The 226849-nt window shown below is 65.2% G+C and carries 215 protein-coding genes, 1 tRNA gene and 1 pseudogene; 96 read left to right on the forward strand and 121 right to left on the reverse strand.

Annotated elements, in window-relative coordinates; all coding sequences use genetic code 11:
- Window positions 1-37: 37 nt before the first annotated feature.
- Window positions 38-358, reverse strand: coding sequence for a YMGG-like glycine zipper-containing protein (locus tag WN73_RS31660; RefSeq protein ID WP_011082914.1), 321 nt, complete (start codon window positions 356-358; stop codon window positions 38-40).
- 165 nt (window positions 359-523) lie between these two features.
- Complete coding sequence (locus tag WN73_RS31665) at window positions 524-898, reverse strand: hypothetical protein (protein ID WP_028175101.1); 375 nt, start codon at window positions 896-898, stop codon at window positions 524-526.
- A gap of 289 nt (window positions 899-1187) precedes the next feature.
- On the opposite strand from WN73_RS31665, the gene WN73_RS31670 reads away from it, so the two are divergent.
- Window positions 1188-2576: a peptidoglycan-binding protein gene (locus tag WN73_RS31670; protein WP_028175102.1), complete on the forward strand. Its 1389-nt coding sequence runs from the start codon at window positions 1188-1190 to the stop codon at window positions 2574-2576.
- Between the two features lie 57 nt (window positions 2577-2633).
- On the opposite strand, the gene WN73_RS31675 is transcribed toward WN73_RS31670, so the two are convergent.
- The 7 genes from WN73_RS31675 to WN73_RS31705 all read right to left on the reverse strand — a co-directional run bounded on the left by WN73_RS31675 (window position 2634) and on the right by WN73_RS31705 (window position 8924).
- Window positions 2634-3920, reverse strand: coding sequence for an RNA polymerase sigma factor (locus tag WN73_RS31675; protein ID WP_028175103.1), 1287 nt, complete (start codon window positions 3918-3920; stop codon window positions 2634-2636).
- A 133-nt stretch (window positions 3921-4053) separates the two neighbouring features.
- Window positions 4054-4461 carry a YciI family protein gene (locus WN73_RS31680; RefSeq protein ID WP_011082918.1) on the reverse strand — a complete coding sequence of 136 codons (408 nt, stop codon included), beginning with the start codon at window positions 4459-4461 and terminating at the stop codon, window positions 4054-4056.
- 118 nt (window positions 4462-4579) lie between these two features.
- A complete protein-coding gene (locus WN73_RS31685; RefSeq protein WP_028175104.1) occupies window positions 4580-5272 on the reverse strand; it encodes an AprI/Inh family metalloprotease inhibitor in 693 nt (230 codons plus the stop codon).
- Window positions 5272-6261 (reverse strand): 2-hydroxyacid dehydrogenase, encoded by a 990-nt coding sequence (locus tag WN73_RS31690; RefSeq protein WP_011082920.1) that lies wholly within the window; start codon window positions 6259-6261, stop codon window positions 5272-5274. Before WN73_RS31690 ends, WN73_RS31685 begins: the two co-directional genes overlap by 1 nt.
- On the reverse strand, window positions 6261-7079 hold the full coding sequence (locus WN73_RS31695; RefSeq protein ID WP_011082921.1) for an ABC transporter permease: 819 nt from the start codon (window positions 7077-7079) through the stop codon (window positions 6261-6263). The genes WN73_RS31690 and WN73_RS31695 overlap by 1 nt, the downstream gene beginning before the upstream one ends.
- Window positions 7076-7891, reverse strand: a complete 816-nt coding sequence (locus WN73_RS31700) for an ABC transporter ATP-binding protein (protein ID WP_028175105.1) — start codon at window positions 7889-7891, stop codon at window positions 7076-7078. The genes WN73_RS31695 and WN73_RS31700 overlap by 4 nt, the downstream gene beginning before the upstream one ends.
- Before the next feature lie 10 nt (window positions 7892-7901).
- Window positions 7902-8924, reverse strand: coding sequence for an ABC transporter substrate-binding protein (locus WN73_RS31705; protein WP_011082923.1), 1023 nt, complete (start codon window positions 8922-8924; stop codon window positions 7902-7904).
- A gap of 153 nt (window positions 8925-9077) precedes the next feature.
- Here WN73_RS31705 and WN73_RS31710 point away from each other — a divergent pair, with 153 nt between their 5' ends.
- The 3 genes from WN73_RS31710 (at window position 9078) to WN73_RS31720 (ending at window position 12654) form a co-directional block, all read left to right on the forward strand.
- Window positions 9078-9884, forward strand: coding sequence for a creatininase family protein (locus tag WN73_RS31710; RefSeq protein WP_028175106.1), 807 nt, complete (start codon window positions 9078-9080; stop codon window positions 9882-9884).
- 139 nt (window positions 9885-10023) lie between these two features.
- Complete coding sequence (locus WN73_RS31715; protein ID WP_028175107.1) at window positions 10024-10287, forward strand: hypothetical protein; 264 nt, start codon at window positions 10024-10026, stop codon at window positions 10285-10287.
- A 435-nt stretch (window positions 10288-10722) separates the two neighbouring features.
- Entirely contained in the window at window positions 10723-12654 is a 1932-nt protein-coding gene (locus tag WN73_RS31720; protein WP_231166758.1) for a carbohydrate porin, read from the forward strand.
- A 202-nt stretch (window positions 12655-12856) separates the two neighbouring features.
- Here WN73_RS31720 and WN73_RS31725 read toward each other — a convergent pair whose 3' ends face one another.
- Window positions 12857-14932 (reverse strand): methyl-accepting chemotaxis protein, encoded by a 2076-nt coding sequence (locus WN73_RS31725; protein WP_011082928.1) that lies wholly within the window; start codon window positions 14930-14932, stop codon window positions 12857-12859.
- Between the two features lie 243 nt (window positions 14933-15175).
- On the opposite strand from WN73_RS31725, the gene WN73_RS31730 reads away from it, so the two are divergent.
- Window positions 15176-16474, forward strand: a complete 1299-nt coding sequence (locus WN73_RS31730; RefSeq protein WP_028175109.1) for a hemolysin family protein — start codon at window positions 15176-15178, stop codon at window positions 16472-16474.
- A gap of 248 nt (window positions 16475-16722) precedes the next feature.
- Here the strand turns inward: WN73_RS31730 and WN73_RS31735 are convergent, their stop codons facing one another.
- The 3 genes from WN73_RS31735 to WN73_RS31745 all read right to left on the reverse strand — a co-directional run bounded on the left by WN73_RS31735 (window position 16723) and on the right by WN73_RS31745 (window position 19865).
- Window positions 16723-16962 (reverse strand): PilZ domain-containing protein, encoded by a 240-nt coding sequence (locus tag WN73_RS31735; protein ID WP_011082930.1) that lies wholly within the window; start codon window positions 16960-16962, stop codon window positions 16723-16725.
- A gap of 102 nt (window positions 16963-17064) precedes the next feature.
- Complete coding sequence (locus tag WN73_RS31740; RefSeq protein ID WP_011082931.1) at window positions 17065-18690, reverse strand: FMN-binding glutamate synthase family protein; 1626 nt, start codon at window positions 18688-18690, stop codon at window positions 17065-17067.
- Window positions 18691-19091: 401 nt separating this feature from the next.
- Window positions 19092-19865 (reverse strand): ferredoxin--NADP reductase, encoded by a 774-nt coding sequence (locus WN73_RS31745; RefSeq protein ID WP_028175111.1) that lies wholly within the window; start codon window positions 19863-19865, stop codon window positions 19092-19094.
- On the opposite strand from WN73_RS31745, the gene WN73_RS31750 reads away from it, so the two are divergent.
- Both WN73_RS31750 and WN73_RS31755 read left to right on the forward strand, forming a co-directional pair.
- A complete protein-coding gene (locus tag WN73_RS31750; RefSeq protein ID WP_156149860.1) occupies window positions 19864-20016 on the forward strand; it encodes a hypothetical protein in 153 nt (50 codons plus the stop codon). The two genes, WN73_RS31745 and WN73_RS31750, sit on opposite strands and share 2 nt — an antisense overlap.
- A gap of 223 nt (window positions 20017-20239) precedes the next feature.
- Window positions 20240-21166 carry an ATP-grasp domain-containing protein gene (locus WN73_RS31755; protein WP_028175112.1) on the forward strand — a complete coding sequence of 309 codons (927 nt, stop codon included), beginning with the start codon at window positions 20240-20242 and terminating at the stop codon, window positions 21164-21166.
- 201 nt (window positions 21167-21367) lie between these two features.
- Here WN73_RS31755 and WN73_RS31760 read toward each other — a convergent pair whose 3' ends face one another.
- Complete coding sequence (locus WN73_RS31760; RefSeq protein ID WP_028175113.1) at window positions 21368-22294, reverse strand: amino acid ABC transporter substrate-binding protein; 927 nt, start codon at window positions 22292-22294, stop codon at window positions 21368-21370.
- A 9-nt stretch (window positions 22295-22303) separates the two neighbouring features.
- A complete protein-coding gene (locus tag WN73_RS31765; protein WP_011082935.1) occupies window positions 22304-23602 on the reverse strand; it encodes a dicarboxylate/amino acid:cation symporter in 1299 nt (432 codons plus the stop codon).
- A gap of 210 nt (window positions 23603-23812) precedes the next feature.
- Here WN73_RS31765 and WN73_RS31770 point away from each other — a divergent pair, with 210 nt between their 5' ends.
- The 5 genes from WN73_RS31770 (at window position 23813) to WN73_RS31790 (ending at window position 29226) form a co-directional block, all read left to right on the forward strand.
- Window positions 23813-24814: an NADP-dependent oxidoreductase gene (locus tag WN73_RS31770; RefSeq protein ID WP_271556204.1), complete on the forward strand. Its 1002-nt coding sequence runs from the start codon at window positions 23813-23815 to the stop codon at window positions 24812-24814.
- Window positions 24815-25074: 260 nt separating this feature from the next.
- On the forward strand, window positions 25075-25926 hold the full coding sequence (locus WN73_RS31775; RefSeq protein WP_271556206.1) for a cysteine rich repeat-containing protein: 852 nt from the start codon (window positions 25075-25077) through the stop codon (window positions 25924-25926).
- 129 nt (window positions 25927-26055) lie between these two features.
- Window positions 26056-26271: a hypothetical protein gene (locus WN73_RS31780; RefSeq protein WP_038966627.1), complete on the forward strand. Its 216-nt coding sequence runs from the start codon at window positions 26056-26058 to the stop codon at window positions 26269-26271.
- A gap of 190 nt (window positions 26272-26461) precedes the next feature.
- Window positions 26462-27616 carry an FAD-dependent monooxygenase gene (locus WN73_RS31785; protein WP_028175116.1) on the forward strand — a complete coding sequence of 385 codons (1155 nt, stop codon included), beginning with the start codon at window positions 26462-26464 and terminating at the stop codon, window positions 27614-27616.
- Window positions 27613-29226: a benzoate-CoA ligase family protein gene (locus WN73_RS31790; RefSeq protein ID WP_271556209.1), complete on the forward strand. Its 1614-nt coding sequence runs from the start codon at window positions 27613-27615 to the stop codon at window positions 29224-29226. The genes WN73_RS31785 and WN73_RS31790 overlap by 4 nt, the downstream gene beginning before the upstream one ends.
- 185 nt (window positions 29227-29411) lie before the next feature.
- Here WN73_RS31790 and WN73_RS31795 read toward each other — a convergent pair whose 3' ends face one another.
- The gene (locus WN73_RS31795) at window positions 29412-29921 is read right to left on the reverse strand and encodes a MarR family winged helix-turn-helix transcriptional regulator (RefSeq protein ID WP_271556211.1); all 510 of its coding nucleotides are present in this window, start codon (window positions 29919-29921) and stop codon (window positions 29412-29414) included.
- Window positions 29911-30543 carry a maleylacetoacetate isomerase gene (gene maiA, locus WN73_RS31800; protein WP_271556213.1) on the reverse strand — a complete coding sequence of 211 codons (633 nt, stop codon included), beginning with the start codon at window positions 30541-30543 and terminating at the stop codon, window positions 29911-29913. The genes WN73_RS31795 and maiA overlap by 11 nt, the downstream gene beginning before the upstream one ends.
- 204 nt (window positions 30544-30747) lie before the next feature.
- Between maiA and gtdA the strand changes: the two genes are divergently transcribed.
- Window positions 30748-31788, forward strand: coding sequence for a gentisate 1,2-dioxygenase (gtdA, locus tag WN73_RS31805; protein WP_060909982.1), 1041 nt, complete (start codon window positions 30748-30750; stop codon window positions 31786-31788).
- A gap of 228 nt (window positions 31789-32016) precedes the next feature.
- Here the strand turns inward: gtdA and WN73_RS31810 are convergent, their stop codons facing one another.
- The 4 genes from WN73_RS31810 to WN73_RS31825 form a co-directional block, all read right to left on the reverse strand.
- Complete coding sequence (locus tag WN73_RS31810; RefSeq protein ID WP_028175120.1) at window positions 32017-32844, reverse strand: ABC transporter permease; 828 nt, start codon at window positions 32842-32844, stop codon at window positions 32017-32019.
- A complete protein-coding gene (locus tag WN73_RS31815) occupies window positions 32837-33610 on the reverse strand; it encodes an ABC transporter ATP-binding protein (protein ID WP_271556214.1) in 774 nt (257 codons plus the stop codon). Before WN73_RS31815 ends, WN73_RS31810 begins: the two co-directional genes overlap by 8 nt.
- Before the next feature lie 108 nt (window positions 33611-33718).
- On the reverse strand, window positions 33719-34723 hold the full coding sequence (locus tag WN73_RS31820) for an ABC transporter substrate-binding protein (protein ID WP_161532562.1): 1005 nt from the start codon (window positions 34721-34723) through the stop codon (window positions 33719-33721).
- Between the two features lie 43 nt (window positions 34724-34766).
- Window positions 34767-36131 carry an FAD-dependent oxidoreductase gene (locus tag WN73_RS31825; protein WP_271556215.1) on the reverse strand — a complete coding sequence of 455 codons (1365 nt, stop codon included), beginning with the start codon at window positions 36129-36131 and terminating at the stop codon, window positions 34767-34769.
- A gap of 113 nt (window positions 36132-36244) precedes the next feature.
- On the opposite strand from WN73_RS31825, the gene WN73_RS31830 reads away from it, so the two are divergent.
- On the forward strand, window positions 36245-37129 hold the full coding sequence (locus WN73_RS31830; protein ID WP_028175123.1) for a LysR family transcriptional regulator: 885 nt from the start codon (window positions 36245-36247) through the stop codon (window positions 37127-37129).
- 67 nt (window positions 37130-37196) lie between these two features.
- Window positions 37197-37469 (forward strand): hypothetical protein, encoded by a 273-nt coding sequence (locus WN73_RS31835; protein ID WP_271556216.1) that lies wholly within the window; start codon window positions 37197-37199, stop codon window positions 37467-37469.
- Window positions 37470-37480: 11 nt separating this feature from the next.
- Here the strand turns inward: WN73_RS31835 and WN73_RS31840 are convergent, their stop codons facing one another.
- Window positions 37481-38284, reverse strand: coding sequence for an enoyl-CoA hydratase-related protein (locus tag WN73_RS31840; protein ID WP_028175125.1), 804 nt, complete (start codon window positions 38282-38284; stop codon window positions 37481-37483).
- Window positions 38285-38442: 158 nt separating this feature from the next.
- Here WN73_RS31840 and WN73_RS31845 point away from each other — a divergent pair, with 158 nt between their 5' ends.
- Window positions 38443-39417: a ketopantoate reductase family protein gene (locus WN73_RS31845; RefSeq protein WP_271556217.1), complete on the forward strand. Its 975-nt coding sequence runs from the start codon at window positions 38443-38445 to the stop codon at window positions 39415-39417.
- A 2-nt stretch (window positions 39418-39419) separates the two neighbouring features.
- Here WN73_RS31845 and WN73_RS31850 read toward each other — a convergent pair whose 3' ends face one another.
- Window positions 39420-40097 (reverse strand): alpha/beta hydrolase family protein, encoded by a 678-nt coding sequence (locus WN73_RS31850; RefSeq protein WP_271556218.1) that lies wholly within the window; start codon window positions 40095-40097, stop codon window positions 39420-39422.
- Window positions 40098-40223: 126 nt separating this feature from the next.
- On the opposite strand from WN73_RS31850, the gene WN73_RS31855 reads away from it, so the two are divergent.
- Window positions 40224-41369, forward strand: a complete 1146-nt coding sequence (locus WN73_RS31855) for an acyl-CoA dehydrogenase family protein (RefSeq protein WP_271556219.1) — start codon at window positions 40224-40226, stop codon at window positions 41367-41369.
- Between the two features lie 9 nt (window positions 41370-41378).
- Here WN73_RS31855 and WN73_RS31860 read toward each other — a convergent pair whose 3' ends face one another.
- Window positions 41379-42263 (reverse strand): LysR family transcriptional regulator, encoded by an 885-nt coding sequence (locus WN73_RS31860; protein WP_271556220.1) that lies wholly within the window; start codon window positions 42261-42263, stop codon window positions 41379-41381.
- Between the two features lie 103 nt (window positions 42264-42366).
- Here WN73_RS31860 and WN73_RS31865 point away from each other — a divergent pair, with 103 nt between their 5' ends.
- From WN73_RS31865 to WN73_RS31875, 3 genes are read left to right on the forward strand one after another with little or no spacing between them, the layout of a single operon-like run.
- Entirely contained in the window at window positions 42367-42795 is a 429-nt protein-coding gene (locus WN73_RS31865) for a DoxX family protein (protein ID WP_028175129.1), read from the forward strand.
- A 20-nt stretch (window positions 42796-42815) separates the two neighbouring features.
- A complete protein-coding gene (locus tag WN73_RS31870) occupies window positions 42816-43274 on the forward strand; it encodes a DsrE family protein (RefSeq protein ID WP_271556221.1) in 459 nt (152 codons plus the stop codon).
- Between the two features lie 46 nt (window positions 43275-43320).
- A complete protein-coding gene (locus tag WN73_RS31875; RefSeq protein WP_271556222.1) occupies window positions 43321-43869 on the forward strand; it encodes a TlpA family protein disulfide reductase in 549 nt (182 codons plus the stop codon).
- 5 nt (window positions 43870-43874) lie between these two features.
- On the opposite strand, the gene WN73_RS31880 is transcribed toward WN73_RS31875, so the two are convergent.
- Window positions 43875-45014, reverse strand: coding sequence for an amidohydrolase/deacetylase family metallohydrolase (locus WN73_RS31880; RefSeq protein WP_271556223.1), 1140 nt, complete (start codon window positions 45012-45014; stop codon window positions 43875-43877).
- Window positions 45015-45147: 133 nt separating this feature from the next.
- Window positions 45148-45224, reverse strand: a tRNA-Arg gene (locus WN73_RS31885).
- Between the two features lie 160 nt (window positions 45225-45384).
- Here WN73_RS31885 and WN73_RS31890 point away from each other — a divergent pair.
- Together WN73_RS31890 and WN73_RS31895 are read left to right on the forward strand one after the other, a co-directional pair.
- The gene (locus tag WN73_RS31890; protein WP_038966633.1) at window positions 45385-45738 is read left to right on the forward strand and encodes a VOC family protein; all 354 of its coding nucleotides are present in this window, start codon (window positions 45385-45387) and stop codon (window positions 45736-45738) included.
- Window positions 45739-45862: 124 nt separating this feature from the next.
- Window positions 45863-46156, forward strand: coding sequence for a GYD domain-containing protein (locus WN73_RS31895; RefSeq protein WP_239620275.1), 294 nt, complete (start codon window positions 45863-45865; stop codon window positions 46154-46156).
- Window positions 46157-46213: 57 nt separating this feature from the next.
- On the opposite strand, the gene WN73_RS31900 is transcribed toward WN73_RS31895, so the two are convergent.
- The 5 genes from WN73_RS31900 to WN73_RS31920 form a co-directional block, all read right to left on the reverse strand.
- On the reverse strand, window positions 46214-47170 hold the full coding sequence (locus WN73_RS31900; protein WP_271556224.1) for a tripartite tricarboxylate transporter substrate-binding protein: 957 nt from the start codon (window positions 47168-47170) through the stop codon (window positions 46214-46216).
- 46 nt (window positions 47171-47216) lie between these two features.
- Window positions 47217-47588, reverse strand: coding sequence for a cupin domain-containing protein (locus tag WN73_RS31905; RefSeq protein WP_028175133.1), 372 nt, complete (start codon window positions 47586-47588; stop codon window positions 47217-47219).
- 26 nt (window positions 47589-47614) lie between these two features.
- Complete coding sequence (locus WN73_RS31910; protein WP_271556225.1) at window positions 47615-48253, reverse strand: RraA family protein; 639 nt, start codon at window positions 48251-48253, stop codon at window positions 47615-47617.
- A 25-nt stretch (window positions 48254-48278) separates the two neighbouring features.
- On the reverse strand, window positions 48279-49781 hold the full coding sequence (locus tag WN73_RS31915) for an AMP-binding protein (RefSeq protein WP_271556226.1): 1503 nt from the start codon (window positions 49779-49781) through the stop codon (window positions 48279-48281).
- A 96-nt stretch (window positions 49782-49877) separates the two neighbouring features.
- Window positions 49878-50906 (reverse strand): alpha/beta hydrolase, encoded by a 1029-nt coding sequence (locus tag WN73_RS31920; RefSeq protein ID WP_271556353.1) that lies wholly within the window; start codon window positions 50904-50906, stop codon window positions 49878-49880.
- A gap of 208 nt (window positions 50907-51114) precedes the next feature.
- Between WN73_RS31920 and WN73_RS31925 the strand changes: the two genes are divergently transcribed.
- Window positions 51115-51735 carry a hypothetical protein gene (locus WN73_RS31925; protein ID WP_161532571.1) on the forward strand — a complete coding sequence of 207 codons (621 nt, stop codon included), beginning with the start codon at window positions 51115-51117 and terminating at the stop codon, window positions 51733-51735.
- Between the two features lie 112 nt (window positions 51736-51847).
- On the opposite strand, the gene WN73_RS31930 is transcribed toward WN73_RS31925, so the two are convergent.
- Both WN73_RS31930 and WN73_RS31935 read right to left on the reverse strand, forming a co-directional pair.
- Entirely contained in the window at window positions 51848-52060 is a 213-nt protein-coding gene (locus WN73_RS31930) for a hypothetical protein (protein ID WP_028175138.1), read from the reverse strand.
- A gap of 36 nt (window positions 52061-52096) precedes the next feature.
- The gene (locus WN73_RS31935) at window positions 52097-53098 is read right to left on the reverse strand and encodes a 2-dehydropantoate 2-reductase (protein WP_271556227.1); all 1002 of its coding nucleotides are present in this window, start codon (window positions 53096-53098) and stop codon (window positions 52097-52099) included.
- A gap of 186 nt (window positions 53099-53284) precedes the next feature.
- Here WN73_RS31935 and WN73_RS31940 point away from each other — a divergent pair, with 186 nt between their 5' ends.
- Together WN73_RS31940 and WN73_RS31945 are read left to right on the forward strand one after the other, a co-directional pair.
- Entirely contained in the window at window positions 53285-53878 is a 594-nt protein-coding gene (locus tag WN73_RS31940) for a YidB family protein (RefSeq protein WP_271556228.1), read from the forward strand.
- 41 nt (window positions 53879-53919) lie between these two features.
- Window positions 53920-54192: a GlsB/YeaQ/YmgE family stress response membrane protein gene (locus WN73_RS31945; protein ID WP_161532573.1), complete on the forward strand. Its 273-nt coding sequence runs from the start codon at window positions 53920-53922 to the stop codon at window positions 54190-54192.
- A 95-nt stretch (window positions 54193-54287) separates the two neighbouring features.
- On the opposite strand, the gene WN73_RS31950 is transcribed toward WN73_RS31945, so the two are convergent.
- The gene (locus tag WN73_RS31950) at window positions 54288-55073 is read right to left on the reverse strand and encodes an SDR family NAD(P)-dependent oxidoreductase (protein ID WP_011082969.1); all 786 of its coding nucleotides are present in this window, start codon (window positions 55071-55073) and stop codon (window positions 54288-54290) included.
- Between the two features lie 260 nt (window positions 55074-55333).
- Here WN73_RS31950 and WN73_RS31955 point away from each other — a divergent pair, with 260 nt between their 5' ends.
- The 3 genes from WN73_RS31955 to WN73_RS31965 are packed head-to-tail and all read left to right on the forward strand — an operon-like array spanning window position 55334 to window position 58429.
- On the forward strand, window positions 55334-56398 hold the full coding sequence (locus WN73_RS31955; protein ID WP_271556229.1) for an acyl-CoA dehydrogenase family protein: 1065 nt from the start codon (window positions 55334-55336) through the stop codon (window positions 56396-56398).
- Between the two features lie 16 nt (window positions 56399-56414).
- Window positions 56415-57575, forward strand: a complete 1161-nt coding sequence (locus WN73_RS31960; RefSeq protein WP_011082971.1) for an acyl-CoA dehydrogenase family protein — start codon at window positions 56415-56417, stop codon at window positions 57573-57575.
- A gap of 41 nt (window positions 57576-57616) precedes the next feature.
- Window positions 57617-58429: an enoyl-CoA hydratase/isomerase family protein gene (locus tag WN73_RS31965; RefSeq protein WP_271556230.1), complete on the forward strand. Its 813-nt coding sequence runs from the start codon at window positions 57617-57619 to the stop codon at window positions 58427-58429.
- A 182-nt stretch (window positions 58430-58611) separates the two neighbouring features.
- Here WN73_RS31965 and WN73_RS31970 read toward each other — a convergent pair whose 3' ends face one another.
- From WN73_RS31970 to WN73_RS31985, 4 genes are all read right to left on the reverse strand, one after another.
- Entirely contained in the window at window positions 58612-60726 is a 2115-nt protein-coding gene (locus WN73_RS31970) for an acetate--CoA ligase family protein (protein ID WP_271556231.1), read from the reverse strand.
- A 150-nt stretch (window positions 60727-60876) separates the two neighbouring features.
- Window positions 60877-61626 (reverse strand): hypothetical protein, encoded by a 750-nt coding sequence (locus tag WN73_RS31975; RefSeq protein ID WP_271556355.1) that lies wholly within the window; start codon window positions 61624-61626, stop codon window positions 60877-60879.
- A gap of 2 nt (window positions 61627-61628) precedes the next feature.
- Window positions 61629-62420 carry an enoyl-CoA hydratase gene (locus WN73_RS31980; RefSeq protein ID WP_011082975.1) on the reverse strand — a complete coding sequence of 264 codons (792 nt, stop codon included), beginning with the start codon at window positions 62418-62420 and terminating at the stop codon, window positions 61629-61631.
- A gap of 154 nt (window positions 62421-62574) precedes the next feature.
- On the reverse strand, window positions 62575-63780 hold the full coding sequence (locus tag WN73_RS31985; RefSeq protein WP_271556232.1) for an ABC transporter substrate-binding protein: 1206 nt from the start codon (window positions 63778-63780) through the stop codon (window positions 62575-62577).
- Window positions 63781-64126: 346 nt separating this feature from the next.
- On the opposite strand from WN73_RS31985, the gene WN73_RS31990 reads away from it, so the two are divergent.
- Together WN73_RS31990 and WN73_RS31995 are read left to right on the forward strand one after the other, a co-directional pair.
- Window positions 64127-64927 carry a thermonuclease family protein gene (locus WN73_RS31990; RefSeq protein ID WP_442868820.1) on the forward strand — a complete coding sequence of 267 codons (801 nt, stop codon included), beginning with the start codon at window positions 64127-64129 and terminating at the stop codon, window positions 64925-64927.
- A 133-nt stretch (window positions 64928-65060) separates the two neighbouring features.
- Window positions 65061-66452: a M48 family metalloprotease gene (locus tag WN73_RS31995; protein ID WP_271556234.1), complete on the forward strand. Its 1392-nt coding sequence runs from the start codon at window positions 65061-65063 to the stop codon at window positions 66450-66452.
- 178 nt (window positions 66453-66630) lie between these two features.
- Here WN73_RS31995 and WN73_RS32000 read toward each other — a convergent pair whose 3' ends face one another.
- The gene (locus tag WN73_RS32000) at window positions 66631-67959 is read right to left on the reverse strand and encodes an MFS transporter (protein WP_028175148.1); all 1329 of its coding nucleotides are present in this window, start codon (window positions 67957-67959) and stop codon (window positions 66631-66633) included.
- Between the two features lie 181 nt (window positions 67960-68140).
- On the opposite strand from WN73_RS32000, the gene cyoA reads away from it, so the two are divergent.
- The 7 genes from cyoA to WN73_RS32035 are packed head-to-tail and all read left to right on the forward strand — an operon-like array spanning window position 68141 to window position 75066.
- Entirely contained in the window at window positions 68141-69301 is a 1161-nt protein-coding gene (gene cyoA / locus WN73_RS32005; protein ID WP_028175149.1) for a ubiquinol oxidase subunit II, read from the forward strand.
- Window positions 69302-69312: 11 nt separating this feature from the next.
- Window positions 69313-71310 carry a cytochrome o ubiquinol oxidase subunit I gene (cyoB, locus tag WN73_RS32010; RefSeq protein WP_028175150.1) on the forward strand — a complete coding sequence of 666 codons (1998 nt, stop codon included), beginning with the start codon at window positions 69313-69315 and terminating at the stop codon, window positions 71308-71310.
- A complete protein-coding gene (gene cyoC, locus WN73_RS32015) occupies window positions 71311-71940 on the forward strand; it encodes a cytochrome o ubiquinol oxidase subunit III (RefSeq protein ID WP_011082983.1) in 630 nt (209 codons plus the stop codon).
- Complete coding sequence (gene cyoD / locus WN73_RS32020; RefSeq protein WP_011082984.1) at window positions 71937-72317, forward strand: cytochrome o ubiquinol oxidase subunit IV; 381 nt, start codon at window positions 71937-71939, stop codon at window positions 72315-72317. The genes cyoC and cyoD overlap by 4 nt, the downstream gene beginning before the upstream one ends.
- Window positions 72314-73174 carry an SURF1 family protein gene (locus WN73_RS32025; RefSeq protein WP_028175151.1) on the forward strand — a complete coding sequence of 287 codons (861 nt, stop codon included), beginning with the start codon at window positions 72314-72316 and terminating at the stop codon, window positions 73172-73174. The genes cyoD and WN73_RS32025 overlap by 4 nt, the downstream gene beginning before the upstream one ends.
- Window positions 73146-74543 carry an ATP-binding protein gene (locus tag WN73_RS32030; RefSeq protein WP_028175152.1) on the forward strand — a complete coding sequence of 466 codons (1398 nt, stop codon included), beginning with the start codon at window positions 73146-73148 and terminating at the stop codon, window positions 74541-74543. The genes WN73_RS32025 and WN73_RS32030 overlap by 29 nt, the downstream gene beginning before the upstream one ends.
- Entirely contained in the window at window positions 74533-75066 is a 534-nt protein-coding gene (locus tag WN73_RS32035) for a response regulator transcription factor (RefSeq protein ID WP_011082987.1), read from the forward strand. Before WN73_RS32030 ends, WN73_RS32035 begins: the two co-directional genes overlap by 11 nt.
- A 242-nt stretch (window positions 75067-75308) precedes the next feature.
- Here WN73_RS32035 and WN73_RS32040 read toward each other — a convergent pair whose 3' ends face one another.
- The 5 genes from WN73_RS32040 to WN73_RS32060 form a co-directional block, all read right to left on the reverse strand.
- The gene (locus WN73_RS32040; protein ID WP_161532582.1) at window positions 75309-76097 is read right to left on the reverse strand and encodes a CarD family transcriptional regulator; all 789 of its coding nucleotides are present in this window, start codon (window positions 76095-76097) and stop codon (window positions 75309-75311) included.
- Between the two features lie 344 nt (window positions 76098-76441).
- A complete protein-coding gene (gene fdxA / locus WN73_RS32045) occupies window positions 76442-76780 on the reverse strand; it encodes a ferredoxin FdxA (protein ID WP_011082989.1) in 339 nt (112 codons plus the stop codon).
- A 132-nt stretch (window positions 76781-76912) separates the two neighbouring features.
- Window positions 76913-77170 (reverse strand): RNA-binding S4 domain-containing protein, encoded by a 258-nt coding sequence (locus tag WN73_RS32050; RefSeq protein WP_074076385.1) that lies wholly within the window; start codon window positions 77168-77170, stop codon window positions 76913-76915.
- A 21-nt stretch (window positions 77171-77191) separates the two neighbouring features.
- On the reverse strand, window positions 77192-80563 hold the full coding sequence (locus tag WN73_RS32055; RefSeq protein ID WP_271556235.1) for a helicase-related protein: 3372 nt from the start codon (window positions 80561-80563) through the stop codon (window positions 77192-77194).
- Between the two features lie 770 nt (window positions 80564-81333).
- Window positions 81334-82143, reverse strand: a complete 810-nt coding sequence (locus WN73_RS32060) for a DUF3108 domain-containing protein (RefSeq protein WP_271556358.1) — start codon at window positions 82141-82143, stop codon at window positions 81334-81336.
- 546 nt (window positions 82144-82689) lie between these two features.
- On the opposite strand from WN73_RS32060, the gene rpmB reads away from it, so the two are divergent.
- Window positions 82690-82998: a 50S ribosomal protein L28 gene (rpmB, locus tag WN73_RS32065; RefSeq protein WP_011082994.1), complete on the forward strand. Its 309-nt coding sequence runs from the start codon at window positions 82690-82692 to the stop codon at window positions 82996-82998.
- A gap of 241 nt (window positions 82999-83239) precedes the next feature.
- Here the strand turns inward: rpmB and WN73_RS32070 are convergent, their stop codons facing one another.
- Together WN73_RS32070 and WN73_RS32075 are read right to left on the reverse strand one after the other, a co-directional pair.
- On the reverse strand, window positions 83240-83962 hold the full coding sequence (locus WN73_RS32070) for a DUF3644 domain-containing protein (RefSeq protein ID WP_271556236.1): 723 nt from the start codon (window positions 83960-83962) through the stop codon (window positions 83240-83242).
- A gap of 102 nt (window positions 83963-84064) precedes the next feature.
- On the reverse strand, window positions 84065-84355 hold the full coding sequence (locus WN73_RS32075; protein ID WP_074076388.1) for a hypothetical protein: 291 nt from the start codon (window positions 84353-84355) through the stop codon (window positions 84065-84067).
- Window positions 84356-84486: 131 nt separating this feature from the next.
- On the opposite strand from WN73_RS32075, the gene WN73_RS32080 reads away from it, so the two are divergent.
- Together WN73_RS32080 and ftsZ are read left to right on the forward strand one after the other, a co-directional pair.
- Window positions 84487-85104 (forward strand): hypothetical protein, encoded by a 618-nt coding sequence (locus WN73_RS32080; RefSeq protein ID WP_271556237.1) that lies wholly within the window; start codon window positions 84487-84489, stop codon window positions 85102-85104.
- An 88-nt stretch (window positions 85105-85192) separates the two neighbouring features.
- On the forward strand, window positions 85193-86452 hold the full coding sequence (gene ftsZ, locus WN73_RS32085; protein ID WP_011082998.1) for a cell division protein FtsZ: 1260 nt from the start codon (window positions 85193-85195) through the stop codon (window positions 86450-86452).
- Between the two features lie 213 nt (window positions 86453-86665).
- Here ftsZ and WN73_RS32090 read toward each other — a convergent pair whose 3' ends face one another.
- A complete protein-coding gene (locus WN73_RS32090; protein WP_271556238.1) occupies window positions 86666-87214 on the reverse strand; it encodes a hypothetical protein in 549 nt (182 codons plus the stop codon).
- Between the two features lie 183 nt (window positions 87215-87397).
- On the opposite strand from WN73_RS32090, the gene WN73_RS32095 reads away from it, so the two are divergent.
- Window positions 87398-87520: a hypothetical protein gene (locus tag WN73_RS32095; protein ID WP_271556239.1), complete on the forward strand. Its 123-nt coding sequence runs from the start codon at window positions 87398-87400 to the stop codon at window positions 87518-87520.
- 10 nt (window positions 87521-87530) lie between these two features.
- Here WN73_RS32095 and WN73_RS32100 read toward each other — a convergent pair whose 3' ends face one another.
- The 3 genes from WN73_RS32100 to WN73_RS32110 all read right to left on the reverse strand — a co-directional run bounded on the left by WN73_RS32100 (window position 87531) and on the right by WN73_RS32110 (window position 88680).
- Window positions 87531-87809 (reverse strand): DUF1488 domain-containing protein, encoded by a 279-nt coding sequence (locus tag WN73_RS32100; protein WP_011083000.1) that lies wholly within the window; start codon window positions 87807-87809, stop codon window positions 87531-87533.
- A gap of 285 nt (window positions 87810-88094) precedes the next feature.
- A complete protein-coding gene (locus WN73_RS32105; RefSeq protein WP_027545228.1) occupies window positions 88095-88391 on the reverse strand; it encodes a hypothetical protein in 297 nt (98 codons plus the stop codon).
- Window positions 88384-88680: a hypothetical protein gene (locus tag WN73_RS32110; RefSeq protein ID WP_028175826.1), complete on the reverse strand. Its 297-nt coding sequence runs from the start codon at window positions 88678-88680 to the stop codon at window positions 88384-88386. Before WN73_RS32110 ends, WN73_RS32105 begins: the two co-directional genes overlap by 8 nt.
- Window positions 88681-89050: 370 nt before the next feature.
- Between WN73_RS32110 and WN73_RS32115 the strand changes: the two genes are divergently transcribed.
- The 3 genes from WN73_RS32115 to WN73_RS32125 all read left to right on the forward strand — a co-directional run bounded on the left by WN73_RS32115 (window position 89051) and on the right by WN73_RS32125 (window position 91463).
- Entirely contained in the window at window positions 89051-89398 is a 348-nt protein-coding gene (locus WN73_RS32115) for a hypothetical protein (protein WP_178372631.1), read from the forward strand.
- 296 nt (window positions 89399-89694) lie between these two features.
- The gene (locus WN73_RS32120) at window positions 89695-91032 is read left to right on the forward strand and encodes a T6SS phospholipase effector Tle1-like catalytic domain-containing protein (RefSeq protein ID WP_271556240.1); all 1338 of its coding nucleotides are present in this window, start codon (window positions 89695-89697) and stop codon (window positions 91030-91032) included.
- Between the two features lie 185 nt (window positions 91033-91217).
- Window positions 91218-91463, forward strand: coding sequence for a PilZ domain-containing protein (locus WN73_RS32125; RefSeq protein WP_028175824.1), 246 nt, complete (start codon window positions 91218-91220; stop codon window positions 91461-91463).
- A 201-nt stretch (window positions 91464-91664) separates the two neighbouring features.
- On the opposite strand, the gene WN73_RS32130 is transcribed toward WN73_RS32125, so the two are convergent.
- The 7 genes from WN73_RS32130 to cobS all read right to left on the reverse strand — a co-directional run bounded on the left by WN73_RS32130 (window position 91665) and on the right by cobS (window position 98618).
- Window positions 91665-92072 carry a hypothetical protein gene (locus WN73_RS32130; RefSeq protein WP_271556241.1) on the reverse strand — a complete coding sequence of 136 codons (408 nt, stop codon included), beginning with the start codon at window positions 92070-92072 and terminating at the stop codon, window positions 91665-91667.
- Between the two features lie 169 nt (window positions 92073-92241).
- Window positions 92242-93354: an NADH:flavin oxidoreductase/NADH oxidase gene (locus WN73_RS32135; RefSeq protein ID WP_271556242.1), complete on the reverse strand. Its 1113-nt coding sequence runs from the start codon at window positions 93352-93354 to the stop codon at window positions 92242-92244.
- A 150-nt stretch (window positions 93355-93504) separates the two neighbouring features.
- Complete coding sequence (locus tag WN73_RS32140) at window positions 93505-94206, reverse strand: hypothetical protein (RefSeq protein WP_271556243.1); 702 nt, start codon at window positions 94204-94206, stop codon at window positions 93505-93507.
- Between the two features lie 43 nt (window positions 94207-94249).
- A complete protein-coding gene (locus WN73_RS32145; RefSeq protein WP_271556244.1) occupies window positions 94250-95320 on the reverse strand; it encodes an esterase-like activity of phytase family protein in 1071 nt (356 codons plus the stop codon).
- Window positions 95317-97224: a cobaltochelatase subunit CobT gene (gene cobT / locus WN73_RS32150; protein ID WP_011083010.1), complete on the reverse strand. Its 1908-nt coding sequence runs from the start codon at window positions 97222-97224 to the stop codon at window positions 95317-95319. The genes WN73_RS32145 and cobT overlap by 4 nt, the downstream gene beginning before the upstream one ends.
- Window positions 97221-97631 carry a GNAT family N-acetyltransferase gene (locus tag WN73_RS32155; RefSeq protein ID WP_011083011.1) on the reverse strand — a complete coding sequence of 137 codons (411 nt, stop codon included), beginning with the start codon at window positions 97629-97631 and terminating at the stop codon, window positions 97221-97223. The genes cobT and WN73_RS32155 overlap by 4 nt, the downstream gene beginning before the upstream one ends.
- 3 nt (window positions 97632-97634) lie before the next feature.
- Window positions 97635-98618, reverse strand: coding sequence for a cobaltochelatase subunit CobS (gene cobS / locus WN73_RS32160; protein WP_370139181.1), 984 nt, complete (start codon window positions 98616-98618; stop codon window positions 97635-97637).
- A gap of 311 nt (window positions 98619-98929) precedes the next feature.
- Between cobS and WN73_RS32165 the strand changes: the two genes are divergently transcribed.
- Window positions 98930-99589: a DedA family protein gene (locus WN73_RS32165; RefSeq protein WP_161532594.1), complete on the forward strand. Its 660-nt coding sequence runs from the start codon at window positions 98930-98932 to the stop codon at window positions 99587-99589.
- A gap of 152 nt (window positions 99590-99741) precedes the next feature.
- Here WN73_RS32165 and WN73_RS32170 read toward each other — a convergent pair whose 3' ends face one another.
- Entirely contained in the window at window positions 99742-100959 is a 1218-nt protein-coding gene (locus WN73_RS32170; RefSeq protein WP_011083014.1) for a citrate synthase family protein, read from the reverse strand.
- A 78-nt stretch (window positions 100960-101037) separates the two neighbouring features.
- On the opposite strand from WN73_RS32170, the gene WN73_RS32175 reads away from it, so the two are divergent.
- Window positions 101038-102132 carry a citrate synthase/methylcitrate synthase gene (locus WN73_RS32175; RefSeq protein WP_028175818.1) on the forward strand — a complete coding sequence of 365 codons (1095 nt, stop codon included), beginning with the start codon at window positions 101038-101040 and terminating at the stop codon, window positions 102130-102132.
- Window positions 102133-102378: 246 nt separating this feature from the next.
- Here WN73_RS32175 and WN73_RS32180 read toward each other — a convergent pair whose 3' ends face one another.
- Complete coding sequence (locus WN73_RS32180; protein WP_011083016.1) at window positions 102379-103011, reverse strand: J domain-containing protein; 633 nt, start codon at window positions 103009-103011, stop codon at window positions 102379-102381.
- A 107-nt stretch (window positions 103012-103118) separates the two neighbouring features.
- On the opposite strand from WN73_RS32180, the gene WN73_RS32185 reads away from it, so the two are divergent.
- Window positions 103119-103388, forward strand: a complete 270-nt coding sequence (locus WN73_RS32185; RefSeq protein WP_028175817.1) for a BolA family protein — start codon at window positions 103119-103121, stop codon at window positions 103386-103388.
- Between the two features lie 91 nt (window positions 103389-103479).
- Here WN73_RS32185 and WN73_RS32190 read toward each other — a convergent pair whose 3' ends face one another.
- From WN73_RS32190 to WN73_RS32200, 3 genes are all read right to left on the reverse strand, one after another.
- The gene (locus WN73_RS32190; RefSeq protein WP_011083018.1) at window positions 103480-104784 is read right to left on the reverse strand and encodes an HlyC/CorC family transporter; all 1305 of its coding nucleotides are present in this window, start codon (window positions 104782-104784) and stop codon (window positions 103480-103482) included.
- A 91-nt stretch (window positions 104785-104875) separates the two neighbouring features.
- Complete coding sequence (aroB, locus tag WN73_RS32195; RefSeq protein WP_028175816.1) at window positions 104876-106024, reverse strand: 3-dehydroquinate synthase; 1149 nt, start codon at window positions 106022-106024, stop codon at window positions 104876-104878.
- On the reverse strand, window positions 106021-106644 hold the full coding sequence (locus tag WN73_RS32200; RefSeq protein ID WP_028175815.1) for a shikimate kinase: 624 nt from the start codon (window positions 106642-106644) through the stop codon (window positions 106021-106023). Before WN73_RS32200 ends, aroB begins: the two co-directional genes overlap by 4 nt.
- Before the next feature lie 171 nt (window positions 106645-106815).
- Between WN73_RS32200 and WN73_RS32205 the strand changes: the two genes are divergently transcribed.
- From WN73_RS32205 to WN73_RS32220, 4 genes are all read left to right on the forward strand, one after another.
- Entirely contained in the window at window positions 106816-106962 is a 147-nt protein-coding gene (locus WN73_RS32205; protein WP_011083021.1) for a hypothetical protein, read from the forward strand.
- A 17-nt stretch (window positions 106963-106979) separates the two neighbouring features.
- A complete protein-coding gene (gene xerD, locus WN73_RS32210) occupies window positions 106980-107936 on the forward strand; it encodes a site-specific tyrosine recombinase XerD (RefSeq protein ID WP_028175814.1) in 957 nt (318 codons plus the stop codon).
- Window positions 107937-108117: 181 nt separating this feature from the next.
- Entirely contained in the window at window positions 108118-109080 is a 963-nt protein-coding gene (locus tag WN73_RS32215; protein WP_028175813.1) for an acetyl-CoA carboxylase carboxyltransferase subunit alpha, read from the forward strand.
- Between the two features lie 421 nt (window positions 109081-109501).
- Window positions 109502-111073 (forward strand): L,D-transpeptidase family protein, encoded by a 1572-nt coding sequence (locus WN73_RS32220; RefSeq protein ID WP_162185884.1) that lies wholly within the window; start codon window positions 109502-109504, stop codon window positions 111071-111073.
- Window positions 111074-111275: 202 nt separating this feature from the next.
- Here WN73_RS32220 and WN73_RS32225 read toward each other — a convergent pair whose 3' ends face one another.
- The 7 genes from WN73_RS32225 to WN73_RS32255 all read right to left on the reverse strand — a co-directional run bounded on the left by WN73_RS32225 (window position 111276) and on the right by WN73_RS32255 (window position 118756).
- Window positions 111276-111971 carry a branched-chain amino acid ABC transporter ATP-binding protein gene (locus WN73_RS32225; RefSeq protein WP_028175811.1) on the reverse strand — a complete coding sequence of 232 codons (696 nt, stop codon included), beginning with the start codon at window positions 111969-111971 and terminating at the stop codon, window positions 111276-111278.
- The gene (locus WN73_RS32230) at window positions 111964-112698 is read right to left on the reverse strand and encodes an ABC transporter ATP-binding protein (RefSeq protein WP_028175810.1); all 735 of its coding nucleotides are present in this window, start codon (window positions 112696-112698) and stop codon (window positions 111964-111966) included. The genes WN73_RS32225 and WN73_RS32230 overlap by 8 nt, the downstream gene beginning before the upstream one ends.
- Window positions 112685-113770: a branched-chain amino acid ABC transporter permease gene (locus tag WN73_RS32235; protein ID WP_028175809.1), complete on the reverse strand. Its 1086-nt coding sequence runs from the start codon at window positions 113768-113770 to the stop codon at window positions 112685-112687. The genes WN73_RS32230 and WN73_RS32235 overlap by 14 nt, the downstream gene beginning before the upstream one ends.
- Before the next feature lie 6 nt (window positions 113771-113776).
- On the reverse strand, window positions 113777-114994 hold the full coding sequence (locus WN73_RS32240; RefSeq protein WP_011083028.1) for a substrate-binding protein: 1218 nt from the start codon (window positions 114992-114994) through the stop codon (window positions 113777-113779).
- 4 nt (window positions 114995-114998) lie between these two features.
- Entirely contained in the window at window positions 114999-115856 is an 858-nt protein-coding gene (locus WN73_RS32245) for a branched-chain amino acid ABC transporter permease (protein WP_011083029.1), read from the reverse strand.
- Between the two features lie 36 nt (window positions 115857-115892).
- Window positions 115893-117407 carry an amidase gene (locus WN73_RS32250; protein ID WP_028175808.1) on the reverse strand — a complete coding sequence of 505 codons (1515 nt, stop codon included), beginning with the start codon at window positions 117405-117407 and terminating at the stop codon, window positions 115893-115895.
- Window positions 117408-117571: 164 nt separating this feature from the next.
- Complete coding sequence (locus WN73_RS32255; protein ID WP_028175807.1) at window positions 117572-118756, reverse strand: substrate-binding domain-containing protein; 1185 nt, start codon at window positions 118754-118756, stop codon at window positions 117572-117574.
- A 179-nt stretch (window positions 118757-118935) separates the two neighbouring features.
- Here WN73_RS32255 and WN73_RS32260 point away from each other — a divergent pair, with 179 nt between their 5' ends.
- Window positions 118936-119379, forward strand: coding sequence for a MarR family winged helix-turn-helix transcriptional regulator (locus WN73_RS32260; protein ID WP_018643508.1), 444 nt, complete (start codon window positions 118936-118938; stop codon window positions 119377-119379).
- 311 nt (window positions 119380-119690) lie between these two features.
- Here WN73_RS32260 and secA read toward each other — a convergent pair whose 3' ends face one another.
- Window positions 119691-122531 (reverse strand): preprotein translocase subunit SecA, encoded by a 2841-nt coding sequence (gene secA, locus WN73_RS32265; RefSeq protein ID WP_028175806.1) that lies wholly within the window; start codon window positions 122529-122531, stop codon window positions 119691-119693.
- A 353-nt stretch (window positions 122532-122884) separates the two neighbouring features.
- Here secA and WN73_RS32270 point away from each other — a divergent pair, with 353 nt between their 5' ends.
- The 3 genes from WN73_RS32270 to WN73_RS32280 all read left to right on the forward strand — a co-directional run bounded on the left by WN73_RS32270 (window position 122885) and on the right by WN73_RS32280 (window position 125568).
- Window positions 122885-123808: a peptidylprolyl isomerase gene (locus WN73_RS32270; RefSeq protein WP_028175805.1), complete on the forward strand. Its 924-nt coding sequence runs from the start codon at window positions 122885-122887 to the stop codon at window positions 123806-123808.
- A gap of 102 nt (window positions 123809-123910) precedes the next feature.
- Window positions 123911-125152, forward strand: a complete 1242-nt coding sequence (gene argJ, locus WN73_RS32275) for a bifunctional glutamate N-acetyltransferase/amino-acid acetyltransferase ArgJ (protein WP_271556245.1) — start codon at window positions 123911-123913, stop codon at window positions 125150-125152.
- Between the two features lie 5 nt (window positions 125153-125157).
- Window positions 125158-125568, forward strand: a complete 411-nt coding sequence (locus tag WN73_RS32280; RefSeq protein ID WP_028175803.1) for a (deoxy)nucleoside triphosphate pyrophosphohydrolase — start codon at window positions 125158-125160, stop codon at window positions 125566-125568.
- A 115-nt stretch (window positions 125569-125683) separates the two neighbouring features.
- Here the strand turns inward: WN73_RS32280 and WN73_RS32285 are convergent, their stop codons facing one another.
- Window positions 125684-126532, reverse strand: coding sequence for a methyltransferase domain-containing protein (locus tag WN73_RS32285; protein WP_028175802.1), 849 nt, complete (start codon window positions 126530-126532; stop codon window positions 125684-125686).
- Between the two features lie 139 nt (window positions 126533-126671).
- Between WN73_RS32285 and WN73_RS32290 the strand changes: the two genes are divergently transcribed.
- Genes WN73_RS32290 through WN73_RS32305 form a run of 4 tightly spaced genes read left to right on the forward strand, consistent with a single transcriptional unit; the run spans window position 126672 to window position 129146 of the window.
- A complete protein-coding gene (locus tag WN73_RS32290) occupies window positions 126672-127469 on the forward strand; it encodes a ComF family protein (RefSeq protein ID WP_271556246.1) in 798 nt (265 codons plus the stop codon).
- A 47-nt stretch (window positions 127470-127516) separates the two neighbouring features.
- Entirely contained in the window at window positions 127517-127792 is a 276-nt protein-coding gene (gene grxC, locus WN73_RS32295) for a glutaredoxin 3 (protein WP_271556360.1), read from the forward strand.
- On the forward strand, window positions 127789-128667 hold the full coding sequence (locus WN73_RS32300; protein ID WP_028175799.1) for a carbon-nitrogen hydrolase family protein: 879 nt from the start codon (window positions 127789-127791) through the stop codon (window positions 128665-128667). The genes grxC and WN73_RS32300 overlap by 4 nt, the downstream gene beginning before the upstream one ends.
- Window positions 128664-129146 (forward strand): DUF1178 family protein, encoded by a 483-nt coding sequence (locus WN73_RS32305; RefSeq protein WP_271556247.1) that lies wholly within the window; start codon window positions 128664-128666, stop codon window positions 129144-129146. The genes WN73_RS32300 and WN73_RS32305 overlap by 4 nt, the downstream gene beginning before the upstream one ends.
- Before the next feature lie 132 nt (window positions 129147-129278).
- Here the strand turns inward: WN73_RS32305 and WN73_RS32310 are convergent, their stop codons facing one another.
- From WN73_RS32310 to WN73_RS32320, 3 genes are all read right to left on the reverse strand, one after another.
- Window positions 129279-130178 (reverse strand): EamA family transporter, encoded by a 900-nt coding sequence (locus WN73_RS32310; protein WP_011083045.1) that lies wholly within the window; start codon window positions 130176-130178, stop codon window positions 129279-129281.
- A 277-nt stretch (window positions 130179-130455) separates the two neighbouring features.
- Window positions 130456-131223, reverse strand: a complete 768-nt coding sequence (ubiG, locus tag WN73_RS32315) for a bifunctional 2-polyprenyl-6-hydroxyphenol methylase/3-demethylubiquinol 3-O-methyltransferase UbiG (RefSeq protein WP_038966657.1) — start codon at window positions 131221-131223, stop codon at window positions 130456-130458.
- 14 nt (window positions 131224-131237) lie between these two features.
- A complete protein-coding gene (locus WN73_RS32320) occupies window positions 131238-131705 on the reverse strand; it encodes a PH domain-containing protein (RefSeq protein WP_011083047.1) in 468 nt (155 codons plus the stop codon).
- Window positions 131706-131880: 175 nt separating this feature from the next.
- Between WN73_RS32320 and WN73_RS32325 the strand changes: the two genes are divergently transcribed.
- From WN73_RS32325 to WN73_RS32345, 5 genes are all read left to right on the forward strand, one after another.
- Entirely contained in the window at window positions 131881-133137 is a 1257-nt protein-coding gene (locus WN73_RS32325) for an aspartate kinase (protein WP_028175795.1), read from the forward strand.
- 288 nt (window positions 133138-133425) lie between these two features.
- The gene (gene ptsP, locus WN73_RS32330) at window positions 133426-135693 is read left to right on the forward strand and encodes a phosphoenolpyruvate--protein phosphotransferase (protein WP_161532604.1); all 2268 of its coding nucleotides are present in this window, start codon (window positions 133426-133428) and stop codon (window positions 135691-135693) included.
- A gap of 58 nt (window positions 135694-135751) precedes the next feature.
- Window positions 135752-136837, forward strand: a complete 1086-nt coding sequence (prfA, locus tag WN73_RS32335) for a peptide chain release factor 1 (RefSeq protein WP_011083050.1) — start codon at window positions 135752-135754, stop codon at window positions 136835-136837.
- On the forward strand, window positions 136834-137727 hold the full coding sequence (gene prmC / locus WN73_RS32340) for a peptide chain release factor N(5)-glutamine methyltransferase (protein WP_271556248.1): 894 nt from the start codon (window positions 136834-136836) through the stop codon (window positions 137725-137727). The genes prfA and prmC overlap by 4 nt, the downstream gene beginning before the upstream one ends.
- 463 nt (window positions 137728-138190) lie before the next feature.
- On the forward strand, window positions 138191-138979 hold the full coding sequence (locus WN73_RS32345) for a DUF4167 domain-containing protein (protein ID WP_011083052.1): 789 nt from the start codon (window positions 138191-138193) through the stop codon (window positions 138977-138979).
- A gap of 57 nt (window positions 138980-139036) precedes the next feature.
- On the opposite strand, the gene WN73_RS32350 is transcribed toward WN73_RS32345, so the two are convergent.
- Window positions 139037-139777: a methyltransferase domain-containing protein gene (locus WN73_RS32350; RefSeq protein ID WP_011083053.1), complete on the reverse strand. Its 741-nt coding sequence runs from the start codon at window positions 139775-139777 to the stop codon at window positions 139037-139039.
- 108 nt (window positions 139778-139885) lie between these two features.
- Here WN73_RS32350 and gloB point away from each other — a divergent pair, with 108 nt between their 5' ends.
- Together gloB and WN73_RS32360 are read left to right on the forward strand one after the other, a co-directional pair.
- A complete protein-coding gene (gloB, locus tag WN73_RS32355; RefSeq protein WP_271556249.1) occupies window positions 139886-140653 on the forward strand; it encodes a hydroxyacylglutathione hydrolase in 768 nt (255 codons plus the stop codon).
- 23 nt (window positions 140654-140676) lie between these two features.
- Complete coding sequence (locus WN73_RS32360) at window positions 140677-141099, forward strand: cupin domain-containing protein (RefSeq protein ID WP_011083055.1); 423 nt, start codon at window positions 140677-140679, stop codon at window positions 141097-141099.
- 115 nt (window positions 141100-141214) lie between these two features.
- Here WN73_RS32360 and yddG read toward each other — a convergent pair whose 3' ends face one another.
- The 3 genes from yddG to WN73_RS32375 all read right to left on the reverse strand — a co-directional run bounded on the left by yddG (window position 141215) and on the right by WN73_RS32375 (window position 144407).
- Window positions 141215-142084: an aromatic amino acid exporter YddG gene (gene yddG, locus WN73_RS32365; protein WP_011083056.1), complete on the reverse strand. Its 870-nt coding sequence runs from the start codon at window positions 142082-142084 to the stop codon at window positions 141215-141217.
- A gap of 168 nt (window positions 142085-142252) precedes the next feature.
- On the reverse strand, window positions 142253-142978 hold the full coding sequence (gene phbB / locus WN73_RS32370) for an acetoacetyl-CoA reductase (protein WP_011083057.1): 726 nt from the start codon (window positions 142976-142978) through the stop codon (window positions 142253-142255).
- A 250-nt stretch (window positions 142979-143228) separates the two neighbouring features.
- A complete protein-coding gene (locus WN73_RS32375; RefSeq protein WP_028175239.1) occupies window positions 143229-144407 on the reverse strand; it encodes an acetyl-CoA C-acetyltransferase in 1179 nt (392 codons plus the stop codon).
- 305 nt (window positions 144408-144712) lie between these two features.
- Between WN73_RS32375 and phaR the strand changes: the two genes are divergently transcribed.
- Both phaR and WN73_RS32385 read left to right on the forward strand, forming a co-directional pair.
- Entirely contained in the window at window positions 144713-145306 is a 594-nt protein-coding gene (gene phaR, locus WN73_RS32380) for a polyhydroxyalkanoate synthesis repressor PhaR (protein WP_011083059.1), read from the forward strand.
- Window positions 145307-145523: 217 nt separating this feature from the next.
- Window positions 145524-146144: a class I SAM-dependent methyltransferase gene (locus tag WN73_RS32385; protein ID WP_028175240.1), complete on the forward strand. Its 621-nt coding sequence runs from the start codon at window positions 145524-145526 to the stop codon at window positions 146142-146144.
- Between the two features lie 62 nt (window positions 146145-146206).
- On the opposite strand, the gene WN73_RS32390 is transcribed toward WN73_RS32385, so the two are convergent.
- On the reverse strand, window positions 146207-147094 hold the full coding sequence (locus WN73_RS32390; protein WP_028175241.1) for a branched-chain amino acid aminotransferase: 888 nt from the start codon (window positions 147092-147094) through the stop codon (window positions 146207-146209).
- Window positions 147095-147266: 172 nt separating this feature from the next.
- Here WN73_RS32390 and WN73_RS32395 point away from each other — a divergent pair, with 172 nt between their 5' ends.
- The gene (locus WN73_RS32395; RefSeq protein WP_028175242.1) at window positions 147267-148202 is read left to right on the forward strand and encodes an alpha/beta hydrolase; all 936 of its coding nucleotides are present in this window, start codon (window positions 147267-147269) and stop codon (window positions 148200-148202) included.
- 9 nt (window positions 148203-148211) lie between these two features.
- Here WN73_RS32395 and WN73_RS32400 read toward each other — a convergent pair whose 3' ends face one another.
- From WN73_RS32400 to WN73_RS32420, 5 genes are all read right to left on the reverse strand, one after another.
- Window positions 148212-148460 (reverse strand): hypothetical protein, encoded by a 249-nt coding sequence (locus tag WN73_RS32400; RefSeq protein ID WP_011083063.1) that lies wholly within the window; start codon window positions 148458-148460, stop codon window positions 148212-148214.
- A gap of 537 nt (window positions 148461-148997) precedes the next feature.
- Complete coding sequence (locus WN73_RS32405) at window positions 148998-149558, reverse strand: carboxymuconolactone decarboxylase family protein (RefSeq protein ID WP_028175243.1); 561 nt, start codon at window positions 149556-149558, stop codon at window positions 148998-149000.
- A 109-nt stretch (window positions 149559-149667) separates the two neighbouring features.
- Window positions 149668-150255: a peroxidase-related enzyme gene (locus tag WN73_RS32410; protein ID WP_028175244.1), complete on the reverse strand. Its 588-nt coding sequence runs from the start codon at window positions 150253-150255 to the stop codon at window positions 149668-149670.
- The gene (locus WN73_RS32415) at window positions 150252-150743 is read right to left on the reverse strand and encodes a CMD domain-containing protein (RefSeq protein WP_028175245.1); all 492 of its coding nucleotides are present in this window, start codon (window positions 150741-150743) and stop codon (window positions 150252-150254) included. The genes WN73_RS32410 and WN73_RS32415 overlap by 4 nt, the downstream gene beginning before the upstream one ends.
- Window positions 150740-151897, reverse strand: a complete 1158-nt coding sequence (locus WN73_RS32420; protein WP_039186708.1) for a PLP-dependent cysteine synthase family protein — start codon at window positions 151895-151897, stop codon at window positions 150740-150742. The genes WN73_RS32415 and WN73_RS32420 overlap by 4 nt, the downstream gene beginning before the upstream one ends.
- A gap of 86 nt (window positions 151898-151983) precedes the next feature.
- On the opposite strand from WN73_RS32420, the gene WN73_RS32425 reads away from it, so the two are divergent.
- Genes WN73_RS32425 through WN73_RS32435 form a run of 3 tightly spaced genes read left to right on the forward strand, consistent with a single transcriptional unit; the run spans window position 151984 to window position 155751 of the window.
- Window positions 151984-152964: a LysR family transcriptional regulator gene (locus WN73_RS32425; protein WP_028175247.1), complete on the forward strand. Its 981-nt coding sequence runs from the start codon at window positions 151984-151986 to the stop codon at window positions 152962-152964.
- Entirely contained in the window at window positions 152961-154421 is a 1461-nt protein-coding gene (locus tag WN73_RS32430) for an NAD(P)-binding domain-containing protein (protein WP_028175248.1), read from the forward strand. The genes WN73_RS32425 and WN73_RS32430 overlap by 4 nt, the downstream gene beginning before the upstream one ends.
- A gap of 25 nt (window positions 154422-154446) precedes the next feature.
- The gene (locus WN73_RS32435) at window positions 154447-155751 is read left to right on the forward strand and encodes a citrate-proton symporter (protein ID WP_028175249.1); all 1305 of its coding nucleotides are present in this window, start codon (window positions 154447-154449) and stop codon (window positions 155749-155751) included.
- A gap of 6 nt (window positions 155752-155757) precedes the next feature.
- Here the strand turns inward: WN73_RS32435 and WN73_RS32440 are convergent, their stop codons facing one another.
- A complete protein-coding gene (locus WN73_RS32440) occupies window positions 155758-156222 on the reverse strand; it encodes an Lrp/AsnC family transcriptional regulator (RefSeq protein WP_028175250.1) in 465 nt (154 codons plus the stop codon).
- Window positions 156223-156385: 163 nt separating this feature from the next.
- Between WN73_RS32440 and WN73_RS32445 the strand changes: the two genes are divergently transcribed.
- The gene (locus WN73_RS32445) at window positions 156386-157399 is read left to right on the forward strand and encodes a 1-aminocyclopropane-1-carboxylate deaminase (RefSeq protein ID WP_011083073.1); all 1014 of its coding nucleotides are present in this window, start codon (window positions 156386-156388) and stop codon (window positions 157397-157399) included.
- A gap of 203 nt (window positions 157400-157602) precedes the next feature.
- On the opposite strand, the gene recQ is transcribed toward WN73_RS32445, so the two are convergent.
- The 5 genes from recQ to WN73_RS32470 all read right to left on the reverse strand — a co-directional run bounded on the left by recQ (window position 157603) and on the right by WN73_RS32470 (window position 164764).
- On the reverse strand, window positions 157603-159468 hold the full coding sequence (gene recQ, locus WN73_RS32450; RefSeq protein WP_028175251.1) for a DNA helicase RecQ: 1866 nt from the start codon (window positions 159466-159468) through the stop codon (window positions 157603-157605).
- Between the two features lie 235 nt (window positions 159469-159703).
- A complete protein-coding gene (locus tag WN73_RS32455) occupies window positions 159704-160447 on the reverse strand; it encodes a polysaccharide deacetylase family protein (protein WP_028175252.1) in 744 nt (247 codons plus the stop codon).
- 100 nt (window positions 160448-160547) lie between these two features.
- Window positions 160548-161549, reverse strand: coding sequence for a homoserine O-succinyltransferase MetA (metA, locus tag WN73_RS32460; RefSeq protein WP_028175253.1), 1002 nt, complete (start codon window positions 161547-161549; stop codon window positions 160548-160550).
- 12 nt (window positions 161550-161561) lie between these two features.
- Window positions 161562-162863, reverse strand: coding sequence for an O-acetylhomoserine aminocarboxypropyltransferase/cysteine synthase family protein (locus WN73_RS32465; RefSeq protein WP_011083077.1), 1302 nt, complete (start codon window positions 162861-162863; stop codon window positions 161562-161564).
- A 326-nt stretch (window positions 162864-163189) separates the two neighbouring features.
- The gene (locus tag WN73_RS32470; protein ID WP_028175254.1) at window positions 163190-164764 is read right to left on the reverse strand and encodes an amidase family protein; all 1575 of its coding nucleotides are present in this window, start codon (window positions 164762-164764) and stop codon (window positions 163190-163192) included.
- 252 nt (window positions 164765-165016) lie between these two features.
- Here WN73_RS32470 and WN73_RS32475 point away from each other — a divergent pair, with 252 nt between their 5' ends.
- On the forward strand, window positions 165017-165835 hold the full coding sequence (locus tag WN73_RS32475) for a uracil-DNA glycosylase (protein WP_028175255.1): 819 nt from the start codon (window positions 165017-165019) through the stop codon (window positions 165833-165835).
- Window positions 165832-167442 (forward strand): amidohydrolase family protein, encoded by a 1611-nt coding sequence (locus WN73_RS32480; protein WP_028175256.1) that lies wholly within the window; start codon window positions 165832-165834, stop codon window positions 167440-167442. The genes WN73_RS32475 and WN73_RS32480 overlap by 4 nt, the downstream gene beginning before the upstream one ends.
- A 7-nt stretch (window positions 167443-167449) precedes the next feature.
- Here WN73_RS32480 and WN73_RS32485 read toward each other — a convergent pair whose 3' ends face one another.
- Complete coding sequence (locus WN73_RS32485; RefSeq protein WP_028175257.1) at window positions 167450-168484, reverse strand: aldo/keto reductase; 1035 nt, start codon at window positions 168482-168484, stop codon at window positions 167450-167452.
- A 10-nt stretch (window positions 168485-168494) separates the two neighbouring features.
- Complete coding sequence (locus tag WN73_RS32490; protein WP_028175258.1) at window positions 168495-169676, reverse strand: MFS transporter; 1182 nt, start codon at window positions 169674-169676, stop codon at window positions 168495-168497.
- 98 nt (window positions 169677-169774) lie between these two features.
- Here WN73_RS32490 and WN73_RS32495 point away from each other — a divergent pair, with 98 nt between their 5' ends.
- Complete coding sequence (locus tag WN73_RS32495) at window positions 169775-170752, forward strand: LysR family transcriptional regulator (protein ID WP_028175259.1); 978 nt, start codon at window positions 169775-169777, stop codon at window positions 170750-170752.
- Between the two features lie 258 nt (window positions 170753-171010).
- The gene (gene allE / locus WN73_RS32500; RefSeq protein WP_028175260.1) at window positions 171011-171808 is read left to right on the forward strand and encodes a (S)-ureidoglycine aminohydrolase; all 798 of its coding nucleotides are present in this window, start codon (window positions 171011-171013) and stop codon (window positions 171806-171808) included.
- A gap of 55 nt (window positions 171809-171863) precedes the next feature.
- Here allE and WN73_RS32505 read toward each other — a convergent pair whose 3' ends face one another.
- The 4 genes from WN73_RS32505 to WN73_RS32520 all read right to left on the reverse strand — a co-directional run bounded on the left by WN73_RS32505 (window position 171864) and on the right by WN73_RS32520 (window position 174244).
- Window positions 171864-172271 carry a RidA family protein gene (locus WN73_RS32505; RefSeq protein WP_039186318.1) on the reverse strand — a complete coding sequence of 136 codons (408 nt, stop codon included), beginning with the start codon at window positions 172269-172271 and terminating at the stop codon, window positions 171864-171866.
- A gap of 180 nt (window positions 172272-172451) precedes the next feature.
- Window positions 172452-172706 carry a hypothetical protein gene (locus WN73_RS32510; RefSeq protein ID WP_011083087.1) on the reverse strand — a complete coding sequence of 85 codons (255 nt, stop codon included), beginning with the start codon at window positions 172704-172706 and terminating at the stop codon, window positions 172452-172454.
- Window positions 172703-173557 carry a helix-turn-helix domain-containing protein gene (locus WN73_RS32515; protein ID WP_028175262.1) on the reverse strand — a complete coding sequence of 285 codons (855 nt, stop codon included), beginning with the start codon at window positions 173555-173557 and terminating at the stop codon, window positions 172703-172705. The genes WN73_RS32510 and WN73_RS32515 overlap by 4 nt, the downstream gene beginning before the upstream one ends.
- 465 nt (window positions 173558-174022) lie before the next feature.
- Window positions 174023-174244 carry a hypothetical protein gene (locus WN73_RS32520; RefSeq protein ID WP_232675214.1) on the reverse strand — a complete coding sequence of 74 codons (222 nt, stop codon included), beginning with the start codon at window positions 174242-174244 and terminating at the stop codon, window positions 174023-174025.
- 30 nt (window positions 174245-174274) lie between these two features.
- Here WN73_RS32520 and WN73_RS32525 point away from each other — a divergent pair, with 30 nt between their 5' ends.
- The 7 genes from WN73_RS32525 to WN73_RS32555 all read left to right on the forward strand — a co-directional run bounded on the left by WN73_RS32525 (window position 174275) and on the right by WN73_RS32555 (window position 181900).
- Window positions 174275-175906 (forward strand): PAS domain-containing sensor histidine kinase, encoded by a 1632-nt coding sequence (locus WN73_RS32525; RefSeq protein ID WP_271556250.1) that lies wholly within the window; start codon window positions 174275-174277, stop codon window positions 175904-175906.
- The gene (locus WN73_RS32530) at window positions 175903-176574 is read left to right on the forward strand and encodes a response regulator transcription factor (protein ID WP_028175264.1); all 672 of its coding nucleotides are present in this window, start codon (window positions 175903-175905) and stop codon (window positions 176572-176574) included. The genes WN73_RS32525 and WN73_RS32530 overlap by 4 nt, the downstream gene beginning before the upstream one ends.
- 100 nt (window positions 176575-176674) lie before the next feature.
- Window positions 176675-177052, forward strand: coding sequence for a response regulator transcription factor (locus WN73_RS32535; protein WP_028175265.1), 378 nt, complete (start codon window positions 176675-176677; stop codon window positions 177050-177052).
- 153 nt (window positions 177053-177205) lie between these two features.
- Window positions 177206-179089 (forward strand): FUSC family protein, encoded by a 1884-nt coding sequence (locus tag WN73_RS32540; protein ID WP_028175266.1) that lies wholly within the window; start codon window positions 177206-177208, stop codon window positions 179087-179089.
- Window positions 179086-179289 carry a DUF1656 domain-containing protein gene (locus WN73_RS32545; protein WP_028175267.1) on the forward strand — a complete coding sequence of 68 codons (204 nt, stop codon included), beginning with the start codon at window positions 179086-179088 and terminating at the stop codon, window positions 179287-179289. Before WN73_RS32540 ends, WN73_RS32545 begins: the two co-directional genes overlap by 4 nt.
- 11 nt (window positions 179290-179300) lie before the next feature.
- On the forward strand, window positions 179301-180596 hold the full coding sequence (locus WN73_RS32550; protein WP_028175268.1) for a biotin/lipoyl-binding protein: 1296 nt from the start codon (window positions 179301-179303) through the stop codon (window positions 180594-180596).
- Window positions 180597-180895: 299 nt separating this feature from the next.
- Window positions 180896-181900: an AraC family transcriptional regulator gene (locus WN73_RS32555; RefSeq protein ID WP_039186323.1), complete on the forward strand. Its 1005-nt coding sequence runs from the start codon at window positions 180896-180898 to the stop codon at window positions 181898-181900.
- 218 nt (window positions 181901-182118) lie between these two features.
- Here the strand turns inward: WN73_RS32555 and WN73_RS32560 are convergent, their stop codons facing one another.
- The 10 genes from WN73_RS32560 to WN73_RS32605 all read right to left on the reverse strand — a co-directional run bounded on the left by WN73_RS32560 (window position 182119) and on the right by WN73_RS32605 (window position 190908).
- Window positions 182119-183057 (reverse strand): acyltransferase domain-containing protein, encoded by a 939-nt coding sequence (locus WN73_RS32560; protein ID WP_271556251.1) that lies wholly within the window; start codon window positions 183055-183057, stop codon window positions 182119-182121.
- A gap of 9 nt (window positions 183058-183066) precedes the next feature.
- Window positions 183067-184017, reverse strand: a complete 951-nt coding sequence (locus WN73_RS32565) for an AEC family transporter (protein ID WP_011083096.1) — start codon at window positions 184015-184017, stop codon at window positions 183067-183069.
- Window positions 184014-184892 carry a triphosphoribosyl-dephospho-CoA synthase MdcB gene (mdcB, locus tag WN73_RS32570; RefSeq protein ID WP_271556252.1) on the reverse strand — a complete coding sequence of 293 codons (879 nt, stop codon included), beginning with the start codon at window positions 184890-184892 and terminating at the stop codon, window positions 184014-184016. Before mdcB ends, WN73_RS32565 begins: the two co-directional genes overlap by 4 nt.
- Window positions 184889-185569 (reverse strand): malonate decarboxylase holo-[acyl-carrier-protein] synthase, encoded by a 681-nt coding sequence (mdcG, locus tag WN73_RS32575; protein ID WP_271556253.1) that lies wholly within the window; start codon window positions 185567-185569, stop codon window positions 184889-184891. The genes mdcB and mdcG overlap by 4 nt, the downstream gene beginning before the upstream one ends.
- Complete coding sequence (gene mdcE, locus WN73_RS32580) at window positions 185544-186266, reverse strand: biotin-independent malonate decarboxylase subunit gamma (RefSeq protein WP_271556254.1); 723 nt, start codon at window positions 186264-186266, stop codon at window positions 185544-185546. The genes mdcG and mdcE overlap by 26 nt, the downstream gene beginning before the upstream one ends.
- Window positions 186253-187191 (reverse strand): biotin-independent malonate decarboxylase subunit beta, encoded by a 939-nt coding sequence (locus WN73_RS32585; protein ID WP_271556255.1) that lies wholly within the window; start codon window positions 187189-187191, stop codon window positions 186253-186255. The genes mdcE and WN73_RS32585 overlap by 14 nt, the downstream gene beginning before the upstream one ends.
- A complete protein-coding gene (mdcC, locus tag WN73_RS32590) occupies window positions 187188-187505 on the reverse strand; it encodes a malonate decarboxylase acyl carrier protein (protein WP_271556256.1) in 318 nt (105 codons plus the stop codon). The genes WN73_RS32585 and mdcC overlap by 4 nt, the downstream gene beginning before the upstream one ends.
- Before the next feature lie 10 nt (window positions 187506-187515).
- The gene (gene mdcA, locus WN73_RS32595; RefSeq protein ID WP_271556257.1) at window positions 187516-189162 is read right to left on the reverse strand and encodes a malonate decarboxylase subunit alpha; all 1647 of its coding nucleotides are present in this window, start codon (window positions 189160-189162) and stop codon (window positions 187516-187518) included.
- Entirely contained in the window at window positions 189159-190025 is an 867-nt protein-coding gene (locus WN73_RS32600; RefSeq protein ID WP_011083103.1) for an MBL fold metallo-hydrolase, read from the reverse strand. Before WN73_RS32600 ends, mdcA begins: the two co-directional genes overlap by 4 nt.
- A 97-nt stretch (window positions 190026-190122) precedes the next feature.
- Window positions 190123-190908, reverse strand: a complete 786-nt coding sequence (locus WN73_RS32605; RefSeq protein WP_011083104.1) for an alpha/beta hydrolase — start codon at window positions 190906-190908, stop codon at window positions 190123-190125.
- A 320-nt stretch (window positions 190909-191228) separates the two neighbouring features.
- Here WN73_RS32605 and WN73_RS32610 point away from each other — a divergent pair, with 320 nt between their 5' ends.
- Entirely contained in the window at window positions 191229-191570 is a 342-nt protein-coding gene (locus WN73_RS32610) for a hypothetical protein (protein ID WP_011083106.1), read from the forward strand.
- A gap of 143 nt (window positions 191571-191713) precedes the next feature.
- On the opposite strand, the gene WN73_RS32615 is transcribed toward WN73_RS32610, so the two are convergent.
- Window positions 191714-192214: a hypothetical protein gene (locus WN73_RS32615; RefSeq protein WP_271556258.1), complete on the reverse strand. Its 501-nt coding sequence runs from the start codon at window positions 192212-192214 to the stop codon at window positions 191714-191716.
- 50 nt (window positions 192215-192264) lie between these two features.
- Here WN73_RS32615 and WN73_RS32620 point away from each other — a divergent pair, with 50 nt between their 5' ends.
- The 4 genes from WN73_RS32620 (at window position 192265) to WN73_RS32635 (ending at window position 198933) form a co-directional block, all read left to right on the forward strand.
- Window positions 192265-193437, forward strand: coding sequence for an efflux RND transporter periplasmic adaptor subunit (locus WN73_RS32620; protein ID WP_271556259.1), 1173 nt, complete (start codon window positions 192265-192267; stop codon window positions 193435-193437).
- Window positions 193434-196577: an efflux RND transporter permease subunit gene (locus tag WN73_RS32625; RefSeq protein WP_028175281.1), complete on the forward strand. Its 3144-nt coding sequence runs from the start codon at window positions 193434-193436 to the stop codon at window positions 196575-196577. Before WN73_RS32620 ends, WN73_RS32625 begins: the two co-directional genes overlap by 4 nt.
- Window positions 196564-196980, forward strand: coding sequence for a thioesterase family protein (locus tag WN73_RS32630; protein WP_271556260.1), 417 nt, complete (start codon window positions 196564-196566; stop codon window positions 196978-196980). The genes WN73_RS32625 and WN73_RS32630 overlap by 14 nt, the downstream gene beginning before the upstream one ends.
- A 102-nt stretch (window positions 196981-197082) precedes the next feature.
- Entirely contained in the window at window positions 197083-198933 is a 1851-nt protein-coding gene (locus WN73_RS32635) for an ATP-binding protein (protein ID WP_271556261.1), read from the forward strand.
- Window positions 198934-198956: 23 nt separating this feature from the next.
- On the opposite strand, the gene WN73_RS32640 is transcribed toward WN73_RS32635, so the two are convergent.
- Window positions 198957-201248: an FdhF/YdeP family oxidoreductase gene (locus WN73_RS32640; RefSeq protein WP_011083112.1), complete on the reverse strand. Its 2292-nt coding sequence runs from the start codon at window positions 201246-201248 to the stop codon at window positions 198957-198959.
- Window positions 201249-201497: 249 nt separating this feature from the next.
- Here WN73_RS32640 and WN73_RS32645 point away from each other — a divergent pair, with 249 nt between their 5' ends.
- Window positions 201498-202745 (forward strand): oxalate decarboxylase family bicupin, encoded by a 1248-nt coding sequence (locus WN73_RS32645; protein ID WP_011083113.1) that lies wholly within the window; start codon window positions 201498-201500, stop codon window positions 202743-202745.
- 80 nt (window positions 202746-202825) lie between these two features.
- On the opposite strand, the gene cydB is transcribed toward WN73_RS32645, so the two are convergent.
- The 11 genes from cydB to WN73_RS32700 all read right to left on the reverse strand — a co-directional run bounded on the left by cydB (window position 202826) and on the right by WN73_RS32700 (window position 213567).
- The gene (cydB, locus tag WN73_RS32650) at window positions 202826-203812 is read right to left on the reverse strand and encodes a cytochrome d ubiquinol oxidase subunit II (protein ID WP_271556262.1); all 987 of its coding nucleotides are present in this window, start codon (window positions 203810-203812) and stop codon (window positions 202826-202828) included.
- A gap of 1 nt (window position 203813) precedes the next feature.
- On the reverse strand, window positions 203814-205223 hold the full coding sequence (locus tag WN73_RS32655; protein WP_028175286.1) for a cytochrome ubiquinol oxidase subunit I: 1410 nt from the start codon (window positions 205221-205223) through the stop codon (window positions 203814-203816).
- 19 nt (window positions 205224-205242) lie between these two features.
- Entirely contained in the window at window positions 205243-206781 is a 1539-nt protein-coding gene (gene mqo, locus WN73_RS32660) for a malate dehydrogenase (quinone) (protein WP_271556263.1), read from the reverse strand.
- Between the two features lie 42 nt (window positions 206782-206823).
- Window positions 206824-207228, reverse strand: a complete 405-nt coding sequence (locus tag WN73_RS32665) for a hypothetical protein (protein WP_271556265.1) — start codon at window positions 207226-207228, stop codon at window positions 206824-206826.
- Window positions 207229-207301: 73 nt separating this feature from the next.
- Window positions 207302-208738, reverse strand: a complete 1437-nt coding sequence (gene fumC, locus WN73_RS32670; protein ID WP_271556267.1) for a class II fumarate hydratase — start codon at window positions 208736-208738, stop codon at window positions 207302-207304.
- A gap of 182 nt (window positions 208739-208920) precedes the next feature.
- Window positions 208921-209589, reverse strand: a complete 669-nt coding sequence (locus WN73_RS32675; protein WP_271556269.1) for a YoaK family protein — start codon at window positions 209587-209589, stop codon at window positions 208921-208923.
- 15 nt (window positions 209590-209604) lie between these two features.
- Window positions 209605-210441 (reverse strand): formate dehydrogenase accessory sulfurtransferase FdhD, encoded by an 837-nt coding sequence (fdhD, locus tag WN73_RS32680; RefSeq protein WP_271556271.1) that lies wholly within the window; start codon window positions 210439-210441, stop codon window positions 209605-209607.
- Window positions 210442-210444: 3 nt separating this feature from the next.
- Entirely contained in the window at window positions 210445-211044 is a 600-nt protein-coding gene (locus WN73_RS32685) for an HdeD family acid-resistance protein (RefSeq protein WP_271556273.1), read from the reverse strand.
- A gap of 343 nt (window positions 211045-211387) precedes the next feature.
- Window positions 211388-211888 (reverse strand): Dps family protein, encoded by a 501-nt coding sequence (locus WN73_RS32690; RefSeq protein ID WP_028175294.1) that lies wholly within the window; start codon window positions 211886-211888, stop codon window positions 211388-211390.
- A gap of 63 nt (window positions 211889-211951) precedes the next feature.
- Window positions 211952-212515, reverse strand: a complete 564-nt coding sequence (locus WN73_RS32695; RefSeq protein ID WP_271556276.1) for a cytochrome b — start codon at window positions 212513-212515, stop codon at window positions 211952-211954.
- Window positions 212512-213567, reverse strand: a complete 1056-nt coding sequence (locus WN73_RS32700) for a catalase family peroxidase (RefSeq protein WP_271556362.1) — start codon at window positions 213565-213567, stop codon at window positions 212512-212514. The genes WN73_RS32695 and WN73_RS32700 overlap by 4 nt, the downstream gene beginning before the upstream one ends.
- A gap of 360 nt (window positions 213568-213927) precedes the next feature.
- Between WN73_RS32700 and WN73_RS32705 the strand changes: the two genes are divergently transcribed.
- Window positions 213928-214809, forward strand: coding sequence for an SDR family NAD(P)-dependent oxidoreductase (locus tag WN73_RS32705; RefSeq protein WP_028175297.1), 882 nt, complete (start codon window positions 213928-213930; stop codon window positions 214807-214809).
- Between the two features lie 271 nt (window positions 214810-215080).
- The gene (locus WN73_RS32710; RefSeq protein ID WP_232689018.1) at window positions 215081-218008 is read left to right on the forward strand and encodes an ATP-binding protein; all 2928 of its coding nucleotides are present in this window, start codon (window positions 215081-215083) and stop codon (window positions 218006-218008) included.
- Between the two features lie 263 nt (window positions 218009-218271).
- Here WN73_RS32710 and WN73_RS32715 read toward each other — a convergent pair whose 3' ends face one another.
- Complete coding sequence (locus WN73_RS32715; RefSeq protein WP_271556280.1) at window positions 218272-221169, reverse strand: ATP-binding protein; 2898 nt, start codon at window positions 221167-221169, stop codon at window positions 218272-218274.
- A 69-nt stretch (window positions 221170-221238) separates the two neighbouring features.
- Window positions 221239-221436, reverse strand: a complete 198-nt coding sequence (locus WN73_RS32720; RefSeq protein ID WP_231166614.1) for a hypothetical protein — start codon at window positions 221434-221436, stop codon at window positions 221239-221241.
- A 336-nt stretch (window positions 221437-221772) separates the two neighbouring features.
- Here WN73_RS32720 and WN73_RS32725 point away from each other — a divergent pair, with 336 nt between their 5' ends.
- The 4 genes and pseudogenes from WN73_RS32725 to WN73_RS44760 all read left to right on the forward strand — a co-directional run.
- Window positions 221773-222015 (forward strand): hypothetical protein, encoded by a 243-nt coding sequence (locus tag WN73_RS32725; protein WP_028175300.1) that lies wholly within the window; start codon window positions 221773-221775, stop codon window positions 222013-222015.
- 320 nt (window positions 222016-222335) lie between these two features.
- A complete protein-coding gene (locus WN73_RS32730; RefSeq protein ID WP_039186335.1) occupies window positions 222336-223601 on the forward strand; it encodes an ABC transporter substrate-binding protein in 1266 nt (421 codons plus the stop codon).
- A gap of 173 nt (window positions 223602-223774) precedes the next feature.
- On the forward strand, window positions 223775-224002 hold the full coding sequence (locus WN73_RS32735) for a hypothetical protein (RefSeq protein ID WP_074076402.1): 228 nt from the start codon (window positions 223775-223777) through the stop codon (window positions 224000-224002).
- A gap of 484 nt (window positions 224003-224486) precedes the next feature.
- Window positions 224487-224771: pseudogene (locus WN73_RS44760) on the forward strand (winged helix-turn-helix domain-containing protein); the annotation flags it as partial.
- Between the last annotated feature and the right edge of the window lie 2078 nt (window positions 224772-226849).

A 226849-nucleotide genomic window follows, 5' to 3' on the forward strand; every position in this document is an offset into this window, starting at 1 on the left:
GGCCGCCGTCAACCCCGCGACGCCGGCGGCTGAACGATCAATAGCAATATCGGGGATCGACCGGGACGTAGCGGCCGTCGGGGCGCTGCATGTAGCAGCCGCGCTGATAGGCGTAGTAACCGGAGCGGCGGCGCTCGCCCTCGGAAGCGATCGCGGCGCCCGTTCCGGCACCGACGACGGCCCCGATTGCGGCACCGCGGCCTCCACCGATCGCGCCGCCGAGGATCGCCCCGCCGACACCGCCGATGATCGCGCCGCCGACGGCGTCCTGGGCCGCCGCCTCATGCACCGGCATTGCCATCGCAACCGTCAGACACGCAGCGATCCCAAAACTTCCAATGCGAAGACCTCGAAGCATGCTCGACCTCCCCTGTGGTGAGCTGTGTCATAGCGCCGGAAGCGGATTCGGGCCAGAAAAATAGCCAGCGCCGCCACCTGGACGCGCCGTGATGGCGCCGGGGGGCTCTGCGAGGCGGCAGCTCAGACCGTGCCGGGTGCGGTGCACATGCCGGCCATCTCCGTGTCAGGGCTCGATCCAGCGCTGCACGGCCTCGGCGGTGTCGGCGGGCGTGGTGTTGAAGCAGATCGCCGCATTGGGCGCCAGGCGGTGGACGAGGTTGAGCACCTTCTCGAACAGCAGCAGGCGCTGCTTCGGCTCGCGCAGGCCCGCGCCGATCACGATGCAGTCGAAGCTCTCGTCGCGCAACGCCGCCGTCACCGCCGCTTCCGCAGCCGCGTCGAGATCGATCAGGCAGCTCGTGACCTCGTAACCGAGACCGCGCAGGCGCAGCAGCTGGGTCTCGATATAGTTGCGCACGAGCTCCGGCGTGAGCTGCGGGAATGTGCTGTAGTCCGCAACCCCGGGTTCGATGCCGATCGCGAGGACGCGCTTGGCCATGCAAGCCTCCTGAGCAAGCCTCCTGACCGTGTGCGCTGCTAACGGGCGGACGCCCCAGCAGGTTCCAGGATCGCGGTGACCCGCGTTCGCAAGCCACATTCGGCTTGCGACCTCCGACCGCAGTGCTGCCGCCGATTTCCCGCTCAGGCTGTAACCCATTTCACACACGCCGGGCCGGCGACCTGTCACATTCTCGCAGATTACGCCGGCGTCGCGCCCTGATTACGGCGCCTGGCTCACTTTGACATGCACGGAGAGTAGATCGTTCATCCATTTGCGGGAGCGGGAAATGTTGTCATTCGAGAGTTTGAAAGACGAATACGAGCGCAATTGGGCCAGTCTCGAGGTCAGGCCCTCACGCCTCGCCGAAGCCAATGCGGTCGCACGCAAGGCCCTCAACGGCAAGGCGACCTATCAGCAGATCGAGCGGTTGACCGGCGTGCCCTGGCATTTTGCCGCGCTCTGCCACTATCGCGAATCCAACTTCGATTTCGACACTTATCTCGGCAACGGCGAAACGATCCATCGCGCGACGACCATCGTTCCGAAAGGGCGCGGCCCGTTTGCCACCTTCGTGGACGGCGCCGTGGACGCGTTCAGAATCGAGAATTTCGTTGGCGCTCACGACTGGGGTATCGCGCGGATTCTGTACCGGCTCGAGGCGTTCAACGGCTTCGGCTATCACGCCAAGGGCTGCAATTCGCCCTATCTCTATGGCGGCTCGACACTGTACGGCCCGCCCGAGGCAAGGGCCGGCAAATTCGTCCGCGATCACGTGTTCGACTCGAACCACGTCGATTCCCAGCTCGGCACCGCGGTGATCCTGCATGCGATGATGTCGCTCGATTCCTCGATCGCCATCGACGGCAGCACGCAATTCGTGGGCCGCACCGAGCCCGAGGACGACATCGCCTCGACGGTTGTTCTGATGCAGCAGGCGCTCAACAAGCTCGGCGCCAACCCGCCGCTTGCAGAGGACGGCATCAGCGGACCGAAGACCAAGGCTGCGGTCTCGCAGTTTCAGCAGCAGAACGGCCTGAGGGATACCGGCCTTCTCGACGGGGCCACGGTCGCTGCCATCACGCGCGCGACGCAGTCGGGCACCGCCGGGCAGACCGGCGATCTGTCCCAGGCCCTGAAGCGGCTGGAGGACCTCGCGCAGTTGCTGCGACCGTCAGCCGGCGGCGTAACGCCGGGGACGACGACACCGGGCAACACGCTGCCCGCCACCAACGACCCGATCAGCCTGTTCGAACGGCTCTTTTCCCTCATCAACAAGACGACGCCCATGCCAGGACCGGTCACCCCGACCAATCCCGCCCCCGTCGATCAGCTGAAGCAGGTCGTCGACCTGCTCAGCACCTTGCTCAACAAGGACGGCAAGCCCGTGCTCGGCCAGGTCAACGGCGCGCTCGGCGAGACCATCGGCAAGCTGCTCGACGGCAAGAAGACCGCGCTCGGCATCGGCGGCTCGGTGCTCACCGCGCTGCTGTCGTCGGTGACGGCAAGCCCCAATGCGGGCGGCATTGCCGGATTGCTCGGAACGATCGTGTCGGCCGTGCCGGGCCTCGGCCAGTTCGCGATGCCGATCTCGCTGGCGCTCACGGCCTGGGGCGTGCTCGGCAAGCTGGAGAAGTGGGCGCAGGGCACCGCGCCGCCGCCCAAGGCTACGACGTAAAGCCGACGACGTAGAGCCGACGACCTAACCACAACCGCGCAGCCGTTTCAGCGCGCCTCAAGCCATGCCGCCGGCATCGGCAATGTCTGCCGCACGTCGTTCCATCAACCCGCGCTCGCGCGCATTGGTTGCAAGACGGGCGGCGGTCTCGAACGATAGCCGTGCCTCGGCGAAGCGGCCGAGCCTGTGCAGAAGGTCGCCGCGCACGGCCTGAAGATGGTGATAAGTCCTGAGCGCCGGCTCGTCGGCGATCAGCTCGACGAGATCGAGCCCGGCCTGCGGCCCTTCGGCCATGCCGAGCGCGACCGCGCGGTTGAGTTCGATCACGGGCGAGCGCACCAGCGTCGCAAGCTGGCCATAGAGCTCCGCGATGCGTCGCCAGTCGGTGCTTGCGGCCGTCTCCGCGGTGGCGTGACACGCGACGATTGCGGCCTGCAGCGTGTAGAACCGGCCGGCTCCGCCGAGCTCGCGCGCGCGGTCCAGCGCCCGAAGGCCGCGCGTGATTTGGAGCCGATCCCACAGCCCGCGATCCTGGTCCATGAGCAGGATGGGCTCGCCATCGCGGTCGGTGCGGGCATGCATCCGCGCGGCATTCAGGTCCATCAGCGCCATGAGACCGTGCACCTCGGGCTCGAGCGGCGCGAGCCCGACCAGCACCCGTCCCATGCGCAGGGCCTCGTCACAGAGCTGCGGCCGCAGCCACTCCTCGCCGCGAGAGGCCGAATAGCCCTCGTTGAAGATGAGATAGACGACCTCGAGCACCGAGGCCAGACGCTCGGAAAGTTCCTCGCCGCCAGGCGTTTCGTAGGTGAGGCCCGACCGCGAAAGCGTGCGCTTGGCGCGGACGATGCGTTGGGCGACGGTTGCCTCCGTGACCAGGAAGGCGCGCGCGATCTCGTCGGTGGTCAGGCCGCAGATCATGCGCAACGCCAGCGCCGCGCGGGCCTGCCGCGGCAGCAGCGGGTGGCAGGCCGTGAAGATCAGCCGCAGCCATTCGTCACCGATGTCGTCGTCGAGGGCGGTGTCGAAATCGGGCATCGCGTCCTGTTCCTGCATCAGCTCGTGCGTCAGCAGGTCCTGCTTGCGGGTGAGCATTTTCGCCCGGCGCAGATGATCGAGCGCACGGCGCTTCGCCGTCGCAACCAGCCACGCACCGGGATTGTCCGGCACCCCGCTCAGCGGCCAGGCCTCCAGCGCGGCGACGAGAGCGTCCTGGGTCAATTCTTCCGCGAGCGTCACGTCCCGCAGCATGCGCGACAGCGTCGCGATCAGCCGCGGCTGCACGACGCGCCAAGCTGCGTGAATCGCGGCGCGGATCGCGTGATCGATGTCGGCGGCCGTCATCGCCACCGACCAGAGCCCTTTCCGTTCCGATAGAATCGGAACGGGGCTCTGGATTCTTGCTTTGACGCGTTTTCTTTACGCGAACCGGTATCCACTTCGCTTGAAAACGCACTAAGACGAGCGGTGGTGTTCATCAGGCGTGGGCGGCGACCCTGGAATGCGCGTCGATCTCGCACGCCACGTCGACGCCCGGCGTCGCGAATGCCCGCAATTCGCAGGTACCGTCCCATCCCGGCATGTGATCGAGATGCAACTGCATGAATTCCTTCGCCATGGCCAGGGCTTCCGCCTTGTCGCGCAGCTCGAAAATGGCGTAGCCGCCGATCACTTCCTTGGCCTCGACGAAGGGGCCGTCGATGACGCTGAGCTCGCCGTCGACGATCTTCACCCGTGCGCCGGTCGCAAGCGGCATCAGGCCGCCGGTGTCGAGCATTCGACCGGCCTTGATCTCCCGCTCTGATATTTTCTGCATCGCCTCCATCAGTGCCGGGGTCGGGCCCGCCATCGGCTGGCTGGAGGTGACGATGTACATGAAGCGCATGAAAAACTCCCTTGGCGCGAGCAGCGACCGTTCCGGCCGCAAACCGGCTCGCTATGGATGTGACGATTGAGCCTCGGCTAAATCGACATCCCCGAGAGAAATTATTGGCCGGGAGAAATTATTGCCGCAGCATGATCAGGGGATCAGCGGTATCGGGAACGCGCCGCCACTGCGCGTTGTCGTCGGCCTCGAACTGCCAGACATCGCCTGATTTCGACATCAGGATGATCTGGCCGCGTTCGAGCCGCCATTGCGTCGGATTGAACTGCGCGATGCCCGCATCGCATTTCGGCTTCAGGAAGACCTGGAAATTGTCCGGCCCCGCCTCGGTATTGGTCAGCGTCAGCCCGCAGACCGGCTGGCCGTTGGAGCGCACCATCGACCAGTCGCCGATCATCTGGTCCATCGACTTGGCCATCGAACGGGCGGCGGCGAGGTCCTGCAGGATGTAGACACCTTCGCCCTGCCGCAGCCCCTCGAAGATGCCGGCCTCGACCTCGGTGAAGTCGATCACCGCTTCACCGGTCGCATCCTGCAGGCGAACGATGTCGAGACCCCTGACGCTCCAGGCGACGATGTCCTTGGTGAAGGGCAGCGCGGTCTTGCAGGCCGGCTCCAGCTCCAGCTTGAAGCCCTGGCCCGCGGCGTCGCTCTTCATGGTGACCACGCAGGTCTTGCTGCGCTCGGTGGTCGAGAGCTCCCATTGCCCGGGCATCGTCTTCTTCAGGCTCGTCGCATCCTGCGCCAAGGCAGGGCCGACCGCGGCGACACATGCCGCGATGGCCAATGCAGCGACCCGAAGAATGGTCATCAGCGCCCCTTGAACGGCGTTTCCGCAACCGGGGTCAACGGCGCCTTGCCGGCGAACCAGGCCTTGAGGTTGTCGACGACGAGCTGGTCCATCGCGTTGCGCGTCACCACCGAAGCCGAGCCGATATGCGGCAGCAGCACGACGTTCTGCATGCTCTTGAGCTCGTCCGGCACGCTCGGCTCCGCTGCGAACACGTCGAGGCCAGCGGCGAGGATGGTGCCCGACTTCAGCGCCTGCACCAGCGCCGGCTCGTCGACCACCGAGCCGCGCGCGACATTGATCAGCACGCCGCGCGGGCCGAGCGCCTTGAGCACCTCGGCATTGATCATCTTGTTGGTGCTGGCGCCGCCGGGCACGATCACCATCAAGGTATCCACCGCCTTCGCCATCTCGATCAAGTCAGGGTAGTGCTTGTAGGAGACGTCCTTGGACGGGTTGCGGGAGTGGTAGACCACCGGCACCAGCGAGGCATCGAGCCGGCGCGCGATGGCCTGGCCGATCCGGCCCATGCCGACGATGCCGACCTTGCGGTCGCGCAGGGAGCCGACGCTGAGCGGATAGTTCTGCGTCTGCCAGAGGCCGGAACGGACGTAGCGGTCGGCCTTGATGAATTCGCGCACGGTGGAGATCAGCAGGCCCATCGCGACGTCGGCGACCTCCTCGGTCAGCACGTCGGGCGTGTTGGTGACGATGATGTTGTGCTCGGCCGCGTATTTGGCGTCGACGTGGTCGTAGCCGACGCCGAAGCTCGCCACCATCTCGATCTTGGGCAATTGCGACAGCGAGTCCCTGTCGGCACGCACCGTGTGATAGGTCACGGCCACGCCGCGGATCTTTTCGCGGATCGCGGGTGTCAGCCGCTCGAGGTCGCCTCGTGTCTCGGCCTTGTGCACGACGAAATGATCGGAAAACCCGTTCTCGAGGATCGGCCGCACCGGCCCATAGATCAGAAGGTCGATCTTTTCGGACGAAATCGAACCGGCGGTCATCAGTTTTCCTTTCCAAGGGCGCTTTCGTGCCAGCGCCGTAAAACGAGGTGGGAAACTAGCGCCAGCACCCCATAGATGACAATCCCGGCCAGCGACAACAGCAGCAGCGCGGCGAACATGCGGGGTATGTTCAATCGGTAGCCTGACTCGGCGATCCTGTAGGCGAGCCCGGAGCCGGCGCCGGCCGTTCCGGCCGCGATCTCGGCCACGACAGCGCCGATCAGCGACAGCCCTCCGGCGATGCGCAGGCCGCCGAGGATATAGGGCAGCGCCGCCGGCAGCTTCAGGAAGCGCAGGGTTTGTGGTGGCGAGGCGCCATAGAGCTGGAACAGGCCGGCCAGATTGCGGTCGACCGAATTGAGCCCGAGCGTGGTGTTGGAGAGCACCGGGAAGAAGGCGACGATGAAGGCGCAGACGACGACCGCGGTCTGCTGCTCCAGATAGATCAGGAGCAGCGGTGCAATCGCGATAACAGGCGTCACCTGGAGGACGACGGCGTAGGGGAATAGCGAATATTCCACCCATTTCGACTGGTTGAACAGCAGCGCCAGCGCGATACCGCCGACGCTCGCTGCCACAAATCCTTCAAGCGTGGTCAGAAGCGTGGTGGCGAGCGATTGTGACAGCACGGCCCAGTCCTTGATCAGCGTCAGGAAGATCACGGAGGGCGCGGGCAGCACGTAAGGCGGGATCTCCCTGATGCGGACCACGAGTTCCCAGGCGAGAAGCCCGGCCGCAAGCACGATGACGGGAAGCACGAAGCGCACCGCGCGGTGCGCGCCGGACGGACTGGCGGTGACGGAGGGCTGCGCGCTCATAGCACCGGTTGCCCCGAATAGGACGGCGCCAGCGCGGCCGACACCTTCCGGCAATAATCCGAATAGGCGGCCGAGGTGCGAAACTCCTCTCCGCGCGGCTCGACCGTCTCGATGCGGATGTCGGCCTGGATCCGGCCGGGCCGCGCCGTCATGACCACCACGCGCTGCGACAGATAGACGGATTCGAACACCGAATGGGTGACGAAGATGACGGTCTTGCGAAGGCTGCGCCACAGCGCGAGCAGGTCGTTGTTGAGGCGGAAGCGCGTGATCTCGTCGAGCGCCGCGAACGGCTCATCCATCAGGAGAATGTCCGGATCGGTGACGAGCGCGCGCGCCAGCGAGACCCGCATCTTCATGCCGCCGGACAGCTCGCGCGGATAGGCGTCGGCGAAATCGGCAAGCCCGACGCTCGCCAGCGCTTCGTCGGCGCGCCCGCGCGCCTCCGCCTTCGCCACGCCCGCGAGCTTCAACGGCAGCCGCACGTTCTCGCGCACGCTGGTCCAGGGCATCAGGGTCGGCTCCTGGAATACAAAGCCGATGCCATGGCCCGGCTGTGCAGGTCCCTCGTGACGCGCCATCCGCACGATGCCGGACGACGGCGCGCTGAGCTGCGCGATCAGCCGCAGCGCGGTCGACTTGCCGCAACCCGACGGTCCCAGCAGCGAGATGAACTCGCCCTTGCGCACGGCGAGATCGAGCGGCCCGAGCGCCATGACGCCGTTGTCATAGACCTTCGTCACGCCGCGCAGGCTGACGGCGAGCGCCGTCAGGCTGGCCTCGACCCCGGACGAGGTTTTGACTGGTGACATGGACCTTGCGTTACGGCTTGCTCGGACGCAGCTCGACGCCGACGCCCTTGTTGACGAAGCGCAGCGTGTAGGACTTGCGGAAGTCGAGATCCGGCTTCACCACGCCCGCCTTCACCATCTTGTTGAAGAAGGAGGTGTAGCGCTCGTCGCTCATGGCGCCGATGCCGTTCTTCAACGACTCGCCGGAATCGACGATGCCGTATTCCTTCATCCTGGCGACGGAATAGGCAAGCAGATCGTCGGTCATCTCAGGGTTGAGCTTCTTGATCATGGCATTGCCGGCGGAATTGTCGCCGTAGATATAGTTGTACCAGCCGATCATGGAGGCATCGACGAAGCGCTGCACCAGATCGGGCTTCTTCTCGGCGATGTCGCGGCGGGTCTCGATCAGGGTCGAATAGGTATTGAAGCCGTAATCGGCGAGCAGCAGCACGTTCGGCTTGAAGCCGGCGGCCTTCTCGACCGCGAAGGGCTCGGAGGTGACGTAGCCCTGCATCGCGCTCTTGGGATTGGCGATGAAGGGCTGCGGATTGAAATTGTAGGGCCGGACGTTCTTCTCGTTGAAGCCGTATTCGGACTTCAGCCACTGGAAGTAGCTGCTCATGCCCTCCTTGGAGACGAACAGGGTCAGCGGCTTGAGGTCCTCGATCTTGGCGACCTTGGCGTCCGGCTGCGTCAGCATCACCTGCGGATCCTTCTGGAACACCGCGGCGATGGTCACGACGGGAACGTTGTTGGCGACCGCATCGAACGACATCAGCGTGTTCGCGGCCATGAAGAAATCGATCTTGCCGGCGATCAGCAGCATCCGGTTGTTCTCGTTGGGACCGCCGGGGACGATGGTGACGTCGAGCCCGTACTTCTTATAGGTACCGTCGGCGACCGCCTGGAAGAAGCCGCCATGCTCGGCCTCGGCGACCCAGTTGGTGCCGAAGGTGACTTTGTCCAGGGTCTCCGCGCGCGCCGGGACGACCGAGACAAGAGCGGCCATCAAGCCCGCCGTTAACGCTCGCCGCAGATGAGAGAGGGTCATAATGGCACTCCGTCGATCGCTTCTGGCCCAATCGCTTCTGGCCCATGTGAAAGCAACGCGATAAAACCGCATGAAGTTCGGGGACGCGAGCCGGCCAGGCCCGCGTCCCCTCATACGCCAAATTACGTGACAAATTCGGGCAAAGAAACCTTGATGATGCCGTCCCGCGACTGGACCGAGATCCGCTGGGCCGACGCCGTCCCTGCGGAGACATCGCGCTGGATCGCGGTGCTGCCGCTGGCGGCGACCGAGCAGCACGGCCCGCACCTGCCGCTTGCAACCGACGTGCTGATCGCGGACGCCTATCTGGCGCGCGTGCGCGAGCTTTTGCCCGCAACCATTCCGGCCAGTTTCCTTCCCGTTGAACCGGTCGGAATTTCCACCGAGCATATCGACTATCCGGGCACGCAGACGCTGCCGACCGACGTGGCGCTGAAAAGGTGGACCGCGATCGGCGAGGAGGTCGCGCGGCGCGGGGTGAAGAAGCTCGTCATCATCACCAGCCATGGTGGCAACAGCGCGGCCATGATGCTGGTCGCGCAGGATCTGCGCGCGCATCACAAGCTGTTCGTGGTGACGACGTCGTGGTCGCGCCTGTCGGGCGCCGACAAGCTGTTCCCGGCCGAGGAGGTTCGCCACGGCATTCATGGCGGCGCGGTCGAGACCTCGATCATGCTGGCGCGCTATCCCGACCAGGTGCGCGCGGATGCGATCGCGGATTTTCCCGCGAGCAGCGTCGCGATGGAGACGCAGTATCGCTGGCTGTCGACGCAGCGGCCCGCGCCATTCGCCTGGCAGGCGCAGGATCTGAACGCCAGCGGCGCCATCGGCAATGCGACGCTGGCCGTTCCCGAGAAGGGCGCGCAATTGTTGGATCAGGGTGCGCGCGCCTTCTGCGAGCTGCTCACCGAGGTCGATAACTTCGACGTGAACAGGCTCGCCAAGGGCCCTCTCGGCTAGCCAACATCCTCCTGGAATCATTGAGGAAAGGACCTCACCCGGGGGTCGCATCCGCCGTCTTCGAACCGGACGCGCAGAGCCTCCGTCCAACTGGGCACGCGGGCCACAACGGACCGCCTCAACCCGGATGGAGTTTCACATGTCGATCAAGACCAAGATTGCCGCCGCAGCTCTCGCTGCCCTCGCCGTCACCGGCAGCATCGTGTCCACCACCTCCTCGGCCGAAGCCAAGCAGCCCGGCTGGGTCTGGGGTGTGGGTGCCGGCATCGCCACCGCCGCTGTGGTCGGCTCCGCGATCGCCGCCAGCAACGACCCCTATTACTACGGCTATCACCGCTGCGGCTGGGTCGCCCAGTACAACGCCTTCGGCCAGTACGTTGGCCGCGTTCGCAGCTGCTACTGATTTGAGTACCTGAGGCCGATCTCACGTGGATCCTGCGTCCGACACGGGCGCCTCATCCACCCCGTGTCGTGCCCCGACCCCGCCCGGCTGTCCCCCCGGGCGGGGTCAACTGTTTTGGGCCTGAGAATTTGTTGCAGTCACGTCACACAGCGGTGCGAACCATCACCTGCGGCAATCCGCTTCAGTTGCTATTGCGAATTAATCGCAATAAGGTTTGCAGCAGACACGGGGACTTGGGAAGAAATCGCGTCGGATCGAGATCATCTCGGCCGATCGTGCGAACAACCAGAACCTGGTGACAGGATCGCCGCGAATCGGCAGGGATGTCGGCTGCGGCGGATGGGACACATTCGCGTTTTGGGGGCGTGCGTTTTGACGTTGAGAGGTCACCGTTACAGGTATTTGCGGACGGCCGCGGCAATCGCCTCGGGCGTGATGGTTTTGCCCGCCGCGAGCCGCGCGGCCGATCTGCCGCTGAAGGCACCGGCGCTGAAGACCGTCTATGACTGGACCGGCCTCTACATCGGCGCGCATGTCGGCGTCACCCGCGGCACGTCGTCGGCGACACTGATCGATCCGACGCTCGCGACCGACGACCATGTGTTTACCGGCGCGACCGGCGGCGTGCAGGCGGGCTATAACTGGCGCCTCAATTCGGGGCTCCTGCTCGGCGTCGAAGGCGACATCTCGTTTCCGAACTATCTGCCGTCCAACCACGTCGTGTCGTCGGCAGCGACCGTGCTGTCGAGCGCGGAGGAGCGCTGGGACTATGTCGCGAGCCTGCGCGCACGGCTCGGCTACACCAGCGGCAACTGGCTGTTCTACGCGACCGGCGGCGCTGCCTTCACCGGCGAGCGTTTCCTGTCGACGCCGACCGGCGGCACTGAGGAGAAGGTGTTGCACACGCGGTTCGGCTGGACCGCCGGCGGCGGCGTCGAATATGCCTTCGCGCCGCACTGGAGCGCGCGGCTCGAATATCTCTACAGCAAGTTCGACAACGCCAACGTCACCTTCCCGTCCGGCGCGCAATATTCGTCGTCGATGGATTTCCAGAGCCTGCGCATCGGCCTCAATCGCAAGATCGACTGGCCGGGCGTGCCGACCTACAACCCGAAGTCCGACGTCACCGACACCGAGTCCAGCCGCTGGGAGATTCACGGCCAGTCGACCGTGCTGGGGCAGGGCTACCCCGCGTTCCACGCGCCCTATACCGGAACGAACAGCCTGCTCCCGTCGCCGGATTTCCAGCAGACCTGGAGCAATTCGCTCTATCTGAATGCGCGGCTGTGGGACGGCGGCGAGGTCTATTTCAATCCCGAGCTGCTGCAGGGCTTCGGCTTCAACAACACGACGGGCGCTGCGGGCTTTCCCAACGGCGAAGCGCAGAAGTCCGGCTTCCCCTATCCGCACTTCAACGCCTCTCGCCTGTTCGTGCGCCAGACCTTCGGCTTCGGCGGCGAGCAGGAGGAGCTTGCCAGCGGGCAGCTTCAGCTCGCGAGCAAGGTTGACGTCTCGCGCCTCACCTTGCAGGTCGGCAAGTTTTCCGTGGTCGACGTTTTCGACGGCAATTCCTATGCGCATGACCCGCGCAAGGACTTCATGAACTGGTCGATCTGGGCGTCCGGCGCTTTCGACTACGCCGCCGACAAGCTCGGCCTCGGCTACGGCGCGACCGCCGAATTGAACCAGAAGCAATGGGCGCTGCGCGCCGGCTACTTCCTGATCGATGCCGTCTCCAACTCGAACAATTTCGACATGAACGTCGGCCGTCGCGGCGAATATGTCATGGAGCTCGAGACGCGCTACTCGCTGTTCGGCCTGCCCGGCAAGCTGCGCACGCTCGGATTCGTCAACAGCGCCTTCTCCGGCAGCTATCGCGAGACGCTGGACAATCCCGCGTTCGGCGTCGACATCAGCCAGACCCGCCGCGGCCGCCTCAAATACGGCTACGCGTTCAACGTCGAACAGGCCATCACCGACGACATCGGCGTGTTCGGCCGCTGGAGCTGGAACGACGGCCGCAACGAGATCATGGCCTTCACCGACATCGACCGCAGCCTGTCCGGCGGCGTCTCGGTGAAGGGAACGAAATGGGGCCGGCCCGACGACGTCGTCGCCATCGCCGGCGCCGTCAACGGCCTCTCGCAGGATCATCGCGACTTCATCGCCGCCGGCGGTCTCGGTCCGCTGATCGGCGACGGCCAACTCAACTACCGCCACGAACGCGTGCTGGAGACCTATTACGCCTACGCGCTGAACAAGGCGCTGACCTTCACCGCCGACTATCAGCTCATCGTCAATCCCGCCTACAACGCGGATCGTGGCCCGGTGTCGGTGTTCTCCGGCCGGCTCCACGGCGAGTTCTGAGCGCGCGCGCTTCATCCTTCGAGACGCCCGCTTCGCGGGCTCCTCAGGATGAGGCTAAGCATTGGTGCCCGTCGAAACTGCGGCCGCGCACTCCGTCCTCATCCTGAGGAGCCCGCCAGAGCGGGCGTCTCGAAGGATGGGCCGAAGGGACGTCGCTCTGCAAATACGATTGCGACCCCAGCGGGGAGAGGAGTTCGATTTTCTACGCGGCCCGGATCGCGTCCAGGAACTTTCCGACCTCGACCTTGAGGCGGCTGCTCTCGCCCGACAGCGATCTGGCTGCCGCGAGCACATTCGAGGAGGCCGATCCGGTCTGGCTCGCGCCGCGCTGCACGTCGACGATGCTGGCGGAGACCTGCTGGGTGCCGCGGGCCGCCTGTTGCACGTTGCGGGAAATCTCCCGCGTCGCCGCGCCCTGCTCCTCGACCGCCGAGGCGATCGCGGACGCGATCTCGGACATGCGGGTGATGGTGTCGCCGATCGACTTGATGGCGCCGACAGAATCCTCCGTCGCCGTCTGGATTCCCGCAATCTGCTGGCTGATCTCGCCGGTGGCCTTGGCGGTCTGCTCGGCCAGCGCCTTGACCTCGGAGGCGACGACGGCAAAGCCGCGGCCGGCCTCGCCGGCGCGGGCCGCCTCGATGGTGGCGTTCAGCGCCAGGAGATTGGTCTGGCCCGCGATCTGGCTGATGAGCTCGACGACGTCCCCGATCCGGCCGGCGGCCTTGGCCAGCTCGCCGACGTGATCGTTGGTCCGCCCGGCCTGCTGCACCGCTTCGCCGGCGACGCGCGCGGAGTCCTGGACCTGCCGGCTGATCTCGTCGACCGACGAGGCCATTTCCTCCGCCGCCGCGGCAACGGTCTGCACGTTGGTGGAAGCCTGCTCGGACGCGGCCGCGACGGTCGCAGTGACCTTTTCCGATTGATCGGCCGTGCTCGTCAGCGTTCCCGCCGAGGCCTCCAGCTCCGAGGATGCCGACGCCACGGTGTTGATGACGTCGCCGATCATCGCTTCGAAGTCGCGCGCGATCTGGTCCATCCGCTGGCTGCGACGGAGCTTCGCCTCGGCTTCGACCGCGGCCGCCTCGTCGGCGGCCTTCTTGGCCGCGAGCGAATCCTTGAAGTGCCGCAGCGAGCCCGCCACCTGGCCGATCTCGTCGTTGCGGCCCGTCGCGGGGATCTCGACCTCATGCTGTCCGGCGGCGAGCGTGCCGATCACGTCCGCGAGCCGGCTAAGCGGCGTTACCACGCGGCTGCGCAGCATCATGGTCACGCCACCGAGCGTCCCGAGCAGCGCCAGCACCGCCACGCCCGCAAGCGCGAGCATCGCCAGCGCACCATCGCGCGCGGCCGCGGCGCGCTCGGCCGCTTCGGCCAGCGCGGCGTCGCGCACGCCGTAGAACATCTGGATGGCCGGCACGATGACACCGGCCAACTCTTCGGCGTTGACGCCGTATTTGCCGTCGCTACGCGCCGCCGGCATTTCCTTATCCACGACGAGCGCGGCTTTGCCGAAATAGGAGTCCGTCGCCGCCTTCAGCGCGGTGGCGATGCGGGGCGGGCTTCCGAGCTGGTCAATGCCGGCCTCGATGCGCTCTCGGTCGGCCTCGACACGCCCCTGCATGCGATCCATCAGCGAGAACTCGGCCGCGGTGAGCGGCCGGCGTACGCTCAGCGCCGGCGACAGCGTGGCGGCGCGGCTGCCGGCCGAGACGCGCAGATCCTGCGCCGTCCGTGCCAGGCTCAGCAGCGCCGCAAGCGAGGAATCGGCATTGACGACCTTCGCCTCGAGCCGGTTCATGACCGGCTCGATATTGCCGAGCACCTCGGCAACACCGGGCAGGAAACCCTTGATCGCGGCGCTGTCGCGCGCCGCCAGCGGAACACTCATCGCGCGATCTGCCGCAGCGTTGATCTCCTTCAGCCGCCGCGCGGCACGGTCGAGATGCTCGGCAATCGCTCCGCCGTCATCCAGCACCATGATGGCCCGCCTTGCGCTCTCGAAGGCGGTCTCGGCGGCTTTCGCGGCCTTCGCGGCAGCGTCGATCTGGGCCTGCGTCGCAGCGGCCTCCTGGAAGATCGGTCCAATGTAGGGGGCACGGAGACCGGCGACCTGCTGGCTGACCATCAGGGTCGCACCAAAAGCGTCAACCGTCTTGATCGCATCGGAGCGGTTCGTGAAGATGCGCGCCTGGGGTATCAGCACCTCGGCGCCGAGGATGACTGCAAAAACCGTCACCGTCAGCATCGACAGCGCGAAGAGCTTCCCGATCCGCATCCTTGGGTCCCCGAATACATTGCTACAAATGTCGAAAACCTAGCTGGCGGCCACTAAGGGCCCGTTAAGCAACGGCCCGTAGTTCAGCGGAGTGCCTTGGGCCGCGCGGGTCGCCGGAACGCTGTCATCGCCGGGTTCCCCGTGGTGCCAGATGCGACAGAATTGCCGGCATTCTCCTCGCAAAACACCTATATCAATGCTTGCGCCGCCATCCGGCCGCACTCGCATACCTCCGGAACATCAATGCTCTCGGTCGAACTCGTCATCGTCGTCGTCCTGATCGTCATCAACGGCCTGCTCTCCATGTCCGAGCTGGCCGTGGTCTCGTCCCGTCCGGCCCGCCTCTCGCTGCTCGCCGCCAAGGGCGTGCGCGGCGCCGACCGCGCGCTGACGCTGGCGGCCGATCCCGGCAAATTCCTCTCGACGGTGCAGATCGGCATCACGCTGGTCGGCGTGCTCTCGGGTGCGTTCTCCGGCGCGACGCTCGGGCAACGGCTGGCGCAATGGCTGGTCGAGCTCGGCCTGTCCGCCGGCATCGCCGACATCGTCGGCGTCGGCATCGTCGTCACGCTCATCACCTACGCCACACTGATCGTCGGCGAGCTGGTGCCGAAGCAGGTGGCGCTGCGCGACCCCGAGAGCATCGCGGTCAAGGTCGCGCCCGCGATGCATGTTCTGGCGCGGATCTCGCTGCCGCTCGTCTTCCTGCTCGATCTCTCCGGCAAGCTGATCCTCACGCTGCTCGGCCGCGGCGGCAAGGCCGAGGAGAAGGTCTCGGAAGACGAGATCCATCATCTCGTCAGCGAAGCCGAAAATGCCGGCGTGCTCGAGCCCGGCGAGAAGGAGATGATCGCCGGCGTGATGCGGCTCGGCGACCGGCCGGTCGGCGCCGTCATGACGCCGCGCACGGAGGTCGACGAGATCGACCTGAACGACGCACCGGAAGCCATTCAGCAGATCATCGCCAAGAGCCCGCATTCGCGCTTTCCGGCCTCGGACGGCGAACGCGACAAGCCGATCGGCGTGCTCCAGGCCAAGGACCTGCTGGTCGCGTTCATGAGCGAACGCACGCCCGATCTGCGGGCGCTTGTTCGCGAAGCGCCAAGCATTCCCGCCTCGGCGGATGCCCGCGACGTGCTCGCGATCCTGAGGGCCGCTCCGGTCCATGTCGGTTTCGTCTATGACGAGTACGGCGCCTTCGAAGGCGTGGTCACCGCGGCCGACATTCTGGAATCGATCGTCGGCGCGTTCCATTCCGAGGAAGGCCCGCCGGAGCCGGCCTATGTCAAGCGCGCAGACGATTCGCTGCTGGTCGCCGGCTGGATGCCGGTCGACGAATTCTGCGAGCTGCTCGGCATCGAGCTGCCGCCGCACCACCGCTTCTACACCGTGGCGGGCCTCGTGCTGCAACACTTCAACGTGCTGCCCAATGTCGGCGACGCCTTCGACCTCGGCGGCTGGCACATCGAGGTGGTCGATCTCGACGGAAGAAGGATCGACAAGATTCTGGCGAGCCGTCGGGGTGAGCAGGCGGCGGCGTGAGTGCGCGCTTGCGTGAAGTGACGCATGCTGTCGCGCCAATCTCCACTCGTCGTCCCGGACAAGCGCGCCTCAAGCGCGCGCCGATCCGGGACCCATACTCCCAGGAAGCCGTTTGGCGAAGACTGGGTGTTCGGTACTACCACCAACCGCAATCGATCGATCACGCGGTATGGGTCCCGGATCTGCGCTAACGCTTGTCCGGGACGACAGCTGAGATTGTGGTTCGCGCTCATGCCAGATGCAGGCGCCTACCCGAACCTCACACCGATCCGCTTTTCCTTGCGCCAGACCACGGTGCACGCCAGATGCTTTCCGTCGGCCTGGATGAGCAGGGTGAAGTGTTCGGGAATGCCGACCGGGCTGGTAACGTCGAGGGCTGCGCCGGTGTCCGAGAAATTGCGGACGGTGCAGTCGATCGCGCCGCCACCGAACTCGATCGTTCCGGCCTTCAGCACGCGATGCCTGGCTTTGTTGCGTCGCTCGTCCATGGGATGAACTATACCCAAAGTTGAATCAGACGTTAAGCCCCCGCTCTACTCGCGACAATTTCATGGCCTCGCGCGGGCCGCATCATGCCGTGGCTCGGCGCCTCACAGCGCCGGCTGGAACGTCTCCGCCCGCGCCATCCGCCAGGCGTCGCGGAAGCGCGGGTCCTCCGTGCCTTCGAGCAATTCTCCCGGACGCAGCGCCGGATAGAGCTGCGCGAAAGATTGCACCTGGGTCGTCGACCTCCGTTGGCTGAAGTGGATCGGGCGCAGCTGCTGGGGATGTTCGAGGCCGGCCGCGGCGATCAGCTCGGTCAGCGAATGCAGCGTGGCATGGTGGTAATTGTGCACGCGGTCGATCTTGAGCGGCACGTAGAGCGCGCGCGCCCGCGTCGGGTCCTGCGTCGCGACACCGGTCGGGCAGCGGTCGGTGTGGCAGCTCAGCGACTGGATGCAGCCGAGCGAGAACATGAAGCCGCGCGCCGAATTGCACCAGTCGGCGCCGATCGCCATCGCCCGCGCCATGTCGAACGCGGTGGCGATCTTACCGGAGGCGCCGAGCTTGATGCGGTCGCGCGCATTGATGCCGATCAGCGCGTTGTGCACGAAATTGACGCCCTCGCGCATCGGCATGCCGAGATGGTCCATGAACTCGAGCGGCGCCGCACCGGTGCCGCCTTCGTTGCCGTCGACGACGATGAAATCGGGATAGATGCCGGTCTCCAGCATCGCCTTGCAGATCGCCAGGAATTCCCAGGGATGACCGATGCACAGCTTGAAGCCGGCCGGCTTGCCACCGGAGAGGCGGCGCATCTCAGCGATGAACTGCATCATGCCAACGGGCGTCGAGAAGGCGCGGTGCGAGGCCGGCGAGATGCAGTCCTCGCCCATGGACACGCCGCGGATCTTGGAAATCTCCTCCGAGACCTTCGCCGCCGGCAGCACGCCGCCATGGCCGGGCTTGGCACCCTGGCTGATCTTGAGCTCGACCATCTTGATCTGGTCCTGGCCGGCGACGCGCGCGAACGCTTCGGGATCGAACGAGCCGTCGAGATGGCGGCAGCCGAAATAGCCGGAGCCAATCTCCCAGATGATGTCGCCGCCCATCTCTGCGTGATAGGGGCTGAAGCCGCCCTCGCCGGTGTCATGGGCAAAGCCGCCCTTCTTCGCGCCGGCATTGAGCGCACGCACCGCGTTCGGGCTGAGCGCGCCAAAGCTCATCGCCGAGATGTTGAACACCGAGGCCGAGTAGGGCTTCTTGCAGTCCGGTCCGCCGACGACGACGCGAAACTTCTCCTCGGCATGCGCCTTCGGCGACACCGAGTGATGCATCCACTCATAGCCCTCGCGGTAGACGTCCTCCTGGGTGCCGAACGGACGCTTGTCGAGCTGCATCTTGGCGCGCTGATAGACCACCGCGCGGGTGTCGCGCGAGAACGGCATGCCGTCCTTCTCGCTCTCGAAGAAATACTGCCGCATCTCGGGGCGTATCTCTTCGAGCAGGAAGCGGATATGCGCCGAGATCGGGTAGTTGCGCAGCACCGCATGGCTCTTCTGGAGCAGGTCGCGGACGCCGAGCAGCGTCAGGGCGCCGAAGATCAGGATCGGGATCAGCAGGATGTCGAAGATCTTGCGGTCGGCGATGCCGAAGCCGATCAGGAGCGCGGTGACGACCGCGCAGATCGTCAGCACTATGAAGCGCGGCGAGAATGGCATCAGCAGGGTTTCCATGGCCCCCTCTTCCAACGGCCCACGCTTCGATTTTGGCGCTTTGCTATTTTCGTCGGCCACGATTCCCATCCTCTCGCCAGCTTGAGGCGGTACGATACGCCCGCGCCTGTCATACGGATATGACGCGGCCCTTGTTTCAGGCTAGCGAATTCCGCCGCCGCAGATCAATCCGCCGAGAGGTTATGCTTTTGCAGTGCAGCAGAGGGAGTGGGGATGGGAATAGTGGGGCGGCCGGGCAAGGTGCTTTACCCACCGCCGTCGTCCTGGCGAAAGCCAGGACCCATTACCCCTAAACGGGGTTGCGCGAAGACTGACAACGACCAGCCTTCGCCAAACTTGACTCGGTGGGTATGGGTCCTGGCTTTCGCCAGGACGACACCGAGAGGATAAACGAGCGGTGCTTACCGCTCGACGAACGCCTTCTCGATCACGAAATGGCCGGGCTTGTTGCCGCTTCCCTCGATGAAGTCGCGGCCTTCGAACATCACCTTCAGCTCTTCCAGCATCGCCGGGCTGCCGCACATCATGATGCGGTCGGTTGCGATGTCGAGCGGGCCCTGTCCGATGTCGTTGAAGATCTGCTCGGAGCTGATGAGGTCGGTGATGCGGCCCCGATTGCGGAACGGCTCGCGGGTCACGGTCGGATAATAGACCAGCTTGTCCGCGAGCAGCTCCCCGAACAGCTCGTCCTCGCGCAGATTGGCGACGAGCTTCTCGCCGTAAGCGAGCTCGGAGACCTGGCGGCAGCCATGCACCAGCACGATGGTCTCGAACTGCTCGTAGACGTCGGGGTCCTTGATCAGGCTCGCGAACGGCGCGAGGCCCGTGCCGGTCGAGAGCAGCATCAGCCGCTTGCCCGGGATGAGGTTGTCGGTGATCAGCGTGCCGGTCGCCTTGCGGCCGACCAGGATGGTATCGCCCTCCTTGATCTTCTGGAGGCGCGAGGTGAGCGGGCCGTCCTGAACCTTGATCGAGAAGAACTCGAGCTCTTCCTCGTGGTTGGCGCTGGCCATGCTGTAGGCGCGCAGCAGCGGACGGCCGTCGACCTCGAGGCCGATCATCGCGAACTGGCCGTTCTGGAAGCGGAAGCCGGTATCGCGCGTGGCGCGGAAGCTGAACAGCGTGTCGGTCCAGTGCTGGACGGAAAGAACTTTCTCTCGGTAAAACGCGCTCATGATTTTCGATATTCCGAATAATTGCGGTTTTAGGGCAAAAGCACTGCCCGGCCCTGAAAGCGGGGCGGACACCATTGCCATGGCGGAGGATTTCGCGTGTGTGATCTACGCCATTGAGACCAATAATCAACCTCGTTTCGGATGCAATTGATGCCGATCAAACCGGCACTTGCGGTGGAATTGGCCGCATCATTAATGAATCTGCTGCGTGGCGCGCACAGAGGGCAATTTCTTTTCCCTTTCGGGCTCGATGGCAGCACTTAATTTCCGTCGCGCTCGCGAGAATTTCATTAAGAATAGCTCTGATCTTCACCCCGGCTTGGCGCCGATGCCCGCATTTTTGCGGCTTTTGGCGACAGGAATGACTGAGACCCATGGCCAGCAGCGAACGCATCTTCGTCCAGGCGATCCGGCGCTATTGCGCCCGACATGGCATTGCCGTCGACATCCGCGCTGGTGGCTGGCTGATCGCGATGCGCCGGGGCGAGGCGCGCCACTTCGCCTTCGGCTACGACATCGGCCTCAACAGCGCCATCGCGCATCGCCTCGCCAACGACAAATCGGCGACCGCCGAGGCGCTGTCGCTTGAAGCCGTGCCCTGCATTCCTCATCATCTCTTCCTCAACCCGAGCATGGGCGCGCATGTCGCCGGCCCTGGTTGGCGTGAAGCGATGCTGGCGCTGCTTGCGCAGCACCCGCAAGGCGTGGTGGTGAAGCCGAACGAGGGCACGTCCGGACGCGCGGTGTTCAAGGTGACGAGCGCTGCCGAGCTCGATCGCGCCGTCTGCGAGGTTTTTTCGTCGGGCCTCGGCCTCGTGATCGCGCCTTATGTCGAGATCGAGGAGGAGGTCCGCGTGATCCTGCTCGATCGCAAGCCGATGATCGTCTACCGCAAGGACCGGCCGTCGGTCGTCGGCGACGGGGAGCATACGTTGCGCGAGCTCGCGATCGCGGCGGGACACGACGGGCAGCTCCGCGAGCTCGAAGCGCGCGAGGTGAATGCGGTCGTCCCGAACGGCAAGCGGCGCATCCTGAACTGGCGGCACAATCTCGACGCCGGCGCGCGGCCGGTGCTGATGGAGATTGGCGAGGTGCGCGCGGCATGCGTGAAGCTCGCCGTCGACGCCGCCAACGCCATCGGCATCGCCTTCGCCTCGATCGACGTGGTGCGCGTGGATGGCGCCTGGCGCGTGCTCGAGATCAATTCCGGCGTGATGATGGAGGCGCTGGCGAAGCTCCATCCGGAGCTGGTGCAGGCGACGTATGACGCGGCGCTGGACCGGGTGTTTGGGAAGAGATAGCAGCCGCGAGCTCGCTGCGCCCTCTCCCCTTGTGGGAGAGGGTGGCTCACCGCGTAGCGGTGAGACGGGTGAGGGCTCTCTCTCCGCGCGTGAAACTCTTGCGTCTGAATTTGCGGAGACAACCCCTCATCCGGCGCTTCGCGCCACCTTCTCCCACAAGGGGAGAAGGGAAGGCAGCGAGCCTGCGGCACGGCGCGATCACTAATTATTCGCGCTCGCCGAATCGTCCATCGCCTTGAAGGCTTCCTCGAGTTGCAGCGAGATCGGCACGTTGAGCCGTTCGCCGGTCGGAAGCCTGGCAGTGAACCATTTGTTGTAGAGCGGGACGAGGTCGCGGTTGGAGCCGAGCTTGCGGAAGGTGCGCTCGACCACGGCCGACAATTGCGGCTCGCCTTTCCTGAACATGATGCCGTAGGGGTCGTAGGACAGATAGTCGCCGGTGACGCGGTACTTGTCCTGCGCCTTGTGGCGCGCGATCAGGCCGGAGAGCAGGATGTCGTCGGTCGCGAACGCATCCGCCTTGCCGTCCGCGAGCATCTGGAACGATTGCTCGTGATCGGCGCCGACGGCGATGGTCAGCCCCAGCGAGGATTTCTTGTCGGCCGCCTGGATCGCCTGCTCATTGGTGGTGCCCTTCGTCACCACGATGGTCTTGCCCTTCAGGTCGGCCAGCGACTGGACGCTGGACGTCTTCGGCACCATCAGCTTGGTACCGGCGACGAACATCAAGGGCGAGAACGCGACGCGCTTGGCGCGCTCGGCATTGGCCGTGGTCGAGCCGCACTCCAGGTCGATCTTGTTCTGGAGCACCGCGTCGATGCGGTCGTCCGAGGTGACCTTCACGTAGTCGATCTTGAGATTGGGATCGTCGACCTCGACGCCGATCTCCTCGACGATGGCCTCGCAGAGTTCGAGGCTGTAGCCGATCGGGCGGCCCGACTGGTCGAGGAAGGAGAACGGCGGCGAGCTCTCGCGATACCCGAGCCGCACGACATGCGCCTTCTTGATAGCCGACAGCGTCGGGCTGAGCCCTTCGCTCCCGGTCTGGGCGAGTGCTGTGGTCGCGAGCAACGATGCCGCGAGCCAGAGGCAGCCGCCGATCACTGACCTTGTCAGTGTCTGGCCCATGGTGTGCTCCTAACCATGGCCGGCCATGGCGGGCACTTCGCCCGGCACCATGTCATCAGGAACGGCGTCGCCCGGTCCCATCGCATGCTCGGGCCCAAGCTCGCCTTCCCACTTCGCGACGACCGAGGTCGCGAGCGTGTTGCCGATCACGTTGGTCGCGCTGCGGCCCATGTCGAGGAAGGTGTCGATGCCCATGATCATGAGCAGGCCGGCCTCGGGGATGTTGAACTGCGCCAGCGTCGAGGCGATCACGACGAGGGAGGCGCGCGGCACGCCGGCGACGCCCTTCGAGGTGATCATCAGCGTCGCCAGCATCGCGAGCTGCGTGCCGAGCGGCATGTCGATGTGGTAGCTCTGCGCGATGAAGATGCTCGCGAAGGTGCAGTACATCATCGTGCCGTCGAGGTTGAAGGAATAACCGAGCGGCAGCACGAAGCTCGAGATCCGCGACGAGGCGCCGAAGCGGTTGAGGCCCTCCAGCGTCTTCGGATAGGCCGCTTCCGAGCTCGCGGTCGAGAACGCGATCATCAGCGGCTCGCGGATCAGCTTCAGCAGGTGGCTGTAGCGCGGCCCGATCACGATGAAGCCCACGATCACCAGGATCGTCCACAGGAGCGCCAGCGAGAGATAGAAGCCGCCCATGAACACGACGAGCTTCCAGAGCACCAGCAGGCCGTTCTTGGCCACCGTCGCCGTGATGGCGGCCCACACCGCGAGCGGCGCGAACAGCATCACATAGCTCGTCACCTTGAGCATGATGTGGCCGATATCGTCGATCAGCGCCAGGATCGGCTTGGAGCGCTCCGGCATCGCGCCCATCGCCACCGAGAAGAACACGGCGAAGATCACGATCTGGAGGATCTCGTTCTGCGCCATCGCGTCCGCGATCGAGGTCGGGATCAGATGGGTCAGGAATTTCTCGATCGAGAAGGCCGAGACCGGCAGGCCGGTCGATTGGCCTGCCGCAGGCAGCGTGCCGGGGAAGTTGGCGCCGGGCTGAAGCAGATTGACCATGATCAGGCCGAGCATCAGCGAGACGAACGAGGCGCTGATGAACCACCCCATGGTCTTGGCGAAGATGCGGCCGAGCTTGGCGCCCGAGCCCATATGGGCGATGCCGCCGACCAGGGTCGCAAACACCAGCGGCGCGATGATCATCTTGATCAGGCGCAGGAACATCATGGCGATCAGGTTGATGGACGAGGCCCAGTCGGCGCGCGTATCGGGCAGGAAGTTGTAGATCGCCGAGCCCATGATGATGCCCAGCACCATCGCGCCCAAGATGTATTGCGTAAACCTGTTCGACATTGCTTACCCCCACGTACACCGGCGCTTCATGATGTCGCAGATATGGCGGCTGCGCAACTCGCTTGCCGGGTGGCCGCGTTGGCCGGATGTTCCCGTTGTGAAACGGCCCCCCGCGATCTAGCCTTCATGCAGCGCACAACGAATGCGCCTGCACGTTTTCTTTGCGGCAGCTGCATCAATAATCGTCAAACAAACGGAGAGGGAAACGCCATGAGCGGCAGCATCAATCGCCAGATTCTTCTGGTCGAAAAGCCCAGCGGCAAGCTCGGCCCTGAACATTTCAAGATGGTCGACGGCGCGATGCCGGAGCCGAAGGACGGCGAGGCTTTGCTGCGCGTGCGTTACATCTCGCTCGACGCCGCCAACCGCGCCTGGATGCATGGCGCGACCTATCGTTCAGCCGTCGAAGCGAACAGCGTGATGGCCGGCGGCGGCATCGCCGAGGTCGTCAGCTCGAAGGCGCCGGCGTTGGCTGCCGGCGACATCGTGTTCGGCGACACCGGCTGGCAGGAGTTTGCCGCGGTGCCGGCAAAGCATCTCACCAAGATGCCGAAGCTGGAACCGATGACGCATCTGCTCAGCGTGTTCGGCATCGCCGGCCTCACCGCCTATTTCGGCCTGCTGGAGGTCGGCAAGCCCAAAGAGGGCGAGACCGTCGTGGTCTCCGCGGCGGCCGGCTCGGTCGGCTCGATCGTCGGGCAGATCGCCAAGATCAAGGGATGTCGCGTCATCGGCATCGCCGGCGGCGCCGACAAGTGCAACTGGCTGACCTCCGAGCTCGGCTTCGATGCCGCCGTCGACTACAAGGACGGCGCGGTGTTCAAGGCCCTGCGCGCGTCCGCGCCAAAGGGCATCGACGTCTATTTCGACAATGTCGGCGGCGACATTCTGGAAGCCTGCCTGCCGCAGATGAACAATTACGGCCGCATCGCCTGCTGCGGCGCGATCTCGCAATATGACGGTGCGCCTGCCGCGCACGGTCCGCGCGGCGTACCCGGCCTGATCGTGGTGAAGCGGCTCGTCATGCAGGGCTTCATCGTGATGGACTACATGAAGGACAGCCAGCGCGCGCTCGCCGAGCTCCAGGGCTGGGTCAAATCCGGCAAGCTGAAGGTGCAGGAGGACATCATCGACGGATTGGAGAACACGCCGAAAGCGCTGATCGGATTGCTCGCGGGCGAGAACCGCGGCAAGCGCATGGTCAAGCTCTGACGACGTATTGCTTGAGCATGATCTCCGCGCAAACGCGTTCCGCGTCTGTCGCGAGGGAAAACCACTGCACACTTTGCGCTGACGCGGCCCTTCGGGTCCGGATCATGCTCTAGTTGCGTCGCAATTGCGCCGGCATTATCCACTTGCGGTAGCGGCCAAAGCATCCAAAGATACCGCGCGCGAGGCATCACTCGCGACGATTGCGCTTGAATCACATTTGAAAATCGTCGGCGCTACCGACAGGGCGGGAATTCACTCAGATGTTCAACACGTTGAAACATGCATCAACGCGCACGGCGTTGCTCGCGGCCGCGCTCTTCGCAACTGCAACAGGCGCGGTCGCGCAAGCGCCGACCGACGCGCAGAAGAGCGCGATCCGGTCCGCATGCCGCTCGGACTTCATGGCGCACTGCTCGAGCGTCACGCCCGGCGGCGTGGAAGCGTATCAATGTCTGGCGAAGAACATGTCGAGCCTGTCACCTGGATGCCAGACCGCGGTTCGCGCGGTCGAGCCGTCTGCGGCTCCGAAGACCGAAGCCGCGCCGGCCGCACCAAAGACCGAAGCTGCGCCCAAGACCGAGTCCAAGACGGAAACGGCGCCTGCGGCGCCGAAGGCTGAATCGGCGCCCGCCGAAAAGCCCGCCGCCGCACCAGCGCCGAAGGCAGCTGCCGCCAAGCAACCGAGCAGCGCGCAGGTTGCTGCGGTCAAGAGCGCGTGCCGCGCCGACTATCCCAAGGTCTGCGCCAGCGTGCCGCCGGGCGGTGCGCCCGCGCTCGAATGCCTTGAGAAGAACAAGGCAAAGGTTTCGCCCGCCTGCGAGAAGGCCCTGAGCGCCGCGGCCGGCGGCGGCGCAGCAGCAACGGCAGCGCCTGCGGGCGCAGCCCCTGCGGCGGCGGCAGCACCGGCGGCCGCGCCAGCCGTGATCGTTCTGCGCCCGCTGCGGCCGCGCGAAGAGCTGTTCATCGTCCGATCGGCCTGCGGCGCCGACATCCGCACGCTGTGCGCCGGCGTCGCGCCCGGCGGCGGCCGCATCGTGCAATGCATCGCCAGCAATGCCGCGTCGCTGTCGCCCGCGTGCAAGGACGTGCTGGCGCCGTTCGCGGCGCGATAAGGCAGCGCACGCCGACGCGCCGGGGTGCACGACACCGATCGGCGGCATGCGCGAATGAATTCACGCACGCCTGCCGCGATCAACCTTTGCGGATATCGATTTCGATCACGACAAGACCGGGAGGACAACATGCGTTCATTGCTGCTGGTTGCTTCTGCACTCCTCGCCTTCGGGGCGACCATGACGTTCGAGGCCACCGACGCCAATGCGGTGGTGTGCGCCCGCGGCGTCTATCGCGCCGGCTGCGCCGGGCCGAACGCGGCCGTCGTGGTCCGCAAGCCGGTTCCGGTGGTCCGCTGTACCAGGGTGCTGGTGGACGGGGTCTACGTGAAGCGTTGCGTCTGATCGCCGGGTGGCCAAGAGGGCGCGCTTTGGCTATGGTTCGCGCCTGACGGTTTCGGACACGCGCAAGACGCAGGTCCGGAAGCGAGCTTTGGCGCGCCGCGCTTGGCCGATAATTCTGCTGGCGCGGGAGGCCGGAGCACATTAGTCTACCCCTAGATAGTAAGTATACTGTCAATTAGGGAGGCAGACGTTGCGGATCGCCGTGATTGGCGGGGGGCCCGGCGGGCTCTACTTCGCCTATCTCTGGAAGAAGCGTCACCCCGAGGATCAAGTCGACCTGTTCGAACAGAACCCGGCCGACGCGACCTGGGGCTTTGGCGTGGTGTTCTCCGACCAGGCCCTGGAGTTCCTGCGCGCCGACGACCCCGAGACGGTCGATGCGATCGCGCCGCATATGGAGAGCTGGGAGAACATCACGCTCAACCTGCAGGGCGGCAGCGTCGCCATCGACGGGGTCGGCTTCTCCTCGATCGGGCGGCTCGAGCTCTTGCAGTTCCTTCAGCAGCGCGCGCTCGATGTCGGGGTCACGCCGCGCTTCGACACGCAAATTCACGGGATCGACCAGCTCAACGGCCACGATCTGATCGTCGCCGCCGACGGCTTGAACTCGCTGGTGCGCCGCGCTTACGAGGGCGATTTCGGCACCTCGCTGTCCTACTCCTCCAACAAGTTCGTCTGGTACGGCACCTCGAAGCGCTTCGACACGCTGTCACAGACTTTTGTGAAGACCGACCGCGGCGCCTTCAACGCCCATCACTACCGCTATTCGCCGACCATGAGCACCTTCCTGGTCGAGTGCGACCACGCCACCTGGCAGGCCTATGGCTTCGCCTACAAGGACGTCGAACAGTCCAAGGGCGTCTGCGAGGAGGTGTTCGCCGACACGCTCGGCGGCCACTGCCTCGTCTCCAACAAATCGGTGTGGCGCAATTTTCCCTGGGTCTGGAATGAGCACTGGTCGTTCAAGAATATGGTGCTGATCGGCGACGCGCTGCACTCGGCGCATTTCTCGATCGGCTCCGGCACGCGGCTCGCGATCGAGGACGCGATCGCGCTGGTCAAGGCGCTGGAATCCGATGCGCATCTGAACACCGCATTGCTTCGCTACCAGGCCGCGCGCAAACCGGTCGTGCAGAAGCTCGTCGACGCCGCACGAACCAGCGCCTCCTGGTACGAGAACTTTGCCCAGCACATGCAGCTCGACCTGATGGATTTTGCCTACAGCTACATCACCCGCTCCGGCCGCATCGACGATTCCCGGCTGCGGGCGATGTCGCCGGCCTTCATGGCGCGTTACGAGGCCGCCAAGAACGGTGGGGATGCGGCCAGTGAGGCTACCGCATGAGCAGCGAGATTTGCGACCAGGTGCCCGCGGACAGCGCGGGCGCACGCGAGATCGGCTTTGCCGTTCCGGAAACCTACAACGCCAGCCGCGTGCTGTTCGACAATCTCGGCAAGGGATATGGCGACAAGCTCGCGCTGATTGGTCCGGCGGGCACGCGCACATATGCCGAGCTCTGCGCGGAGGCCTGCCGCTGGGGCAACGGCTTCATCTCGCTCGGCCTCAAGCGTGGCGATCGCGTGCTGCTGTTCCTCGACGATACGCCGGCTTATCCCGCCGCCTTCTTCGGCGCCGTGCGTGCCGGCTTCGTGCCGCTCCTGATCAACACGCTGACGCCACCGGATCTGTTGCAATTCTATCTCGCCGATTCCGGCGCGACCGTCGCGGTGGCCGAGTCCGAATTCTGCGCGCGCTTCAATGCGGAGGCGTGCAAGGACACGAGCCTGCATACGCTGATCGTCGTCAATGGCGAAATGGGCGAGCGTGCTGCGCCTGCGGCGGTCGCGGCGGCAAGCTGGCTTGCGCAATTCCCGGCCGAGCTTGCGGAAGCGAATACCCATCGCAACGAGATGGCGTTCTGGATGTACTCGTCCGGCTCGACCGGCCGGCCCAAGGGCATCGTGCACCTCCAGCACGACATGACCTATAGCGAGCTGGCCTTCGCGCAGAATGTGTTGAAGCTGACGCCTGACGACATCTGCTTCTCGGTGCCGAAGATCTTCTTTGCCTACGGGTTCGGCAACTCCGTCACCTTCCCGTTCTCGGTCGGCGCGGCGACGCTGCTGCTGCCGGGACAGCCGAAGCCGGCGACGATCTTCGCGGCGATCGAGCAATACAGGCCGACCGTCTTCTTCGGCCTGCCGACGCTTTACACCTCGCTGACCAAGGCCGAGGGCGCGCAACAGACGAACTTCTCGTCGCTGCGCATGGCGCTCTCCGCAGCCGAAGTGCTCTCGGCCGAAGTCTTCAACGGCTGGAAGGCGCTCACGGGGCTCGAAATCGTCGAAGGCCTCGGCTCGACCGAGGTGCTGCACATCTATCTCTCCAACCGTCCCGAACGGAAGAAGCTCGGCGCCGCGGGTCTGCGCGTGCCCGGCTACGAGGTCGCGCTGCGCGACAAGGACGGAAGCGAGGTCGGCGACGGCGAGGAAGGCATCTTGTGGGTGCGCGGCGATTCCAACACGCCGCTGTACTGGAATCGGCCGGACAAGTCCGCCGAGACCATCCGCGAGGGCGGGTGGATCTACACCGGCGACCGCTTCGTCCGCGATGCCGACGGCTTCCACTTCTTCCGCGGCCGCGCCGACGATCTCATCAAGATCTCCGGCCAGTGGGTCTATCCGCTCGAGGTCGAGCTCTGCCTCGCCGATCACCCCGACATCCGCGAATGCGCGGTGTTCGCCGCCGAGCTGCCGGACCGTCGCATGACGCTGAAGGCGGTGGTGGTGATGAACAGCCGCACCACCGACCAAGGCGAAGCGACGCGGCGGCTACAGGATTACGTGAAGGGCAAGCTCTTGCCCTACAAATATCCGCGCGAGGTGATCTTCATCGACGAACTGCCGAAGACGGGGACAGGGAAGATCGACCGGCAGGCGTTGCTGCGGATGTGAGGGGACTGCGTTGCAACAACCTCAATGTCGTCCCGGCGAAGGCCGGGACCCATACGCCGCAGCAGTAGTTGTTGCGTGAAGTGGTCGTTATCAATCTTCGCAAAACAAAGATTTGTGGCTATGGGTCCCGGCCTGCGCCGGGACGACGGCGGAGTTTTTAGCCGCCACCGCGGCAAATCACCCCCTCACCCGCCCTTCCCCAGATGCTCCAGCGCGTCCTCGGCCCGCAGCGGCACCCGCGAGACTTCGTTGTTGAGATCGACGAGCTGCACCAGAAGTCCCATCAGCGCCTTGCGGTCGGCGGGCTTCAGCGGCTCCAGCATGCGCGCCTGGGCGCGTTCGACGGCGGGAATGATCTCGCGCAGGATCGCGGCGCCTGATTTCGTCAGGTAGAGCAGCTTGATCCGCTTGTCCTCGGGCGCGGGCTTGCGCTCGATATAGTCCTTGGCCTGAAGCCGTTCGATCACGCTGCCGAGGGTGGAGCGGTCGAACGCGATCACCGCCGACAGCCGCGTCGCATCGATGCCGGGATGAGTGTGGATCGCGATCAGCGCCCCATACTGCACCGGCGTGAGATCGAACGCCTTGCACTCCTCCATGAAGATCGAGACCGCGATCTGCTGCATGCGCCGGAACAGATAGCCCGGCGCGGCATAGACCGCGTCCATCGTGATCGGGAGAGGCTTACTCGGCATCGGGCTGCTTCTCCGGAGCGGCATTGGCGAACGCCGGGAGCGCCTTGGCGGCGGCCTCCGCCTTCAGCAGGCGCGGATAGGCCGAGACGTCGACGCCGAAGCGGCGCGCGTTGGCAAGCTGCGGCACGAGGCAGAGATCGGCGAGCGTCGGCGCATCGCCGAAGCAGAACGGGCCCGGCTCGTTCCTGATCAGCGTTTCGCAGGCCGACAGTCCCTCGCGGTTGACCCAGGCGGCCCATTCCTGGACCTTCTCCTCCGCAAGCCCGAGCTCGCGCAGCCGCGCCAGCACCTTCAGGTTCTGCACCGGATGGGTGTCGCAGGCGATCGCCAGCGCAAACGCCCTCACCTTGGCGCGTCGCAGCGGATCCTTCGGCAGCAGCGGTGGATTGGGGTGCGTCTCGTCGAGCCATTCGATGATCGCGACCGATTGGGTCAGCACCGCACCGCCATCGCTCTCCAGCGCCGGCACCAGCCCTTGCGGATTGATGGCGAGATAGGCGGGCGCGCATTGCTCGCCCTTGCGAAGATGATGCGGCAGATGCTCGGCGCCGAGGCCCTTCAGATTCAGCGCGATCCGCACCCGGTAGGCGGCGCTGGAGCGGAAATAGCCGTGCAGCTTCATCGGAATCCTCCCTTATATTCTTTTGTCATTCCGGGGCTCGCGAAGCGAGAGCCCGGAATCCATACTCCCGATCGTGGTTATGGATTCCGGGCTCGACGCTGGCGCGTCGCCCCGGAATGACGACAACCTTGTATGCCGTCCGTCAGATTGACGCTACCTAGATCGTCAGTATACTGTCAATCAACAAACGACGGGAGCCGCACCATGGAAGCCGTGACCAAGACGCCGGAACGCGAGGCGTTCTACAAGAAGATCGACGGCGAAAATCTCACCGCGCTGTGGACGGTGATGGGCGATCTGATCACGCCGGAGCCGAAGAGCGCCTGCCGGCCGCACCTCTGGAAATTCGACGTCATCCGCGACTACATGCGTGAAGCCGGCAAGCTGATCACGGCCAAGGAGGCCGAGCGCCGCGTGCTGGTGCTGGAGAACCCGGGCTTGCGCGGGCAATCAAAAATCACGACCTCGCTCTATGCCGGCGTACAGATGGTGGTGCCCGGCGACGTCGCTCCCGCGCATCGGCACAGCCAGTCGGCGCTGCGCTTCGTGCTCGAAGGCAAGGGCGCCCACACCGCCGTCGACGGTGAGCGCACCGCGATGGAGCCCGGCGATTTCATCATCACGCCGTCGATGACCTGGCACGATCATTCCAACGAGACCGACGAGCCGATGTTCTGGCTCGACGGCCTCGATATCCCGCTGGTGCAGTTCTTCGACTGCTCCTTTGCGGAAGGCGCGAAGGAGGACCAGCAGAGGATCACGAAGCCCGCGGGCGACAGTTTTGCGCGCTACGGCCACAATCTGCTGCCGGTCGACGTGAAGCGAAGCTCGAAGACCTCGCCGATCTTCAGCTATCCCTATGCCTACACCCGCGAAGCGCTGGAGAAAGCTCGCGCAAGCCAGGAATGGGACGCCTGCCATGGGCTGAAGCTGAAGTTCAGCAATCCCGAGACCGGCGACTTTGCGATGCCGACCATCGGCACCTTCATCCAGTTGCTGCCAAAGGGCTTCAAGACCGCGCGATATCGCTCCACCGATGCGACGGTGTTCTGCCCGATCGAAGGCCGCGGCCGCAGCCGCATCGGCGATGCCGTTTTCGAATGGGGCCCGCGCGACCTGTTCGTGGTGCCGAGCTGGCACTGGGTGACGCACGAGGCCGACGACGACGCCGTGCTGTTCAGCTTCTCGGATCGGCCCGTGCAGCAGAAGCTCGACCTGTTTCGCGAGGATCGGGGGAATGCGTAAGGCGGGGTGCTATAGCCTTACATTCGGTGTCGTCCCGGCGAAGGCCGGGACCCATACCGCGTGATCTATCGACGGCAGGTGGTGTGAGTACCAGCGAAGAGTAACTACCAGTCTTCGCCAAACTTCTCCCTGGGGTTATGGGTCCCGGCCTTCGCCGGGACGACAATGGAGGTTTTGGCGCGCGTCTCCATCCACATCGTCGCTGCGCTCGCAATGACGGAGTATGTCTCACCGCCAGTGCAGCAACCGCGTCTCCAGCAGATTGATCACCTTGCCCACCGCGAGGCCAAACACCGACAGGATCACGACGCCCGCGAGCAGCTGGTCCGTCTGCATCAGATTGCCGGCCTGGAGCACGAAGGCGCCGATGCCGTATTGCGCGCCGATCATCTCGGCGCTGACGACGAGCAGCAGCGCCACCGAGGCGGTGATGCGGAAGCCGGCGAGGATCGCCGGCAGCGCGCCCGGCCAGATCACCTTGCGCACGATGGTGGCGAAGGGCACGTTGAAGCTCTGCGCCATGCGGATCAGGTTGCGCGGCACCGCATCGACGCCGCTATAGACCGAGATCGCGGTCGAGAAGAACACACCCAAGGCGATGGTCGCGATCTTCGGCTCTTCGCCGATGCCGAGCCAGAGGATCAACAGCGGCAGCAGTGCGATCTTCGGGATCGGGAACAGCGCCGAGATGAAGGTGATGCCGACGCTGCGCGCGAGCCGCGACAGGCCAATGGCAAAGCCGACGGCGACGCCGGCCGCCGTTCCCAGCAGCCAGCCGACACCGATGCGCAGCAGCGAGGCCGAGAGGTGCTGCCAGAGCGCGCCTGACATCGCCAGCTCGTAGATCGCGCGCACGATCGCTAACGGCGCCGGCAGGAACAGCGGATTGACGAGACCGGCGCTCCCGGCTGCCTGCCAGATCGCGATGACGAGGGCGAGCGCGATCCAGCCGCCGAAGCGGCTCGACGCGGGCACGAAGCCGGCGCCGCGGAAGCGGACGCGACGGGTCGCCTCGCTCTTGACAGGTGTCTCCGCCACCGGCGCGCGATCAAGCATGCTGGACCTCGCGCTCGGCATCGATCGCCTCGTGGCGGATCAGCGACCAGATCTGGTTCTGAAGCAACAGCAGCTTTTCGCGCGCCGCGGTTTCGCCGCGCTCGGCGCGCGTCATCGGCACGGTGACGACCTCGCGGATCCGCCCGGGCCGGCGCGACAGCACCACGATGCGGTTGGCGAGCCGCGCCGCCTCTTCGAGATTGTGCGTGACATAGACCGCGCCCATGCCGCCGTCGGCGAGCAGGCGGACGAAGTCCTCCATCAACAACTCGCGGGTCTGCGAATCCAGCGCCGAGAGCGGCTCGTCCATCAGCAGGATGGCAGGCCTGACCGCCAGCGCCCGCGAAATCCCGACGCGCTGGCGCATGCCGCCGGAGAGCTGCTTTGGATAGGTCTTGCGAAAATCGGTCAGGCCGGTGCGGCGCAGCGCATCCTCGACCAGCGCGCGGCGCTGCGCCGCCGAGAGCTGGGCGTGCAGCAGCGGGAATTCAACGTTCTCCTCGACCGTCGCCCAGGGCAGCAACGCAAAATCCTGGAACACGAAGGTGAGCGGATTGAGACTGTCCGCCGGCGGCGCCCCGCGCAGCTCTGGCGCGCCGGAGGTCGGCTGCAACAGCCCGCCGAGGATCGACAGCAGCGTGCTCTTGCCGCAGCCGGAAGGACCGACGATCGCGACCACCTCGCCGGCGCTGACGGTGAAGGAGACGTCGTCAAGCACGGCGAGGTCGCCGAAGCGGTGGGTGATGTGGTTGGCGATCAGGTCCATGCTGTCTCGTCTATCCGGTTCTCCGTCGTTCCGGGATGATCCGAAGGATCAGACCCGGAACCTCGAGATTCCGGGTTCTCGCTTCGCGAGCCCCGGAATGACGAAAGGTTAGTCCGCCTTCACATAGTCCTTTGCGATGATCGCATTGGCATCAAAGCCCTTGTCGGCAAAGCCCTGCTCCTGGAGCCATTTGATCTGGTTGTCGACGTTCTTGACGTCGAGCTTGCCGTCGGGATCGATGTAGGCGCAGTTGCCGACCACCTGCTCGACCGGCAGATTGGTGTACTTCGCGATGATCTCCAGCAGCGGCTTGGTCTGCTCGTTGACGGGCGCCACGCCGTCCTTCATCGCGGCGAGGATCACGTCGTGGTATTCGCGGTCAGCCTTTGCCAAAGCGCCGAGCAGCTTGGTCACCAGCGCCTTGTTGGTCAGCGTCTTCGGCGAGGCGAACACTGCGCCCAGCTGCCAGGGCGTCTCGTCCCCGACCCAGCCCAGGAACTTCGCGCCGCCCTCATCCATCAGTTTTCGCGCGGTAGAAATCGGTAGTAGCGCGGCATCGACAGTCTCGCCTTTCAGCGCGGCCGCCGCATTGGACAGCGACTGCAGCGGGATGATCTTCACGTCGGCGAGCTTGAAGCCGTATTTGTCGGCGAGCAGCCCGAGCGAATAGTGGAAGGATGATCCGACCTGCGTGACCGCGACGCGCTTGCCCGCGAGGTCCTTCGGCGTTTTCAGCCCGGCCGCGTAAGCGTTGTTGCTGGCGAAATAGCCGATGAGGGGATAGCCGGCTTTTTCGCGGCTCATGCCGCCGATCACCTTGAGCACGCCCTTGCCGGCGAGATTGTAGAGACCGGCAGTGAACGCGGTGACGCCGAAATCGACGTCGCCCGAGGTGGTGGCGACCGCGATCGGCTGCGCCGCGTCGAAGAACTTCAGCTCGACGTCGAGCCCGGCCTCGCGAAAATAGCCCTTGTCCTGCGCGATGAAGACCGGAGCGGAGGAGGACAGGCGGAGCACGCCGATCCTGGCCTTCAGCGCGTCCTCAGCCTGCGCCGCGCCCATCGCCATGATCGCCACCAGGCCCGCAAGCGCGAGCCGCGCAATCCCGATCATCCGGTTTCCTCCGTCGTTGTCTTGGTCGTTCTCTTGCAGCCCGTCAAAGCCCTTCGGGCACGGGCTGGTCCCGTCCGATGAAGGCGCCCTGTTGTTTCAACGTTTCCTGCAATTTTTCAATGGGGATGTCACGCGGGATCCGATTTCCGGAGAGCGCCAGCGCGGCGGCGGAACCTGCGGCCTCCCCCATCACGAAACAGGCACCCGAGACGCGGGCGGCCGACTGGCCCTCATGGGTCATCGAGGCGCAGCGGCCGGCGACCAGCAGATTGTCGACGCCCTCGGGCACCAGCATCCGGTACGGCAGTTCGTTATAGCCGCGCGATTCCGGGATTGGCGGAAAAGTGAAAATCACATCGCCGGGAACATGAGCCTCGATCGGCCAGCCGTTGACGCCGATGGAATCCTCGAACGAGGCACAGCCGAGCACGTCCTCGCCGCTGAGCTGGTAGCCGCCTTTGATGCGGCGGGTCTCGCGGATGCCGAGCTGCGGCGGCAGGTCCACGATGTAGGACTTCTCAAACCCCGGCACCGTGCGCAAGAATTCGAACGCGGCGAGCGCCTGCCTGCGGCCCTCGATCTCACCGCGGGTGAGATCGTCGGGCTCGATGCCGTTGATGGCGTGGCCATCCTCGCGCGCGACCTGCGTGAAATTCACCCGCCATTCGATGCCGGATTTCTGCGGCCGCACGATGGCACTTTTCCGCGGGAAGCTGTGGGTGCCGGCGGCGAGCGCCCTTTCCATCAGCTGCGGGATGGTGCGCCAGGCCTCGCCCGCCTTCTCCGGATCGATATTGTTGAGGCGGAGCATCATCGACGGGTAGAGCGGATGGCCGTGTTCGTCGCCGACTTCGAACGGCGCCCCGGCCCAGACCGCGAGATCGCCGTCACCGGAGCAGTCGATGAAGATCTCCGAGCGCACCGCCTGCCGGCCGCCCTTGGTCTCGACCATCAGCGCGTCGATGCGGCTGTTATCGCCCATCACCACGCCGGCGCCGAGCGCGTGGAAGAGGATATTGACCTTGTGGCTTGCCAGGAGTTCGTCGGCCGCAATCTTATAGGCCGCGGTGTCGTAGGCCTGGGCAAAGACCTTGCCGAGGATCAGATGCGGGGTGTTCAGGCCGTTGAGCAGGTCGATCCGTGCCAGGAGCTCGGACGCCATGCCCTGCACCAGCCGGTGGGCCTGGCCGTAGACGTTGCCGTGCAGGCCGCAGAAATTGGTGACGCCGGCCGCGGTGCCCATGCCGCCAAGGAAGCCGTAGCGCTCGATCAGCAGCGTCTTCCGCCCCGCCCGCGCTGCCGACGCCGCCGCGATAATGCCGGCCGGACCGCCGCCGAGCACGACCACCTCATATTCGCCGTAGAGCGGCACCCGGCGCGCTGGTTCTTCGATCGTCGTGGCCCGCATGGCGCGTCCTATCCCTGAAAATCCTTGCTTGGGACCGACTATGAATTAACGCGAGGCGGGCTACAATCCACCAAATTACGCGATCAGCTTTCTCGAATCGCGAAAGGTCAGAGATGGACATCCTGGTGAACCTTCAGGCGTTCCTCGCCACCGCGGATGCGGCCGGCTTCTCTGCCGCCGCGCGAAAGCTCAATGTCTCGACCTCCGTGGTGGCCAAGCGCGTCACGCAGCTGGAGGCGCGGATCGGCACGCCGCTGTTTCACCGCTCGACCCGGCAATTGCGGCTGACCGACGCCGGCCAGCGCTATGTGCATCGCGCGCGTGGCGTCGTCACAGACGCCACCGACCTGCTGTCGCGCATGGGCGAGAAGGGCCACGATCTCGTCGATCACCTTCGCATCAAGGCGCCGACCTCGCTGACGGTGGCGCGCCTCGCCGACGCCTTCAGCGCCTTCCAGACCCAGAATCCGCGACTGAAGCTCGAGATCGTGCTGATCGACCGCCCGGTCGATCCCGTCACCGAAGGCTTTGATATCGCCATCGGCGCCTTCCCGCACTCCTTCGGCGGCGTGGTCGACGAGCCGCTCTGCGCGCTGAAGCGGCTGCTCTGCGCTTCCCCCGCCTACTTGAAGAAGCACGGCACGCCAAAGCATCCGCGCGACCTCGTCGAGCATCGCTGCCTCAGCTTTCTGCCGACGGGACCGGAATGGATTTTTGACGGGCCGCGCGGCCGCATCAGCATCCAGGTCAGCCCGCTGCTCTCCTCCAACGAGGGACACGTGCTGGCGCGCAGCGCCATCGCCGGCAACGGCATCGCGCTGATCTCGCATTATCTCGTCGCCGATGCCTTGCGCGACGGCACGCTCAAGCCGGTGCTGCGCGACTTTCCGATTCCGGAATTGTGGGTGAAGGCCGCGATCCCCGAACGCCGGCGCAACGCGGCGGCGGTGCAGGCGCTGCTCACTCTGCTGAAAACGTCACTCGCGTCGTCGCTGTAAGCCGCGTCGCGCGGCTGTCACAAGATCGCAGTTGCTCTTGATTGTCGGACCTGAGAGAAGGGCCGCCATGGATTCGATAGTCGTGAAATTCGCCCTGCCAGCCCTGATCGCTCTTGCGATCTCCACCACTCCCGCCGCAGCCGTGGAGCAGAACTGCCGCTTCATCCAGGCCAAGGCCGATCGCGAGGCCTGCTACATGCGGCAGGAGGAAGAACTGGCCGCAAAGCGCAAGCCTGCTGCGCCCGTGAATGAGGGCAAGACGCTCGAAACGCTGCGCCAGATGCGGCAGGACGACGACACCGTCTATCGCAGCATCAACAACATTTGCCGCGGCTGCTGAGCCGAGAACGCTCAGCCTTTCCCGCCACCCCAATTCCCCGCCCGCTTCTCGGCGAACGAGGCCAGCCCCTCCGCCGCCTCCGAGCTCTGGCGCTTGACCGAATGCAGGTGCACGAGCCGCGTGTACGCCGCATCGTCCACCGCCATCCCGCCGAACGAGCTCTCCAGCGCGAGCCGCTTGGTCTCGGCCATCGCCTCGGGTCCGTTGGCGAGCAGTTGCTCGACCACCTTGGCACCGGCGGCCTCCAACTCGGCGAGCGGCACGACCTCGTGGACGAGACCGATGCGGCGGGCGTCTTCGGCGCCGAAACGTTCGCCTGTCAGCGCGTAGCGGCGGACTTGCCGTACACTGATGGCATCGCAAAGCTGCGGGATGATGATCGCCGCCGTCAGGCCCCAGCGCACCTCCGTGATCGAGAACAGGGCATTGTCCGCCGCGATCACGACGTCGCAGGCCGCGATCACGCCGGTACCGCCGCCGAAGCAGCCGCCCTGCACCAATGCGACGGTCGGAATCGGCAGCGTGTTGAGCCGCTGCACGGCCTCGAAGGTCGCCCGCGATGCCGCTTCGTTGGCCTCGGCCGATTGCGGCCGCACGCCGTTGATCCATTTGAGGTCGGCGCCGGCCTGGAAATGCTTGCCGTTGCCCCGGAGGACCACGACGCGCAAATTGGGCCTCTTGCCGAGATCGTCCATGGCCGCGAGCACGCCCGCGATCAACGCGCCGTCATAGGCGTTGTTGACTTCCGGCCGGTTCAACGTGACGGTCGCAACCCCACGCTCATCCAAAGTCCACAAAACGGGGTTGGCAGTCATCGGCGATCCTCCGGTCGTTTGTTTGCCCTGCACTATGGCCGAGGCCACGCGCCCTGATCCATATCTTTCCGGCGTGGGGCGGCCGCGTCCATCGCATGGCGGCTTGTGTCATGCTGGCGTGGGGTGGCAGCAAAGGGATCAGGACGGGACATCACATCATGCGCATTTGCATTTTCGGCGCGGGCGCCGTCGGCAGCCACATTGCGGTCCGGCTGGCGCGCGCCGGCCATGAGGTCTCGTGCGTGATGCGGGGGGCGCATCTGGAGGCGGCGCGTGCGGGCGGCCTGAAGCTGCGTGTCGGCGATTCCGAGGTCACCGCCAAGGTGAACGCCTCCGGGGATCCCGCCCAGCTCGGCCCGCAGGACGTCGTGATCAGCACCTTGAAGGCCACCGCGCTGACCGGACTGGTCTCCAGCATCAAACCGCTGCTGCAAGACGACACGGCGATCGTATTTGCGCAGAACGGCATTCCCTGGTGGTACGGGATCGGCCTGCCGCCGCGGCACCCGACGCCGCCGGACATTTCCTTCCTCGACCCGGGCGGGCGCCTGCGCGCCTGCATCCCGAAGGAGCGGATCATCGGCGGCGTGATCTTCTCCTCCAACGAGGTGGTCGCGCCCGGCGTGGTGCAGAACCTCACCCCGGACCGCAACCGCCTGCTGATCGGCGAATGCGACGACCGCAATTGCGAGCGCATCACGAAACTCCGCGGCGTCCTCAACGATGCGCGGCTGGAATCGCCGCCGGTGGCCGAGATCCGCGAAGCGATCTGGTCAAAGCTGCTGACCAACATGTCGCTGTCGGTGCTGTGCCTGCTGACCGGCCAGACCGCACGCGGCGTGCGCGACGACCCCGCCTTTGCCGAGGTCATTCCGCGCATGTTGAACGAGGCCAACGACATCGCGCAGCACTTCATTCCCGAGGTCAAGCGCATCACGCGCAGCGGCCCCGCCCCCAACCACAAGCCGTCGCTGCTGCAGGATTACGAGATCGGCCGCGCCATGGAGATCGACGTGCTGGTGAAGGCGCCCGCCGCCTTCGCGCGCACCTCGGGCCTGCCGACGCCGACCCTCGACCTGATCGCCGCGCTGGCGATCCAGAAGGCGCGCGACAAGGGGCTTTATTCGGCCTGAGTTCAGGCGAGCCCGCCGATCCAGGTCGTGAGCGCGTCGAGCACCTCGGTGAGCGCCTCTTCGTTGCTGCGGCCGGACTTCTTCAACACCGCGAAAGAGTGATCGCCGCCCTCGACCTCATGCAGCGTCGCCTTCGGGCCAAGCCCTTCGACGACGGGCTTGAGGATGCCGAGGTCGGCAAGCTTGTCGCGCGTGCCTTGCAGGAACAGCATCGGGATAGCGATGCCCGCAAGATGCTCGGCACGCTCGGTCGACGGCTTCTTGTCGGCATGTAGGGGAAAGCCGAGGAAGGCGAGCCCTTTGACACCAGGCAATGGAGCCTTGGACTGCGCCTGCGAGGTCATCCGCCCGCCGAACGACTTGCCGCCGGCGACGAGCGTCACGCCAGGGCACAGCCGCACCGCCTCCGCGACCGCCGCGCGGATGGCGGCGTGCGCGACCGCCGGCTGGTCGGGACGTCCTTGTTTCTTTTCCATATAGGGGAAATTGAAGCGGAGCGTCGCGATGCCGCGCTCCGCGAGGCCTTCCGCAACCTTGTCCATGAACGCATGCCGCATGTCGGCACCTGCGCCGTGCGCCAGCACGTAACAGGCGCGCGCATTTTCGGGCTGCGTCAGGATCGCGGAGACCGTACCGATGCGCTCGATGTCGAGCTTGAGCTCTTGAGTTTTGGTCGCCACAATCAGCCATCCCGACAGACGCTGCTCCGGCCGCCTTGGTAGCGTCACCGGCGCAGCCTGAAAACACAATAATTGTCGCCGCCGACCAGCCTACCAAGCCGGAACGACGCATCAACCGAGGTGACCATGTCCTACCGCTCCTCCTGGATGACCGAAGAGCTCGACGTCTTTCGCGACCAGTTCCGGAAATATCTTGCCAAGGACCTGGCACCGCATGCCGAGAAATGGCGCGAGCAGAAGATGGTGGACCGCTTCGCCTGGCGCGGGCTCGGCGAGATGGGCGCGCTCTTGGCGAGCGTACCGGAGGAATATGGCGGCCTGGGCGCAACCTTCGCCTATGACGCCGCCGTGCTGGATGATCTCGAGAGCACGGTGCCGGAGCTGACGACCGGCGTCTCCGTGCACAGCGCCATCGTCGCGCACTACATCCTCAATTACGGCTCGGAGGAGCAGAAGAAGCGCTGGCTGCCGAAGATGGCGAGCGGCGAGATGGTCGGCGCCATCGCCATGACCGAGCCCGGCACCGGCTCCGACCTCCAGGCCGTGAAGACCACGGCGAAGAAGCAGGGCAATTCCTACGTCATCAACGGCCAGAAGACTTTCATCACCAACGGCCAGGCCGCCGATCTCGTCGTCGTGGTCGCGCGCACGGGCGAAGCCGGTGCGAAAGGCATTTCGCTGATCGTGGTCGAGACCGCAGGCGCGGACGGCTACAAGCGCGGGCGCAACCTCGACAAGATCGGCCTGCACGCTTCCGACACGTCGGAGCTGTTCTTCGACAACGTCACGGTGCCGCCGGAAAACCTGCTCGGCAAGGAGGAAGGCCAGGGTTTTGTCCAGCTGATGCAGCAATTGCCGCAGGAGCGCCTCGCGCTCGCGGTCGGCGCCGTCGCCTCGATGGAGCGCGCGGTCAAGCTCACCACCGAGTACACTAAGGAGCGCAAGGCCTTCGGCAAGCCGCTGATGGATTTCCAGAACACCGCCTTCACGCTCGCCGAGCGCAAGACCGAAGCGATGATCGCACGCGTCTTCGTCGACTGGTGCATCGAGCGCCTGGTCGCCGGGGATCTCGACACCGTCACGGCGTCGATGGCGAAATACTGGTGCTCGGACAAGCAGGTCCAGACCGCCGACGAATGCCTGCAGCTGTTCGGCGGCTACGGCTACATGCAGGAATACCCGATCTCGCGCATCTTCATCGATTCCCGCATCCAGAATATCTATGGCGGCACCAACGAGATCATGAAGCTGTTGATCGCAAGGTCGCTGTGATCCGGCTGGTTACCTCATCCGCTTGTCGGCCGCGATGAAGTCGATGAAGGTCCTCACCTTCGCGGAGAGGTATTTGCGGCTCGGATAGACCGCGAACAGGCGCCCTTCGAAGATGATGTCGTCGGGCAGGATGTGCACGAGCCGGCCGGCGGCGATGTCGTCCGCGACCAGCCATTTCGGCAGGAAGGCGAAGCCCATGCCTTCCAGCGCGGCCATGTGGAGCAGCGTCTCGTTGCCGCTGCGCAGGACCGGGTTAAGCTTGATGGTCTCGACCGTGCCGTTCCTGTTCACGGAGAAGCTCTCTCCCGGATAGAGCGCGTAGTGCAACAGCGCCTGGCCGGCGAGATCGGCGAACTTCGTCGGGCGTCCGGCGCGTTTGAGGAACGCAGGGGCTGCAACCAACAAGAAGGGGACCTTGGTGATGGGACGCGCGATCAGCGCCTCGTCCGGCGTGCCGGTCGCGCGCAAGGCGAGATCGAATCCCTCCTCGACCAGATTGACCAGCCGCCCGCTGAGATCGACGTCGAGGCACACCTCCGGATAGCGAGCCTGGTAATCCGCCAGCACGCCCGCAAAGATCGCATTCGCCAGCCACACCGGCGCGGTCAGCCGCAACGTACCGCGCGGAACGACGGTCGCCTTGCTGACGGCGGCCTCGACCTCGTCGAGCGAATCCAGCATCTGCCGCGCCTGCTCGAAATAGAGCGCGCCGCTCTCGCTCAGGCTGACGCGCCGGCTGGTGCGGTTGAGCAGCCGCGTGCCTAGCCGCTTCTCGAGCTGCATCACGTGCTTGCTCGCCATGGCGGGCGAAATGCGCAGGCGCTGCGCCGCGGTCGCAAAGCTCTTCAGCTCCGCGACCAGGCAAAACACCCTCATGCTGACCAGCGAGTCCATGAAATCATCAACATCCAGGAAAGGAATCAATCATGGAACGCATAATGACCAAATGAGGCGAAACCATCAAATGGTGGCGACCCGCAGACCCTGGAGACCCACCATGACCGCCACCACCTTCGAAACCGCCACCCCGGGCCGCGCCCTTCGCATCGGCCTCTGGGCCGCACAGGGCCTGATCTTCTTCGTCTTCGCCTCGGCCGGGCTGGTCAAGCTGCTCACGCCTATCCCTCAGCTGGCCGCGATGATGCCCTGGGCCGGGCAGTATTCCGAAACTTTCGTCCGAATCATCGGACTGATCGACCTTGCCGGCGGGATCGGCATCCTGCTTCCGGCCCTGACGCGGATCCTGCCGCGGCTGACGGTGCTGGCCGCGCTCGGCTGCACCGTGTTGCAGGTGTTCGCGCTCGTCTTCCACCTCTCGCGTGGCGAGACTGATGTCACGCCGCTCAATGTCGTCCTGCTCGCGCTCAGCCTGTTCGTGCTGTGGGGACGCGGCCGCAAGGCGCCGATTACGCCGCGTCAGCTCTGACCGTCAGGAACGCCGCCGCCATGATCTCAGCCAATGGATGGTCCCGGAGGGGTCTGCTCGCAGGCACCGCGATCCTCACCGCGGGCGGCGCCGCCGCCAGGGAGGACCGTCTCACCGACGGCGTGGTGATCCTGATCGACAGCAACGAGCCCTATGTCATGGGACATGCGATCAGCTACTCGGCCAACCTCGCAAAGCACTTTGCCGACAAGGGCGCGCGATTTCTGATCGAGGTCGTCGCCAACGGCAAGGGCATCGACGTCTTCCGGGCGGACAAGACTCCGCTGGTCGAGCCGCTCGCGACGCTGCGGCAGTCGCTGCCCAATCTCGCCTACAGCATGTGCGCGTCGTCGAAGGCGATCGCCGAAGCCAAGGAGCAGGTCTCGATTCCGTTGATATCGGGCGCGAGCCTCGTCCCGTTCGGGATCGGCCGCGTCGTCGATCTGCAATTGAAGGGCTGGGCCTATATCCATGCGTGAGAAGCCTCGTGCGCCCGGCACGACGCTATCCAGGCGAGCGCTGCTGATGGCCGCGCCGGCGGCCCTTGTCCCTCCGCGCGCAAGCCGCGCGCAGGGCGGCGATCCCGCCTGGCCGCCGGTGTTAGAGGCCGGCCGCAGCCAGTTTACCGTCGTGCGGCCTCGCGCAACGATGCCGCAGCTCAGGCTTCAGGACCTGCACGGAAAAGACGTTGTGCTGACGGCGCGGCCGGGCCGGATCACGCTCGTCAACTTCTGGGCGACGTGGTGCGCGGCCTGCCGGCTCGACCTGCCTGTGCTCGCAAGCCTCGCGGGATCGCGGCCGGATCGGCTCGACGTTGTCGCGATCTGCACCGATACGAAGGACCTGCGCAAGATCCGCGCGTTCCTCGGCGGTCTCGCCGTGCAAAACCTCGCCTGCTACGTCGATGCGTATGACACGATGGAAGCCTCAGCCTCGGCCTTCACGCTCGTCGGCATGCCTGTGACCTATCTGGTCGGCGCGAGCAACCACGTCGAGGGTTACATCACCGGCGCACCCGACTGGCTCTCGCCGGCGGGCGCGCGGTTGCTGCAATTCTATCGCGAGCAAGCCTGATCCGCTCAATTCGGATGCCACCAGCGGCCACCGATGACCACGCCCTCGGAGGCGATCTTGCGATCGCCGATCAGGTGCTCGCCGACGACGTCCTCATAGTCGAACTGGCCCTGCCTGACCGAAATCAGCGTGGCGTCGCCGACGCAGCCCGGCTTGAGGCTGCCGAGCTCGGGGCGGCGCAGCGCCATCGCCGCGTTCACCGTCGAAGCGGCGACCACATCGGACAGCTCCATGCCCATGCACAGGAACTTCGACATGGTCGTGACCTGGTCGAAGGCCGGGCCATCGATGCAGAGCTGATGGATGTCGGAGGAGATCGTGTCCGGATAGAAGCCGTTGGCGAGCATCGCGCGCGCGGTCTTGAAGGCAAACGAGCCCTTGCCGTGGCCGATGTCGAACAGCACGCCGCGCTCGCGCGCATCCAGCACCGCCTTCTTCACCGTGCCCTGCGCCGTCGCCGGCGTGTTGGGGAAAGGGCGGAACGCATGGGTCAGCACGTCGCCGGGCCGCAGGCGCGCCAGCACGTCCTCATAGCTCGGCGGCGGATGATCGATATGCGCCATCAGGGGCATGCCGACCTCGTTCGCGACCTCGAGCGCGATGTCGAGCGGCACGGCCCCCGACGTGCCCGAGGAGTGCAAGCCCACGCGCACCTTGATGCCGACGATGAGATCGCGGTTGGCATCCGCCACCTTGGCCGCCTCGATCGGATTCATCAGCCGCAACTCCTCGCTCTCACCCACCATGATCCGGTGCGAGAAGCCGAAGATGCCGGCATGCGAGACGTGCAAATAAGCGAGGATGCGGACCTGGCTCGGCTCGATCACGTGCTTGCGGAAGCCGGCAAAGTTGCCGGGCCCCGCGCTGCCGGTGTCGACCGCCGTGGTGACGCCGGAGAGGCGGCAGAATTCCTCGGCATCGATGCCGAGCGAGGTGCCGCCCCAATAGACATGGGTGTGGAGATCGATCAGCCCCGGCGTCACGATGTAGCGTGACACGTCGCGCACCTCCGTGCCCGGATCCGCCTTGAGCCCGCCGCCGATCGCAGCGACCTTGCCGCCGGCAAAGCCGACATCGGTCACGGCGTCGAGCTTCTGGGACGGGTCGACCACACGGCCGCCGCGCAGGATCAAGTCGAAAGGCATTGTCGTCTCCGGATGGGCAGTGAGGCGTGGCTAGCAGGTCAGCCGGGCCAGCAAGGAAGGAAGGAAGCCGTTCGCTTCTAGCAATTTTTGCGCCGATGGACCCGCCAAATAGCGGCCAATGCCCATGACAAAATGGCGATCCCGGGATGACTCGAACATCCGACCTACGGTTTAGGAAACCGCCGCTCTATCCGGCTGAGCTACGGGACCGCGGAACCCGCGGGAGGCGGGTTTCGACCCCTCTTAGCAGAGCAGGATTGGGATCGCCAGTCGCCAGACGGGGTCAGCGATGCGCCGCGCCGATGGTCGTCAAACTGCGTTAGGGGTGTACCATGGTCCCAGCCCAAAACCGGGTCCAGGAGCCGGCACCATGATCGAGGGCATCAGTGCCATCACACTCGGCACCCATGACATGGCGCGCGCCGTGCACTTCTACCGTTCGCTCGGGTTCGAACTCCTGTATGGCGGCGAGGCCGCTGCATTCACCAGCTTTCGCGCCGGGACCGGCTATCTCAACCTGACCGCACAACCGGACGACAAGCACTGGTCCTGGTGGGGGCGCGTCATCTTCTACGTCGCCGATGTCGACGGGACCTACGAGCGCGCCCGCGCAGCCGGTTGGCAGCCATCGAGCACGCCTCGCGATGCGGAATGGGGTGAGCGCTACTTCCATCTCACCGACCCCGACGGCCACGAGCTCAGTTTCGCGCGTCCGTTGTCCTGACCGAATAAGTCACACCCGCTGACGTTCCCAACGCGCAAGTAGCGCTCTCTCAGCCGCCGTGGCAAGCTCGGCGCGGTTGCCTCAAGCGAGAATTGTATCTGGGTTCTAACGAGGGAGGACGACCATGGTAACCTATGTCGTGCTGGGAAACTTCACTGATCAGGGAGCCCGCAACGTCAAGGACTCGCCGAAGCGGGCCGACGCCTTCAAGGAGATGGCCAAGACGTTCGGAGTGACCGTGAAAGAGATCGTCTGGACGCAGGGACGATATGACGTTGTAACCGTTCTCGAGGCTCCAGATGAGGCTGCCGCGATGTCGCTCAGCCTTAGTCTCAGCGCACTCGGCAATGTCCGCACCGAAACGCTGCGCGCGTTTTCGGCGGCAGATATGACAAAGATCGTCGGCAAGATGCTCTGACGCTCAAGCCCGCGCGAGCGCACTGGACCCGGGATGGCAATCCCGGGAATAGGCCTCTCATGCCCTGATATTGTTCTCGCGCACCACCTTGCCCCAATAGGCGACCTGCTTGTCGAAGAAGGTCTTGAAGGCGGCGCCGTCCTCGAGCAGCAGCGTCATGTGCTGGGTCTCCTTGAGCTGGGCTGCGGTCGCGGGTTCGCTCAGGATCTCCCTGGACGCCGTCGCCATGGCGGCGACGATCTCAGGCGGCGTGCCCGCGGGCGCGAAGATGCCCCACCAGGCCAGCGTCTCGAAGTCCGGAAAGCCCGCCTCGATCGCGGTCTGCGTATCGGGCAGCGCCGGCAGCCGCTCGCGGCCGAGCTGCAGGATCGGACGCAGCATGTTGGAGCCGAGCTGGGCTGCGACCAGCGCCGCCGATCCCGCGATCAGATCGACATGGCCGCCGAGCACGTCGTTCATCGCGGGGCCGCCGCCGCGATAGGGCACGTGCATGATCTCGACCCCGGCCTTGTTGCCGAGCACGGTCATGGCGAGATGGCCGAGCGTGCCGATGCCGACGGAGGCGTATTTCACCGCGCCGGGCGTCGCCTTGCAGGCCGCGACCACGTCGGCAAAACTCTTGTAGGGACGGCCGGCGCCGGCGGCGATCACGTAAGGCGCGGTGCCGACGAGCAGCACCGGCATCAGCTCGCGCTCGACATCGACCGGCGGCTTGTCGAGGATGGACGGGATCACCGCGTGGGAATCGAAGGTGACCAGGAACGTCGCGCCGTCCGGCGGGCTCTTGGCGACCTGCGCGGCGCCGAGCGCGCCGGCGGCGCCCGACTTGTTCTCGACCACGACGATGCGGCCAAGCTTGGTTTGCAGATTGCTCTGGAGCAGCCGCGCCATCGCGTCGGTCGAGCCGCCCGGCGGAAACGGCACGACCAGGGTGATCTTGCCGGCCTGCGCCGCCGCGGGCGCCATCGTTAGGATTGCGGGCGCTGCCAGCAGCGCCCGTCGTGTGATCGTCATGGTCCCCTCCCTTGTGTTTCCGCGCCCGGCTTTTGCTCTTTGGCGCTTAGGTCGTCCCGAAACCCGACCCGGGTTTTCTGTATTCTGGCCGCGGTGGACTGAAGATGTCCAGCACGCGAGCGCCCTCGGGGCCGGCGCGCATGGTGTGCGGCACATTGCCCGGCGTGCGCCAGAAGTCGCCCTTCTTCACGGGGATCTCCTCATCGCCCTGGACGCGGATGGCGGAGCCGTCGAGCAGCACGCCCCATTGCTCCTCGGGATGGTGGTGCAGCGTACCCTGCGCGTGCGGCGCCAGCGTCACCACCGACAGCATCGCCTGCTCGCCGGAGAAGATGCGCGTGGTCACCCCCGCCGCAAGCTCGCGGAACAGCCCGTCGCTGGCGTCGTCGAGATTGTGGAACTCTTCCTTCTGGCTCACGCCATCCTCCCCTTCGTTCGTGCCGATCAGGACTTGCCATAGGAGCCCTGATAGCGGCCCTCGCGGATCGCCTTCAGCGTCTCCTCCTCGCGCGCGACCTGGGCGCGCACGGCTTCCAGCAGCGCCGCCGCACCAGCCGCGGGAAACGACACCACGCCGTCCTCGTCGCCGACCACGATGTCGCCGGGCGAGATCACGCTGCCGCCGACCGTAACAGGCACATTGATCTCGCCGGGGCCGTTCTTGTAGGGGCCGCGATGGATCACCGCGCGGGCATAGCAGGGGAAGTCATCAGCCGCGAACGCCGCGACATCGCGGATCGCGCCGTCGATGACGTAGCCTTCGGCTTTGCGCCATTGCGCGATGTTCTTCATGATCTCGCCGACCAGCGCGCGGGTCTCGTCGCCGCCGCCATCGACCACGATGACGTCGCCGGGACCGACCAGATCGAGCGCGCGGTGGATGGCGAGATTGTCGCCGGGCCGGGTGCGCACCGTGAAGGCCGTGCCCACCAGCTTGCCGCCGCGATGATAGGGTTTCAGCCCCACCGCACCCGGCAAGCGGGCGAGGTTGTCTGAAATGACGGAGGTCGGCGCACCTCGAAAGCCCTCGATGATGTCGGCCGGCGGCTTCGGCACGCTGTTGGCTGCGATCGTGATGGTCATGTCCCAAAATCCTTCCGTAGTTTTCTCACTCGGCGTGCGCCCGCGCCTTCGCCGGCCAGATCCGGAAGGCGCGCCCCTCCTTCATCCACGCCGCGCGCTCGTCGCGCAACAGCGTGCGGCGCACTTTTCCGGAATCATCGCGCGGCGGGGCGCTGACGATCTCGAAACTCTCGGGCTGCTTGTAGCGGCTGAGCCTGTCCTTCAAGAACTCCGCCATGCCGTCGGCGATAACCTGGCCGTCCGCATCCAGCTCCGGCTCGATGATGGCATGCACGCGCTGGCCCAATTCCGGATCAGGCAATCCCACCACCACGCAGGAGCGCACGCCGGGGCAGGCGGAGACGGCGGCCTCGACTTCGGCCGGATAGATGTTGGCGCCGCCGCGCAGCACCATGTCGGCGAGGCGGTCGCCGAGATAGAGATAGCCTTCCGCATCCAGCCTGCCGATATCGCCGAGCGATTCCCAGCCGTCGGCGCGCCGCTTCGGCTCGGCGCCGAGATAGTGATAGGTGGCGTCCTTGCCGTCATTGTTGAGGAAATAGATCTCGCCGGTCTCGCCCGGCGCGACGTCGTTGCCGTCCTCGCCGATGATGCGCAGGCGCGCCATCTCGCCGATCTTGCCGACCGAGCCCTTGTGGGTCAGCCATTCCGTGCCTGATATGATGCAGGAGCCTTGCCGCTCGGTGCCGCCCCGCTCGGGCCCGAGCCAGGCGATCCAGTTCTCCTTCAGCCAGGGCGGCATCGGAGCCGCCATGTGAAACACGGTCTGAAGGCTCGACACATCGTAGGCGTTGCGCACGTTCTCAGGCAGCGCCCAGATCCGGTGCATCATGGTCGGCACGAAATTGACCCACTGCACGCGCTCGCGTTCGATCAGCCGCAGCGTCTCCTCGGCGTCGAACTTGACGAGGCCGGTGAGCTGGCCGCCGGCGAACAGCGCGGTGTGCGACACGATGAACGGCGCATTGTGGTAGAGCGGGCCGGGATTGAGCAGCGAGACCCCGAAGGGGATGTTGAGCGCCGGCGCGGCGACGGTGTCGGTCACCGCCGGGTGATGATCGAGGATCACTTTCGGGCGGCCGGTCGAGCCGCCTGAGGTCATGGCCTTCCAGTAGCGCGCCACCGGGGGCGTCAGCGGCTCGTCCGAAAATCCTTCCGGCACGAAATCCGCAGGCAGACGGTTCGGCGCGTTCCAGTCGGCCTCGCCGCCGACCACCAGCGCAGGCTTGAGGATGTCGAGCACCGCGGCGGCTTCGCCGCGCGGCAACCGCCATGACAGCGAGGTCGGTGTCGCCCCGCACTTCCAAATCGCAAACGAGGTCTCGAAGAATGCATTACCGTTGGGAAGACCGATCGCGACGAAATCGCCGGGCTTGACGCCCTTGGCCGCAAATGCCCGCGCGCGCCGGTTGGCGCCGCGCTCGAGCTCGTCCCATGTCAGCGTATCCTGCCCGTGGCGGACGGCGATCGTGCCTTGGGGTTTGCGCTCAGCGTACCAGCGCGGCACGTCGGACAGGGGCAGCAGCATCAGGCGTTTCCACTTCGTCTTCTTGGCGGCGCCTCGGGGTGAGACGCTCGCGGTGCGAAGTGTAACAGCCGGAGCCGGAGCTTCAAGGCAGCGGCGTCAGCGCTCGGCGCCGCAGCCCGGAATATCGAACAGGGCCGCGAGCCCGCATTTCGAGGTCAGCATCTTGTCGCCGTCATGACCGACGCCGGGAACGTCCCAGACCCGGTGGTTTGGCGTACCGTGATCGCGCTTGGCCATCGCGTCCACGTAAGCGTGGCCGCGGGCGTAACGATAAGGCCCCTGCGCCTCCGCCATGCAGCTCTTGTCCAGCGCGGAATGCTTCGGGTTGGTGTCGAGCGTGCCAAGCAGATAGATCACCTCGCGCTCGACATAGCGCTGCTCGAGCGCCGCCGGCGTCGCGTCGGCGAGATAGGGCGGCCGGTCGCCCATGCCGTATTTCCAGTTGTTGTAGCCCGGACAGGACGCGGCAATTGCGGGCACCGGCCGGTCGGCGCTGAAATAGGCATAGGACGAGGGGTTGGCGACGACATAGCGGACGTCGATGTGCTGGCGCGACAGCGCCGTCTCGCCCTTGCCGGCGATGGCATAGCGTTGCACGACCTGTCCGCCGCCGGAATGGCCGGCAACCACGACCTGCTTCAGGTTCGGAAAGATGCGCCGGTCGGCGAGTCTTGCGAGGATCGCATCGAGCGCCTCGAACGAGGAGACCGGATTGGGCGCAAGCGCAGCATCGCCGCCCTCCCATCCCTCCAGCGACCAGCGCAGCGTGTCCTCCGTCAGCTTGTGCGCTTCGATATCGATCTCGGCGAGAAACTGCGGCACGATCATCAGTGCGGCCTTGCCGTCGTCGCCCGCCGCGGCCTGCGCGTTGTTGGCCGATATGTAATATTCGTCGGCGTTGCGCAGGCGTCCGTGCAGCACGATGACGGCGCGCGAGATCGCGGGCTGGGGCATCGACCAGTCGCGGGAGAGGTAGAGCCGCAGCGTTCCCCGGCCGCCGACCGAGAGCCGTGCATCCCCGATCGCCTTCACCGGCTTGCGGTTGGGCGCATCTTCGTCCGCTGCAAAGGCATGGCCGCAGATCAGCACCAGGACGAGTGCGGCAAGACAGGCCAGCGCTCTCATGACGAACATTCCCCATCGCCTCCGAATGGATAGAACTCTAAGCGCATGACGTGCCGTACGGCTGTGACTCCCGCGCCACGTCAAGCAAAAAATGTCAGCATTGCAGTCATGAAATTCCCGAGTTCCATGGGTGACAAGCCGGCGATAAAGAGGCAAAAATTGGCCCGACTCAGTTCGGGTTGAGTTTTGCAAGGAATGCTCTCGTAGAATGTGGTCCGTGTTTGCATCGCGTCGTGCGGCGCTTCTCGTTGCTGCAGCAGGATTTTTTCTGCTGACGCACGCGCATGCCCAGGCGCAATGGTGGAAGCGCGCGCCTGTCGACTTCGAGGAATGCGCTGATGCCGCCGAGAAGGCCACGACCAAGGCCGAGAAAACGGCGGCGCTTGCGGATTGCAACGCCAAGTTCGCCGGACGCCGCAAGCCGGGCGGCGGCTACTCCTATTACGACTTCCTCCAGGACCGCACCTTCGATATCGCAGGTCCCAACCCGACGCCGGAAGAGCAGAAGAAGATCGACGAAGCCTACACCGCCTATCTCGCCAGTCAGCGCCGCAGCAATGAAGCGGCCCAGGCCACCGCGCGTCAGCAGCGCGAGCAGCAGGAACAACAGGTGCAGCAGCTCCAGCAGGTCGCGCTGCGGACCGACGTCGAGCGCGTGCCTGTCCCGGTCGAGCGGCCGAAGGTGCAGCAGGCCGTGGGCCCGAGACCAAAGGGCGCGCCCTGCACCAAGGGCTCGTTCTCCTGCGAATGGCCGCGGCTGTCGGAAAGCCTGAACGATCTGAAGAAGCTGTTCAGCCCGACGCCGAGCAAGCCGGCGAAGAAGGGGTGAGCTTCTCGCACTGACCGTAGGGTGGGCCAAGGCGCGCGCTTCGCGCCCCGTGCCCACCATTCCGGCAAGAAGGAAGATGGTGGGCACGCTTCGCTTTGCCCACCCTACATCCTCAGTTCGGCTGCTTCTTCTTGCTGCGCTTCGGTTTGACCACCGGCGCATCCGCCGGCGCTGTCGCCGGTGAACTGCCCAACTGCGACCTGCTCTCCTGCAATCGCCTGTCATAACCGGGAGAGTTCATGACCGTCGGCGGCCGGGCTTCCGCAAACGTGGACGCGCCGCAGAGCACGGCCAGTGCGAATCCGATCATCAAGAAACGCCTCATCGTTGCTCCTCCGGTCGCGCGGCATGCACTCAGGCGCTACCCGCGAATCTGCTGCGGCGTCAGCCCGGGAGGGCCGTTGCCGGCGACTTCAGCTTCCTTGATCAGCGCAACAATGCGGCGCATCAGCGGCACATTGACATTGCTCTGCTCGGCAAGCGCGATGACCGCGCCCTGGAGATAGTCGATCTCGGTCTTGCGGCCCTGCTTCAGGTCCTGCCACATCGAAGAGCGCGCCTCGGGATCGATCTTCATGGTCCGCCCCAGGATCGCGTTGAAGATCATGTCGGGCAATCTCAGCAATGTCGGCGTCCAGTTCAGCGGGATCGGCGTCGCGGAGACCGGATTGATGCCGGCGGCCTTCATCGCAGCCAACCCCTCTGCCATCTGTTCGGCGAACAGTTTTCGCCAGTTGCGGCTTGCCAGTTGCGCGGCGAGCGGCATGTCCGACAATGCGCTGAGCGCGTTGTTCAGGTTGATGATCAGCTTGCCCCATTGCACGCCGGTGATGTCGCGGCTCGCGCGCATCGACAGACCGGGCACCGAGAGCGCCGCGGCCGTGTTCTCGGCGTCCTCTCCGACATGGATGTCGCCGGAAGTCGAGCGGTGGAAGCGCCCCTCGCCCATCGCGATCACGTTGAACGGCACCATGCCGGCGAGCACGCGCCGGCCGCCGAGGCGCTCGCGCAGCACCGCGACATTGCCGACGCCGTTCTGAAGCGAGACGATGACAGTGTCCTGCGGCGCGTGCTGCGCGATCTGGTCCGCGACATCGGCGGTGTCGGCGCTCTTCACGGTCACCAGCACGATGCCGGCACTATGGAAGATCGCGGGATCCTCCGACAGCGCGAGCTGGCCGGCCCCGAGCTTCTTCTCGGAGCCGTCGAAATCGGTCAGCCGCAGGCCGAACCGCTCGATCTCGGTCTTCACCCGCGGCCGCACCAGCAGCGCGACGCGACCGCCGGCAGCCGCCAGCATGCCGCCGACGAAACAGCCGATGGCGCCCGCGCCGGCCACCACGATCGGTCGATCCGCAACCACCTGACCTCAACTCCCTGAATGACCGGCCTTCGATAGCAGAGCCGGGGGCCTCGCGGCTACGGCGCATCCGCCTTGTAACGGTCATGAGAGCCCCATATGTTTTCGCCCCGGGGGGCTTGTCAGCGGCGAGCGCTCGCCGAACGGGAACGGCAAACTCGCCGAACGAGAACGCCAAAGGAGAGCACCATGGGTCTACTCGACGTCCTCAACGGCATGCAGAACGGCCCGCACGGATCGCGCACGGGCGAGCAACCATCCTCCGGCGGCATGTCGCCGATGACCATGGCGCTGCTCGGCCTGCTCGCCTGGAAGGCATTCAAGCATCTGACGGCGGGCCAGCCGGGCGACGCGCCTGCCCCGCAGCAGCGCTCACCGCTGCCGGCTCCGACGCCTGTCAATACGGGCAACGCCACGCTTCCCGGAGGGAGCGGCGGCGGTCTCGGCGATCTGCTCAAAGGCGGCCTCGGCGGTCTGCTCGCGGGCGGCGCGGCCGGCACCGTGCTGAGCGGCGGGCTCGGCGATCTCCTCAATCAGCTCCAGCAGGGCGGCCACGGTGAGACCGCGAATTCGTGGGTCGGCAAGGGCCAGAACAAGCCGATCGCGCCCGGCGATCTCGCCAGCGCACTCGGCGCGGACCAGATCGAGAGCCTGTCCGCCCAGAGCGGCCTGTCGCGCGAGGAGCTGCTCTCCGGCCTCAGCCAATATCTGCCGCAGGTGATTGACCACCTGACGCCGGATGGACGGCTGCCGACCGAGAACGAACTCTCGGGCAGAATTTAGTCAAGATTGATCTGCGCATTCTCGGGAAGGGGAGCATTGTCATGAGCATGGGCGGCCTGTTGTGGATCATCGTCGTCGGCTTCATCGCCGGTCTCATCGCGCGCTGGCTCGCGCCGGGGCCGAACAATCCGAGCGGCTTCATCCTCACCACCATCCTCGGCATCGCCGGTGCGTTTCTGGCGACGTTCGTCGGCCAGGCGATCGGGCATTACGGCGCGGACCAGGGCGCCGGCTTCATCATGGCCACGATCGGCGCGGTGGTGGTGCTGTTCATCTGGCACCGGCTGGTGGCGAGCGGCGTGATCAAGGGGTAGCCACCGTCATTCCGGGGCGCGCAACGCGCGAACCCGGAATCTCGAGATTCCGGGTTCGATGCTAACGCATCGCCCCGGAATGACGTCGTGTAGAGTCACGCAATCAAATGCATGCCAGCGTCCATGCGCACGACCTCGCCGGTCATGTTGCTGGAGGCCGGCATCGCCAGGAAGCAGACGAGCTGCGCGATGTCGTCGGCGGTTGACGCGACCTTCAGCGGCACCTTCGCCACCACGCTGTCGCGCACCTGCTTTGCGCCGGCCTCGCCGCGGCCCTTGGTGAACCAGGGCGTGTCGATATAGCCGGGGCATACCGTGTTGACGCGGATCAGGGGCGCCAGCGCGCGCGACAGCGACAGCGTCATCGTGTTCAGCGCGCCCTTGCTCGCGGCATAGGCGATCGACGAGCCGACGCCGCTGATGCCGGCGACCGACGACACGTTGACCACCGCCGACGGCCGCCCCGACGCCTTCGCGCCGGCTTCCAGCAGGCTGCGCGCCGCGCGCACCATCTGGAACGGGCCGATGGTGTTGACGCCGTAAAGGCGCTGGAAATCTTCCGCCGACAATCCGTCGAGATCGGCATGGGCGACATGCTTGGTGGTGCCGGCATTGTTGACGAGCACGTCGAGCCGGCCCCAGCCGCTGGCTGCCGCAACGATCTTGCGGCAATCCTCATCCTTGGAAACGTCGCCCTGGGCGACCAGGACTTCCGCAGCGCCCGCGTTGCGGCAGAGCTCTGCCGTGGCCTCGGCTTCCTTCTGGCTCGACGAATAGTTGATGACGAGCCGCGCCCCGCTCCGTGCGAGAATTTCCGCGGTCGCTGCGCCAAGTCCGGATGCGGACCCCGTCACGATTGCGCATAAGCTGTCTTTGGCCATCCGGATTTCCTTCCCCTGTATCTGATGCAAGCCTTGGGTCGCTGGCCCTGTTTAGCGAGTTTGCCGCACCCTGCAAATCGAGCAAACTCCGCTAAGCGGAATTAGTCCAGATCGGTTCTCGCGCCCATGCCGGTGCCGCAGATGGGCTTGCGATCAACGCTTGTCAGGGCCATGGCTTTTTCAGATCATCGGGCGCAAGAAGAGACCGCGCGCCGGCTTGACTTGGCGGGACGCGCCAATGGCAAAGCACGGGGAACGCTGTGGCGGAGAGTGACAATATCGTCGTCGAGACCGCGGAGAAAATCTTCGCCGATCTCGCCGACCCGCAGACCATCAACAACGACAAGAAGGATTCCTGGCGGGCGCCGCTGTGGCAGGCGCTGAGCGAGGCCGGACTGCCGCTGTCCTGGGTGCCGGACGATCTCGGCGGCTCCGGCGCAAGCCTTGCCGACGGCTTTGCGCTGCTCAACGCGGCCGGCCGCTTCGCGGTCGCGGTGCCCCTCGCCGAGACCATGCTGGCGGGCTGGCTGCTCGCGCAGGCCAGGATCGCCTCGCCCGAAGGCGAGATTACGGTCGTCCCGGCGAGCCCGAAGGATCGCGTCACGCTCGATGCCGACGGCGCGCTCTCCGGCCGGGCCCGCGGCGTGCCCTTTGCCAAGGCCGCGAAACATTTTGCCGTGCTGGCGCATGGCAAGGACGGCGCCGTGATCGCACTGGTCGATGCCAGCAAGGGCCGGATCGAATCCGGCCTCAATGTCGGCTACGACCACAGCGACACCGTCACGCTCGACAAGGCCCAGCCAATCACCATCAAGCCGGCGCCGAAGGGCTTTGACCAGACCGCCCTGATGCTGATGGGCGGCGTCGCGCGCAGCCTCCAGATCGCGGGCGCGCTGGAAGCGATGCTCGACATCTCCGTGCGCTACTCCAACGAGCGCGTCGCCTTCGAGAAGAAGATCTCGAAATTCCAGGCGGTGCAGCACAATCTCGCACGCCTTGCCGGCGAATCCGCCGCAGCGCTCGCGGCCGCAACCTCCGCGGCCGACGCCATCGCAAACGCAAAGTCGTTCAACGACGAGGTCTACCTGGAGGCCGCCTCGGCAAAGATCCGTTGCGCGGAAGCCGCCGAAAAAGGCGGTGCCATCGCGCACCAGGTCCATGGCGCGATCGGCTTCACCATGGAGCACATCCTGCACCGCTATTCGCTGCGGGCGCTGGCCTGGCGCGACGATTTCGGTTCGGAAAGCCACTGGGCCGTCGAGCTCGGCAAGCTGGTCGCAAGGCGCGGCGCCGACGAACTGTGGCCGCTCGTAGCTTCGCGTTGATCGGGAGACGAAACACATGACCGCTGCCCTCCGTTTCGATCCGATCCGCCTGCCCGAGAAGTGCGAGCAATTGCGCAAGGAAGTGCGCGCGTTCCTCGCCGAGGAAATCGCCGCCGGCACTTTCGATCCGCACAAGCCCAACCGCGAAGACACCGACGCGCCGGAATTTTCCCGCCGGGTCGGCGCCAAGGGCTGGCTGGGCATGACCTGGCCGAAGAAATATGGCGGCCAGGAGCGCTCGTTCCTCGAACGCTACGTGGTGACCGAGGAGATGCGCGTGGCGAATGCGCCGACGCGACGCTTCTTCGTCGCCGACCGCCAGAGCGGGCCGGTGCTGCTGAAATACGCCCCTGAACACATCAAGATGGAGATCTTGCCGCGCATCTGCCGCGGCGAGATCTGCTTTGCGATCGGCATGAGCGAGCCGAATTCCGGCTCGGACCTGTTCGCGGCGAAGACCCGCGCGACCAAGACCGACGGCGGCTATCTCATCAACGGCACCAAGATCTGGACCTCGTCGGCGCATATCGCCGACTACATGATCGCGATCTTCCGGACCTCGCCGCCGACCAAGGAGAACCGCCGTCACGGCCTGACGCAGTTTTTGGTCAAGATGAAGCAGCCGGGCATCGAGGTGAACCCGATCGGCCAGATCACCGGCCAGTACGAGTTCAACGAGGTCGTCTTCACCGACTTCTTCGTCCCTGACGATCACGTGCTCGGCGAGGTCGACGGCGCCTGGAAGCAGGCGACGAGCGAGCTTGCCTACGAACGTTCGGGCCCCGAGCGCTTCCTGGAAACGTACTATGTGCTCACCGAGCTGGTCCGCGCGGTCGGTCCCAATCCGGACACGCGCAGCGCCGAAGGCATCGGCCGGCTGGTGGCACAGCTTCACACCATGCGGCGCATGTCGGTCTCCGTCGCCGGCATGCTGCAAGCCGGCAAGGAGCCGGTGGTGGAAGCCTCCATCGTCAAGGACATCGGCACGGTCTGGGAGCAGCAGCTTCCGCATCGCGTGCGCGATCTCGCCGCTTTCGTCGAGGAGACCGCGACCAACCGCGAGACGCTGGAGCGGCAGCTCGACTTCGCCATCAAGACCGCACCGAAACTCACCATCCAGGGCGGCACCACCGAGGTGCTCCGCGGCATCATCGCGCGCGGACTTGGCTTGCGCTAGTCGCGCGGACTTGGCTTGCGCTAATTCAATCGAGGACCATCATGAGCACGTATACAGATATCGGCGTCGAGAAGGTCGGGCACGTCGGCACCATCGAGATCCGCCGTCCGCCGCTCAACTTCTTCGACATCTCGCTGATCAACCAGATCGCGGACGCGCTCGACGAGTTCGACCGCGACATCGAGATCCGCGCCTCGGTGCTCTCGGCGCAGGGCAAGGCGTTCTGCGCCGGCGCCAATTTTGGCGACCCTGCGCGACAAGCCCAGGAAGCGCGCGCGGCCGAGAAGAAGAGCGACCCGGCCGACAACCTTGGCCCGATCAGCCATCTCTACATCCAGGCCGTGCGCATCTTCCGCGCCAAGAAGCCGATCGTCGCCGCCGTGCAGGGCGCGGCGATCGGCGGCGGCCTGGGCCTTGCGGTGTCCGCGGACTTCCGCGTCACCTGCCCCGAAGCACGCTTCTCCGCGAACTTTACAAAACTCGGCTTCCACCCCGGCTTCGGCCTGACCGTGACGCTGCCGGAGCTGATCGGCAAGAACAACGCCGAGCTGATGTTCTACACCAGCCGCCGCGTCACCGGCGAAGAAGCGGTCAAATGGGGCCTCGCAAACGAGCTGGTGCCGCAAGACCAGGTGAAGTCGGCCGCGATGAAGCTCGCCGGCGAGATCGCCGAGTGCTCGCCGCTCGGCCTGCTGTCGACGCGCGCGACGATGCGCGCCAGCCTCGCCGACCGCGTCATGGCCGCCACCAACCACGAGCTCGCCGAGCAGACCCGCCTGCGCGCGACGGAAGATTTCAAGGAGGGTGTGAAGGCGACGGAAGAACGGCGCGCGGCGAATTTCAGGGGGCGGTGATTGCCTCTCGCCGCATCATTCGGGCGCTTCCACAAACTCTCCTGTCGTCCCGGCGCAGGCCGGGACCCATAACCCCAGGGAGAGGTTATGGCGCGAGACTGGTAACCACGAATCTTCGCCAAACTGCTTCCTGTGGTTATGGGTCCCGGCCTGCGCCGGGACGACACTGGTAATTTGGCTGCCTACTTCCGCCCCACCACCAGCGCATCCACGATCGTCACGCCCTGCCCTTCGGCGTGCACCAGCACCGGGTTGAGCTCGATCTCCGCGATGTCCCTCGCATGCCGCGCGGCGAGCACGGAGACGTCCGCGATCAATTGCGACAGCGCCGCAACGTCGGCCTTCGCCGCTCCGCGAAAACCGTTCAGCAATGGCGCCGCCTTCAATCCCTTGAGCATCGCGCCCGTCTCCTCCGCACTCACGGGCGCCGGGCGATAGGCGACGTCACGGAACAGCTCGGTGGTGATCCCACCGAGACCCACCATCACCATCGGGCCAAAGGTCTCGTCCGTCATCGTGCCGACGATGATCTCGACGCCCTGCTTCGCCATCGGGCCGACCAGCACGCCCTGGATCACCGCCTCCGGCCGGTGCTTGCGCGCATTGCCCAGCAGCGCCTCGAACGCCAGAAACACCTCGCCCTTGGCGGCGATGTTGACGCGCACGCCGCCGATCTCGCTCTTGTGCGCGATGTCGGGCGACTGGATCTTCATCACCAGCGGGAAGCCGACGCGGGCGACCGCTTCATCGAGCCCGGCCTTGTCCTTCACCAGCACTTCGTCCGGCAGCGCGATGCCGGCGGCGCGCAGCAACGCCTTGCTGTCGGCCTCTGACAGAACCGGCGAGGTCAGATGCGCGGAGAGATCGCGCGACGGCAACCGCGCCTCGTCCGCGGGCTTCGGTAGCTCGAAACGGGCGTAATCCACGAGTTGCCGCATCGCGACGCCGGCATGGGACAGGCCGGAGAGCACGACGACGCCGGATTTGGCAAGCTCGCGCCGTGCGAAGTCGGACGGCACCGTGTAGGAATAGAACAGCACCGGCTTGTGCTGCGCCGCCAGCACCGGCGTCAGCTCCTCCTCCCTGAAGGGCTTGCGCATCTCGCTCGACAGCGACAGCACGACCAGGATCGCGTCGACCTCGTCCGAGGCCGTGAGCAGATCGACGCTCTTCTGGAGACCGCCCGACGTGACGCCCTGCGCGGTGACGTCGATCGGATTGCGCGCGGTGCCGTAGGACGGCATCAGCGTCTTGATCTCCGCCTGGACCGGTTCGGACAATTCCGGCACCTGCAAGCCCCGCAGCGCCACCGCATCCGCGCCCCAGATGCCGGCGCCGCCGGAGACCGTGACCACCGCAACGCGATCGCCCTTCGGCAACGGGTTGCTAGCCAGCACGGCGGCAATCGTCAGCGCCTCGTCGAGATCGTTGGAGACGATGAAGCCGTATTTCGCGAACACCGCGTCATACGCCGCCGACCAGCCGGCCATGCTCGCGGTATGCGAGGCCGCGGCGCGCTGGCCTGCGCCGGAGCGGCCGACTTTCGTGACGATGACGGGCTTCTTCACCTCCGCGGCGCGGCGCGCCGCCGTAAGAAACTTGTCAACGTCGCGGATGCCTTCGATGAACAGCAGGATCACGTCGGTCGAGGAATCCTGCACTAGGTAATCGAGGAATTCGCCGGCGCCGAGATCGGATTCGTTGCCGGCGCTGACGACGTAGCTCACGGCGACACCGAGCGCCCGGGCGCGGTGATAATAGGCAAAGCCGATGCCGCCGCTCTGCGCGACGATGCCGATTCGTCTTTGCGTGGCGACGAGCGGCACCACACCCGGCTTGACGTCCACGGCCGGGCTGAACGTCGCCGCCACGCGCTGCATCTGGCTGAAAAAGCCCTCCGCGTTGGGGCCGGAGATCCGCATGCCCGTGCGCTTGGCCAGCGCCGCGATCGCATCCTGCATCGCCGCACTGTCGCCGCCCTCCTCCGCAAAGCCGGAGGAGATGATGACGGCGTTCCTGACGCCGGCGACGGCGCATTGCTCGAGCGCAGGCAGCACGGCACGGGCGGGAATGATGACGACGGCGAGATCGATCGGCGCACCGATCTCCGCGATCGACTTGTAGCAGGCGAGCCCGTCGATCTCGGCGTAGTTCGGGTTCACCGGATAGATCTTTCCGGGATACTCGTTCTTGCGCAGCATCGCGAGCAGCCGCCCGGGAATCTTCTCATGATCGCGCGAGGCGCCGATCAGCGCGATGCTGGCGGGCGAAAAGAAGCTGTCGAGCGGATGGGACATTGGGAGGCGAGTCCTTTTTCTTGTTCTAGCTCATTCTCTCCGTCATGGCCGGGCTTGTCCCGGCCATCCACGCCTCGCCTCTGGCACCGACGATCAAGAACGTGGATGCCCGGGAAAAGCCCGGGCATGACGACTGAACAAGCTGCTCGCTCACGCATTGAGCCGGAACGTCACTCCGCCCAGCAAGAACTCGTTGCCAGCCACCGCGTGGCCTTTCGCCCTCGCCGCGTGCAGCACACTCGCAACATCAGCGACCCGAAACTCCAGCGCGCTCATGATCTCGCTAGGCCCCTTCACGAAACGAAAAGTTGCGTTGGGCAGCCTCAGCTCGGCATCGCTCGGCGCAACCCCGATGATCCCGCCCCAGTGCTCCGCCAGCCCCGCTGGATCCGGGCTCTGCATCTCCACCGCTGTCAACGCCTGCGTCACATCCTTGCGGATGAATTTCTGCCAGTCCGGTCCCGCCGGCGGATACGGCCCCAGAATGTCGTCGCTGCCTTTGGTGTGGTTGAACTCGATGAAGGCCGCGCGGCAGTCGCGCGGATGGAGCTGCACGCCGTGATACGGCGCGTGGTCGATCACGTTCGCTGTGCGCACGCCGAGCGCGTTGGCGTTGCGGCCGCGCTCGTCCGGATCGTTGCAGCAGAAGATCGCCATGTAGCCGCCGCGGCCGCCGGTCTTCTCGATGAAGCGGCCGGCGGTGGTGCCGTCCTTGACGGGTGCGACCACCTCCAGCAGGATCGTGTCGACCGGGAGCAACGCGTTCTCCAGGCCGTATTTTGCGACATTGCCGTCGCGGTAGCAGACGGCGAGGCCCATGATCTCCGCGATGTCGGAGATCACGGGCGCGAGCTGCGGCGCGACCAGGCAGATCTGTCGCAAGCGCACATAGGGCGCCATGATCATGCGCCCTTGAAGGTCGGCTTGCGCTTCTCGACGAAGGCCTTTGCGGCCTCCTTGTGGTCCTCGGTGTCGCCGCAGCGGGTGTGATGGATCGCCTCGCCGTCGAAGCAGTCTTCCAGCGCCAGATGCTCGGCATTGTTGATGTTGCGCTTGATGAAGCCGAGCGCGATCGAGGGGCCCTGCGCCAACGACAGCGCGAGCTCGTGGGCGGCAGTGTCGATCTCGGCGTCGGGCACGACCTTCGTCACCATGCCGATGGCCTGCGCCTCCTTCGCGGTGAGCACCGGCGACATCAGATAGAGCTCGCGCGCCCGCGCGCTGCCGAGCAGCTGGGTCAGGAAATAGGTGCCGCCGTAATCGCCGGAGAAGCCGACCTTGGCGAAGGCGGTGGTGATCTTGCAGGATTCAGAGGCGATGCGCAGATCGCAGGACAGCGCCATCGAGAGGCCGGCACCGGCCGCGGCGCCGTCGAGCTGCGCCACCACGGGTTTCGGCATCTGGTGCAGGATGCGCGAGACCTCCATGCCGCGGCGCAGATTCGCAAGCTTCTGCTCGAACGGCAGCGGCGCGCGGCCCTCCGCCATCGACTTGACGTCACCGCCGACACAGAACGAGCCGCCGGCGCCCTTGAACAGCACCGCGCGCACCTCCGGATCGTCAGCCGCGCGCCGCGCCGCCTCGACCAGCCCGCGCACCATGTCCGGGTTGAGCGCGTTCTTCCGTTCGGGGCGATTCATCGTGATGGTGAGCAGCCCGCCTTCGAGCTTTTGCAGGACCATGTCGTTGCTCATGGGACGTCTCCCTCTTGTTGTTTGTTGTTTCGTCATTCCGGGGCGCGCCGACCGTTAGATTGTCGTTCCGGGGCTCGCGAAGCGAGAACCCGGAACCTCGAGATCCCGGGTTCGCTTCGCGCCCCGGGATGACGTCATGACTTACGTCACGCCGTCACTTCTTCACCAGCGGGCAGCGCGACTGCTCCAGCGACTGGAACGCTTCGCTGCCGGGCACGGTGGCGAGCAGCTTGTAGTCGTCCCAGCGGCCCTTGGATTCCGACGGCTTCTTCACCTCGAACAGGTACATGTCGTGGATCATGCGGCCGTCCTCGCGGATCTTGCCACCCTTGGCGAAGAAATCGTTGATCGGCGTCTCCTTCATCACCTTGATGACCGCAGCCGCATCCGTCGTGCCCGCCGCCTTCACGGCTTTCAGGTAATGCGTCACGGACGAATAGACGCCGGCCTGCGCCGAGGTCGGCGGCCGCTTCATGCGCTCGGTGAAGCGCTTCGAGAATGCGCGCGTGTCGTCGTTAAGGTCCCAGTAGAAGGCTTCCGCCAGCAGCAGGCCTTGCGCGGTCTCCAGTCCGATCGAATCGATATCGGTCACGAAGGCCAATAGCGGCGAGACCTTCTGGCCGCCCTTGGTGATGCCGAACTCGGCCGCCTGCTTGATGGCATTGACGGTGTCGCCGCCGGCGTTGGCAAGGCCGATCACCTTGGCCTTGGAAGCCTGCGCCTGGAGCAGGAAGGATGAGAAGTCCGACGTGTTGAGCGGATGGCGCACGCCGCCGAGCACCTTGCCGCCGGTCTTGGTGACGACGGCGCTGGTGTCCTTCTCCAGATCCTGGCCGAAGGCGTAGTCGGCGGTGAGGAAGAACCAGGTGTCGAGGCCCGACTTCACGGCCGCAAGGCCGGTCACGTTGGCCTGGCCGTAGGTGTCGAACACGTAGTGCACGGTGTAGGGACCGCAGGCCTCGTTGGTGAGACGGATCGAGCCCGGGCCGTTGAACATGATGATCTTGTTGCGCGCCTTCGCGATCTCGCCCGCCGCAAGCGCGGTCGCGGAGGCCGCGACGTCGTAGATCATCTCGACGCCCTGGTTGTCGAGCATGTCGCGGGCGATGTTGGCGGAGAGATCCGCCTTGTTGAGATGGTCGGCCGCCAGCACCTGGATCTTGCGTCCCAGCACCTCGCCGCCAAAATCCTCAGCGGCCATCTTGGCCGCGGTCTCGCTGCCGGGACCGGTGATGTCGGCATAGAGGCTCGACATATCAAGGATGCCGCCGATCTTCAGGGGCGGCTTGTCCTCGGCCTGCACGGCACTCGCACTCAGGGCCAACGCGGCGGCAAAAATGCCCGGCAAAATTCTCATCATCGAAAAAGACCTCCCTTATCGCGCCGTACTCTGATGGCGGCTTGGTTATTGCTCTTGGTTATCTCTATTGCCGCAATCATGCCGCATGCGCGGGAGGGCAGCAAGCGCGAGGGGCGTGCAGCTCGCGCGATCGTCACGCGTTTTCCGCAAAGCGGAATGGTGGAATGACGCAAGACGTTTCCGCACCGTCATTGCGAGCGCAGCGAAGCAATCAGACTGTCACCGCGGGGACAGTCCTGGATTGCTTCGCTGCGCTCGCAATGACGCATGTGAGGCAATGGCTGAGCGTCACACGGCCACTGGATCGGATCGAAGCACTTCGTCGTTGGCCTCGTTTGAGTTAAGAGTGGAGCGTAACGCAACCTTCCCGGGCAACGTGACGCGACTGCTTCACCTCATCGTCGCACTTCTTCTCGTCGCGGGTCGCACTGCGTTCGCGGCGCCGTGCCAGTTCGAGTCGCAGGGCGATGGCCGCGTCGCCGCGATCGTCGATGCGCGCAGCGTGCGTCTGGACGACGGCCGCGAGATCCGCCTTACCGGAATCGAGCCGACCGCAACGACGAAGCAGGCGCTGGCTTCGCTGCTCGTCGGCCGCGACGTGACGCTGCGGAGCGCCGACGACACGCCCGACCGCTATGGGCGCCAGCGCGGGTTGATCTTCATCGGCGAAAGCGACATCCCGGTGCAGGCGCTGCTGCTGGCCCAGGGCGACGCCATCGTCTCCGCCGAGATCGCCGACGGGGACTGCGCGGCCGCCCTGATGTCGTCCGAGGCCGAGGCGCGACGCCAAAAAAAGGGCAACTGGGCTGACCCGTCGGCCATAAAAAACGCGGAAAGTCCGGACGATATTTTGGCCGGGATCGGGCGTTTTGTGGTGGTCGAGGGCAAAGTCCTGTCGGTCCGGCAAGCTGGGGCAATGACCTACCTCAACTTCGGACGGAACTGGACACGCGGCTTTGCCGTGACTATTTCAAGGCGCGCATCACCGGCGTTCGAAACCGCCGGGATAGCCCTTAAGTCCCTGGGAAATCGACGTATTCGAGTCCGGGGCTGGGTTGAGGGGAATACGGGGCCGCGTATCGATGTGCGCCTCGTTGGACAGGTCGAGTTGCTGGGTGCAAACGAGCCGGCAGGGGTAAGGCCTTAAACGGGCCGGGCACGGGTTAAGCGACGTGAATGGGGTGCTAGAACAGCACTGGACGGGTGAAGGCCGCCGCCTTCGGGCTGCGCCGGCCGTGCTATGCCTTTTGCTGGGCACGGCGCTCGCCGGTTGCGGCGACATGAACCGGTTCCAGGCCGCGGCGGCCCCGCCGACGGTCGCGATGCCCAAGCCGAAGCCAGCCGTCGCGCAGACCCCCGCCACCGAAAAGGAGCACGAGCGCATCCTGGCGAGCTATGGCGGCACCTATGACGACCCGAGGCTCGAATCGCTGGTCACCAAGACCGTCGACCGGCTCGTCGCCGCCTCCGACCGCCCCGACCAGGGCTACCGGGTCACCATTCTCAATTCCGGCGCGGTCAACGCCTTCGCGCTGCCGAACGGCCAGCTCTATGTCACGCGCGGTCTTCTTGCGCTCGCGAGCGATACGTCGGAGTTGTCCTCCGTGCTCAGCCACGAGATGGCGCATGTGCTGTCCAAGCACGCCGCGATGCGCGAGGACCAGGCGCGCCAGGCCGCGATCGTCACCCGTGTCGTCACCGACATGAGCAACGATCCCGATCTCACCGCGCTCGCGCTGGCCAAGACCAAGCTCACCATGGCGAGCTTTTCGCGCAACCAGGAGTTCGAGGCGGACGGCATCGGCGTCGGCATCTCCGCCAAGGCGCATTTCGATCCCTACGGTGCCGCGCGCTTCCTTTCCGCGATGGAGCGCAATGCCGAGCTCAAGGCCGGCAAGACCTCGCTGGATCCGCGCGCGCAGGACTTCACCTCGTCGCATCCGGCAACCCCGGAGCGTGTGCAGAACGCGCAGACCATCGCGCGGCAATACGTCGCTCCGGAAGGAGGCGAGCGCGACCGCGAGAGCTATCTCGCCGCGATCGACAACCTCGTCTATGGCGAAGACCCGAGCGAGGGCTTTGTCCGCGGCCGGCGTTTCCTGCATCCGAAGCTCGGCTTCACCTTCCAGGCGCCGGACAATTTCACGCTCGACAACACCGCGCAGGCGGTGATCGGCGTGCGCGACGGCGGCTCGCAGGCGATGCGCTTCGACGTGGTGCGGGTGCCGGCCGAGCAGTCGCTCGGCGATTACCTCAATTCGGGCTGGATGGAAGGCGTCGAGAAGGCGTCCACGGAAGACATCACCATCAACGGCTTCCCGGCCGCGTCCGCCACCGCCAAGGGCGACCAGTGGCAGTTCAAGGTCTATGCGCTGCGTTTCGGCAGCGACGTCTACCGCTTCATCTTCGCGGCACGGCAGAAGTCGACCGAGAGCGAGCGCAATGCGCGCGAGACCGTCAACTCGTTCCGTCGCCTGACCCTCGACGAGATCCAGGCCGCCCGCCCGCTGCGCATCAAGGTCATCACCGTGCAGCCCGGCGACACCGTGGAATCGCTCTCCCACCGCATGGCCGGCGTCGATCACCCCGCCGAGCGCTTCCGCGTGCTCAACGGCCTCGATCGCAACGCGCAGGTGAAGGTGAGGGATCGCGTGAAGGTCGTGGCGGATTGACGCTGCGCTAAGCGCGCGTCATCCCGGGGCGCTTGGCGCGAACCCGGGATCTGGAGCCACGAAGACACTGCCGTAGGGTGGGCAAAGCGTAGCGTGCCCACCATTTCCGATCGAAATCGTTGAGAGAGGTGGGCACGGCGCCATGCGCCTTTGCCCACCCTACAAGCTCCGCGCTTGACTAAGCGCCCGCGTCCATGTCGCCCGCCTCGCGCTGGCCGCTGAGCCAGAGCGCGAGCAGCGTCCAGAACGCGCCCGAGAGCAGATACGCACCCGAGGCGATGACGCCGAGATTTGTGGCGAGCAACAGCGCGACCAGCGGCGCGAAGCCGGCGCCGAACAGCCAAGCCATGTCGGAGGTCAGCGCCGAGGCCGTGTAGCGATACGCCTGCTTGAAGTTCGAAGCGATCGCGCCCGAGGACTGGCCGAACGACAGGCCGAGCAGGATGAAGCCGATCACCATGTAGATGGTCTCGCCGAACGCGCCGGCGTCGAGCAGCTGCGGAGCGAAGCCGCTGTAGACCGCGATCGCGATCGCCGATCCCATCAGCAGCGACTTGCGGCCGACGCGGTCGGCGATGATGCCGGAGGCCACGATCGCGGCGACGCCGAACACGGCGGCGACGATCTCGATGATCAGGAAGCGCACCGGGCTTTCGCGGGTGAACAGGAACACCCAGGACAGCGGAAACACCGTGACCATGTGGAACAGCGCAAAGCTCGCCAGCGGCGCGAATGCGCCGAGCATGATGTTCTGGCCTTCGCGCGCGACCGTCTCGGAGATGCGCGCGGGCTGCAATTCACGGGTCTCGAACAGCGTCGCGTATTCTTCCGTCGTCACCATGCGCAGGCGCGCGAACAGCGCCACGACGTTGATGGCGAAGGCGACGAAGAACGGATAGCGCCAGCCCCAGTCGAAGAAATCGTCGGCCGAGAGGTTGCCGGCGAAATAGGCGAACAGCGCGCTCGCCACGATCAGCCCGAGCGGGGCCCCGAGCTGCGGCACCATCGCGTACCAGCCGCGCTTGGAGGGCGGGGCGTTCAGCGCCAGCAGCGAGGCCATGCCGTCCCAGGCGCCGCCCCAGGCCAGACCCTGCGCGATACGCGCCAGCGCCAGCAGCCAGATCGCCGCAACGCCAATCTCGGAATAGCCGGGCAGGAACGCGAGCGCCACGGTGGCGGTGCCGAGCAGGAACAGCGCCGAGACCAGCTTGGCCGTCTTGCCGTACTCACGGTCGACCGTCATGAAAATGACGGTTCCGATCGGCCGGGCCATGAAGGCCAGCGCGAAAATCATGAAGGAATAGAGCGTGCCGGTCAGTTCGCTGGTGAACGGAAACACCAGGCGCGGGAACACGATCACCGAGGCGATCGCGTAGACGAAGAAGTCGAAGAATTCCGAGGTGCGGCCGATGATGACGCCGATGGCGATCTCGCCGGGACTGGCCTGGTCGTGGCCGTGCTCGCCCGAGTGGAGGTCTGCCATTGCAGGGGTCTGTGCCGTCGCCATTCGTGCGCCCTTAACGTCCTGAAAACCAAAGCCGACCGCCCGGCGGGGCGCCAGGCAATCCGGGCCTGTCTGGCCCAACATTCCGCACTGCAACATTGGACAAATTGTCCAATGTCCGGATTGTTGCGCCGCAGCTACCCGTTGGCCCCGCAAAGGAAACTCATTCTCAAAGGCTCGGCCCGTGTCCCGTCTCAAGATCCTGGCGCTGCTACCCCTGGCAGCCGCGCTCAGTGGCTGCAACTACGTCGTGCTGGCGCCAGCCGGCGACATCGCTGCCCAGCAGCGCGACCTCGTCATCATCTCCACCGTCCTGATGCTCCTGATCGTCGTCCCCGTGATGGCACTGACGGTGCTGTTCGCCTGGCGCTACCGCCAGTCCAACACCTCGGCCCGCTACGAGCCGGATTGGGATCACTCGACCAAGCTCGAGCTGGTGATCTGGTCGGCGCCACTGCTGATCATCATTTGCCTGGGCGCGCTGACCTGGATGGGCACGCATCTGCTCGACCCCTATCGCACGCTCGGCCGCATCCATGCCGACCGCGCCGTGGACCAGTCCAAGGCCCCGCTCGAGGTCGACGTCGTCGCGCTCGACTGGAAGTGGCTCTTCATCTATCCGGACTACGGCATCGCCACCGTCAATGACCTGGCCGCGCCGGTCGATCGCCCGATCAACTTCCGCATCACCGCCTCCTCGGTGATGAACTCGTTCTACATCCCCGCGCTCGCCGGCCAGATCTACGCGATGCCGGGCATGGAGACCAAGCTCCACGCCGTCGTGAACCACACCGGCACCTACAAGGGCTTCTCGGCGAACTACAGCGGCGCCGGCTTCTCCGGCATGCACTTCGACTTCCAGGGCCTCGACGACAAGGGCTTTGACGCCTGGATCGCCAGCGCCAAGTCCGCCGGCGGCTCGCTCGGCCGCGCCGAATATCTCCAGCTCGAAAAGCCGAGCCAGAACGAGCCGGTGCGGCGCTACGGCACCATCGATTCCGATCTCTACCGCCTGATCCTCAACATGTGCGTCGAGACCGGCAAGATGTGCCAGAGCGAGATGATGGCGATCGACGCCAAGGGTGGCCGCGGCCATGAGGGCCTGAACAACACCCTGCCGCTCGCCTACGACAAGTACGCCCGTCGCGGCACCGCGCTCGGGCCCGAGCCGACCTTCGTCGCCGGCACCTGCACGCCGGATGCGCCGCAGGGCCAGACCACCGCGTCGATCAAGGCGCCGGCCGACACCGCGCCGCTGCTCGGCGCGGGCCTGAAGCGGCCGACCTTCACGCCGCTCAAGTCCTCGTCCTTCTTCCTCGGACAGCGTCCGAAGTCAGACTCCTAAAGAGAGCTCGCATGTCTCCTGATCTTCTCAAGCTCATCTTCGGCCGGCTCGGCCTCGAGTCACTGCCACTGCACGAGCCGATCGTCGTCGGCACCTTCGTGGTGGTCGCGCTCGGCGGCGCCACGCTGCTCGGCGGCCTCACCTATTTCCGTCTCTGGGGCTACCTCTGGCGCGAATGGTTCACCACGGTGGACCACAAGCGCATCGGCATCATGTACATGATCCTCGGCATCGTGATGCTGCTGCGCGGCTTCGCCGACGCGCTGATGATGCGCGGCCAGCAGATGCTCGCGTTCGGTGGCTCCGAAGGCTATCTCAACGCCCATCACTACGACCAGGTCTTCACCGCCCACGGCGTGATCATGATCTTCTTCGTGGCGATGCCGCTGGTCACGGGCCTGATGAACTACGTCGTTCCGCTCCAGATCGGCGCGCGCGACGTGTCGTTCCCGTTCCTGAACAATTTCAGCTTCTGGATGACGGTTGGCGGCGCGGTGCTGGTGATGGCCTCGCTGTTCATCGGTGAGTTCGCCCGCACCGGCTGGCTCGCCTATCCGCCGCTGTCGAACATCGGCTACAGCCCTGATGTCGGCGTCGACTATTACATCTGGGCGCTGCAGGTCGCCGGCGTCGGAACGACGTTATCCGGCATCAACCTGATCTGCACCATCGTCAAGCTGCGGTGCCCCGGCATGACCATGATGAAGATGCCGGTATTCACCTGGACCTCGCTCTGCACCAACATCCTGATCGTCGCCTCCTTCCCGGTTCTGACGGTCGTGCTCGCGCTGCTCTCGCTCGATCGCTACGTCGGCACCAACTTCTTCACGAACGATTTCGGCGGCAGCCCGATGATGTACGTGAACCTGATCTGGATCTGGGGCCATCCCGAGGTCTACATCCTGGTTCTCCCCGCCTTCGGCATCTTCTCGGAAGTGACCTCGACCTTCTCCGGCAAGCGCCTGTTCGGCTACACGTCGATGGTCTACGCCACGGTCGTCATCACCATCCTGTCGTACCTGGTCTGGCTGCACCACTTCTTCACGATGGGCTCGGGCGCCAGCGTGAACTCGTTCTTCGGCATCACCACGATGATCATCTCGATCCCGACGGGCGCGAAGATGTTCAACTGGCTGTTCACGATGTATCGCGGCCGCATCCGCTACGAGCTGCCGATGATGTGGACGATCGCCTTCATGCTGACCTTCGTGCTCGGCGGCATGACCGGCGTTCTGCTGGCGGTGCCGCCGGCCGACTTCGTGCTGCACAACAGCCTGTTCCTGATCGCGCACTTCCACAACGTGATCATCGGCGGCGTGGTGTTCGGCGCCTTTGCCGGCATCAACTACTGGTTCCCGAAGGCGTTCGGCTTCAAGCTCGATGTGTTCTGGGGCAAGCTGTCGTTCTGGTTCTGGGTCGTCGGCTTCTACCTCGCCTTCATGCCGCTCTATGTGCTCGGCCTGATGGGCGTGACCCGCCGCCTGCGCGTGTTCGACGATCCGTCCTTGCAGATCTGGTTCGTCATCGCCGCGATCGGCGCCGGCCTCGTCTTCCTCGGCATTCTCAGCATGCTGATGCAGTTCGCGGTCAGCTTCCTCAAGCGCGAGCAGCTCAAGGACGTCACCGGCGATCCCTGGGACGCGCGCACGCTGGAATGGGCGACCTCCTCGCCCCCGCCGGACTACAACTTCGCCTTCACCCCCGTCGTTCACGACAATGACGCGTGGTGGGACATGAAGAAGCGCGGCTACCAGCGTCCGCTCATCGGGTTCAAGCCGATCCACATGCCGAGCAGCACCGGCACCGGAATCATCCTCGCCGGCTTGGCAACCGCGATGGGATTCGGCCTGATCTGGTACATCTGGTGGCTGGCCGCCGCGAGCTTCATCGCGATGCTCGCCGTCGGGATCGGTCACACCTTCAACTATCACCGCGACTTCGACATTCCGGCTGACGACGTCATCCGGACCGAGGACGCGCGCACCAAACTGCTCGCCGGAGCCAAGTAAATGACTGTCGCTGTCAATCCCTCGCAAACCGGCGAGCCGGTCTTCTATCTCGCCGACGAACACCCGCATCCGGAAGGCTACAGCACCTCGCTCGGCTTCTGGATCTACCTGATGAGCGACTGCCTCATCTTCGCGATGCTGTTCGCCGCCTTCGGCGTGCTCGGCGCCAACTACGCCGCCGGCCCCGCGCCGAAGGACCTGTTCGACCTCGACCTGGTCGCGGTGAACACCTCGATGCTGCTGCTGTCGTCGATCACCTACGGCTTCGCGATGTTGACGATGCAGCAGAACAAGATCGCGCAGACGCAGATGTGGCTGGCGATCACCGGCCTGTTCGGCGCCGCCTTCATCGGCATCGAGCTGACCGAGTTCGCCCACATGATCCATGAAGGCGCAACGCCCCAGCGCAGCGCCTTCCTGTCCGCCTTCTTCACCCTGGTCGGCACCCACGGCCTGCACGTCAGCTGCGGCCTGATCTGGCTGGTCACGTTGATGGTGCAGGTCTGGAAGTTCGGCCTGATCGAAGCCAACCGCCGCCGCCTGATGTGCCTGTCGATGTTCTGGCACTTCCTCGACGTGGTCTGGATCGGCGTCTTCACCTTCGTCTATCTCCTGGGAGTTCTGCGATGAACACCGATACCCACGCCGCTCACGCGGGCGACCATCACCACGACGACGGCCACGCCCACAGCACGTTCTCGGGCTACATGCTCGGCTTCGTGCTCTCGGTCGTGCTCACCGCGATCCCGTTCTGGCTGGTGATGAGCGGCACACTGCCGAGCAAGCAGATCACCGCGCTGGTCATCATGGCCTTCGCGGTCGTGCAGATTGTCGTGCACATGATCTACTTCCTGCACATGAACACGAAATCCGAGAACGGCTGGAGCATGATGGCGCTGATCTTCACCATCGTCATGGTGGTGATCGCGCTGTCCGGCTCGCTGTGGGTGATGAACCACCTCAACAGCAACATGATGCCGATCCACCAGATGAGCGGAATGAAGTGAGCGAATTGGGGACCGTGACGAGCAAGGCAGGACGGGCGCGCCGTAAGGCTGCGCGCCCGTCCTTCTGGCTCACGGTCCTCTCGCTCACGGCCTTTGCCGCTCTGATCGCGCTCGGCGTCTGGCAGATCGAGCGCCGCGCCTGGAAGCTGGCGTTGATCGACCGCGTCGAGCAGCGCGTCCATGCCCCGGCCCAGCCGATCCCCTCGCCCGCTTCGTGGCCTGCGGTCTCCGCCGCAAGCGACGAATACAGGCATGTCACCGTCGCCGGCCGCTTCCTGCATGACCGCGAGACGCTGGTTCAGGCCGTCACCGAGGAAGGCCCCGGCTATTGGGTGCTGACGCCTCTCAAGCGCGACGATGGCACCCAGGTCCTGATCAATCGCGGCTTCGTGCCGCCCGAGCGGCGCGAGGCATCGACGCGCCGGAACGGCAATCCGGACAGCGAGGTCGAGATCACCGGCCTGCTGCGCATGACGGAGCCAAAAGGCGGCTTCCTCCGCAACAACGTGCCCCAGCACAACCGCTGGTACTCGCGGGATGTCGCCGCGATTGCGGCGGCGCGCGGCCTCCACGATGTCGCACCCTTTTTCGTCGATGCCGATGCCGGATCACAAACCGCCCAAGGCCCCATCGAGGGCCCCATCGGCGGATTGACCGTGATCCGCTTTCCCAATAACCACCTGATCTACGCGCTGACGTGGTTTGCCCTGGCGTTCATGCTGGCCGGTAAACTTTTCGTCACATTCGGCGGCGGGCTGTTCCGCCGCGGGCGCTTCGTCCACGAACCGGCCGGCGGCTCCGATGCTGCCGCCCGCAGGACGGGATCAGATGCTGGAACGATCGTCGAACAGACCTGACGACGGAAGAACGCCTCCCCAGGCGTTTGGCGAGCTCGCCGTCACGCTGCAATCGCAGGCGGACGCGCGCAGCGAGCTGATCGGCGCCGCGCCGACCGACGACGAGACCAACCGCAAGAACATGGCGTTGCTGATCCAGCTGCGCTGGACCGCGGTGGTCGGCCAGATCGTGACCATCGGCGGCGTGCATTTCTGGCTCGGCATCCCCCTGCCGCTGGAGCGGATGGGCGCCGTGATCGGCGCGCTGGTGCTGCTCAACGTCTCGAGCCTGGTCTGGGTGCGCCATCGCGCCGCGATCTCCAGCAACGAGCTGCTGGTCGCCTTGATGCTCGACGTCGCCGCGCTGACCGCGCAGCTCTATCTCAGTGGCGGCGCCACCAATCCGTTCACCTCGTTATTCCTGCTCCAGGTGACGCTGGGCGCGGTGCTGCTCGATGCGCGCTCGACCTGGTCGCTGGTGGCGCTGACCTGCGCCAGCTTTGTCTGGCTGACATTGGCGTACCGGCCGCTCGACCTGCCGCCGAACCCGATCAGCGAGGCCTACAGCCTCACCGTGGCCGGCATGCTGTTGGGCTTCGTGCTCAACGCCGTGCTGCTGGTCGTGTTCGTCACCCGCATCAACAGAAACCTGCGCGAGCGCGACGCGCATCTGGCGGCGCTGCGCCAGCATGCGGCCGAGCAGGACCACATCGTCCGCATGGGCCTGCTAGCATCGGGTGCAGCGCACGAGCTCGGCACCCCGCTGGCCTCGCTCTCGGTGATCCTCAGCGATTGGCGCCGCATGCCGGATCTCGCCGCCGATCAGGAACTCGCCGAGGATCTCGCGGAGATGGAGACCTCGCTGCAACGCTGCAAGTCGATCGTGACGGGCATCCTGGTGTCGGCGGGCGAAGCGCGCGGTGAAGGTTCCTCGCCGACGACGGTGACGGCCTTCGTCACCGCACTGGTCGATGAGTGGCGCAACGCCCGTTCGGCGCGCACGCTTTATTTCGTCAACACGTTCGGCGAGGACGTCGCGATCGCCTCGGACGTCGCGCTGAAGCAGGTGATCTTCAACGTGCTCGACAACGCCTATGAGGTCTCGCGCGACTGGGTCGAGCTTCTGGCCGAGCGCGAGGGCGACAATCTCGTGCTGTCGATCAGCGACCGCGGCCCGGGCTTTGCGCCGGAGATGCTGGCGCAGCTCGGCAAGCCCTATCACTCCAGCAAGGGCCGCGCCGGCGGCGGGCTCGGCCTGTTCCTGGTGGTCAACGTTGTGCGCAAGCTCGGGGGCAGCGTAACCGCCGAGAACCACAGGAAGCGCGGCGCCACCGTCCGCCTGACCCTGCCCCTCGCAACGCTCGCGATCGGAGGCAGCTTTGACGCCTGACCGTTCGCTCATCGTCGTCGAGGACGATGAAGGCTTTGCGCGCACGCTGAAACGCTCGTTCGAGCGCCGCGGCTACGATGTCGTGCTCGCCGGTTCGATCGAGGAGGTGCGGAAAGTGCTGGAGGAGCGATCCTTCGGCCACGCCGTGGTCGATCTCAAGCTCGGCGGCGCTTCGGGCTTGGCTTGCGTCGAGCTGCTGCACACGCACGACGAGGAGATGCTGATCGTGGTGCTAACCGGCTTTGCCAGCATCTCGACTGCCGTCGAGGCGATCAAGCTCGGCGCCTGCCACTATCTGGCCAAGCCGTCGAACACCGACGACATCGAGGCCGCCTTCAACAAGGCCGAAGGCAATGCCGAAGTCGCGCTCGATGCGCGGCCGACATCGATCAAGACGCTGGAATGGGAACGCATCCACCAGACCCTGATCGAGACGGATTTCAATATTTCGGAGGCGGCGAGGCGGCTCGGCATGCACCGGCGGACGCTGGCGAGGAAGCTGGAAAAGCGGCCGGTGAAATGAGGCAAGGCCTACTTCTCCTCGTCGTCCTGGACCAGCGAGCAAAGCGAGCGCCGATCCAGGACCCATCACCACAGGCTGCGGTTTGACGAAGGCTGTAACTCCGAGCCGTCGCAGCAACTCAAACCTGGGGTAATGGGTCCTAGCCTTCGCCAGGACGACGCTTGGTATGACCCTGCCCCCAAACAAAAAGCCCGGCCGCAAGGCCGGGCTTTTGATCTGTTGCGATCGACGCGACGTGGCGCTTACGCCGCCTCGTCGGCGACGGTGGTGTCGTCGCCATCGGTATCGTCGGCATCGCCCTCGGCATCCGCCTCGCCCTCGGTGGCTTCCGCCTTGGCGTTGCGGCGCGGGCTCTTGGCGAGCTGGGCCTCGATCTCCTTGACCGCTTCGGTCTCGGTCGAGTGCTGCACCACCGCGATCTCGCGGGACAGACGATCGAGCGCCGCTTCATAGAGCTGGCGTTCGCTGTAGGACTGCTCGGGCTGCGACTCGGAGCGATAGAGGTCGCGCACGACTTCCGCGATCGCGACGATATCGCCCGAATTGATCTTCGCTTCGTATTCCTGGGCGCGGCGCGACCACATAGTGCGCTTGACGCGGGCGCGGCCCTTGAGCGTTTCCAGCGCCTTCTTCACCAGCGCGGGCTCGGACAGCTTGCGCATGCCGACGTTCGCGACCTTGGCGGTCGGAACGCGCAGCGTCATCTTGTCCTTGATGAAGTTGATGACGAACAGCTCGAGCTTCGCACCGGCGATCTCCTGCTCCTCGATGGCCAGGATCTGGCCGACGCCGTGAGCGGGATAGACGACGAATTCGTTGGCCTTGAAGCCCTGGCGCTGGGTCACGACCTTCTTTTCCTCGACCTTCGGCGCAGCAGCCGCCGGCTTCACGGCCGGCTTGGCAGCGACAGGAGCCTTGGCAGGAGCAGCAACAGAGGCCTTCGGCGCAGCGGGCTTGGCAGCGGGAACCTTAGCAGCAGCAGGCTTGGCAACGGTCGCTTTCGCGGCCGGTTTGGCAGTCTTGTTAGGCATTGCGCTTCTTTTGTTCTTCGAGGACTTTGCAGCCGGCGCCTTAGTCGCGGTCCGACCCTTGGATGCGCTACGGCTGGCCGCGGCGACTTTTTTGGCCTCCTTATGGGAAGCCCTCGCTGAAGTACTCTTTTTACGCGTTTTCTGTGACACAGCCTGCGCGCGGAAACTGCCACGCCCCTGTTCGACATTTGGTTTCACGGGAACCCAGAGGGGCCAACGGGGCTGACGGGGTTCGGCTTAATGTGCCCAATATAGCACATTTCCCGCAAAAATCAATGATTTAGGGGTCTTTAGGCCTGGTTTTCGGCGCGAACGAAGGTATTAGGGTTAAGTTTGGGTCCGAATTAGTCTCCGGAGCCGGGGTTCGGAGAAAAATATTTCTCGAACTTGCCCTCCATACCGTCGAATTCCTTGGCGTCGGCGGGTGATTCTTTCTTCTGGGTGATGTTCGGCCAGCTCTTGGCGTAATCGGCGTTGACCGAAAGCCACTTTTCCAAGCCCGGTTCCGTGTCCGGCTTGATGGCGTCGGCGGGGCATTCCGGCTCGCACACACCGCAGTCGATGCATTCGTCAGGATGGATGACGAGCATGTTGTCACCCTCGTAGAAGCAGTCGACCGGGCAGACCTCGACGCAGTCGGTGTACTTGCACTTGATGCAGTTTTCAGTGACGACGTAAGTCATCCAACGCTCCGAAAAGCTCTTTTAAAAGTCGCGGCTTGCGTAGCGCGGATGGCCCGGCGCCGCAAGGTCGGGGACGGCCGATCATGACGGCTTTGCGCGATTGATCGACCAAGAAATGAATTCAAAGCGCAATTAATTGCGCTTTCCTTCGCCGAGCTCCTCGTAGAGCACGCGCGCCGAGGCGGCATCGCCGCGGCGCTCGTTGAAGGCTATCACTTTCAACACGCGCACGGTGCGGTCGAGCGCGATGGTGAGCACGTCGCCGACCTTGATCGCATGACCGGGCGAGGTCTCGCGCGTGCCGTTGACGCGGACATGGCCGGACTCGACGAGTTCAGCCGCGGAGGTGCGCGCCTTCACCACCCGCGCGTGCCACAGCCATTTGTCGATGCGCTGCCGCTCGGTCGTAGGCTACTCCTTGCGCCCCGCGAGCTGCTCCTTCAGCGCAGCGAGCTTTGCGAAGGGCGAATTGGGATCGACCGGCCGATCGCGCTCGCGCGGGTTCGCGCTCGAGGCGTAGGGACGCAGCGACGGCCCGCCTTGGCGATCACGGCCCTTGTCGCGGTCGCGGCCACGATTGTCGCGACCCTTGTCGCGATCGCCGCCGAACTTGCCCTTGTTGCGATCGCGATCCTTGTCGCGATCCTTGCCCTGGAAGCTGCGGTTCTTGTCGTCGCGCCCCTCGGGACGCGGCGCGCCGTCGGCACCGCCTTCGCGGCCTTTGCGGAAATCTTTCCGATGCCCGCCATGGCGATGACGCTCGCCGCGCTTCTCGCCGTCGGCGGCTTGCGCGGCCTCGCCTTCGGCGGGCGCAGCACCCGCCTCGGCGCCCGCCTGCGGACGCGGCTGATGATGACGCTGATGGCGATGGCGCTCGTGGCGCGGCTTGCGATCCTCGTGACGGCCGCCGGGACGCCAGACCTCGACGAGCTCCGGCTCGGCGGGCGCGGCAGCGGCCTCGACAGGTGCTGCGGCATCGGGCGATGCAGCAGCTTCGACAGCGGCAGCTTCAGCGGGCGCGGCTTCAAGGCCGGCAGCCTCGGTGGGCACAGCCGCCTCTTCGGCCGGCGGCGCGATGCCGGGAGCATCTTCGGGCGTGACGGGCGCCTCTAGCGATGCTGCGAGCGCCGGTTCTTCGTGCGCGGGCTCGTCGTGCTGCTCCATGCCGGGCGCGTCTTCGACGGTGACGGCCTCGGCAGCGACTTCGATCGGTGTGTCTGTGGCGCCAGCGCCCTCGATCGGTGTTTCGGTCGCGGGCGTCTCGGCGGGAGCCTCTGCGCTGGACGCTTCAGCAACGACCGCCGCAGGCTTCGGCGGCAGCGGCGGGCGCTTCTCCATGCGATAACCGAGCGCGCGCAGCACCGAGGCGAAATCTTCGCCCGCCGAGCCCGTGAGCGAGGTCATCGCCTGGGTCACGATAAAGCTGCGGCCGTCGAACGCGCCGGCGGGCTTTTCGCCGGGCGAGTTCTCGCGCCAGGCCAGCGCCGGGCGGATCAGGTCGGCAAGGCGCTCCAGGATGTCGACGCGCACGGCGCGCTCGCCGGCCTGCTTGTAGCCGAGCACGCGATAGGCATCGCGCGGCAGAGCCTTGTCGACCGGGAACGAAGTGCGGCCCGAAGATGCCAGATGCTGCGCGCCCGAGAGCGAGGACAGATCGACATTGTCCTGCTTCAGCGCCCACAGCAGCGCGGCCAGCGCACGCGCGGCGGGCTTCAAGAGGCCGGGGAAATAGAGGTGATAGGCGCCGAAGCGGACGCCGTATTTGCGTAAAGTGGCGCGCGAGGGCTGATCGAGATCCTTCAGCTCGTTGGCGATCCTGGGACGTTCGAGCACGCCGAGCGCCTCGACGAGCTGATAGGCGATGCCGCGGGCAATGCCGGTGACGTCCTCGGCCTTGGAGAGCTCGAACATCGGCCCGAGCAGCTTTTCGATATGCGTCTTGAGCCAGAGGTCGAGCCGCGCCTGCACCTTCTCGCGCGGGCTGCCGGTCAGGCGCTCGTCCGAGATGATGCGGATGCGCGGATGCAGCGCGTCCTCTGCGGCGGACAGTCGCGCCACGGCGTCGCCGGTCCAGCGGATGGTGCCTTCCGAGGTCAGCACGAACTGCTCGTCCGGCGCGTTGCCCAGCTTTTCGGCGCGCGCGTTGATCTCGCCGGCGAGCACCGCTTGGGCCGCAGCCTGCAAGGCTTTCGCATCGGAGCCGGCTTCCGCCGCATCCGGTGCAAAGGTGAAGCCATCGAGACGGCCGATGACATGGCCTTCGACGATGACTTCGCCGGTCTTGCCGATTTCAGTATTCAAGCTCGTGTTCTCCCGCAGGCGGCGCATCAATACACTGGTCCGGCGATCAACGAAACGCTCAGTCAAGCGTTCATGGAGCGCATCCGACAATTTATTTTCGACCTCCCGCGTAATCCCCTGCCAGTGTTCGGGGTCGGCGAGCCAGTCCGGCCGGTTGGCGACGAATGTCCAGGTGCGAATCTGCGCGATCCGGCCCGACAGCGTGTCGATATCGCCGTCGATGCGGTCGGCCTGGTCGACCTGGGCCGCGAACCAGGCATCTGGAATGCGGCCCTTCTGCATCAGGAAGCCGTACAGCGTGGTCACGAGCTCGCCATGGGCCGCCGGCGACAGTTTTCGGTAATCGGGGACCTGGCAGGCCTCCCACAGCCGCTCCACGGCCAGCTTGCCATGTGCGGAATCGCGCACATCGGCGTCGCGGGCGACGTGGTCGAGCACGCGCATGTCCTCGGCGATCGGCGCGCGCGTCAGCGCCTCATGGCCGGGGGAGAGGTTCAGCGACACCTGGAGCGCGCCGAGCGAGGAGAAATCCAGCTTCGAATTGCGCCATTGCAGCATCTTCACGCTGTCGAAGGTGTGGTTCTGGAGCGCATTGACGAGCTCAGGCTCGAACGGCGCACAGCGGCCGGTGGTGCCGAACGTTCCATTCCGCGTGGCGCGGCCGGCACGGCCGGCGATCTGCGCGAATTCGGACGGGGTGAGCCGGCGGAACTGGTAGCCGTCGAACTTGCGGTCGGAGGCGAAGGCGACGTGGTCGACGTCGAGATTGAGGCCCATGCCGACGGCATCGGTGGCGACGAGATAATCGACGTCGCCGTTCTGGAACATCGCGACCTGCGCATTGCGTGTGCGTGGCGACAGCGAGCCGAGAACAACGGCGGCGCCGCCATGCTGGCGGCGGATCAGCTCGGCGATGGCGTAGACTTCATCCGCCGAGAACGCGACGATGGCGGTGCGCCGCGGCTGGCGGGTGATCTTGCGATCGCCGGCGAATTCCAGCTGCGACAGCCGCGGCCGCGTGATCATGGACACGCCGGGCAGGAGCCGCTCGATGATCGGGCGCATGGTCGCAGCACCCAGCAGCAGCGTCTCGTCGCGGCCGCGACGGTTGAGGATGCGGTCGGTGAAGACGTGGCCGCGTTCGAGATCGGAGGCGATCTGGACCTCGTCCACGGCGAGGAAGGAGACGTCGAGATCCCTAGGCATCGCCTCGACGGTGGAAACCCAGTAGCGCGGGTTCTTCGGCTTGATCTTCTCCTCGCCGGTGATCAGCGCGACGCTCTCCACGCCCTTGCGATCGGCGATCTTGTTATAGACCTCGCGCGCGAGCAGGCGCAGCGGCAAGCCGATCATGCCGGAGGGATGCGCGAGCATCCGCTCAATGGCGAGATGGGTCTTGCCGGTGTTGGTCGGCCCGAGCACCGCAGTGACGCCCGCGCCGGGTGCGCGCTCGGAGGCGAAGGGGGAAGGGGGAAAAGCCATTCTGTACGATTAGGTAGTGCCGATTTCGGCGAATGTCAGTGCTGTTTGGGGCGGGTCAGGGGCTGCCGCCTGTTCCGTCATCCTGAGGTGCGAGCCGCGCGGCGCTGCGCGGCCGCCGCCCCCACTGCTGTCATCGCCCGGCTTGACCGGGCGATCCAGTACGCCGAGGCGATTGTGGATGAGCCGAGAAGCCGCAGTGTACTGGATGCCCCGGTCAAGCCGGGGCATGACAGCGGAGCGCCCTCCCCGAACCTCGCGCAACTGTCTCACTTTGCGACGCTTTTCCCTGTGTCCTTAAGCTTCGGAACGACTCTAGAACGAATCGCGGCCGAATCGCTGACTCCCTGTTGAGTCCTGTTACGTTCACGCAACATGTCGCGGCGCCCTGTGTTTGATTGCACTAGATGGAGTTTTGGGCTGCCGCACAAGCGACGTTTCGATGGCGGGTTCCTTAAAATTGGGGACGGCGCGGAGTCGAATCAGAATCGGGGAGGAGTCAAATGGATTCACGGATCGAGGGCGCCAAAACAAAAACTGCGAAAACAACCCCATGCACAGTAGAAACGGCGCGCGGGCGAAGGGCGGGGTGACGGCGGGTAAGGTGTTGGAGCTGCGTGCCGAATCGCTCCGCTCGTCATTCCGGGGCGCGACGCCAGTCGCGAACCCGGAATCTATCAGGCCGCAAGGTTCGCCTCACCATGGATTCCGGGTTCGCGCCAAGTGGCGCGCCCAGGAATGACGGAGGAATGGTAGCCCGTATGGCGCGGCTTTTACTGCGTCTTCGCGACCCGCGGCGGCTGGGCGGATGTGATGAAGCTGGTGGCTTCCAGCATCGCGGGGCCGAGCGGCGTCGGCACTTTCAGCCAGAACGGAACCAGGATGCGCGTGCCGGCGACCGGGGCGAAGGCGATCTCGATGTTGCGCTGGGCGGCGAGGTATTTGATCACGGGGCGGTCGGGGATGTAGCCCGCCACGGGGACGAAATAGAGCGCGCAGACCACGACCGGGCCGCGATAGCCCTTCTCCGCCTTCACGGTCTCCATGCGCTTGAAATCGAGCTTGAGGTCGTAGCGCATGCGGCCATCGAACACCGGCGCGGCGTTGTGGCAGGCGTCCGGCGTCACGGGGTCGCCGGTGCCGGGCACGCGCAACAGCGAAGCCGTCATCGGGTCCCAGACGCCGCGGCGATGCGCCTCGGTGACGACGATACGATCAGGATCGACCGGCGGCTCCGGCACGATGCCGAACTCCTTCACATTGCCCTTGTCGAGCGTGATGCGGATCTCTTCGGTCTTCTTCGAGGTGGTGGTGGAGGCCTGGTAGCCGGTCGCAACCAGCGCGCCGTTGACGACCCGGCCCTGCGAGGCGCCGGTGCCGGACCCGCCCGCGAACGACTTCAAGAGCCCCGTGGTGCCGCCGGAGGCGGCCGCGGCAAACACGTCGTCCTGGATGTCGATGTTCCAGGCGCCCCTGCCGACCGGAATGCCTGCCAGCGTCGCCTCATACTGCGCCTCGAGCTTGCCTTGCGCGGCGGCGGGCTTCGCCTCCCAGGCGAAGACCAGCCCGCACAGGGCCGCCATGGCCAGCCGGGCGGCAGACCGCGGGCTGGCGTTGCGCGGCTTGGGCGCAAATCGGGAGGAAATGGGCACGAAACGATCCAATCGGGGCGCGACGGTTGTTACTTAAGCCAAAAACCGCGGCAAACAATGTGTCCGGGCGTAACAGGCGCGGAACTCCACCTGATACTTCGGGGGCGAATACGCCCTTTATGTGATGGTAAGGCACTTTAAACATTGCCGTTTTGGTGATCGGGGCGCTTAGCCGCGGGCTCCAACACCTCTCCCGCTTGCGGGAGAGGTCGGCGCGTAGCGCCGGGTGAGGGCTCTCTCCCCTGGGGCACTGGCGACGGCCCCTCCGCGGAGATACCCTCTCCCCGACCCTCTCCCGCAAGCGGGAGAGGGGGAGCTGGCAGCGGGGCTGAGCCCAAAACCCCGCCCCAAAAACTTGACGTCCCGCCGCTTCCCCCCTATACGTCCGCCGCTCCCTGCAAGGACAGAGAATTTGCCCCCGTGGCGCCCCGAATGGCGGCCGCAACTCGTTGGGGGCTTAGATTGAGGATTTGTGACATGTCTCGCCGCTGCGAACTGACGGCCAAGGGCCCCCTCGTCGGCCACAAGGTCAGCCACTCCAACATCAAGACCAAGCGCCGCTTCCTGCCGAACCTCGTCAACGTGACGTTCATCAGCGAAGCCCTGGAGCGCAACGTGCGCCTGCGCGTCTCGACCAACGCGGTGAAGAGCGTCGACCACAATGGCGGCCTCGACGCCTTCCTGCTCAAGGCCAGCGCCGACGCCCTGTCGCCGCGCGCCCTCGAGCTGAAGCGCGCCATCCAGAAGAAGGTCGGCGTCACCGCGCCGGTCAAGAAGGCCAGCTAAGCGAATTTTTCGAATTGGGCGGGGGCTAAGTTGCGTCGCGTGGCATAGGCTTAGCCAGTAGAGTTTTGTGTAGCGGCCGGATCGGAAGATCCGGCCGTTTTTGTTTTAGGGATTCGAATGGCGAAGTGCTGGCGACGAGCGGAGCGTTGCTGGCAGATCGCGGCCGAGGTCGGCATCTTACCTCGCGTTCGAGGGCTATCTCTCGCTCGAACAACGTACTGTTTGATCGCGCCGCAACCCCTCAAACATAGTGCTTCACGATCTCGTCGAGGATGGCCGGGCTGTAAAATCGCTGCTTTGAGCTTTTCTTGTTCCGTGGATCGAGCAGACGGACGCGACAAAACCGCGGATCGTCCTCGAGGGGTCTGCGCAGCTTGTGAAATCGCTCGTTCTCTTTGAAGTTGGGTGTCTTCCGTAGCGCCTTGCAGAGCGTCCGGTAGTCCCACGGGTAGCGCTTCAGCATGTCCTCCTCGCTCAACGTCACCCGAATGGCATTGGGGTCGTTGGGGGAGACGATGACCGGCATCGCCTGCGCGTTGGAGTTCCGGACGAACCTCAGCTCGACCTCCACGCCGACGTTGAAGGGCTTGGCAGCCTCGAAGGGAAATTTCCGCTCCTGATCGGCCAACAGCTTTGCGAGCTTGCCAGCGGCGCCTTTGGTGTCGTCACCGAAGACCGTCTGTATGACTCCGGCCGGTGTCTCGAAGGCGACGGGCATCAGCGCGAACTGGTACTGTGACAGGTCGCAATCAAACCATTTCCTTGCAGCGAAAGCGAAGTTGCGCAGCGCGGCAGCGCCGACCTCCTGCACCCTCTTATGCAGGTCTCGGCCCACGTTGTGGAAGTGGATCGCGTTGTCCCTGATCTCCATCAGGAGCGAGATGTTCTCGATAGCGTGGTCATCAATCGAGTCCTGCGCGTACTGCCTCACGATGTTCGCCCCGGGCAGCACGCCGATGGTCATCGTGTTGCCCGGACCCAATTGATGCGATTGGTCCCGGATTATAGGTCGGAATTTTTTGAGAAGATGCTCGGGAAAGGAGACCTGCTGGCGAACTACTCTCGTTCAGTCTTCAAAAAAACCGGCCGTAAAGAGGTAACGCACGCTGTTTGGCAGGAAAACGTCGGACATTTTCAGATCAATCATTGGTTCAACCTCCGCCCGCACCCTTCGTTCGGTAGTCCATTCGATGGCTCGACCACCATTTACGAAATCGTGGCGAACGATTTCGATCTCGCCAGCCAAAAACGAGTTATGGAGAGTTGGATCTGGGGAGAACCTGGCAACGGAGACCATCCATAGCTGGGCTTCATCGTCACCCGCGGTAGTGGTGCCCTGCGATCCCAAGGCCGGCACGGCGACGCCACCCGTAAACCAGCACCGCGCGCGCGTTAACCATGCATTAACCAATGCACCCTAGCCTGCTGTGATCGTCCAGCCATCATTAGCTCGAAATGCCTTCCCGGTTCGCTCCAGGAGAAGCGCCGATGTGCGTTGCGTTGTTGACGTATGCCGATCTCAGTGCCCGCCTCAAGATCTCGCGCGAGGCCGCTCGTTCGCTGGCGAGACGTCGCCGGTTGCCGCGCTCGCGGTCGGATGATGGCAAGGCCCTGGTGAGCGTTGACCTCTCCGCGCTCCGGTACACGCCCCGCCCACGAAAGGGCCGCCGGGCAGACCCCGTCGATGCCTCCATGACAAAGATCGAGGCGTTGGAGCCATTTCCGTTCCGACGGAGTCGGAACGGGGCTCCAGATTCTTATTCTGACGCGTTTTCTTCACGCGAACCGGTATCCACTTCGCTCGAAAACGCTCTAGAGATCGGGGCCTTCAAGGCGGAGATCGCGCGGCTCGAAGACGTCGCAGCCGCCTACAGGGCCGTGTTCGAGCGCGAGCGTGAGCGTGCCGATCGCCTCGCCGTCGAGCTGACGCAGGCGGCCGCCGAGACGACGGCCGCCAATGCGTGGGCGGCGCGACTGGAAGACGAAGTGACGGCGCTGCGGAACGATCGCCGCCCTGGCGAGGCGATCGCGGGATACGCCGCGCGTCGATTGGGACATCTGGCCGCCTCCATCGTGCAAGCAGACCGCGCGGCTAGAACGCGATGAGATCAGGATGAATCGTCGCTTCAAGTTGTGTTTGCGCACTCGAGACTTTCTTTAATCCCCGGCTTGCCGGACCAATCGCGAGGGAAAAATGGCAAGCAATACCGATATCCATGAAATGAAGGCCCGCATCGTCGTCTTCGGCGTCGGCGGCGCCGGCGGCAATGCCGTCAACAACATGATCACGGCCGGGCTGCAAGGAGTCGAGTTCGTGGTCGCCAACACCGACGCGCAGGCGCTGGCGATGTCGAAGGCGACGCGCCTCATCCAGCTCGGCACAACGGTCACCGCAGGCCTCGGCGCCGGCTCGCAGCCGGAATTGGGACGCGCCGCAGCCGAGGAGGTCATCGATACGATCCGCGAGCACCTGACCGGCGCGCACATGGTGTTCGTGACGGCCGGCATGGGCGGCGGCACCGGCACCGGGGCTGCACCGATCATCGCCAGGACCGCGCGCGAGCTCGGCATCCTCACCATCGGCGTGGTCACCAAGCCGTTCTACTTCGAGGGCCAGCGCCGCATGCGCTTTGCCGAAGCCGGCGTCGAGGAGCTGCTGAAGACGGTCGACACCCTCTTGATCATCCCGAACCAGAACCTGTTCCGGGTGGCCAGCGAGAAGACCACGTTCGCCGATGCCTTCGCCCTTGCCGACCAGGTGCTCTATTCGGGCGTGGCCTGCATCAGCGACCTCATCGTCAAGGAAGGTCTGATCAATCTCGATTTTGCCGACGTCCTCTCCGTCATGAAGGAGAAGGGCAAGGCGATGATGGGACGGGGCGAGGCTTCCGGCGAGAAGCGCGTGCTCGCCGCCGCCGTGGCCGCGATCTCCAATCCGCTGATCGAGAATCCCTCGATCAAGCGTGCCAGTGGCCTCATCATCTCCATCACCGGCGGCAGGGATCTCATGCTGTACGAGGTCGACGAAGCCGCGACCCGCATTCGCGACGAGGCCGATCCGGACGCCAACATCATCGTCGGTGCGTCGTTTGACGAAAGCCTCGAAGGCATCGTCCGCGTCTCGGTGGTTGCGACCGGAATCGATAATCTCGATCCGGCGCAGCAGGCGCTACCGGTGGAAACCGCCCTTACGCAGCTCGCCGGCAGGCTGCGCAACGACGGCCGTCGCATCGCCGATCGCATCGAGCGCAGTGCCCCCCTTCCGCAAGCGGCAAGCCCGCCGCTCCGCCCGCAGCCGCACCACCCCGTGGGGCCACCGGCAAGGCCGGGTCTGGACTATGCGCCGCAGGCGGCGCTTCAGCCGCTCGATCCTTACGGCCGCGCCCCTGCGCGCAATCTGCCCGACGAGGCCGCTCTCGATATCCCGGCCTTCCTGCGCCGCGCCGCCAACTGAGCGGTGGCGAGCGGGGGAGTTACCTGCTCGGCAACCAGCGAGCCCAACAACAGCTCGTCATCCCGGGGCGCGACGAAGTCGCGAGCTAGGATGCGCAATTGCGCACCTGAGGATCCATTTGGCCGCAGTGCGTGTTGAGGGATGGATTCCGGGTTCGCGCCAAGAGGCGCGCCCCGGAATGACGGCGTAGAGCGTGCGCAGCGTGCCGGGGCTTCAAGCCGCCGTGCTGCGCGGGCTCTCGGCGGTGTCCTTCTTGTCCGTCTCCCTGTCGCGGGACAGCCACGCCGGAAAACGAAGCAGGCGCTCGTTGGTGTCCTTTGGCAGCTCGATGGGCGGCGCTTCAATGGCCGAACTCGGCAGGTCCAGCGCTGCCTGTCCGGTTCGCACCGCATCCGCGCGCTGATCCAGTTCGCGGAGCAGGGGATCGAGCACGCTGTCGATCTCGGTCGCCACCGACACCAGGAAACTATTGAGCTCGCGCGCCTCGGGCACAACCGCCGCAGCCTGCTCGACCGCCCGTGAGAGACCATCGACGACAGGCGCAAACGCGCCCGCGGCTTGCTTGATTCGCGTCTTGATCGCTTCGACCTCGCTCAAGACGCGCTCACGCTCACGCCTTTTCTTTTCCTCCGAAAGACGGGCTTCAATTTCGGCGATCTGGGCCGTCAGGGTCGTGGCTTCGGATGCAAGCGCATCTCGTCTTCCGCGCGCGCGATCGAGATCGCGGCTGAGATTGTCCACTAAGTCGTCCTTTCCGAACATGGCTTTGCTCCGTGGGACAGGCGCTTTGCCCTGTAGGACAGCCTTGGCGCGAACCGCCAGCCTCGCCACCGACCGGATGGCCGGATCGGCCGAAACAGGCATCAACCTCGGTCGCGTCACATGGGCCGACATGGTGATCCCCCATCGTCAACATTAGGCAACCGCATGGTTAACAGACGGTTAATGTCAACAGACGATGCGGCCATGGGGCGTGACGGCACCGGCAACGAGATCCCGAAGAACATCTCCAACGTCCCGAAGCTCCATCGCTGCCTGCGCAAGACGGACAAGTCGCAGCCGCGGTAGCCCGCCTCCCCTACCCCCGAAAATCAATGCTCCGCAGCACGATCCCCGGCGGCGTGCCCTCGAACTCCGTCGCGCGGTACTTGCTCGCGGCGCGGGCTTCGATGCGGTCGCGCAGGCGGGTGAACTGGGCTTCGCGCTGCTCGGGCCTCGCCTGCGGGCCGCGCTCGAGATAGTCCATCGCGGAGGTCGAGATCGCGCAGGCGATCTCCTTCGATCCGTCCTGCATCAGGAACTGGACGATGCCGCGGTCCTGTTCGTAGCCGACGAAGCGGCTGCTCGTGAGTGTCATGGCTTACTCCCTTACGCGATTGCACCTTGGCGGTCGCCGCGGGGCTTCGATGCCGCCGCGGCCCGCGAATTCTCCGACGTCGTCCCGGCCTGGTGCGCAATTGCGCACGGGAGCCAGGACCCATTATCCCGGTCAGCGTTGTGGAGGCTCGCTGTGGCCGCGTTCGTTCACAATAACTCGGTTCGGTGGTTATGGGTCCTGGCTTTCGCCAGGACGACGGCTGTGTTCCACGGGCGCACTGCCGCTGCCGCGCTCCGGCCGGCCTTCAATTGCCGCCACTGAGCCTCAGCTGTCGCCACTGAGCCTGGCGAAATCGTCGAACAGCGCCGTCACCAGCGCGCGGTGGCGGGTGTCCTCGGTGGAGAGGCTGGCGGCATAGAGGTTGAGCAGATAGCGCGCCTTCACCGCGGCCTCGGGCCACGAGGTGGCGGGCACGGTCATCAGGCGGTTCTCGAGATCGGCCTCGCGCTCGCGCAGCTCCCGGACATTGTTCTCGACCTCGGCCAGCGCGCGGCGCAGGTCGGTCGCCTTCTGGGCGGCCATGCCGCGATGCCTGTCGAGATCCACCGGGACGTCAGTCATGGGCGACCCTCTGGGCGACGCTCGCCGGCGCGGCCTGCGCATCCGCGGCTTGCGCGTCCGCGAGGTCAACCGAGCCGATCGACAACATTTCCGTCATGCCGGCGCCCCCGCCTTCGGCCGGCACCGTGATCATGGTGGCGACACGCCGCCAGCACGGGAACGACAGGCCCTCGATCATCTCTTCGTCGGTGACGACGTCATAGCTGCCCGCGGGCAGCAACCGGTCGATGCCGTTGATGCGGAACGGATGCCTGAAGGTGACGGTTTCTCGTCGCGAACGGATGGTCATGGACGCCTGCCTTCCTGCGAGCGAAGCCCCAACCGACGCCGGCTGTGACAAGCATGCGCTCCCTGGGCGGATATAGCCAGCACTATCGTCGCCGCGCGCGGCCGGGGCCGCGGGCTGCGGGCTGCGTTTTAGTCCTCGCTATTGGCATGGGGCAGGCGTAGGCTCGCTTCTATCACCGCACTTCCTGCAACGGCATCGACCGGTGACTGAGGGTCACGTGCGCTCCCGCCGTAGGACCAGTTATCAGAGCTGATCTTCATGCTCTGGCAGGAGCGTGCGATGTCGCGGTTTCGCGTCCCGGAATGGATCGTTCCACAGGTCGACGTCGCGCTGTTCCTTCTGCTCCTGGTCTGCGCGGCGGCCATCCTCAATGGCTAGGACAATGCGCGTGCCCTATCTCGTCAGCGGCACCAACGAATATGGCTGTTCCAATCTCGGCCGCGGCAGCGCCACCGTCGCGCTGCGGCTGGCGCGGAAGCTGCTGCGCGAGGGCTACATGGACGTGCGCGTCTGCACGCCGCGCGGACGCGTGCTGCAATCCGACGAACTGGACGAACTCAAACCCCCACAGGAGACCGACGCCATGGCCAAGGGACAGCAACGCGGCAACCGCGAAACCAAGAAGCCGAAGAAGGACAAGACCAAGGTGATCGCCGCGGCCCCGAGCCGCAAGGACGCGGCGTGGCAGCCGGATTTCGGACCGGCGAAGAAGAAGTAGGGCTTCTTTCGCCTCTCCCCGCTTGCGGGGAGAGGCCGGGATTTGCGCAGCAAATACCGGGTGAGGGGGACTCTTCGCGAGTCCAGCTCTCACCTCCCTTGCGGAGACTCCCCCTTACCCCAACGCTCTCAGCGCGAGCGCAGCTCGTCGCGCCCCCGCATCCGCCTTCGCCAAGGCTTCGGCGGACATGAGCGGGGCGAGGGAGCGCACCTTCGCTGCGGCAACCACCACCGTCTCCTCGCCGTCGCGCTTTTTGCTATACTCGCCCCGGTAGCATTGCCGGGAGGGGCCGACCTGTGGAGCACGAGCGCAGAACCGAACCGAAGACCGAGCCGAAGCACCTCGTCATCTGCTGTGACGGCACCGGCAACGAGATCAGCGAGAACATCTCCAACGTCCTCAAGCTCTATCGCTGCCTGCGCAAGACCGACAAGACGCAGCCGCGGCAGATGGTGTTCTACGATCCCGGCGTCGGCACGGTGACGGAGCCGACGACGTGGCACCGCCTCAAGGCCAACGTCAATCTGGTGCTGGGGCTCGCCACCGGCTACGGGCTCGATGACAACGTGCTGTCGGCCTATTGCTTCCTGGTCGAGCACTATTCGCCCGGCGACAAGATCTACCTGTTCGGCTTCTCGCGCGGCGCCTATACCGTGCGCGTGCTGGCGGGGCTGATCCACAAGGTGGGGCTGATCTCGCCGGAGCAGGCAAACCTCGCAGGCTCGGGCCTCGTCGCCTACAAGCAATATTCCGGCTCGGGGCGCGGCAACGACATCGCGGACCTCAAGGACGTCGGCTCCGACGACGACGGGCCGCTGCCGCAGGACAAGTTCGACCTCGCCGCGCAGTTCGCGCGCATCACCTCCTCGCGCTGGCCGACCATCCATTTCATCGGAGTGTGGGACACCGTGGCGAGCGTGATCGTGCCGCGTCCCGACCGGCTGTACTGGCCGAGCTTCGAGGAGCTCGCCTTCACGCTGCGCAATCCGAGCGTGAAGATCTTTCGGCAGGCGATCGCGATCGACGAGCGGCGCAGCATGTTCCGCCTCAAGCAATGGCGGGAGCCGCAGGAATATTGGAGCAACCGCTTCGTGCCCGACGACAAGAAGGAGCCGCAGGACATCATGCAGGTGTGGTTCGCCGGCGTGCACAGCGACGTCGGCGGCGGCTATCCGGAGGCCCAGAGCGGCGAGTCGAAATATCCGCTGATCTGGATGATCGACGAGGCGGGAAAGGCCGGGCTCAACTTCAACCCGCGCACCGTGAACCAGCTCGCCTGGGGCGTCCATCGCAAGAACTCCCCGTTCCAGTACGTGCCGCCCGCCTACACCGGCAAGACCGGCGAATTGCACAATTCGATGACGGCGGCCTGGCGGCTGCTGGAATATTTGCCGAAGAGCGCGAAGTACAAGGAGTGGCCGGAGCGAAAGGTGTTTCTCGGCTTCTACATCCCCGATTGCGAGCCGCGCCTGATTCCCGAAGGCGCGCATGTGCACGAGAGCGTCGTGAAGCGGATGGCGGTGGAGCCGGACTACCGGCCGGTGAATCTGCCGAAGACGTATCAAACGGTGCCGATGCCGGTGCCGCCGCATGTGGGGGCCGCGGCGGAGACGGATGAGATGGTGACGGGGTGAGATGGCGCTGGCGCCGACGGCGGAGCTTGAGGCAACGCCGTCGCACCCCGCTACCGCCGCTTTCGCCATTCGCCGCTACTTTTCATTAAAATTCTCCCGCCCACCTTAGTCGGATCGCATCAACTCCCGTCGATCATTGGGAAGAGACCACCCGCGCTATCCGCGGAATTGGAGGAGATGTGCCAATGCATCCGCGAAAGTTCGCCCGTGTAAAACCCGCAGGGCTGGTGTCCCGCCAGGCCAAGATCATCACCGACCCGCGCGCGCCGGTGATCCCCTGCACGCTGATCGACTATTCGCCCGGCGGGGCCTGCGTCGATCTCGGCGGCCAGGTGAGCATCCCCGACAGGTTCGAGCTGCTGCACGTCAACACCAAGAAGCGCTGCCGCATCGCCTGGAAGCGCGGCTCGCGAGTCGGCGTGGTGTTTTGAGGGCGCGAGCCGCCTCTTTGGCTCTCTTCCGTAGCCCCTCGCTCGATCGTCGTCCTGGCGAAAGCCAGGACCCATACCGCGGAATCTATCGGTTGTGGATGGTAGGCGTACCGGACAACGAGTCTCCGCCAAACTTCTCCCTGGGGTAATGGGTCCTGGCTTTCGCCAGGACGACACCGGAATTTGGGGCGACGGCTTTGCCTACTTCCGCATCCTGGCCTTCGCGCCGGCGACGATCTGCATGGCGACGCCGCCGATCCAGCCGAACAGGGAGAGCCAGGTCCAGGCCAGGTGCGGATCGAGCCGCAGCACGATGACGGCGACGGAGGCGAGCGCGGTGAGCGTGGCGCAGAGCGTGCCGGCGGAGCTCAAGAATTCCGCGGCGTCGATGGCGCTGTGCGCCTCGTCGAAGGGCAGCTGCGGCGTGTCGATGCCGAGATAGAAGCCGACCGCACCCAGCGCCATCATCAGCACCAGGAAACCCTGCGTGGTGAGCACGGGGATTGCCGACCCCACATAGGCACCGACGAACAGTCCGCACGCCGCGCCTGCCATCGCAAGGCCCACGCGCTCGAAGATGTGAGCAGCTTTGCGGACAGGATAACGCATGGCGGGCCTCCGTGAGGCGTTGAACGTGCGAAGGTTAGGCCAGTTTTGCGGGAGGTGGAAGCCGAGGGATGTTACGGATGCGTGAGGAGGCAGCTGCGATCGCGCAACTTAAACCTATCGAGTTACTCCCTGTGGTTATGCCGCGGTCCTCGCGCCTCGCACGCGTCCCCTACCTTGCCCCGAACGTCGTCTTGCCGAACAGCGCCTTCTGCGTCGACGGCTGCGAGCGCCAGTATTGCGGCGGAGCTTCGACCTCGCCGCCGAGCTCGGCAGCGGCGTGCCAGCCCCAGCGCGGGTCGTAGAGCATGCCGCGGCCGAGCGCGACCATGTCGGCCTTGCCGGAGGCGACGATCTCCTCGGCGTGCTTGGCATCGGAGATCATGCCGACGGCGATGGTGGGCAGTCCCGTCTCGCGGCGGATGGCGTCTGCGAAGTGCACCTGATAGCCGGGGCCGAGCGGAATCTTCTGCAGCGGCGAGACGCCGCCGGAGGAGGCATCGATCCAGTCGATGCCGCGCGCCTTCAGCGCGCTGGCGAATTCGATGGTCTGCGCCAGATCCCAGCCGCCCTCGACCCAGTCGGTCGACGACACCCGCATGCCGATCGGCTTGTCGTGCGGGAACACGGCGCGCACCGCGTCGTATACCTCGAGCGGGAAGCGCATGCGGTTTTGCAGGCTGCCGCCATATTCGTCGGTACGCCGGTTCGAGATCGGCGACAGGAACTGATGCAGGAGATAGCCGTGCGCGCCGTGCAGCTCGATGGCGTCGATGCCGATCCGCTCCGCGCGTTTCGCAGCCTCGACGAAGGCCTCGCGGATGCGCGTCAGGCCCGCGGCATCGAGCGCGAGCGGCGCGGCCTCGCCCTCCTTGTGCGGCAGCGCGCTTGGGGCCACCGTCTGCCAGCCGCCTTCACTGACCGGGATCAGCTGGCCGCCGTCCCAGGGCCGCGCGCTGGAGGCCTTGCGGCCGGCATGGGCGAGCTGCATCGCGACCGCGGTCGTGGAATGCTTGCGCACGGAGGCGAGGATCTGCTTCAGCGCGGCTTCGGCGGCGTCGCTGTAGAGCCCGAGGCAGCCCGGCGTGATGCGGCCGATCGCTTCCACATGGGTCGCCTCGATGCAGAACATCGACGCGCCCGAGAGCGAAAGATTGTTGATGTGGGTGAAGTGCCAGTCGGTCGGAACGCCCTCGTCGGCCGAATACTGGCACATCGGCGACACCACGACGCGGTTCTTCAAGGTCAGGCCGCGCAGCTTGATCGGGGAAAACAGGGCGCTCATGCAGGGAGTTCCGGGGGATGGAGGGCAATCATGGAAGTGTAGTGAGCGGATGCCGGATTGCTAGCCGCGCGGCGGACATGCCCGCCCGTGGCGGCATGCATTGCGCGCGTCATATGATCACGGGATCGCGACATCAACTCAGCCGCCGCCCTACTCCAGCTCCTCGAACTGGCCCGCCCTAGGCTTGCCCATGCGGATGCGGCCGTCGGGCAGCAGCTCGCCGTCGGCCTCGGCGGAAAACTGGATCGTGGTGCGGCCATCCTTCATCGCCGTCGCCTTGCCGAGCGGGCCGAGCTTGTCCGCGAGCGCGGTGTCGTCGAGGACGAACACGCGGTAGTCGGTGAGATGGAAACGGCGCGGTGCCTGCCATGTCAGCGCGGGTACCGACGTGCGCATATCGCCGTCGGTCTTGCGATCGATGCTGCGGCCGGTCGCGTCGCGGAACAGGTCCGGCGCATCGACGAGGCGCGCGCGGCGGCCGTCGACGGCGTAGAGGTTCAGCGTGACGATGTGGCGCTCGCTGCGGAAGGTGACGGCGACGTAGCGCGAGTCGGCCGACCAGGCGGCGTGGAACGCATCCGGCGCGGTGTCGAGGATGTTGTCGTCGTTGACGTTGTCGAGCGTCATCAGCCGGCGATGACCCGGCTCCGCCATCAGATAGGCGTGAAATTTATCATGCGCGCCGTCGCCCTCACCATGGACGGCGATGGCGAGCCGCTTGTTCGGCGCCCACCCGCCCGAGATGATGCCGTACTCGCCCTTCGCATAGGTGTGCTCGGCCGTGGCGCGCGCCTGCGGCAGGCCGGCAAGCACGACGAAGAGCAGGGCTGCGATGGCGCGGCGGAGTTGCATGATGTTTTGTCGCGGCCAAAAGCCACCGCGTTCAACGATGACTTCACTCAACCAGCGTGAACTGGAGCAGCAGCGTACGCTGGAGCATTGAAAAATTGTCGTCCGAGACCAGCGTCAGCACGGTGTCGCCCTCGGGCGTGACGTGGGCGTCGATGCCTTCCATGTTGTCGATCTCCTGGCCGAGATCGGCCTTGAACAGCGCAGGGCCGTCGACCACCGCGCCCGGCGCGATCGATTTCAGGGGAATCGAGCGGATGCGGATGTCGACGCCGGTGAACCAGGAGAATTTGCGTTCGAGAATGAGCAGCTCGCCCGACGGCAAGAGCACCGCGTCGCTGATGTCGAACTTCTCGGTGCGGCGGACGCTGAACTGCCCGGGCGTGGGGCCGCCGATCAGGAACGCGACCAGATTGCCGTCGGCGTCCAGCCCGCGCTCGGAGAAGGCGATCAGGGTGCCGGCGAGCGGCTGGCCCTTCGGGACGAAGACCAGCCCCTCGAGCCCCTTGTTGTGCGGCAGCTTGCGCAACGCGGGCGGCACCTGGATCACCTCGCCGCGGGCGCGCGTGCCGCCTTTCGAAAAATCGTAGCGCAGGATCTGGTTGACGCGCTCGAGCCCGACATAGACGACGTTGCCGTCGCGCGTCAGCGACTCCGAATCCCACCAGAGGCGCTTTTCCGTGATCGGCCGTCCCTCCGCATTGAGCAGCGGCGCGGCCTCGACGTCGTCGAGCCCGGCCATCCTGCTGCCGGAATAGCGGATGGACCCGGTGAACCAGCCGCCCTGGTCGGAGACCGCAAGGAAACGTTCGCCTTTCGCATCCAGCCGGATGCCGGACAGGCCGCCGAAGCCGCGATAGGGCGAGGTCAGCACCAGGCCGCTGCGATACTCCAGCGAACCGAAGCGCGTACGCGAGCGGTCGCGCGGCTCGAAATTCGGGATCGGCCGCGCATTGACCTCGATGCTGACGGGCTCGGCGACGGCGCGCTCGACCTGGAGCGGGCGCGGCGGCGGCTCGGTCGTGACTTGCGCCTGCGCCAGACGGGACAGTGCGAAAGTGGAAAATCCCGCCGCCGCGTGGCCAAGGAAGCTGCGGCGGGATCGAAGCGTGCTCACGAATGCAGTTTGCGGCGCGGACGGCTTGCCGAGGGCTGCGGTGCGGTCGCCGTCTCGCTGAACAGCTCGGCAAGCTTCTCGGTGATGGCGCCGCCGAGCTCCTCGGCGTCCACGATCGTCACTGCGCGGCGATAGTAGCGCGTGACGTCATGGCCGATGCCGATCGCGATCAGCTCGACCGGCGAGCGGGTCTCGATCTCCTCGATGATGTGGCGCAGGTGCCGCTCGAGATAGTTGCCGGCGTTGACCGACAGCGTGGAATCGTCGACCGGCGCGCCGTCCGAGATCATCATCAGGATCTTGCGCTGCTCGGGCCGGCCGAGCAGGCGCTTGTGCGCCCAGTCTAGCGCCTCGCCGTCGATGTTCTCTTTCAGCAGACCCTCGCGCATCATCAGGCCGAGGTTCTTCCGCGCACGGCGCCAGGGCGCGTCGGCGGACTTGTAGATGATGTGGCGGAGATCGTTGAGACGGCCGGGATTGGCCGGCTTGCCGGCGGCAAGCCACGCTTCACGCGACTGCCCGCCCTTCCAGGCGCGCGTGGTGAAGCCGAGAATCTCGACCTTGACGCCGCAACGCTCCAGCGTGCGGGCGAGGATGTCGGCGCAGGTCGCCGCCACCGTGATCGGGCGGCCGCGCATCGAGCCGGAATTGTCGAGCAGCAGCGTCACCACGGTGTCGCGGAACGTCGCCTCCTTCTCGTGCATGAAGGACAGCGGGTGATAGGGATCGGTCACCACGCGCGACAGCCGCGCGGGGTCGAGGATGCCCTCTTCGAGATCGAACTCCCAGGCGCGATTCTGCTGCGCCATCAGCTTGCGCTGCAGCCGGTTGGCGAGGCGGGCGACGATGCCTTGCAGATGCGCCAGCTGCTTGTCGAGATAGGCGCGCAGGCGCTCCAGCTCGTCATGGTCGCAGAGGTCTTCGGCGGCGATGACTTCGTCGAATTTCGGCGCGAAGGCGTGATATTCCGGCCCGCGCGGCTCGTTCTTCCCGTGCGCGTTCGGACGCGTCGCCTCGCCCGGCGTCTCGTCGTCGCCGAGCTCGCCGTCGTCGAACGTGTCTGACGTCGAGGCCTGCGCGCTTTCCATCGCGCTCTCGCTCATCTCCTCGCTCGACGCCTGCGCCTGGTCGGCGCTCATCTCCTGGGCGGCATCGGAATCGGGCGAGCCCTCGGCGCCGGACTGGTCGTTGTCGCCGTCGCGGTTTTCGTCGTCGTCGTCATTCTCTTCGCTGTCGGCGTTGCGCTCGTCGCCGAGCTCGAGCGCCGACAAGAGGTCATGCACGGCGTCGCCGAACCTGGTCTGGTCCTCGACCACGCCGTCGAGCCGGTCGAGGCGCTTGCCGATCTTGTCTTCGAGAATCGGCCGCCAGAGATCGACCATCTTCTTCGCAGCCGTCGGCGGCGCCATGCCGGTGAGGCGCTCGCGCACCAGCATCGCCAGCGCATCGGCCAGCGGCGCGTCGGCGCGATCGGTGATCTCGTCGAACTTGCCGCGATGGAAATGGTCGTCGAGCATCGCGGTGAGGTTTTTCGCAACGCCCGCCATGCGGCGCGCGCCGATCGCCTCCACCCTCGCCTGCTCGACCGCTTCGAACACACCGCGTGCCTGCGGATTGCCCGGCATCAGCTTGCGATGCAGCTTCGGATCGTGACAGGCGAGCTTCAGCGCGATGGAATCCGCGTGGCCGCGCACGATGGCGGCATCGCGCTTGGTCATCTTGCGCGCCGGCTCGGGCAGCCGCGCCTTGCCGGGCGCAAGGCCCGGCCGCTCGGCGGCAAAGGAGACCTCGAGCTCGGGCGATTTCGCGATCGCCTTCAGGCAGGAGGCGACCGAGCGCTTGAACGGCTCGGTCGGCGCTTCCTTGCTGTTACGGAATTTGGAATTGGATGATGATGTGCTCATAGCGACTTCGTAAACGAATGGCGCGTCACGCCGCCGGGATAGCCCTTGAGAGTGCCGAATTCCTCGTACCCGCAGGAACGATAGAAGCCCGGCGCCTGGAAACTCATCGTGTCGACATAGGCTTGGATCGCGCCATGCCGTCTCGCCTCATCCTCGATCGCCGCGATCAGCTTCGTCCCAAAACCCTTGCCGCGCTGCTTCTGGTCGATCCAGAAGTACTGGATGAACAGAACCGTGGCCCAGAGATGCCCGACGATGCCGCCGACGATCTTGCGGCGGTCCTTCAGTGAGACCGCGATGCTCCTGACCTTCTGCTTCCCAAAGTGCTCGTCGTTATAGGCGCCGAGCCCGGCGAGCACAGCCTTCTTGGTCGTCCCAATGGTGCGCTCGACGGTGATGGTGGCCATGGGTCAGCTGAGCGCCACGTTGACTGCCGATTCCGGCAGCTCCGCATTGAAGCAGCGCTGGTAGAACTCGGCGACCAGGGGACGCTCGAGCTCGTCGCACTTGTTGAGGAAGGTGACGCGGAAGGCGAAACCGATATCGCCGAAGATGTCGGCGTTTTCCGCCCAGGTGATCACCGTGCGCGGGCTCATCACCGTCGACAGATCGCCATTGGCGAACGCGTTGCGGGTGAGATCGGCGAGGCGCACCATCTTGTTGACGATGTCGCGACCTTCCTGGGTGCGATAGTGCTTGGCCTTCGCCAGCACGATCTCTACTTCCTCGTCGTGGCTGAGATAGTTCAGCGTGGTGACGATCGACCAGCGGTCCATCTGGCCCTGGTTGATCTGCTGGGTGCCGTGATAGAGGCCCGAGGTGTCGCCAAGGCCGACCGTGTTGGCGGTCGCAAACAGCCGGAAGGACGGATGCGGCTTGATCACCTTGTTCTGATCCAGGAGCGTCAGGCGGCCGGAGACTTCCAGCACGCGCTGGATCACGAACATCACGTCCGGACGGCCGGCGTCGTATTCGTCGAACACCAGCGCGACGTTGTGCTGGAGCGCCCAGGGCAGGATGCCGTCGCGGAATTCGGTGACCTGCTTGCCGTCGCGGACCACGATCGAGTCCTTGCCGACGAGGTCGATACGGCTGATGTGGCTGTCGAGGTTGACGCGCACGCAGGGCCAGTTCAGGCGGGCGGCGACCTGCTCGATATGGGTGGATTTGCCGGTACCGTGATAGCCGGTCACCATCACGCGGCGATTGCGGGCGAAGCCGGCGAGAATGGCGAGCGTGGTGGCGCGGTCGAAGCGGTAGTCGGAATCAACTTCAGGCACATGAGGATCGACTTCGGAATAGGCCGGCACTTCGAGATCGCTGTCGATCCCGAACACCTGGCGCACCGACACCTTCATGTCGGGCAAACCGGAAACTTCCTCAACTTTGGACATGGCGGCGGTCGTCATCAATCCTCCGAGGCCCCGGGCGATCCCGAGACCAGTTATTGCACGGTGGCTGCGGCTGGGTGCGTTTGCGAACCTATCAGAGACAACGTGCGGGCAGAAGCCCGCCCTCCAATCAAAGTTCCGTTGTCTTTTCATTTAGATAGGCAAGGAACGCGATTTTTGGAAGGCTGCCCTGCGAATCACGCTCGAATTTCGGGCGGGCCAGCTGGCCTGCCCACGCGAGTGGCACTTTTACCGCCTCTCCTTACTTATGTAGGGTCTGGACCGGCGTAACCCCTCCCACCACGAAAGACGACGTGACGTCATTCCTCGATCCCTTCATCGCTTTCGTCTCGGCCCACGCGTGGCTGGCTTATCTGACCCTGTTCCTGGCAGCGCTTCTGGAAGCCGTTCCGGTGGTGGGATCGGTGGTCCCGGGCTCGACCATCATCCTGGCGCTCAGCGCCCTGATCCCGGGCGGCGAGCTGAAACTCGGCTGGGTGCTGCTGGCGGCCGCGCTCGGGGCCGTGCTGGGTGACGGCTCGGCCTACTGGATCGGGCACCGGCAGCAGCGCGAGATCCTCAACACCTGGCCGCTGACCAATTATCCGCGCGTGGTCGAGGAGAGCGAAAGCTTCTTCCACCGCTTCGGCACCTGGGCCGTGTTCTTTGCCCGCTTCGTGCCGCCGATCCGCGCATTTGTCCCGGTCACGGCCGGCGCGCTCGGGATGCCCCCTGCCCGCTTCTACGCGATCAACATCCCGGCGATCCTGGTCTGGGCCCCCGCGCATGTGCTGCCGGGCGTGCTGGCGGTGTCGGCCCTGCACGAATATGCCGGGCTGCCGCACCATGAGCATGTCGGCAAGCATATCTGGATGCTCGCCGTGATCGGCGGTGCGATCGTGCTGAGCGTGACGGTTTGGATCTATCGTCGGCGGAACGGTGGTGGTGTCGCGGCGGCCAAGCCGCGGGTCTGATTAGCTTTGGCTGCCACGGCGGACGGAGGTGCGCTCCCTCCCCCGCTTGCGGGGGAGGGTTGGGGGGAGGGTGCATTCACAATCGAGAACTCCCAAGAGGAGGGAGCCCTCACCCGCGCCTCCGGCGCGACCTCTCCCGCAAGCGGGAGAGGTTAGGACCCGCCCGTCCGCCGCCCCGGCGCGGGTCCAACGTACCGCGCGCGCGGGCGGATCAGCTTGCCGAACTGCAATTGCTCGCTGGCGTGCGCAATCCAGCCGACGCTGCGGGCCATCGCAAACAGCGCGAGCTCGCTGCCTGCAGGCAGGCGCAGGGCATGCACGAGGACGGCGAGCGCATAGTCGATGTTGACGAATTCGCCGGTCGCCTCGGCGATCCGTTCCGGCACTTCGCGCGTGAATTTGCGCGGCGCGCCGGCGCGCGACAGCGCATTCAGCAGCGATTGCGCGCGGGGATCGCCGCGCTTGTAGACGCCGTGACCGAAGCCGGCGAAGCGCTCGCCGAGCGCGACGCGTTCGCGCACCACGGGAGCGACATCGCGGTCGACCAGCGTTTTCACCAGCTGCGAAGCCAGCACGCCGGCGCCGCCGTGCTTGGGTCCCTTCAGCGCGGCGAGGCCGGCGATGACGGCATCGTAGAGATTGAGGCCGGTCGAGGCCGCGCAGCGCGCGGTGAAGGTCGAGGCGTTCAGTTCATGATCGGCGAGCAGAACGAGCGCGCGGCGGATCAGATCGGGTGCATGCTTGTTGTCCGCCGCCCAGACGCGCGCGACCTGCTGGTGCAGCGGCTCGGCCGAGGCTTCCGCATTGAGCATGGTCGCAACCAGCAGGCGGACGATGCGCGCGCCGACCATGGCGCGGCCATCGGGAGCGCGGGTGAAGGCGCGGGGATCGGCGCTCGCGGCGAGCGCCAGCACGGCGATGGCGCGGTCGATCGGCGCCGCGCGGCGCGCGGCGCCTGCGATCGTGCGCATCTCCTCGGAGATCTCGGGCTGATTGTCAGGCGCAAACGGATCGACGCCGGAGACGTCCCAGAGCAGCGTTGCCGTGTGCTCCAGCGTGTCGTTCTCGGCGAGGTCGACGCAATTGACGCCCCGATAGATCGCGCCCTCCTCGGTGATGGTCGAGATCTCCGTGTCCATGACCGGCAAGTCGGCATCGAAGCTGCGCAGCCCGCGCGGCTCCGGCGACGGCACCCGGCGCTCCTTCAGGGCGCGGACGTCCTCGGCGCGGTAGCGGTTCTTGCGCGAATCCGGCGTCGGCTCGGAGCGGATCAGGCCGCGGCTGACATAGGCGTAGAGCGTGGCCGGCGAGATCGCGAGTTCGGCGGCCGCCTCCCGGGCGGAGAGGTAGAGCTCATCAGAATTTTTCATATTGATTTATGTAATCAAGATTGATCAATCTGTCGAGAGGCCCGACTTTTGACCTGCGTAGAACAGGAGATTTGGGCCATGAACATCCACCTCACCAAAAGTCAGATCGGGCTGGACGGCGTTCCCGCGGCCGAGACCGTGCTGAGCCATGTCGACGGCGAGCGCGGCGAGCTGATCATCGCCGGCGAGCATGTCGGCCGGCTGGCCGCCAAATCGAGCTTTGAGGGCGTCACCGCCCGGCTCTGGAACGGCGCCAGCAAGACCTCGCTGAGCGAGGCCAATGTGCGGGCGAGCCTGGGCGCCGCACGCGAGCGCGCCTTCGCGCGGCTCGCCGAGCTACTGCCGGCGACGCACGGCATGGGAATCGTCGACGGGTTTCGCGCGGCCGTCGCGGGCCTTCGCGCCGAGCACGGGCTGGAGCATGAGGCGACCATCGTCGGCGCCTTTCCGGTGATATCAGGCGCGCTGGTCCGGCGCGCCAAGGGGCTCGATCCGGTCGCGCCCGATCCAAGCGCGAGCCACGCCGCCGACACGCTGCGCATGCTGCATGGGCGCGCGCCGGCAACGCGCGAGGTTACGGCGCTGGATGCCTATCTCGTCACCGTCTGCGACCACGGCATGAACGCCTCGACCTTCACCACGCGCGTGGTGGCCTCGACCCAGGCCGATCTGTTCGCAGCCGTCACCGCCGGCTATTGCGCACTGACCGGTCCCTTGCATGGCGGCGCGCCGGAGCCGGTGCTGGAAATGCTCGATGCGATCGGCTCGCGCGAGCGGATCCAGCCCTGGGTGGATGCCGCGCTCGCACGCGGCGAGCGGATGATGGGTTTTGGGCATCGCGTCTATCGCGTGCGCGATCCGCGCGCCGACGTGCTGAAGACCGCGATCGAGGCCCTCGCCTCCAACGGCGCCGACCTGCCGTTTGCCGGCGAGGTCGAGGCCTATATCCGCAGCGCGCTGCGCAAGAAGAACCCGGACCGGCCGCTGGAGACGAATGTGGAGTTCTTCACCGCGATCCTGCTCGATGCGCTCGCGATTCCAAGGCAGGCGTTCACGCCGATCTTCGCGGTGGCGCGCGCCGCCGGCTGGACCGCGCATGCGCGCGAGCAGCAGCGCACCGGGCGGCTGATCAGGCCGAGCTCGTCTTATGTGGGGGCGGTGCCGAAGGCCTAGGGCCAGTAGCTTTGAACGGAATGATGACGACGGAGTGGTTCACTCCGTCGTCGTCCCGGCGAAGGCCGGGACCCATACCGCGTGATTTATCGATAGTGGGAGGTGGGAGTACCGCGGGAAGACGTCTTCACTGCGAGTCTTCGCCAAACCACTCCCTGGGGTTATGGGTCCCGGCCTTCGCCGGGACGACATCGAGAGTTTGGCTGCGACCGTCAGACTCTCGGAGGACGACGACCGCAAGAGGCCCTACGCCTCCCGCACCACCGTCTTCAGATAATTATACGCCTTGATGATCTCGATCAGGCGGTCTTCGGTCGAGCGGTCGCCGCCGTTGGCGTCGGGGTGGTGCTGCTTCACCAGCGCCTTGTACTTGCTCTTGACGTCGGCGAGCGTGGCACTGGGGCCGAGGCCCATGACCTGGAGCGCCTTGCGCTCGGCGTTCATCACCTTGCGCGTCTCGGCCTTGGGCTGGGCGTCCGGACCCTTCCGCCAGTTGGCGCGGCCATTGATCTCGCTGAACATGCTGAACGGATCGGACGCCATGTCGATATCGGCTTCCGCACCCTTCTTGCCGCCATTGGCGCCCATCTTCCAGGTCGGGCGGTGGCCGGTCAGCGCATCCTTCTGGTAGCGCGCGACGGCGTCGGCATTCATGCCGGAGAAGAAATTGTAGTTCTGGTTGTACTCGCGCACGTGATTGAGGCAGAAGTGCCAGTACTCGCGCTGGTTCTCACGCCCCTTCGGCGCGCGGTGTGCGCCCTTGTTCTGGCATCCGGCCCATTCGCACGCGACCGCGGTGTCGCGCGGCTTCACCTCGGGCTGCTTGCCCCGCGGCTTGACGCGGATGGAGTCGAAGAACTTTGATGAATCGATCGGCATGGCTGACTTTGACTACGCAATGCAAAAACCTTCAAGTCTTGACATTGCAATTAGCTGCGAACCCGGCAAATAACGGAGTGCGACCTCTGCACCTGAATGGCACACACATGGCTATGAGCGACATTATCAGCAACAAGTTGCAGGAAGCTTTCACGCCGGAAAGCCTGCAGGTTGTCGACGAGTCACACCTGCATGAGGGCCATGCCGGCCATCGGCCCAGCGGCGAGACGCACTTTCGCGTTTATATTGTGTCTCAAGCCTTCAAAGGGAAGAGCCGGGTCGATCGCCACCGCATGATAAATGCGGCGCTGGCCGCGGAACTCTCCGGCACCGTGCACGCGCTCGCCATCCACGCGCAGGCGCCGGGGGAAAATTAGCTCGGTCATTCCGGGGCGGCTCAAAGAGCCGAACCCGGAATCTCGAGATTCCGGGTTCGATGCTTCGCATCGCCCCGGAATGACTGAGGGCTTAGAACGACGTCCCCGCCCTTCTCGGCTTGGCTTCCTCCATCTCGGCCTCGCGCGGCACCGGTGAAATACGGAGCGCGGTGATGCGGTTGCGTTCGCGGCGCAGGACGCGGAAGCGGAAGCCGTGGAACGTGAAGCTCTGGCCGCGATCGGGGATCGAGCGCGCCTCGTGAATGACGAGGCCGGCGACCGTGGTTGCCTCTCCATCGGGCAGATGCCAGTCCATGGCGCGGTTGAGATCGCGGATCGGCACCGAGCCGTCGACCACGACCGAGCCGTCCGGCTGGGCGCGCACGCCGGCGACCACGACGTCGTGCTCGTCGGAGATGTCGCCGACGATCTCTTCCAGAATGTCCTCCAGCGTCACGAGACCTTCGACTTCGCCGTACTCGTCGACGACGAGCGCGAAATGGGTCTTGCGGCGGCGGAACGCCTTGAGCTGCTCGGACACGGGACGCATCTCCGGCACGAACCAGGGCGGCAGCGCGATGGTGGAGACGTCGATGCGCGAAGTGTCGCCTTCGGAGGCGCGGATCGCGCGCAAGAGATCCTTGGCGTGGAGCACGCCGATGATGTTTTCCGGCTTCTCGCGCCAGAGCGGAATGCGGGTGTATTCGGTCGCCAGCACCTCGCGCAACAGCTCCTCGGGCGGCAGGTCGGCGTTGATCATCATCATCTCGGTGCGATGGATCATGACGTCGGAAACCTGGAGCTCGCGCAGGTCGAGCAGGCCGCCGAGCATGTCGCGGTCCTGCTTCTCGAACTTGCCCTCGTGATGCAACAGGTCGACCGCGCCGCGCAGGCGCTCGGTCGGCGACAGGATGGCCTGGTGCTCGCCGGCAAGGCCGAACAGGCGCATCAAGAGGCGCACGATGACTTCGACGATCTTGAGCAGCGGCCCCAGCACATACATGGTCAGCCGCATCGGGCGCGCGACCGCAAGCGCCATGCGGTCGGGCGCGTTGATGGCGATGGTTTTGGGCAGCACCTCGGCGAAGATCACCACCAGCGCGGTCATCACGCCGGTGGCGTAGAGCACGCCGACATCGCCGAACCAGGACGTGAAGATGGCGGTGGCGAGCGCGGAGGCGCCGATATTGGCGATGTTGTTGCCGAGCAGCAGCGCGCCGATCAGGCGCTCGCGCATGTCGAGCAATTGCGAGACGACGTCGGCGTCGTGATTACCCTGCTTGGAGAGTCGCAGCATGCTGGCGCGCGAGGCGCCGGTCAGCGCGGTCTCGCTCGCCGCGAAGAACGCCGAGACCAGCAGGCAGAGGACGACGATGGTGAATCCGAGCCAGTCCATGCACCACTCGAGTTTCTTGTCTTGACGCGTTTTCCTTGCGCGAACCGGTCCCCACTTCGCTCGAAAACGCTTTCACGAATTCAGCCGCGCATCAGGCCTTCTGCGCGAGCTTCTCTTTCAGGAAGTCGCGCACCGGGGCCGGCTCGACGTCCTTTGCGATCACGGCGCGCCCGACCGCCTCCAGCAGGATGAAGGTGAGCTTGCCGCGCTTGACCTTCTTGTCCTGCGCCATCAGGGCCATCAGCGCGTCGGCATCGGCAAGCCCTTCCTGCGAAAAGCCCGCGATGTCCTGCAAGCGGGTCGGCAGGCCGGCCTCGATGAGATGCCGCTCGACGCGCGCCGCGTCGGCCTCGCCGATCATGCCGAGCTTGGCCGAGAACTGCGCCGCTAGCGTCATGCCGATCGCGACGCCCTCGCCGTGGAACAGACGGTCGGAGAAGCCGGTCGCAGCTTCCAGCGCGTGACCAAAGGTGTGGCCGAGATTGAGCAGCGCGCGTTCGCCGGTCTCGCGCTCGTCGCGCGAGACGATTCCGGCCTTGGCACGGCAGGAGGTGGCGATCGCGTGCTCGCGCGCTGATCCGCCCTTGAAGATGTCGGAATGGTTCTTTTCCAGCCAGGTGAAGAAGGCCTCATCGCCGAGCACGCCGTATTTGGCGACCTCGGCATAGCCGGCGTGGAACTGGCGCGGCGACAGCGTGTCGAGCACGGCGGTGTCGGCGATGACCAGCACCGGCTGGTGGAAGGCGCCGAGCAGATTCTTGCCCTGCGGCGAGTTGATGCCGGTCTTGCCGCCGACGCTGGAATCGACCTGCGCCAGCAGCGAGGTCGGCACCTGCACGAAATCGACGCCGCGGCGCAGGATCGCGGCGGCAAAGCCGGCGAGATCGCCGACCACACCGCCGCCGAGCGCGATGACGAGATCGTTGCGCTCGATCTTCGCGGCGATCAGGGCTTCGCTGACCTTTTCCAGGCCGGCATAGGTCTTGGAGATCTCGCCTTCCTCGACGACGATGCGCGACGTCGGGATGCCGGCGGCCGCGAGCGATGCTTCGGCCGGCTCGAGCCAGTGCTTTGCAACGGTACGGTCGGTGACAACAGCCGTGCGCACGCCTGGGCGCAGCGCTGCGACCCGTTCGCCGAGCGAGGCCAGCACGCCGCGGCCGATGACGATGTCATAGGCGCGGTCGCCGAGCGCGACGTCGACGTTGACGGGATCGGAATGTTTCAACGGCGCAGTCATCGTACGGCACTCGCAACGTCGGCAGGTGGTTGGGCGGCCTGTTCGCCGCAGAGATGGGCGCGCAGCGTCTCGATACACTCCTCGACGATCTTGTCGTGCGGCACGTCGCGCGAGGCGATGGTGAGGTCGGCATGGCTGTAGACCGGCTCGCGCTCGGTGAGCAGGCGCGTCACGGTTCCCTCGGGGTCGGCGGTCTGGAGCAACGGGCGGTCGGCGCGGCGGCGGACGCGGCGCATGATGACGTCGTGGTCGGCCTTCAGCCAGATCGAGACCGCCTTGGCCGCGATGCGTGCGCGCGTCTCCTCGCGCATGAAGGCGCCGCCGCCGGTCGCCAGCACCACCGGGCCGCCGTCGAGCAGGCGCGCGATCACGCGGGCCTCGCCGTCGCGGAAATGGCCCTCGCCATGGCGCTCGAAAATCTCCGGTATGGTCATGCCGGCCGCCGCCTCGATCTCGGTGTCCGCATCGACGAAGGGCAGCTTGAGCCGGGCCGCCATGCGGCGGCCGATGGTGGATTTGCCCACCCCCATCATGCCGACGAGCACGATCGAGCGCGCCCCGAGCGCCGACAGGATGTCGGCCTCAGGCGATGCTTGTATCGGCAACGCGGCGTCGGACATGGGTCTCGCTCTGGATCTCGCTCGATCTGCCGCCAAAAACGGCCTGCTTTGGCCACCTATACGACCCCAAAGGGGGCCTCGCCAGAGGACTCTTGCCACGAAACGGCGAACATGTTGGATGATTTCATTGGTTAATTTGCCTGCCAAGTCCCCTACAGAGACCCCAGACCGATGCCCAGCCTGTTCCGCTTCCTGACGGTCGTCGCCGTGATCGCCGGCATCGTCTATGGCGTGATTTTCGCGCTGGCGAACTTCGTCAATCCCAAGCCGCGGGAAATGTCGGTGACGATCCCGCCGGATAAGTTTCTCAAGAAATAGGGGTTAGCCTCCAGGGCATGCGTGCAAAGCCCTCAGACGCCAAGCTCACCGGCCTGTTCCTCGACATGCTCGCGGCGGAACAGGGCGCCGGCCCCAATACGCTCGATGCCTACCGCCGCGACCTCACGGACTTCTCCGAGTTTCTGGGCCGCGTCGGCCACAGTTTTGCGGACGCCGAAACCCAAACGCTGCGCGACTATCTCGCCGATCTCGACACGCGTGGCTTCAAATCCACCAGCGTCGCGCGCCGCCTGTCGGCGATGCGGCATCTCTACCGCTTCCTGCTGAACGAGCGGATTCGCGGCGACGATCCCGCCGCGATCCTGTCCGGCCCGAAACGCGGCCGCGGCCTGCCAAAGGTGCTGTCGATCGCGGATGTCGACCGCATGCTCCGCCGCGCCAGGGAATTGAGCGAGGCGGAGGATGCCTCGCCCTCGAAGCGGCTGCGCGCCTTGCGGCTCTATTGCCTGCTCGAGGTGCTGTACGCCACGGGCCTGCGCGTCTCCGAGCTGGTGGCGCTGCCGCGCACGGCGGCCAAGCGCGACGCCCGCATGATCGTGGTGCGCGGCAAGGGCAACAAGGAGCGGCTGGTGCCGCTGAACGAGGCCTCGCGGCAGGCGATGGCGGATTATCTCGCCGCGACCGAAGCCGCGAAATCCGACAAGAAGACCAGCGTTGCCGCCTCGAAATGGCTGTTCCCCTCCTTCGGCGAGAGCGGGCATCTGACCCGGCAGCATTTCGCCCGCGACCTCAAGGAGCTCGCGGTCGCCTCCGGGCTTCAGGCCCGGCTGGTCTCCCCGCACGTGCTGCGCCACGCCTTTGCCAGCCACCTCCTGCACAACGGCGCTGACTTACGCATCGTGCAGACCCTGCTCGGCCACACCGACATCTCGACCACCCAGATCTACACCCATGTGGTCGAGGAGCGGCTGAAGAGCCTGGTGCGCGACCTGCACCCGCTGGCGGAGAAGTAGGCCTGCCGCAGCTGAAACCGCCTTGACTTCGGCCACATCTCCGCAGAAAGAGCCGTGGCCTCACGATTGAATTGGCGGGCTGCCCAGAAGCCCACAAGCCAACTCATTGAAGAGGCTACACTTCTTTCCGCAGGTCCGAAATCGCTTCGCCGCCTCGCCCCGTCCTCCCTATATTGAGTTGATGCAAGACCAGATGCGCAGCTATCTCGACTTCGAAAAGCCCGTCGCCGAGCTCGACTCCAAGGTCGACGAGCTGCGGACGCTCGCGGCCTCCGGGACCGACATCACCGACGAGATCGGGCGGATCGAGGACAAGGCGGCGCAGGCGCTGGCCGACCTCTATACGAACCTGTCGCCGTGGCAGAAGACGCTGGTCGCGCGCCATCCGCAGCGGCCGCATTTCAACGATTTCATCAAAGGCCTGATCACCGAATTCACGCCGCTCGCCGGCGACCGCAAGTTCGGCGAGGACGAGGCCCTGGTCGCCGGCTTCGGCCGCTTCCGCGGCGAGCCGATCTGCGTGATGGGCCAGGAAAAGGGCGATTCCACCGAAAGCCGCATCCGGCACAATTTCGGCATGGCGCGGCCCGAGGGCTATCGCAAATGCGTGCGGCTGATGGAGATGGCCGAGCGATTCGGCCTGCCGGTGCTGTCGCTCGCCGATTCCGCCGGAGCCTATCCCGGCATCGGCGCCGAGGAGCGCGGCCAGGCCGAGGCGATCGCGCGCTCGACCGATGCGTGCCTGTCGCTGGGCGTGCCGAACGTCGCCATCATCACCGGTGAAGGCATGTCGGGCGGCGCCATCGCGATCACCACCGCCAACCGGGTGCTGATGCTGGAGCACGCGATCTACAGCGTGATCTCGCCAGAGGCGGCCTCCTCCATCCTCTGGCGCGACGGCACCAAGGCGCAGGAAGCCGCCAACAACATGAAGATCACCGCCCAGGACATGCTCCGCTTCGGGGTGATCGACAGCATTTTGAAGGAGCCGGTCGGCGGCGCCCACCGCGACCCCGCCGCCATGATCGCCACCACGGGCGAGGCCATCGCCAGGGCGTTTGACGAGCTCCGCGGCCTCGACGGCGACGCCATCCGCAAGCAGCGTCGGCAGAAATTCCTCGATATCGGCCGGAAACTGGGCTGATTCGGGGGCCCCGACGTCGTCATTCCGGGGCGATGCGAAGCATCGAACCCGGAATCTCGAGATTCCGGGTCCGCCCTTCGGGCGCCCCGGAATGACGGTTGGAGCCCGGTAACCCCGCATTAACCCTTTTTTTGCCCAAATCGGCGATCTGAGTCCCAATTGGGCAGGAAGGCCCAAGTAAGGCCCAAAGTCGCGTCCATTTAGTCTCTGTTGACCATGCTACTGGGCCAACGGGCTCGTGATCCCCGCTCGGGTTGCGACCACATGACCCAGAGGTTAGAATTTTAATCAATGGCTTCAGGGCATAAGCGCTGGAGTGTGGTTTGAAAAAGCCCGTCACGACGGGTCCGGATCTCCGGTCGGATCATGCTCCAAAGAATTGGGGTTCGCGCTCTCTGCCCGGCACGGTGTGGGGTCCATCTTGATTTCTCGTTCGCTTGCTCGCGCGCTCTTGGCTTCGGTTGCGCTGCTGACGGCCAGTGTCCTGCTGGCCGGCTGCGACACCGACCAGGTTTCGCTCGCGACCAACGCCAAGGCCAACCAGCCGGTGCCGCCAAAGCTTCTCGCCGCGATGGTCGAGAAGGACATGGATCTGCAGTCCCCGATCCTGGTCCGCCTGTTCAAGCAGGAAGCCGAGCTCGAAGTCTGGAAGCAGACCCGCAACGGCCAGTTCGCGCTGCTCAAGACCTATCCGATCTGCCGCTGGTCGGGCGATCTGGGTCCGAAGGTGCGCGAAGGTGACCGCCAGGCGCCGGAAGGATTCTACTCGATCAATCCGGGCCAGATGAATCCGCAGTCGGCCTATTACCTCTCGTTCAACACGGGCTATCCGAACGCGTTCGACAAGGCTTTGGGCCGTACCGGCTCGCAGCTGATGGTGCATGGCGATTGTTCTTCGCGCGGCTGTTACGCCATGACGGACGAGCAGATCGCGGAGATCTATTCGCTCGGCCGCGAGTCCTTCTTCGGCGGGCAGAAGGCGTTCCAGCTGCAGGCCTATCCGTTCAAGATGACGCCGGTGAACATGGCCAAGCACCGGAACAATCCGAACATGCCGTTCTGGAAGATGATCAAGGAAGGCTATGATCATTTCGAGGTGACGCGGCAGGAGCCGAAGGTCGATTTCTGCGAGAAGAAGTACGTCTTCGACGCGGCGAAGACGCCCGATGCCAAGCGCGATCCGGTGTTCGACGCCTCGGCAAAGTGCCCGGCCTATGTGATCCCCGAGGACATCGCGAGCGCCGTGCGCGAGAAGGACGCGCGCGACCAGGCCGAGTACGCCAAGCTCGTCGCCAAGGGCACGCCGGTGGCGCGCATGAACACCGGCATCGACGGCGGCATGAACAAGATCTTCGCCGCCAAGATTCCGGAAGGCTCGACCGGCCTGTCGGAGGGCGCCGAAGGCACCACGCTGCAGATGCTGGCAATGGCGAAGGCGCCGGGCACGATCCCCGGCCACGTCAATCCGCCGAAGCCGAATTTCGACGCGGCCGCTCCCTCGCCGCAGGAAGAGCCGGTCGTCGCCGTCAGCGCGCCCGCGACCAGCACGCGCGTCGCGGCCGCCGCGCCCGCCGAGAAATCCCAAGAGAAATCGCAGGGCGGCGGCTTCTTCTCCAACCTCGGCCGCAAGATGGGCCTTGGCACCGCCGACACGACGGCGACCACGCCTCCGCCGTCACAAGCCACGGCGTCCGTGGCCCCGGCCACAACGTCCACGACGCCGCCGACGGCAGCGTCCAGGCTGAAGGCCGCAGTCACCCGGTTCGTGCCGGGCCATGACAAGTCCAAGGATGCAGCGAAGGACGCGCCGAAGCCGGCTGTGGCCGCCGCCAAGCCGGCAGAGCCGGTGAAGCCCGACACGCGCCTCGCCGCAACGCGTCCTGCGCTGAAGCCGTCGGTGTCGGATGGTGCGGGTGACAGCGGCCAGATGGCAGGCGCGGCACCGGTGGTGTCGTCGAACTCGTTCGACAGCCGGTTTGGGGCGGTGAAGTAAGCGCGCGGCCTCTCCGCGCGTTCTCTCCGGTCTATTCCAGCCTGACGCCGTCATTCCCCGCGAAGGCGGGGAATCCAGCATTCCAGAGGCACCAATTAGCGATCGAGAAGCCGCGGCGTACTGGATGCCCCGCCTTCGCGGGGAATGACGGGTGAGGTGGGACGAGAGTACCGCGCCTCACTCGCAGGTGAGCAGCGCTACCTTACGGCGCCAGATACCGCAGCAGTTCCGGATTGCCCCTCACCTCGCCCGCCTCGCCCTGCAGCGCGACCCTTCCGCGGTCAAGCACGTAGGCGTAGTCGGCGACGCGCAGCGCGAGGTCGAGGTGCTGCTCGACGATGATGACGGCGATCTCTTTCGCGAGCTCGATCAGGCGCTCGGTGATCTCCTCGATGACGCCGATCCAGACGCCTTCGGTGGGCTCGTCGAGCAGCAGCAGTTTTGGATCCCCTAACATGGCACGGCCGATGGCGAGCATCTTGCGCTCGCCGCCGGAGAGCGTGCCGGCGGGCTGGTCGAGGCGCTGGCCGAGCTTCGGGAAGATGGTCAGCACGTGATCGACTGCGTCGGCCTTGCTGCTCGCGAGCGAGCCGACCGCGAGATTGTCGCGCACCGACAGGCGCGCGAACACCGAATGCTCCTGCGGGACGTAGCCGATGCCGGCGCGCACGCGCTCCTGGGTCGCGCGGCGGCTGATGTCGCGGCCGTCGAAGGCGACCTCGCCCTTCCACGCCGGCAGCTCGCCGACGATGGTCTTCATCAGCGTGGTCTTGCCGGCGCCGTTGCGCCCGAGCACGGCGACGCCGCCGCGCCAGGGAATGCCGAGGTTGACGTCGAACAGGACCTGGCTGCGGCCATAGCCGGCGTCGAGATGCTTGATGTCCAAAAATTCAGGCACGGCGCAGATAGATCTCCTGGACGGATTTGTTGGCCTGGATCTCGGACACGGTGCCTGACGCCAGCACCTTGCCCTGGTCGAGCACGGTCAGGCGATCGCAGATGTCGCGGATGAAATCGAGATCGTGCTCGACGATGACGAGCGAGCAATGTTTCTTGATCGGCTGGAGCAATTCGCCGGTGACGCGGCGCTCCTCGAGGCTCATGCCGCCGGTCGGCTCGTCCAGCAGCAGGAGCTTTGGTTTTCCGGCAAGCGCCATCGCGATCTCCAGCCATTGCTGCTGGCCGTGCGACAGCGCCGCCGCCGCGTCGAAGGCGCGGTCGGCGAGACGAAACTGCGTCAGCATGGTCATGACCTGGTCGTGCAGCGCGCCGCGCGTGCGCGAGAACACGAGGTCGAGCAGCGAGGATTGCGCCTGGAGCGCGAGCAGGATGTTGTCGTACAGCGTCAGCGTCGGCAGCACGCTCGTGATCTGGAATTTCAGGCTCATGCCGGCGCGGGCGCGCTCGGTCGGCGTGAACGCGGTGATGTCGGTGTTGATAAAACTCACCTTGCCCTGCGTCGGCACCTCGGCGCCGGCAATGCACTTCATCAGCGTGCTCTTGCCGGAGCCGTTCGGACCGATCAGGCCGTGAAACTCGTTCTCGCCGACGGTGAGGGCTGCGCCGTCGAGCGCGGTGAGCTTGCCGAAGATCTTTTGGATGCCGGCGGCCTCAAGGAGCGGCATTGCGCTTCTCCTTTGGCGTGGCACCGAAGCTGCCGACACGCTCGCGCTCACCGAGCGCGAAGCTGATCAGGCCGAGCGGCCGGAACAGGATCACGAGCAGCAGCAGCAAGCCCAGGATGATAGGCCAGATGTCACGATAATTGTCGGACAGCCAGAAGCTGACGCCTTCGACGATGATCGCGCCGATGACCGCGCCGATCAGCGTGCCGGAGCCGCCGAACAGCACATAGAGCACCACCTGTGTCGAGACGACGACGCCGACCATGTTGGGCCAGACGAAACCTTCGTGGAAGGCATAGAGGCTGCCGGCAAGGCCGGCGACGCCGCCGCCGATGGTGAAGATGATCGCTTTCAGATGCTGCGCCTTGTAGCCGAAGAAGGCGATACGCTGCTCGTTCTCGCGCAGGCCCGCCAGCGCGAGGCCAAACTGCGAGCGCACCAGGAAGCGGCAGAGCAGGTAGACTACGACGAGGATGCCGAGCACGAGATAGTAGAAGGCGGGCCCTTCCGAGAATTCGTAACCACCGAGCGTCATCGGCGCGATCGAGGGAATACCGTTCTGGCCGCCGAGATAGTACCAGCCGCGCGCGAGGCGGTCGGCGGCGTAGGAGCCGGTGAGCGTGCCCAGCGACACGAAGATCACGCTGGAGGGATGCCGTCCCAGCAGCAGGAAGCCGCCGAGCAGCAGCGCGAAGGTGAGGCCGATGATGGTGCCCGCGGGGAGCACCAGGAAGATGTTGGTGATGTCGAGGTCGCGCGCGAGCAGCGCCACGCCATACCCGGCCGAGCCGAAGAACAGGGCCTGGCCAAAGCTCATGATGCCGGCATAGCCCCAGACCAGATCGAACGACAGGGCGAACAGCGCGAGGATGATCACGCGCGTCGCGAACACCGTGAGATAGTCCTGCAGCACCAGCGGCGCGAGCAGCGCGGCGACGAGCACCACGCCCTCCACGATCGGCAGGACTCTTCGTCCCGCCGCGACCTGTCCCGCCGCTTCGCGTTCAGCCATCGCATCGTCCGCTTCGTCGCCGGCGATGGCTTCCCTTACCACACTCATCGACTTCGGCATTCCGCCTCAGCATTCCTTGGGATCGACGAGCCCGTCGCTGCGTCCGACGATCTCGTAGTTTCCGCCCTTGGCGACCGCGGTGTACATCTTCATCTTGCAGTGCCGCTTGCCCGGCACCATTTCGGCAGGTCCGCCGGGACCTTCGGCGATCTTGGCGTGGTCGAGCGCGGCGGCGACCGACTCGCGGTCGAGCTTGCCCGCTTCTTTCACCGCCGCTTCCCACAGCTTGAGGCCGCGATAGGTGCCGGTGGCGGCGCTGCCGGCGGCGAACAGGAAGTTGCCCGGAAAATCCTTCTCGTAGGCCGCCTGGATTTTTGCGTCGAACGGGTTCTCCTTGGTCAGCACCTTGAAATAGTCGAGGCAGCTCGCGAGGCCCTCGATCTCGCTCGCCTGATTGATGTTGAGCGTGTTCTCGTCATAGTAGACGCAGGCGAGACGGCCGCCGTTCTTGAGGAAGCCCGCTTCGTAGAGCTGCTTGAAGAACGGGCCGACGCCGGGCGGAATGACGGTGTTGAAGACGACATCGACCTTGTTGGAGATGATGCGGTTGACGGTCGAGGAGAAGTCGACCTGGTCGAGTGGATAGTACTCCTCGAACACGACCTCACCGCCGTTGGATTCGATCACCTTGCGGGCATAGACGTTGAGCGTATGCGGCCAGACATAGTTGGCGCTCGGCAGCGCGAATTTCTTGCCGCCGTTCTTGATCAGCCAGGGTATGAACTCGTCGCATTGCTGCGCCGGCGTCGGGCCGGTGCAGAACAGATAGGGCGTGCACTCCTTGCCTTCGTAGAGCTGCGGATAGATGTAGAGCGTCTTGCCGCGCGCCACGATCGGGTCCTTGATCGCGTTGCGCATCGAGGAGGTGATGCCGCCCAGCACCATGTCGACCTTGTCGCGCTGGATCAGCTTGCGCACGTTGCCGACCGCGACGGATTCGTTCGACGCGGTGTCCTCGATATAGAGCTCGAGCGGACGGCCGAGCATGCCGCCGGCGGCGTTGATCTCCTTGATCACCATTTTTGCGACGTTGGCGTCGGCATTGCCGGCGTACGCAATTGGGCCCGTTAGATCTGTGGCGATGCCGACCTTGATCGGGGCTTCGGCCGCATTGGCCCAGGGGGCCGGGATTACCCAGCTGCCGACGCCGGTCGCGACCGCGCCCGACGCAAAGGCGAAATTGGAGAGGAAGCGGCGGCGTGAGAGCTGCGTACGATCGAACATATGACTAAACCCCTTTGCCAGCGATGAGGCCCTGCGGCCGGAATTTGATGAAGATAATGGCGAGCACAAAGACGAGGACGTCGGCGACGACGGGCGCCATCACCCAGGGCAGCGCGGCACTCAGCGTGCCGATGACGCCGGCACCCGCCACCGGCCCGATGAAGGAGCCGACGCCGCCGACCATGACCGCGACAAAGCCCTGGATCAGGAAGCGCAGGCCGAGATCGGCGAACAGGCTGAAGACAGGCACGATCAGCGCGCCGGCAAGGCCGGCGAGCGCCGCGCCGAAGGCAAAGGTGGCGCCATAGATCAGCGGCGTGGAGATGCCGGAGGCGCGCGCCAGCGAGGGATTTTCCAGCGTGGCGCGGACGCGCAGGCCGAAGCTCGTGCGAGAGAGCAGGAGATAGCAGCCACCCATCACCAGCAGCGTGATGACGATGATGGTGAAGCGCCATGCCGAGATGTGCATCGCGCCGATGTCGATCGAGCCGCCGATCGGCTCGGGCACGGTGAGATAGAAGCCGCCGATCAGGCCGCGCACGGATTCGCGGATGATCAGGCCGAGCGCATAGGTGCCGAGCATCGCCACGATCGGCGCGGCGTAGAAGCGGCGGATGATCAGCGCCTCCAGCACAAAGCCGAGCGCGCCGACCACGAAGGGCGCCGCGACCATGCCGGCCCAGATCGGCAGGCCCCCGGCGTAGGCGAGATAGGTGATGTAGGCCCCGAGCAGGACGAACTCTCCTTGCGCGAAGTTGAAGATGCCCATCATGCTGGCGATGATCCCGAGCCCCAGCACGATCAGGACGATGATCGCGCCAAAGCTCAGGATCTCGAACGCCGCGACGAACGCGTTAGCCATTTGGTGCTGTTCCGTCCGTCTGCATCGACGCCTCGCTCACATCTTCTTCCAGTCGCCGATCTGCTCGAAGGCGTGCGCGGCGCGATAGATGGTCGATTCCTCGAACATGCGGCCGACCAGCATCAGGCCGACGGGCAGGCCGTCGACCATGGCGCAGGGCAGCGACATCGCGGGATGATGGGTGATGTCGAACGGCGCGGTGTTGCCGATCATCTCCAGCGCACGGGCGACGTAGTCCTCGCGGCTGGCATTGGGCTCCGGCAGCTTGGTTGCCTTCATCGGCGTCGTCGGCAGCAAAAGCAGATCGTAATCCCCAAACGCCTTGTCGTAGGCGGCGGTCAGCCTGCGGGAGATATTGAGCGCCTTGCCGTAGAAGCGTGGACCGAAATTGTTGTTGATGTAGGTGCCGAGCATCATGAACAGCTTCGTGGTCTCGGACAGCGAGTCGGCCTGCCGGCGCCAGCCGCGATGAAAATCCATCAGCGAGGTCGAATAGAGATCGCCGCGGCTGAGGCCGTAGCCGTCGCCGAACATCATGGTCTGGGTCAGGCCTTCGGTGCCGATCGGGGTCCAGATCGCGCCGCCCAGGAGATGCATCGGGATTGAGACCGTCTCTACGGTGGCGCCAAGATCCTTGAAGCGCTTTGCCGCCTCGCGCACGCTTTCATTCACCGCGGCTTCTGCGACCGGCTGCTCAAAGCCTTCCTTGAGAATGCCGATCTTCATGCCCTTGACGCCCTGGCCGAGCGCCTTGGTGTATTCCTCGACCTTCGGAGCCTTGATGCGCGGATCGTAGCCGTCATCGCCGGCGAGCACTTCAAGCAGCAGCGCGTTGTCAGCGACGGTCGCGGTCATCGGACCGGTATGGTCGACATAGATCTCGATCGGCATGATCCCGGTGTAAGGCACGAGGCCCCAGGTCGGCTTCATGCCGTAAATGCCGCAGAACGAGGACGGCATGCGGATCGAGCCGCCCTGATCGCCGCCGATCGCCATGTCGACCTCGCCGAGCGCGACCACGACGCCCGAGCCTGACGACGAGCCGCCGGCCGAGTACCCCATCTTGTGCGGATTATGCACGGGCCCGTAAGAGCCGGTATGGCTGCCGCCGGACAGGCAGAAGTGCTCGCAATGCACCTTGCCCTTGATCTCGGCACCGGCATCCAGCATGCGCGTGACGATGGTGGCGTCGAAATCGGGCACATAGCCCTCCAGCGTCGACGAGCCGTTGGTCATGGGCACGCCGGCCAGCATGATGTTGTCTTTCAGCGCGACGGTCTTGCCCTTGAGCTTGCCGCCGGCGGCGCCCTTCACCGTCGACTTGCGATACCAGGCGTTGCGCGGGTTCTCCTCGGGCGAGGGCCGATAGCCCGGCGTGCGTGGATATTTCACCTCCGGTACCTCGTCCGGCATCGCGGCAACGAGATTGTAGGCGTCGATCGAGCCCTGCATCAGGCCGCGGAACGAGGCGACGTCGTCGTCGGTGAGCGAAAGGCCGCACTGCTCGGCGACGCTGCGAAGTTGGGCGGGCGTGGGAAGGACAACTGTCACGGCGCTCTCCTTGAGGTTTCTTGATCCCTGGCTTTGGATGGAGGCCGCTCGCTCGCGCCTGCACGGCGCGAGCCAGCCGGCTTCGCCTCGATATTACAGACGGAAATATTTTCCTTTTCAAGTATTATTTCGAAGCTCGGCCGTGACGGACGAGCGGCCGGATCTCAGAGCGTCTTGATGAGCTTGAAGTCAAGACCGTCCGCTTCGGCAAGATACATCGGCATCTCGGCGCGGCCATCGCGGATGGTGACGGGTCCGCGGCCCGCCGAATAGACGGTGTTGCGCGCGGCCTTGAGCAGCGGGCGAAAGGCCAGCGAGCCGGCGCGGTTGGCCACGGATTCCAGGAACCGCAACCCCTCATAATTCGACTGGCCGACCGAGCCGACCGGCGGCGCGTGCGGGCCGAACATGGCCTGATAGCCACTTAGGAACTCGTCGTTGGCGCGCGAGGCCATGCAGTTGAAATAACCGGAGGCGCAGAACAAATTCTCGGTGTTGTCGGCGCCGATGCCGAGCAGCACGGTCTCGTCCATCGCGCCCGCGAGCCGCAGCGTCGAGGTGGCAAGCCCTGCCTCGGCGAAGGCACGGTTGAAGGTGATGCTGTCGGTGCCGATCAGCGAGATCAGCACCACGTCCGGCTTGGCAGCGTGGATGCGCGCCAGATGCGCCTCGTGATTGTCCTCGCCGACGGGAACGAACTCCTCGCCGACGACTTGGCCGCCGGCCTCCTTGATGTAGCGCTTCACCGCGCGATGCGACTGCCAGGGCCAGACATAGTCGCTGCCGATCAGATACCAGCGAGCCGCCTTCTTGACGTCGGCCAGCCAGTGGATGGCGGGGCGGCTCTGCCAGCGCGGCGTCTCGCCGATCGCCATCACGCCCGGCGTGCGCTCGCCTCCCTCATAGACCGGCGTGTAGATGTAGGGGATGCGATTGCCGGTGACCTTGCGCAGCGCGACGCGGACCGCGCTGATATGCGAGCCCATGATGAGGTCGACCTCGTCGAAGGCGATCGCCTGCTCCGCGCGCTGCACCACCTCGTCGATCGGGCCGCCGGAATCGTAGATCGACAGCTCCAGCTCGCGGCCCAGAATGCCGCCGCGCTTGTTGATCTCGGCGACCGCCAGCATCGCGCTGTTGGTGGAGGTCGGGCCCCAGATCCCGGGCGAGCCGGTGAAGGTGAGGAAATTGCCGATGCGCAGCTTGTTGCGCGCACCACGGCGCTTCATGAAATGCGCGTCAACCGGAGACAGGTCGAAGTCGGCCGCCGACGACGACAGATTCCTGAACAGCAAGGACGGCGGCAACGCCGGGCCGCCGTGAGCCGGGAAGTTTACCGTCGCGCGCACGCCAACTCCTGTCTGGCACCAGACCTGAAAGCACATTGAGCAGGCGGCCGCGGCTTCCGCCCTTTTGTTGGGCAATGATCCTATTTTGAAAATATTGAATATTCAAGAATTGAAGTGCATATAGATGCAGCATTGATTGCAAGACATTCACTCATTTGGGTCAAGACGAAGTCTTAGCCGTGGCAAAACCGTCGAAAGAAAACACTCCGATCACCGAACATCTCGCCTACCTGCTCGCGCAAGCCAACCGGGAGATCAACCGGCAGCTGGAACTGCGCTTGAGCAAGGAAGGTGTTCCCGTCGAGCAATGGCGCATCCTGAAAGTGCTGTCGGATGGCAACGGCCATTCGATGGGCGAGCTTGCGGACGCCGTGCTGCTCAACCATCCGACGCTGACCAAGATGATCGACCGCATGGTCTCCGACACGCTGGTCTATCGCGTGCAGGACCCGAACGACCGCCGCAAGGTGCTGATGTTCATCTCCGACCGCGGCAAGGTGCTGTGCAAGAAGCTCAACTCGCTCGCGGTGGACCAGGAGGAGCACATCCTGGAAAGCTACGGCGACAAGTCGACGAGCGAATTGAAGCGGCTGTTGGAGAGCTTGATCGACAGCTCGAATTGAGCTCGTCGTTTCGGACGCGATTTCTCAACCCACGTCGTCCTGGACAAGTGCAGCTCGAGACAACGCGCAGCTTTGTCTCGAGCGGAGCGCTGATCCAGGACCCATTACCCCAGGATTGGGTTTGACGCAGACTGCTAGTTGCGCTTCTTCGCGCGGTACAACGACTGCATGCTCTCGATAGATTCCGCGGTATGGATCCCGGCCTTCGCCGGGATGACGACGGAATGTGCTGCAGCGGTGTCGCGCTTAACTAGCGCCGCGGCGTACTGGATGCCCCGCTTTCGCGAGGGCATGACAGTGGGGCCTAGCGGTTACGCATACCGCCCGTGGCAGTGCTTGTACTTCTTGCCTGAGCCGCACGGGCAATCCTCGTTGCGGCCGATCTTGCCCCAGGATGCCGGGTTCTTCGGATCGCGCTGGGCGGCGTCGGAGGCCGGCGCGCCGAGCGTGACGCTGGCGAGCGCCATCTCGTCCTCGCCGGTGTTCGGGTCGAACTTGTGCGCTTCCATCGGCGGCAGCACGGGCGCTTCCTGCTCCGGCGGGACGATCTCGACCCGCATCAGCTGCGCGGTGACGGCCTCGCGCAGGTGCGCGCTCATCTCCTGGAAGAGATTGAAGGCCTCGGTCTTGTACTCCTGCAGCGGATCGCGCTGGCCGTAGCCGCGCAGGCCGATGACCTGGCGCAGATGGTCGAGCATGATCAGGTGCTCGCGCCAGAGATGGTCGAGCGTCTGGAGCAGAATGGTCTTCTCGACGTAACGCATCACGTCGGGGCCCCACTGCGCGACCTTGGCGGCCATGTGCTCGTCGGCGCGGTTCTCGATGCGGTTGAGCAACTCCTCGTCGGCGATGCCCTCTTCCTTGGCCCAGTCGTCGACCGGCAGGTCGAGATCGAGCACGCGCTTCAGCTCCTCCTTCAGGCCGGCAACGTCCCACTGCTCGGCATAGGCATGCTCGGGCACGTGCTTGGCGACGAGGTCGTCGATGAAGGCATGGCGCATGTCGGTAACGGTCTCGGCGACGCTGTCGTCCTTCATCAGCTCGACGCGCTGGTCGAAGATCACCTTGCGCTGGTCGTTCTGGACGTTGTCGAACTTGAGCAGGTTCTTGCGGATGTCGAAGTTGCGGGCCTCGACCTTCTGCTGCGCCTTCTCCAGGGCCTTGTTGATCCAGGGATGGATGATGGCCTCGCCCTCTTGCAGGCCGAGACGCTGGAGCATGCTGTCGAGGCGGTCCGAGCCGAAGATGCGCATCAGATCGTCTTCCAGCGACAGGAAGAACTTCGAGCGGCCGGGGTCGCCCTGGCGGCCGGATCGGCCGCGCAGCTGGTTGTCGATGCGGCGGGATTCGTGACGCTCGGAGCCGATGATGTAGAGACCGCCCGGCTTCGTCACGGTCTTGGCGGGCTTGGAACCCTTCGCCGGCTCGATCTCGACGATCTCCTCGGCCTTCAGCACGATCTCGCGGAAGCGCTCGACGTCGGCCTTGATCTGCTCGATCTTCCTGGCCTTCTCGGCCTCGTCCTCGATGCCCGCGGTTTCCTTCGGGACGCGCATCTCGAGCGAGCCGCCGAGCTTGATGTCGGTGCCGCGGCCGGCCATGTTGGTCGCGATCGTGATCGCGCCGGGCACGCCGGCTTCCGCGACGATATAGGCTTCCTGCTCGTGGAAGCGCGCGTTCAGGACCGCGAACAGCTTCGACGGCTTGCCGGCACGGGCCGCCGCATAGAGCTTGTCGAGCGCGTTCTCCTTGCCGAAATCGATCTGCTTGTAGCCGTTCGACTTGAGGAACTCGGCGAGCACCTCCGACTTCTCGATCGACGCCGTGCCGACCAGCACGGGCTGGAGCCGCGCGTTCGCCCGCTCGATCTCGGCGAGAATGGCGGCGTATTTTTCCTTCTGCGTGCGGTAGACCTCGTCGTCCTCGTCGAGACGCGCGACCGACAGGTTGGTCGGGATCTCCACGACCTCGAGCTTGTAGATGTCGAACAGTTCGTCCGCTTCGGTCGCGGCGGTGCCGGTCATGCCCGCAAGCTTCTCGTACATGCGGAAGTAGTTCTGGAAGGTGATCGAGGCCAGCGTCTGGTTCTCGGGCTGGACCTGGACGTGCTCCTTGGCCTCGAGCGCCTGGTGCAGGCCTTCCGAATAGCGCCGGCCCGGCATCATGCGGCCGGTGAACTCGTCGATGATGACGACCTCGTCGTCGCGGACGATGTAGTCCTTGTCACGGGTGAACAGCGTGTGGGCGCGCAGGGCCTGGTTGATGTGGTGCACGACCGAGACGTTCTCGACGTCGTAGAGCGACTCGCCCTTGAGCTGGCCGGCGTCGCGCAGCAGGGTTTCGATCTTCTCCATGCCGGCTTCGGTGAGCGTCACCGTGCGCTGCTTCTCGTCGACGTCGTAGTCGGTCTTGTCGAGCTTGGGCAGGAAGCCGTCGATGGTGTTGTAGAAGTCGGAGCGGTCGTCGAGCGGGCCGGAGATGATCAGCGGCGTGCGCGCTTCGTCGATCAGGATGGAGTCGACTTCGTCGACGATGGCGAAGAAGTGCGGCCGCTGGACCATGTCCTCGAGCCGGTACTTCATGTTGTCGCGCAGATAGTCGAAGCCGTATTCGTTGTTGGTGCCGTAGGTGATGTCGCAGGCATAGGCCGTCTTGCGCTCGGCATCGTCGAGACCGTGGACGATCACGCCCGTGGTCATGCCGAGGAAGCCGTAGATCTGGCCCATCCAGCCGGAGTCGCGGCGGGCGAGGTAGTCGTTGACGGTGACGACATGGACGCCCTTGCCGGCGAGCGCGTTGAGATAGACCGCAAGCGTCGCCACCAGCGTCTTGCCTTCGCCGGTCTTCATCTCGGCGATGTCGCCCTCGTGCAGCACCATGCCGCCGATCAGCTGGACGTCGAAATGGCGCTGGCCGAGCGTGCGCTTGGCGGCCTCGCGCACGGTCGCGAAGGCCGGCACCAGCAGGTCATCGAGCGTCTTGCCCTCGGCGAGCTGCTTCTTGAAGTCGGCCGTGCGGGCCTTGAGCTCCTCGTCGGAGAGCTTGATGAGCTCGGGCTCCAGCGCGTTGATCGCGTTGACGCGGGACTGATATCCCTTCACCCGCCGGTCGTTGGCGGAGCCGAAAAACTTGCGGGCGAGCGCGCCGATCATGCCTAGTTCCTGTGTTCGCGATTTAACCGCGTTGCAGCCAAGAAGTTGTCCCCCGCCTGCCTATCAACTCACCGTGACGCTGATGGCGCCAGAGCCCGGACTGCGGGGGGTCATCCGCCATATGGGTGGGAATTGGGCAAGTCTGGGTTCAACGGCCAAAAACGCAGCAAAATAAACGCCATCGCCATGGTCGCGACCGGGCAGAGATATGGCCCGGTCAGGGCCTTGTCAACGGCGGGCGCATTGCGGCTAATTCATCATTTTGACAGACTTTTCGCGTTGCCAAGCCCCCCTGAATTGGGCGAGTGTCCGCCCCGCTCGAGCAGCCCCCTGCTTCAACAAAAGGATTTTCCATGACCACCTCGTTCCCGGTAACCAAAACCGGCCTGCGCTTCGGCCTTGCCACCGCCCTCGTGGGCTGCCTTGCGCTGGCGCTGATCGCGGGTCCCGGCCGGGCTGCCGACGATCCGGTCCTGGCAAAGGTCAATGGCGCTGAAATCAAGAAGAGCGACGTCGCCATGGCCGAGGAGGAACTCGGGCCGAGCCTCGCCCAGATGGACCCGGCGACCAAGGACGAGAACGTCCTGTCCTTCCTGATCGACATGAAGATCGTGTCCAAGGCCGCCGAGGACAAGAAGGTCGCCGACAGCGAGGAGTTCAAGAAGCGCCTGGCGTTCGCCCGCAACCGCCTCCTGATGGACAGCCTGCTCGCCAACGAGGGCAAGGCCGCCACCACCCCCGACGCCATGAAGAAGGTCTACGAGGAGGCCTCCAAGCAGATCACCGGCGAGCAGGAGGTGCGCGCCCGCCACATTCTGGTCGAGACCGAGGACGAGGCCAAGGCGGTGAAGGCCGAGCTGGACAAGGGCGCCGATTTCGCCGAACTCGCCAAGAAGAAGTCCAAGGATCCGGGCTCCGCCGACGGCGGCGACCTCGGCTTCTTCACCAAGGAGCAGATGGTGCCGGAATTCTCGGCGGTGGCCTTCGCGCTGGAGCCGGGCAAGATCTCCGACCCCGTGAAGTCGCAGTTCGGCTGGCACATCATCAAGGTCGAGGAAAAGCGCAACCGCAAGGCGCCGGACTTCGAGCAGGTCAAGGCCCAGATCGAGCAATACGTCACCCGCAAGGCCCAGGCCGACTACGTCGCCAAGCTGCGCACGGAAGCCAAGGTCGAGCGGCTGGACCAGCCCGCCGCGGACGCCAAGCCGGCCGACGCGGCCAAGCCTTCCGATGCGAAGCCCTCCGACAGCAAGATGGCGCCCCCTGCGAAGAAGTAAGAATTCGCTGTCACTTCGCGGACGCCAATAGTATCTAACGTCGCAATGGCCGGGCAAATGCCCGGCCATCTGCATATCCAGACCCCACCAAGGCGCCCCGCGATGTCCTCCTCCGTCTCTCCCCTCGCTCCCAAGACTGTTCCCGACATGCCCGTGATCGCGGGCGTCCGCCTTGCGACGGCCGAGGCCGGCATCCGCTACAAGAACCGCACCGACGTGCTTCTGGCGGTGATGGACAAGGGCACTGCGGTCGCCGGCGTCTTCACCAAGTCGAAATGCCCGTCCGCGCCGGTGGAATGGTGCCGCGCCAAGCTGAAGGGCGGCAAGGCGCGCGCCCTCGTCGTCAATTCCGGCAATGCCAACGCCTTCACCGGCAAGACCGGCCGCAGTTCCACCGCGCTGACCGCCAAGATCGCGGCCAAGGCCGTCGGGTGCAGCGAGAGCGAGATCTTCCTGGCCTCGACCGGCGTGATCGGCGAGCCGCTGGACGCGACCAAGTTCGACGGCGTTTTGGGCCGACTGGCCGAGACCGCCGAGCCCGGCGACTATCTCGCCGCGGCCAAGGCGATCATGACCACCGACACCTTCCCCAAGGTCGCAACCGCGACCGTCAAGCTCGGCAAGGCCAAGGTCACCATCAACGGCATGGCAAAGGGCGCCGGCATGATCGCGCCCGATATGGCGACGATGCTGTCGTTCGTCTTCACCGACGCGCCGATCGCGCCGGCCGCCCTGCAAGCGTTGCTCAAGAGCGGCGTCGAGGACACCTTCAACGCGGTGACGATCGACGGCGACACCTCGACCTCGGACACGCTGCTGGCCTTCGCGACGGGCGCGGCCGCCGAGCACGGCGCGCCCAAAATCAGCCGCGCCAGCGATCCCAGGCTGAAGGCCTTCGTCAAGGCCTTCAGCCAGGTGCTCGCCAACCTCGCCGAGCAGGTCGCCCGCGACGGCGAAGGCGCGCGCAAGCTGGTCGAGATCACCGTCGAAGGCGCCAAGACCAAGGCGTCGGCGCGCAAGATCGCGATGTCGATTGCCAATTCGCCGCTGGTGAAGACCGCGATCGCCGGCGAGGACGCCAATTGGGGCCGCGTGGTGATGGCCGTCGGCAAGGCCGGCGAGCCGGCCGACCGCGACAAGCTCTCGATCTCCTTCAACGGCATCCGCGTCGCCAAGAGCGGCGCGCGCGATCCTGACTATGACGAAGCGCAGGTGTCGGAGGCGATGAAGGCGCCCGAGATCGCGATCAAGGTCTCGCTCGGCCTCGGCAAGGGCCGCGACCGCGTCATGACCTGCGACCTCACCAAGGAATATGTCGCGATCAACGGGGATTACAGGTCGTAGTCTCCATGACCCCTCTCAAGCTCACACTGGTGGTGGCCTGCGCGCTCGTCGACGCCGACAAGCGCGTCCTGATCGCGCAGCGCCCCGAGGGCAAGGCGCTGGCCGGCCTCTGGGAATTTCCCGGCGGCAAACTCGAGCCCGGCGAGCGGCCGGAGCAGAGCCTGATCCGCGAGCTGCATGAAGAGCTCGGAATTACCGTCGCCGAGCCGTGCCTGGCGCCGCTGACCTTTGCGAGCTACGGCTACGAGACCTTCCACCTGTTGATGCCGCTCTACATCTGCCGGCGCTGGGAGGGGATGGTCACCGCACGCGAAGGCCAGACCCTCGCCTGGGTCCGTGCCAACAAGCTGCGCGACTACCCGATGCCGCCCGCGGATATTCCGCTGATCCCGCATTTGATTGATTTGCTGATGTGAAGCCGGACCTCATCCTGAGGAGACCGCGAAGCGGTCGTCTCGAAGGATGGCCACACGGCAAGAGCGGGGCCTGCATGGTTCGAGACGGCGCTTACGCGCCTCCTCACCATGAGGATCACTCTTCCCCCGCCTTCTTCACTGCCTCCGCGAGGCTCGCCTTGGCCGACCCCGGCTTGAGCGGCTGCTGCTGGCTCGCATGCGGGGCCCAGCCTGAGAGCCAGATGATGTCGAATGTCGCGCGGATGCGGCCGTCGGAATCGGCAAAGCGTTCGGCATAGATCTCGGCCATGCGCAGCAGCGTCGCGCGCCGGCTCGGCGTGCGGCGGCGTTCGATCAATACATTGGCCGCGCCCATGCGCCTGATATCCTGCATCAGCGCGAAGGCATTGGCGTAGCGCACCACGACACGGTCGACGTCAGTGACCGGCAGCGCAAAGCCCGCGCGCTGCAACAGCGCGCCGATGTCGCGCAGATCGGCGAACGGCGCGACGCGCGGCGACACGCCGCCTTCGCATTCGGCTTCGGCGGCAGCAAAGGCCTGGCGCAGCTCGGTGAGGCTGTCGCCGCCGATCATCGCGGCCAGCAGCAAGCCATCCGGCTTCAACGCGCGCCGGACCTGCGCCAGCACGCCCGGCAGGTCGTTGACGAATTGCAGCGCCAGTGCCGAGACGACGAGATCGAGGCTCTCGGGCGTGAAGGGCAGCTTCTCCTCGCCGGTTTCGCCAAGTGCAATCCGCTGAAGTGACGGCAGCCGCGCGCGCAGGACCGCGAGGCCTTCACCGGGCGTCCAGAGATCGGCCGGAGCGTGAAACTCCCGCATCACCGCGGCGAGCCGGTCGGACATGTCCTCGGTCACCCGATCGAGCAGGAAGCTCACGGCGCCTTGCGCGTGCGCACGGCGTTGCCGCGCGTGCAGCAAGGCCCGATCGAACAGGGCAGGCGGGGTTTGCACGTTCTGAGCCATGCCGCTGGTTACGCCGATCCAAGTCGTTCTGGCAACCGTGTCCCGGACGCAGTGCGGCACCAAGTGACGCGCCGCGCTGCGTCCGGGGCACGAGACCGAGCCGCTTGAGCGGATTGTCGCAGAGCGCTAGCCTTCCCCCATGGAAGCCGACGCCGCCCCTTCCCGTTCGATCGCTACCCCTCTGCGTGCCGCATGGACGGCCGGCCGTCATGCGCTGGCGCGCGCGGCACGGCTCGCGCTCGACATTGCGCTGCCGACCTTGTGCGTGTCCTGCCGCGAGCCGGTGGATGGCGAGGGCGTGTGCGCGGCCTGCTGGGCGCGGCTGTCGTTCATCGAACGGCCCTATTGCCCGCGGCTCGGCATCCCCTTCGTCTACGATCCCGGTCCCGACATGCTGTCGATGGAGGCGATCGCGAGCCCGCCGGCTTACCTGCGGGCGCGCGCGGCGGTGCGCTATGACGACGTGGCGCGCACGCTGGTGCATGCGCTGAAATACCAGGACCGCACCGATTTGGCGCCGGCGATGGGCCGCTGGATGGCGCGCGCGGGCGGCGAGCTGCTCACCGGCGCCGACATGCTGATCCCCGTTCCCCTGCACTGGCGGCGCGCGTGGCGCCGCCGCTACAACCAGTCCGGCACGCTGGCGCGAAGCATCGAGCGGCAGAGCGGGGTGAAAGTGCGGGGCGAGGTGCTGCGCCGGGTGCGCGCCACCGAGCAGCAGATCGGCCTGTCGCGGGCCCAGCGCGCCACCAATGTGCAGGGCGCATTCCAGGTATCTCCCGACCGTCAGGCCGAGGTGCAGGGCCGCCGCATCGTCCTGATCGACGACGTCCTGACGTCTGGGGCGACGCTGGATGCCTGCGCCCGTGCCTTGCTGCGCGCCAAGGCGGCCCAGGTGGACGTGCTGGTCTTTGCCCGGGTTGTGGAGGTCAGGTGAAGTCCCATATAATTCAATGAATTCATGACATGAGAGCGCCAGACAAGATGACCGCCGCTGTCGAGATCTACACCAGACCAGGCTGCGGCTATTGTTCCGCGGCCAAATCGCTGCTGACCCGCAAGCAGGCGAGCTTCACGGAGTTCGACATCGCCAAGAACCCGTCCTGGCGCGACGAGATGTACGACCGCGCCGGCGAGGGCTCGACCTTCCCGCAGATCTGGATCGGCGGCAGCCATGTCGGCGGCTGCGACGACCTCTACGCGCTCGACCGCGAGGGCAAGCTCGACGGCATGCTCGAAAGCCTGAAGGCGGAATCATGAGCGAGGTCAGGACCTTCACCGCCGCGATGGTGCAGATGCGCACCGGCCTAATGCCCGAGCCTAGCCTCGCGCAGGCCACCAGGCTGATCCGGCAGGCTGCGGCCAACGGCGCCGACTACGTGCAGACGCCCGAAGTCAGCAACATGATGCAGCTCAACCGCAAGGCGCTGTTCGAGCACCTCCAGAGCGAAGAGAACGACGCCTCGCTGAAGGCCTATCGCGCGCTCGCGGCGGAGCTGAAGATCCACATCCATGTCGGCTCGCTGGCATTGCGGTTCTCGGACGAAAAAGCCGTCAATCGCTCGTTCCTGATCGGGCCCGAGGGCAATGTGCTCGCGAGCTACGACAAGATCCACATGTTCGACATCGAGCTGCCGGACGGCGAGAGCTATCGCGAATCCGCCAATTACCAGCCGGGCGAGACCGCCGTGATCTCCGACCTGCCCTGGGGTCGGGTCGGGCTGACGATCTGCTACGACGTGCGCTTCCCCGCGCTCTACCGCGCGCTGGCCGAGAGCGGCGCCTATTTCATCACGGTGCCGTCCGCCTTCACGCGCAAGACCGGTGAAGCGCACTGGCACGTGCTGCTGCGTTCGCGCGCGATCGAGACCGGCTGTTTCGTGTTCGCCGCGGCGCAGGCCGGCCTGCACGAGAACAAGCGCGAGACCTATGGCCACTCGTTGATCATCGATCCCTGGGGCGAGATCCTCGCGGAAGGTGACGTCGAGCCCGGCATTATCATGGCCACGATCGATCCCGCCAAGGTCGAGACCGCGCGCCGGGCGATCCCTTCGCTCCAGCACGGCCGCCGCTTCGGCGTCGCCGACCCCAAGGCCGGGCCGGATCATCTGCATCTGGTGCGGGGATCGGCATGATTCGCTACGCGCTTCACTGCGACCGCAACCACGCATTCGAAAGCTGGTTCCAGAGCTCGTCGGCCTACGATTCGCAGGTGAAGCGCAAGCTCGTGACCTGTCCGATCTGCGGCTCGGCCAAGGTCGAGAAGGCGATCATGGCGCCGCGCATCGTCGGCAAGAAGGGCCGCGGGCCGGCCACGCCTCCGCCGGAGCCCGCTGCAACACCCGTGCCCGAGGCTGCGCCGTCAGGACCGACCTCGCTGCTGATGGCGCAGGAGCGCGAGCTGCGCGCCAAGATCAAGGAGCTGCGCGACCACATCGTGAAGAACGCCGACAATGTCGGCGAGCGCTTTGCGAATGAAGCCCGCGCGATGCACTACGGCGACAAGGAGCATCGGCCGATCTACGGCGAGGCCTCGCCCGACGAGGCCAAGTCGCTGATCGACGAAGGCATCGAAGTCTCGCCGCTGCCGACGCTGCCGGAAGACAGGAATTGACGCGCGTCATCCCGGGATGGTCCGAAGGACCAGACCTCAGATGCGCAATTGCGCATCGGGGGATCTCGAGATTCTCAGGAGCGCAATTGCGCTCCATAGTTCGCCCTTCGGGCGCCCCGGAATGACAGTCAACTACGCCCCCACCAACACCGCCACGCCGACCACGATCAGCGCGATGCCAAAGATCTCGCGTGGCGCGATCGGCTGCTTGAACGAGTAGTACGCCACGCCTTGTGCGAACAGCACCTCGATGAGGGCGAGCGTGCGGACATTCGCGGCCGCGGTCAGCGCGAACGCCAGGAACCAGAACTGCGAGGAGAAGGCGCCCATGAAGCCGGCGAACAGCGACGGCTTCCACAGGCCAAGGATCGCCTGCAGGATCTTGGGCGCGCGCCAAAGCAGGTAGATCGTCAGAATCAGAGTCTGCACGAACAGGCCCAGCACCAGCGTGAAGGACGCCGCCGTTACGAAAGACACGTTCGGCACCGTGATGATGGCGCCGCGGAAGCCGACCGCGGACAGCGCGAACGCCGCGGCCGCCACAAGCCCCAGAATGGTCGGCTTCAGCTCGGCAAAGCTTTTCTCGCCGCCGGGCCGCAGCGCCGTGATGACGACGCCGATTGTCGCAACCACGATCGCCAGTACCTTCAGCAAGGTGAGATGATCGCCGAGGAAGACGAAGCCGAAGATCGCGGTCTGGATCGCCTCGGTCTTGAGGTATGCCGTCGTCACCACGAAGGAGCGATCGTTCATCGCCAGCAGCATCAACCCGGTGCCGACGATCTGGCTGAGCGCACCGAGCAGCAGCCACGGCCAGAACACCGACGGCGGCATGCCGAGATGATCGCCTGTCGCGACCAGCACGACGCCAAGAAACAGCAGCGAGAACGGGAAGCCGAACAGGAAGCGGATATTGGTCGCACCCCACGTCCCCAGCGGCTTCGTCAGCGACCGCTGCATCGCATTGCGCGCGACCTGCCCGAGCGCGGCAATGATGGTGAAGGGAATCCAGAGGCTGGTGATGGTGAGCATGGGGGTGGGTGGGGATGGTGTGGCAGGAGAGGATTTGCGGCCAACCTGCCGCTAGCTGCAAAGCAGGTCAATCACAGGGATGTCATGGGTGCGATGCTCTCGCTACAAACGCCGATGTCGTCCCGGCGAAGGCCGGGACCCCAGCCACTGGATTTGGTTTGGCGAAGATTCGTGGTGACGAGCTTCGTGCTGCAACTTCTCCCTGGGGTATGGGTCCCGGCCTTCGCCGGGACGACACCGTGGGTGTGGATGCAGCTAGGCCGCCACGAACAGCCCCTCACACCATCCCTTCCGCCACCACCATGTAGTTCACGTCCATGTCGGAGGAGAGGGTCCACTTGTCGGCGAAGGGTGAGTAGACGACGCCGGTCTGCTCGGTGATGACGAGGCGGTTGTCGAGCAGGTATTTCGTCAGCTCGTCGGGGGTGACGAACTTGTTCCATTCGTGGGTGCCGCGCGGCAGCCAGCGCAGCACGTATTCGGCGCCGACGATGGCGAGCGCAAAGCTCTTCCAGTTCCGGTTCAGCGTCGAGACCACCATCAGCCCGTTGGGCTTGAGCATCGCGGCGCAGCGCTTCAGGAAGACGCCGACGTCGACGACGTGCTCGACCACCTCCATCGCCAGCACGATGTCGAAGCGCTCGCGCGGGTCAATCTCCTCGACCGTGGTGCAGCGGTAGTCGATCGCAAGATGGCTCTTGTCGGCATGCAGCTTTGCGGCCGCAATATTGCTCTGCGAGGGATCGACGCCGATGACTTGGGCCCCTAGCCGTGACAGCGGCTCGCAAAGCAGGCCGGCGCCGCAACCGATGTCGAGCACGCGCAGGCCGCCGAGGCAATTGAGGCTGCGCACGTTGCGCTCGAACTTGCGGCAGGCGGCGTCGCGGATGTAGCCGAGCCGCAACGGGTTGATCCGGTGCAGCGGCGCCATCTTGCCCTTGGGGTCCCACCACTCCGCGGAGAGTTTCGAGAATTTCGCGATCTCGGCGGCGTCGACGGTCGAGCCCGGCTGGGCAGTTGCGGAAGTATTTTGCTGCATGCTCATGGTTACGCGCGGTCCTACCGCGTGGTGATCGAACTACGGAAGGCGAGCGGCGAGGCGATGGTCCTGATCGTCTCGATCCCCTCGCCGACACCGCGAATGGTCACGTCGCCGTAGTTGAGAATACGTCCAAGAATCGTCTGATCGACGTCGACGCTCTCGACCTTGTCCAGCGCCATCTCGAAGGTGCGGCGCTTGATGAACCCGGTCTTGTGCACAACCCTGAGGTTGGTGACGTCGGTCTCGGTGGTGAAGCGATGGAACCAGCCCTTCACGGTCCAGTACAGGGCGGCCAGCGCCACCAGGCCGGAGCCGAACAGGGACAGGATCATCACGCTGTAGATGTCGCTCTGCCGGGACAGGGCGAACAGGGCCAGGGCCACGATCCAGGCCACAATCGCCGGGAAATAGAAGATCCAGTGCGCATTGGTCGAATACAGCACCCGCTCGCCCGGTTGCAGGATCTCGTCGATGTAACGCGCCATGATCTCGGTTAACCCATTACCCCCAGGCCAGACTTCAAGCCAGACCTCGAGCCTGCCCCCGCAGGAACCCGCTTGCCCCCGGCCCCGCCGCTATGTATACGCGCGGACGGTGTCCGCGAGGCCCGTCCAGTGCGGGTCACCATACTGATCCTTATGAGGGAATGCACGCGTCGTCATGAGCCGCCTCGTGATGAAATTCGGCGGCACATCCGTCGCCAACATCGAACGCATCCGCAACGTCGCACGCCATGTGAAGCGTGAGGTCGACGCCGGCCACGAAGTGGCCGTGGTCGTCTCGGCGATGTCGGGCAAAACCAACGAGCTGGTGGCCTGGTGCACCGAGGCCTCGCCGATGCACGATGCGCGCGAATACGACGCCGTCGTCGCCTCCGGCGAACAGGTGACCTCCGGCCTCCTCGCCATCGTGCTCCAGAGCATGGGCATCCAGGCCCGCTCCTGGCAGGGCTGGCAGATCCCGATCAAGACCAGCGACGCCCATGCCTCGGCCCGGATCGAGGACATCGACGGCAGCGAGATCATCAAGCGCTTTAGGGATCGCAAGGAAGTCGCCGTCATCGCCGGCTTCCAGGGCATCAACCCCGAGACCAACCGCATCACCACGCTCGGCCGCGGCGGCTCCGACACCTCGGCCGTGGCGGTCGCCGCAGCCGTCAAGGCAGACCGCTGCGACATCTACACCGACGTCGACGGCGTCTACACCACCGACCCGCGAATCGTGCCGAAGGCCAAGAGGCTCGACAAGATCGCATTCGAAGACATGCTGGAACTGGCCTCGCAGGGCGCGAAAGTGCTCCAGGTCCGCTCCGTGGAACTCGGCATGGTCCACAACATGCCGATCTTCGTCCGCTCGAGCTTCGACAAGCCCGAGGATATCGACCCGCATGCCAACCAGCCGCCCGGCACGCTGATCTGCAGCGAGGAGGAGATCATGGAAAGCCACGTCGTCACCGGCATCGCCTTTTCGAAGGACGAGGCCCAGATTTCGGTGCGCCAGATCGAGGACAAGCCGGGCGTCGCCGCGTCGATCTTCGGTCCGCTGGCGGATGCCAACATCAACGTCGACATGATCGTGCAGGGCGTCTCCGAGGACGGCAAGACCACCGACCTCACCTTCACGGTGCCGGCCGCGGACTTCACCCGCGCCAGGGATACGATTACCGCCGCCAAGGGCAAGATCGGCTATGCCCGGCTCGATACCGCCACCGACGTCGCCAAGATATCGGTAATCGGCAGCGGGATGCGCAGCCACGCCGGCGTCGCCGCCCAGGCGTTCTCGGCCCTCGCCGGACGGAATATCAACATCCGGGCCATTACAACCTCCGAGATCAAATTCTCGGTATTGATCGACACCGCCTATACCGAGCTTGCGGTGCGGACCCTGCATACGCTCTACGGCCTCGATCAGGCTTAGGCTAATTTTCTCTTAGCGGTCGCAGCAAACGCGAAGGTGTACACACCTTCGCGTCTGGCAGGCGTTTTGCTTGGCAAAACAAGCCCCAATTCGCTATACGGCGAACAGGGTGGGCTGCCACATACTGTGCCCCAGTTGAGGCGGTGCTGATTCGGCTCAGGCGCCAAATCTGAAGAAGATTTGGACCCGGGCCGGCGCCGGATGAGCAAATTCGTTGTTTTTCTGGATTTTCGGGCGAGCCGCCGGGCCCCCCTTTCGGGCCCGGCTGACGGAGGAGACTGAGGGTACATGCGGAGCGCGTCGGGAGGTCCCCGCGTCTTGTTGAGACGGCTCCGCGAAACCATGGCGGAGCAGGTCTCGGCCCAGGAGCGGCTGGACAAGATCGTGGTGCTGATCGCCGCCAACATGGTGGCCGAGGTGTGCTCGGTCTATGTGCTGCGCATCGACAACACGCTCGAGCTCTACGCCACCGAAGGTCTGAACCGCGAGGCAGTGCACCATACCGTGCTCAGCGCCCATGAGGGCTTGGTCGGCCTCGTCGCCAGCGAGGCGACGCCGCTCAATCTGAACGACGCGCAGAGCCATCCGGCCTTCTCGTTCCGCCCGGAGACCGGCGAAGAGATCTACCACTCCTTCCTCGGCGTGCCGATCCTGCGCGCCGGCAACACGCTCGGCGTGCTGGTGGTGCAGAACCGTGCCAAGCGCACCTATGTCGAGGAAGAACTCGAGGCGCTGCAGACCACCGCGATGGTGCTGGCGGAGCTGATCGCCTCCGGCGAATTGTCGGCGCTGGCCCAGCCCGGCCTCGAGCCGGCCGCGCGCCACTCCATGCAGAGGGTCGGCGCGATCCTGTCGGAAGGCATCGCGCTCGGCCATGTCGTGCTGCACGAGCCGCGCGTCGTCATCAAGGACTACATCGCCGAGGACCTGCCGAAGGAAATCAAGCGGCTGGACACCGCGCTCGCCAAGCTGCGCGCCGATCTCGACCGCATGCTGGAGCGCGGCGACGTCGCCGAGGGCGGCGAGCACCGCGAGGTGTTGGAAGCCTATCGCATGTTCGCCAACGACCAGGGCTGGTCGCACAAGCTGCACGAGGCGGTCGCCACCGGCCTCACCGCGGAAGCCGCCGTCGAGCGCGTGCAGTCCGACACCCGCGCGCGCATGCTGCGCTCGACCGATCCATACCTGCGCGACCGGCTGCATGACCTCGAGGATCTCGGCTACCGCCTGATGCGGCAGCTCGTCGGCCAGGACCACGCGCCGTCACGCGAACAATTGCCCGACAATGCCATCGTCATCGCCCGCGCGATGGGCCCGGCGGCGCTGCTCGACTACGACCGCAAGCGCCTGCGCGGCATCGTGCTGGAGGAAGGCACCGCCAACTCCCACGTCTCGATCGTGGCGCGCGCGCTCGGAATCCCTGCGGTCGGCGAAGTGCCGAACGCGCCTGGAATCGCCGATCCCGGCGACGCCATCATCGTCGACGGCACATCGGGCTCGATCTATGTGCGCCCCTCGCAGGAGATCGAGGCGGCCTTCGCCGAGCGCGTGCGCTTCCGTGCCCGCCGCCAGGCGCAGTACCTCGCGCTGCGCGACCGGCCCTGCGTCACCAAGGACGGCCAGAAGGTCGAGCTGATGATCAACGCAGGTCTCGCCATCGACCTGCCGCACATCGAGGACACCGGCAGCGCCGGCATCGGCCTGTTCCGCACCGAGCTGCAATTCATGGTCGGCCAGAGCCTACCGCGCACCAGCGACCAGCTCGCGCTCTATCGCACCGTGCTGGATGCGGCGGGCAGCAAGCCCGTCACCTTCCGCACCCTCGACATCGGCGGCGACAAGGCGCTGCCCTATATGGAAGCGGTGATCGAGGAGAATCCGGCGCTCGGCTGGCGCGCGATCCGGCTTGGGCTCGATCGTCCCGGCCTTTTGCGCGGCCAGATCCGCGCGCTGCTGCGCGCCGGCGGCGGCCGCGCGCTGCGCATCATGTTCCCGATGATCTCGGAGGTCGCCGAATTCGATTCGGCGAAGGCGCTGGTCGAGCGCGAGCTCACATATCTGCGCCAGCACGGCCACACGCTGCCGGAGCGGATCGACATCGGCACCATGGTCGAGGTGCCGGCGCTGCTGTATCAGCTCGACGAGCTCCTGAAGAAGGTCGATTTCATCTCGGTCGGCTCCAACGATCTGTTCCAGTTCCTGTTCGCGGTCGACCGCGGCAATGCCAAGGTCTCCGAGCGCTTCGACACCATGTCGGCGCCGATCCTGCGCGCGCTCCGCGACATTGCCCGCAAGTCCAATGCGGCGCAGAAGTCGCTGTCGCTCTGCGGCGAGATGGCCTCCAAGCCGATCGGCGCGCTGGCGCTGATCGCGATGGGCTATCGCTCGCTGTCGCTGTCGGCAACCGCGCTCGGCCCGGTCAAGGCGATGGTGATCGATCTCGATGCCAAGAAGGCCGAGGCGATGCTCGGCCCGTTGCTGGATGCGCCAAGCGGCAGCGTCTCGATCCGGCAGAAGCTGACGGAATTTGCCGAGGCCGAAGGCCTGGCCTTGTAGCGGGCCTGTCGCCCGCGTCCCGCCGCCTCGCCGCCTTCCGCCATTTGAGACTTACCCGATGTCGTCACTCCCCGAAGCCAAACTGGACGTCCTGCTCGCGCATCACGCTTCGCTCGAGGCCGAATCGCTGGGACAGCTCGCCTCCGAGCGCTACGTGCAGATCACGCGCGAGCTCGCCGAGATCACGCCGCTGATCGAGGCGGTCAAGACTTACCGGTCCGCGGTTAAAGAACTCGCCGACACCGAGGCGCTGATCGCCGATCCCGCGACGGATGCGGAGATGCGCGGCATGGCGGAAGCCGAGCGCGACGAACTGGCGCCAAGGATCGAGGATCTCGTCCAGAAAATCCGCGTCGCGCTGCTGCCCAAGGACGCCATGGACGACCGCAACGTGGTGCTGGAAATCCGCGCCGGCACCGGCGGCGACGAGGCTTCGCTGTTCGCCGGCGACCTGTTCCGGATGTACGAGCGCTTCGCCAGCCTGCAGGGCTGGAAGGTCGAGGTCATCTCGGCGAGCGAAGGCACCGTCGGCGGCTACAAGGAAATCATCGCGGAGGTGCAGGGCCGCGGCGCGTTCTCGAAGCTGAAGTTCGAATCCGGCGTGCACCGCGTGCAGCGCGTGCCCGACACCGAGACGCAGGGGCGCATCCACACCTCGGCCGCGACGGTGGCGGTGCTGCCGGAGGTCGAGGATGTCGACGTCGACATCAAGAACGACGATCTGCGCATCGAGACCATGCGTGCGCAGGGCGCCGGCGGCCAGCACGTCAACAAGACCGAATCGGCGATCCGCATCACCCACATCCCGACCGGCATCGTGGTGATGATGCAGGACAGCCGCTCGCAGCACAAGAACCGCGCCTCGGCGATGAACATCCTGCGCTCGCGCATCTACGACGCCGAGCGGCAACGCGTCGATGCGGCGCGCTCGGCCGAGCGCAAGGAAAAGGTCGGCTCCGGCGATCGCAGCGAGCGCATCCGCACCTATAATTTCCCGCAAGGGCGCGTCACCGACCACCGCATCAATCTAACGCTCTACAAGCTGCCGCAGGTGATCGCGGGCGAAGCGCTTGGCGAATTGATCGACGCGCTGACCACCGAGCACCAGGCCGCACAGCTCGCCGCGCAAGGCGCGGCGGCGTGACGCCCCGCGTGAGCGATCCCTTCACCGGACAATCGATCGAGAGCGCACGACGTGCACTGGCGGCGCGGCTGCGATCGGCGCAGCTCGAGGAAGCCGAGCTCGACGCCCGCATCCTGCTTGGTGCTGCGCTCGGCCTCGATCTCACCGGCCTGATAGCGCAGGCCGCCCGGCTTCTCACGGAGGCGGAGGCCTCGCGGATCGCGCAGCATGCGCAACGCCGGATCGCGGGCGAGCCGGTGGCGCGCATTCTCGGGACGCGCGAATTCTGGGGCCTGCCGTTCCGCCTGTCGGACGCAACCCTGGTCCCACGCCCCGACACAGAGACGGTGGTCGAGCGCGCGCTCGAGCTTTTCCGCGAGCAGAAGGCAACCCAGCAGCCACGCATCGCCGACATCGGCACCGGATCCGGCGCGATCCTGCTGGCGCTGCTGCACGATATCCCCGGCGCCTTCGGCGTCGGCACCGATCTCAGCCTGAACGCGCTCGAGACCGCCAGGGGCAATGCCGTGACCCTTGGCCTTGCCGACCGCTCCGCCTTCGTCGCCTGTTCCTATTTAGCGGCGCTCCGCGGCCCATTCGACCTCATCGTGTCGAATCCGCCCTATATCCCTTCCGCCGAAATTCCGAAATTGAGCATCGAGGTGCGCGAGCACGATCCGCATCTGGCGCTCGACGGCGGCAACGACGGATATGACGCCTACCGCGCCCTGATCCCGCAGGCGGCCGAGCGTCTCGCGCCCGGCGGAGCGCTGATCGTCGAGGCCGGACAGGGCCAGGCCCGAAATATTGAAACCCTTTTGACGGCTGCGGCGTTGGTGGTGGACAGGCCGCCCAAGGCCGATTTGGCGGGTATCCCACGGGCCGTTTCGGCCCGAAAAATGCCCCCATAAAAGCCGGATTGGCCTGTAAAAACCACTTGGAATATCCCTTGGGAACGACTACCTTCTACTCAACACATCGGTGTCGGCCCCGTACACCTACGGGCGAAAGCCGGGCTCTCGGGCGAGAGCTTCACTGATTTTAGGTTCCAAGCCGCAGGTCCTGTTAAGCGCGATAGCCCATTGAGGTGCGCAGCTTTCCGACCGCAAAGTGAACGAAAGCCTGATATTGCGCGCGAAGACTAACGCAAGAAACCAGGGCTTGTTTTGGCAGGCAAAATGAATGGGTTCGCTGGCAATGAATGCTGGCGGGTGGGGAACGCGTCTTTGTTGAACGCGACGGTCGACGAACATTGGCAGGGTTCAAGCCGCCTCTTGCGCGCGGTGCGCGTGAGCGATGTGAACCGCTGTCATCAGGTCACTCCTAGCAATCAGTAATGCGTGCAACCTTTAGGGCTGGAATTAAAGGCAGGACATGAGAAACGGTCAGAACAAGCAGCGGATGCGCAACCGCAACAACAACAATAACAACAACCGGCGCGGCCAGAACCCGATGACCCGGGTCTACGAATCCAACGGACCCGATATCAAGATCCGCGGCACGGCTTCGCACATCGCCGAAAAATATCTGCAGCTCGCGCGCGACGCGCGCTCCTCCGGCGACCCCGTTGCGGCCGAGAACTACTACCAGCACGCCGAGCATTATTTCCGCCTGATCGCGGCCGCCCAGGAGCAGTTCCGCCAGAACCAGCAGCCGCGCGGCGACGAGCCCATCAGCAGCAATAGCGACGACGGCGAAGACGACGGCGAGAATTTCTCGAATTTCGGCCAGGAGCCGGGCTTCGTCCCGCAGCCGCAACAGCAGCAGCCCTTCATGCGCGACCGCGACGGCCAGCGCGATCATCATCAGCGTGATCACCAGCAGCGTGACAACCAGCCGTCGTACCAGCGCGACAACCAGCAGCCGCGCGAGCACCGCGAACGCGACCATCGTCCGCAGCCGCAGCAATATCAGCCGCAGCCAATGCCGCCGAACCAGCCGCAGCCCGTCATCGCCGATGCCGGCAGCGTCGATCGCCTGCCCTCCTTCATCACCGGCGCACAGCCGCAAGTGAATGTCGGCGCGAACGGCGGCCAGGCTGGCTTCGAGGGCGGTGGTGGCGGCGAGCGCTTTCCGCGCCGGCGGCGCCGGCCGCACGGCCCGCGCCCCGAGCGCGAAGCCGCTCCGGCCGCGTCCAGCGACGATCTGGCGCCCGGCGAGTAAGCTCCTTCGGATTTTCTGATCTGCATCGTCCCGGCCTCGCGCCGGGACGATTTGTTTTCAGCTGCGCGTCACCGTCGAGGACGGCACCAGCACCGGCTTCAACGAGGGAATCAGCCGCGCCCGCTCGCGCTTGGCGGGGATCGCGCGATAGACCTGCTTGGTGGCCTCGACGATGTGCACGCCGGCAAAGGGCAGCGACAGCGCCGCCCCGGCACGCTCCCACATCTGCGCCGATTTCAGCACCCACCCGCCGGCATAGGGCGGCATGAACAGCGCCTCGCCCCAGGCGGTCGGCGTGAACCAGGTCTGGCGCAACAGATCGGTGATCTGCGAGCGCGAATAGGGCCGGCCGTGGCCGAACGGCGTATTGTCGCTGCGCGTCCACACGCCGCGCCGGTTCGGGATCACCGCGATCACGCGGCCGGACGGCGACAGCACGCGCCACACCTCGCGCAGCAGCGCAGCCGGATCGTCCGACATCTCCAGCGCGTGGACCAGCAGGATGCGGTCGACCGCGGAATCGGGAAGCGGCAGCGAGAATTCATCCACCAGCGAGGCCAGCGCCGGCCGCCCCGTAGGCCATTTCAGGACGCCCTGGGCCGCCGGCATGAAGGCGAGGCAGCGCTCGGCGTCCTCCCGGAACAGTCCGAGATAGGGCGTGGGATAGCCGATGCCGAGCACGCGCTGGCCCTCGGCGCGCGGCCAGCGCTCCCTGATGCCCCGATTGATCATTTGCCGCGCCACAATCCCGAGGCGACGGGAATAGAACTCGCGGAGGTCGACGACGTCGATGCTCATGACGGCAATGTAACATGCGCAAGGCCGCCGCTGCGCGCTGAATATTGCATTGCCTGCGCAACGTTAACGCCATATTTGTCTGGCGGGGCTGAGCGCGAAGGAGACGTCATGGCTGCCGAAATTCGTACTTTCAGCTGTTTAAACGACAATTTCGGTTACCTGATCCACGATGTGGAAACCAAGGCGACGGCGTCGATCGACGCGCCGGAGGCCGGCCCCATCCTGAAGGCGCTGGAGCGCGAGGGCTGGCAGCTCACCGACATCCTGATCACCCATCATCATGGCGATCATGTCGGCGGGGTCGCCGAACTCAAGCACAAATACAACTGCCGCGTCGTCGCGCCGCACGACAAGACCACTGCGATCGCCAACGTCGACCTGCGCGTCGCCAATGCCGACGTGGTCAAGGTCGGCAGCCTGCTGGCGCGCGTCGTGGAGACGCCCGGCCACACGCTCGACCACATCTCCTACGTGTTCGACACCGAGAAGACCGTGTTCGCCGCCGACACGCTGTTTTCGATCGGCTGCGGCCGCGTCTTCGAGGGCACCTATCCGATGATGTGGGATTCGCTCTTGAAGCTGCGGGCGCTGCCCGACGATTTCAAGCTCTATTGCGGCCACGAATACACCGCTTCCAACGTCAAGTTCGCGCTCACCGTCGATCCCGACAATGCGGCGCTTCAGGCGCGCGCGGCGGAGGTGACCAAGCTTCGCGCCGAGAACAAGCCCACGATTCCCTCACTGCTTGGTGACGAGAAGCGAGCAAACGTGTTCCTGCGTGCCGATGACCCCTCGGTCGCAGCCAGGCTACACATGAAGGGTGCGGATGCCGCCGCGGTCTTCGGCGAGTTGCGCGAGCGCAAGAACAAATCCTAAAGAACAAATCCTGACGGGGATCGATGCCGACCGCAGCCGAGATCATCGCGCGCCTTGAACTCCGACCGCATCCCGAAGGCGGGCACTATCGCGAGACGTTTCGCGACCAGACCACGGACGCCAACGGCCGTTCGCGCTCGACCCTCATTTACTTCCTGCTCGCGCGCGGCGAGCGTTCGCACTGGCACCGCATCGATGCGGTCGAGATCTGGCATTACTACGCCGGCAGCCCGCTGATGCTGCGCATCGCGCATGAAGGCTGCTCCCAGCACGAGGTCCGCCTCGGCACGGATCTCGTGAGCGGCGAACGACCGCAGGCCATCGTACCGGCCGATGCATGGCAGATGGCCGAGACAACAGGTGAGTGGACACTGGTCGGCTGCACCGTGGCACCCGCATTCGAGTTCGCGAAGTTCGAGCTCGCGCCGAAGGGCTGGGAGCCGTAGCTCCACACCGTCATTCCGGGGCGCCCCGCAAGCGGCAAACCCGGAATCTATCTCACCACTATTGACGCCGATAAATGGATTCCGGGTTCGCACGTCGTGCGCCCCCGAATGACAATCATCGCTTCCGCAACACCATATCTTTCGCCGCGATCAGGCCGCCGCCGGCGATCAGGACCGCGGCGATGGCGATATTGGCACTGGCTTTTGCGAAGCCGGCGGCGATGAGGAAGCCGGTCGACAATAGCGGCGTCGCGTAGGAGGCGGCACCGAGCACGCGGATGTCGCCGCGCTTCATGCCGATGTCCCAGGCGTAGAACGCTGCCCCGACAGGCCCGATGCCGAGCCCAATCACGGAGATCCATTGCAGCGCCGTCTCCGGCCACACGGTGGTTTCGAGCGCGCCATGCATCAGCGCAGCGAGCAACGCCGTGGCGAGACAGAAGCCCGCGACCGCGTCGGTCGGCACCGCCTTCAATCGGCGCGATAGCACCGAATAGGTCGCCCACACGAAGGCGGCGATGAAGGCCGCGATCAATCCCGGCACCGCCCCCGGCGCGAAGCCGGAGGTATTGCCGGCGAACAGCAGCACGGTGCCGACGAGGCCGAGCACGGCACCGACGATGTGATGCACGGCCAGCCGCTCGCCCGGCAGGAAGGACGAGAACAGCACGATCAGCAGCGGCCAGAGATAGTTGAGCAGACCGGCTTCAGCCGGCGGCGCGAAGCGCAGTGCCAAAAAATACAGCGCGTGATAGCCAAACAAGCCGCCGACGCCGACGGTCCACACAGCCAGTGGCTGGCGCAGGCTTTTCGCCGCCTCGCCGCGGCCGATCCAGGTGAGCAGGCCGACGAGGCCGCCGATCGCAAATGTCATCGCGGCGAGCTGGAATGCCGGGATCTTTCCGGTCGCCACCGTCATCACTGACAGCAGCGACCACATCAGGATCGCGGTCAATCCGATCAGCGTCGCGGTGCGGGGAGTCATTTAAATCGCCTCGTCATTCCGGAGCGGCTCAAAGAGCAGAACCCGGAATCTCGAGATTCCGGGTTCGCCGCTATCGCGGCGCCCCGGAATGACAGTGCATGGACAAATGCCCGGGACAAGCCCGGGCATGACGACGTCGTCGATATCAACCTGCGTGATGCCTACGCATCACACCATGTACTGGCCGCCGTTGACGGTCAGCGTCGAGCCGGTGATGGCGCCGGCTTCGTCGGCGGCGAGGAACACGACCGCGCGTGCGATTTCCTCGGGCTCCCCTAAGCGGCCGATCGGGATCAGCGGCAGGATGGACTTTTCCAGCACGTCCTTCGGCACCGCCTGCACCATCTCGGTGTTGATGTAGCCGGGGCAGATCGCGTTCACGGTGACGCCGCCCTTGGCGTTCTCCAGCGCCAAGGCCTTGGTGAAGCCGATCTCGCCGGCCTTCGCCGCGGAATAGTTCACCTGGCCGAACTGGCCCTTCTGGCCGTTGATCGAGGAGATGTTGATGATGCGGCCGAACTTGCGCCCGCGCATGCCTTCGATCACCTGGCGCGACATGTTGAACAGCGAGCCGAGATTGGTGCCGATCACGGCGTTCCATTGCTCGAGGCTCATCTTGTGGAAGGCGCCGTCCTTGGTGATCCCGGCATTGTTGACGAGCACGTCGATCGGGCCGACCTCGGCCTCGACCTTCTTCACGCCTTCGGCGCAGGCGTCGAAATTGCTGACGTCCCATTTGTAGACGGCGATGCCGGTCTCCGCCTTGAACTTCTCCGCCGCCGCATCGTTGCCGGCGTAGCTCGCCGCGACCTTGTAGCCGGCCGCCTTCAGCGCCTTGCCGATCGCAGCTCCGATGCCCCGCGTACCACCCGTCACCAATGCAACACGTGCCATATCGTATTCCTTCCCTTGGACTCTTCGGACGTTTCTGAGTGATCGTTTTTAGCTACGGATTATGCGGGACGTTTGACGGACATCAAGAACAAAACGCCCGGCGTGAGCCGGGCGTTTCTCTTTAGTCGAGGCTGACGCGGTTGCGAAGAATATTTGATTTGCAACCGCTGCCTTTTTAGTCGCGTGCAACGCACTCACTTATGTGTGCAGCGCACGCGCATGGTCCACGTAAGCTGCGCGAGAGCTAGATTCAGTCGCGCGCCAGACACATCGCGATACCCATGCCGCCGCCGATGCACAGCGTGGCAAGGCCCTTCTTGGAATCGCGCTTCTGCATCTCGTGCAGCAGCGTCACCAGCACGCGCGCGCCGGAGGCGCCGACCGGGTGGCCGATCGCGATCGCACCGCCATTGACGTTGACCTTGGAGGTGTCCCAGCCGAGGTCCTTGTTGACGGCGCAAGCCTGCGCCGCGAAGGCCTCGTTGGCCTCGATCAGGTCGAGGTCGCCGACGTTCCAGCCGGCCTTCTTCAGCGCGGCGCGCGAGGCCGGGATCGGGCCCGAGCCCATGATCTTCGGATCGACGCCGGCCTGCGCCCACGACACGATGCGCGCGAGCGGCTTCTTGCCTTCCTTGGCAGCCTGCTTGGCGGTCATCAGCACCACGGCGGCAGCGCCGTCATTGATGCCGGAAGCAGAGCCTGCGGTGACCGTGCCGTCCTTCTCGAAGGCGGGACGGAGCTTGGCCATCGCATCGAGCGTTGCGCCATGGCGCGGGTATTCGTCGGCGCTGACGACCACGTCGCCCTTGCGGGTCTTGATGGTGACGGGGACGATCTCGTCGTTGAACTTGCCGGCCTTCTGCGCGGCCTCGGCCTTCTGCTGCGAGGCGACCGCGAACTCGTCCTGCTGGGCGCGGGTGATCTGCCACTGGCGCGCAACGTTCTCGGCGGTGTTGCCCATGTGGTAGCCGTTGAAGGCATCCCACAGGCCGTCCTTGATCATGGTGTCGATGAATTCGAGCGCGCCCATCTTGACGCCGCCACGCAGATACTGGGCGTGCGGAGCCATGCTCATCGATTCCTGGCCGCCGGCGACCACGATCTCGGAATCGCCGTTGAGCAGCGCCTGGTAACCGAGTGCGACCGTGCGCAGACCCGAGCCGCAGAGCTGGTTGACGCCCCAGGCCGGGCTCTCCACCGGAATGCCGGCGGCGATCGAGGCCTGGCGGGCCGGGTTCTGGCCCTGAGCGGCGGTCAGAATCTGGCCCATGATGACTTCGGAGACCCGGCCGGGCTCGATGCCACCACGCTCCAGCGCGGCCTTGATGGCGACGGCGCCGAGATCGTGGGCGGGAAGGGTCGCGAACGCTCCGTTGAAGCTTCCGACCGGGGTGCGGGCGGCGCTGACGATGACGACATCGTCTGACATGGGCATCTCCTGGGGTTGAATGGGGGCAGACGGGGCTGGGGAAACGGCTCGCCAGTCTCGGACGGCATCCTGTTAACGTCATTGCGGCATGTCAATCGGCCGGTGGCCGAATTCATGCCGCAACGCATTCCAAATAGCGTTCTTGGCGCTTTCGCAAGCACGTTTTTGCTGCCCGATTAACCGTGGCGCACAAAACGGTAGCGTGACCCCTTTGAAAATGCTTATTTTGTTGCGTTGCGTACTCTTCCCGCCCTGCGGCATCGGCCGCCGGGTTCCCGTTCTCAGCGTCTTGCAAGTGAGAGCCCATGGCGAAATCAGACCAACCCACCACCATCAAGAAATACGCGAACCGCCGGCTCTATAACACCGGAACGAGCACCTATGTGACGCTGGAAGACCTCGCCGCCATGGTCAAGGATGGCGAAGATTTCCTGGTCTACGACGCCAAGACCGGCGACGACATCACCCGCTCGGTGCTGGCACAGATCATCTTCGAGCAGGAGAACAAGGCCGGCCAGAACCTGCTACCGACCACCTTCCTGCGCCAGCTCATCCGCTTCTACGGCGACAGCATGCAGATGGTGGTGCCGAAATATCTGGAACAGTCGATCGCGACGCTGACCCAGGAACAGGAGAAGTTCCGCAAGCAGATCGCCAATACGCTGTCCGGCACGCCCTTTGCGCCCCTGGAGGAGCAGGTCCGCCGCAACATGGAGCTGTTCCAGCAGACCTTCTCGATGTTCAAGCCGTTCGCCCCGCCGGCGCGCTCCTCCACCACCCCGGAGCCGGAGCCCGATGCGACCGCCGAGGCGCCGAAGGACAGCAACATCGACGATCTGCGCCAGCAGATGAAGGAAATGCAGGAACGCCTCGAGCGGATGTCGAAGAAGGAAGAGTAGGTCCTCTCGTTCGCCTCAGCGCGGCCGCCTGCCGCGGGCGTTTGCTTGGCGATTGTGCGCCCGTCATTCCACAATGTCGTTCTGGCGAAAGCCAGGACCCATACCGCGTGATCTGTCGGTAGAGATCGATAGCAGTACCGAACGACGAATCATCGCCAAACTGCTTCCTGGGGTAATGGGTCCTGGCTTTCGCCAGGACGACGCTGGAGAAGCCGCCATGTCCGACCCAAGCGCGCATTGGAACAACGTCTACGCCACAAAGGGCGAGACCGAGGTCAGCTGGTTTCAGGAGAGCCCGGCGATCTCGCTCGACATGATCCGCTCCGCCAACGTGGATCGCGGCGCAGGCATCATCGATATCGGCGGCGGCGCTTCGCGGCTGGTGGACGCTCTCTTGCAGGACGGATACCGCAATCTCGCCGTGCTGGACCTGTCCGCCAATGCGCTCGACGCTGCAAAGCGGCGGATCGGCCCGGCGGCCGCGTCCGTCGACTGGATCGTCGCCGACGCCACGACGTGGCGGCCGGCGCGCAGCTACGAGGTCTGGCACGATCGTGCGGCGTTTCACTTCCTGACCGATCCGCGCGACAGGGCCGCTTACGTCGAGCGCCTGCGGTCGGCGGTTGCGTCCGGCGGCCACGTCATCATCGCCACCTTTGCGCTCGATGGTCCGGAGAAATGCAGCGGCCTGCCGGTGCAGCGCCACGACAGCACGAGTCTTTCGACGGAGTTGGGGCCGGATTTCGAGCTGATCGAAACGCGCAGCGAGACTCATCACACGCCGTGGAAATCGACGCAGGCGTTTCAGTTCAGCCGGTTCCGGAGGCGCGGCTCTTGAGGCGTGGCGCATGCCACACCCTCGGTGTCGTCCTGGCGAAAGCCAGGACGACGTCAGGAAGCCTACGCCGCCAGCTTCACCGCATGCGCAAAGTCCCAATAGAGCTTGCGCGCTTTGGAGTAGAGCGGGCCCGGCGTCAGCTCGCGCTCGTCGATGCGAATCACGGGCGCGACCTTGGCGAAATTGCCGGTTGAAAAAATCTCGTCGGCGGCGAGGAAGTCGGCATAGCGCAACGTCTTCTCGACCACGGTGACGCCGTCGGCGCGAAGCAGGCCGATGACGCGCTGGCGCGTGATGCCGTTGAGGAAGGTGCCGTTCGGCACCGGCGTGAACACCACGCCGTCCCTGGCCATGAACACGTTGGAATTGCCGAACTCGGCGACATTGCCGAGCATGTCGAGCATCAGCGCGTTCTGGAAGCCGCGGGAGGCGGCCTCCGACAGCGCGCGCGAATTGTTGGGATAGAGGCAGGCCGCCTTGGCCTCGACCGGCGCGCATTCGGCCGTCGGCCTGCGGAACGGCGACAGCGTGATGGCGTTGCCTACAGGTTTGGGCATCGGCGCCTCGTAGATGCACAGGCACCAGTTGGTGGTCTCGGGGTCGAACAGCACGCCGCCGCCCGACCCGTTCTCCGCCCAGTACATCGGACGGATATAAAGCTCGGCATTCGCCGCAAAGCGCGCGATGCCTTCGTTTGCGAGCGTGAGCCAGGTGCCGGCATCGACCACCGGCTTCAGGCCAAAATTGATCGCGGATTGATTGGCACGGGCGATGTGACGGTCGAGATCAGGTGCGACGCCCTCGAACGCGCGCGCGCCGTCGAACACGACCGAGCCGAGCCAGGCCGCATGCGTGCGCGGGCCCATGATCGGCACATTGCCGTCGTGCCATTTGCCCTCGAAGAAGGTCCAACTCGGCGAATATTCGATGGCTTTCTTGACCTCGGCCATGGCCGGCCTCCCCTTGGCGTGATGCCGCAATATGGCACGACTATTGGGGGCAATTTCTAAATGATTCCCTGCGGGGAATGCCCCCTCCCCCGGAGGGGGCCCTGGACGGGGAGGGCAAGCATCGCGGTGGGGAGCAAACCGGATATAATGCCAGCCACATACGGAGTCCTCCATGCCGCTCGATCCGCTCGCAAAGCGTTTGTTGACCATGATGGCTGCGGCCGGGCCGCAGGTGCGAAACCGGCCGAGCGTCGAGGCGCGGCGGCAGTCGCTGGCGAAACTGATGCAGTTCGCGCGCACTGACGCGCCTGACGTGACCGTCTCCGACGGCACGCTGCCCGGCCCCGGCGGAGGGCTTCCCTATCGGCTGTATTCGCCCGCAACCGCCGCTGAGCGCGCGCCGGGCTTCGTGTTCTTTCATGGCGGCGGGCTCGTCGCCGGCAGCGTCGCCACGCACGACCGCATCGCGGCGGCACTTGCGCATGCCACCGGCTGCCGCCTGGTCTCGGTCGATTACCGCCTCGCGCCGGAGCACAAATTTCCCGCCGCGGTGGAGGATGCGATCGCCGCCACCGAATGGGTCGCGCGCGAAGCGTCGTCCCTCGGCATCGACGCCGGACGCCTCGTGGTTGGCGGCGATTCCGCCGGCGCGACGCTCGCCGCGATCGTGTGCCAGGAAGCGCTGCAGAACGCCGGCCTCTCCATCGTCGCGCAATGCCTGATCTGCCCGGTGCTTGATTTCGAGGAGACCTCGCCTTCGCGCGAGGCGTTCGCCGAGGGCCACCTGATCGATCGCATCACGATCGAAGCCGATCTCGCCGATTATCTGCCCGGCGACATCGATGCCGCCGATCCCCGCATCTCACCCCTGCGCGCCACACGCCTTGCGGGCCTGCCGACCGCGATCATCCATACCGCCGAGTTCGACCCGATGCGCGACGAAGGCAATGCCTATGCGCGCAAGCTTCTCGCCGCCGGCGTCACCGTCGAGCACGTCTGCCATGACGGCATGGTCCACAATTTCCACGCCATGGGCGCGATCCTGCCGCAGGCGCAGCTCGTGCTGTCGCAGATCGGCGAACAGGTGCGGCGGGCGGTCGAGAAGTAAAAGCGCGAATCACACGCGCGCGTCCAGCACGGCCCTGGCTGCCGCAACATATTCGGGCCAATGCGCATCCGCATAGCGTTCGGCCTGCCGCGTGCAGGTGACATCGGGGGCATGCGCGGCCGCGATCGTGCGCGCGAAGCGCTCTTCGGCGACCGTCACGTCGCCAGGTTCGGCCGGCGGAACGGCGGCGGCCACGGCGGTCGGGGCGACAGCGAGGCCTGCCAGACCAGTGAGCAGGATGCGGCGTGACGTGTTCATGACTGTCGTCCCTCCATTGTCCGGCCTGCACTCTGGCCGGCGAGTATGTCAACGCGATCACCGCAGGGTACCCGCGCACATCCGCGCAGTCCATCGCTTGCGGACAGCGCTTGACCACAGGTGTGATCACGTTCCATCTAACAACAGTTCCGTCATCAAGTCGCCACGCGTCGGATCGTCACGTGCCCCGTCACAGCCCATCGCGAAGCCGACCGTGCCGAACATCTATCTCGACCTGCGCACGACTTGCGCGACGATTCCCGCGGGCACGCTCGGGCTCGGCTTCGGCAACACCTCCCTGTCGGCCGCGTTCGAAGCCCTGGGGTACGACAGGGCGCGACGCTGCCGAGCGGACTGCCTGCTGCGAAAAACGACAACCGCCTGTTCGGCATCACCGCGCAGATCGCATGGATGCCGAAACCGTCCTACCAGCTGACGCTGCGGACGCCGCTCTACACCGTGCGCAATTAGAGCATGATCCGGAAAAGTGTGCAGCGGTTTTCCGAAAAGATCATGCTCGAACAGAACAAGGCGCTTCTACTCCGGCACCGGCACGTCGAAGGTGTTGAGCGTGACCGAGACCATGCAATAGACGCCGACGAGATAGGACAGCTCGGCCGCGCCATGCTCGCCGAACTCCTTGACCGCGGCGCGCCAGGTCAGTTCCGGCAGCACGCCGCCGCTCACCAGCGCCGATGCGACGTCGTAGGCGACCGCCTCCTGCTTGGTCAGATCCACCGGCCGTTGCCCGGCCACGATGGTCGCGAGCTTCTCGTCGGAGAGGCCGCGCTGCTCGGCCACCAGCACATGAGCATAGAGCTCGTAGCCGGAGCGGAAATGCGAGCCGGTAACGAGGATCGCGACCTCGCGCACCGAGGCCGGCAGCAGCGGGTTCGACGCGATCGCCTTGACCAGCTCCCACACCGGCTTGCCGAAGCGCGGCTCGCGGACCCAGGGATTCCAGGGTCCGAGCAGCGCGCCATCGTCGCGCATGTTCACAAAGCCCTTGAAGTGGTCCTTGATGCCGGCCCGCATGTCGTCATAGAGCGGCTTCTGTTCGTCGGTCAGATCTTTCGGATCGAGAATGGGAAGGCGCACGGCAGGATCTCCTCGTTGAGAAGCGGAGACCGTCGCCCGCATGTGCGCGCATCGCAAGTGAAGTTGCCGTGACGATCGTGCAATTTTGCAAATAACAGGGAGACGCCGGTTACGGCGCCTCGGGGCACGCCAGCGGCTCGCCCAGCGTATGCATCAGCCGGTTGGCCCAGCCGAAGATCGCGGCCGACAGTACCAGGTCGAGCTGCTCGAGCTCGCTCAGCCCGGCCTCGCCGAGTGCACGCGCGTCATCTGCAGTAGCTTCGATCGGCGTCGTCGAGAGCTTTGTAGCGAAATTGAACAGTGCCTGCTGGCGCGCCTCCAGCGTGGCATCGCGCTCGTCGGCAAAGATTTCCTCGACGACGTCGTTGCGCCCGGAGTAGCTGATGAAGCGTGAGGCGTGCACGGCGGCGCAATAGATGCAGCGGTTGACGACCGAGGCACTCAGCGCGCCGAGCTCACGCTCGGCCGGGGACAAGCCGTCCTTGCCGTACATGATGAGGTTGAACAGCGGCGAGCGCACCGCGAGCGATTCCGGGTCATGCGCCAGCGTCAGCACGTAAGGCGAGACGCCCTTGTTGGAGGGCGTGACCTTCATCGCCGCGAGCTGCTCTGACGTCGCCGAGGCGAGCTTGACAGGCGTGACATAGGGCGACCAGGTCGGGATCGTCGCGGTGAATTTGTGGACGACCTCGCTCATCGGGCTTCGACCTCTTTCAGGAGCCTGAGGCCGGCCAGGACCCGCAGCTGGTAGTTCACGAAGGCGGCAAGCTCGGACAGCCGCACGATATCGGCCTCGCTGACGCCGGCCGTCTTCAGCGCCGCAATGTCCTGTCGCGTCGCCTCGCGCGGCGACAGCGTCAGCAGGTCGGCATGGCGGGCCATGGCGTCGTGCAGGGAATCGCCACACAGGCCGCCGGGCCGTGCCAGAGCGGCCAGGTCGAGATCGCTCGCATGCGCCAGATAGGAGTCGTAATGCGCGGTCAGCGCCTCGTCGCCGACGTGCCGGCACATCCGCGCCGCGAGCGCCGCCCGCAAGCCGTGGCTCAGGCCGCCGGGCTCGCGCGGCAGCAGCACCGCGTCATGGGCGGCTTCGCTGAGGTGCAAAATCTCGGCGCGGGCGTTCAGAGCCTGGCCGAGCCGTGACGCCGCGCGCACGCCGGCAATGGTTTCGATCAGCGTGGTCAAGCAACACTCCGCGGGCTCTGTGGATTGACAACATCCTCGACGGCGAGCGCCAGCGGCTGCGCCGTATCCAGGAACGACGACAGGGCAGTCTCGAACGGCGCTGGATCGAGGCCGCGTGCTTTCAGCCATGCGGGGTCATAGTAGGTCTGCCGATAGCGTTCTCCGGAATCGCAGATCAGCGTGACCAGCGATCCGGCTTGGCCGGCGCTACGCATCTCCGAGGCAATGCGGCACAGCGCCAGGAAGTTGGTGCCGGTGGAACCGCCGACGGATCGGCGCAGCCGGCGCGACAGTACATTCATCGCCGCAATCGTTGCGACGTCCGGGATTTTCATCATGCGGTCGACAACGCCAGGCACGAAGGACGGTTCGCAGCGCGGCCGGCCGACGCCCTCGATCAGCGAGGGCCGTTCGCAAACGTGGGAGCGGTCCTGCGTGCGGAAGCAATCGAAGAAGGCGGAATGCTCGACATCGGCGACGCACAGCCGCGTCGGATATTGGCGGTAGCGCAAGTAGCGTCCGATGGTGGCCGAGGTGCCGCCGGTGCCGGCGCCCATCACGATCCAGTCCGGCAGCGGGCGCGGTTCGCCCTGCAATTGCGTGAAGATCGATTCGGCGATGTTGTTGTTGCCGCGCCAGTCGGTGGCGCGCTCGGCGAAGGTGAACTGGTCCATGTAGTGGCCGTTCAGGCGGGTGGCGAGCGCGGCGGCCTCGGCATACAGCGCGCGGCCGTCGTCGATCAGATGGCAATTGCCGCCATAATGCTCGATCGCAGCGATCTTCTCCGCCGACGTCGTGCGCGGCATCACGGCGTAGAAGGGCACGCCGATCATCTGCGCGAAATAGGCTTCCGACACCGCGGTCGATCCCGACGAGGCCTCGACCACGGGCGTGCCTTCGCGGATGTGGCCATTGCAGAGCGCGTAGAGGAACAGCGAGCGCGCCAGCCGATGCTTCAGGCTGCCGGTCGGGTGCGTGGACTCGTCCTTCAGATAGATATCGATGCCTGATAGCGCCGGCACGATCAGCCGGATCAGATGCGTGTCGGCCGTGCGGCATTGGTCGGCCTCGATCGCAGCTACAGCCTCGTCGACCCAGCCGCGCCGGTAGACCGGCCCGGCCGGATTGTGGTGGCGAAAGGGGGTTGGCTCCATCGGCATAACCTCATGCTCTCATAATACTTCTTGCACATCAAGAAATATTGTTCATTCTATATTCACATAATGCGGGCGACATGGCGATGAACCAGGACGTTATCGATATCCGCCTTCTCGAGGCCTTCGCCGCCGTGATGTCGGCCGGCAGCATCACCGGCGCGGCGCGGCTGCTCGGCCGATCGCAGCCGGTCGTGACGCGTCAGATCCAGGATCTCGAAGCTGACGTCGGCTATCTCCTGTTCACCCGGAACGGCCCGCGCATCAGCCCGACGCCAAAGGGCGTGCTGTTTCATGCCGAGGTCGAGCGGCTGCTGATGGGCTTGAAGCACATCCGCCAGCGCGCCAACGCGATCGGTGCGGGGGCGCTTCCCGTGCTCAGCCTGGCGGCAATCCCGGCGCTGGCGGCCGGCTTCGTCCCTGCCGCGCTCGCAGCGCTCGAACGCGAGTTGCTGCCAAGTCAGGTCCACGTGCAGGCGCTCTCGGCCGAGAACGTCGTGCAATCGGTGCTGTCGCAGTCGGTCGATTTCGGCCTTGCGAGCCTGCCGATCCAGCATCCCGGGCTCGACATGCAGTGGGTCTGCGAGGTGCCGTGCGTCGCGTGCCTCGCGATGGATCATCCGCTGGCAAAGAAGAAGGTCATTCGCCTGAGGGATCTCGCCGGCGTCCGGCTGCTGACGATGGCCAACCCCTACCGGCTTCGCCGCCGCGTGGAGGAGGCGCTGGAGCGTGAGGGTGTCGTGCCCGCTGAGGTCATCGACACCAACGCTTCGCTGACGGCGATCGCCATGGCCAAGCAGTCGCTCGGCATCGCCGTGGTCGAGCCGGTGCTGACCTCCAGCCTGCCGGTGGAGGGCGTCGTCACCCGGCCCCTGGACGTGTCCATTCCCTTCCTGTTCGCCGCGATTGCGCCGACCGGGCGCGAGCTGACACCGACGGTTGCCGCGCTCAACGACGCACTGCGCGCCGCGGTCGCGCTGATGCCCGGCGCAAAACTGCATAGCGGCGCCGCCGCGCTGGCCGAGGCCGGCGACGAAACCAGTGAATTCGAGAAAGCTCCCTCATGACGACGATGACACCTGACGCGGCGGGCCTCGCGGCGCTTGAAGCGCGCCTGAAGCAGGATCTGGCCTGGCTCGAACTGCCGGCCAAATCGTGGGTGCCGCGCCGCGTCGTCGATGGCGAGAGCGTCGTCGACGTCGTCATCGTCGGCGCCGGCATGGCCGGCCTCGTCGCCTCCGCCATGCTCAGGCGTCTCGGCGTCGACAACCAGCTCGTGCTCGACCGTGCCCGCGCCGGCGAGGAAGGCCCCTGGGTCACGTTCGCCCGGATGCGGACGCTACGCTCGCCCAAGGAATTGACCGGACCTGCGATGGGCATGCCGGCGCTGACCTTCCGCGCCTTCTACGAGGCGCAATACGGCAGGCAGGCGTGGCAGGCGCTCGACCGCGCGCCGCGCACGATGTGGATGGATTACCTGATCTGGTACCGCAAGGTGCTGGACCTGCCGGTCCGCAACGGGGTTTCGGTCGAGCGAATCCACGCGCGCACCGATGAATTGTTCGCGCTCGACATCAGCGAGGGCGGCACGTCGCGACAGATTCTCGCGCGCCATGTCGTGCTGGCGACGGGGCGCGACGGCCTCGGCGGTGCTTACGTGCCGTCGCTCTGCGACGGCATCGACCGACGTTTCTGGGCGCATTCGTCCGCCCCTATCGACTTCGAGAGACTTCGCGGCAGGCGTGTTGCCGTCGTCGGCGCGGGCGCATCCGCCATGGACAACGCAGCGATGGCGCTGGAGGCGGGCGCAGCGCGGCTCGACCTCTTTATTCGGCGCGCGGACATCCCGCGCGTCAACAAGTTCACCGGCATCGGCAGCCAGGGCGTCGTCCACGGCTTTGCCGGCCTGTCGGATGACTGGAAATGGCGTTTCCTCGATCACACGCTGAAGGCGCAGACGCCGCCGCCGCGTCAAAGCGTACTGCGGGTCTCCGCCTATCCGCAGGCGCATTTCCATCTCGCAAGCCCGATCGATGATCTCGCCGTCGCGGGAGACCATCTCACGGTAACGACGCCGAAGGGCCGCTACGCGACCGATTTCATCATCTTCGGCACGGGCTTCAAGGTCGACCTCGCGTTGCGCGACGAGCTCGCCGAGTTCGCGCCGCATATCCGGTTCTGGTGCGACCGCTTCCCGGCACCTGACGGCATGGACAATGCCGAGCTGGAGAACTCGCCAGACCTCGGCGACAGCTTCCAGTTCCTGGAGAAAGAGCCCGGCGCCTGCCCCATGTTGGCGCGGCTGCATTGCTTCAACTATCCGGCGACGCTGAGCCACGGAAAGCTCTCCGGCGATATCCCCGCGATCAGCGAAGGCGCCGACCGGCTCGCGCGCGGCATCGTCCGTCGCCTGTTCGTCGAGGATCGCGAGATTCATTTCGCCAACCTCAAGGCCTTCGCCACGCCGGAACTCGCCGGCGACGAATGGCAGGATGCCGACGTCACCCATCAACCCGCCGAATAGGCGCAACCGGACAGGCAAGCGAGAGATGCGGACGAACAGGAAAGCCATCGCAGCCGCGATCGCCGGCAATGCCCTGGAGTGGTACGACTTCACGGTGTTCGCCCTGATGACACCGGTCATCAAGAACCTGTTCTTCCCGGTCGACCCGAAAATTCCGGGCAGTGAGATCAACGCACTGCTGCTGACCACCGCGCTGTTCGGCACCGGCTTCTTCATGCGGCCGATCGGCGGCCTCGTGCTCGGCTATTTCGGCGATCGCAAGGGGCGGAAGGCGGCGATGACGCTCGGCATGGGCATCATGGCTGTGTCGGTCGCGCTGTTGGCGTTGACGCCGACCTACGCCACGGCCGGCATCGCGGCGCCGCTGATTGTGTTGCTGGCGCGGCTGCTGCAGGGCTTTTCGGTCGGCGGCGAGTTCGGCACCTCGACCGCCTATCTGATCGAAGCGGCGCCTCCCGGCCGCACCGGCTTCTATGGCTCGTGGCAGATCGCCGGCCAGCTCATGGCCAACGTGCTCGGCGCAGTGCTGGGTGCCGCCCTGACGCTGGCGTTCACGCAGGAGCAGCTTGCCGCCGGCGCCTGGCGCATTCCCTTCTTCGTCGGCCTCGTGATCGTTCCGATCCTGCTCTATATGCGCGCCAGCGTCATCGAGCCCGAAGCTTCCCGGCGCAGCATGGCGACGCTGCACAAGGACAATTTCATCGCCGCGCTGAAGAATCCCGGCCGCAATTTCCTGATCGGCATGGGCATGGTGGTGGCGAGCGCCGTGTCGTTCTACGTCACCTTCGGCTACACCGTGACCTACGCCAAGGAGGTGCTGAAGCTGCCGCTGATGCAGAGCTTCCTGGTGCAGATGATCGCGGCAATCGTGATGGTGATCGTCGTGCCGATCGCGGGCGCTGTCTCCGACCGCTATCCGCGCAGGCCGCTGTTGCTGGTCTCGCTGATCGGCTATTTCGTCTCGCTCTACCCGCTCTATGCCTGGGTGATCTCCGAGCCGTCGATCGCAAGGCTCCTGGTCGCCCAAATCGTCATCGGCTTCTTCAGCGCCTTCTTCCTCGGCGTCTACTGCACCACGCTGGTCGAGCTGTTCCCGATCCGCGTCCGCTCAACCGCGCTTGCGATCGTCAACAATGTCGCGGTGCTGGTGTTCGGCGGCTTTGCCCAGTTCTTCGTAACCTGGCTGATCGCGCTCACCGGCTCCCCGCTGGCGCCGATCTTCTATGTCATGATCGGCGTCGGCCTCGGGCTGATCGCGGTGATCGCGATGCGGCCGGAGGACGCCGAGCGGGAGCAGGTCCCGGACGGCGTCGTCGAACAGGCATCGTGAAGCCGCTCAAAACTCCAGCGGCGCGTTGTCGACGACCTCTTTCATCACGAAGAAGGTGCGGGTCTGGCGCACCCCCGGCAGCGCGATGAGCTGCTCGCCATGGATGCGGTTGAAATCCTCCATGTCGCCGACGCGGATCTTGAGGAAATAGTCGAAGTCGCCGGCGACGAGGTGGCAATCGAGCACGAATTTCAGTTTTGCGATCGCCTGCTCGAAGATGGCAAAGCTTTCCGGCGTCGAGCGGTCCAGCACGACGCCGACCATGACCAGCGTCCCCTTCGCCACCTTCTTCGGCGCGATCATGGCGCGGACGGCAGCGATGAAGCCGTCCTCGAACAGGCGCTGGGTGCGGCGATGGCAGGTGGCGGGGCTGATCGCAACGGTTTCGGCCAGCTCGGCATTGCTGAGCCGGCCGTTATTTTGAAGCAATCTCAATATCTTAAGGTCGGTTCGATCGAGCCGAGGCGGCATGGAAGAAGCTTCCGATGCTGGATGATTTTCTGAAAGAAATATTAGTCAAAATGCCAATCTTCGCAAGATATCATGCAATATCGGTGCAGCATTCGAGAGCACATTCCTTACCACATATGCTAGTCGCTGCGGCCAGCTCAACACCAATCGAGATGACCTGACCATGCTGGAAAAATTCGCGCGCTATCCGCTGACCTTCGGCCCGACGCCCATCGAGAAGCTGGAGCGGCTGTCGAAACATCTCGGCGGCAATGTCGAGATCTATGCCAAGCGCGAGGACTGCAATTCCGGCCTCGCCTATGGCGGCAACAAGCTGCGCAAGCTCGAATACATCATCCCGGACGCGATCGCCTCGAACGCCGACACGCTGGTCTCGATCGGCGGCGTGCAGTCCAACCACACCCGCATGATCGCCGCCGTCGCCGCCAAGATCGGCATGAAGTGCCGCCTGGTGCAGGAAGCCTGGGTGCCGCACGAGGACGCCGTCTATGACCGCGTCGGCAACATCATGCTCTCGCGCATCATGGGCGCCGACGTGCGCCTGGTCGACGACGGCTTCGACATCGGCATCCGCAAGAGCTGGGAGCAGGCGATCGAGGAAGTGAAGGCCGCGGGCGGCAAGCCTTACGCGATTCCCGCCGGCGCCTCCGTGCACAAATATGGCGGGCTCGGCTATGTCGGCTTCGCCGAGGAAGTGCGTAAGCAGGAAGCCGAGCTCGGCTTCAAGTTCGACTACATCGTGGTCTGCACCGTCACCGGCTCGACCCATGCCGGCATGCTGGTCGGCTTCGCCGCCGACGGCCGCGCGCGAAAGGTGATCGGCATCGACGGGTCGTTCACCCCGGCGCAGACCAAGGCGCAGGTGCTCTCGATCGCCCAGAACACGGCCAAGCTCGTCGAGCTCGGCAAGGACATCGTCGCAGACGACGTCGTGCTGATCGAGGACTACGCCTATCCCGCCTATGGCGTGCCGTCGGAAGAGACCAAGGAGGCGATCCGCCTCACCGCGCGTCTCGAAGCCATGATCACCGACCCCGTCTACGAGGGCAAGTCGATGCAGGGCCTGATCGACCTCACGCAGAAAGGCTATTTCGAGAAGGGCGCGAAGGTCCTCTACGCGCATCTCGGCGGTGCCCCGGCGCTCAACGGCTACGGCTACGCGTTCCGGAACGGCTAGTGCGTCGGTGCCGTAAGACGGCGCGCGCCTCCTCACTGGTCTCGTCCTGGCGAAAGCCAGGACCCATTACCCCGACTGCTAATTGTTGAAACACACTGAGGCTGTCGGCGTGCCGTTTCCCACGGCCTGTGGTTATGGATCCCGGATCTGCGCGCGCTTTGGGCGCGCTTGTCCGGGATGACGGTGGAGATATTAGCTCACCCCTACCGCGTCCGCACGATCTGCAGCAGCTCGTCGCCATAATGCTCGAGCTTCTTGTCGCCGATGCCGGGCACGTTGCGGAGCTCGTCCAGCGTGGTCGGCCAGGCCCGCACGATGCCGTCAATGGTGGCGTCGTGCAGCACGACATAGGCCGGCACGCCACGTTCGCGCGCGACATCCGAGCGCCAGGACCGCAGCCGGGCACGCAATTCAGGATCGACATCGCCTTGCGGGGCGCTGGCCGCAGGCGCGAGATCGCCGCGGCGGGATTTCGCGCGGCTGGAACGGACGCGGGTGCCGGGCGCCTCCTCGCGCAGCCATACCTCGGTCTCGCCGCGTAGCACGCCGCGCGCGGCCTCCGTCAGCTTCAGTGCGCCATAAGCTTCGCTGTCGCTCTGCAAATGGCCCATCGCCACGAGCTGCCGCAGCACCGTGCGCCACTGCTTTTCGTTGAGCTCGCGCCCGATGCCGAATACCGACAGCTTGTCGTGGCCGAACTGCGTGACCTTCTCGGTCAGGCGACCGATCAGCACGTCGATCAGGTGCATCGCGCCGAAACGCTGGCCGGTACGATAGACGCAGGACAAGAGTTTTTGCGCCAGCACCTTGCCGTCGCGCATCTTCGGCGGCGTCAGGCAGTTGTCGCAATTGCCGCAGGTTTCGCCGTGCACGATCTCGCCGAAATAGGCTAGCAGCCGCCTGCGCCGGCACTGCGCGGTCTCGGCGAGCCCGACCAGCGCGTCGAGCTTGCCGATCGACACGCGCTTGAAATCGTCGGAACCGCTGGACTCGTCGATCATGCGGCGTTGCTGCACGATGTCGGAGAGGCCGTAGGCCATCCATGCCGCGGACGGCTTGCCATCGCGGCCGGCGCGCCCCGTCTCCTGGTAATAGGCCTCGATGCTCTTGGGCAGATCGAGATGCGCCACGAAGCGCACGTCGGGCTTGTCGATGCCCATGCCGAAGGCGATGGTCGCCACGATGACGATGCCGTCCTCGTTGAGGAAGCGGTCCTGGTTGCGCGAGCGCACGCTGCTGTCGAGCCCGGCGTGATAGGGCAGCGCGGCGATGCCGGCGTCATCGAGCGCGGCGGCGACCTCCTCGACCCGGTTGCGCGACAGGCAGTAGACCACGCCGGCGTCACCCGCATGGCGCTCCCGGATGAACTCCTTGAGCTGCGACACCGCATTGCGCTTGTCGACGATCTCGTAACGGATATTGGGGCGGTCGAAGCTCGAGACGAATTGCGGACTGCCCCCAAGCTTGAGCCGTTCGACGATCTCCTTCCGCGTCAGCTCATCGGCGGTCGCGGTCAGTGCGATGCGCGGCACCTCGGGAAAGCGCTCGGCGATGATGGAGAGGCCGACATATTCGGGGCGGAAGTCGTGGCCCCATTGCGAGACGCAGTGCGCCTCGTCGATCGCGAACAGCGCCACCTTGGCCTGCGCCAGCATCGACAGGCAGCGCGGCGTCACCAGTCGTTCCGGCGCGACATAGAGCAGGTCGAGATCGCCCGCGATCAGGCGCCGCTCGATGTCGGAAGCCTCCTGCGGCGTCAGCGACGAGTTCAGCGCGGCGGCGTTGACCCCGGCCTCGAGCAGGCCGGCAACCTGGTCGCGCATCAGCGCAATCAAGGGCGAGACCACGATGCCGCAGCCTTCGCGCAGCAACGACGGCAACTGGTAGCACAGCGACTTGCCGCCGCCGGTCGGCATCAACACGAGGCAATTGCCGCCATCGGTGACATGCCGGATGATCTCGCCCTGCGCGCCGCGGAACCCCGGCAGGCCGAACACCGAATGCAGCACCGACAGCGCGTCGCGGCCGTTGGCCGGCGCGGGCAGCGGAGCAGTGGAAGGGACGTTCATGGGTGTGTCGGAGGCCGTGGGATTCGTCCCAAGGCCAGTCGCATGGCTGCGCGGGCGTGGCAAGACGATTTGACGCTTGCGCCGCTGCTTCTTCTCCCTCTCCCCGTTCTTACGGGGAGAGAGTTGGGGTGAGGGGCCTCTTTCCACGGATGAGACTGTTGCGGGACCTGTACCCCCTCACCCGGATCGCAAGAGCGATCCGACCTCTCCCCGCAAGCGGGGCGAGGTAAGAGAGCTACGCCCCGATTCGTCGCAGCGCCTCCGCGACGGTTACGATCGGCATGTCGCGCTTGCCGGCCGCCTCCAGCGCATGGCGCATCAGGTGCGGCGTGCAGCCATAGGGGCTCGGCGCGTTCACGACGTCATGGCCGTAGAAGATGAGCCATCCGCCGCTTGCGACCGCCTCGTCGAAATAGCGATCGACGCCCGCCCTATCGATCTCGCAATCGACCAACGGCGAGGCGCGCAGGAACTGGAGGTCGATGACATCGCGATTGACGCCGGGCAGAATGCCGCGCGCCGAGCGGAAGGTTCTCGCGAGCTGCGGCTTGCGCCAGACCGAGGCGAGGCCGTACGGATAGGCGAAATTCTCCAGCGCGATCGAGGAATCGATGCCGCGGAGATGGCTGCGGTTTCGTTCGATCTCGCGGGTCATGGCGGCCTCGCCGAGATTGACCGCGCTCTCGTGCGAAAAGGTGTGGCAGGCGATCTCGTGGCCGGCATGGTGAAGCCGCACGATCGCGTCGTTCGACAGCCCATGCCAGTGATCCGACGGCCGGCCAATCAGGCTGCCGGCGATGTAGTAGGTGCCGCGGCCACCATGCGCTTCGAGAAGCGAAGCACCCTCGCCGGCGGCACTATCGGGGGCATCGTCGAAGGTGAAGCTCACCATCGGCGCGTGCGCGGGCAGCCGGTGCGGCGCGGCACGGAAATGCCGGGCCAGCCGATTGCTCACGCGTCCCTGGAGTGCCGACCACACGACCGCATTTCCTGTTTGCCCCGCCCCCTTCAGTGAAGCATTCGTACGCTGCCGGAAGCAAGCTTCACACTTCGTTAGTCCTAACGTGAAGCGTCCTGACCTAGCGCGCCAGGACCGACGCATCGGCGTCCGCGCCGAGATACTGCAGCCAGTTACGGAATAGCGCCGCCGCCGCGCTGCCGGCGGCGATATCGGCGCGCAAATTCAGCGCGGGAAGCTCGTTGCTGAGCGCTGGATGGCGCTGGTGCCTCGCCTGCTTCTCGAAGCGCACAAGCTTCTCTTCCGTCGCTGAGTCAAAATAGCTCACCGGCAGGTGCGGATAATTGTCACGCTCGCGCACGAGGTAGCGGCCGACGTCGCGCAGATATTCGCGCTGGAGCGACAATGCGTCATATTCGGGGTGGCCCTGGAAGAACACGAAGCGGCTGGCATATTGGCGGACGAAGACGTCGACACCAGCCAGTGCCGAGCGGGTCAAGACCTGATAACCGGCCTGCTCGAGATCACTCTCGACGATCTCGTTCAGGCGCGAATGCGAAACCTTGAGCGGCGCAGGCAGGGCATGCGTCAGCGGATCACCCGTAACGGCCTCGCAGTCGAAGATGCCGTGACACTTGGCCGGTAGCCGTCGCCGCGCGATGCCGTCGAGGTGCAGCACCGCGGCGTGCGCGGCGAGGCATGACCAGATCGTCGAGCGCGTGTTGGTCCTCGCCCAGTCGACCAGATCGGTGAGGTCGCGCCAGTACGGCTCCTGGTCGAGCTCGGGCGCGACCGGCTCGGCGCCGGTCACGATCAGCCCGTCGAATCGCTGACGCTTGAGATCCGCGAGATCGGAATATTCGCTCTCGACGTGCCATTTCGCTTCGGGCGAGCGCTTGACCGAGGGCAGCGAGAAGCAGTGGAAGCGGATGCGGCGCGGGCCGGCGGCGGCCTGGAGCAGCTTCATGAACTGCCGCTCAGTCGCCTTCAGCGCCGGATCAGGCATGTTGTTGATCAGCCCGATGGTGAGCTCGGCGCCGGCATGATCGCGCGCCAGATCGCCCTCGGCCGGCACCAGCGCCGGGCTCGACATACCGTGATCCCTGTCGATCAGGATCGTCATCGGGGCCGTCGCCTACTCCGCGGCCTGGAGGCGCGACGACGGACAGGCTTTTTCCAACGCCTGGTCGATGTCCTCGATGATATCGGCAGCATGCTCGATGCCGATGGACAGGCGGATCGTCTCCGGCAGAACGCCGGCGAGGCGCTGCTGCTCTGCCGACATCTGCCGGTGCGTGGTCGATGCCGGATGGCAGGCCAGCGACTTCGCGTCGCCGATATTGACAAGGCGCGTGATCAGCTTCAGCGCATCGTAGAAGGTCTTGCCGGCTTCCATGCCGCCCTTGATGCCGAAGGTGAACAGCGAGGAGGCATTGCCGTCGAGATATTTCTGGACCAGCGGATAGTAGGGGCTGTCCGGGAAACCCGTGTAGTTGACCCAGGCGACGCGCGGGTCAGTGCGCAGGAATTCGGCGACCTTGCGCGCGTTCTCGACGTGGCGCTCCATGCGCAGCGCCACGGTCTCGATGCCCTGGAGCAGCAGGAAGGCGTTGAACGGCGAGAGCACCGAACCCATGGTGCGCTGATAGACGCTGCGCGCGCGCTCGATATAGGCGGTCTTGCCGAAGCGCTCGGCATAGACGAGGCCGTGATAGGACGCGTCCGGCTTGTTGTAGGCGGGGAAGCGGTCGGCGTATTTCGCCCACGGAAAATTTCCGGAATCGACGATGGCGCCGCCGAGCGTGGTGCCGTGGCCACCCAGGAACTTGGTCAACGAATGCACGGCGATGTCGGCGCCGTAGTCGAACGGCTTGAGCAGGATCGGGGTTGCGACCGTGTTGTCGACGATCAGCGGCACGCCATGGGCATGCGCGATCTTCGCCAATGCCTCGATGTCGCAGACATTGCCGGCAGGATTGCCGATGGTCTCGGCGAACACCGCACGGGTGTTCTCGTCGATCAGCTTCTCGATCGCATCCGGCTTGTCGCTCTCGGCGAAGCGGCCCGTGATGCCCTGGCGCGGCAGAATGTGCGAGAGCAGCGTGTGCGTGGTGCCGTAGAGCTGCGGCACGGACACGATGTTGCCGCCGTGATCGGCGACGTTGACGAAGGCGAAATGCAGCGCCGCCTGGCCGGTCGCGACCGCAAGCGCGCCGACGCCGCCTTCGAGCTGGCTGATACGCTTCTCCAGCACCGCGCTGGTCGGATTGGCGATGCGGCTGTAACGGAAACCCTCGGCCTCGAGATTGAAGAGCGCCGCGCCGTGATCGGCGCTGTCGAAGGCGTAGGCCGCGGTCTGGTAGATCGGCACGGCAACCGCATGCGTGGTGGCTTCGGGCTCATAGCCGGCGTGAATAGCGATCGTCTCGTTGCGCATCGTGCCACCTCCGCGTGGAGCGGGCCGCACTTATTGGCCTGTATGAGGCACGTGCGTTGTCCGCCGTCCTCGTGTTAGAGGCGGGTGGTAAAGCGAGCAATAATTCGCCTAGAGATCGAGGAAGTAACCCTAACGGTTATTGGTGAATTGGCTAAAATTCGAATCAAATTGGATTAACGAATTCGTACGCCTAGGCGCGACTCGCTTCCCATCGCGGATGCAAAGCATCGGCGTTCTCAAGGGACGGCGGCCGAAGGCCGCCAGTGCCACCCTCTCCCACAGGGAGCGAGGGCGGCACTGTCAACGCGGCGGCAACTCGCGAGCGCTCAGTCCATCGTCTCCCATAGGCGATGGGCGAGCACGCCGGCACGCTTCTCGATCGCCGCCGCGGCATCGAGCGCGAGATCCTCGCGGTAGCGCCCGGTGATGAGCTGCACGCCGATCGGCTTGCCCTCGTGCAAGGCCACCGGCACCACCGCGCCGGGCAGGCCCAGCACGTTGATCGCGGAGATGAAGCGTATCCCGCCCCAGAACACCTCCTGCACGCGCTCGGCGCTGATGGTGTCGTCGCGCGGGCCCGGCGTCGGACTGACCGTGGTCGGCGCCAGCACGACCGGGTAGTCCTCGAAGAACAGCTGCCAGGCGCGGATGTGGCCGTTGCGCGCGGCCGTCGCCTGCATCCAGGCCTTGAGATCGAGCACATTGGCCTTGGCCTTCATGCCGTTCCACGCATTGTGGAAATCCTCGGACGTGACCTTCAGCATCGCGGCCTCCTGCATCACCATCGTCTCGTTGGTGATGATGTCGCACCAGGTCTGCCAGACGCCGTTGATGTCGGGCACCTCGACCTCGCTGACGCGATAGCCGGAACGCTCGAGGTGATCGGCGGCCCGGCGCAGCGCCGCGGCGACCGCCGGATCGACGTCCATGTCGTCGGGGATCTTCGCCAGCGCGACCTTGATCGGTCCCTTCGGCTTCGGCCCCACAAGCGGCGCCGGCACCCACCAGGGATCGCGCGGATCGCGCTGGCTCATCACCTCCAGCGCAAGGCGAACGTCGGCGACGTGGCGGGCGAGCGGCCCCTGCGCCGACATCAGATGCGCCAGCATCGGCCGCTCGGCCGTTGCGCTTCCGTTGAAGGCGGGGATGCGGCCCTGCGTCGGCTTGATGGTGGCAACGCCGTTGCAATGTGCCGGCCAGCGCAGCGAGCCGCCGATGTCGTTGCCATGGGCGATCGTGCCGATACCGGCGGCAACCGCCGACCCCGCGCCACCCGAGGAGCCGCCGCAGGTGATATCAGGGTCCCAGGGGTTCAGCGTCAGCCCATGCAGGGGATTGTCGGTGAAGCCGCGGAAGGAGAATTCCGGCGTGTTGGTGAGACCGATGACGATCGCGCCGGCCTTCTTCAGGTTACGGACAACAGGCGCATCCGACGGCGCGATGTAATCCTTGTTGGCGGGCACGCCGTTGAAGTTCGGCCGGCCTTCGTAATCGACGTTTTCCTTGATGGTGATGGGCACGCCGTGCAGGAGGCCGAGCTCGCCGCCCTTGGCGCGCTGCTTGTCGGCCGCATGCGCAGCCTTCAGCGCTTCCTTGCTGAGATCGACAACGACCGCATTCAGCCTGGGATTGACCGCGCGCATCCGATCCAGATGCGCCTCGACGGTCTCGACAGCGGAGATTGCGCCGCTGCGGATCGCGGCCGCGGTATCGACCGCAGACCATTGCCAGACCGGTCCCCTGGGACGGCGCGCCGTGGCCGATTTGCGCGGGGCGGCCTTCTTGACTGATTTCTTCGCAGCTTTCGCGACGGCACCCTTGCGGGCGGTGGCTTTCTTGCTCGAGGTCTTCGTTACTTTCCTTGAAACACTTTTCTTCTTGCTCGCCGTCTTCTTCGCCACGCCGCATCTCCTGAAATTGCGCCGCGGAGGTTATGGAGATCACGCGACCGTGTACAGGCGCGTTTCTGCATGGCGCGTTGTCGCGACGCTCTGTCACGGCCCCGGAGCCAGGGACGCCCGTGAACCTTTGCGCCCGCTGTCTTGACCCATATATTGGTTGAATTGTGCAACAGACTACCGCTGAGATTGCGGCATAACGACCAGGTTTTTTGACGCAGCTATTCTTGACATCGGCAGATTGGAGCATTTTCCATGCTCACAGAATTCGACGCCGGATACGGCGAGCAACCCTTTCGCGATCTGTGCGCCAACTACCCCGGCGCTGAAGCCTACGATCCCCACGACTTCCGCATCGAATGGGGGCCCATCTTTCACCGCGGCCGGCTCGACGGATCGGCGCGTGTGCTCATCGTCGGCCAGGATCCCGCCCAGCACGAGACCATCGTACGCCGAATCCTGGTCGGCACCGCGGGCCGCCGGACCCAGGGCTTTCTGGCCAAGCTCGGCATCGTGCAGAGCTATGTGATGGTGAACACCTTCCTGTACAGCGTTTACGGCCAGAGCGGCGGCTCCAAGCACAAGAACGAGCCGGGCATCGTCGACTATCGCAACAAATGGTTCAAGGCCGTGCTGGGCCCCGGCAACATCGAGGCTGTCATCTCGCTCGGCGGCCTCGCGGACGAGGCCTGGAAAGCCTGGCTCAAGAGCTCCGACGGCGCGGCCTACAAGACCCTCGCGTATCAGCACATCACGCACCCGACCTGGCCGGAAAGCTCCGCGCATGATTCCGCGACGCAGGCGGCGAATACCAAGATCATGCTGGCCAAATGGAATGCCGCCCTCGCGGCGCTGGCGCCTGAGGTCAAGCATCCCGACGTGCCGACGACACTCGTGCCGTACGGCGACGCCTTCAAGCCGTCCGAGCTTGTCGACATCATTGCAAAGGACCTTCCGGCGGGACTGCCGGCCTGGATGCGTGGAGATACGCCGTGGGCCGTGCGCCAGGGCGTTGACGCGGCGGCCAAGCGGCGCACCATCATGATCACCATTCCCGATGGGGTGATTCCATGAGCCCGGCCGCAAACCCGAAGCGATGGGCGCTGACCGGCCGGATCGTGACGATGGCCACTGAGGGCGACGTCATCAAGAACGGGACGATCTTCATCGAGGACAATCGGATCGCCGCGATCCTGCCCAAAGGACGGCCGGCCCCGGCGGGCTTCGAGGCCGTCGCCGCGGTGACCACCGGCGGCACCATCTATCCCGGCCTGATCGAGCTGCATAATCACCTCAGCTACAACGTCCTGCCGCTCTGGCGCGTGCCGCAACTCTTTGGCAATCGCGACCAGTGGCAGAATGCCAAATCGTACAAGACGTCCGTGACCGGCCCGATGAGCGCGATCGCCCTTGCCGACGACGGCTCGCTGCTGCCGGCCCTGGTTCGCTATGTCGAAGCCAAATGCCTGGTCGCGGGAACGACGACGAGCCAGGGGATCACGCTGTCGAACTGGAGCGGCACGATCCACAAATATTACAAGGGCGCGCTGCGCGCCGCCGAGATCGGGAGCCCGCCCGATCTTCCGCGGGCACACTCCAAGATTCCCGACATCGATGCCGAGGATTGGGCGAAGTTCGACAACGAGCTGAAATCGTCGGCGTGTTTCCTGCTCCACTTAAGCGAGGGCATCGATACCAAGGCGCATAGCCACTTCCTGGCGCTGCGCAATTCCGCGGGAGATTGGGCGATCGAGCCGTCGCTGGCCGGCATTCATTGCACGGCGCTCGATGCGACCGACTTCGGAACGATGGCCCAGCACCAGGCCAAGGTCGTCTGGTCGCCCCTGAGCAACCTGCTGCTCTATGGCAGGACGACCGATGTCGCCGCAGCGCGCGCCGCAGGCCTCACCATCGCGCTGGGCTCGGATTGGTCGCCGTCCGGCAGCAAGAACCTGCTGGGCGAGCTGAAGGCGGCGAAGGTCGTATCCGCGCATTTCAATCTCGGCTTCAGCGATTACGATATCGTCGCGATGGCAACGCGCAATCCGGCCGCGATCCTGAAGTGGGACTCAAAGCTGGGAACCATCGCCAAGGGCAAGTTCGCCGATCTCCTCGTCGTGAAGGGTGTCACCGGCGATCCTTACGCCCACCTGATCAAATCGCGCGAGCAGGATATCGTCCTGGTCACGATCGGCGGGCGAGCGCGCTATGGGACCAAGAAGGCCATGCAGCAGGCAGGCGGAAGCGGCGAGGCCCTCAAAGTCGGCAGGAGTGCGCGGGTGATCGATTTCACCTCGCCCGACCAGGATCCGGGGATCGAGAAGATCACGCTGTCGGAAGCAACGACACGATTGAGTGCCGCGCTCGGCAATCTCGGCACGTTGCAGCCGCACAGCATCGCGATGTCGGCCGCGATCGCGAGCGGAACGGTGTCACGAACCGGATGGCGTCTCGCGCTGGACGAGCAGTTCGGCAACAACGTCCAATTGCGCCCGCGGCTGGCATATAACGGCATCCGGACCGGTCCGGATTTGGCAGCTGTCGCAGCAGCCGCCGAGCCGCTGCATCCGATCAAGCTGGATGGCCTCACGGTGGCCGACGATCCCGTCTTCATCGACACGCTGAAGAGCGAACCCAACCTTCCGCAGGGGCTAGGCGCAGCGATCGCCGCCTTCTATTAGCTATCCGTCACACCAGCGGTGGATTGAGCCGCGCAAAACCCTCCTGGATGCGATAGGGGTAATAGGGATAGGGCGGCATCACGGCGCTCGCCTCGTCGAGACGCTTGATCTGATCCGCGCCCAGCGACCAGCCGACCGCACCGAGATTGTCGCGCAGCTGCGCCTCATCACGGGAACCGATGATCACGGAAGAGACGGTGGGGCGCGACAGCAACCAGGCGATCGCGACCTGCGGCACGGTGCGGCCGGTCTCGGCGGCAATCGCATCCAGCACGTCGACGATCGCGTAAAGCCGCTGCTCGTCCACGGGCGGGCCGAATTGCGCGGTGGCGTGCAGGCGGCTCTGTTGCGGCAGCGGTTGGCCGCGCCGGATCTTTCCGGTCAGCCGCCCCCAACCGAGCGGGCTCCAGACCAGCGCGCCGACGCCCTGATCGCGCGCGAGCGGCATCAGCTCCCACTCATAGTCGCGGCCGAGCAGCGAGTAATAGACCTGGTGCGCGACATAGCGCGGCCAGCCGTGCCGGTCCGCGATGGCGAGCGACTTCATCAGCTGCCAGCCCGCGAAATTGGAAACGCCGACATAGCGCAGCTTGCCGGCACGCACGAGCGTATCGAGGGTCGACAGCACCTCCTCGATCGGTGTGAACGCGTCGAACGCGTGAAGCTGAAGGAGGTCGATGGTGTCGGTGCCGAGCCGTTGCAGCGCTGCGTCGACCGCAGTCAGCAACCGCTGCCGCGATGAGCCGGCATCGAGCGGGCCATCGCCCATCGGCAGGCTCATCTTGGTCGAGATCAGCACCTTGTCGCGGCGGCCCTTGATCGCAGCGCCGAGAATCTCCTCGGAGGCGCCGTTCGAATAGACGTCCGCGCTGTCGAACAGATTGACGCCGGCATCGAGGCAGATGTCGACCAGCCTGCGCGCCTCCTCAATGCCGCTGCGGCCCCAGGCGGAGAATAACGGGCCTTGGCCGCCGAAAGTGCCGGTGCCGAAGCTGAGGACGGGGACCTTGAGTCCGGAAGCGCCGAGATTGCGGTATTCCATGATCGCGCTCCTATTCCGCCGGGCACGCTGCGACGGCGACCGCAGTACGGTCGAGCCGGAGGCTCCACAACGCCAGCACGAGGCCGATCGCGGTGATTCCGGCCGCCACCAGCGGCAACGCGGAGAGGTCGAGCCCGCGATCGATGGTGACACCGCCGGCCCAGGCCCCCAGCGCGTTGCCGAGATTGAACGCGGCGATGTTGAGGCTCGAGGCGAGCGTGCGGCCGCTCGGGCCGGCGGCTTCCAGCACGCGAAGCTGGAGCGGCGCGACGGTTGCGAAGGCGGCGATGCCGAGCAGCAGGATCAGCGCGACAGCGGGGATCTTGACCGACAGCACCGCGGCAAGGCCAAGCAGCACGATGGCGAGCGCGGCGAGAGTGCCGATCAGGGCCCGCGCCAGGCCGCGGTCGGCGAGCTTGCCGCCCGCGACGTTGCCGATCGCAAGACCCGCGCCGAACACCAGCAGGATCGGCGACACCGCTTCCTCCGAAAAACCGGTGAAGCGCGTCAGGATCGGCTGGATATAGGTGAAGACGACGAACAGGCCGGCAAAGCCGAACACGGTCATGGCGAGGCCGAGCAGCACCTGCGGACGGCCGAGCACCGCGAGCTCTTCCGCCAGCGAGATCGGCTTGTCGCCGTTGCCGACATGGCCGGGCACGAACGCGGCGACCACGGCGAAGGCAATCACGCCGATCACCGTCACCGCCCAGAACGCCGCGCGCCAGCCGAGCATCAGGCCGAACCAGGCGCCGAAGGGCACGCCCAGCAGCGTTGCGACCGTGAGGCCGATGAACATGGTAGCGATCGCCGAGGCGCGCTTGTCCTCGGCGACGAGGCCGGTGGCCACGACCGAGCCCACGCCGAAGAACGTGCCGTGGGCCAGCGAGGTCAGCACCCGCGCCGCCATCAGCAATTCGTAGTTCGGCGCCAGCGCGCAGGCGGCATTGCCGAGCGTGAAGATCGCCATCAGCGCCAGCAATACGGTTTTGCGCGGCATCCGCCGCGTCGCCAGCGTCAGAACCGGCGCGCCGACGAACACACCCAGCGCATAGCCGGAGATGAGGAGGCCCGCGATCGGCACGGAGACATGCATGTCGGCGGCGACCTGGAGCAAGAGGCCCATGATGATGAATTCGGTGGTGCCGATGCCGAAGGCACCGGCGGTGAGCGCAAGGACGGCGGGAGGCATGCGGGACTCCAGTGGATGGCACGAGCCACGCAGATAGCCGCGCTGCAGCAAAAGCATTAGGATGTCCGCAATCCAATCATTTGTGACGTGAATTCAACATGGCCCGTTTCGACACCAACCGCTCCGCCGAGATGGAGGTTTTCGTCCGCGTCGTCGACCTGGGCGGGTTCACCCAGGCCGCGCGAAAACTGCGCCTGACGCCGTCGGGCGTCAGCAAGCTGATCTCGCGGCTGGAGGCACGGCTCGGCTCGCGGCTGATCAACCGCACCACGCGCAAGCTCACGCTGACGGAGGAAGGCCAGGCCTTCTACCAGCGCGCCGTGCGCATTCTCGCCGAGATGGAGGAGGCCGAGCGCGAGGCAGCTTCAGGCGCGGCACCGCGCGGCCGCCTCACCGTCAACAGCAACATCCCCTTCGGCATGCTGCATGTGATGCCGCTGATCCCGCGCTTCCTGGAACAGCATCCCGACGTCACGCTCGATCTGGTGCTGACCGACACACTGATCGACCTGATGCAGGAGCGCGCTGACGTCGCGATTCGCGTCGGACCGTTGCGGGCCTCACGCCTCGTCGCGCGAAAACTCGGCACCAGCCACATGGTTGTGGTCGGCGCGCCGAATTATCTCGCGCGCTTCGGTACGCCGAAGATTCCGGCGGATCTTGCCGATCACCGCGGCATCGGCTGGACCTTTCCGCGCTCGATCCGCGGCTGGCCATTCAAGCGCGGCGAGCACACCGAGGAAGCCATGCCGCCGCCGGCCGCCCGTGCCAGCGACGGCGAAGCCGCCCGCCGCCTCGCGCTCGGCGGCGTGGGCCTCGCCCGCCTCGCCCTCTTCCACATCGGCCCCGACATCGAATCAGGCCGCCTCGTCCCGGTCTTGCAGAACTACAATCCCGGCGACCGCGAAGACATCCACGCTGTCTATGTCGGCCACACCGCGCCGCTCCCGGCGCGCGTCCGCGCGTTCATCGATTTTCTGGCGGAGCACGTGCGGGTGAGCGACCCCGCGCTGAAGCGCGCGGGGGACGGGAAATGGAGGGTGATGGAAATCCAGCGGACGCGTCCTATTCCTTGAGCTAAGCCTCACGTCAGCGTCGCATCGGAGCTCGACCTGGTCCGGCTCATTGCTCCACTGTCCTTTCCGCATTGATGCGAGGGACTGGCTGGTATGTTCTGCATTCGCGCTCTCGTCGCAAGGATCCCGTGATGATAACTGTCCGGAACCGGCTGCAACGTGAAGCGGGCTCCAGTGTCCGCGGCATGTTTCCGAAACCCGCCGACGCGGCCTTTCGCTAGAACCTTTCGATTGAACCAGACTCCCCGAGGACCTCAGATGCATCCCACCGACTTGCCCGGCCAACCCGGCATCGTTCCTCCCGGAGCGATCGGCCACAATCGCGGCGTTGTCGGTCGCAACTTCGCGTTCATGCCGCCGGAAGGCGTGTTGAAGAGCCGGCTTCCGGCGTGGAAATCCACAACCGTGCGCTTTCTGGCGGCGCCTTCGCTCGGCGCCGGTTTTGCCCAATATATGCTGGAAATCGAGCCCGCGGGCGGTACGGCCCAGCCGATCTGTGTGGACCTGCAGCACTTCTTCTATGTTGTGGCAGGAGGCGTGGACGTGACCATCGGCTCCGACCCGCCAGTGGAGCTTGCTGTCGGCGCCTTTGTCTATGTACCGCCCGGCGTATCCTTCACGATGTCCTGTCATCCCACCACGCCTGCCCGCATCATCGCCGTCAAGAAGCGCTATGAGAAGGCCGAGGGCATCGCCACCCCGACGGCGATCATCGGTCAACAACAATCCATGCCGATGACGAACCATACCGGGCTGCAGGGCCGCGGGTTCAAGCACCTGCTGCCAATGGGCGACCTGCGGTTCGACTTTGAGATGAACCTGATGTTTTTCCAGCCCGGCGTCTGCTTCCCGGCTGTCGAAACGCACATCATGGAGCACGGATTGTTCATGCTGGAGGGGCAAGGCCTGTATTATCTCGGCAATAGCTGGCACGAAATCTGGGTTGATGATTTCATCTGGATGGGATCGTTCTGTCCGCAGCAATTCTATCCCACCGGCCTGAACCACTCGGTTTATCTGCTGTACAAGAACGTCAACCGGGACGTCGTCCTCTGACGATGGCCGATGAGCGCCGGCAAGACGGGGCAAAGCGAACAAGCTTCGGGGATCTTCAGCCTGACGCCTGAGACGTGTCGCGCGCGCCCGCCGGCAGAGCGGCAGTGATGATGATCTCGATCATATCGCCATCGGGCATGACCGACTGCACGAACGAGCGCACCGGCCCATAACCCGCCGGCATCCAGCTCGCCCAGGCCTCGTCGAAGGCTGGCTTGTTGTCGTGGTCGGTCACCACGATCTCAGCCTTGACGATGCGCGTACGGTCCAGACCCGCATCCTTCAGATAAGTATCGATGACGCCCAAGGCGCTCAGCGTCTGTATGCGAATGTCCTGGGTGCGATCAGGTGAAACCGCCACCACCCACAGCAACCCGCCGCCGCCCGGCATATGATATGTTGTTACCGCTGACTTGCTGGGCAGATTCCTGTTCGCGATGCGCGTGATGTCGTTTGCATTCATTCTGGGCTCTTGGGCTTGGAGGAGATTCTCGCGATGACGCCTGAGGCCTAACAGCTATCGCGCTCGAAATAGTTCGGAATCGTTGCTTGCCGCACAAAATCGTGGGATGGCGGAGGGTGTCAGTCAATCCCCGTTGAAAGGTACAGCATTCTCGACATTCCGAGACTGGCTCCGTCTCCTTCAGCTTTGCGTGGCCGTTTCTTCGATCGACGGCTCCATCAAGGCATAGTGCGCGATGCCGGCGGCAATGAGCCTGCAGAAGTTTATGGTAACGCGACCGTAGAAGGCGCCCGCCCCGGGTTCCGAGGATGCGAACCGATAGGAGGCGCCGAGACCGCGAGCGATCTCCAACAATCCCATGATCTCATGGTGCACCAGCGCCGAATGAATGCCGACCAGCTGCAGCAGCAGGGCCTGAATGCCAGGGTTGCTCATGACGGTCTTGCTCCGACGGGCGGCAGCGGCAGGAATTGCGCGAGATAGGCGCTCCTCCATTGATACGGCGTGTCGCCCGCGAAGCGCTTGAACACCGTCGTGAAATGAGCCTGCGTCTGGAACCCGACGGTCAAGGCGATGTCGACGAGCGAGACGTCAGCTTGTTGCAGCAATTCCTGGGCCCGCTCGATCCGCCGCTTCAGCAAATACTCGTGCGGCCTGATGCCGACGGCCGCCCGGAACTGCGCCGCGAAGTGCATCCGGCTAAGGCCGGCAACGGCGGCCAGATGCTCCAAGGTCACCTTCGCGGCCAGATTGTCGTCGACATACTGCATGACGCGCTTGAGGCGCCATTTCTGCAACGACCGCACCGCCCGGCAAACCCGGCCTTCATGATCACCCTCGGCCGACTCGGGCTGGCCTTGTCCGGCCACCGTCCGCCGGCTTGCCTTGCGGGTCAGAATGGCCAGACGCAGCGCATCGACAAGGATGGCAGAATGGGGATGGTGCATGGCTTTGGTGGCCGCGAGCGCATCCGCGAGGCGCTGCATCACCGGATCCGTGAATCCTTCCGCGCCCGTCTCCCGATCGACCTCCGAGGAGGCGCACGCAAGCCGTTTCGCGGACACCCTGAAGCTCGGCTCGCTGTCGGCAGATCCCCGCACGTCCGGCGCAGGCGGCTCGATGGCCAGCGCAACATCCAGATGAACGAGGGAGAGCGTCATGGCCTCCTCGCCGGAGCGCCGTGAACGTCTCGATGACCGCAGCCGCCCACGTTCGATTGACGAGACGTCGATTGCGGCGGCGACATGGTCCTTGGCATTTTGCGGGTGTGACATCTGCAGCGACATCGTCGAACTCCTTGTTCCATTTCGCATCGGCAATGTCTGACGACTTGTCCGAATGCGATGGGAGCAGAGTAGTTCGGCGATCCGCGCGCTCCATTCTACGCGCGGGTGCATGGATAAGGTCTCGGGTTAACTGCGTCATACCTAGGTATGATCGCGGTACAGCCACCGGGCGAGAGTGCGAGCGGAACACCCCGTCCGCAGCTACGGACGCACGAGGCCGGCGGCTCGGCGCGCCTGCGGTAAGTTGACGCGGCCGTGATCGGCGATATCACCGAGAAGCCTCGTTCCGCCGGAGAATCTCCCGGTCGCGCCCGCGCCGGATTCAACTGTCCAGGAAGTCTTCCACGAGAGCACGAAAATCGGCCGGCTGGATATTGTGGACGCGATCAAATCGCGGCATCAACGTGGCTGCTATGAGAAGAAGCACAGCCTGCGACGATGACGAACCTTGATCGGCCCACGGGTTCATCCATGAGCCGCGCCGGCTTGCGGTTCTGGTCCGCGGCCCTCGCCTTCGCGGTCTTCATGGTTGACGTGCTGACGCCGCTCGAGGGCGCGGTCGCAGTCCTCTATGTCATCGCGATCCTCCTTGCGGCGAGGACGAATCGGCGCAACGACATCATCGTCGCCGCGACCGGCTGTGTCGTCCTGACCATAACCGCCTATCTGCTGTCGCACGATCTGCATGAAATCGCCTCGCCCGCCCTTCGCGCGCTGGTGAGCCTCGCGGCGATCGGGATCACCACCCTGCTGGTGCTGCAGAATCACGCGGCGACGACGCGCCTCGCGGCGCAAGCGCGGCTGCTCAATCTCTCGCATGACATGATCTTCGTCAGGGATCGCGGCGGCGTGATCACGTTCTGGAACAAGACCGCGGAACAGACTTACGGCTGGTCGCCCGACGAGGCGCTCGGGCAGCTCGCCGACAAGCTTCTGCGGACCAGCTATTCCGACCGGCGGGAAGCCATCGAGGCCAGCCTGCTCGATACCGGGCGATGGGAAGGCAGGGTTGAGCAACGGACGAAGGCCGGCGCCGCGCTCACCGTCGACGCCCGATGGGCCCTTCAGCACGACCATCTCGGCAAACCCGTCGGGGTGCTCGAAACGCACACCGACGTTACGGACCGCGTGGCGGCGCACAGCGCGCTGGTGCAGAGCGAGCAACGATACCGCCGGATGTTCGACGCAAGCCGGATCGGCGTCGTCGAGGAGGACTGGAGCGGACTGCGGACCGCGCTGGATTCGCTGCAGACCGGAGGGGCGGACCTGCGCGACTATCTGGCACGCAACCCCGATTTCGTCAGGCATGCCCGCCGCCTCGCCAGAATCACCGACGTCAATCCGGCCCTGCAGAAGATGGCGGGGGCAAGCGGCTCTGCGGCCTTCATCGAGAACGCCGACAAGCTGCTGGGCGAGAATGATCGCAGTTTCCTCGACGCGCTGGTCGCATTCGCGAACGGAGAGCGGTTTCACGAAGGGGAGACCCAGCTCGTGAGCTTCGACGGGCGTAAGGTCCCCGTGCTGTTCACGATCACCTTTCCGCCCGAACCCGACGGAGATCAAAACGTGCTCGTCTTCGTCGTCGACATCACCGAGCGCAAGCAGGCTCAGGATGCACTGCTCGCGGCGCAAGCCGAGCTCGCCCATGCTGCGCGCGTTGCCACCCTCGGCGAGCTCAGCGCGTCCATTGCGCACGAGGTGAACCAGCCGCTGGCGGCAATCGTCACCAGCGGCGAAGCCGGCTTGCGATGGCTGCGGCGCGACGTACCCGATCTCAAGGAGGTCGCCACCACGATCGGCCATGTTGTTGCTCAGGGCCGCCGCGCCAGCGAGATCGTGACCCGGATCCGGACCTTCCTGAAGAAGGCTGCACCCCAGCAGGATATGCTGCAAATCGGCGAGGTCATTGAGGAGGCGACTGCGCTGGTCGCGCGCGAACTCGCCAAGGACGACGTCGCCCTCATCGTCGAGCCGCAGCACGGCTTGCCGCCGGTTCGCGGCGACCGGATTCAGCTGCAGCAGGTCCTGGTCAATCTTCTGATCAATGCCAGCCAGGCCATGTCAGGCCGGCCCGGTTCCCGCGTCATCACGCTGCGCGCCGGCACCGTGGACAGCGAAACCCTCGCCATCACGGTGCAGGACAGCGGCCCGGGCATCCCGCCTGATGACATGGCACGCCTGTTCGATCCGTTCTTCACGACGAAGGACGGCGGGATGGGCATGGGGCTTGCGATCTGCCGAACGACGGTGGAAGCTCACGGCGGCCGATTGTCGGTGGTGAGCACCCCGGGCTCGGGAGCGACATTCCACCTGACATTGCCATATAGCCAAGAACACGCCTCGCCATGACACGACCAAACCAGGCTCAGCCGCCGACGCAACCCTCAAGCGCGACTGTCATCATCGTCGATGACGATGCGGGCATCCGCGCCTCGCTCGACAGCCTGTTCCGATCCGTCGGCCTCGAGACGCGCCTGTTCGGCTCGCCGGCGGAACTGCTCGGCGGCTCGCTGCCCGGCGGCCCCGGCTGCATCGTGCTGGACGTCCGCCTTCCCGGCGTGAGCGGGCTCGATCTGCAGAGCCAGCTCGTCCGGCAGGGCATCAGCTATCCGATCATCTTCATGACGGGCCATGGGGACATTCCGATGTCGGTGCGTGCCATGAAGGCCGGTGCCGTCGATTTCCTCTCCAAGCCGTTTCGCGACCAGGACATGCTCGATGCGGTGACGGCGGCGCTCGAACGTGATGCGCAGCACCGTGCCGAAGCCGCGACCAAGGAGGACATCCGCGCCCAGTACGAGACCCTGACGGCGCGCGAGCGCGAGGTGATGGGCCATGTCACCGCCGGCCTGATGAACAAGCAGGTCGCGGCCCTGATCGGCCTCAGCGAGATCACGGTCAAGATCCACCGCGGGAACGTCATGCGCAAGATGGGGGTTCGGTCGCTGGCCGACCTCGTCCGCAAGGCCGAGGCGCTGGGGGTATCCCAAACCCGCGGGACTACGGATCACACCTGAGTATAATTCCTGCGGGACTGCCCCGGGTGCATAAGGCGCCATCGGCCGCGCAAAGGGAGATGCCCTCCTTGCGGAACACCGCGGTCAGGATTGTGTGCCAATGGCCAAAACCCCGGTGATTGCGATCGTGGACGACGACGAAGGCGTTCGCACGTCGCTGGCGAGCCTGGTGCGCTCGATCGGCTACGAGGCCCAGGCCTACGAATCCGGCATGGATTTCCTGCGGCAGGCACCGGGAGACGACCCGGCATGCATGATCGCCGACGTCCAGATGCCTGTCATCACCGGCGATGAGCTGCAGGCACAGTTGATCGCGTCCGGCCGACGCTTCCCGATCATCTTCATGACGGCATTTCCAAGCGAATCCGTGCGCCGGCGCGTGATGGCGGCTGGCGCGCATTGCTATCTCGGCAAGCCCTCCAGCGGTGACGAGATCATCCGTTACCTCGAAGAGGCGCTGGCAGGCCACGCGCCGTAGTCCGCAAGACGGCCCCTGCCCCCAACCGGACGTGCATTCCGGCAAGCGGGTTGGTGGACCGGAAATACCGGCAAGCCCCGCAAACCTCATATTCGGCGCTGATTTTGCGAGATCGGCAGGCCCGCACGCTCTGCCGGAAACGGATGGGGCACGATGCCAGTGAATACCACCAGTGCCGCCGCGCCGCGCCCGCTGGTCTTTGCCGGCTTTCCGGCAAGTTCCTGGGCGTTCGCGCTGCGGGTCTGGCTGGCGATGCTGCTCGCGTTGTATTTGGGCTTCTGGCTCGAGCTCGAATCCCCGTCGTCGGCCGCCCTCACCGTGGCCGTCCTGGCGCTGCCGACACGCGGTCAGGGTATGGAAAAAGCCGGCTACCGGCTGCTCGCAACCGTCATCGGCGTCATCGCCTCGATCGCGATCGCCGGCCTATTTTCCCAGACCGGCGGCCTCCTGCTGGTGGTGTTGGGCATCTGGGTCGGGCTTTGCACCTATGTGGCCGGCCTGCTGGATGGCAATCGCGCCTATGCGGCGGCACTCTGCTGCATCACCGTCGCCCTGATCGCCGTCGAGCAGATCGACACGCCGCTACAGGTGTTCCCGACCGGCGTCGCGCGTGGCGCAGCCATCGGCATCGGCGTCCTTGCGGTGGCGCTTGTGAACGAGGTTCTGGCCGCGCCGAGCTATCATCCGGTTCTGGCAAGCCGCATCGAAGTGCTGCACCGCCGGGTCACGGATCTCGCGCGAGATGCCGAGCGCGGCGAGACTCCATCCGCGGCCGTTGGGGCTGGACTGCTGCATGACATCGCCGCGGTGCGTCCGGAGATCGCCAGCCTGACGACGGAATCGAGCATCGGCACGGCAAGGACCGCGGCCGCGCGTTCCGCGCTGGTCGATCTCGTCGGCGCGTTCTCGCTCGGTCGCATGCTCGCAGCGCTCCCTGCCGCGTCCGCGCTGGCGCCAGATGCAGCCGGGCTGGTCGCGATATCCCGATCCTGGCTCCGGGCCGAAATCGGCCGAAACAACGCGCTAGTCCGCGGCAGCCTCGATGCGCTGCGCGAAGGGACGAGCCCGTATCGTGCATGGCGCGCACCGCTCTATCGCTCGCGCCGCATCGCGGCCGAGACTGGCGCACGGGCTGCGATCTCGTTCACGCTGATTGCAATTGTCTTCGTCCTGACGGGCTGGCCGACCACCGAGCTCTGCCTCTCGCTCGTTGCGGTGATCATCGGCCTCGGCTCGACGTCACCCTCGCCGCGCAACTTCACGATGGTGGCGGTGATGGCGACGCCGATCGCCTGCGTGCTGGCTGGCATCCTGAAATATCTCGTCTTCAACGGTGTGTCCGAATTTCAGCTGCTCGCTATCGGTCTTGCGCCTGTCGTCATCGGCCTCGCACTGCTGATCACGCTGCCGAGCCCCATGCTGTCTTCGATCGGCCGCCTCGTGCTGGTGTTCACCCTCGTCGTGCTCGCACCAACCAATCCGCAGAGCTACGACCCCGAGGTGTTTCTCGTGACGAGCCTGTTTGTCTGCCTGTCGTCCGTGCTCGTCTTCGCGGCGCAGCTGCTGCTGCCTCCCTTGTCGGGCGACCGGCGAGTTCGCCTGCTACTGGGAGAGGCCCGGCGCGAACTGAGCCGCGCCGACGGTGGACGAGCCCGCCACCTCGCGCCGGAGGAAGCCGCCTTTCGCGACGCGGCGCGGATCGAGCAGATTTTGACCGCAAACGGCCCCTCCGCGATCGACGATCAGATGGCCGGCACGGCGATGCGCTGTTTCGACCAGGCCGCAGCCCTGCGGCGTTGCCGCGCCGAACTGGACCGGGTCGGACAGGGGCCGCTGGCCGTAGCGGCGCAGGCCGCGCGAGAGGCCCTCACCCGTCGGAACAGCGGCGTGATCCTCGCTGCCGCCGAGGCGCTGCACCAGTCGGCAGCACGAAGCGACCTGTCGGCCAGCGCGGCCATTGCCGCGCTGATTGCGGCAAGCGTGGCCTTCGCGCCGTCACAATCTCCGGCCGACTCCAGCCAAGGGAAACGACCATGATGAACACCTATCGGGAACTCGTCATCGGCGGCGTGCTCATTGCCCCCATCGTTTCCTATGCGGCAACCGCGCTGCTCGCGTTCCTGTTACTGCGCCCGCTGCTGCGCTTCATCGGATTCGCGAAAGTCTTCAGCAACCCGTCGCTGGCCGAACTTTGCCTCTACGTGGCGATGTTCGGCATGCTCGCACTGTTCTTCTAGGGAGAAGAGTCATGGAAGCTACCCTGCCCCGCGACGCCGCCCCGCTTCGCAGCGAACCATCAGCCGAAGCACCGGGCGATGCCTCAAGTACCGCGGAGGGCTCCGCCGCACCGGAGACCGTGGCACGCGACACCAGCGATCGCACGGCGGACACCGTCAGACCTCCGACACAGGCAACGCCCTCCGCGAGGCCGCTGCACAAGGCTGTCGGCCGATTCATGCTCGGCGCCGGCAAGCATCTCGCGACCCTCGGCATCGCATTGGTCGCCGTCTTGATATCGGTTGCGACCTGGCAGCACTACGTCACTGCTCCCTGGACGCGGAACGGCAGCGTGCGTGTCCAGGTCGCCAATGTCGCGCCGCAGGTTGCAGGCAAGATCGTGGCGCTGCGGGTTGGCGACAACCAGTTCGTCCACAAGGGCGACGTCCTTTACGTCATCGACCCCTTCGACTTCGAAGTGGCCGTCCGAATCGGCAAGGCGCTGGTCGACCAGCGGGCCGCGGATCTGGAGGTGAAGCAGGCCGAGTTCGACCGGCGTCGGCATCTGTCCAACCTCGCGACGACGCCCGAAGAGCAGCAGATCTATGCAGGCAACGCAGCGCAGGCGAAGGCCGCCTACGAGGCGGCGGCACACCAGCTCGCACAGGCGGAGCTGAATTTGAAACGGACCAGCGTGACCAGTCCCGTCGATGGTTACGTCACGAATCTCCTGCTACGCGCAGGCGACTATGCCGTCACCGGCGTCAGCAACATCTCGGTGATCGATTCCAACAGTTTCTGGATCGACGGTTATTTCGAGGAAACCAAGATGGCTCGCGTCTGCGTCGGGGATCGCGCGGAAGCGCAATTGATTGGTTACGCCAAGCCGATCCTGGGGCATGTGAAGACCGTGACGCGAGGCGTCAGCGTGTCGAACGCCGCTGCGGGCACGCAGGGCTTGCCCAATGTCGACCCGATCTACACCTGGGTGCGGCTTGCCCAGCGCGTACCGGTTCGCGTCGCCATCGACACGGTGCCGCCGGATGTGCCGCTGGTCTCGGGCATGACGGCGACGGTGACAATCCGACAGCCCTCCGCGGGCGATCACCAGACCCGGTTCGACCGGTTCCGCGCGAGCTTCGTGGATCCCGTCACTGATCTGTTCGGCGCAGGACAACCGCCGCGTGCGAACTGCCTGCAGGCCACATCCCAGCAACGCCCCGAGGTGGAAGCGATCCCGTATTCGCGCGAACCCGCGGTTCCCCCGGCACAGTCGATCGCGCCCGGCCTTACACCCGGCATCGACGCCTCGCCACGTCTGCCCTGAACACGCCTGCTCTGAATTAGACGAACACGCCCGACCGGACGAGACGGCACCGCGTCAAACCTCTGGTCCGGCCGGTGCTGCGCTCTAACATCAGACCTCACTGCACATGTGCTTGATCCCTTTGGTTCAATTGAACTCTTTGCGACATGCGGTCGCACCTCTCGCATTTGCAAAATCTAATACCGCTTAAGCATCCTTAACGAGCCTTTCGACGAGGCCGCACCTATCGTTCGAGCATGGACCAGTTGCATTCGGCAGCCGTCACGACGGCGGCAGAATCCAGGACACGGGGACGAACGATGCTCACCGATATCCAAGCGGCCGGCGCCCGGTCGACGTATCAACCCAGCCGCCACGAACCGGCCTCCCCGCAGGAGACTCGCGCATTTCCCCTCGAACGGAGGTGGCGCCAGCCCGCGGCCACGCCTGACGACATCACGATCTCGCGCTGGACCTGCACGCAAACGGGCATAAGGCACGAAGAGGCGACGACGCCTGCCGACCGATACTTCTTCGCCATCGCCTTGAAGACGTCCCGCGCCAAACTGACCAGAGGCCGTCACACCATCTTCGACGGCATCATGCCGGCAGGCACGCTGTATATCGGCGCACCGTTGCAGCAGCTCAGTGCGCAGTTCTCGGCGCCGTGCGACTTCCTGCACTTCCACGTCTCGGCCAGCACTTATTTTCCGTTCCTAAGGCCTGGAGCAGGAACAGCCTCGGCCGAAGGCCTCAACGACCTCGTGCTGCTCCGCGACCCCTTTGCCGAACAGCTGGCGAAGGCGCTGACCGAACGCGGCCATTCGGCTGACCGGGAATTCGCGCGCTGCATCGGTCAGACGCTGGCAATGCACCTCGCCCGGCGCGAGCTGCCACACTCGAAAGTCAATGCCTTGCCGAAATGGCGACTGCGGCGCGTGGAGGAATACGTCGGGACGCACTTCGACCACTGCATCAGCTTGTCCGAGCTTGCCAAGGTGGCGGGACTGTCCCGGATGCACTTCGCGGCCCAGTTTCGCGCCGCGACGGGATACCGGCCGCGCGAGTACCTGCTGCATCAGCGCATCGAGCGTGCGAAATCGCTGCTGTCGAATTCCGAGACGGCCCTGGCCGAGGTGGCGCTGACCGTCGGCTTCTGCACCCAAGCGCATTTCTCGACCGTCTTCAAACGGATCACGGGTGACACGCCCGCGCGCTGGCGTTGCGCCAGCCGGAACGCATCGGCTTCGTCCAGGCTCTCCGGCGGCGATCCGGCTTCGACATACAAGGCCGTGTCTCACGTGCTGCCCGCGGACTTCTCTTGAATCATGCGAAATGAGAAACACAAGGGGTTCGTGAAATACTTTGGCCGCGGGATCGGCGATGCTGTGCGTGTTAGGTGACTGAGACCCCAAGTCACAGCTCGAGCCTCCCTCCTCCCTGGGCATACGAGCATTTTAGGGCCGTCCTCCCCCAAAGGACGGCCCCCTTTTTCGACCGCGCGGCGCGATCGACGGCATCGTCTCTTCGGAACTCGGCGAGGCTAGTCGCTCAGGTGACGCGCAGCCCAGGCGCCGACGCCCTGAAGACTCCTGAAATCATCCAGCGAGCGAGCCGGAAGTCCGGCCCCGATTTCCGCGACCATGCTGCTGAGCGCATGTCCCGGCCCCAGCTCGAGAAACCCCGTAGCGCCCGCTTCGACACAGGCCTGCAGGCAATCCGTCCATTGCACGGTTTGCGAAATCTGCGCGGCAAGTTTGTCGCGACCGCTCTCGAGCGAGACGACCGGAGCGGCATCGATTCCGCTCAGAATGCGCGCACCGGTCCTCGGGGGAAATACCGCCAGTGCCAGGCGCAAGGTCTCACGAAATGCGGCAGACGCCGCGGCAAGCCGCTTGGTGTGGGAGGCAACCTCAACCGGCAACGCGACGATCCTTGCGCCGTGCATCGCCCGCGCGTCGTCGGCAATCCCGCCCAGCGCCTCACGGCCACCGCCGACGACAAAGGCATCGCCCGGATTGACGATGGCGATCGCTGCGCCGTGACGTTCGCAAAGCCGACCGACTTCCTGGCGCGAAAGACCCCGGACGAAGATCAGCCCGTCGCCGGCGCGCGTGGCCGCATCCATGGCCTCTGCGCGGCGTGCCACGAGATTGAGCGTGGCGGTTGCATCGAGCAAGCCGCCGACACCCCAGGCAGCGACCTCGCCGACACTATAGCCGGCAATGATGACGCCGCGTGGAATGACATCTGCGAGCGCGCGCGCCGCGGCGAGCGGCTGCAAGGTGCAGAGAATCTGGCCCGTACGGTTGCGGTGCAGGGCCTCATCGGGTTCGCCGCGGACGAAATCGCGCGGATCGCTGCCACCGAGCAATGTCGCCGCGTGCGCAAACAGGTCCGCGGCCTCACGCGCGCCGCCCGTGAGGGCGAACATGTCCCGATGCTGTCCGCCTTGTCCCGAGCAGAGGATCGCAAGCGTCACGGTCGCGACCTAACCGGGAAAGAGCATGGCGATCGCAATCGCCAGGGTCACGACGCTGAATCCGGTGCTGGCGATGACCATGGATCCCGCCGTCGCGGAATCCAGCCGGTAGTTGACGGCAAACAGGATGCCGAAAAAGCCCGAGGGCACCGCGGCAAGCAGAATGGCAGTCTTCGCGGGATCAGGCGCAATCGGAATGAAGTGAATGACCGCAATGGCCAGCAGCGGCCGAACGACATCCGAGGCCGCCGTTGCGGCCACGATCCGCCAATCCAGCCGGAACGATTGTGCCGACAGAATCGCCCCCGTGAGAAACAGGGCGACACCCGCGGCGGCGCTCCCGATCAACGCCAGGCATGCATGGGCAAGTGCATCGAGGCTCACGTCCGACAGCGAAAGCAGGATGCCTGCCGCAGGCGCCAGTACGACCGGCTTGGTGATCGCGCGCCTGACTGCCGTCAGAATCTGCCGCATCGACAATTCGGCGCCCTGCGCCCTGCTCGCACCCATTTCCACCATGATCAGGGTCAGCGGGCTGATCAGAATCGAACCCGTTGCCAACGCGACCGCGACCGGGACGGTGCCGGCGGGGCCCAACACGGACGACAGGATCGGAAGTCCGACGCCGGCAAGGTTCGGAAAGCCGATCGTCAAGGCCTGCAGCGACGCATCGGACCGGGACGCCTTCGAGAACCTGCGCGCGGCGCAATACCAGGCGACATAGAGCAACAGCATCGTCACGCCGAGCACCATGGAGAGCGGAACCTGTTCGATCATATCGCGGCGCGAGGCCGAAGCGGTCGCGGCGAACAAGGACGCTGGCAGCGCAAAATCCATCACCAGCGCGTTGAGGGCGTCGACGTGAAGATTGTCGACGATATGAAATTTTCCGGCGGCGTATCCCAGCAACAGGACGAAGAAGACCGGCACCAGCGCCATCAGGATCGCGTTGGACATCATGGAATCGGCCTTTCATGGGCATCGACGAAGAGCGTCATAGCGAGCAGGTCGGCCGATCCACCCGGGCTGAGACGGCGGACGACGAAACTTTCGTGGATCGATTCTGCTCGCGCACGCCAGCCGGACGCGCAGACGCCGCCGGCATCGACGAAGCGACGTGCCGCGTCATGTGCAAAACGAAGGCCGTCGAGGCCGCCGCGATGCAGGAGGTTGGTGTCTTCGACGGAAGCGATCAGAGCAAAGCACACCTCGACCCGGGCGGCTTCCGTATCCTCCACAACGACAGTTGCTCTCCGCAAGGCCGGCAAGCCGATTCCGTAGATGCTGGGAAATCCCCTCGCGGCCTCGATACGCGCACCGCCCGCGCGAAAGCGGCGGCGGGCTACGCTGCCATGGCTGTGCAGCAGCACCGGACCATCGAGTATGCTGTCGCCCCACAGGCGCGCCACGACGTCGCCAAGCGGAAGCTCGGGAGCGACCAACCCGCCGGCTCTCGCACCGGCGGCCGCGCACAGCAGGCCGAGCCCGAAGATCGCGCCACGGTGCGTGTTGACCCCCGACGTCGCCGCGAACATGGCGCGCTCCGCCTCGAGGCCAATGATCCGCAGCCGCCCCATGCCGCAGCCAAGCGCACCCGCATCGGCCAGGCGTTGCAGATAGGGCCTGATGGCCGCGGCGCTGCGACGAAACGTGCCCGCATCCATGTCATCGTGACTGCCATTGTCGACATGGCTCACCAGCCCCGGTTTCGGCCAGGTTTCGAGCTCCTTGACGAGGCAATCGGCGGCGACAGCACCGATGGCAGAGACATCGGGCATTATCCGCGCGCGGCGCAGAAGCGGCCGTTCCATGCCTCTTGCGGCCGTGGTGATCATGATCCCGTCGCTCCCGAAATGAATCGATGCCTGTCGAGCAGGACCACGCGCTCAATGCTCTTGACCAGAAGCTCGCTCGCGCCGCCGTGGACTTCGCGCCAGTTCACCGCAGCGCCGTCGGCGCTCATCAGCTCGCCATCAAGCCGCATCGGCGCGCTGATCTCGATCGCGGCGACATCGGCGACGAAGCGATCGATGTCGGTTTCGCTTCGAAACTCGAACAGGACATCGAGATCGGAACGGTCGGTGACGTAATCGAGCCCGGTCAACGACTGCCAGGCGAGGCTGCCGTAGACGCGCGCATCCACCGAATGGCGAAGCGCCAGCCCGTCGAGCCGGTCGAGCGTCGGCCACCAGTTGCGCGGCGCGTAAGCCCGCGCCTGTTGCAGCGACGGCGGCCGCGCGACCGAGGCGACGTGGTCGATTTCGACCAGGAGGGCAACCCGTTTCTTGCCGGCAGAAGGCGGCAGGGGCAGGCCCAGCGCGACGCCGGTTGCCTCGTGTGGCGAGGCGCGCCGCCTGATCGTCGGCCACCGCATTTTGGGCCAGCGCGCGAGAAGGGAATCGGCAGCGAGATCGTCGCGCGCGTCCAACATCGCGCGCCACCCCGCGGGGCTGACGAAGACGAGGTCGTGACGACCGGGCGGTCGATCACCGTGCTTGCAGGGCGAGGTCACGAACGCGCTCCGCGATCTCGGCGGCCTTCAGCCGGCCGCCACGCTGCTTGCCGAGCGCATCCCGCCGGTCCTGCGCGGCCGGCATGTCGGCGAGCAACGCCTCCAGCTGGTCGGCGAGCGATGCGGCATTGCTCCATGTCATGTGAACGGCACCCATTTGCGCGAGATTGGACAGGCCCGGCGCGAACACCGGCGTCGACTTCGCCTTTTCCTGTAGCGCCTCCATCGACAGCTTGGTTACCTTCGCCATCGAAGGCAGATCCATCACTGCGGGATCGGCTCCGGGCAGTCCGACCAGCACACGCGTTGCAAGGCCTGTCGCAAGCAGCGCACCCGCAGCCGAGTGGCCGTACAGGACGCCGACGGTCGGGCGGCCATTCATGTCCGCGTGGATCAGCACCTTCGCCAGATGTGCGAGGAACTCGTTCAGCCCGAGCAGTTCGTCACGCTTGCTCATGCGCTGGCTGTCGCTATCGACGAGCACCAGGATCGGCCCGGAGTCCCGGCCGATCGATTCCAGGACATGTCCGGAAAGCCTGACGGCCTCGTCGACGCCCAGCGCGGTGCGGTTCGCAACGCCGATCACCAGCATCGTGCCACCGGATCGCAACGTCGCCGAGCCGTGAAGGACGCCATTGTCGTTCCTGACCTCATGGCCGTCAGGAAACAGCGAGGCGATGATGTCATCGAGCGTCACGGCTGGTCCTCCCGATCCTGTTGGCGAGCGCAATGAACTGATCTGCCGGCAGCTCCGGAACCGTCTCAGCGTGCTCGATGCCTTCCGCGGTCCAGATGTCGACGGCATCCGCGCAGGCGCCGAAGCGGCGCAACCGTCCGGCGAGCCGTTCCTGCTCGGCCTTCAGCCTGTCGAGACCGAAAGGTCCGACCAGGCCGATCAGCTCCAGCGCGGCCTCGCGAAAATCCTGCACATTGTCGTCGGCAAAGACATCGGCGGCGCCGAGCAGGCGGCGGTGCTTGCCGCCCATGGTCCGCCAGACCAGGGCACGATCGCGCGAGTCGAACTCCTCGACGCCGCGATTGGTCTCGATGACTTCGGGACCTGACACCGCGATGCGCCCCGGCTCCGAGACGGCGAGCGCGGAGCAACAGCCCGCGATCAAGCCGCCGCCGCCGTAGCATCCGGACCTCCCGCCGATCAGGCCGATGACCTTCACGCCGGCGGCGCGCGCTTCCATCACGGCGCGCATGATCTCGGCGATGGCAAGCTCGCCGGCATTGGCTTCCTGCAACCGGACGCCACCGGTATCGAACAGGATCAGGACGGGGATCGAGCCGATCTCGCGCGCGGCGCGGAGCAGCCCGGTCAGCTTGGCGCCGTGCACCTCGCCGAAGGCGCCGCCCATGAAGCGGCCCTCCTGCGCGGCAACGAACACCGGCGAGCCGTCGAGGCGACCGTGACCGACGACGATGCCGTCGTCGAACTGCTCGGGAAGATCGAATATCTTCAGATGCGGGCTGACCTCGCGCTGCTCCGGCCCGATGAACTCGACGAAGCTGCCGGCATCGAGCAGCAATTCCAGCCGCACGCGGGCCGACGCCTCGTAGAAGCTGGTGCTGTGCGCCCGTTCGGCGGGGGTGACGTGCTTGATCGGCGCGGTCATTGGCCGTTCTCCGCGATCAATCGCACTGCCTGCGCCAACCGGAGCGAGACCGTATCGGGACGCGCGCCGCCGTCATTGATCGAGAACTTCAGCCCGCCGGGCGAATAGCGCTCGACGAAATCGCCGATCACGGCTCTCCAGACCTCGCCGAAGCCGACGGCCGCGGTCTTGATGTCGATGGCACATTCCGCATCCGGCAGCACGCGCTCCACCAGCACTTCCAGATTGCCAGAGGCAACCACGCCGACAATTGCGCTCCGCCTGGCGCCGTCGGCGCGGGCGCGAACCGGATGTCGAAAGCTGAGATCTTCCATGGCGCGTTCCTCACCAGTTCCTGAATTTCGAAGGGGGTGCGTACAAGCCACCCGACCAGCGCACGAGATCCTTGATCGAGCGCGCCGCCAGCAGGCTGCGATCCGCATCGAGCGGATTGATGCCGAGATCTTCCGGCCGGCGGATCACGCCGCGCTCGCGCAGGCGCGCGACCATGCCGTGGTCCCGCCGACGGCCGACATCGGTGTAGCCGGCAACGCCACGGATGGCCTGCTCGCGCTCCTGCGCGGTGCGGCACAGCAAGAGATTCGCCACGCCCTCCTCGGTGACGATGTGCGTGACGTCGTCGCCATAGATCATGACCGGCGCCAGTTCGAGCTTCAGCTTCTCCGCGAGCTCGATGGCATCGAGCTTCTCGACGAACAGCGGCACGTTCTTGTCCCCGAACGTCTCGCCGATCTGCACGACCAGCTTGCGGCCGCGGCGCATCAGCGCCGAGCCGTCCGGATCGGCCTCCGCTCCGGCCTTCAGCCAGGGCTCGCTCGGATGACGCCGCCCGCGGGCATCCGCCCCCATGTTCGGGGCGCCGCCAAAGCCTGCGATGCGCGAGGTGGTGACGGTCGACGAATTTCCCTGCAGATCGATCTGCAGCGTGGAGCCAATGAACATGTCGCAGGCATAGAGCCCCGCGGCCTGACAGAAGGCGCGGTTGGAACGCAACGAGCCGTCGGGACCGGTGAAGTAGACGTCGGATCTGGCGCGGATGTAGTCATCCATGCCGACCTCCGATCCGAACGAGTGGATCTGCCGCACCCAGCCGGATTCGATCGCGGGAATGAGTGCGGGATGCGGATTCAGCGCGAAGTGGGTCGCGATCCTGCCCTTCAGCCCCAGCCTCTCGCCGAATGTCGGGAGCAGGAGTTCGATCGCGGCTGTGCTGAAGCCAATGCCGTGATTGAGCCGCTGCACGCCATACGGTGCATAGACCCCCTTGATCGCCAGCATCGCGGTCAGGATCTGGCCTTCGGTGATCGCGGCCGGATCGCGCGTGAACAATGGTTCGACGAAGAACGGCTTGTCAGCCTTGACGATGAAATGGACACGGTCCGCCGGGATATCGACCCGCGGAACCGTCTCCACGATCTCGTTGACCTGGGCGATCACGACGCCGTCCTTGAACGCCGTCGCCTCGACCACGGTCGGCGTGTCCTCGGTGTTCGGGCCGGTGTAGAGATTTCCCTCACGATCGGCGCTGACGGCGGCGATCAGCGCGACGTGCGGCGTGAGGTCGATGAAGTAGCGGGCGAACAGTTCGAGATAAGTATGAACCGCGCCCAGCTCGATCTTGCCGCCGAACAGCATGCGCGCAATCCGCGCCGATTGCGGCCCGGAATAGGCATAGTCGAGCCGCTTCGCGACGCCGCGATCGAACAGGTCCAGATGTTCGGGCAGAACGACGCCCGACTGCACCATGTGCAGATCGTTGACCCTGGAGGGATCGACCGCCAGCAGCGCGCGGCTCAAGAGATCCGCCTGCTTCTGGTTGTCGCCCTCCAGGCAAACTCGGTCGCCCGGCCGGATCACGGCCTCCAGCAGGCGCGTGACGTCGTGTGCTTCGACGACCTTGCCGCGGGCAAGGACTGCTCCCGCCGCAATGCGGGCATCACGCGCGACACCGTTGTCCTGCCAGCTCGTCATGACTTCTGCCCCTTTGCGGCGTTGGCCCCGCTCCAGAGCGATCCCGGATTGGCACGGTCGGGATGGAGCTCGAGCATCGCCTCGTAGAGCTCGCGCGGCGATGTCGTCGCCTTGTCGAGGCGGTTGAAATCGAGCAGGTATTGCCGGGTCGCCGCGATGTTGCGCGGATCGTCGTCGTTATCCGGCTTTTTGTGTCCGGCGACGACGAAGCGCGGCTTCAGCGCCGCAAGCCGGTCGAGCGCGGCGATCCATTCCAGCCGGCTCTGCGTGTCGGTTTCGGCCAGATAGGGATGAATGCCGTTGTACACGGTGTCGCCGGCGACGATCAGATCGAGAGACGGGACATGAAGGGCGGTTGAGCGCGCCGTATCGGTTCGTCCCATGTCGATGACGACGAGCTTGTGCCCCTCGAGCGTGAGCTCGCCTTCGAGGGGCGCAGCCGCCACCAGGCGCTCTGCGATCTCGCCCGGAAAGCGCTTGCGCCAGAAACCGTCGAGCGAGGCCGGCGAGAGCTGCGCCTTCATCTCGTCGACGACCTCGGGAACGGCAACGGCTTTTGCCTGCGGAAAGCGGTCGAGCAGCGGTGCCAGCCCGAAGAAATGATCCCCGTGCCCGTGTGTGACATAGATCGTCGTCAGATTTCGCTCGCAAGACGCGACCCAGTCCAGCAGCGTTTTCGACTGCCCGGCGGTGAGGAACGTGTCGACGAGGACCGCGTCCCGCTCGCCGTAGATCAACGTCGACGAATTCGCGACCCACATCAGGTCCGGATTGCCGGACGGCAAGTCGCGGCTCAGTCCGGCCCGCTTCACCGTCGTCACCTTCCAGTTCAGGGCGGCGCCGGTCGTCTCGATCACATTCATGGGAATTCTCCTGATGGCACAGTCGGGCCGGCGGGAGTGCTGTCGCTCCCGCCGTCCTTCCTTCTGCCGGTCGTGCGTCAGGACCGGCGAAGCGTGATCAGCGCGTAACCGGCTGCTGGATGCTGCGCGCGGCGCGGGTGATGACCGCAGCCACTTCCTTCGGATGCGACTCGTAGACCGAGTGGCTGGCGCCCGGGATCACGGTGGTCTGGCTCTTGGCGCGCTCGTAGTACCAGCGCTCCAGATCCGGATTGATGATCTGGTCATTGCCGGCGACGATGCCCCAGCTCGGCTTGGTCTTCCACGCCGCCGCCGTCAGCGGCGTGCTGAACACCTGGGCCGCAGCCGGGACCTGGGAGCGCGCGACGAACTCGGCCCGCTCGCGCGGCAGATCGGGTGCGAACAGTTTCGGGAATTGCACGGGATCGAGATAGGTGAACTTGTCCGGCGTCACCTTGATGACGCCCTCGGTCTTGCCGAGCACACTCGGCGTCTTCTTGCCCAACGCCGATTCGTCCTCTCCGACGTCGGGCGCGTGTGCGGCGACGTAGACGAGACCGACGACGCTCGGATGAACGCCGGCCTCGGTGATGATCGAGCCGCCGTAGCTATGGCCGACGAGAAGCGTCGGGCCATCCTGCAGATCGAGAATGCGCTTGGCCGCCGTGACGTCGTCGGCGAACGAGGTCTCAGGCTCCTGCACCATGGTGACGCGGAAACCTTCCTTGGTCAGGATCTCGTAGACCGGTTTCCAGCCGGACCCATCCACCCAGGCGCCGTGCACCAGGACGATGTTCTTCAGGGGCTCCGCGTTCGCAGGGGCGACGGTCGAGAGCAAGGAGAGAGCGGCGGCAAAGGCGAGACCAGCGTTGAGGTGTTTCATGACGGGATCACTCCGGGTTGGAATGACGCGACACTAGTTTCGATGCTTGCCCGCGTATTTCGGCAAGCAACGGCCCTTGCCACTTCGCACGCCGGGACACGCGAGCTGCGACGATCGCTGCTCGAACATCCTCCGGACGCGGCCCGGTTGAGAGACGCACTTCTAACGGAGGGCCCACGTCATGCACACTGACATTCATGACAATGATCTCTCGCAAGCGTGAACGGCCGGCGTTCATACGCGAAAGACGATCGATACGCGCTCTGTCATTCACGACAACGTTCCTGACGTCACTCGAAATCCAAGCATAGGATTGAACAATGACATCCATCGCAAAGTGCAGCGTCGCTCTCTTCGCCCTGCTGTGCGCGACCATGCCGGCTCTTGCCGGAAGCTGCGCGGATGACATCGCGCAAACCCAGGCCCAGCTCGATCTGGCCATAGAAAAGGATGCGGGCTCCCACGGCTGGAAGCCGGAGAGCCTCAGCGCGCTGCGCAGCCATCAACCGACGCCCCGCTCGCTCGCGGAAGCAGAAGGTGGCAACGGCGTCGATTTCACCGACGCGCTCGACTCGCTCGATCGCGCGCGCACCGCCAATCGCGCCGGCGACATCGCCGCGTGCAGCCGGGAGATCGCACACGCGCGGGCCATCCTGAGATAGCGAAGGCGCCTCAGGGCCGATGACGAGGCGACGCCTCCTCGTCGTCGTGCAGCCGGGGAGCAGGACGTGCGTTCTGGAAATACCCGCGCGAGCGCAACTTTCTAATGTCCATGCATAGAGCCGGAGCCTTCTTCCATGCGAGATCAGCATTCACCGAACGACGCCGGCGCACGGAGTTCCGAATCGCGCCGGTTCGCCTTGATGCACCCTGCCGCGATGCTTGCGACCAGCGTCCTGTGGCTGGTCTCGACTGCGGCCATCGCCCAAACAACAATGCCGGGAACGCAGCCGCCTGCCGGCATGCTTGCGACCTCGCCGCTCAACCCGCAATCCACGCGACCCGTGGGCATTCCGTTGGGATCGACCGAGATCGCAACGCCCGGCATCTCCCCGATCAACCCCGCGCCAAACACGACCGCCTGCGCCGGATCCGGCAATGCTTCATCCTCCGGAGCATTGTTCGACGGCGGCGGGCTGTCCGGCACCTTATCGACCAATTGCCCCGGCAGCACGGCAGCAGTCTCGTCCCTGCCCTCGACATCGACGGTCGGCCGCGTCGGGATTCCGCTGGGCTCCACCGAAATCGGCGGCGCCGGAATCAGTCCGTCCGTGCCGGTGCCCGGCCCCACGTCCACGGGCGGCACGACTTCGATCGACGGCTCCGGCAATCCCTGAGATCAGAAGGACCATCACCGTGAAACGCAACCTCACCATTGCATTCGTTGCTCTCGCCGCGATCCTGATCGGCGCGGGTCTCTGGTTCTTCGGCACCGACCGGAAGCCGGCCGTGGCAGCCGCACCCGTGCCCACCGCCGTGCCGGTGGTCGCCGCCAGCGTCACCGGCAAGGACGTTCCGATCTATCTGCGCGGCATCGGCACGGTGATCGCCTACAACACCGACGTCGTGCGCAGCCAGATTCAGGGACAGATCGTCAAGATCGCCTTCACCGAGGGACAGACCGTCAAGGCCGGCGACCTGCTCGCGCAGATCGACCCGCGTCCCTACGAGGCGCAGATCGAACAGCTGACGGCCAATCGCGACAGGGACCAGGCGCAGCTCGCGAATGCAGAAGCCAACCTCTCCCGCTACAACCAGCTTGGCGACAAGGGCTATGCGACCCCGCAACTGATCGAGACGCAGACGGCGCAGGTGGCGCAGCTCAAGGCCGCCGTGAAGGCGGACCAGGCCCAGATCGACGAGGCCAACGTCCAGCTCAGCTATACGCGCCTGTCGTCGGCCGTCCCCGGCATCACCGGCGTTCGCCAGATCGATGTCGGCAACGTCATTCATCCGACCGATCCCAACGGCCTCGTCATCGTCACCCAGATCGAGCCGATCTCGCTGCTGTTCACCCTGCCGCAGGCCGATCTGCCGGTGATCCAGGAGCATGCCGCGAAGGGCGAACTGAAGGTCATCGCCTACAGCCAGGACAACAAGACGAAGCTCGACGAGGGCACGCTGCTGCTGGTCAACAACGAGATCGCGGGAACGACCGGCACGGTCCAACTCAAGGCCGTGTTCCCAAACCATGAGCACAAGCTGTGGCCGGGCCAGCTGGTGAACGCGCGCCTGCTGCTCGAGATCCAGAAGGGTGCGCTCACTGTCGCCGGCTCGGCCGTGCAGCAGGGACCGAACGGCAGCTATGTCTATGTCGTGACCGACGGCCAGACGGCCACCTTGCGTCCCGTTCACGTCGTGCAGATCAGCGATGGCCAGGCCCTGATCGACCAGGGACTGAAATCAGGCGACGTCGTCGTGATCGACGGCCAGTACCGACTCACGGAAGGCAGCCGCGTTCGCGAGCTGCACGGCAAGGCCGCGCGTGAAGCCGACCTGCAGAGCGCCGTGCAGGATGCGATCCCATGAACCTTTCCGCGCCCTTCATCCTGCGGCCAATTGCAACCGCCCTGCTGATGGCCGGCCTGCTGCTGTGCGGCCTCGCGGCCTATCCGCTGCTGCCGGTCGGTGCGCTGCCGAACGTCAATTACCCGACCATCCAGATCTCGGCGCAACTGCCCGGCGCCGATCCGGGCACCATCGCCTCGTCGCTGGCGACGCCGCTCGAGCAGCAGCTCAGCCAGATCCCCGGCGTCACGCAGCTCACCTCGTCCAGTGCGCTCGGCGTGGCCCAGCTCACGGTGCAATTCGAGCTGTCGCGCACGGTGGACAGCGCGGCGGTGGACGTGCTGGCCGCGATCAATGCCGCAAGCCCTTTCCTGCCGCCGAACATCCCCTACCCGCCGACGATCAGGAAGGTGAACCCGGCGGAGACGCCGATCATGCTGATCGCGCTGACGTCGGACTCGCTGCCGCTGACCACGGTCGACGCCTATGCGGAAAACATCCTGCTGCCGAAGATCTCTCAGGTTCCGGGAGTGGGTCTCGTCGGCATCGGCGGCCAGCAGAAGCCCGCGATCCGTGTTCGCGTCAATCCGCAGGCGCTTGCCGCCCGCGGCATCGGCCTCGAAGACGTCCGCAACGTGATCGCCGGCGCCAACGTCGACCTGCCCAAGGGCACGCTCAACAGCCCGCGCGTCACCTATACGCTGAACACCAACGATCAATTGCTCAAGCCCTCCGCCTATGAAGACCTCATCATCGCCTATCGCAACGGCTCGCCGGTGCGGATACGCGACATCGGCACGGCGATCGAGGGGCCCGAGAACGACCTCCTGGCCGGCTGGTACGGCAAGGAGCCCGCCATCATCCTGGCAGTCCAGCGCGTTCCCGGCGCCAACGTGATCGAGACGGTCGACCGCATCAAGAAGCTGCTGCCGCAATTGCAGGCCTCCGTTCCACCGGCGATCAAGGTGACGATCGCCGCCGACCGGACCGCCACCATTCGCGCCGCGGTCTCCGACGTTCAATTCACGCTGATGCTGACGGTCGCACTGGTGGTAATGGTCATATTCCTGTTCCTGCGGAATTTCTGGGCCACCATCATCCCGGCGATCACGGTTCCCCTGTCGCTGATCGGCACGTTCGCGGTCCTCTACGTGCTCGGCTACAGCCTGGACAACCTCTCGCTGATGGCGCTGTCGATCGCGGTGGGCTTCGTCGTCGACGATGCCGTCGTCGTCATCGAGAACATCGTGCGCCATCTCGAGCAGGGCATGACGCCGATGGAGGCCGCGCTCAAGGGTTCCAGCGAAATCGGCTTCACGATCGTCTCCATCACCCTGTCGCTGATCGCTGTGTTCATCCCGCTTTTCCTGATGGGAGGCTACGTCGGCAAGCTGTTCCAGGAATTCGCCGTCACGATCACGGCTTCGCTGCTGCTGTCGCTGGTCATCTCGCTCACGCTGACGCCGATGATGTGCGCGCGGCTGCTGAAGGACGACTCGCGGAAGAAGCACGGCCGAATCTATCTCGCCTTCGAACGCGGTTTCGACGCCCTGCTTGCGCTTTATGCGAGCGGCCTGCGAATCGTGCTGCGCCATCGCTTCGTGACGCTGCTCGTGATGCTCTCGACGATCGCGCTGACCGGCTATCTCTACGTGATCATTCCGAAGGGTTTCTTCCCGCAACAGGATACCGGGCAAATCGTCGGCATCACCGAAGCCGCACAAGACATTTCCTTCCCCGCCATGTCCGAGCGCCAGCAGGCGATCGTGGACATCCTGTCGAAGGATCCGGCAATTCAGTCGGTGGCGAGCTATATCGGTCCGGGAGGTCCCACGGCGACGCTCAACCAGGGACGGATATTCATCGTCCTGAAGCCGAAGCCCGGGCGCAAGGCCAGCGCCGACCAGATCATCGAACGCCTGGGACCCCAGCTCGCCCATATCCAGGGCATCAGGCTCTACATGCAGGCCGCGCAGGACATCACCATCGGCGCACGCCTGTCCAAGACGCAATACCAGTACACGCTGACGGACGCCGATTCCAACGAGCTCACCAACTGGTCGGCGATCTTCCTCAAGAAGCTCCGCGAGCTCGACCTCATCACCGACGTCGCGAGCGACCAGGCCAATGCCGGTCCGCGGCTGGAGGTCACCGTCAATCGCGAGGTCGCATCGAGCTTCGGCATCCTGCCCACGACGATCGACAATGCCCTCGACGACGCATTCGGCCAGCGCATCGTCTCCACGATGTTCACCTCGCTGAACCAGTACCATGTCGTGATGGAGGTCGATCCGCGTTTCCAGTACGGGCCGGAAGCGCTCAAGGACATCTACCTGAACTCGGCCACCGGCCAGCAGGTCCCCCTGAGCACGCTGGTTCACAGCGTCATCAAGCCCGCGCCCATCCTGATCAACCACCAGAGCCTGTTTCCGTCGGTCACGATCTCGTTCAACCTGCGGCCCGGCGTCGCGCTCGGCGATGCGGTGACGGCGATCCAGAACATCGAGAAGAGCACGGGCAAGCCCGCCTCGCTGTCGACCTCGTTCCAGGGCAACGCCCAGGCCTTCCAGTCATCCCTGCGAGGCACACCGCTGCTGATCGGGGCGGCGCTGATCGTGATCTACATCATCCTCGGCGTGCTCTATGAGAGCCTGATCCATCCGATCACGATCCTGTCGACGCTGCCGTCGGCCGGCATCGGCGCGCTGTTGCTGCTGCTGGCGGTCCACATGGATCTCAGCGTCATCGCCATCATTGGCATCATCCTGCTGATCGGCATCGTCAAGAAGAACGGCATCATGCTGGTCGATTTCGCCCTCGAGGTGGAGCGCCAGCACGGGCTCAGCCCGGAAGAGGCGATCTACCAGGCCTGCACGCTGCGCTTCCGTCCGATCCTGATGACGACGATGGCGGCGCTGCTCGGCGGCGTGCCGCTGATGATCGGTTCCGGTACCGGCGCGGAGCTGCGCCAGCCGCTTGGCTACACGATCGTGGGCGGCCTGATGCTCTCGCAGATCCTGACGCTCTACACCACGCCCGTCGTCTATCTCTATCTCGACCAGCTCAGCAACTGGCTGACCGGGCGCAAGCCGCGGGCGGCCGCGACACCCACTTCATCCACGACCAAGGCAGATGCGGAATTGAGCCATGAATCCGCTTGAGAGGCCGACCGCCGGCATGACGGCAGAGAAGCTGGTGATCGTCACGTCCGAGATGACGGTTGGCCATGTGGTGCCGGGAATGCCAGCCGTCTACGGCACGCCGATGATGATCCTGCACATGGAGATGGCCGCGGGATCGGCCGTTCAACCATTCCTGCCGACGGGCCATGTCAGCGTCGGGATGATGGTCAATATCCGCCATCTAGCGGCAACCCCGGTCGGCCGCAAGGTGCGCGCGATCGCGCGGGTCGTCGCGGTCGAAGCCAGGAGTGTGCTGTTCGAGGTCGAGGCCTGGGACGGCGACCGCAAGATCGGCGACGGCAGCCACCGGCGCGGTGTTGTCGATGTCGCCGAATTCGAGCGGCGGTTCGGCGTGACGAAGCCCGCCGCTGAGATGGCCTAGGATCGCAGGCGGCAGGCAGCCCGATCGCGGCTTCGTGCGTTTTGACAAAGCGCCTGCGAAAACGCAAAAGACCGCTCTTCGGCGGCGCGGTAGACCTCCCGCATGACGCTCGAACGCCTGGATGGCCCTAATTTCGTACAGCTCCAGCGATGGTGGCGCCGTCTGCTCCAAGACTGGGCCAAACAGGATCGCACTCCATTGTGGGCCTGGAGCAGCGTTGCCCTTTGCCTGCTGTCCTTCGCCTGGTCACTGCTCGGCTTCAATTCCACCACGATCGCGTTCGCCGCCTTTCTCGCGACTTCGCTCGCGGCGATCAGTCTGACCAAATGGTCAGGCGAGCATGGCCACCTGGCCGCTTATCTCGCCGAGGCACAGAAGCTCAGCCAGACCGGCAGCTTCGGCTGGAACGTCGTGACCGGAGAGCTTTTCTGGTCGGATGAAACGTTCAGGATCTTCGATCTCGCACAGACATCGCGCCCGTCGCTCGCCGTCGTCCTGAAGCGCACACATCCCGATGACGTCAATGCCGTACGCGAGGCCATCGACCGGGCGGTGAACGAGAGGGGCGACTTTTCCCACGAAAACCGGCTGGTGCTGGACGACGGTTCGATCCGGACCATACGCGTGGTCGCCCGCGGAATGACGAACGGCCGGGGCCAGTTCGAGTTTGTCGGCGCGGTCATGGACATCACCGCCCAGAAGAAGGCCCATACCGAGCTGGAGCGGAGCGAACAGCGTTACCGCCATCTGTTCAGCCGCATGCCGATCGCATTCCGGCAGCTCGACGCCAGCAGGCTGGTCGTGCTGTTCCGAAAATTGCGTGCCGAGGGCGTCAAGGACCTTGGCCCCTATTTCGACAGCCACCCCGAGTTCCTCAGGACCTGCATGGACGCGCTCTCGTTTCAGGAGGCCAATGAACGGGCCATCCAGATGTTCGGAGGCGGCGTCGACGACTTTGTCGGACGCTCCATGGCCGAGACCTGGAAGGAGCGTCCCGATACGTTCCGGCGGGCCATGGAGTCGCGCTATCGCGGCGAGACGAATTTCGAGGAAGAGACCAAGATGGTCACGTGGGACGGCCGCGTCGTCGACGTTCTCTTCACCACGGCTCGGGTCGGCCCCATCAATGATCTCGAAGTCAGCCTGGTCGGCACCATCGACATTTCACAGCGTGTTCGCGCTCAGCAGAAGCTTCAGCAGGTTCAGGCTGAGTTCGCGCATGCCGCGCGCGTCTCGATGCTCGGAGAACTCACCGCATCGATCGCCCACGAGGTCAACCAGCCCCTCGCGGCCATCGCCACCAACGGCGCCGCCGGGCTGCGGTGGCTGAACAGGCCCACTCCCGATATCGTCGAGATCCGCAAGACCATCGAGAACATCGTCGTAGATACCCAGCGCGCCGCGAACATCGTGGCGCGCGTTCACGGGATGGCTTCCCGGAAAGTCCCCGAACAGGCATCCTTGTCATTTGACGAGATCGTCCGCGAAGCGCTTCTCTTTCTGCGACACGAGCTCGAATCCCGCGGCGTAACGATCCTGCACCAGCCCGATCCGACCACACCGCAGGTGCTCGGTGACCGCACCCAGCTCCAGCAGGTGATCGTCAATCTGGCCATCAACGCTGTGCAGGCGATGACGCAGGCGGGATATGACGATCGCAGGATCGTCATCAGCACGGTCACGCAGGACGCGGCCACGTTGTGCTGCGCCGTGGAGGACAACGGCCCCGGCATCGCAGTTGAACATGTCGACCGGCTCTTCGAGAGCTTTTTCACGACCAAGGACAGCGGGATGGGCATGGGACTGCCGATCTGCCGGTCGATCGTGGAAGCGCATGGAGGCCGGATCGGCGCCGGGGGTAACGGTGCGAGTGGCGGCGCCCGCTTCTGGTTCACGCTGCCGGTCTCCGTGCCGGCGGATTCGCTGCGCTGCGACCTCAACGCCGATACGTGACTGCGACGTTTCCGGCGTGGCCGCTATTCCCCGGTAGCGGCCGAACGCACCAGGCGGATCGGGACGCCCTTGTATGACGGCGTGAAGCTGAGCGGATCGCGGGCGTAGAGCGGCACCAGCGGATTGGTCTCCGGATAGTACGCAGCACAGCAGCCCGTCGGAAAGGAATAGGCTACCACGCGGAAGTTGCGCACGATCCGCTCGGCGCCATCGGTCGAGGCGGTTATCAGGTCGACGCGATCGCCGTCCACAAGTCCCCGCCTCTTCAGCTCGTATTCATTGAGGAACACCACGTCGCGCTGACCGAACACGCCGCGATAGCGGTCCGACATCGAGTAGAGGGTCGTGTTGTACTGATCGTGGCTGCGTATGGTGGTGAGCCACAGGAAATCGGGATCGCCCTGCGGCGGGTCCTCGCCGCAACCCGCGAAGACCAGGAAGTTCGCCTTGCCCGACGGCGTCGCCCAGATGCGTTCACGCGCCGTCGAGGTGAGATGGAAGCCGCCGGGGACGCGGATGCGGGCATTGTAGCCTTGGAAGATGGGGAACACCGCCTCGATCGCATCCCGGATGCGATCGTAATCGGCAACGAAGTCATCCCAGTCGACCACCGTGCGCTCTCCCAGCGTCGCCTTGGCAACGCCGGCGATGATCGCGACCTCGCTGAGGAGATGCTCCGATGCCGGCTTGTTGCGGCCGCCGGACGCATGCACCATCGACATCGAGTCTTCCACCGTGATCGACTGCGGCCCCGATGCCTGGACGTCGATCTCGGTACGGCCGAGACACGGCAGGATCAAGGCTGCACGACCATGAACGAGATGGCTGCGGTTGAGCTTGGTGGCGACGTAGGCGGTCAGATCGAGATTGCGCAACGCAGCCTGCGTCGCCTGCCAGTCCGGTATGGCCGCGGCAAAATTGCCGCCCATTGCGAAGAAGGCCTTCACCTCGCCGCGGATCATGGCTTCCAGCGCGGTTACCACGTTGTGTCCCGGCGCGGTCGGAGGCTTGAAGCCGAAGCGCTGCTCCAGCCGCTCGAGGAAGTCTGCCTTGGGGACTTCCGTGATCCCCACGGTCCGATCGCCCTGCACGTTGGAATGACCGCGAACCGGGCAGACGCCGGCGCCTTCGCGCCCCACATTGCCGCGCAACAGCGCGAGATTGGCGATCTGCTGCACGTTATTCGCGCCGCGCCAGTGCTGGGTGATGCCCATGCCGTACACGAGGATGGCACGCTCGGCCTTCATATAAGCGCCGGCGGCATATTCCATGTCCTCGCGCGTCAGGCCGGACTGACGTTCGATGTCCGGCCATTGCGTGCGCTTGAGATCGTCGATCAACGCCTCGACGCCGACGGTGTGACCGCGGATGAAATCCCAGTCCAGGATCTCCGGCCGCTCGGCGGCGCGGGCTGCTTCGTCGGCCTCCACAAGGATCTTCATGATTCCCTTGAGGACGGCGACGTCGCCGCCGACCCGTACCTGGAAGAGTTTTGAGCTGATCGCCGTCGACGACAGTGTGATCATCTCGATCGGGCTCTGCGGCGCCTGGAAACGCTCCAGCGCTCGCTCGCGGAACGGATTGAAGGAGATGATGGAGGCGCCGCGGCGTGCCGCATTGCGCAGGCTGGTCATCATCCGCGGGCTGTTGGTGCCGGGATTCTGACCGAAGATGAAGATGCAATCGGCCTTGTCGAAATCCTCCAGCAGCACGGTGCCCTTGCCGACGCCGAGCGAGTAAGGCAGGCCGACGCTGGTCGCCTCGTGGCACATGTTCGAGCAGTCGGGAAAATTGTTGGTGCCGTACTCGCGCACGAAGAGCTGATAGAGGAAGGCGGCCTCGTTCGAGGTCCGCCCGGACGTGTAGAACTCCGCCATGTTCGGATCCGGCAAGGCCCGAAGCTCGCGACCGATCATGTCGAATGCATCGCTCCACTCGACCGGGAGATAGCGGTCGGATGCGGCATCATAGGCCATCGGATGGGTGAGCCGCCCGACCATTTCGAGATCGTAATCGTTCCAGCTCGTAAGCTCGGTGACCGTGTGCTCGGCGAAGAATTCGGGCGTGCAGCGCTTCGACGTTGCCTCCCAAGCGACCGCCTTGCCGCCGTTCTCGCAGAATTCGAAGGACGAGGTGTGCTTCGGATCGGGCCACGCGCAGCCGGGGCAATCAAAGCCCTCCGGCTGATTCATCCGGCTCAGCGTCGCCGCGCCCTTCAGCGGCACCCGCTGCACCAGGAGTGCTTCGCTGAGCGCCTTGAGTGCGCCCCAGCCGCCGGCGGGTTCACGATAGGGACGAACCGATTTCGTGGTCATCTCGATATCTCTCGGTATGGCAATTCTCCGAACCAGTTAAGGATCGCGCGGGCAGAGCCGTCTTTTCAAAACGACGCCGAATTTCTCAATTGCACACGTTCGAACCCGGCCGGGCGGCTGAAGCAGCCAGTGCATTCCGGAAAAAGGAAAGCCGTTCGCGGAAGCTGTGCCGGCAGCAAGGAACTAGGCTGGGCATCTTGAGCCCCCGCGCGACAGAGGGCTTTCGATGATTTTTAGGAGAGGCCCCCCATGTTTTCACGACGTGATTTGCTGGCCATGTCCGCGGCAGGCGCCGCCATGGTCGGTTCCAGTGCGCAGGCGGCAACCTTCGGCAATCCGGACGAGCCGCCGCAAGGCGCCGTCAACGCCAAGAGCCCCGGGAGCCTGAGCGATCCCGGTCCGCAAAATCCCGAACTGGCCAAGCAATTCCCTTCCGCACAAACGCCGCCAGCGACGGACGTCGGCGGCCTGCCGATGGATTGGGCCTCGTTCAACAATGCGCCGCGACGCATCCAAAACGGTGGCTGGGCTCGTCAGGTCACCGTCGAGGACTTCGCCATCTCGAAGGAAATCTCCGGCGTCAACATGCGCCTGTCCGCGGGCGGTATCCGCGAGCTGCATTGGCATCAAGCGGCCGAATGGGCGATCATGACCTACGGCTCCTGCCGCATCACCGTGCTCGACACGCAGGGGCGCCCCTATGTCGGCGATCTCAAGGCCGGCGACCTCTGGTATTTCCCGCCGGGCGCGCCGCATTCGCTGCAGGGCTTGGGCCCCGACGGCTGTGAGTTCGTGATCTGCTTCGACGACGGCCACGCCAACGAATTCAACACGCTGCTGGTGACGGACTGGCTGGCCCATACGCCGCCCGAGGTGCTGGCGAAGAATTTCGGCGTGCCGGCCGACGCCTTCGCGAAGATCCCGCTGCACAATCGCTGGATCTTCCAGGGTACGGTGCCCGGCGATCTCGCCGACGATCGCGCGGCGGTCTCCAGGCACGCCGAAGCGCCGCCCTATCCCTTCATCCATTCGCTCGGCAGCTCGCCTCCCGTCAAGGAGAGCGCCGCCGGCAGCATCCGCGTCGCCGACAGCAGCAACTTCAAGGTCGCCACCACCGTCGCCGCGGCGCTGGTGACGATGCCGCCGGGCGCGGTCCGGGAGATGCACTGGCATCCGAATGCCGACGAGTGGCAGTACTACATCAAGGGCAAGGCGCGGATGACGGTGTTCGACACCGGCCCCAACGCGCTGACGACGGATTTCTCGGCCGGCGACATCGGCTATGTCCGGCGCAATCTCGGCCATTATGTCGAGAATGTCGGCGACACCGAGCTGCAGTTCGTCGGCGTGTTCCGCGCGCCGCGCTACGAGGAGGTGTCGCTCTCCAACTGGCTGACGCACACGCCGCCCAAGCTGGTGGCCCAGCATTTCAACATCGACGAGAAGCTGATCGCGCAATGGCCGGACAACGGCCCGGGCGTCATGCCCAAGTCCTGAAGCAAGGCCTTAGACGGTCTGAACGAGAAAGGCGCCGAAACCGGCGCCTTTCTTTTATTCGCGGTTCGAGCCTGTAGCCGTCAGTAGTGGTCCGCCGCCGCAGCCGTCTTGCCGCGAAAGACGCGATAACCCACCGCGACATAGAGCAACATCAGCGGGAACACGAACAGGCCCGCGCCCCAGAACATAAAGGCGAGGCTCGCATGAGGCGCCGCCGCCTCCTCGATCGTGATGACGAACGGGATCATATAGGGCCAGAAAGACAAGGCAAGCGTGCCGAAGGCCGACGCAAAGATCAGCGCGACCATGTGGAACGGCCAATAATCGTCATGGCGCAGAATACTCGTCGCGAGCACTGCAGCAGCACCCGCGCCGATGAGGGGAAACACGAACAGATAGGGCCGCTCGATCCATCGGCGCAGGATTGGCAGATGCTCGACAAGCGCATGCGTGAAGACGACAACGAGAAAGGCCAGCACGGCGACCGCGAGCAATGGGATCTGACGCCGGGTGGCTTCGCGGATCGGACCCTCGCACTTCCCCACCAGCCAGCAGGCACCGAGCAGCGCGTAGCCGAAGCACAGGCCGATCCCGCACAGGACCGAAAAGCCGGTCAGCCAGCCGAAAGTTCCGCCGACAAATTCGCCGTTGGAGAATTGCAGTCCCTCGACGAGCGCTCCGACCATCGAGCCCTGCATGAAGCTTGCGGCAAACGATCCCACGGTGAAGCTGACGTCCCAGACCCGGCGCGAGCGCGAGGCCTTGCCGCGAAATTCGAACGCAACGCCGCGCAGGATCAATCCCAGCAGCATGACCACGACCGGGATGTAGAAGGCGGGCATCAGCATGGCATAGACCACGGGGAACGCCCCCCACATGATCACGCCGGTGACGACCAGCCAGGTCTCGTTGCCATCCCAGACCGGAGCGATCGTGCGCAGCATCTCGTCACGCCTCGCCTCGCCATCGGCGAGGCCAAACAGCATGCCGACGCCGAGATCGAACCCGTCCAGCAGAAGATAGATCAGGATGCTGATGGCGAGCAGCGCAACCCAGAACATCACCATTCTATTCTCCCGCTTCGAGGTAGCTGTGCGAGGCCGGCACCTGGTCGGCGAGCGACATCGGCCGATTGGGGACGGGAACGTGCAGGGGCTTGCCGCCCAGTCCCGCCGGGCCGGCGCGCAGCAGCCGGTAGATGTAGTAAGTCCCGAACGAGAAGATGAAGGCATAGACAGCAACGAACAGGATCAGCGAAGCCGTCGCGGCGGCCGCTGTCAGAGACGGCGTCACGGCATCGGCGGTCCGCAATACGCCGTAGACCGTCCACGGCTGGCGGCCGACCTCCGCGGTGTACCAGCCGGTGAGAATCGCGATCCACGGCAGCGGGAAGCTGAGGAAAATGCCCCACAGCAGCAGGCGGCTCCGATCGAGCCGATGCTTGAGGCCGAGCCAGGTCCCGAACCACGCGAGCCCCAGCATCACGAAGCCGCAGCCGACCATGACGCGGAAGGCAAAGAACGGGATCGCCACCGGCGGCCGGTCCTGCGGCGCGAAGCTGGAGAGGCCGACCTCTTTCGAGGTCAGGCTCATGCTGCCGATGATGCTCCCGAGCACCGGAATCGATATCGCATATTTGTTGGATTCGGTGCTCGAATCCGGGATCGCGATCAGCACCTCCGAGGCGGGCTGCTCGTCATGCCAACGCGCCTCGATCGCGGCGAACTTGGCCGGCTGGTAGTCGTGAACATAGTCGCCGACGAGATGCCCAATGAAGAGCTGGACCGGGAGCAGCACCGCCGCAAGCGCAAGGCCCATCCGCAGCATGACATGGGCCTCGGCGCGATAGGTCCGTCGCAGCAGATACCACGCGCCGGTTGCGGCCACGCAGAACGCGCCGGTCAGATAGGACGCGAGCAGCATGTGCGGAAACCGGACCCAGACCACGCGATTGAAGATGATCTGCGCCCAATCGTTCGGTACGAACTGGCCGTTCTGCAGGACGTAGCCGGTCGGCACCTGCATCCAGCTGTTGTTGACCATGATCCAGAACGCCGAAAGCGTGGTTCCGAGCGCGACCATCGTCGTCGAGAACAGGTAGAACCACGGCGGCACCCGGGGCCGGCCGAAGATGAGGATGCCGAAGAAGCCTGCCTCCAGCATGAAGGCGGTGAATGTCTCGTAGGAGAGCAGCGGGCCCTGGATCGGACCCGACATCTTCGAGAGCACGCTCCAGTTCGTTCCGAACTGAAACGCCATCACCACGCCCGACACGACGCCCATGCCGAAGGCCACGCCGAAGATCTTCAGCCAGAACTCGAACAGGGTCCGGTAGACGGGCTTGCCACTATACTGGTGCATCGCCTCGAGCACGGTGAGCCAGGCGGCAAGCCCAATCGTGAACGCCGGAAAGATGATGTGGAACGAGATGGTGAAGGCGAACTGCAGCCGCGACAGGAGGAGTGCCGTCGGATCCATCGGACATTCTCCCGTTCGTTCACGCCCGCTTCGCGGCCGCCGGCGCGCGTGCGGCCGGCTGCGGAATGTTGTCGACCTTGAGAACCTCCGCCGTCGTCGCTCGAATCTGACGACAGAAATCCGCGTCGTCGATCAACGACACACCATAGGACGGGACGATCTGCTTCAGCTTCGGCAGCCAGGCGCTCGCCGTCAGCTCTCCGGCAAAGCACTTTTCGAGCACGCTGATGGCGATGAATGCCGCCGTGGAGGCGCCCGGCGAGGCGCCGAGAAGCGCGACCAGCGAATGATCGTCCGCGCCGACGAGCTCGGTCCCGAATTCGAGCAGACCGCCGCGCTTGACATCGGGCTTGATGATCTGGACGCGCTGGCCGGCGACCTGCAGCCTCCAGTCCTTCGGGTCGGCCTTCGGGAAATATTCGTCGAGCGCCGCAAGCCGGTGGCTCTCGGATTGCAGCACCTGCCCGACCAGATATTCGGTGAGATCGAAATTGTCGCGCGCCACCGAGAGCAGCGGCTTGACGTTGGCAGGACGAATGGACTCGAAGAGGTCCAGCAGCGAGCCGTGCTTGAGGAATTTGCTCGAGAAGCCCGCATAGGGGCCGAACAGCAATGAGCGCTGGCCGCCGATCACGCGCGTGTCGAGGTGCGGCACGGACATCGGCGGAGAACCGACCGCCGCCTTGCCGTAGACCTTGGCATGATGACGCCCGTTGATCTCCGGATCGTCGCAGCGCAGCCAGATCCCGCTGACCGGAAAACCGCCATAACCGCGCCCTTCCGGAAGGCCGGATTTCTCCAGCAGCGGCAGCGCGCCGCCGCCGGCACCGATGAAGACGAACTTTGCGCGAACCGAGCGCGTCTCGCCACTCTCGGTGTCGCGCACCTCGACGCGCCACCGCCCGCCCTGCTCCCGGTCCAGGCCGGTGACGCAGCTGTTGTAGTGGACCGCGCAACCCGGCTGGCTGACGAGATGACCAACCAGCAGATGCGTCAACGCGCCGTAATCGACGTCGGTGCCGGTGATGATCCGCGTTGCGGCGACCGGCTCGTCGCCGCTCCGTCCGTCCATCACCAGCGGCGCCCATTCGGCAATCTTCTTGGGATCCTCGGTATGCTCCATGCCCTCATAGCAATGATGGGCCGACATCGCCTTGAACCGCTTGCGGAGAAATTCAACATTCTCCGTGCCGTGCACGAAGCTCATATGCGGCACCGGATGGATGAAGGACCGGGGGTCGGCGATCGCGCCCCGCCCGACGAGATAAGACCAGAATTGCCGGGACAGATCGAACTCGACGTTGACCTGGAGCGCCTTGGAGATGTCGATGCTGCCGTCGGGCCGCTGCGGCGTGTAGTTCATCTCGCAGTTCGCCGCGTGGCCGGTCCCGGCGTTGTTCCAGGAGTCCGAGCTCTCCTGCGCGCAATCATCGAGAGTCTCGAGCATCTGAATCGTCAGGGAGGGCTCGAGCTCCTTGAGGAACGCGCCGAGGGTGGCGCTCATGATGCCTGCGCCAATGAGAACGACGTCGGTTTCGCGGTCGGAAGCTGCTGGCATGGCTTTTTCCTTCGTTGGGTGTTGCTGTTCCGGATAGCTCGATCAGGCCTGCACCGATTGCCGCGTCCTGGCGCGGAACGGCACATCGGCTCCCGGCCGCAGGATCACGTAGGCACGGCGCCAGGACGAATCGTCGGTCAATTTCCAGCTGTGCCCCGAGCCGGCGGTGTCTTCGGCAAGCAGGACGTTGCCGGGGTGAATCAGGAAGTGGTGGCCGTCACGCGTCTGGAAATCGAGCGTTCCGCTCAGCGTGATCACGAGCTGCCGGATCGGCGCGGTGTGCCAGGCGAAAGCCCCGCCTGATTCCGTCTCCTGGAAGGAGACGCTGACGGCATCGATCTTGCCGGTCAGGAAGTCGCCACGCTGGCCCGGCTCCAGCTCGAGGAAACCTTCCTCGAAATGCGAGTTGTTATCCTCTCCGGTCCATAGACGCACACAGCGGATCATCGTGTCTCTCCTTGCATGTTTTCTGCTTTGCCTGCGCGGCGTGGTGCGGGCCGCATCATGGCCCTTGCTCCCTTCAACGGGTTTTCGCACCGATTGCGAGCGGCACCTTGATCTCGGCAACGTAGGGCTTGACCATCTTGGCGGGATCCACGATGCGGTCGAACTCCGGCTCGGTCACGAAGCCGAGCTTCAGCGCCGCCGACTTCAGCGTGAGATCGTTGTCCATCGCGTAATGCGCGATCCGCGATGCCTTGTCGTAGCCGATCACCGGCGCCAGGGCGGTCACGAGCATCAGCGACCGCTCGACATATTCCTTGATCTTCTTGCGGTTCGGCTCGGTACCCTCGACCAGGAAGGTGCGGAAGTTCGTGCAGCCGTCGGTGAGGATGGTGACGGATTGCGCGATGTTGTGGATGATCAGCGGCTTGTAGACGTTCATCTCCAGATAGCCGCCGGCGCCACCGAACCCGACGGCGACGTCGTTCGCCATCACCTGCACGGCGATCATCGTCAGCGCCTCAGCCTGCGTCGGATTGACCTTGCCCGGCATGATCGACGAGCCCGGCTCGTTCTCGGGAATCCGCAACTCGGCAAAGCCCGCGCGCGGACCGCAGGACAGAAGGCGGATGTCGTTTGCGATCTTGTAGAGCGAGCCGGCGAGCGTGCGCAGTGTGCCGGAGAGCTGCACCAGCGCGTCGTGCGCGCCCTGCACGGCGAACTTGTTCGGCGCACTGACGAAGGGCAGGCCCGTCAACCGCGCGATCTCGGCTGCGACGGCTTCTGCAAAGCCCGGCGCCGCGTTAATCCCGGTGCCCACGGCGGTGCCGCCCAGCGCGAGGCGGAAGACGCCCTTGAGCGCGTCGTCGATGCGCGCCAGACCGTCGGCGAGCATCGCGGCATAACCGGACCACTCCTGCCCGAGCGTCAGGGGTGTGGCATCCTGCATGTGGGTTCGGCCGATCTTGACGATGTCGTCCCACTGGTTCGATTTCGCCGCGATCGCATCGTGCAGAGCTTCGACCGCGGGAACCAGCCGTTGCGTCACGTTCATCGCGGCCGCGATGTACATGGCCGACGGGAAGCTGTCGTTCGACGACTGCGACATGTTGACGTGATCGTTCGGATGAACCGGCAGCTTGCTGCCGAGCGCCGTGCCAGCAAGCTGGCAGCATCGGTTCGAGATCACCTCGTTCACGTTCATGTTGAACTGCGTTCCGCTACCCGTCATCCAGACGTGAAGGGGAAACATGTCGTGATGCTGGCCGGCGAGAATCTCGTCGCAGGTGTGGACGATCAGTTTGTGAATCTTGCCGTCGAGACGGCCGCCGGCGTAATTCGCATTCGCGGCCGCTTTCTTCAGGATCGCGTAGGACTGGATCATTTCGCGCGGCATCAGGTCCCGGCCGATGCTGAAATGCTCGAGCGAGCGCTGCGTCTGCGCGCCCCAGAGCTTGTCCGCGGGAACGTTCACTTCACCCAGGCTGTCTGTCTCTTTGCGGAGGTCGTTCATCCTTTGCCTCTCGTGGCAGTTGATGTCGGGAGCACTCTTGCGGCGCCGACCTAAAGTGTACGGACGGCACGGCGCACACGCTTCCGCGAACGAACGTCCTTTTTCCGAATGGCATGGTGGGCGCCTCGACCTGCAACGAGCGAGCGCGCGTTGCGCGTGAACACTCAGGCAATCGCACGGCTTCAATGCTGATGGCTTCGATGCCGGCAGAGCCAGAGAACGTACCCCGACAATGCGATCGGCAGAGCGAGGCTCCAGGTTCCCAGCCACTTCGTCACGCAGCCACCGACAGCGGCTCCCAGCAGGAACATCAGGCAGATCGCAACCATCGCTCCACCGCCGCGCGCCGCATCGCGATCGGACGCGGCAACGAACTGATCGATGGCGCGGAGCATGTTTCCACTGGCAGTGACCGAGAGGTACTTCCAGCGTCCAACCTGCCTGAAACTCGCCGACTGCAACGCGACGCCGAAGGAGATGACAAGAATCACGATCTGATCGGGAACGCGATGAAGCAGCAGCATCGCCGTGGCAAGGCAGACGATTTCTCCGACGAGACAGCGCAGCGCCGCCCGGGTGCGGGCCGCCACCACCGCCCCCAGGACGAAGGCCACGATCGGAAGGAGATGGTGAAGCGCGCGCAGCCATTGCCCGGACTGGGCGTCGATCCCGAGGAAGACGACGTTGCCGGTCTGCGAACTCGCGAAGACGCCCAGCGACAGCCACGTGAAGGCGTCGAGGAAGCCCCCCGACATGCTCAGGAGAGAGGCAACCAGCAGCGATCGTTCCGGAGCGCAGGCCTCGACGCGCGTCTCGGCCAAGGGCTCCGTTGATGCGGCTTGCATCGCCATGTCCGGTCCGCGAGGTCAGCAGCCGGCGTGCGGCGCGGCCTCTTCAGGCAGCAGAACGCGGCGCGGATGCGTGAATACGCCGTATCCGTCATCGCGGGCGACGGCGAGCAACGTGATTCCCGCCTCGTTCGCTGTCTGGATGGCGAGCGCGGTCGGCGCGGAAACGGCAACGACGACCGGCGCGCCGATCATCGCAGCCTTCTGCACCATCTCTACCGAAACGCGGCTCGTCAGCAGCACAGCGCCGTCACGAGCCGAGTTGCCGTCGCGAACGATTGCACCGGCGAGCTTGTCGAGCGCATTGTGCCGGCCGACATCCTCCCTGACCACGGCAATGCCGGCGCGAGGCTGCCAGAAGGCCGCCGCGTGAACGGATCTCGTCTGTTGGTTCAATGTCTGGAGAGGAGACAGAGCCTGCATGGCGCTCAGCAGGTCCCGTGCGTGAAAGGCAACGCCGGGGCCCTCGACCGGCGACGGCGCACGACGTGCCTGTTCGAGGCTTTCGATGCCGCATAGCCCGCACCCGACGGGACCGCTGATGGCGCGGCGGCGCGAGGCCAGGGACGCAGCGCGGTCACCATCGAGCCACATCCGCACCTCCACGCCAAGCTCGTTCGAGATCAGCTCGATGCTCCTGATCTCGCTTGCGCGGCCGATGATTCCTTCGGTGAGGCTGAAGCCGACACCGAAATCCTCCAGATCGGCCGGGGTCCCCATCATCACCGCATAGGTCGACCCGTTGTAGGTCAGCGCGATGGCGCTCTCCTCGGCGACCAATCGCGACGTCGACCTCGTGCGGCCGCCGCGCCAGGCGATCTCCCGGTGCCGCGTGAATGTCGAACCCGTCATCATGGCTCACACCGTCGCCGGCTCGGCCGAATGTCGCGAGGCCCGGTTTCTGAGGGCGAGCCCGAACGCAATGAAGCCCCATCCCTGGAAGATCAGATCGACGACCAGCATCGCACCGAGTAGCCACAGGCCAATGGTCGGCCAGGCTGCAACCAGCATCACGCCGACGCAGAACGTCACGACGCCGGCGGCCACTATCCAGCGCCAGCCTGCGGCCGGCCGCATATGGAAGCCTACCCAGATCCGCGTCACCCCGGCGAAGACCAGGAAAGCGCACATTGCGAGCGACAGTGTGAACGAAGCCAGTAGCGGATCGTAGAGGATGACGGCTCCGGCGGCGCCATAGATGATCCCGGCGAACAGCCAGAACAGGAAACCCCGCAGGCCGTGCACGGAGAAGGCATGCACGATCTGGAAGATCCCGGCGACTGCCATGGTCGCTCCAATGACGAGCACGGAGGCCAAGCTCGCCGCCATCAGATTGGCCGACGCAATGCCGCCGAGGATCAGTTCGCCAACCCCCAGTGCAACGAACCAGCCCCATTTTCCGGCAATCGCGTGAATGGCTCTTCCGAGCGACGCCTTCGAGTTCGACATGTCCGTCATGACTTGACCCTTGTACGTGCGACCGGCCTAGCGGTCATGGATGGGAGCAAGCGTACAGAGTTTCGCTCGGGGTCATCTTTCGAGGATGCCGCGATATTGTTTCATCCGCACGATGCGGGTCTTTTCGGTGGGCTCACGATCAAACGGCGAGCGTTCAAGGCAGGTCTGCAGCCATCTTTGGCAGATGCAACGGCAGTGAGATGGTAGAGTCGCGCATGGACTTCCAACCACCCCTGCGCGGAAGCGAAGGTCGCCCTCGCTTCCGCGGCGTCGCAGCGATCGGCCGCCTTCGACACCAGGTCGATCACCAAGGCAAGCTCGTCATCGACCCGGCATCCTGTGCCTACGAATTCGGGCCGCTTCGTCCGGTCTCGTACAGGAACCAGATCCGCCGCTCCGTCTCATCGATCCAGTTTTCCAGCAGGCTTGCGGTGGCGACGTCGCCATACTCGTCGCAAAGCTCGTGGACCCGACGCATTTCCCGCGTCAGCTGCTGGTTGTCGCTGCGCAGCTCGGCGAGCATGTCCTGGGGTTCGACATAATCCGCGTCGTTGTCGAGAATGCGCTGCTCGCGCGCGATCTGGCCGATCGAGCGCAGCGTCGTGCCGCCGATCTTGCGCGCCCGCTCGGCAATGTCGTCGGTCATGGCAAAGATCTGCTCGGCCTGCTCGTCGAGCAGCAGGTGATAGTCGCGGAAGTGCCTGCCGGATACGTGCCAGTGGAAGTTCTTGGTCTTCAAGTACAGCGCGAAGACATCGGCCAGCAGCGCTCTCAGCGCGGCTGGAATGTCCCGGTTCGCATTGGCCCCGAGATCCGTCGGGCTCTGGAGATCCGCTTTGCTCATTGTCGTCATCCTTGTTGGAGGTTGAAAAACTTTAGCCGCACGCTTCGCCGGCGCGCGAAGCGTTCATTCCACCGGCGTCGTCCTGTTCCGCAACGGCAGGAGCGCGATCGTCCCGAATACGCCGTCGCGGCGGATCAACGCGTGGAACAGCCCTGCCACCAGATGCAGCAGCACGAGGGCAAAGAACGCAAAGCCCAGATAGACATGGGCATTCCACAACAGCGTGTGCAGGCGGTCGCTCTGCGGCAGCAACGCCGGAATTCGAATGCCGCCATACAGAACGACTGGATAGGCCGCAGCCCAAAACATGCCGAGCCCCAGCAATGGCATCACGATCATGAAGCCATACAGGAGCTGGTGCGACAAACGTGCTCCCAGCTTCATCGCCGGCGGAAGATCAGCCGGCAACGGTGGCGCGCTGTAGTGGCGCCGCAGAGCCAACCTGATCACGACGAGAGCCAGGAGAGTGACGCCGAGCGTCTTGTGGATCAGGATCAGCGGCAGATATGTCGGCGCCACGGTGGACACCATGCCGACGCCGATGAAGAGCATGGCGATAATACAGACTGCCATCAACCAGTGCAGGAGCCGCTGAAGCAGGGCGAAACGATGAGGAGCATTGCTCATGGCCTGGCGGTCTCGGTTCGAGGATAATCCCGGGCTTCGGCCGCACGCAAATCGTAGGACTTGCGGTAGACCGACGAGCGCGCGGCCGGGAAAGGATCGTCCGACACCCGGATTCCCTGCGGCAGCACCGTCGGATCGAAGTTGATGTCGCGGCAGGGCCCATCCCGCTCCGGTTCGATCCGCTGCACGATGAGCGTTCCGACCTGCACCGTACGGCGGCTCTCAGGCCAGGGCTTGCTCGGGTCCGCGGTCGGATCACCGGGATCGGCGACGGTCGTGACCATGGTCCAGCGTTGCGGGCCGGCGATCCGGACCCGTTCCGCTATCTCCTGCTCAAGAAAATCGGGACCGCGCTTTTCCAGCTCGGCTTGTGACAGTGGAACGACCTCCGCCGTCGGCAGCAGCGACCATCGCACCGCATGCTCTGCGCCCTTCGCATCCGTGAAGATGAAACTGTTGAGCCCGTGGTAAGGCTCCTCCGCATAGCTGGCGGTCCAGGGCGCCGTTTTGGCCCAGGCCGCGAAGGCGGCGAATTCCGGATTTGCCTGGATGAACGCCTTCATCGCCTCCGGATCCTTCTTGCCGGATGCAATCAACAGGTCGTGAAACGCCTGCGGCGTGGAGACTGCAAAGAACGGCGGATTGATCATCGCCATCCGCCACTCTTCGCCATCCGCCGTTGCGATCTGCAATCCCAAACCGCGCACGCGCGCGGTTGCGTCCACGGCGTTCGGATCGGCAGTGCCAAGATTGAAGCGGCCCAGAGCCGGATACGTGCCTCGCTCGAAGACCCTGGCTTTCGAGAGTTCCACGCCGTTCCCGTTCGCCTCGAAGGCGCCGGTGAAGCAGATTCCCTTGGCATGATTTCGCCGGTGCCCGAGCGGCGGGCCACTCGGGGGCGTGAGCGCCGCGATCATCAGATCCGGCGTCAGGCGCCCGGGCGAGAACCACCCAGCAGTGTAGGCAAACGCGGCAGCACCGCCCCCGAGGACGGCCACAATCAGCACCAGCGAGCCGAGCCTCGAGCGCGGCAGGTTGCCTGACTGATTCATCGCTTCTCCTTGCAATACGCAAGCCGCCCCGCAGACCGGCCCCACGGCCCGTTCTGTCGAGCGGCTCGGGTTCCGTTGTAGCTGGCGACCACGGCCGCGATCTTCTGAAACCGGATCGCCAATTTCGCGAAGGCACGTTCGTGCTTGCCCAGTATGCGGGGCTCGTCCTCACCGGATTTCGGGCTTTCTCGAAATATTTCGTGCGATCTGAAAATCACTCACCGGGCTCGAAAGACCCGCTTTGCGCCGGGGCCTAGTTCAAAGGCTCTTCGCACAAGGCCAGCGGTCGATCGACGAACGATGAACGTGTCGCGACGACGCTGGCGTCTTTGCGGAAGCTGGAGTGCGATTGGGGTTCGAATGAGCAAAGTGATCATCGTCACAGGAGCTGCAAACAGCATCGGACGAAGCACCTGCAAGACATTGGCGCAAGCCGGCCACACGGTCTACGTTTCGATGCAGGAAACGAAGGGCCACGATGATCACGGCGTCGAGGACGCCGGCAAGCACGGCGCGGAACTCCGAACCATCGCGTTCGACGTCGCCTCGGAAGCCTCCGTGAATTCGGCCATCGATGCCATCGTCGCCGAGAACAACCGCCTCGACGTGATCGTGCACAATGCCCGACAGGTCATCTACGGACCGGCGGAGGCCTTTACGCCGGACCAGCTTGCCGAGCTCTACGACACCAACGTGCTGAATGCGCAACGGGTCAATCGGGCCGCATTGCCCCAGTTGCGCAAGCAGGGCCAGGGCCTGCTGATTTGGGTCTCATCGAGCAGCGCACGTGGCGCCTCGGTTCCTTTCCTGGGAGCCTATGCTTCGTCAAAGGCCGCCCTCGATGCACTGGCGCTCGGCTATGCGGGCGAGCTCGCGCGCTGGGGCGTCGAGACGACGATCGTGGTCCCCAGTGCGCTCGGACCCGGCCACTACATTCGCTCCGGCCGACCGCTCGACACGGCGCGGGCCGAGGAATACGCGGATGGTCCGACGGCCGACGTGAGCGAGATCGCGCAATCGGCACTTGCGCAGCTTCCGGCGAAGGATCGAACTCCGCAAGACGTCGCGACCGCCATAGCCGATGTCGTCGGCATGCCATTCGGACAACGGCCGCTGAGAGTTCATTTCGGTCCTGACGACGACGGAGCCGCAGCCGTCAACGCCATCGCCGACAGCGTCCGCATGGAACTTCTCCGCCGGATCGGGTTGGACGACATTCTCAAGCCCGCGTCCATCGGATAGGGCTGGGTGTCGTGGCGTCGCACATTCGTGATCAGGCGAGACCGAAGACCAGCCGCGGCGCTCGTTTCGACGCATCGATATAAGCTCCCGGTCGTTTCTGTAATCAGGGGTCGATTCCTGAAAATCCGGGAGCCTCTTCGGAGCCCCAGACGAAAGTGATACGTCCCAATCCTTTACCCTGTTACTGCCGAATGTTAGGTTTGAAAGGCCGCTACGTTCACGCGTCTTGGTGTGCTTCCAAGTCATAGAACGTGACGAGTCGTGCGCCGGGTTGAAATTCCCAATGGCCCCCCGCTGGCAAAGCAACAACACGCAAAGCAGCAACACGATGGCCGCTGCCGGCCGCTCCGCCCAAGACGAAGCCGCCCGGGAGATCTTGGTCTTCGGGCCGTTTCGGCTCGACCCCGCGCAGCGGCGGGTTGAGAGAGACGGGAGCCCCCTGCAGCTGTCGGGTCGAGCATTCGACATTCTGCTCGCACTGGTCCGGCAGGCCGGCAACGTCGTCAGCAAGACAGAGCTTATGGCCACGACGTGGCCGGGCGCCGCCGTCGAGGAAAACAGCCTGCGTGTCCATATCGCCGCACTCCGCAAGGCACTCGGAGACGGCAACGACGGCGTCAGATACCTGAGCACGGTCTCCGGGCAAGGCTACTGCTTCGTCGCGGCGGTATCGCGCCCGGAACAGAGGCAACCTGCACCGACCAATCCGACTTACGTCCATAACCTGCCGGCGCATCCCCGGCAGATGGTCGGGCGTGAGCAAGCCATACAGGACATCTCGGAAAGACTGAGAGCCCAACGTTTCGTCACGGTCGTCGGCCCGGGCGGCATCGGCAAGACCACAGTCGCCATTTCCGCGGGCCACGCCCTGCTCGCGGAATTCGCCGGCCATGTCCACTTTGTCGGTCTCGGCGAGACAGGCAGCGCCGCTCCAGTGCCGGCGATCGTCGCATCTTCACTTGGGCTGCGAGCTCGATCGAATGATCCCACGAATAGCCTCGCGACATTCCTGCGCGACATGCGGATGCTGCTCATTCTGGACTGCTGCGAGCATGTCATCGAAGCCGCGGCGGCGCTGGCCGAACGGCTCTACCAGGCAGCACCGGAGCTGCACATCCTGGCGACCAGCCGGGAGCTGCTGCGCGTCGAAGGCGAGTTCACATACCGGCTCCCACCGCTGCCGAGCCCGCCGGAGAAGATCGTTTTGACGGCCGCGAACGCTCTCGCCTACCCTTCGGTGAAACTCTTCGTCGAGCGTGCGACCGCGGGAGGCGGCGAGTTCGCGCTGACGGATGCGAACGCCTCTGATGTCGGCAACCTCTGCCGTCGGCTCGACGGTATCCCGCTTGCCATCGAGCTCACCGCCGGCCATGTGGGCGCATATGGCGCAAGAGCGATGGTCCAACTCCTCGACCAGCACCTCAATTTGCTGTGGGAGGGACGACGCACCGCGCTGCCTCGGCACCGGACACTGCGCGCAACCATCGAATGGAGCTACAATCTTCTATCCGACGCGGAACGCGCGATTCTCGGCCGGCTGTCAGTGTTCGTCGGTAGCATGACCCTGGACGCCGTGCGGTCGATTGCCGCGGGCTCGGAGGATGACGACACGATCCTGGCGATCATCGACAGCCTCGTCGCCAAGTCGATGCTTGCACTGAACACCGGCTCGCAACCGACCCGCTACCGCCTTGCCGACTCGACCCGGGCATACGCGCAAGAGAAACTTGCCGCCAGCGGGGACTCCGAGGCGGTCGCGCGACGTCACGCCTGCTACTTTCTCGACCTCCTTGAGATGATCGGCGACGAAGCGAACCGAGACCTTTCGACGGTTGCGGAGGAATTCGGCAACGTCCGCGCCGCACTGACGTGGTGCTTCTCGGATCAGGGAGACCGCAGAGCCGGCGTGGCGCTCGCTGCAGCATCGATACCGCTCTTCTTCAAGCTGTCGCTCCTGGCGGAATGCGAGCTCTGGGTCACCCGCGCCATCGAAGCACTCGATGAAACCAATGGAGGCATCAGGCAGGGCCTCGTCCTTCACACGGCGCTGGGGGCTGCGCGCATGCTCACCGGACAGCTGGATGAATTGGGCGCAAATCACCTCCGCCGGGCGCTCGAGCTGACGGAAAGGATCGGCGATATACCGGGGCAGATCCGTTTGATCGACCAGTTGCATTTGCTGCAATTGTTCGTCGGCAAGTATGATGACGCATTTGGCATCGCCAAACGCGGCGAAGCCATTGCCCTTGCCAACAACGATTCCAATGCGGTCGCGCGCATGCGCGTATTGCTCAGCATCTCCTGCCAGTATCTCGGCAAGTTCGTTGCCTCTCGCTCATACGTCGAAGCGGCATTGCGACATACGGGCCTGGACAAGGACGTCCTTAGCGGCCTCACCCTCGAATATCCCAAACGCGCTCAAATCACCCTTGCGCGCGTCCTCTGGCTTCAGGGATATCCCGATCAGGCGACAGGAATGGTGCGCCGCGCCATCTCGGACGTCATCGCGGCGAACCATCCGGTCATGTTCTGCAGAGCGCTGCCATGGGCATTCGGCGTCTTCTTCTGGAATGGCGATCTGGAGGATTGCGAAGAACACATCGACAGGTTCGTCGTGGAGGCTCGCAGGCACAACCTCGCCATCCTCCAGTTGGTCGGCGAGGCCATGAAGGGGATTACACTGCTGGCCAGGAACGAGACCGGTGTCGGGCTCGCCATGCTGAAAGGCTCGATCGAGAAGCTGCAGAGCCTGTGCTTCGGTGCGGTGGCTGGGTTTCGCATGCCTCTCGCCGAAGCCCTGGCGGCGACAGGTCACGGCGACGAAGCCCTGGACACCATTGATCAGGCGATTGCCCAGGCCCAACACTGCAACTTCATGATGGACATGCCCGACATGTTGTGCACAAGAGCGAAGGCGCTGATGAGGAAGAGCAATCCGGATCTTTCGCAAGCGGAGCTGAGCCTCATCCGAGCACTCGACCTCGCCCGCCATCAGGGGGCGCTGGGTTATGAGCTTCGCGCGGCGATCGCGCTTGCGAGACTATGGCAGCGAGGCGATCGCCGCCGGGAGGCGCACGATATGCTCGCCCCCGTCTATCAGCGGTTTACCGAGGGATTCCAGACGCGCAGCCTCGTGGCGGCAAGAGGCTTGCTTGCCGAGCTGAACCCGCCACGCTCGCGCTCGTTTGCGGCCAAATGATCCTCTCCGGATCGCGTAAGCGCGCATCGCCTCGATCGCCGTGCAATCGCGATAGAGGGGTGCAGTCTCGAACGACGCGTGCGGGCCGCCGGTCCATGCTGCGTTGGCAATGAGACGTCGGCGCCGGCCATCGCCATCGGCGGCACAGGCGGCGCCACCGGCGGATTGCGGAACGTTCCAGAGCACGGGGAAGCGGCGCTCGCCGAGGCCGCACAGGCATCCGATCGATCGGATCTGATGCCGCTCCCCGGGGCCTCCATCGCTTACGATCCCAGCTTCACCATCATTGCGCGCGCGTCGCTGAGGTCCGCAGTCTCGAAGCCTTCGGTGAATTTGCCATACACGGAAGCGAGAACATCGCGTGCATCGGCCAGATGCCCCTCACTCATCCTCATTCGTGCCACGCTGATCGCCGTCCTCAGCTCCCAGAACAATGCACCCTGGCTCCGCGCCACCTCGAACGCCTTGTCGAAGACCTGCTCGGCACCACCCGTCGAGCGGCGCGCGCCGGGGCGCAGCAACAATTCGCCCTTGATGCGCAAGAGCTCGGCGACATACCACCCTTCGTCCCTTGCCTCGCATCGTGCGAGCGCCTCGTCGGCGGTCGCGAGCCCCTGCGACACCTCGCCGGCCTCTCCGAGACACACGGCGAGCTCGCCGAAGGGAAGCAGGAAACGCGGCAGGAAGCGCGCCTCGCCCGCGAGCTCGAGCGCCTTGCGCAGCAGCGGCAATCCGGTCGCTACGTCGCCCCGGCGCGAGATCAGCACGCCCCTGAAGGCGCGTGCCCATACGTTCCACAAGCGGATCGGGTGGCGTTCGGTGTGCTCGATCAGCATCGTACAATACCGCTCCGCCGCGTCGAGATCGCCGGCCAGGAAGGCAATCGGGCAAGCACCCTGCCCGAGGACGCTGCAGAATGTGAGTGCGTGGCCGCTCGTCCGGCCTTCCTCGACGTTGCGCCCGACGACGCTCAAGGCCTGATCCGCGAGGCCAAGCAGCCACAGGATCCGCGCCTGGAAGTAGTGAGTTGAGGCCCGCAGGTCGAACCGGAAACGGATGACCTGCGGCTTGGCCGCCAGATCCGAGAGGCGAGACAGGGTTCGCCCGATGTGATGATACGCCTGCCGCTGGTCGCCGAGATAGTGCAGCGTGGTTGCAAGAAGTCGGTCGGCCATCATCCGGTCGACAGGATTGCCGGAATCGTCCACGGCGTCTGCGAAACGATGCGCAAATTCGAGGGCCCTGCGGAATTCGCCGTTGTTGAACTGATCGATGCAGAGTCCCCAAAGCGCGCGCAACAGGTAGTCCCTGTCACCGAGCTGCTCGGCCAGCTGAAGGGTCGCGGCCCAGGCGGGACCGGCCTCCCGGGCTCTTCCGACACCGTACATCAGCGACCAGCCGCGCGCGGCCGACAGCTGCATGCGAAGCCGCGGCGCGTTCGCGGCCGTCGGGTCGAGGCGCGCCAGAGCGAGTTCGGTCCGCTCGCGGCATTCGCTGAGGAGCGACAATTGCACCCAGAGCGGGACTGCGGCCGCCGTCAAGGCCGCTCCGACTTGCGCGTCTCCGCCGGACGAGAAGGCCCAATCAAGGCTCGTTCGCACGTTGTCGATGTGCCGGCCATAGATGGTGAGCCACTCCGCCTGCGGCTTCACTTCGCTGTCGGCCTCGGCGTTGGCAAAGAATCCGCAATAGTATTTCGCCTCGCGGCGGGCGGCGTCGGGATATTCTCCGCCCGCGTGCAGCTTCTCCAATGCATAGGCACGCGTCGTATCCAGCAAGCGATAATGAGGACTGTCGCGGCGAATATCGGCGACAACGAGCGACTTTGCCACCAGCCTGGCAAGCTGGCCGGTCACGTCGCCGATGTGCTCGCCGGCGAGCGCGATCACTGCATCGAGCTGGAATTCGCCGGCGAATATGCCGAGCTGCCGGAGCAGCCACGCCTCGTCGTCCGGCAGCAGGTCATAGCTCCAGTCGAGCGTTGCACGCAGCGTTTGCTGCCTCGGCAACGCGGTACGGCGGCCCGTCGTCAGAAATTTGAACCTGTCATCGAGAAGTGCCGCGATCCTCGGCGGGCTGAGCATGACTGCGCGCGCCGCTGCAAACTCGATCGCAAGCGGAATGCCGTCGAGCCGCCGGCAGATGGCTGCGATGGCGCCGATGTTCTCCTCGTCCGACGCGAAGCTTGAACCCAACGCCTTCGCTCTGCTCGTGAACAGCTCGACTGCGCTGTACGCGTAGGCGCCGGCGGGCTCGAGCCTGGCTTCAGGCGGCACGCCCAGAGGGAGCACGCGGTAGACGTGCTCCCCCTCGATGCGCAGCGCTTCTCGACTTGTCGCAACAATGAACGTCCCGGGGCAGCGGCTGACAACGAGCTCGGCCACCTGGGCCACGGCATCAATGACGTGTTCGCAATTGTCGAGGATGAGCAACAATGGCCGAGGGCCGATCGCGCGTGCGATGGATTCAGGCGAAATCTCCTCGCCCTCGAGCTTGGTGCCGAGCACGCCGGCGATGACCGAGCAGACGAGCTTGGGATCGGACAGCGAGGCCAGTTCGACCAGCAACCGGTCAGCCGCCAAGCCGGTCGGCGGCGTTCTGGCTGCCTCCAGCGCCAACGCCGTCTTTCCGATCCCGCCGGGCCCGACCAGGCTCACCACGCGATAGGCCGACAGAAGCCGCCACAGATGTGCGATCGCGGCGGTGCGGCCGATGAGATCGAACGACGCGCTGGGAATGTTGGTCGACGGCAGCAACCCGGTTGCGGCAGATTGTAGCGGGGCGTCCATATGCCGGATCCGCCACGCTCCCAGCAAACGATAACCGCGACCAACAGTGGTTGACAGCATGTCGCGGTCAGGACCAAGGGCTTTTCGGATCGCCGCGATATGTACGCGAAGTGCGCTCTCCTCGACAAAGACGCCCCGCCAGACGCGCTCCGTCAGGTCGTTCTTGGTGACGAGTTGGCCCTCCGCCTGAACCAATTCCGCAAGAATCTCAAAGGCACGCCCCCCCAAAGGAACGAGCTCTCCTGCCGAACGCAACTCGCGTCTGACAAGATCGATCTCCCATTGCGCATAAATGTAGACGGGACGCTGGCCTGGCTCAGCCATCATTGGGACAGCCCAAGCGGTTTCATCATTTTCAGTCCAGCTTACCATCAACCCTTTCGAAAGACACAGGTTGCCGGACGGCGCCGCCGCCGGCCCCCGTCTCCGAATGCGCGCTCTTCAGCAGCCGCGGCAGATCGATCCTTCCAGCATCTTCTCGAGCCGGGCGTCGTCCTTGTCGATGGTCGGGTCCGTGCCGAGCAACGGCCCCTTCGTCGCGCGACCACCACTGTCGGACGACGGAAGCGCGGTGCCCAGCGAGTTCGTTCCAGGCGCGGCGGCGCTCGTCCCGAGCGCACCGCCGCTTGCCATCGACATATGCGATCCCATGTCACCGCGGGCAGACGCAATGCCCGAGAGCGCTACGCAGGCGACGACACAAACAACAGGGATTAATCTCATTGCTCACACTCCAAATGTTCAAACGACCCGCCTCCCAGAAACGGGCATCAGACGCGTTTGACCACGCACAATCGCGCGAGGATTCTGACAACGCTGACAGAATCTTCCCGCAGGAGTGATGCACGTCCTCCGGGACTTCTCGACCGGACGACCTACATAGGATTCATCAAAAGAATTTTCGGAAACGCCACCAGCCGAGCAGCGATCATCGCCAAGCGACTCTCCGCACAGAGCAAGCAATGGAGAATCGCTATGAGTGTATTCAAAATCCTAATCGCTGCGGCGCTACTCTCAACGGCAACGATATCGTCCGCATCCGCAGCCTGGTCCTTCGCCGATCAGGAGCCGGCAGCCTTTGCATCGATGTACCCCGATCGCGACGTGCTGAATGGCGGCGCGCTGACGCCGGCCGGACGAATGGGCCTCGAGCGGCCGGGTGGTGCCGCGCCCGTATTCGCCGCGGGCCACTACCACGTCCGCAACTGGCATCGATGATGAGGCACCACAATCGAGCGTCATGCAGATGATGGCGTCCAAAATCCGGGAGTGCGGCCGCGCCATGCGGCGCACCCTGCCGGCTTCGAAACAAGGCCAATCACGTCGATCCGGATAGCCGGCCCGGCAGTTGCGAAACTTAACAGTTCTTCAGCATCTTAAGCCGGGCTCGCGGCAGCACCCGCGCTATATTCGGGACCCGACTTCTGCACGTGCACGCCCAGCGACCGCAATACGCGTCTCTCCCGGGCCGGCGCGGCCGAACGACACGTCGTCGGGTTTGGTATGTTCGAAACCCGGCAGCGCCATGGAGGCACCGCTTGATCACAGGCAGAACTGGCTACTCGATTTCGGGCAACGCGTGGCGCCTGGGAAAGCTCGTCATCTCCTGCGCCGTGCTCGCAGTCGGCAGCGCTTCCGCGGAGCCGCAGTACGACCCCGGCGCAAGCGATACCGAGATCCGGATCGGCAACATCATGCCCTACAGCGGTCCGGCGTCGGCTTACGGCATCATCGGCAAGACGATGAGTGCATACTTTCGCATGATCAACGACAACGGCGGAATCAACGGCCGGAAGATCAATTTCATCTCATATGACGACGCCTACAGTTCATCCAAGGCGGTCGAACAAGCACGACGGCTCGTCGAGGACGACGAGGTGCTCGCGATCTTCGCGCCGTTCGGCACGGCCAGCAATGCCGCCATTCAGAAGTACATGAACCACCGGCATGTGCCGCAATTGTTCGTCATCACCGGAGCGTCGCACTGGGCCGATCCCGAGCACTTTCCGTGGACCATCGGCTGGCTACCGAGCTACCGAACCGAGGCCCGCATCTATGCGGACTACATTCTGAGGCATCATCCAGGTGCCAGGATCGGCATTCTCCACCAGAACGACGACTTCGGGCGCGACTATCTGCGCGGGCTGAAGGACGTGCTCCAGGACAAGTACGCGCAAATGGTGGTTGCCAGCCTGCCATACGAGGTCAGCGAACCGACGATCGATTCACAGGTCGTCGCGATCAAGTCCGCCGCGCCCGACATATTCATCGACATAGCCACGCCCAAATTCGCCGCTCAGGCGATCAGGAAGCTCGCTGAGCTGGACTGGCATCCCATCCACATCGTGACGAACGTCTCGGTCTCGGTCGGCGCGGTGCTGAAGCCGGCCGGACTGGACAACGCAAAGGGAGTTCTCAGCGCGGGGTATCAGATGGACGTGACGGATCCGCAGTGGGACAGCCATCCGGGCATGCAGCACTTTCGCGCGTTCATGGCGAAATACTTTCCGGAAGCCGATCGATCGGAGAGCGGGCCTCTGGTGGCCTTCAACATGTCGAGCGCGCTCGTGGAGGTGATCAGGCGCTGCGGCGATGATCTGACGCACGAGAGAATCATGCAAGTGGCCGCGGATCTCGATTTCGAACTCGAGGCCTACATCCCCGGCATTCGAATAAAGACATCGCCAACGGACTTTCATCCGATCGAGCAGCTCCAGATGATGCGCTTCACCGGCGAGAGCTGGGAATGGTTTGGTCCGCTGCTCGATGGACGCGCTGACCAGGCGACGTCCTTGCCCGACTAGGACGCGGACCTCCCTGTGGGATGAGCCGTCGATGTCCGAAGTCAACGCACCGCGACGACTTCGTGCAAAGACGAAAATGTTCGTTCGATCAACACTGCGGATCCGACGCGCGCATGAACATGTCTCGCGTGCGGGCCGAGGCGTTCGGCGTCGCTTTCTCAAGGAGATGTTCGATGACTACACTGAAGCTCTTGTCGGCCGGATTCGTGGTCGCAGCCATGATTGCCTCCCCCGCGATGGCTCGCGAAGGCAACGCGAAGCGTACCAATGCCGAGGCTTATGCGTCGGCTCAGCGCGTTCCGGCCTCCTCCAAGCGCGGCTGCGCCCGTGCTCCCGACGTCGGTGCGTACGCAACCGCCCCCTGGCGGCGGCCGCCATGCGAGCCCACCTCGGGCTATTGAGTTCGCGAACCGGATCAAGTCCGGTTGACGCCGACTGGAAGTTGATCGTCTCAACGTTCCGGATTTTGACCTCTCGGCGGAAGGAAGGACGGCGGCTCACGATCAGGCCGCCGTTCTTGCGACCGGTGCACGTCTCTCGGACGCATTTTTGCTCCGGAGGTCTTGCGCTGACGATCCTCGGCGAAGTGAGTAAATGATGCTTCCGTTGCAGACGTCAGGCTTCTTCCGACCGCCTCTCCCATTGTGACACACGCCCGGCTGCCGTCACGAATTCGTGTATCGAACACGAGTGCGTCGGGTGCCAGCATCGACGATGAACGAAGCGTCGGACTGAGCGGGTCTTCTTGACATGCCGACGATCTCCCCTCTAGGAGACCTAGGCGCATTGACGCTTTCAAATTCTTGCCACGGGTCGGTGATCTCAAGGGCGGGCTCGTGATCTCCCCCTCGGATCACGGCAGCGAAGTTGATGCACGGACCCCTTATGTCATCTCCGGTTGATCGCACGTACTCTTTCGGACATTGGCTGATCGATTGCCAACGGAGGGAGCTGAGATACAACAACGTCGCGGTGCCGATCGGAAGCCGTGCATTCGAGATTCTCGAGAAGTTGGTGGGCTCCGCCGGCCTCCTGGTCACCAAGGACGATTTGATCGGAAGCGTCTGGTCGGGCCTGACCGTCGAAGACAACACGCTCCAGGTTCATATTTCGGCCGTCCGGAAGGCGCTGGGCGAGGATCGCAATCTGCTCAAGACGGTTTCAGGTCGCGGATACACGCTCGCTGGAACTTGGCGAAGCGGGCATTTGGATCATCCGGCGGCCGCACCGGTAACGATTCCGGCCGATGCGCTCTTTTCCAGCAACCTGCCGAGTATCCGCGCGCCTCTCATCGGTCGCGAGGATAGTCTGAGCGAATTGAGCGACGTGTTGTCCGCATATCGGGCCGTGACTCTTGTCGGCCCCGGCGGCATCGGAAAGACGAAGCTGGCGATCGAGCTCGCGCGCAGTGTCGCGCCTTCGTTCAACGATTCCGTAGCGCTGGTCGAGCTCGCGGCCCTGCAGGGTGCGGCTCTTGCTGCATCTGCGACCGCCCGTGCGCTCAGGCTCGCCTCGAATGACAAGGAAGTAACGCCCGCAAGCATCGCGCAGGCCATCGGGACCCGCCGCCTGCTTCTTGTCCTGGACAATTGTGAGCATGTGATCGAAGCGGCCGCGCAGATCGCAAGTGCCGTGCTCCACTATTGTCCGAACGTCACGGTTCTCGCGACCAGCCGCGAAGGCCTCCGCATCGACGGCGAATACGTTGCGGCCGTTCCGGCGCTGTCGGTCCCTGGTCCCGATATGCACGCTCCCGATCTGCTGCTCCGGGCAAGCGCAGTGCAGCTGTTCGTCGCCCGAACGCGGGCGCTGCGTGCGAGCTTCGTTGCCGGCGCCGAGGAGCTTCAGAAGATCGCCGCCATCTGTCGCCGCCTCGACGGCATTCCGCTCGCACTGGAGTTTGCCGCAGCCCGGGCCGCCAATCTCGGAGTAGACGCCGTACTGCTCCGCCTGGACAAGCGCTTCGAGCTCCTGAATGGCGGCCGCCGCGACCAGCTGCCGCGACACCAGACCCTGCGGGCGACCCTGGACTGGAGCTACGATCTCTTGCCGCCGGCAGAGCAGAACCTGCTTTGCCAACTCGCGGTGTTTCCGGCCGGTTTCACGCTCGATGCGGCCAGTGCGATGATGGACGACACCCTGTCGCGGTCGGACGTCATCGAAACCCTGTTCAATCTGGTCGCGAAATCGCTGGTGTCGCTGGATCCCTCCTTCGAGGGACGATGGCGCCTCCTGGAAAGCACCCGCGCTTATGCGCTGGAGAAGCTCGCAGACGCAGGCCTCGTCGAGCAGGCTGCCAGACGGCAGGCCTGCTTTCTCAGGCAGATCATCGCGCCGCTCGGCGATGCCTCTCCCGCTCCCGACGACATCTCCCGTTTCGCCCAGGAGATCGGAAACGTGCATGCGGCGCTCGATTGGGCCTTCTCGCCCGGTGGAGATGCGGCGCTTGGAATCGAGCTGACGTCCGGCTTCGTTCCGGTATGGATGCAGTTGCTGTCCTTCGTGGAATGCTCAACGCGGATCGAGCACGCTCTCGCGCATTTCAGCCCCGGGTTCACCGGCGTTCCGAAGCTCAAGGCGCAGCTCTATGTCGCGCTGGGATTCGCACTCCTCAACACGACGGGGTCGGCGGATCGCATGAAGGCGGCGCTGAGCATCGGTCTCGCACTCGCCGAGGAATTGTCCGATCTCGAGCTTCAGCTCAAGGCGGTCTGGACCTTGTGGAGCTATAACCTCAACTCGGGCCAATATGCCGCGGCCAAGGACGTCGGCGAACGCTACCTCGAGATCGCGCTGCGCACCGGAAATCCCGCCAACGAGGCGGTAGGTCGTCGCCTGATTGGCGCTGCCGCGCATTTCTTCGGCGCGCAGGAGGATGCGCGGCGCGAGCTGACCTTGTCCCTGGACGATTCGGCCCACGGATTGAGCGGCGGCACGAATCTGATGTGGTTCCTGCTGAATCAGAGCGTTCTTGCCAAGGCGATGTTGGCTCGCGTGCTGCTGTTGCGGGGAAAGATCGCCCAGAGCAGATCGCTGGCCGCCGAGTGCCTCCAGGACGCCGAGCGTGAGAAGGACAAGCTTGCGATCGCCTACGCGCTCCGGAACGCCGTCTGCCCGATCGCGCTGATGACGCATGATCTCGCCGCCGCCGATCAGGCAATATCCTCCCTTCTCGAGCTCGTCACACGCGAAGGAATAGCTTTCTGGACGAGCTGGACGTCTTGCCTGAAGGGGCAGCTGCTGGTTTT

Origin of the sequence: Bradyrhizobium sp. CCBAU 45394 (assembly GCF_028128655.1) — a bacterium.
Lineage (GTDB): Bacteria > Pseudomonadota > Alphaproteobacteria > Rhizobiales > Xanthobacteraceae > Bradyrhizobium > Bradyrhizobium diazoefficiens.

Bases quoted from the DNA above. Each gene is read 5' to 3' on its own strand.
- WN73_RS31920 (WP_271556353.1), bottom strand. From the start codon at position 50,906: ATGAGAGCGCTGGCCTGTCTTGCCGCACTCGTCCTGGTGCTGATCTGC.
- metA (WP_028175253.1), bottom strand. From the start codon at position 161,549: ATGACGATCCTGATCGACAGGGATCACGGTATGTCGAGCCCGGCGCTG.
- WN73_RS31875 (WP_271556222.1), top strand. From the start codon at position 43,321: ATGGCCGCGCCGGCGGCCCTTGTCCCTCCGCGCGCAAGCCGCGCGCAG.
- WN73_RS31915 (WP_271556226.1), bottom strand. From the start codon at position 49,781: ATGCTGCTGCCCCTGTCCGACGTGCCGCGCTGGTACGCTGAGCGCAAA.
- secA (WP_028175806.1), bottom strand. From the start codon at position 122,531: ATGATCGGCGCGCTCGCCCGCAAGTTTTTCGGCTCCGCCAACGACCGG.
- WN73_RS31880 (WP_271556223.1), bottom strand. From the start codon at position 45,014: ATGCCTTTCGACTTGATCCTGCGCGGCGGCCGTGTGGTCGACCCGTCC.
- WN73_RS32540 (WP_028175266.1), top strand. From the start codon at position 177,206: ATGCCAGTGAATACCACCAGTGCCGCCGCGCCGCGCCCGCTGGTCTTT.
- WN73_RS31745 (WP_028175111.1), bottom strand. From the start codon at position 19,865: ATGAGCGCGTTTTACCGAGAGAAAGTTCTTTCCGTCCAGCACTGGACC.
- WN73_RS32395 (WP_028175242.1), top strand. From the start codon at position 147,267: ATGCCGCTCGATCCGCTCGCAAAGCGTTTGTTGACCATGATGGCTGCG.
- WN73_RS31690 (WP_011082920.1), bottom strand. From the start codon at position 6,261: ATGACCGCCGGTTCGATTTCGTCCGAAAAGATCGACCTTCTGATCTAT.
- WN73_RS32245 (WP_011083029.1), bottom strand. From the start codon at position 115,856: ATGGCTAACGCGTTCGTCGCGGCGTTCGAGATCCTGAGCTTTGGCGCG.
- cyoB (WP_028175150.1), top strand. From the start codon at position 69,313: ATGTCTCCTGATCTTCTCAAGCTCATCTTCGGCCGGCTCGGCCTCGAG.
- WN73_RS31865 (WP_028175129.1), top strand. From the start codon at position 42,367: ATGACCGCCACCACCTTCGAAACCGCCACCCCGGGCCGCGCCCTTCGC.
- WN73_RS31855 (WP_271556219.1), top strand. From the start codon at position 40,224: ATGTCCTACCGCTCCTCCTGGATGACCGAAGAGCTCGACGTCTTTCGC.
- WN73_RS32385 (WP_028175240.1), top strand. From the start codon at position 145,524: ATGTCCGACCCAAGCGCGCATTGGAACAACGTCTACGCCACAAAGGGC.
- WN73_RS31660 (WP_011082914.1), bottom strand. From the start codon at position 358: ATGCTTCGAGGTCTTCGCATTGGAAGTTTTGGGATCGCTGCGTGTCTG.
- WN73_RS32510 (WP_011083087.1), bottom strand. From the start codon at position 172,706: ATGAGCAACCCTGGCATTCAGGCCCTGCTGCTGCAGCTGGTCGGCATT.
- WN73_RS31820 (WP_161532562.1), bottom strand. From the start codon at position 34,723: ATGATCGGGATTGCGCGGCTCGCGCTTGCGGGCCTGGTGGCGATCATG.
- WN73_RS31780 (WP_038966627.1), top strand. From the start codon at position 26,056: ATGCGTTCATTGCTGCTGGTTGCTTCTGCACTCCTCGCCTTCGGGGCG.
- WN73_RS31815 (WP_271556214.1), bottom strand. From the start codon at position 33,610: ATGGACCTGATCGCCAACCACATCACCCACCGCTTCGGCGACCTCGCC.
- WN73_RS31750 (WP_156149860.1), top strand. From the start codon at position 19,864: ATGATTTTCGATATTCCGAATAATTGCGGTTTTAGGGCAAAAGCACTG.
- WN73_RS32155 (WP_011083011.1), bottom strand. From the start codon at position 97,631: ATGGCCACCATCACCGTCGAGCGCACCATTGGGACGACCAAGAAGGCT.
- WN73_RS32350 (WP_011083053.1), bottom strand. From the start codon at position 139,777: ATGAGCATCGACGTCGTCGACCTCCGCGAGTTCTATTCCCGTCGCCTC.
- WN73_RS32270 (WP_028175805.1), top strand. From the start codon at position 122,885: ATGACCACCTCGTTCCCGGTAACCAAAACCGGCCTGCGCTTCGGCCTT.
- WN73_RS31910 (WP_271556225.1), bottom strand. From the start codon at position 48,253: ATGACCATCACGATCGCAGCCAACAGCGTGCCGAAGCCGCCGGCCGAC.
- WN73_RS32205 (WP_011083021.1), top strand. From the start codon at position 106,816: ATGCCCAGCCTGTTCCGCTTCCTGACGGTCGTCGCCGTGATCGCCGGC.
- WN73_RS32725 (WP_028175300.1), top strand. From the start codon at position 221,773: ATGAGTGTATTCAAAATCCTAATCGCTGCGGCGCTACTCTCAACGGCA.
- WN73_RS31890 (WP_038966633.1), top strand. From the start codon at position 45,385: ATGATCGAGGGCATCAGTGCCATCACACTCGGCACCCATGACATGGCG.
- WN73_RS32040 (WP_161532582.1), bottom strand. From the start codon at position 76,097: ATGCCTAACAAGACTGCCAAACCGGCCGCGAAAGCGACCGTTGCCAAG.
- WN73_RS31930 (WP_028175138.1), bottom strand. From the start codon at position 52,060: ATGAGGCGTTTCTTGATGATCGGATTCGCACTGGCCGTGCTCTGCGGC.
- WN73_RS32185 (WP_028175817.1), top strand. From the start codon at position 103,119: ATGGCTATGAGCGACATTATCAGCAACAAGTTGCAGGAAGCTTTCACG.
- WN73_RS31975 (WP_271556355.1), bottom strand. From the start codon at position 61,626: ATGGCGCCCTATGTGCGCTTGCGACAGATCTGCCTGGTCGCGCCGCAG.
- fdxA (WP_011082989.1), bottom strand. From the start codon at position 76,780: ATGACTTACGTCGTCACTGAAAACTGCATCAAGTGCAAGTACACCGAC.
- WN73_RS32515 (WP_028175262.1), bottom strand. From the start codon at position 173,557: ATGTCGCTGCAGATGTCACACCCGCAAAATGCCAAGGACCATGTCGCC.
- WN73_RS32390 (WP_028175241.1), bottom strand. From the start codon at position 147,094: ATGGCCGAGGTCAAGAAAGCCATCGAATATTCGCCGAGTTGGACCTTC.
- WN73_RS32105 (WP_027545228.1), bottom strand. From the start codon at position 88,391: ATGACTGACGTCCCGGTGGATCTCGACAGGCATCGCGGCATGGCCGCC.
- cobS (WP_370139181.1), bottom strand. From the start codon at position 98,618: ATGTCCAAAGTTGAGGAAGTTTCCGGTTTGCCCGACATGAAGGTGTCG.
- cydB (WP_271556262.1), bottom strand. From the start codon at position 203,812: ATGGTGATGTTCTGGGTTGCGCTGCTCGCCATCAGCATCCTGATCTAT.
- fdhD (WP_271556271.1), bottom strand. From the start codon at position 210,441: ATGATGACGGGTTCGACATTCACGCGGCACCGGGAGATCGCCTGGCGC.
- fumC (WP_271556267.1), bottom strand. From the start codon at position 208,738: ATGAACGACCTCCGCAAAGAGACAGACAGCCTGGGTGAAGTGAACGTT.
- WN73_RS31945 (WP_161532573.1), top strand. From the start codon at position 53,920: ATGAGCATGGGCGGCCTGTTGTGGATCATCGTCGTCGGCTTCATCGCC.
- WN73_RS32625 (WP_028175281.1), top strand. From the start codon at position 193,434: ATGAACCTTTCCGCGCCCTTCATCCTGCGGCCAATTGCAACCGCCCTG.
- WN73_RS32675 (WP_271556269.1), bottom strand. From the start codon at position 209,589: ATGGCGATGCAAGCCGCATCAACGGAGCCCTTGGCCGAGACGCGCGTC.
- mdcB (WP_271556252.1), bottom strand. From the start codon at position 184,892: ATGATCACCACGGCCGCAAGAGGCATGGAACGGCCGCTTCTGCGCCGC.
- WN73_RS32090 (WP_271556238.1), bottom strand. From the start codon at position 87,214: ATGTTCGGAAAGGACGACTTAGTGGACAATCTCAGCCGCGATCTCGAT.
- WN73_RS31790 (WP_271556209.1), top strand. From the start codon at position 27,613: ATGAGCAGCGAGATTTGCGACCAGGTGCCCGCGGACAGCGCGGGCGCA.
- grxC (WP_271556360.1), top strand. From the start codon at position 127,517: ATGACCGCCGCTGTCGAGATCTACACCAGACCAGGCTGCGGCTATTGT.
- gtdA (WP_060909982.1), top strand. From the start codon at position 30,748: ATGGAAGCCGTGACCAAGACGCCGGAACGCGAGGCGTTCTACAAGAAG.
- WN73_RS31810 (WP_028175120.1), bottom strand. From the start codon at position 32,844: ATGCTTGATCGCGCGCCGGTGGCGGAGACACCTGTCAAGAGCGAGGCG.
- WN73_RS32100 (WP_011083000.1), bottom strand. From the start codon at position 87,809: ATGACACTCACGAGCAGCCGCTTCGTCGGCTACGAACAGGACCGCGGC.
- WN73_RS32060 (WP_271556358.1), bottom strand. From the start codon at position 82,143: ATGGCGGCCCTGTGCGGGCTGGTCTTCGCCTGGGAGGCGAAGCCCGCC.
- WN73_RS31985 (WP_271556232.1), bottom strand. From the start codon at position 63,780: ATGATGAGAATTTTGCCGGGCATTTTTGCCGCCGCGTTGGCCCTGAGT.
- prfA (WP_011083050.1), top strand. From the start codon at position 135,752: ATGTCGTCACTCCCCGAAGCCAAACTGGACGTCCTGCTCGCGCATCAC.
- WN73_RS31775 (WP_271556206.1), top strand. From the start codon at position 25,075: ATGTTCAACACGTTGAAACATGCATCAACGCGCACGGCGTTGCTCGCG.
- allE (WP_028175260.1), top strand. From the start codon at position 171,011: ATGCATCCCACCGACTTGCCCGGCCAACCCGGCATCGTTCCTCCCGGA.
- WN73_RS32235 (WP_028175809.1), bottom strand. From the start codon at position 113,770: ATGCCGAAGTCGATGAGTGTGGTAAGGGAAGCCATCGCCGGCGACGAA.
- WN73_RS32655 (WP_028175286.1), bottom strand. From the start codon at position 205,223: ATGGATCCGACGGCACTCCTCCTGTCGCGGCTGCAGTTCGCCTTCACC.
- WN73_RS31860 (WP_271556220.1), bottom strand. From the start codon at position 42,263: ATGGACTCGCTGGTCAGCATGAGGGTGTTTTGCCTGGTCGCGGAGCTG.
- WN73_RS31760 (WP_028175113.1), bottom strand. From the start codon at position 22,294: ATGGGCCAGACACTGACAAGGTCAGTGATCGGCGGCTGCCTCTGGCTC.
- WN73_RS32110 (WP_028175826.1), bottom strand. From the start codon at position 88,680: ATGACCATCCGTTCGCGACGAGAAACCGTCACCTTCAGGCATCCGTTC.
- cyoD (WP_011082984.1), top strand. From the start codon at position 71,937: ATGAACACCGATACCCACGCCGCTCACGCGGGCGACCATCACCACGAC.
- WN73_RS31925 (WP_161532571.1), top strand. From the start codon at position 51,115: ATGTGGTCCGTGTTTGCATCGCGTCGTGCGGCGCTTCTCGTTGCTGCA.
- WN73_RS31765 (WP_011082935.1), bottom strand. From the start codon at position 23,602: ATGTCGAACAGGTTTACGCAATACATCTTGGGCGCGATGGTGCTGGGC.
- WN73_RS32070 (WP_271556236.1), bottom strand. From the start codon at position 83,962: ATGACCATCGGCGTGCTGCCCGGGGCGAACATCGTGAGGCAGTACGCG.
- WN73_RS31845 (WP_271556217.1), top strand. From the start codon at position 38,443: ATGCGCATTTGCATTTTCGGCGCGGGCGCCGTCGGCAGCCACATTGCG.
- WN73_RS31715 (WP_028175107.1), top strand. From the start codon at position 10,024: ATGTCGATCAAGACCAAGATTGCCGCCGCAGCTCTCGCTGCCCTCGCC.
- WN73_RS32630 (WP_271556260.1), top strand. From the start codon at position 196,564: ATGAATCCGCTTGAGAGGCCGACCGCCGGCATGACGGCAGAGAAGCTG.
- WN73_RS32715 (WP_271556280.1), bottom strand. From the start codon at position 221,169: ATGGTAAGCTGGACTGAAAATGATGAAACCGCTTGGGCTGTCCCAATG.
- WN73_RS32285 (WP_028175802.1), bottom strand. From the start codon at position 126,532: ATGGCTCAGAACGTGCAAACCCCGCCTGCCCTGTTCGATCGGGCCTTG.
- WN73_RS32300 (WP_028175799.1), top strand. From the start codon at position 127,789: ATGAGCGAGGTCAGGACCTTCACCGCCGCGATGGTGCAGATGCGCACC.
- WN73_RS32345 (WP_011083052.1), top strand. From the start codon at position 138,191: ATGAGAAACGGTCAGAACAAGCAGCGGATGCGCAACCGCAACAACAAC.
- WN73_RS32240 (WP_011083028.1), bottom strand. From the start codon at position 114,994: ATGTTCGATCGTACGCAGCTCTCACGCCGCCGCTTCCTCTCCAATTTC.
- WN73_RS32280 (WP_028175803.1), top strand. From the start codon at position 125,158: ATGACCCCTCTCAAGCTCACACTGGTGGTGGCCTGCGCGCTCGTCGAC.
- maiA (WP_271556213.1), bottom strand. From the start codon at position 30,543: ATGAAGCTGCACGGCTATTTCCGCTCCAGCGCCGCCTACCGGGTGCGG.
- cobT (WP_011083010.1), bottom strand. From the start codon at position 97,224: ATGAGCACATCATCATCCAATTCCAAATTCCGTAACAGCAAGGAAGCG.
- WN73_RS31970 (WP_271556231.1), bottom strand. From the start codon at position 60,726: ATGTCCCATCCGCTCGACAGCTTCTTTTCGCCCGCCAGCATCGCGCTG.
- WN73_RS32320 (WP_011083047.1), bottom strand. From the start codon at position 131,705: ATGGCGCGTTACATCGACGAGATCCTGCAACCGGGCGAGCGGGTGCTG.
- WN73_RS32095 (WP_271556239.1), top strand. From the start codon at position 87,398: ATGTCAACAGACGATGCGGCCATGGGGCGTGACGGCACCGGCAACGAG.
- WN73_RS32200 (WP_028175815.1), bottom strand. From the start codon at position 106,644: ATGTCCGACGCCGCGTTGCCGATACAAGCATCGCCTGAGGCCGACATC.
- WN73_RS31725 (WP_011082928.1), bottom strand. From the start codon at position 14,932: ATGCGGATCGGGAAGCTCTTCGCGCTGTCGATGCTGACGGTGACGGTT.
- WN73_RS32690 (WP_028175294.1), bottom strand. From the start codon at position 211,888: ATGAGCAAAGCGGATCTCCAGAGCCCGACGGATCTCGGGGCCAATGCG.
- WN73_RS32555 (WP_039186323.1), top strand. From the start codon at position 180,896: ATGCTCACCGATATCCAAGCGGCCGGCGCCCGGTCGACGTATCAACCC.
- gloB (WP_271556249.1), top strand. From the start codon at position 139,886: ATGGCTGCCGAAATTCGTACTTTCAGCTGTTTAAACGACAATTTCGGT.
- WN73_RS32305 (WP_271556247.1), top strand. From the start codon at position 128,664: ATGATTCGCTACGCGCTTCACTGCGACCGCAACCACGCATTCGAAAGC.
- WN73_RS31770 (WP_271556204.1), top strand. From the start codon at position 23,813: ATGAGCGGCAGCATCAATCGCCAGATTCTTCTGGTCGAAAAGCCCAGC.
- WN73_RS31835 (WP_271556216.1), top strand. From the start codon at position 37,197: ATGGATTCGATAGTCGTGAAATTCGCCCTGCCAGCCCTGATCGCTCTT.
- recQ (WP_028175251.1), bottom strand. From the start codon at position 159,468: ATGAACGTCCCTTCCACTGCTCCGCTGCCCGCGCCGGCCAACGGCCGC.
- WN73_RS31665 (WP_028175101.1), bottom strand. From the start codon at position 898: ATGGCCAAGCGCGTCCTCGCGATCGGCATCGAACCCGGGGTTGCGGAC.
- WN73_RS32495 (WP_028175259.1), top strand. From the start codon at position 169,775: ATGGCCCGTTTCGACACCAACCGCTCCGCCGAGATGGAGGTTTTCGTC.
- WN73_RS32290 (WP_271556246.1), top strand. From the start codon at position 126,672: ATGGAAGCCGACGCCGCCCCTTCCCGTTCGATCGCTACCCCTCTGCGT.
- WN73_RS31795 (WP_271556211.1), bottom strand. From the start codon at position 29,921: ATGCCGAGTAAGCCTCTCCCGATCACGATGGACGCGGTCTATGCCGCG.
- WN73_RS32720 (WP_231166614.1), bottom strand. From the start codon at position 221,436: ATGTCGATGGCAAGCGGCGGTGCGCTCGGGACGAGCGCCGCCGCGCCT.
- WN73_RS31675 (WP_028175103.1), bottom strand. From the start codon at position 3,920: ATGACGGCCGCCGACATCGATCACGCGATCCGCGCCGCGATTCACGCA.
- WN73_RS31830 (WP_028175123.1), top strand. From the start codon at position 36,245: ATGGACATCCTGGTGAACCTTCAGGCGTTCCTCGCCACCGCGGATGCG.
- WN73_RS32700 (WP_271556362.1), bottom strand. From the start codon at position 213,567: ATGAATCAGTCAGGCAACCTGCCGCGCTCGAGGCTCGGCTCGCTGGTG.
- WN73_RS32535 (WP_028175265.1), top strand. From the start codon at position 176,675: ATGGCCAAAACCCCGGTGATTGCGATCGTGGACGACGACGAAGGCGTT.
- WN73_RS31900 (WP_271556224.1), bottom strand. From the start codon at position 47,170: ATGACGATCACACGACGGGCGCTGCTGGCAGCGCCCGCAATCCTAACG.
- WN73_RS32735 (WP_074076402.1), top strand. From the start codon at position 223,775: ATGACTACACTGAAGCTCTTGTCGGCCGGATTCGTGGTCGCAGCCATG.
- WN73_RS32430 (WP_028175248.1), top strand. From the start codon at position 152,961: ATGACGACGATGACACCTGACGCGGCGGGCCTCGCGGCGCTTGAAGCG.
- mqo (WP_271556263.1), bottom strand. From the start codon at position 206,781: ATGCCAGCAGCTTCCGACCGCGAAACCGACGTCGTTCTCATTGGCGCA.
- WN73_RS32055 (WP_271556235.1), bottom strand. From the start codon at position 80,563: ATGGCTTTTCCCCCTTCCCCCTTCGCCTCCGAGCGCGCACCCGGCGCG.
- phbB (WP_011083057.1), bottom strand. From the start codon at position 142,978: ATGGCACGTGTTGCATTGGTGACGGGTGGTACGCGGGGCATCGGAGCT.
- cyoC (WP_011082983.1), top strand. From the start codon at position 71,311: ATGACTGTCGCTGTCAATCCCTCGCAAACCGGCGAGCCGGTCTTCTAT.
- WN73_RS32480 (WP_028175256.1), top strand. From the start codon at position 165,832: ATGAGCCCGGCCGCAAACCCGAAGCGATGGGCGCTGACCGGCCGGATC.
- WN73_RS32130 (WP_271556241.1), bottom strand. From the start codon at position 92,072: ATGCGTTATCCTGTCCGCAAAGCTGCTCACATCTTCGAGCGCGTGGGC.
- WN73_RS32565 (WP_011083096.1), bottom strand. From the start codon at position 184,017: ATGATGTCCAACGCGATCCTGATGGCGCTGGTGCCGGTCTTCTTCGTC.
- WN73_RS32030 (WP_028175152.1), top strand. From the start codon at position 73,146: ATGCTGGAACGATCGTCGAACAGACCTGACGACGGAAGAACGCCTCCC.
- WN73_RS32215 (WP_028175813.1), top strand. From the start codon at position 108,118: ATGCAAGACCAGATGCGCAGCTATCTCGACTTCGAAAAGCCCGTCGCC.
- WN73_RS32520 (WP_232675214.1), bottom strand. From the start codon at position 174,244: ATGCAGATCGTGCGACAGCAGATAGGCGGTTATGGTCAGGACGACACA.
- WN73_RS32115 (WP_178372631.1), top strand. From the start codon at position 89,051: ATGGCTAGGACAATGCGCGTGCCCTATCTCGTCAGCGGCACCAACGAA.
- WN73_RS31995 (WP_271556234.1), top strand. From the start codon at position 65,061: ATGAACCGGTTCCAGGCCGCGGCGGCCCCGCCGACGGTCGCGATGCCC.
- WN73_RS32695 (WP_271556276.1), bottom strand. From the start codon at position 212,515: ATGAGCAATGCTCCTCATCGTTTCGCCCTGCTTCAGCGGCTCCTGCAC.
- WN73_RS31965 (WP_271556230.1), top strand. From the start codon at position 57,617: ATGAGCACGTATACAGATATCGGCGTCGAGAAGGTCGGGCACGTCGGC.
- ubiG (WP_038966657.1), bottom strand. From the start codon at position 131,223: ATGAGCATGCAGCAAAATACTTCCGCAACTGCCCAGCCGGGCTCGACC.
- WN73_RS31680 (WP_011082918.1), bottom strand. From the start codon at position 4,461: ATGCGCTTCATGTACATCGTCACCTCCAGCCAGCCGATGGCGGGCCCG.
- WN73_RS32465 (WP_011083077.1), bottom strand. From the start codon at position 162,863: ATGCGCAACGAGACGATCGCTATTCACGCCGGCTATGAGCCCGAAGCC.
- WN73_RS32180 (WP_011083016.1), bottom strand. From the start codon at position 103,011: ATGCCGATCGATTCATCAAAGTTCTTCGACTCCATCCGCGTCAAGCCG.
- ftsZ (WP_011082998.1), top strand. From the start codon at position 85,193: ATGGCAAGCAATACCGATATCCATGAAATGAAGGCCCGCATCGTCGTC.
- WN73_RS32665 (WP_271556265.1), bottom strand. From the start codon at position 207,228: ATGATCCGCTGTGTGCGTCTATGGACCGGAGAGGATAACAACTCGCAT.
- WN73_RS32475 (WP_028175255.1), top strand. From the start codon at position 165,017: ATGCTCACAGAATTCGACGCCGGATACGGCGAGCAACCCTTTCGCGAT.
- WN73_RS31940 (WP_271556228.1), top strand. From the start codon at position 53,285: ATGGGTCTACTCGACGTCCTCAACGGCATGCAGAACGGCCCGCACGGA.
- WN73_RS31840 (WP_028175125.1), bottom strand. From the start codon at position 38,284: ATGACTGCCAACCCCGTTTTGTGGACTTTGGATGAGCGTGGGGTTGCG.
- WN73_RS31695 (WP_011082921.1), bottom strand. From the start codon at position 7,079: ATGAGCGCGCAGCCCTCCGTCACCGCCAGTCCGTCCGGCGCGCACCGC.
- WN73_RS31755 (WP_028175112.1), top strand. From the start codon at position 20,240: ATGGCCAGCAGCGAACGCATCTTCGTCCAGGCGATCCGGCGCTATTGC.
- WN73_RS31895 (WP_239620275.1), top strand. From the start codon at position 45,863: ATGGTAACCTATGTCGTGCTGGGAAACTTCACTGATCAGGGAGCCCGC.
- WN73_RS32530 (WP_028175264.1), top strand. From the start codon at position 175,903: ATGACACGACCAAACCAGGCTCAGCCGCCGACGCAACCCTCAAGCGCG.
- WN73_RS32410 (WP_028175244.1), bottom strand. From the start codon at position 150,255: ATGAGCGAGGTCGTCCACAAATTCACCGCGACGATCCCGACCTGGTCG.
- WN73_RS32640 (WP_011083112.1), bottom strand. From the start codon at position 201,248: ATGACCACGAAATCGGTTCGTCCCTATCGTGAACCCGCCGGCGGCTGG.
- WN73_RS32175 (WP_028175818.1), top strand. From the start codon at position 101,038: ATGAACATCCACCTCACCAAAAGTCAGATCGGGCTGGACGGCGTTCCC.
- WN73_RS31730 (WP_028175109.1), top strand. From the start codon at position 15,176: ATGCTCTCGGTCGAACTCGTCATCGTCGTCGTCCTGATCGTCATCAAC.
- WN73_RS32420 (WP_039186708.1), bottom strand. From the start codon at position 151,897: ATGGAGCCAACCCCCTTTCGCCACCACAATCCGGCCGGGCCGGTCTAC.
- WN73_RS32140 (WP_271556243.1), bottom strand. From the start codon at position 94,206: ATGCAACTCCGCCGCGCCATCGCAGCCCTGCTCTTCGTCGTGCTTGCC.
- WN73_RS31735 (WP_011082930.1), bottom strand. From the start codon at position 16,962: ATGGACGAGCGACGCAACAAAGCCAGGCATCGCGTGCTGAAGGCCGGA.
- aroB (WP_028175816.1), bottom strand. From the start codon at position 106,024: ATGACTGCGCCGTTGAAACATTCCGATCCCGTCAACGTCGACGTCGCG.
- WN73_RS32645 (WP_011083113.1), top strand. From the start codon at position 201,498: ATGTTTTCACGACGTGATTTGCTGGCCATGTCCGCGGCAGGCGCCGCC.
- WN73_RS31685 (WP_028175104.1), bottom strand. From the start codon at position 5,272: ATGACCATTCTTCGGGTCGCTGCATTGGCCATCGCGGCATGTGTCGCC.
- WN73_RS32170 (WP_011083014.1), bottom strand. From the start codon at position 100,959: ATGAAAAATTCTGATGAGCTCTACCTCTCCGCCCGGGAGGCGGCCGCC.
- mdcA (WP_271556257.1), bottom strand. From the start codon at position 189,162: ATGACGAGCTGGCAGGACAACGGTGTCGCGCGTGATGCCCGCATTGCG.
- xerD (WP_028175814.1), top strand. From the start codon at position 106,980: ATGCGTGCAAAGCCCTCAGACGCCAAGCTCACCGGCCTGTTCCTCGAC.
- WN73_RS32125 (WP_028175824.1), top strand. From the start codon at position 91,218: ATGCATCCGCGAAAGTTCGCCCGTGTAAAACCCGCAGGGCTGGTGTCC.
- WN73_RS31980 (WP_011082975.1), bottom strand. From the start codon at position 62,420: ATGAGCAACGACATGGTCCTGCAAAAGCTCGAAGGCGGGCTGCTCACC.
- phaR (WP_011083059.1), top strand. From the start codon at position 144,713: ATGGCGAAATCAGACCAACCCACCACCATCAAGAAATACGCGAACCGC.
- WN73_RS32545 (WP_028175267.1), top strand. From the start codon at position 179,086: ATGATGAACACCTATCGGGAACTCGTCATCGGCGGCGTGCTCATTGCC.
- WN73_RS32585 (WP_271556255.1), bottom strand. From the start codon at position 187,191: ATGACCGCGCCGATCAAGCACGTCACCCCCGCCGAACGGGCGCACAGC.
- argJ (WP_271556245.1), top strand. From the start codon at position 123,911: ATGTCCTCCTCCGTCTCTCCCCTCGCTCCCAAGACTGTTCCCGACATG.
- WN73_RS32605 (WP_011083104.1), bottom strand. From the start codon at position 190,908: ATGAAACACCTCAACGCTGGTCTCGCCTTTGCCGCCGCTCTCTCCTTG.
- WN73_RS32230 (WP_028175810.1), bottom strand. From the start codon at position 112,698: ATGCCGCTCCTTGAGGCCGCCGGCATCCAAAAGATCTTCGGCAAGCTC.
- WN73_RS31705 (WP_011082923.1), bottom strand. From the start codon at position 8,924: ATGACCCTCTCTCATCTGCGGCGAGCGTTAACGGCGGGCTTGATGGCC.
- WN73_RS32400 (WP_011083063.1), bottom strand. From the start codon at position 148,460: ATGAACACGTCACGCCGCATCCTGCTCACTGGTCTGGCAGGCCTCGCT.
- WN73_RS32325 (WP_028175795.1), top strand. From the start codon at position 131,881: ATGAGCCGCCTCGTGATGAAATTCGGCGGCACATCCGTCGCCAACATC.
- WN73_RS31710 (WP_028175106.1), top strand. From the start codon at position 9,078: ATGATGCCGTCCCGCGACTGGACCGAGATCCGCTGGGCCGACGCCGTC.
- WN73_RS32440 (WP_028175250.1), bottom strand. From the start codon at position 156,222: ATGCCGCCTCGGCTCGATCGAACCGACCTTAAGATATTGAGATTGCTT.
- WN73_RS31720 (WP_231166758.1), top strand. From the start codon at position 10,723: ATGGTTTTGCCCGCCGCGAGCCGCGCGGCCGATCTGCCGCTGAAGGCA.
- WN73_RS31825 (WP_271556215.1), bottom strand. From the start codon at position 36,131: ATGCGGGCCACGACGATCGAAGAACCAGCGCGCCGGGTGCCGCTCTAC.
- WN73_RS32000 (WP_028175148.1), bottom strand. From the start codon at position 67,959: ATGGCGACGGCACAGACCCCTGCAATGGCAGACCTCCACTCGGGCGAG.
- WN73_RS32425 (WP_028175247.1), top strand. From the start codon at position 151,984: ATGAACCAGGACGTTATCGATATCCGCCTTCTCGAGGCCTTCGCCGCC.
- WN73_RS32375 (WP_028175239.1), bottom strand. From the start codon at position 144,407: ATGTCAGACGATGTCGTCATCGTCAGCGCCGCCCGCACCCCGGTCGGA.
- WN73_RS32080 (WP_271556237.1), top strand. From the start codon at position 84,487: ATGTGCGTTGCGTTGTTGACGTATGCCGATCTCAGTGCCCGCCTCAAG.
- WN73_RS32505 (WP_039186318.1), bottom strand. From the start codon at position 172,271: ATGAATGCAAACGACATCACGCGCATCGCGAACAGGAATCTGCCCAGC.
- WN73_RS32310 (WP_011083045.1), bottom strand. From the start codon at position 130,178: ATGCTCACCATCACCAGCCTCTGGATTCCCTTCACCATCATTGCCGCG.
- WN73_RS31960 (WP_011082971.1), top strand. From the start codon at position 56,415: ATGACCGCTGCCCTCCGTTTCGATCCGATCCGCCTGCCCGAGAAGTGC.
- yddG (WP_011083056.1), bottom strand. From the start codon at position 142,084: ATGACTCCCCGCACCGCGACGCTGATCGGATTGACCGCGATCCTGATG.
- WN73_RS32360 (WP_011083055.1), top strand. From the start codon at position 140,677: ATGCCGACCGCAGCCGAGATCATCGCGCGCCTTGAACTCCGACCGCAT.
- rpmB (WP_011082994.1), top strand. From the start codon at position 82,690: ATGTCTCGCCGCTGCGAACTGACGGCCAAGGGCCCCCTCGTCGGCCAC.
- WN73_RS32685 (WP_271556273.1), bottom strand. From the start codon at position 211,044: ATGACGGACATGTCGAACTCGAAGGCGTCGCTCGGAAGAGCCATTCAC.
- WN73_RS32490 (WP_028175258.1), bottom strand. From the start codon at position 169,676: ATGCCTCCCGCCGTCCTTGCGCTCACCGCCGGTGCCTTCGGCATCGGC.
- WN73_RS32705 (WP_028175297.1), top strand. From the start codon at position 213,928: ATGAGCAAAGTGATCATCGTCACAGGAGCTGCAAACAGCATCGGACGA.
- WN73_RS31950 (WP_011082969.1), bottom strand. From the start codon at position 55,073: ATGGCCAAAGACAGCTTATGCGCAATCGTGACGGGGTCCGCATCCGGA.
- ptsP (WP_161532604.1), top strand. From the start codon at position 133,426: ATGCGGAGCGCGTCGGGAGGTCCCCGCGTCTTGTTGAGACGGCTCCGC.
- mdcC (WP_271556256.1), bottom strand. From the start codon at position 187,505: ATGGAAGATCTCAGCTTTCGACATCCGGTTCGCGCCCGCGCCGACGGC.
- WN73_RS32485 (WP_028175257.1), bottom strand. From the start codon at position 168,484: ATGGAATACCGCAATCTCGGCGCTTCCGGACTCAAGGTCCCCGTCCTC.
- WN73_RS32600 (WP_011083103.1), bottom strand. From the start codon at position 190,025: ATGAATGTGATCGAGACGACCGGCGCCGCCCTGAACTGGAAGGTGACG.
- WN73_RS32610 (WP_011083106.1), top strand. From the start codon at position 191,229: ATGACATCCATCGCAAAGTGCAGCGTCGCTCTCTTCGCCCTGCTGTGC.
- WN73_RS31740 (WP_011082931.1), bottom strand. From the start codon at position 18,690: ATGGAAACCCTGCTGATGCCATTCTCGCCGCGCTTCATAGTGCTGACG.
- WN73_RS32435 (WP_028175249.1), top strand. From the start codon at position 154,447: ATGCGGACGAACAGGAAAGCCATCGCAGCCGCGATCGCCGGCAATGCC.
- WN73_RS31870 (WP_271556221.1), top strand. From the start codon at position 42,816: ATGATCTCAGCCAATGGATGGTCCCGGAGGGGTCTGCTCGCAGGCACC.
- WN73_RS32550 (WP_028175268.1), top strand. From the start codon at position 179,301: ATGGAAGCTACCCTGCCCCGCGACGCCGCCCCGCTTCGCAGCGAACCA.
- WN73_RS32135 (WP_271556242.1), bottom strand. From the start codon at position 93,354: ATGAGCGCCCTGTTTTCCCCGATCAAGCTGCGCGGCCTGACCTTGAAG.
- WN73_RS32445 (WP_011083073.1), top strand. From the start codon at position 156,386: ATGCTGGAAAAATTCGCGCGCTATCCGCTGACCTTCGGCCCGACGCCC.
- WN73_RS32635 (WP_271556261.1), top strand. From the start codon at position 197,083: ATGACGCTCGAACGCCTGGATGGCCCTAATTTCGTACAGCTCCAGCGA.
- WN73_RS32190 (WP_011083018.1), bottom strand. From the start codon at position 104,784: ATGGACTGGCTCGGATTCACCATCGTCGTCCTCTGCCTGCTGGTCTCG.
- WN73_RS31700 (WP_028175105.1), bottom strand. From the start codon at position 7,891: ATGTCACCAGTCAAAACCTCGTCCGGGGTCGAGGCCAGCCTGACGGCG.
- WN73_RS31670 (WP_028175102.1), top strand. From the start codon at position 1,188: ATGTTGTCATTCGAGAGTTTGAAAGACGAATACGAGCGCAATTGGGCC.